The 230,686-nt window shown below is 39.7% G+C and carries 212 protein-coding genes and 1 tRNA gene (1 of these 213 cut by a window edge); 84 read left to right on the forward strand and 129 right to left on the reverse strand.

All coding sequences use genetic code 11. From position 1 onward, the window contains the following. On the forward strand, positions 1-976 hold the final stretch of the coding sequence (gene priA / locus OLM56_RS10135; RefSeq protein WP_264526878.1) for a primosomal protein N'. 1,475 nt of this gene lie to the left of the window's left edge; only the last 976 of its 2,451 coding nucleotides appear in the window; its start codon lies beyond the left edge, outside the window; it ends in the stop codon at positions 974-976. Here the strand turns inward: priA and OLM56_RS10140 are convergent. Beyond that, a complete protein-coding gene (locus tag OLM56_RS10140; RefSeq protein ID WP_056065783.1) occupies positions 973-1,668 on the reverse strand; it encodes a LytR/AlgR family response regulator transcription factor in 696 nt (231 codons plus the stop codon). The genes priA and OLM56_RS10140 overlap by 4 nt on opposite strands. A 172-nt stretch (positions 1,669-1,840) precedes the next feature. Between OLM56_RS10140 and rpsF the strand changes: the two genes are divergently transcribed. The 5 genes from rpsF (at position 1,841) to ligA (ending at position 5,683) form a co-directional block, all read left to right on the forward strand. Further along, positions 1,841-2,182 (forward strand): 30S ribosomal protein S6, encoded by a 342-nt coding sequence (gene rpsF, locus OLM56_RS10145; protein ID WP_121376558.1) that lies wholly within the window; start codon positions 1,841-1,843, stop codon positions 2,180-2,182. A gap of 5 nt (positions 2,183-2,187) precedes the next feature. After that, entirely contained in the window at positions 2,188-2,484 is a 297-nt protein-coding gene (gene rpsR, locus OLM56_RS10150; RefSeq protein ID WP_002987043.1) for a 30S ribosomal protein S18, read from the forward strand. A gap of 63 nt (positions 2,485-2,547) precedes the next feature. Further along, positions 2,548-2,988 carry a 50S ribosomal protein L9 gene (rplI, locus tag OLM56_RS10155; RefSeq protein WP_121376557.1) on the forward strand — a complete coding sequence of 147 codons (441 nt, stop codon included), beginning with the start codon at positions 2,548-2,550 and terminating at the stop codon, positions 2,986-2,988. A gap of 146 nt (positions 2,989-3,134) precedes the next feature. Beyond that, positions 3,135-3,611 carry a DUF6495 family protein gene (locus OLM56_RS10160; RefSeq protein WP_121376635.1) on the forward strand — a complete coding sequence of 159 codons (477 nt, stop codon included), beginning with the start codon at positions 3,135-3,137 and terminating at the stop codon, positions 3,609-3,611. A gap of 74 nt (positions 3,612-3,685) precedes the next feature. Beyond that, on the forward strand, positions 3,686-5,683 hold the full coding sequence (gene ligA, locus OLM56_RS10165; protein WP_264526879.1) for an NAD-dependent DNA ligase LigA: 1,998 nt from the start codon (positions 3,686-3,688) through the stop codon (positions 5,681-5,683). A gap of 67 nt (positions 5,684-5,750) precedes the next feature. On the opposite strand, the gene OLM56_RS10170 is transcribed toward ligA, so the two are convergent. Both OLM56_RS10170 and OLM56_RS10175 read right to left on the reverse strand, forming a co-directional pair. Continuing rightward, the gene (locus OLM56_RS10170) at positions 5,751-6,665 is read right to left on the reverse strand and encodes a bifunctional metallophosphatase/5'-nucleotidase (RefSeq protein ID WP_264526880.1); all 915 of its coding nucleotides are present in this window, start codon (positions 6,663-6,665) and stop codon (positions 5,751-5,753) included. Between the two features lie 34 nt (positions 6,666-6,699). Further along, the gene (locus tag OLM56_RS10175) at positions 6,700-7,479 is read right to left on the reverse strand and encodes a 5'-nucleotidase C-terminal domain-containing protein (protein ID WP_264526881.1); all 780 of its coding nucleotides are present in this window, start codon (positions 7,477-7,479) and stop codon (positions 6,700-6,702) included. 49 nt (positions 7,480-7,528) lie between these two features. On the opposite strand from OLM56_RS10175, the gene OLM56_RS10180 reads away from it, so the two are divergent. The 16 genes from OLM56_RS10180 (at position 7,529) to OLM56_RS10255 (ending at position 31,733) form a co-directional block, all read left to right on the forward strand. Further along, complete coding sequence (locus tag OLM56_RS10180) at positions 7,529-8,047, forward strand: DUF6913 domain-containing protein (protein WP_121376553.1); 519 nt, start codon at positions 7,529-7,531, stop codon at positions 8,045-8,047. Positions 8,048-8,049: 2 nt separating this feature from the next. Continuing rightward, complete coding sequence (gene dapA, locus OLM56_RS10185; protein WP_121376552.1) at positions 8,050-8,931, forward strand: 4-hydroxy-tetrahydrodipicolinate synthase; 882 nt, start codon at positions 8,050-8,052, stop codon at positions 8,929-8,931. Between the two features lie 18 nt (positions 8,932-8,949). Then, the gene (locus OLM56_RS10190; RefSeq protein WP_121376551.1) at positions 8,950-9,459 is read left to right on the forward strand and encodes a ferritin; all 510 of its coding nucleotides are present in this window, start codon (positions 8,950-8,952) and stop codon (positions 9,457-9,459) included. Between the two features lie 171 nt (positions 9,460-9,630). Then, the gene (locus OLM56_RS10195) at positions 9,631-10,437 is read left to right on the forward strand and encodes an outer membrane protein assembly factor BamD (RefSeq protein ID WP_121376634.1); all 807 of its coding nucleotides are present in this window, start codon (positions 9,631-9,633) and stop codon (positions 10,435-10,437) included. Between the two features lie 9 nt (positions 10,438-10,446). Beyond that, the gene (locus OLM56_RS10200; protein WP_121376550.1) at positions 10,447-10,764 is read left to right on the forward strand and encodes a DNA-directed RNA polymerase subunit omega; all 318 of its coding nucleotides are present in this window, start codon (positions 10,447-10,449) and stop codon (positions 10,762-10,764) included. A gap of 5 nt (positions 10,765-10,769) precedes the next feature. Beyond that, positions 10,770-11,981 (forward strand): bifunctional phosphopantothenoylcysteine decarboxylase/phosphopantothenate--cysteine ligase CoaBC, encoded by a 1,212-nt coding sequence (gene coaBC, locus OLM56_RS10205; RefSeq protein ID WP_264526882.1) that lies wholly within the window; start codon positions 10,770-10,772, stop codon positions 11,979-11,981. Beyond that, the gene (locus tag OLM56_RS10210) at positions 11,974-12,858 is read left to right on the forward strand and encodes a DUF4835 family protein (protein WP_121376548.1); all 885 of its coding nucleotides are present in this window, start codon (positions 11,974-11,976) and stop codon (positions 12,856-12,858) included. The genes coaBC and OLM56_RS10210 overlap by 8 nt, the downstream gene beginning before the upstream one ends. A 133-nt stretch (positions 12,859-12,991) precedes the next feature. Then, positions 12,992-14,644 carry a DNA repair protein RecN gene (gene recN / locus OLM56_RS10215; RefSeq protein ID WP_264526883.1) on the forward strand — a complete coding sequence of 551 codons (1,653 nt, stop codon included), beginning with the start codon at positions 12,992-12,994 and terminating at the stop codon, positions 14,642-14,644. Positions 14,645-14,716: 72 nt separating this feature from the next. After that, positions 14,717-15,910 (forward strand): enoyl-ACP reductase FabV, encoded by a 1,194-nt coding sequence (fabV, locus tag OLM56_RS10220; protein ID WP_182493755.1) that lies wholly within the window; start codon positions 14,717-14,719, stop codon positions 15,908-15,910. Positions 15,911-16,103: 193 nt separating this feature from the next. Further along, entirely contained in the window at positions 16,104-20,528 is a 4,425-nt protein-coding gene (locus OLM56_RS10225; RefSeq protein WP_264526884.1) for a T9SS type A sorting domain-containing protein, read from the forward strand. Between the two features lie 295 nt (positions 20,529-20,823). After that, complete coding sequence (locus OLM56_RS10230; protein ID WP_264526885.1) at positions 20,824-23,823, forward strand: T9SS type A sorting domain-containing protein; 3,000 nt, start codon at positions 20,824-20,826, stop codon at positions 23,821-23,823. A gap of 91 nt (positions 23,824-23,914) precedes the next feature. Further along, positions 23,915-27,679 (forward strand): T9SS type A sorting domain-containing protein, encoded by a 3,765-nt coding sequence (locus tag OLM56_RS10235; protein WP_264526886.1) that lies wholly within the window; start codon positions 23,915-23,917, stop codon positions 27,677-27,679. An 89-nt stretch (positions 27,680-27,768) separates the two neighbouring features. After that, positions 27,769-28,767 (forward strand): glycosyltransferase, encoded by a 999-nt coding sequence (locus tag OLM56_RS10240; RefSeq protein ID WP_264526887.1) that lies wholly within the window; start codon positions 27,769-27,771, stop codon positions 28,765-28,767. 6 nt (positions 28,768-28,773) lie between these two features. Then, positions 28,774-29,358, forward strand: coding sequence for a dephospho-CoA kinase (gene coaE, locus OLM56_RS10245; protein WP_121376541.1), 585 nt, complete (start codon positions 28,774-28,776; stop codon positions 29,356-29,358). Positions 29,359-29,429: 71 nt separating this feature from the next. Further along, positions 29,430-31,013, forward strand: coding sequence for a sensor histidine kinase (locus OLM56_RS10250; protein WP_182493750.1), 1,584 nt, complete (start codon positions 29,430-29,432; stop codon positions 31,011-31,013). 3 nt (positions 31,014-31,016) lie between these two features. Then, positions 31,017-31,733, forward strand: coding sequence for a response regulator transcription factor (locus OLM56_RS10255; RefSeq protein WP_121376539.1), 717 nt, complete (start codon positions 31,017-31,019; stop codon positions 31,731-31,733). A gap of 41 nt (positions 31,734-31,774) precedes the next feature. On the opposite strand, the gene OLM56_RS10260 is transcribed toward OLM56_RS10255, so the two are convergent. The 12 genes from OLM56_RS10260 to OLM56_RS10315 all read right to left on the reverse strand — a co-directional run bounded on the left by OLM56_RS10260 (position 31,775) and on the right by OLM56_RS10315 (position 44,350). Further along, complete coding sequence (locus OLM56_RS10260; protein WP_264526888.1) at positions 31,775-32,515, reverse strand: acyl-[acyl-carrier-protein] thioesterase; 741 nt, start codon at positions 32,513-32,515, stop codon at positions 31,775-31,777. An 18-nt stretch (positions 32,516-32,533) separates the two neighbouring features. After that, entirely contained in the window at positions 32,534-33,454 is a 921-nt protein-coding gene (gene miaA, locus OLM56_RS10265; protein WP_264526889.1) for a tRNA (adenosine(37)-N6)-dimethylallyltransferase MiaA, read from the reverse strand. Next, complete coding sequence (locus tag OLM56_RS10270) at positions 33,451-34,269, reverse strand: ion transporter (protein ID WP_264526890.1); 819 nt, start codon at positions 34,267-34,269, stop codon at positions 33,451-33,453. Before OLM56_RS10270 ends, miaA begins: the two co-directional genes overlap by 4 nt. A gap of 40 nt (positions 34,270-34,309) precedes the next feature. Beyond that, positions 34,310-35,671 carry an exonuclease domain-containing protein gene (locus OLM56_RS10275; protein WP_264526891.1) on the reverse strand — a complete coding sequence of 454 codons (1,362 nt, stop codon included), beginning with the start codon at positions 35,669-35,671 and terminating at the stop codon, positions 34,310-34,312. 51 nt (positions 35,672-35,722) lie between these two features. Continuing rightward, positions 35,723-36,385: a YggS family pyridoxal phosphate-dependent enzyme gene (locus OLM56_RS10280; protein WP_264526892.1), complete on the reverse strand. Its 663-nt coding sequence runs from the start codon at positions 36,383-36,385 to the stop codon at positions 35,723-35,725. A 2-nt stretch (positions 36,386-36,387) separates the two neighbouring features. Further along, on the reverse strand, positions 36,388-36,936 hold the full coding sequence (locus OLM56_RS10285) for a hypothetical protein (RefSeq protein WP_264526893.1): 549 nt from the start codon (positions 36,934-36,936) through the stop codon (positions 36,388-36,390). Positions 36,937-36,941: 5 nt separating this feature from the next. Then, positions 36,942-38,159, reverse strand: a complete 1,218-nt coding sequence (locus OLM56_RS10290; RefSeq protein ID WP_264526894.1) for a DUF1015 domain-containing protein — start codon at positions 38,157-38,159, stop codon at positions 36,942-36,944. 84 nt (positions 38,160-38,243) lie between these two features. Then, on the reverse strand, positions 38,244-39,131 hold the full coding sequence (locus OLM56_RS10295; RefSeq protein WP_264526895.1) for a 3-hydroxybutyryl-CoA dehydrogenase: 888 nt from the start codon (positions 39,129-39,131) through the stop codon (positions 38,244-38,246). 32 nt (positions 39,132-39,163) lie between these two features. Beyond that, positions 39,164-40,129: a Gfo/Idh/MocA family protein gene (locus tag OLM56_RS10300; protein ID WP_182493743.1), complete on the reverse strand. Its 966-nt coding sequence runs from the start codon at positions 40,127-40,129 to the stop codon at positions 39,164-39,166. Positions 40,130-40,225: 96 nt separating this feature from the next. Then, positions 40,226-40,948 carry a LytR/AlgR family response regulator transcription factor gene (locus OLM56_RS10305; RefSeq protein WP_264526896.1) on the reverse strand — a complete coding sequence of 241 codons (723 nt, stop codon included), beginning with the start codon at positions 40,946-40,948 and terminating at the stop codon, positions 40,226-40,228. 2 nt (positions 40,949-40,950) lie between these two features. Beyond that, positions 40,951-42,039: a sensor histidine kinase gene (locus tag OLM56_RS10310; protein ID WP_264526897.1), complete on the reverse strand. Its 1,089-nt coding sequence runs from the start codon at positions 42,037-42,039 to the stop codon at positions 40,951-40,953. 127 nt (positions 42,040-42,166) lie between these two features. Further along, complete coding sequence (locus OLM56_RS10315; protein WP_264526898.1) at positions 42,167-44,350, reverse strand: prolyl oligopeptidase family serine peptidase; 2,184 nt, start codon at positions 44,348-44,350, stop codon at positions 42,167-42,169. Between the two features lie 370 nt (positions 44,351-44,720). Between OLM56_RS10315 and OLM56_RS10320 the strand changes: the two genes are divergently transcribed. Next, on the forward strand, positions 44,721-45,362 hold the full coding sequence (locus OLM56_RS10320; RefSeq protein ID WP_182493740.1) for a protein-L-isoaspartate(D-aspartate) O-methyltransferase: 642 nt from the start codon (positions 44,721-44,723) through the stop codon (positions 45,360-45,362). 2 nt (positions 45,363-45,364) lie between these two features. Here OLM56_RS10320 and OLM56_RS10325 read toward each other — a convergent pair whose 3' ends face one another. The 4 genes from OLM56_RS10325 to OLM56_RS10340 all read right to left on the reverse strand — a co-directional run bounded on the left by OLM56_RS10325 (position 45,365) and on the right by OLM56_RS10340 (position 48,063). Continuing rightward, complete coding sequence (locus OLM56_RS10325) at positions 45,365-46,411, reverse strand: Fic family protein (protein ID WP_264526899.1); 1,047 nt, start codon at positions 46,409-46,411, stop codon at positions 45,365-45,367. Positions 46,412-46,468: 57 nt separating this feature from the next. Then, on the reverse strand, positions 46,469-46,924 hold the full coding sequence (gene smpB / locus OLM56_RS10330) for an SsrA-binding protein SmpB (RefSeq protein ID WP_182493739.1): 456 nt from the start codon (positions 46,922-46,924) through the stop codon (positions 46,469-46,471). Positions 46,925-47,017: 93 nt separating this feature from the next. Next, on the reverse strand, positions 47,018-47,566 hold the full coding sequence (locus OLM56_RS10335) for a GNAT family N-acetyltransferase (RefSeq protein ID WP_264526900.1): 549 nt from the start codon (positions 47,564-47,566) through the stop codon (positions 47,018-47,020). A gap of 5 nt (positions 47,567-47,571) precedes the next feature. Further along, positions 47,572-48,063, reverse strand: a complete 492-nt coding sequence (locus tag OLM56_RS10340; RefSeq protein ID WP_264526901.1) for a phosphoglycerate mutase family protein — start codon at positions 48,061-48,063, stop codon at positions 47,572-47,574. A gap of 47 nt (positions 48,064-48,110) precedes the next feature. On the opposite strand from OLM56_RS10340, the gene OLM56_RS10345 reads away from it, so the two are divergent. Next, a complete protein-coding gene (locus OLM56_RS10345) occupies positions 48,111-48,341 on the forward strand; it encodes a VF530 family DNA-binding protein (protein ID WP_182493736.1) in 231 nt (76 codons plus the stop codon). A 1-nt stretch (position 48,342) separates the two neighbouring features. On the opposite strand, the gene OLM56_RS10350 is transcribed toward OLM56_RS10345, so the two are convergent. From OLM56_RS10350 to OLM56_RS10370, 5 genes are all read right to left on the reverse strand, one after another. After that, positions 48,343-49,893: a hypothetical protein gene (locus tag OLM56_RS10350; protein WP_264526902.1), complete on the reverse strand. Its 1,551-nt coding sequence runs from the start codon at positions 49,891-49,893 to the stop codon at positions 48,343-48,345. 10 nt (positions 49,894-49,903) lie between these two features. Continuing rightward, complete coding sequence (locus OLM56_RS10355) at positions 49,904-51,064, reverse strand: ATP-binding cassette domain-containing protein (protein WP_264526903.1); 1,161 nt, start codon at positions 51,062-51,064, stop codon at positions 49,904-49,906. A 55-nt stretch (positions 51,065-51,119) separates the two neighbouring features. Continuing rightward, positions 51,120-51,674, reverse strand: a complete 555-nt coding sequence (locus OLM56_RS10360) for a DUF3575 domain-containing protein (RefSeq protein WP_182493733.1) — start codon at positions 51,672-51,674, stop codon at positions 51,120-51,122. Positions 51,675-51,763: 89 nt separating this feature from the next. Beyond that, the gene (locus OLM56_RS10365; protein WP_264526904.1) at positions 51,764-52,612 is read right to left on the reverse strand and encodes an aldose 1-epimerase family protein; all 849 of its coding nucleotides are present in this window, start codon (positions 52,610-52,612) and stop codon (positions 51,764-51,766) included. 76 nt (positions 52,613-52,688) lie between these two features. Beyond that, positions 52,689-53,093, reverse strand: a complete 405-nt coding sequence (locus tag OLM56_RS10370; RefSeq protein WP_264526905.1) for a hypothetical protein — start codon at positions 53,091-53,093, stop codon at positions 52,689-52,691. A gap of 456 nt (positions 53,094-53,549) precedes the next feature. On the opposite strand from OLM56_RS10370, the gene OLM56_RS10375 reads away from it, so the two are divergent. Together OLM56_RS10375 and OLM56_RS10380 are read left to right on the forward strand one after the other, a co-directional pair. Then, positions 53,550-53,831, forward strand: a complete 282-nt coding sequence (locus OLM56_RS10375) for a hypothetical protein (RefSeq protein WP_121376520.1) — start codon at positions 53,550-53,552, stop codon at positions 53,829-53,831. A 43-nt stretch (positions 53,832-53,874) separates the two neighbouring features. Next, positions 53,875-54,135 carry a hypothetical protein gene (locus OLM56_RS10380; RefSeq protein ID WP_182493730.1) on the forward strand — a complete coding sequence of 87 codons (261 nt, stop codon included), beginning with the start codon at positions 53,875-53,877 and terminating at the stop codon, positions 54,133-54,135. 75 nt (positions 54,136-54,210) lie between these two features. Here OLM56_RS10380 and clpB read toward each other — a convergent pair whose 3' ends face one another. Beyond that, positions 54,211-56,814: an ATP-dependent chaperone ClpB gene (gene clpB, locus OLM56_RS10385; RefSeq protein WP_264526906.1), complete on the reverse strand. Its 2,604-nt coding sequence runs from the start codon at positions 56,812-56,814 to the stop codon at positions 54,211-54,213. A 127-nt stretch (positions 56,815-56,941) separates the two neighbouring features. Here clpB and ytxJ point away from each other — a divergent pair, with 127 nt between their 5' ends. Continuing rightward, a complete protein-coding gene (ytxJ, locus tag OLM56_RS10390; protein ID WP_121376517.1) occupies positions 56,942-57,340 on the forward strand; it encodes a bacillithiol system redox-active protein YtxJ in 399 nt (132 codons plus the stop codon). A 41-nt stretch (positions 57,341-57,381) separates the two neighbouring features. On the opposite strand, the gene argH is transcribed toward ytxJ, so the two are convergent. The 12 genes from argH to fahA form a co-directional block, all read right to left on the reverse strand. Then, a complete protein-coding gene (argH, locus tag OLM56_RS10395) occupies positions 57,382-58,662 on the reverse strand; it encodes an argininosuccinate lyase (RefSeq protein WP_264526907.1) in 1,281 nt (426 codons plus the stop codon). A 3-nt stretch (positions 58,663-58,665) separates the two neighbouring features. Further along, the gene (locus tag OLM56_RS10400) at positions 58,666-59,748 is read right to left on the reverse strand and encodes a M20 family metallo-hydrolase (RefSeq protein WP_264526908.1); all 1,083 of its coding nucleotides are present in this window, start codon (positions 59,746-59,748) and stop codon (positions 58,666-58,668) included. A gap of 2 nt (positions 59,749-59,750) precedes the next feature. Further along, positions 59,751-60,530: an acetylglutamate kinase gene (gene argB / locus OLM56_RS10405; protein WP_264526909.1), complete on the reverse strand. Its 780-nt coding sequence runs from the start codon at positions 60,528-60,530 to the stop codon at positions 59,751-59,753. Beyond that, positions 60,520-61,470, reverse strand: coding sequence for an N-acetylornithine carbamoyltransferase (locus OLM56_RS10410; RefSeq protein WP_264526910.1), 951 nt, complete (start codon positions 61,468-61,470; stop codon positions 60,520-60,522). Before OLM56_RS10410 ends, argB begins: the two co-directional genes overlap by 11 nt. A 3-nt stretch (positions 61,471-61,473) precedes the next feature. Next, entirely contained in the window at positions 61,474-62,610 is a 1,137-nt protein-coding gene (locus OLM56_RS10415) for an aspartate aminotransferase family protein (protein WP_264526911.1), read from the reverse strand. 19 nt (positions 62,611-62,629) lie between these two features. Further along, entirely contained in the window at positions 62,630-63,607 is a 978-nt protein-coding gene (gene argC / locus OLM56_RS10420) for an N-acetyl-gamma-glutamyl-phosphate reductase (protein ID WP_264526912.1), read from the reverse strand. Further along, positions 63,600-64,793, reverse strand: a complete 1,194-nt coding sequence (locus tag OLM56_RS10425; RefSeq protein ID WP_264526913.1) for an argininosuccinate synthase — start codon at positions 64,791-64,793, stop codon at positions 63,600-63,602. Before OLM56_RS10425 ends, argC begins: the two co-directional genes overlap by 8 nt. Positions 64,794-64,797: 4 nt before the next feature. Beyond that, the gene (locus tag OLM56_RS10430; protein ID WP_264526914.1) at positions 64,798-65,406 is read right to left on the reverse strand and encodes a GNAT family N-acetyltransferase; all 609 of its coding nucleotides are present in this window, start codon (positions 65,404-65,406) and stop codon (positions 64,798-64,800) included. Positions 65,407-65,869: 463 nt separating this feature from the next. Then, positions 65,870-67,339 (reverse strand): N-acetylmuramoyl-L-alanine amidase, encoded by a 1,470-nt coding sequence (locus OLM56_RS10435; RefSeq protein ID WP_264526915.1) that lies wholly within the window; start codon positions 67,337-67,339, stop codon positions 65,870-65,872. A gap of 1 nt (position 67,340) precedes the next feature. Further along, positions 67,341-68,201 (reverse strand): TolB family protein, encoded by an 861-nt coding sequence (locus OLM56_RS10440; protein WP_264526916.1) that lies wholly within the window; start codon positions 68,199-68,201, stop codon positions 67,341-67,343. 130 nt (positions 68,202-68,331) lie between these two features. Next, positions 68,332-69,513 carry a hypothetical protein gene (locus OLM56_RS10445; RefSeq protein ID WP_264526917.1) on the reverse strand — a complete coding sequence of 394 codons (1,182 nt, stop codon included), beginning with the start codon at positions 69,511-69,513 and terminating at the stop codon, positions 68,332-68,334. A 113-nt stretch (positions 69,514-69,626) separates the two neighbouring features. Beyond that, positions 69,627-70,910 (reverse strand): fumarylacetoacetase, encoded by a 1,284-nt coding sequence (gene fahA / locus OLM56_RS10450; protein WP_264526918.1) that lies wholly within the window; start codon positions 70,908-70,910, stop codon positions 69,627-69,629. Between the two features lie 110 nt (positions 70,911-71,020). Between fahA and glyA the strand changes: the two genes are divergently transcribed. The 6 genes from glyA (at position 71,021) to OLM56_RS10480 (ending at position 79,714) form a co-directional block, all read left to right on the forward strand. Then, positions 71,021-72,295 carry a serine hydroxymethyltransferase gene (gene glyA, locus OLM56_RS10455; protein ID WP_121376504.1) on the forward strand — a complete coding sequence of 425 codons (1,275 nt, stop codon included), beginning with the start codon at positions 71,021-71,023 and terminating at the stop codon, positions 72,293-72,295. Positions 72,296-72,480: 185 nt separating this feature from the next. Next, complete coding sequence (locus OLM56_RS10460) at positions 72,481-73,857, forward strand: serine hydrolase domain-containing protein (protein ID WP_264526919.1); 1,377 nt, start codon at positions 72,481-72,483, stop codon at positions 73,855-73,857. A gap of 8 nt (positions 73,858-73,865) precedes the next feature. Then, the gene (locus OLM56_RS10465; protein ID WP_121376502.1) at positions 73,866-74,240 is read left to right on the forward strand and encodes a BlaI/MecI/CopY family transcriptional regulator; all 375 of its coding nucleotides are present in this window, start codon (positions 73,866-73,868) and stop codon (positions 74,238-74,240) included. Positions 74,241-74,259: 19 nt separating this feature from the next. After that, positions 74,260-76,464 (forward strand): M56 family metallopeptidase, encoded by a 2,205-nt coding sequence (locus OLM56_RS10470; RefSeq protein ID WP_264526920.1) that lies wholly within the window; start codon positions 74,260-74,262, stop codon positions 76,462-76,464. Positions 76,465-76,523: 59 nt separating this feature from the next. Next, positions 76,524-78,962 carry an outer membrane beta-barrel family protein gene (locus tag OLM56_RS10475; RefSeq protein ID WP_264526921.1) on the forward strand — a complete coding sequence of 813 codons (2,439 nt, stop codon included), beginning with the start codon at positions 76,524-76,526 and terminating at the stop codon, positions 78,960-78,962. A gap of 164 nt (positions 78,963-79,126) precedes the next feature. After that, positions 79,127-79,714 (forward strand): tRNA-(ms[2]io[6]A)-hydroxylase, encoded by a 588-nt coding sequence (locus tag OLM56_RS10480; protein ID WP_170148787.1) that lies wholly within the window; start codon positions 79,127-79,129, stop codon positions 79,712-79,714. Here the strand turns inward: OLM56_RS10480 and OLM56_RS10485 are convergent, their stop codons facing one another. Next, positions 79,715-80,287, reverse strand: coding sequence for a pentapeptide repeat-containing protein (locus OLM56_RS10485; protein WP_264526922.1), 573 nt, complete (start codon positions 80,285-80,287; stop codon positions 79,715-79,717). Between the two features lie 322 nt (positions 80,288-80,609). Here OLM56_RS10485 and OLM56_RS10490 point away from each other — a divergent pair, with 322 nt between their 5' ends. After that, a complete protein-coding gene (locus OLM56_RS10490) occupies positions 80,610-81,728 on the forward strand; it encodes a vWA domain-containing protein (RefSeq protein ID WP_121376497.1) in 1,119 nt (372 codons plus the stop codon). Between the two features lie 45 nt (positions 81,729-81,773). Next, a complete protein-coding gene (locus tag OLM56_RS10495; protein ID WP_264526923.1) occupies positions 81,774-83,237 on the forward strand; it encodes an AAA family ATPase in 1,464 nt (487 codons plus the stop codon). Positions 83,238-83,303: 66 nt separating this feature from the next. Here OLM56_RS10495 and OLM56_RS10500 read toward each other — a convergent pair whose 3' ends face one another. The 8 genes from OLM56_RS10500 to OLM56_RS10535 all read right to left on the reverse strand — a co-directional run bounded on the left by OLM56_RS10500 (position 83,304) and on the right by OLM56_RS10535 (position 92,459). After that, complete coding sequence (locus OLM56_RS10500; RefSeq protein WP_264526924.1) at positions 83,304-84,530, reverse strand: lanthionine synthetase LanC family protein; 1,227 nt, start codon at positions 84,528-84,530, stop codon at positions 83,304-83,306. Positions 84,531-84,542: 12 nt separating this feature from the next. Next, the gene (locus tag OLM56_RS10505) at positions 84,543-85,508 is read right to left on the reverse strand and encodes a T3SS effector HopA1 family protein (RefSeq protein WP_264526925.1); all 966 of its coding nucleotides are present in this window, start codon (positions 85,506-85,508) and stop codon (positions 84,543-84,545) included. Then, a complete protein-coding gene (locus tag OLM56_RS10510; protein ID WP_264526926.1) occupies positions 85,501-86,595 on the reverse strand; it encodes a phosphotransferase family protein in 1,095 nt (364 codons plus the stop codon). The genes OLM56_RS10505 and OLM56_RS10510 overlap by 8 nt, the downstream gene beginning before the upstream one ends. Positions 86,596-86,668: 73 nt before the next feature. Next, on the reverse strand, positions 86,669-88,318 hold the full coding sequence (locus tag OLM56_RS10515; RefSeq protein WP_264526927.1) for a hypothetical protein: 1,650 nt from the start codon (positions 88,316-88,318) through the stop codon (positions 86,669-86,671). Between the two features lie 341 nt (positions 88,319-88,659). Beyond that, entirely contained in the window at positions 88,660-89,406 is a 747-nt protein-coding gene (locus tag OLM56_RS10520; RefSeq protein WP_121376491.1) for a LytR/AlgR family response regulator transcription factor, read from the reverse strand. Then, positions 89,399-91,135 carry a tetratricopeptide repeat-containing sensor histidine kinase gene (locus tag OLM56_RS10525; protein WP_264526928.1) on the reverse strand — a complete coding sequence of 579 codons (1,737 nt, stop codon included), beginning with the start codon at positions 91,133-91,135 and terminating at the stop codon, positions 89,399-89,401. Before OLM56_RS10525 ends, OLM56_RS10520 begins: the two co-directional genes overlap by 8 nt. 54 nt (positions 91,136-91,189) lie before the next feature. After that, entirely contained in the window at positions 91,190-91,654 is a 465-nt protein-coding gene (locus tag OLM56_RS10530) for a hypothetical protein (RefSeq protein ID WP_264526929.1), read from the reverse strand. Positions 91,655-91,829: 175 nt separating this feature from the next. Next, positions 91,830-92,459: a DUF2306 domain-containing protein gene (locus tag OLM56_RS10535; protein WP_264526930.1), complete on the reverse strand. Its 630-nt coding sequence runs from the start codon at positions 92,457-92,459 to the stop codon at positions 91,830-91,832. Positions 92,460-92,616: 157 nt separating this feature from the next. Between OLM56_RS10535 and OLM56_RS10540 the strand changes: the two genes are divergently transcribed. Beyond that, on the forward strand, positions 92,617-92,985 hold the full coding sequence (locus tag OLM56_RS10540; protein ID WP_121376488.1) for a winged helix-turn-helix transcriptional regulator: 369 nt from the start codon (positions 92,617-92,619) through the stop codon (positions 92,983-92,985). Between the two features lie 425 nt (positions 92,986-93,410). On the opposite strand, the gene OLM56_RS10545 is transcribed toward OLM56_RS10540, so the two are convergent. Continuing rightward, a complete protein-coding gene (locus OLM56_RS10545; protein WP_182493702.1) occupies positions 93,411-93,761 on the reverse strand; it encodes a winged helix-turn-helix transcriptional regulator in 351 nt (116 codons plus the stop codon). Positions 93,762-93,864: 103 nt separating this feature from the next. On the opposite strand from OLM56_RS10545, the gene OLM56_RS10550 reads away from it, so the two are divergent. Then, positions 93,865-94,608, forward strand: a complete 744-nt coding sequence (locus OLM56_RS10550) for an SDR family NAD(P)-dependent oxidoreductase (protein WP_264526931.1) — start codon at positions 93,865-93,867, stop codon at positions 94,606-94,608. Positions 94,609-94,768: 160 nt separating this feature from the next. On the opposite strand, the gene OLM56_RS10555 is transcribed toward OLM56_RS10550, so the two are convergent. From OLM56_RS10555 to OLM56_RS10570, 4 genes are all read right to left on the reverse strand, one after another. Then, a complete protein-coding gene (locus tag OLM56_RS10555; RefSeq protein ID WP_264526932.1) occupies positions 94,769-95,116 on the reverse strand; it encodes a nuclear transport factor 2 family protein in 348 nt (115 codons plus the stop codon). A 103-nt stretch (positions 95,117-95,219) separates the two neighbouring features. Beyond that, positions 95,220-95,846, reverse strand: a complete 627-nt coding sequence (locus OLM56_RS10560) for an alpha-ketoglutarate-dependent dioxygenase AlkB family protein (protein ID WP_319800561.1) — start codon at positions 95,844-95,846, stop codon at positions 95,220-95,222. Further along, the gene (locus OLM56_RS10565) at positions 95,830-96,276 is read right to left on the reverse strand and encodes a DUF1810 domain-containing protein (RefSeq protein ID WP_264526933.1); all 447 of its coding nucleotides are present in this window, start codon (positions 96,274-96,276) and stop codon (positions 95,830-95,832) included. The genes OLM56_RS10560 and OLM56_RS10565 overlap by 17 nt, the downstream gene beginning before the upstream one ends. A gap of 18 nt (positions 96,277-96,294) precedes the next feature. Then, on the reverse strand, positions 96,295-97,707 hold the full coding sequence (locus tag OLM56_RS10570; RefSeq protein WP_264529010.1) for an exonuclease domain-containing protein: 1,413 nt from the start codon (positions 97,705-97,707) through the stop codon (positions 96,295-96,297). A gap of 157 nt (positions 97,708-97,864) precedes the next feature. Here OLM56_RS10570 and OLM56_RS10575 point away from each other — a divergent pair, with 157 nt between their 5' ends. Beyond that, a complete protein-coding gene (locus OLM56_RS10575) occupies positions 97,865-98,632 on the forward strand; it encodes an XRE family transcriptional regulator (protein WP_121376481.1) in 768 nt (255 codons plus the stop codon). Between the two features lie 35 nt (positions 98,633-98,667). Here the strand turns inward: OLM56_RS10575 and OLM56_RS10580 are convergent, their stop codons facing one another. Together OLM56_RS10580 and OLM56_RS10585 are read right to left on the reverse strand one after the other, a co-directional pair. Further along, entirely contained in the window at positions 98,668-100,137 is a 1,470-nt protein-coding gene (locus tag OLM56_RS10580) for an FAD-dependent oxidoreductase (protein ID WP_264529011.1), read from the reverse strand. Between the two features lie 35 nt (positions 100,138-100,172). After that, on the reverse strand, positions 100,173-100,532 hold the full coding sequence (locus OLM56_RS10585; RefSeq protein ID WP_264526934.1) for a winged helix-turn-helix transcriptional regulator: 360 nt from the start codon (positions 100,530-100,532) through the stop codon (positions 100,173-100,175). A gap of 105 nt (positions 100,533-100,637) precedes the next feature. On the opposite strand from OLM56_RS10585, the gene OLM56_RS10590 reads away from it, so the two are divergent. Beyond that, on the forward strand, positions 100,638-101,393 hold the full coding sequence (locus OLM56_RS10590; protein ID WP_264526935.1) for an SDR family NAD(P)-dependent oxidoreductase: 756 nt from the start codon (positions 100,638-100,640) through the stop codon (positions 101,391-101,393). A gap of 68 nt (positions 101,394-101,461) precedes the next feature. Here OLM56_RS10590 and OLM56_RS10595 read toward each other — a convergent pair whose 3' ends face one another. From OLM56_RS10595 to OLM56_RS10605, 3 genes are all read right to left on the reverse strand, one after another. Further along, on the reverse strand, positions 101,462-102,223 hold the full coding sequence (locus OLM56_RS10595) for an SDR family oxidoreductase (protein ID WP_264526936.1): 762 nt from the start codon (positions 102,221-102,223) through the stop codon (positions 101,462-101,464). 114 nt (positions 102,224-102,337) lie between these two features. Next, positions 102,338-102,907, reverse strand: coding sequence for a Crp/Fnr family transcriptional regulator (locus OLM56_RS10600; RefSeq protein ID WP_121376478.1), 570 nt, complete (start codon positions 102,905-102,907; stop codon positions 102,338-102,340). Between the two features lie 151 nt (positions 102,908-103,058). Beyond that, a tRNA-Arg gene (locus OLM56_RS10605) sits at positions 103,059-103,132 on the reverse strand. 70 nt (positions 103,133-103,202) lie between these two features. Here OLM56_RS10605 and OLM56_RS10610 point away from each other — a divergent pair. Further along, entirely contained in the window at positions 103,203-103,715 is a 513-nt protein-coding gene (locus tag OLM56_RS10610; RefSeq protein ID WP_264526937.1) for an adenine phosphoribosyltransferase, read from the forward strand. Here the strand turns inward: OLM56_RS10610 and OLM56_RS10615 are convergent. The 4 genes from OLM56_RS10615 to OLM56_RS10630 all read right to left on the reverse strand — a co-directional run bounded on the left by OLM56_RS10615 (position 103,712) and on the right by OLM56_RS10630 (position 107,423). Then, positions 103,712-103,852 (reverse strand): SsrA-binding protein, encoded by a 141-nt coding sequence (locus tag OLM56_RS10615; RefSeq protein WP_264526938.1) that lies wholly within the window; start codon positions 103,850-103,852, stop codon positions 103,712-103,714. The two genes, OLM56_RS10610 and OLM56_RS10615, sit on opposite strands and share 4 nt — an antisense overlap. Positions 103,853-103,925: 73 nt before the next feature. Then, complete coding sequence (locus OLM56_RS10620) at positions 103,926-105,560, reverse strand: M56 family metallopeptidase (protein ID WP_264526939.1); 1,635 nt, start codon at positions 105,558-105,560, stop codon at positions 103,926-103,928. 2 nt (positions 105,561-105,562) lie between these two features. Next, a complete protein-coding gene (locus OLM56_RS10625; protein ID WP_121376474.1) occupies positions 105,563-105,922 on the reverse strand; it encodes a BlaI/MecI/CopY family transcriptional regulator in 360 nt (119 codons plus the stop codon). A 286-nt stretch (positions 105,923-106,208) separates the two neighbouring features. Continuing rightward, a complete protein-coding gene (locus OLM56_RS10630; protein WP_264526940.1) occupies positions 106,209-107,423 on the reverse strand; it encodes an MDR family MFS transporter in 1,215 nt (404 codons plus the stop codon). A gap of 97 nt (positions 107,424-107,520) precedes the next feature. Here OLM56_RS10630 and OLM56_RS10635 point away from each other — a divergent pair, with 97 nt between their 5' ends. Genes OLM56_RS10635 through OLM56_RS10655 form a run of 5 tightly spaced genes read left to right on the forward strand, consistent with a single transcriptional unit; the run spans position 107,521 to position 110,881 of the window. Beyond that, positions 107,521-108,123, forward strand: coding sequence for a DUF1684 domain-containing protein (locus tag OLM56_RS10635; protein WP_413614429.1), 603 nt, complete (start codon positions 107,521-107,523; stop codon positions 108,121-108,123). A 3-nt stretch (positions 108,124-108,126) separates the two neighbouring features. Continuing rightward, the gene (locus OLM56_RS10640) at positions 108,127-108,777 is read left to right on the forward strand and encodes a TatD family hydrolase (RefSeq protein ID WP_264526941.1); all 651 of its coding nucleotides are present in this window, start codon (positions 108,127-108,129) and stop codon (positions 108,775-108,777) included. 14 nt (positions 108,778-108,791) lie between these two features. Next, complete coding sequence (locus tag OLM56_RS10645; RefSeq protein WP_264526942.1) at positions 108,792-109,520, forward strand: tRNA threonylcarbamoyladenosine dehydratase; 729 nt, start codon at positions 108,792-108,794, stop codon at positions 109,518-109,520. A 35-nt stretch (positions 109,521-109,555) separates the two neighbouring features. Then, positions 109,556-110,212: an HAD family hydrolase gene (locus OLM56_RS10650; protein ID WP_121376469.1), complete on the forward strand. Its 657-nt coding sequence runs from the start codon at positions 109,556-109,558 to the stop codon at positions 110,210-110,212. A gap of 6 nt (positions 110,213-110,218) precedes the next feature. Then, positions 110,219-110,881 carry an HAD family hydrolase gene (locus OLM56_RS10655; RefSeq protein WP_264526943.1) on the forward strand — a complete coding sequence of 221 codons (663 nt, stop codon included), beginning with the start codon at positions 110,219-110,221 and terminating at the stop codon, positions 110,879-110,881. Positions 110,882-110,890: 9 nt separating this feature from the next. On the opposite strand, the gene OLM56_RS10660 is transcribed toward OLM56_RS10655, so the two are convergent. Next, positions 110,891-112,171, reverse strand: coding sequence for a cryptochrome/photolyase family protein (locus OLM56_RS10660; RefSeq protein WP_264526944.1), 1,281 nt, complete (start codon positions 112,169-112,171; stop codon positions 110,891-110,893). 3 nt (positions 112,172-112,174) lie between these two features. After that, positions 112,175-112,642, reverse strand: coding sequence for an SRPBCC family protein (locus OLM56_RS10665; RefSeq protein ID WP_264526945.1), 468 nt, complete (start codon positions 112,640-112,642; stop codon positions 112,175-112,177). Positions 112,643-112,779: 137 nt separating this feature from the next. On the opposite strand from OLM56_RS10665, the gene OLM56_RS10670 reads away from it, so the two are divergent. Next, positions 112,780-113,628 carry a DUF2911 domain-containing protein gene (locus OLM56_RS10670; protein WP_121376465.1) on the forward strand — a complete coding sequence of 283 codons (849 nt, stop codon included), beginning with the start codon at positions 112,780-112,782 and terminating at the stop codon, positions 113,626-113,628. Positions 113,629-113,682: 54 nt separating this feature from the next. Here OLM56_RS10670 and OLM56_RS10675 read toward each other — a convergent pair whose 3' ends face one another. The 9 genes from OLM56_RS10675 to OLM56_RS10715 all read right to left on the reverse strand — a co-directional run bounded on the left by OLM56_RS10675 (position 113,683) and on the right by OLM56_RS10715 (position 123,937). After that, the gene (locus tag OLM56_RS10675) at positions 113,683-115,401 is read right to left on the reverse strand and encodes a sodium:solute symporter (RefSeq protein ID WP_264526946.1); all 1,719 of its coding nucleotides are present in this window, start codon (positions 115,399-115,401) and stop codon (positions 113,683-113,685) included. A gap of 112 nt (positions 115,402-115,513) precedes the next feature. After that, positions 115,514-118,033, reverse strand: coding sequence for a PIG-L family deacetylase (locus OLM56_RS10680; protein ID WP_264526947.1), 2,520 nt, complete (start codon positions 118,031-118,033; stop codon positions 115,514-115,516). A gap of 106 nt (positions 118,034-118,139) precedes the next feature. Continuing rightward, positions 118,140-118,595 carry a hypothetical protein gene (locus OLM56_RS10685; RefSeq protein WP_264526948.1) on the reverse strand — a complete coding sequence of 152 codons (456 nt, stop codon included), beginning with the start codon at positions 118,593-118,595 and terminating at the stop codon, positions 118,140-118,142. Positions 118,596-118,673: 78 nt separating this feature from the next. Further along, entirely contained in the window at positions 118,674-120,509 is a 1,836-nt protein-coding gene (locus tag OLM56_RS10690) for a hypothetical protein (RefSeq protein WP_264526949.1), read from the reverse strand. 75 nt (positions 120,510-120,584) lie between these two features. Continuing rightward, complete coding sequence (locus OLM56_RS10695; RefSeq protein WP_264526950.1) at positions 120,585-121,115, reverse strand: mechanosensitive ion channel domain-containing protein; 531 nt, start codon at positions 121,113-121,115, stop codon at positions 120,585-120,587. Positions 121,116-121,118: 3 nt separating this feature from the next. After that, on the reverse strand, positions 121,119-121,712 hold the full coding sequence (locus OLM56_RS10700) for a Maf-like protein (protein WP_182493679.1): 594 nt from the start codon (positions 121,710-121,712) through the stop codon (positions 121,119-121,121). Then, complete coding sequence (locus OLM56_RS10705; protein WP_264526951.1) at positions 121,705-122,628, reverse strand: geranylgeranylglycerol-phosphate geranylgeranyltransferase; 924 nt, start codon at positions 122,626-122,628, stop codon at positions 121,705-121,707. Before OLM56_RS10705 ends, OLM56_RS10700 begins: the two co-directional genes overlap by 8 nt. Before the next feature lie 33 nt (positions 122,629-122,661). Next, positions 122,662-123,189: a KdsC family phosphatase gene (locus OLM56_RS10710; RefSeq protein ID WP_121376458.1), complete on the reverse strand. Its 528-nt coding sequence runs from the start codon at positions 123,187-123,189 to the stop codon at positions 122,662-122,664. Then, positions 123,173-123,937 (reverse strand): Rossmann-like and DUF2520 domain-containing protein, encoded by a 765-nt coding sequence (locus OLM56_RS10715; protein WP_264526952.1) that lies wholly within the window; start codon positions 123,935-123,937, stop codon positions 123,173-123,175. Before OLM56_RS10715 ends, OLM56_RS10710 begins: the two co-directional genes overlap by 17 nt. Positions 123,938-124,268: 331 nt before the next feature. Here OLM56_RS10715 and OLM56_RS10720 point away from each other — a divergent pair, with 331 nt between their 5' ends. The 3 genes from OLM56_RS10720 to OLM56_RS10730 all read left to right on the forward strand — a co-directional run bounded on the left by OLM56_RS10720 (position 124,269) and on the right by OLM56_RS10730 (position 128,472). Next, complete coding sequence (locus OLM56_RS10720; protein ID WP_264529013.1) at positions 124,269-124,397, forward strand: four-helix bundle copper-binding protein; 129 nt, start codon at positions 124,269-124,271, stop codon at positions 124,395-124,397. 172 nt (positions 124,398-124,569) lie between these two features. Beyond that, positions 124,570-127,776, forward strand: coding sequence for a cytochrome c biogenesis protein CcsA (ccsA, locus tag OLM56_RS10725; protein WP_264526953.1), 3,207 nt, complete (start codon positions 124,570-124,572; stop codon positions 127,774-127,776). A gap of 105 nt (positions 127,777-127,881) precedes the next feature. Then, entirely contained in the window at positions 127,882-128,472 is a 591-nt protein-coding gene (locus OLM56_RS10730) for a glutathione peroxidase (RefSeq protein ID WP_121376455.1), read from the forward strand. Between the two features lie 57 nt (positions 128,473-128,529). Here the strand turns inward: OLM56_RS10730 and OLM56_RS10735 are convergent, their stop codons facing one another. Then, entirely contained in the window at positions 128,530-129,030 is a 501-nt protein-coding gene (locus OLM56_RS10735; RefSeq protein ID WP_264526954.1) for a GNAT family N-acetyltransferase, read from the reverse strand. A gap of 97 nt (positions 129,031-129,127) precedes the next feature. Here OLM56_RS10735 and menD point away from each other — a divergent pair, with 97 nt between their 5' ends. Then, a complete protein-coding gene (gene menD / locus OLM56_RS10740) occupies positions 129,128-130,780 on the forward strand; it encodes a 2-succinyl-5-enolpyruvyl-6-hydroxy-3-cyclohexene-1-carboxylic-acid synthase (RefSeq protein ID WP_264526955.1) in 1,653 nt (550 codons plus the stop codon). Positions 130,781-130,783: 3 nt separating this feature from the next. On the opposite strand, the gene OLM56_RS10745 is transcribed toward menD, so the two are convergent. After that, positions 130,784-131,062 (reverse strand): hypothetical protein, encoded by a 279-nt coding sequence (locus tag OLM56_RS10745; protein WP_264526956.1) that lies wholly within the window; start codon positions 131,060-131,062, stop codon positions 130,784-130,786. Positions 131,063-131,194: 132 nt separating this feature from the next. Between OLM56_RS10745 and OLM56_RS10750 the strand changes: the two genes are divergently transcribed. Together OLM56_RS10750 and ygiD are read left to right on the forward strand one after the other, a co-directional pair. Continuing rightward, positions 131,195-132,031, forward strand: coding sequence for a S1 RNA-binding domain-containing protein (locus OLM56_RS10750; RefSeq protein WP_264526957.1), 837 nt, complete (start codon positions 131,195-131,197; stop codon positions 132,029-132,031). A gap of 141 nt (positions 132,032-132,172) precedes the next feature. Further along, the gene (ygiD, locus tag OLM56_RS10755; RefSeq protein ID WP_413614430.1) at positions 132,173-133,051 is read left to right on the forward strand and encodes a 4,5-DOPA dioxygenase extradiol; all 879 of its coding nucleotides are present in this window, start codon (positions 132,173-132,175) and stop codon (positions 133,049-133,051) included. Here ygiD and OLM56_RS10760 read toward each other — a convergent pair whose 3' ends face one another. The 3 genes from OLM56_RS10760 to OLM56_RS10770 all read right to left on the reverse strand — a co-directional run bounded on the left by OLM56_RS10760 (position 133,052) and on the right by OLM56_RS10770 (position 136,139). After that, on the reverse strand, positions 133,052-134,278 hold the full coding sequence (locus OLM56_RS10760) for a sterol desaturase family protein (RefSeq protein WP_264526958.1): 1,227 nt from the start codon (positions 134,276-134,278) through the stop codon (positions 133,052-133,054). It abuts the gene before it with no gap. A 243-nt stretch (positions 134,279-134,521) separates the two neighbouring features. Beyond that, complete coding sequence (locus OLM56_RS10765) at positions 134,522-134,950, reverse strand: PH domain-containing protein (protein WP_264526959.1); 429 nt, start codon at positions 134,948-134,950, stop codon at positions 134,522-134,524. A 79-nt stretch (positions 134,951-135,029) separates the two neighbouring features. Next, positions 135,030-136,139 carry a C1 family peptidase gene (locus OLM56_RS10770; protein ID WP_121376450.1) on the reverse strand — a complete coding sequence of 370 codons (1,110 nt, stop codon included), beginning with the start codon at positions 136,137-136,139 and terminating at the stop codon, positions 135,030-135,032. 70 nt (positions 136,140-136,209) lie between these two features. Here OLM56_RS10770 and OLM56_RS10775 point away from each other — a divergent pair, with 70 nt between their 5' ends. From OLM56_RS10775 to OLM56_RS10805, 7 genes are all read left to right on the forward strand, one after another. Then, positions 136,210-137,049 carry a 1,4-dihydroxy-2-naphthoyl-CoA synthase gene (locus OLM56_RS10775; RefSeq protein ID WP_121376449.1) on the forward strand — a complete coding sequence of 280 codons (840 nt, stop codon included), beginning with the start codon at positions 136,210-136,212 and terminating at the stop codon, positions 137,047-137,049. A 38-nt stretch (positions 137,050-137,087) separates the two neighbouring features. Continuing rightward, positions 137,088-137,606 (forward strand): PH domain-containing protein, encoded by a 519-nt coding sequence (locus OLM56_RS10780; protein WP_264526960.1) that lies wholly within the window; start codon positions 137,088-137,090, stop codon positions 137,604-137,606. Further along, on the forward strand, positions 137,606-139,120 hold the full coding sequence (locus OLM56_RS10785; RefSeq protein WP_264526961.1) for a PH domain-containing protein: 1,515 nt from the start codon (positions 137,606-137,608) through the stop codon (positions 139,118-139,120). The genes OLM56_RS10780 and OLM56_RS10785 overlap by 1 nt, the downstream gene beginning before the upstream one ends. 46 nt (positions 139,121-139,166) lie before the next feature. Further along, positions 139,167-140,114: a 1,4-dihydroxy-2-naphthoate octaprenyltransferase gene (gene menA / locus OLM56_RS10790; RefSeq protein ID WP_264526962.1), complete on the forward strand. Its 948-nt coding sequence runs from the start codon at positions 139,167-139,169 to the stop codon at positions 140,112-140,114. A gap of 11 nt (positions 140,115-140,125) precedes the next feature. Further along, positions 140,126-140,803 carry a metal-dependent hydrolase gene (locus tag OLM56_RS10795; RefSeq protein WP_264526963.1) on the forward strand — a complete coding sequence of 226 codons (678 nt, stop codon included), beginning with the start codon at positions 140,126-140,128 and terminating at the stop codon, positions 140,801-140,803. A 99-nt stretch (positions 140,804-140,902) separates the two neighbouring features. Continuing rightward, positions 140,903-142,072 (forward strand): tetratricopeptide repeat protein, encoded by a 1,170-nt coding sequence (locus tag OLM56_RS10800; protein WP_264526964.1) that lies wholly within the window; start codon positions 140,903-140,905, stop codon positions 142,070-142,072. Between the two features lie 11 nt (positions 142,073-142,083). After that, the gene (locus tag OLM56_RS10805; protein ID WP_264526965.1) at positions 142,084-143,133 is read left to right on the forward strand and encodes an o-succinylbenzoate synthase; all 1,050 of its coding nucleotides are present in this window, start codon (positions 142,084-142,086) and stop codon (positions 143,131-143,133) included. Here OLM56_RS10805 and OLM56_RS10810 read toward each other — a convergent pair whose 3' ends face one another. The 5 genes from OLM56_RS10810 to OLM56_RS10830 form a co-directional block, all read right to left on the reverse strand. Next, entirely contained in the window at positions 143,134-145,416 is a 2,283-nt protein-coding gene (locus OLM56_RS10810) for an acyl-CoA dehydrogenase (protein WP_264526966.1), read from the reverse strand. Positions 145,417-145,503: 87 nt separating this feature from the next. Further along, complete coding sequence (locus OLM56_RS10815; protein ID WP_264526967.1) at positions 145,504-145,977, reverse strand: nuclear transport factor 2 family protein; 474 nt, start codon at positions 145,975-145,977, stop codon at positions 145,504-145,506. 46 nt (positions 145,978-146,023) lie between these two features. Continuing rightward, positions 146,024-146,479, reverse strand: a complete 456-nt coding sequence (locus OLM56_RS10820; RefSeq protein WP_264526968.1) for a hypothetical protein — start codon at positions 146,477-146,479, stop codon at positions 146,024-146,026. 74 nt (positions 146,480-146,553) lie between these two features. Further along, positions 146,554-146,838, reverse strand: coding sequence for a hypothetical protein (locus tag OLM56_RS10825; protein ID WP_182493660.1), 285 nt, complete (start codon positions 146,836-146,838; stop codon positions 146,554-146,556). Positions 146,839-146,925: 87 nt separating this feature from the next. Further along, on the reverse strand, positions 146,926-147,936 hold the full coding sequence (locus OLM56_RS10830; protein WP_121376439.1) for an LLM class flavin-dependent oxidoreductase: 1,011 nt from the start codon (positions 147,934-147,936) through the stop codon (positions 146,926-146,928). Between the two features lie 238 nt (positions 147,937-148,174). Between OLM56_RS10830 and OLM56_RS10835 the strand changes: the two genes are divergently transcribed. Further along, positions 148,175-148,825 (forward strand): hypothetical protein, encoded by a 651-nt coding sequence (locus OLM56_RS10835; protein ID WP_264526969.1) that lies wholly within the window; start codon positions 148,175-148,177, stop codon positions 148,823-148,825. 134 nt (positions 148,826-148,959) lie between these two features. On the opposite strand, the gene OLM56_RS10840 is transcribed toward OLM56_RS10835, so the two are convergent. The 4 genes from OLM56_RS10840 to OLM56_RS10855 form a co-directional block, all read right to left on the reverse strand. Next, a complete protein-coding gene (locus tag OLM56_RS10840; protein WP_264526970.1) occupies positions 148,960-149,340 on the reverse strand; it encodes a nuclear transport factor 2 family protein in 381 nt (126 codons plus the stop codon). 128 nt (positions 149,341-149,468) lie between these two features. Next, on the reverse strand, positions 149,469-150,098 hold the full coding sequence (locus OLM56_RS10845) for a hypothetical protein (protein ID WP_264526971.1): 630 nt from the start codon (positions 150,096-150,098) through the stop codon (positions 149,469-149,471). A 664-nt stretch (positions 150,099-150,762) separates the two neighbouring features. After that, entirely contained in the window at positions 150,763-151,530 is a 768-nt protein-coding gene (locus tag OLM56_RS10850; RefSeq protein WP_264526972.1) for a hypothetical protein, read from the reverse strand. Continuing rightward, positions 151,527-152,087, reverse strand: coding sequence for a glycine-rich domain-containing protein (locus OLM56_RS10855; protein WP_264526973.1), 561 nt, complete (start codon positions 152,085-152,087; stop codon positions 151,527-151,529). Before OLM56_RS10855 ends, OLM56_RS10850 begins: the two co-directional genes overlap by 4 nt. Positions 152,088-152,518: 431 nt before the next feature. Between OLM56_RS10855 and OLM56_RS10860 the strand changes: the two genes are divergently transcribed. Genes OLM56_RS10860 through OLM56_RS10875 form a run of 4 tightly spaced genes read left to right on the forward strand, consistent with a single transcriptional unit; the run spans position 152,519 to position 159,888 of the window. Then, positions 152,519-156,637, forward strand: a complete 4,119-nt coding sequence (locus OLM56_RS10860; RefSeq protein ID WP_264526974.1) for a hypothetical protein — start codon at positions 152,519-152,521, stop codon at positions 156,635-156,637. Next, positions 156,634-156,975 (forward strand): hypothetical protein, encoded by a 342-nt coding sequence (locus tag OLM56_RS10865; RefSeq protein WP_182493655.1) that lies wholly within the window; start codon positions 156,634-156,636, stop codon positions 156,973-156,975. The genes OLM56_RS10860 and OLM56_RS10865 overlap by 4 nt, the downstream gene beginning before the upstream one ends. 26 nt (positions 156,976-157,001) lie before the next feature. Continuing rightward, complete coding sequence (locus OLM56_RS10870; protein WP_264526975.1) at positions 157,002-159,578, forward strand: EndoU domain-containing protein; 2,577 nt, start codon at positions 157,002-157,004, stop codon at positions 159,576-159,578. Between the two features lies 1 nt (position 159,579). Continuing rightward, complete coding sequence (locus tag OLM56_RS10875) at positions 159,580-159,888, forward strand: hypothetical protein (RefSeq protein WP_182493654.1); 309 nt, start codon at positions 159,580-159,582, stop codon at positions 159,886-159,888. 51 nt (positions 159,889-159,939) lie between these two features. Here OLM56_RS10875 and OLM56_RS10880 read toward each other — a convergent pair whose 3' ends face one another. The 6 genes from OLM56_RS10880 to OLM56_RS10905 form a co-directional block, all read right to left on the reverse strand. Continuing rightward, the gene (locus OLM56_RS10880; protein ID WP_264526976.1) at positions 159,940-162,345 is read right to left on the reverse strand and encodes a thiamine pyrophosphate-dependent enzyme; all 2,406 of its coding nucleotides are present in this window, start codon (positions 162,343-162,345) and stop codon (positions 159,940-159,942) included. A gap of 207 nt (positions 162,346-162,552) precedes the next feature. Continuing rightward, a complete protein-coding gene (locus OLM56_RS10885) occupies positions 162,553-165,339 on the reverse strand; it encodes an aminopeptidase (protein ID WP_264526977.1) in 2,787 nt (928 codons plus the stop codon). 187 nt (positions 165,340-165,526) lie between these two features. Next, positions 165,527-166,252 (reverse strand): TIGR00730 family Rossman fold protein, encoded by a 726-nt coding sequence (locus OLM56_RS10890; protein WP_182493652.1) that lies wholly within the window; start codon positions 166,250-166,252, stop codon positions 165,527-165,529. A gap of 24 nt (positions 166,253-166,276) precedes the next feature. Continuing rightward, positions 166,277-169,108, reverse strand: coding sequence for an excinuclease ABC subunit UvrA (gene uvrA / locus OLM56_RS10895; RefSeq protein WP_264526978.1), 2,832 nt, complete (start codon positions 169,106-169,108; stop codon positions 166,277-166,279). Positions 169,109-169,248: 140 nt separating this feature from the next. Then, the gene (locus OLM56_RS10900) at positions 169,249-171,069 is read right to left on the reverse strand and encodes a chloride channel protein (RefSeq protein ID WP_264526979.1); all 1,821 of its coding nucleotides are present in this window, start codon (positions 171,067-171,069) and stop codon (positions 169,249-169,251) included. A gap of 74 nt (positions 171,070-171,143) precedes the next feature. Beyond that, the gene (locus OLM56_RS10905; RefSeq protein ID WP_121376426.1) at positions 171,144-171,728 is read right to left on the reverse strand and encodes an ACP phosphodiesterase; all 585 of its coding nucleotides are present in this window, start codon (positions 171,726-171,728) and stop codon (positions 171,144-171,146) included. A 92-nt stretch (positions 171,729-171,820) separates the two neighbouring features. On the opposite strand from OLM56_RS10905, the gene glmM reads away from it, so the two are divergent. The 3 genes from glmM to def are packed head-to-tail and all read left to right on the forward strand — an operon-like array spanning position 171,821 to position 174,257. Next, positions 171,821-173,209 carry a phosphoglucosamine mutase gene (gene glmM, locus OLM56_RS10910; RefSeq protein WP_264526980.1) on the forward strand — a complete coding sequence of 463 codons (1,389 nt, stop codon included), beginning with the start codon at positions 171,821-171,823 and terminating at the stop codon, positions 173,207-173,209. Positions 173,210-173,219: 10 nt separating this feature from the next. After that, positions 173,220-173,594 carry a CCC motif membrane protein gene (locus OLM56_RS10915; protein WP_264526981.1) on the forward strand — a complete coding sequence of 125 codons (375 nt, stop codon included), beginning with the start codon at positions 173,220-173,222 and terminating at the stop codon, positions 173,592-173,594. Between the two features lie 12 nt (positions 173,595-173,606). Further along, positions 173,607-174,257 carry a peptide deformylase gene (gene def / locus OLM56_RS10920; protein WP_264526982.1) on the forward strand — a complete coding sequence of 217 codons (651 nt, stop codon included), beginning with the start codon at positions 173,607-173,609 and terminating at the stop codon, positions 174,255-174,257. A 9-nt stretch (positions 174,258-174,266) separates the two neighbouring features. Here the strand turns inward: def and fabF are convergent, their stop codons facing one another. The 6 genes from fabF to OLM56_RS10950 form a co-directional block, all read right to left on the reverse strand. After that, on the reverse strand, positions 174,267-175,511 hold the full coding sequence (fabF, locus tag OLM56_RS10925; protein ID WP_264526983.1) for a beta-ketoacyl-ACP synthase II: 1,245 nt from the start codon (positions 175,509-175,511) through the stop codon (positions 174,267-174,269). Next, the gene (locus OLM56_RS10930) at positions 175,508-175,756 is read right to left on the reverse strand and encodes a DUF2798 domain-containing protein (protein ID WP_211331192.1); all 249 of its coding nucleotides are present in this window, start codon (positions 175,754-175,756) and stop codon (positions 175,508-175,510) included. The genes fabF and OLM56_RS10930 overlap by 4 nt, the downstream gene beginning before the upstream one ends. Positions 175,757-175,758: 2 nt before the next feature. Beyond that, complete coding sequence (locus OLM56_RS10935; protein WP_264526984.1) at positions 175,759-176,193, reverse strand: PaaI family thioesterase; 435 nt, start codon at positions 176,191-176,193, stop codon at positions 175,759-175,761. 10 nt (positions 176,194-176,203) lie between these two features. Further along, positions 176,204-176,953, reverse strand: coding sequence for an SDR family oxidoreductase (locus OLM56_RS10940; RefSeq protein WP_264526985.1), 750 nt, complete (start codon positions 176,951-176,953; stop codon positions 176,204-176,206). Between the two features lie 52 nt (positions 176,954-177,005). Beyond that, positions 177,006-177,602 (reverse strand): TetR/AcrR family transcriptional regulator, encoded by a 597-nt coding sequence (locus OLM56_RS10945; protein WP_264526986.1) that lies wholly within the window; start codon positions 177,600-177,602, stop codon positions 177,006-177,008. Positions 177,603-177,666: 64 nt separating this feature from the next. Continuing rightward, positions 177,667-178,497 carry a helix-turn-helix domain-containing protein gene (locus OLM56_RS10950; protein WP_264526987.1) on the reverse strand — a complete coding sequence of 277 codons (831 nt, stop codon included), beginning with the start codon at positions 178,495-178,497 and terminating at the stop codon, positions 177,667-177,669. A gap of 198 nt (positions 178,498-178,695) precedes the next feature. Here OLM56_RS10950 and OLM56_RS10955 point away from each other — a divergent pair, with 198 nt between their 5' ends. From OLM56_RS10955 to OLM56_RS10965, 3 genes are all read left to right on the forward strand, one after another. Continuing rightward, positions 178,696-179,544 carry an SDR family oxidoreductase gene (locus OLM56_RS10955; protein WP_264526988.1) on the forward strand — a complete coding sequence of 283 codons (849 nt, stop codon included), beginning with the start codon at positions 178,696-178,698 and terminating at the stop codon, positions 179,542-179,544. A 95-nt stretch (positions 179,545-179,639) separates the two neighbouring features. Beyond that, positions 179,640-180,479, forward strand: coding sequence for an SDR family NAD(P)-dependent oxidoreductase (locus OLM56_RS10960; protein WP_264526989.1), 840 nt, complete (start codon positions 179,640-179,642; stop codon positions 180,477-180,479). A gap of 92 nt (positions 180,480-180,571) precedes the next feature. Continuing rightward, positions 180,572-181,474, forward strand: coding sequence for a helix-turn-helix domain-containing protein (locus OLM56_RS10965; protein ID WP_121376415.1), 903 nt, complete (start codon positions 180,572-180,574; stop codon positions 181,472-181,474). A gap of 113 nt (positions 181,475-181,587) precedes the next feature. Here OLM56_RS10965 and OLM56_RS10970 read toward each other — a convergent pair whose 3' ends face one another. Further along, on the reverse strand, positions 181,588-182,040 hold the full coding sequence (locus tag OLM56_RS10970; RefSeq protein WP_264526990.1) for a response regulator: 453 nt from the start codon (positions 182,038-182,040) through the stop codon (positions 181,588-181,590). 267 nt (positions 182,041-182,307) lie between these two features. On the opposite strand from OLM56_RS10970, the gene OLM56_RS10975 reads away from it, so the two are divergent. Next, on the forward strand, positions 182,308-182,682 hold the full coding sequence (locus OLM56_RS10975) for a hypothetical protein (RefSeq protein ID WP_264526991.1): 375 nt from the start codon (positions 182,308-182,310) through the stop codon (positions 182,680-182,682). 55 nt (positions 182,683-182,737) lie between these two features. Here the strand turns inward: OLM56_RS10975 and OLM56_RS10980 are convergent, their stop codons facing one another. The 7 genes from OLM56_RS10980 to OLM56_RS11010 all read right to left on the reverse strand — a co-directional run bounded on the left by OLM56_RS10980 (position 182,738) and on the right by OLM56_RS11010 (position 191,467). After that, positions 182,738-183,613 (reverse strand): pirin family protein, encoded by an 876-nt coding sequence (locus OLM56_RS10980; RefSeq protein WP_264526992.1) that lies wholly within the window; start codon positions 183,611-183,613, stop codon positions 182,738-182,740. A gap of 5 nt (positions 183,614-183,618) precedes the next feature. Then, the gene (locus OLM56_RS10985; protein WP_264526993.1) at positions 183,619-183,909 is read right to left on the reverse strand and encodes a GNAT family N-acetyltransferase; all 291 of its coding nucleotides are present in this window, start codon (positions 183,907-183,909) and stop codon (positions 183,619-183,621) included. 106 nt (positions 183,910-184,015) lie between these two features. Continuing rightward, the gene (locus tag OLM56_RS10990) at positions 184,016-184,609 is read right to left on the reverse strand and encodes a Crp/Fnr family transcriptional regulator (RefSeq protein WP_264526994.1); all 594 of its coding nucleotides are present in this window, start codon (positions 184,607-184,609) and stop codon (positions 184,016-184,018) included. Positions 184,610-184,680: 71 nt separating this feature from the next. Further along, the gene (locus OLM56_RS10995) at positions 184,681-185,559 is read right to left on the reverse strand and encodes an SDR family oxidoreductase (RefSeq protein WP_264526995.1); all 879 of its coding nucleotides are present in this window, start codon (positions 185,557-185,559) and stop codon (positions 184,681-184,683) included. Between the two features lie 144 nt (positions 185,560-185,703). Further along, positions 185,704-186,795: an efflux RND transporter periplasmic adaptor subunit gene (locus OLM56_RS11000; RefSeq protein ID WP_121376408.1), complete on the reverse strand. Its 1,092-nt coding sequence runs from the start codon at positions 186,793-186,795 to the stop codon at positions 185,704-185,706. Then, positions 186,785-190,069 carry an efflux RND transporter permease subunit gene (locus OLM56_RS11005; protein ID WP_264526996.1) on the reverse strand — a complete coding sequence of 1,095 codons (3,285 nt, stop codon included), beginning with the start codon at positions 190,067-190,069 and terminating at the stop codon, positions 186,785-186,787. The genes OLM56_RS11000 and OLM56_RS11005 overlap by 11 nt, the downstream gene beginning before the upstream one ends. A 12-nt stretch (positions 190,070-190,081) precedes the next feature. Beyond that, entirely contained in the window at positions 190,082-191,467 is a 1,386-nt protein-coding gene (locus tag OLM56_RS11010) for a TolC family protein (RefSeq protein ID WP_264526997.1), read from the reverse strand. Positions 191,468-191,632: 165 nt separating this feature from the next. On the opposite strand from OLM56_RS11010, the gene OLM56_RS11015 reads away from it, so the two are divergent. Beyond that, the gene (locus tag OLM56_RS11015; protein WP_121376405.1) at positions 191,633-192,676 is read left to right on the forward strand and encodes a sensor histidine kinase; all 1,044 of its coding nucleotides are present in this window, start codon (positions 191,633-191,635) and stop codon (positions 192,674-192,676) included. Continuing rightward, on the forward strand, positions 192,673-193,365 hold the full coding sequence (locus OLM56_RS11020; RefSeq protein ID WP_121376404.1) for a LytR/AlgR family response regulator transcription factor: 693 nt from the start codon (positions 192,673-192,675) through the stop codon (positions 193,363-193,365). Before OLM56_RS11015 ends, OLM56_RS11020 begins: the two co-directional genes overlap by 4 nt. Positions 193,366-193,370: 5 nt before the next feature. On the opposite strand, the gene OLM56_RS11025 is transcribed toward OLM56_RS11020, so the two are convergent. Both OLM56_RS11025 and OLM56_RS11030 read right to left on the reverse strand, forming a co-directional pair. Next, complete coding sequence (locus tag OLM56_RS11025) at positions 193,371-193,793, reverse strand: hypothetical protein (protein WP_264526998.1); 423 nt, start codon at positions 193,791-193,793, stop codon at positions 193,371-193,373. A gap of 111 nt (positions 193,794-193,904) precedes the next feature. After that, positions 193,905-194,492: an autotransporter domain-containing protein gene (locus OLM56_RS11030; protein ID WP_121376402.1), complete on the reverse strand. Its 588-nt coding sequence runs from the start codon at positions 194,490-194,492 to the stop codon at positions 193,905-193,907. Positions 194,493-194,863: 371 nt separating this feature from the next. Between OLM56_RS11030 and OLM56_RS11035 the strand changes: the two genes are divergently transcribed. Then, on the forward strand, positions 194,864-195,304 hold the full coding sequence (locus tag OLM56_RS11035; protein WP_264526999.1) for an SRPBCC family protein: 441 nt from the start codon (positions 194,864-194,866) through the stop codon (positions 195,302-195,304). Positions 195,305-195,564: 260 nt separating this feature from the next. Here the strand turns inward: OLM56_RS11035 and OLM56_RS11040 are convergent, their stop codons facing one another. From OLM56_RS11040 to OLM56_RS11055, 4 genes are all read right to left on the reverse strand, one after another. Then, the gene (locus tag OLM56_RS11040; RefSeq protein ID WP_264527000.1) at positions 195,565-196,170 is read right to left on the reverse strand and encodes a DNA-3-methyladenine glycosylase family protein; all 606 of its coding nucleotides are present in this window, start codon (positions 196,168-196,170) and stop codon (positions 195,565-195,567) included. Between the two features lie 39 nt (positions 196,171-196,209). Next, positions 196,210-197,160 (reverse strand): nitrilase family protein, encoded by a 951-nt coding sequence (locus tag OLM56_RS11045; RefSeq protein ID WP_264527001.1) that lies wholly within the window; start codon positions 197,158-197,160, stop codon positions 196,210-196,212. A gap of 79 nt (positions 197,161-197,239) precedes the next feature. Next, the gene (locus OLM56_RS11050; protein ID WP_264527002.1) at positions 197,240-198,049 is read right to left on the reverse strand and encodes a helix-turn-helix domain-containing protein; all 810 of its coding nucleotides are present in this window, start codon (positions 198,047-198,049) and stop codon (positions 197,240-197,242) included. Between the two features lie 88 nt (positions 198,050-198,137). Continuing rightward, positions 198,138-199,079 carry a hypothetical protein gene (locus OLM56_RS11055; protein ID WP_264527003.1) on the reverse strand — a complete coding sequence of 314 codons (942 nt, stop codon included), beginning with the start codon at positions 199,077-199,079 and terminating at the stop codon, positions 198,138-198,140. A 242-nt stretch (positions 199,080-199,321) separates the two neighbouring features. On the opposite strand from OLM56_RS11055, the gene OLM56_RS11060 reads away from it, so the two are divergent. The 4 genes from OLM56_RS11060 to OLM56_RS11075 all read left to right on the forward strand — a co-directional run bounded on the left by OLM56_RS11060 (position 199,322) and on the right by OLM56_RS11075 (position 204,551). Further along, positions 199,322-199,840: a DUF2975 domain-containing protein gene (locus tag OLM56_RS11060; RefSeq protein WP_264527004.1), complete on the forward strand. Its 519-nt coding sequence runs from the start codon at positions 199,322-199,324 to the stop codon at positions 199,838-199,840. 2 nt (positions 199,841-199,842) lie between these two features. Continuing rightward, a complete protein-coding gene (locus OLM56_RS11065) occupies positions 199,843-200,049 on the forward strand; it encodes a helix-turn-helix domain-containing protein (RefSeq protein ID WP_121376395.1) in 207 nt (68 codons plus the stop codon). A gap of 91 nt (positions 200,050-200,140) precedes the next feature. Further along, a complete protein-coding gene (locus OLM56_RS11070) occupies positions 200,141-201,016 on the forward strand; it encodes an ABC transporter ATP-binding protein (RefSeq protein ID WP_264527005.1) in 876 nt (291 codons plus the stop codon). A gap of 1 nt (position 201,017) precedes the next feature. Next, a complete protein-coding gene (locus OLM56_RS11075) occupies positions 201,018-204,551 on the forward strand; it encodes an ABC transporter permease/M1 family aminopeptidase (RefSeq protein ID WP_264527006.1) in 3,534 nt (1,177 codons plus the stop codon). A 137-nt stretch (positions 204,552-204,688) separates the two neighbouring features. Here OLM56_RS11075 and OLM56_RS11080 read toward each other — a convergent pair whose 3' ends face one another. From OLM56_RS11080 to OLM56_RS11110, 7 genes are all read right to left on the reverse strand, one after another. Next, positions 204,689-204,955: a hypothetical protein gene (locus OLM56_RS11080; RefSeq protein WP_245982533.1), complete on the reverse strand. Its 267-nt coding sequence runs from the start codon at positions 204,953-204,955 to the stop codon at positions 204,689-204,691. Next, positions 204,946-205,191, reverse strand: coding sequence for a DUF4236 domain-containing protein (locus OLM56_RS11085; protein ID WP_121376392.1), 246 nt, complete (start codon positions 205,189-205,191; stop codon positions 204,946-204,948). The genes OLM56_RS11080 and OLM56_RS11085 overlap by 10 nt, the downstream gene beginning before the upstream one ends. Positions 205,192-205,259: 68 nt before the next feature. Then, positions 205,260-205,430 carry a hypothetical protein gene (locus OLM56_RS11090; protein WP_264527007.1) on the reverse strand — a complete coding sequence of 57 codons (171 nt, stop codon included), beginning with the start codon at positions 205,428-205,430 and terminating at the stop codon, positions 205,260-205,262. Positions 205,431-205,744: 314 nt separating this feature from the next. Further along, positions 205,745-205,954, reverse strand: a complete 210-nt coding sequence (locus tag OLM56_RS11095) for a hypothetical protein (RefSeq protein ID WP_121376391.1) — start codon at positions 205,952-205,954, stop codon at positions 205,745-205,747. A 142-nt stretch (positions 205,955-206,096) separates the two neighbouring features. Next, a complete protein-coding gene (locus OLM56_RS11100; protein ID WP_121376390.1) occupies positions 206,097-206,768 on the reverse strand; it encodes a response regulator in 672 nt (223 codons plus the stop codon). 7 nt (positions 206,769-206,775) lie between these two features. Further along, positions 206,776-208,512 (reverse strand): tetratricopeptide repeat protein, encoded by a 1,737-nt coding sequence (locus OLM56_RS11105; protein ID WP_264527008.1) that lies wholly within the window; start codon positions 208,510-208,512, stop codon positions 206,776-206,778. A gap of 50 nt (positions 208,513-208,562) precedes the next feature. Further along, positions 208,563-208,766, reverse strand: a complete 204-nt coding sequence (locus OLM56_RS11110; RefSeq protein ID WP_264527009.1) for a hypothetical protein — start codon at positions 208,764-208,766, stop codon at positions 208,563-208,565. A gap of 320 nt (positions 208,767-209,086) precedes the next feature. On the opposite strand from OLM56_RS11110, the gene OLM56_RS11115 reads away from it, so the two are divergent. Both OLM56_RS11115 and acnA read left to right on the forward strand, forming a co-directional pair. Next, positions 209,087-209,977, forward strand: a complete 891-nt coding sequence (locus tag OLM56_RS11115) for a hypothetical protein (RefSeq protein ID WP_147406614.1) — start codon at positions 209,087-209,089, stop codon at positions 209,975-209,977. A 151-nt stretch (positions 209,978-210,128) separates the two neighbouring features. Further along, entirely contained in the window at positions 210,129-212,906 is a 2,778-nt protein-coding gene (gene acnA, locus OLM56_RS11120; RefSeq protein ID WP_264527010.1) for an aconitate hydratase AcnA, read from the forward strand. Between the two features lie 80 nt (positions 212,907-212,986). On the opposite strand, the gene OLM56_RS11125 is transcribed toward acnA, so the two are convergent. The 8 genes from OLM56_RS11125 to OLM56_RS11160 all read right to left on the reverse strand — a co-directional run bounded on the left by OLM56_RS11125 (position 212,987) and on the right by OLM56_RS11160 (position 223,718). Beyond that, the gene (locus tag OLM56_RS11125; protein ID WP_264527011.1) at positions 212,987-214,261 is read right to left on the reverse strand and encodes an MFS transporter; all 1,275 of its coding nucleotides are present in this window, start codon (positions 214,259-214,261) and stop codon (positions 212,987-212,989) included. Positions 214,262-214,309: 48 nt separating this feature from the next. Continuing rightward, positions 214,310-214,900 (reverse strand): TetR/AcrR family transcriptional regulator, encoded by a 591-nt coding sequence (locus OLM56_RS11130; protein WP_264527012.1) that lies wholly within the window; start codon positions 214,898-214,900, stop codon positions 214,310-214,312. Positions 214,901-215,091: 191 nt separating this feature from the next. After that, positions 215,092-216,051: a transporter gene (locus OLM56_RS11135; RefSeq protein ID WP_264527013.1), complete on the reverse strand. Its 960-nt coding sequence runs from the start codon at positions 216,049-216,051 to the stop codon at positions 215,092-215,094. Between the two features lie 37 nt (positions 216,052-216,088). Next, on the reverse strand, positions 216,089-217,132 hold the full coding sequence (locus OLM56_RS11140) for a cytochrome-c peroxidase (RefSeq protein ID WP_264527014.1): 1,044 nt from the start codon (positions 217,130-217,132) through the stop codon (positions 216,089-216,091). 103 nt (positions 217,133-217,235) lie between these two features. Beyond that, positions 217,236-218,069, reverse strand: coding sequence for an MbnP family protein (locus OLM56_RS11145; protein WP_264527015.1), 834 nt, complete (start codon positions 218,067-218,069; stop codon positions 217,236-217,238). A gap of 110 nt (positions 218,070-218,179) precedes the next feature. Further along, the gene (locus tag OLM56_RS11150; protein WP_264527016.1) at positions 218,180-218,542 is read right to left on the reverse strand and encodes a hypothetical protein; all 363 of its coding nucleotides are present in this window, start codon (positions 218,540-218,542) and stop codon (positions 218,180-218,182) included. 473 nt (positions 218,543-219,015) lie between these two features. After that, on the reverse strand, positions 219,016-221,010 hold the full coding sequence (locus tag OLM56_RS11155; protein WP_264527017.1) for a tetratricopeptide repeat protein: 1,995 nt from the start codon (positions 221,008-221,010) through the stop codon (positions 219,016-219,018). 332 nt (positions 221,011-221,342) lie between these two features. After that, positions 221,343-223,718, reverse strand: coding sequence for a TonB-dependent receptor domain-containing protein (locus tag OLM56_RS11160; protein ID WP_264527018.1), 2,376 nt, complete (start codon positions 223,716-223,718; stop codon positions 221,343-221,345). 178 nt (positions 223,719-223,896) lie between these two features. Between OLM56_RS11160 and OLM56_RS11165 the strand changes: the two genes are divergently transcribed. After that, the gene (locus OLM56_RS11165; protein WP_264527019.1) at positions 223,897-224,940 is read left to right on the forward strand and encodes a sensor histidine kinase; all 1,044 of its coding nucleotides are present in this window, start codon (positions 223,897-223,899) and stop codon (positions 224,938-224,940) included. Continuing rightward, positions 224,937-225,662 (forward strand): LytR/AlgR family response regulator transcription factor, encoded by a 726-nt coding sequence (locus tag OLM56_RS11170; RefSeq protein ID WP_264527020.1) that lies wholly within the window; start codon positions 224,937-224,939, stop codon positions 225,660-225,662. Before OLM56_RS11165 ends, OLM56_RS11170 begins: the two co-directional genes overlap by 4 nt. A 75-nt stretch (positions 225,663-225,737) precedes the next feature. Here OLM56_RS11170 and OLM56_RS11175 read toward each other — a convergent pair whose 3' ends face one another. Together OLM56_RS11175 and OLM56_RS11180 are read right to left on the reverse strand one after the other, a co-directional pair. Beyond that, positions 225,738-227,225, reverse strand: a complete 1,488-nt coding sequence (locus tag OLM56_RS11175; protein WP_319800562.1) for a PLP-dependent aminotransferase family protein — start codon at positions 227,223-227,225, stop codon at positions 225,738-225,740. Beyond that, positions 227,213-227,578 (reverse strand): hypothetical protein, encoded by a 366-nt coding sequence (locus OLM56_RS11180; RefSeq protein ID WP_264527021.1) that lies wholly within the window; start codon positions 227,576-227,578, stop codon positions 227,213-227,215. The genes OLM56_RS11175 and OLM56_RS11180 overlap by 13 nt, the downstream gene beginning before the upstream one ends. A 229-nt stretch (positions 227,579-227,807) precedes the next feature. Between OLM56_RS11180 and OLM56_RS11185 the strand changes: the two genes are divergently transcribed. Then, positions 227,808-228,710 (forward strand): T9SS type A sorting domain-containing protein, encoded by a 903-nt coding sequence (locus OLM56_RS11185; protein WP_264527022.1) that lies wholly within the window; start codon positions 227,808-227,810, stop codon positions 228,708-228,710. A gap of 231 nt (positions 228,711-228,941) precedes the next feature. Then, positions 228,942-229,991 (forward strand): glycosyltransferase family 9 protein, encoded by a 1,050-nt coding sequence (locus OLM56_RS11190; RefSeq protein WP_264527023.1) that lies wholly within the window; start codon positions 228,942-228,944, stop codon positions 229,989-229,991. A 48-nt stretch (positions 229,992-230,039) separates the two neighbouring features. Here OLM56_RS11190 and OLM56_RS11195 read toward each other — a convergent pair whose 3' ends face one another. Then, the gene (locus OLM56_RS11195) at positions 230,040-230,570 is read right to left on the reverse strand and encodes a hypothetical protein (protein WP_264527024.1); all 531 of its coding nucleotides are present in this window, start codon (positions 230,568-230,570) and stop codon (positions 230,040-230,042) included. Positions 230,571-230,686 lie beyond the last annotated feature (116 nt).

Below are 230,686 nucleotides of genomic sequence, written 5' to 3' on the forward strand. Positions count from 1 at the left end.
TACCCTTTTAGAAAACATGGCAGAAGCCCTGGCTTTGGGAGAGCAGATTATCCTCTTCCAAAACCGACGCGGCTATTCGCCTGTATTGGAATGTATCACCTGCGGCCACGTGCCCGAATGTCCCCAATGTGACGTCAGCCTGACCTATCATAAAAACAAAAACCAGCTCCGTTGCCATTATTGCGGCTACTCTATGGCCAAGCCGACCAACTGCCACAACTGCTCCAGCGTAGACCTGACAACCAAAGGTTTCGGAACCGAACAGATTGAGATGGAACTCGCTTCGCTGTTTCCAGAAAAGAAAACTGGACGCATGGACCAAGATACCACCCGCGGCAAATACGGCTACGAAAAGATCATCGACAGCTTCAAGAACCGCGAAATAGATATCTTGGTCGGAACCCAGATGTTAGCAAAAGGATTGGACTTCGACAATGTGTCCTTAGTCGGAATCATGAATGCCGACAATATGCTCTACCATCCTGATTTTCGTGCCTTTGAAAGAAGCTACCAGATGATGACGCAGGTATCGGGAAGGGCAGGACGCTCCGAAAAAAGAGGCAAGGTCGTCATCCAGACCTACAATCCGAACCACAATACCATCCAGCAGGTTACCAACAACGATTATATCGGCATGTATAAGGAACAATTATACGACCGCCATATCTTTAAATACCCTCCTTATTATAGGCTGATCAAGATTACGCTCAAGCACCGTGATTTCGACAAGCTGAAAGAAGGAGCCATGTGGCTGTACCAAGTCATGAGCCAAAATCTGGACATGCCTGTTTTAGGTCCGGAAGAACCTGCCATAAGTCGCATACGAAACGAATACATCCGCACGATCATGATCAAGATTCCGCAAAACCAGCCATTAGGAGGCATAAAAAAAACTATCCAGAAAATGCTGAATAGTTTTGAAGCGGTACCGCAATATAGGCCGATAAAGACGGCTGTTAATGTCGATTTTTATTAGGCCGAAGCTAGGGCTTTCACCAAATCTTCTTTTTTGTTTCTGCTCAATGGGATTTTAGTCACGCCGATCTCTGCAAACTTGCTGTTGAATTTGTCTACCTTGTCAATATTGATAATAAAGGACTTGTGTACGCGTATAAAACGTTCTTTAGACAAATCGTTCTCAAAAGATTTCATGGTCGACAATACCAGATGGTTCTCGTCTTCGGTAACCACCTTTACATAGTCGCCATACGCTTCAATCCATTTGATTTTAGACGTAAAAATCTTCAGTTTCTTAAGATTGCTCTTGATAAAGATATGCTCGCTGTCTTCATCGATATTTTCCTTACGCAACAAATATAAGTCCATAGCTCTTTTTACGGCAGCATTAAAGCGCTGCGGCGAAATAGGCTTTTGGAGATAATCGGTAGCATCATAATCAAACGCCTTCACGGCATATTCTGCTTTAGAAGTAATAAAGATAATCTGCGGTTTTACTTTTAAACCGTCAAGCAAATCAAAACCGTTAATGACGGGCATTTCGATATCGAGAAAAATAAGGTCTACCTCTTTATTGGTAAGACAATTCTTTGTTTCTATGGCATTTGAAAAATCGCCCACCAAATTCAGGTTCGGATGATTGGCAACCAGCTTGGTTACCGTCATTCTCTGAATGGCACTGTCATCCACTACGACACAATTCAATTTCATAATAATCGGAATTTATAGATTGGGTACGATAAATGTAGGATAATTTTTTTATAAAAAAACAATCTTTTGCCCGTTTTTTTGTACTTCGTCGAATATAGTCATTTTTCGCTTGCAGATTAAAAATAAATAGTTACTTTTGCACCCAATTTTATAACAAATAAAATATATTATTATGAATCATTATGAGACTGTTTTCATCTTGAATCCCGTTTTATCTGAAGTACAGGTAAAGGAAACAGTAAGCAAATTCGAAGATTTTCTTACTTCCAGAGGAGCAGAGATGGTATCAAAAGAGGATTGGGGCCTAAAAAAAATGGCGTACGAAATCCAACACAAAAAAAGTGGTTTTTACCATTTATTTGAGTTCAAAGTAGCTCCTGAAGTATTAATCGCTTTCGAAACTGAATTCAGACGTGACGAAAGAGTTATGCGTTTCTTGACTGTAAGTCTTGATAAACATGCAATTTCTTGGGCAGAAAGAAGAAGAGCAAAATTAAAAGCAGCTAAAGCGTAATTATTATGTCAACGATCGAACAATCAGCAAAAGGAAAAAAAGACGGAGATATCAGATATCTAACGCCTTTGAACATAGAAACTAACAAAACTAAAAAGTATTGTCGTTTCAAAAAATCTGGAATCAAATATATCGATTATAAAGATGCAGATTTCTTATTGAAATTCGTTAACGAGCAAGGGAAAATCCTTCCACGTCGTTTAACTGGAACTTCATTGAAATACCAAAGAAAAGTGTCTGTAGCTGTGAAAAGAGCAAGACATTTAGCTTTAATGCCATACGTGGCCGATTTACTAAAATAATAAAAACAAAGTTGTTGGTTTCTCGTCAAACGGAACCTAACTTCTCTTAATAAGGACAACAACATGGAACTTATATTAAAAAAAGACGTACAAAATTTAGGTTTTAAAGACGATGTAGTAACTGTGAAAAACGGATACGGTCGTAACTTTTTGATCCCACAAGGTTTTGCTCAAATGGCAACTCCTTCTGCTAAAAAAGTATTAGCTGAAAACCTAAAGCAAAAAGCTCATAAAGAAGCTAAAATTGTTGACGATGCTAAGAAATTGGCTGAAGCACTAAAAGCTCTTGAAATCAAAATTGCTGCTAAAGCAGGTGGTGAGAAACTTTTCGGTTCTATCACTAACATCGATATTGCTGAAGCTTTAGAGAAACAAGGTCAATCAATCGACAGAAAATACATCACTTCTGGAATCGTTAAACGTACTGGTAAATATACTGCTAGTGTTAGATTGCACAGAGATGTTATCGTTGAGTTGCCTTACGAAATCGTAGCTGAGAAATAATATTTTCAAGTACTGAAATACAAAAGTCCCGATGCAAGTCGGGATTTTTTTTTAAATTAAAATAGCTTTAAGCAGAAAGCTATAAGCATTACGGAGTGAATGCTTAGAGCCTAAAGCCTATTGCTTACAGCTTTAAAGCATACATAATGAAATACAGAAGACTAACAAAAGAGCAATTCGAAGCGCTTCATCAAGAATTTGCGAATTTCTTGGCTACGCAATCAATCGATAAAAAAGAATGGGATACGATCAAGGCAGAAAAGCCTGAAGTAGCCGAACAAGAACTAGATGTGTTTTCAGACCTGATCTGGGAAGGCGTACTGACAGGAGCACACTACTTAGAGCACTTTTCTAAAAATTATATCTTTCTTTTTCACTGCCAGGAAAAAGTAGTGAAGTCTATCGTTTTGAAATCATTGGTACAAGAAGTCGATTTTATGACTAGAGAAGGCTTACAGTGGCTGAGCGACAATATGTTTACCGAAACCGTAGAAATCAAGCTAGGCCAAAAGGACTATGAAGAAGAAAGAAACAGCTCGATCTTCAACCTGATCCAGCAAGGCGCTATCTTGAGCGACGGCCAATTATACCTGCAAATTAATGGCATAATTCAGGCTTCATAAATACAAATATTTAGTAGAAATTGGTTATTTTAGTGCTCTGTTTTCAGAAAACTAAACTAGCCAATTTCTTTTTTATGGACATTCAGAATACCATCCAATCATTACGCGAAGAGCTCAACCTGCACAATCATAATTACTATGTCTTGGATACGCCCACGATATCCGATTATGATTTCGACCAAAAGCTAAAAGAGCTGCAAGATCTTGAAAGCAAGCATCCTGAGTTTTTTGATGAAAATTCCCCGACGCAGCGAGTGGGCGGTATGATTACCAAGAACTTCGCAACAATTACCCATAAAAACAGGATGTATTCCTTAGATAATTCCTATTCCAAAGAAGATGTATTGGATTGGGAAAAAAGAATCCAGAAGATTTTAGGCGATGTGCCTTTAGAATATACCTGTGAGCTAAAATACGACGGCGCTTCTATTTCCATGACCTACGAACACGGAAAGCTAAAACGCGCGGTAACGCGCGGCGATGGTTTTCAAGGCGATGAAGTAACGAATAACATCAAGACTATCAAATCCGTTCCGTTGCAGCTGAAAGGCGATTTTCCAGACAGTTTTGAAATACGCGGAGAGATTATCCTGCCATTGGAAGGTTTTGCCAAGATGAACCAGGAGTTGATTGAAATAGGCGAAACGCCTTATTCTAATCCTAGAAATACCGCCTCTGGCAGCTTGAAACTGCAAGACAGTACAGAAGTAGCCAAACGTCCATTAGATTGCTTATTGTATACTTTTATTGGTAATGATGTCAAATTTGCGACACATTTTGAAAGCCTTGAAAAAGCAAGAAGCTTTGGATTTAAAGTGCCCAAAGAAGCCAAATTGGTAAAAAATGTGGATGAGATTTTCGAATTTATCGATTACTGGAACATCCATCGCCATGAACTGCCGTATGAAACAGACGGCGTGGTTGTGAAAGTAAACAATCTGCACTATCAAGATGAATTAGGCTATACCTCAAAAGCGCCGCGTTGGGCGATTGCCTATAAATTCAAAGCAGAACAAGTTTCAACCAAATTAAATTCTATTTCGTATCAGGTGGGACGCACAGGAGCGATTACGCCGGTAGCAAATCTAGAGCCGGTACAATTGGCGGGTACGATCGTGAAGCGTGCTTCCTTGCATAACGCAGACCAGATTGAAAAACTCGATATTCGCGTTGGCGATGAAGTTTTTGTAGAAAAAGGAGGCGAGATTATCCCAAAGATTATCGGTGTAGACTTTACCAAGCGTTCTTTAGAGCTGCTGCCGACAGTTTACATAACCAATTGTCCAGAATGCCAGACCGAACTAATCCGAAAAGAAGGCGAAGCCCAGCATTATTGTCCGAACTTTTACGGCTGTCCGCCGCAGATTATCGGACGAATCCAGCACTATATTTCCCGAAAGGCGATGGATATTGAAGGATTAGGAGGAGAGACAGTTGCTTTGCTGTTTAATAATCACCTTGTGCAGAATTATGCCGATTTGTATGACCTTACGGTAGATCAAGTGATTCCGTTAGAAAGAATGGCGCAGAAATCGGCAGAAAACTTGGTCAATGGAATCGAGAAATCCAAAGAAGTTCCGTTTGAGAGAGTGTTATTTGCATTGGGGATCCGTTATGTAGGAGAGACCGTAGCAAAAAAACTTGCCAAGCATTACCAGACAATCGACAATTTGGGCAACGCCAGCTTAATGGACTTGATACTGGTAGATGAAATCGGAGAACGAATTGCGCAAAGTGTTGTAGAATTCTTTGAAAATCCAGAGAACCAGATAATCATCCAGAGATTAAAAGATTACGGCGTACAATTGGAAGCAAAAACAGTCTTTAATCCAGATGCGACCGATAAACTAGCAGGCAAGACCTTTGTAGTTTCGGGAGTATTTGAGAAATTCTCACGTGATGACCTAAAGAAATCCATAGAAGATAACGGCGGAAAGGTAGGAAGTTCTATTTCTGCCAAGACCGATTATGTAGTCGCAGGCGATAATATGGGACCAGCAAAACTGGAAAAAGCAAATAAACTAAACGTACCGATAATTTCGGAAGATGATTTTATCGCAATGTTGCAGTAATATTGAAAGTAACTACTAAAAAAGGCTCGTGATATACGAGCCTTTTTTATTTTGGATATTGTTGCCGTTAGACCACTATAGTCCTTCCGGAATGCGATTTGTTTTTGTCTGTATCAAAATAAAAATCAATACGTCCAAGGTTGATTCCGTAGCAGCCTACTTGGTTTACTAAAGTATCAATTCCGTCAAGGTTTTTTACGATGGTCGGCTTGTCAAGGAAAGTATGCGTATGCCCGCCAATAATCAAATCGATATCTCTTGTAGCAGCGGCTAATTTTAAATCAGAAACTTTGTTCGGGTCGTTTTTGTAAGCGTATCCGATGTGAGAAAGGCAAATAATCAGGTCGCATTTCTCCTGTGTTTTTAAGATTCGCGTCATTTCTTGCGATACGGAAATGGGGTCGTTATAAACAGTTTCTTTGTAGTTTTTCTTATCTACCAAGCCGTCCAATTCAACGCCCAATCCAAAAACGCCAATCTTGATGCCGTCTTTCACAAAAATCTTATAGGGCTTGACGATTCCGTCCAATACCGTATTTTTAAAATCATAGTTAGCACTGACGAAGTCAAATTTGGCATTGTGCAATTGCGAATAAAAACCGTCAATTCTGTTGTCGAAATCGTGATTTCCCATTGTAGCCAGATCGTATTTTAGCATGCTCATTAGCTTAAATTCCAATTCGCCGCCGTAATAATTGAAATAAGGCGTGCCTTGAAAAATGTCACCCGCATCTAAAAGCAACACGTTTGGATTTTCTTTACGGATGCTTTCAATCAAGCTGGCTCTTCTTGAAACACCGCCCATATTTGGGTTTTTGGCGTCTGTTGCCGGAAACGGATCGATATGACTGTGCACGTCATTTGTGTGCAGAATGGTAATGTGTTTTTTATCAATCGGCGCAAAGCTGCTCAATGACAATCCGCCAACAGTCAATAATGCGGAACCGGCTACTGTTTTTTGTATAAAATCTCTTCTTTTCATTTTTGTGTCTTTTTGGCTTCTTTAGAATTGGGAACTACTCAACAATAATTCTCTTGTTCGTCAAAACAGGAATGGTGTCGGTTTCTTTGAAATAATCGACCCAGACGTTTCGAAGTTTGTAATCTAAAGAAGTTACGGTTCCTTTTTTAAAGAAATTCATGCTGTCGCCGCCGTTGTACAGATAGTCATTCGTGGCTACGTAATAGATTTTGTTTAGATCTAAAGGTTTTCCTTGTACCGTAATGCTTTTGTAGGCTGAAGCATCTTTATTCAAGATAATTTCCATTCCCGAAAGCGGATGCGGTTTTTTCTCAGCAATCAGATAATTGACCATTTCTACAATCTGCTCGCCTTTTAAGGCAACCACTACCAATTCGTTTTCAAAAGGCATTAATTCAAAGGCGGTACGTGTCGTTACGTTTCCTTTTGAAATCATGCTTCGTATGCCGCCATGGTTCAACAGGCAGATATCGACAGATTTGTTTTCGCGCTTTTGAAAAATTTTATTGGCTGCGTCAAGTGTTATATCGGCCTGAAGGCTTCCAATACTGGTCTGCCATTCACCTTTGCTCTTGTCTAAAGTTTCCGGTGCATAGGCCAAAACCTGATTCATGTCTTTGTCGATATTTTCGCGATAAGGTTTTATAAATTCCTCGATAGCAGGAGTTTCCGGGTTTGTATTGGTGACGCCGATTTGCTTTCCTTCGATTTTAGAAACATATGCTTTTTGATTCGAGCAAGAAAGTGCAAGAAATAATGTTAGAATTAAAACAAATTGTCTTGCAGCGGCGTTATAGTTTTTTAGTTTTAGCATCTGAAATACGGCTTATTTAATTAAATTTGTAATCACAAGTAAAAGTACTATGTTTTTAAAATTTTTCAAGAATTTTTCTGCAAAAAGAACATTAAAAAATAGTTCCCTGCATGTAAAGGGAAACCCTTCGACCGAAACGATAAAAACAGTCGGACTGCTCATTGATAAGACCTATTTTGAAGACAAAGTCAATTTGATAGAAGAGCTTTTGGCTAACGGAATCAAGAGAGAAGACATACAAATTTTGCTTTATAAAGACCGTTTCAAGAAAAAAGAAGTTATTAATTATCCGAGTTTCAGCCACAAAGATTTGAGCTGGAAAGGAACGCTGGAAAATAAGAATGTAAGGGACTTTGCCGAGAAGGAATTTGATATGCTCATCAGCTATTACGATACTGAGAAAGCGCCCTTGATGATTACGACTTTCAAGTCGAAAGCGAATTTTAAAGTGGGATTTTCAACCATCGACAAAAGATTGAATCATTTTATGATCAATACCAATGCCGAAAATTATAAGGTTTTTGTTTCTGAATTATTCAAATATCTAAAAATACTAAATAAAATATAATTATGCAGTCACTTATTGGAACAGGCGTTGCGCTTGTCACACCATTCAAAAAAGATTTTTCTGTTGATGTCGAGGCCTTAAAAAGAATCGTAAATTATCAGATCGATAACGGAATCAACTACCTTGTTGTTTTAGGAACGACAGGCGAGCCGGCTACATTAAAGAAAGAAGAAAAAGAATTGGTCATAAAAACCGTAATCGAAACCAATAACGGAAGATTGCCGTTGGTTTTGGGTGTTGGTGGCAATAATACTGCAGAAGTTGTGGAGGAGCTAAAAACCAGAGATTTTACAGGATTTTCAGCAGTTCTTTCTGTTTCGCCTTACTATAACAAGCCTACGCAAGAAGGAATCTATCAGCATTTTAAAGCGATTGCAGAAGCTTCGCCGCTTCCGGTAATCTTGTACAATGTTCCGGGAAGAACAGCTAGCAATGTCTTGCCGTCGACGGTACTTCGCTTGGCGAATGATTTCAAAAATGTAGTGGGAATTAAAGAAGCTGCAGGAGATATCGTTCAGGCTATGAAATTGATTCAAGACAAGCCAAAAGATTTCTTGGTAATTTCTGGCGATGATATGGTAACACTGCCGATGGTTTTGGCGGGTGGAGCAGGAGTGATTTCGGTAATTGCAGAAGGTTTTCCAAAGCAATTTTCGGAAATGGTGCGTTTGGGATTGGAAAGAAAAGTGGACGAGGCTTACCAGTTGCATTACCAACTTGCCGATTCTATCGACATGATTTTTGAGCAAGGAAACCCAGCCGGTGTTAAAGAAATCTTTAAATCTTTGGGATTGTCAGAAAATACAGTACGTTTGCCATTAGTTAATGTTAACGAAGATTTAGCAGGCAGAATTGACCAGTTTGTTAAAAAAACAGTAAATTAGTTTCAAAAAATAAAGATTATGTTGTCACAAACCATACAAGACGCGCTAAACAAACAAATAAAAGTAGAAGGAGATTCTTCTCAGATTTATCTTGCGATGGCTTCTTGGGCTGAAGTTCAAGGTTTTGAAGGAATATCAACTTTTATGTTTGCGCAGTCTGAAGAAGAAAGAATGCACATGCTGAAATTGGTAAAATACATCAACCAAAGAGGCGGCCAGGCTAAAATATCTGCTACTGTTGAGCCTGTACTTGATTTGTCAAGCTATAAAGTGCTTTTCAAGCAATTATTGCAGCATGAAATTAAAGTTTCCGAAAGCATCAACGACTTGGTTGGTATTGCGTTAGATGAAAGAGACTATGCGACTCACAATTTCTTGCAATGGTATGTTGCCGAGCAGATCGAGGAAGAAGCAAATGCTAGATATATCCTAGATAAAATCAATTTGATCGGTGACGACAAAGGAGGTTTGTATCTTTTTGATAACGAAATGAAAAACTTTACGAGTCCGATTGCGACTGGAAAATAAATACAGAATTTAATCGTTAGAAAGGTGTCATTTTATTTGGCATCTTTTTTATTTTTAAGTCTTTTTGGAGCCTTAAAAAAATGTTTTTTTAATCTATAATTAATAACTAAATTTGCGGTTGATTTTTATACAGCCTCAAAAAGCTTGAAATCAGTAAATACAATCTTGAAAATGAACAGAATATTTTACATACTTTTAATCGCAATAGCCCTTGGTTCTTGCAGTCCTTATCAAAAAGCCTTAAAATCAGAGGATATCGCTGTAAAATATGACATCGCTTCAAAAATGTATGACGCTGGAAAATATACAAAAGCAATTCGACTTTTTGAGCAGATTGCGCCTTCTTACAGAGGAAAACCTGCGGCAGAAAAAATGTTCTATATGTTTGCGCAGTCGTATTATAAGACAAAACAGCATTATCTTGCCGGCTATCAGTTTGAAAGCTTTACATCAAGCTACCCAAAAAGCGAAAAGGCCGAAGAAGCTGCTTTCTTGAGTGCTGAAAGCTATTCAAAACTATCTCCGAGATATACTTTAGATCAAACGGATACGGATAAAGCAATCGATAAGTTACAAGCGTTTATCAATCTGTATCCAAATTCTGAATACCTGCCAAGAGCGAACGAGATCGTAAAGACATTAAGAGAGAAGCTAGAGAAAAAAGCTTTTGAAAACGCAAAACAATACCATACGATTGGCGGTTATACACGTGATTATTCTGCAGCTATAAAGGCGTTAGACAATTTTATTGCAGACTATCCAGGAACGCCTTTCAAAGAAGATGCTCTATATTACAGATTTGATTCGGCTTATATTTTGGCCATCAATAGTGTAGAAAGCAAAAAGCAAGAACGATTGAACTTAGCGAAAGCTTCGTATGCCAATCTGATAAAATTTAATGAGTCGACACAATACAAAAAAGAAGTCGATGAAAAGCTTGCAAGAATCGAAAAAGAATTACAACAATTTTCTAATTAAATAAAAGTCATGGATTTAAAAAAGACTAATGCTCCAGTAAACACAATTACTTATAATAAGAGTGTGATTGAGGAACCGACAGGTAATGTGTATGAAGCGATTACGATTATGGCTAAAAGAGCAAATCAAATTAACTCTGAGATCAAAAAAGAATTAACAGAGAAATTAGAAGAGTTTGCTACCTATAATGACAGCTTAGAAGAAATTTTTGAAAACAAAGAGCAAATCGAAGTTTCGAAATTCTACGAAAAATTGCCAAAACCACACGCTTTAGCGGTACAGGAATGGCTAGAAGATAAAATCTATTACAGAGATACTACTAAATAATTACGATGTCTGTTTTAAGTGGTAAAAAAATAGTGCTGGGAGTTTCCGGTGGGATTGCCGCATATAAAACAGCTTCGCTAGTAAGATTATTCATAAAAGCAGGCGCCGATGTCCAAGTGGTCATGACGCCTGCTTCTAAGGATTTTGTGACACCGCTCACGCTTTCCACGCTTTCTAAAAATCCGGTACATTCTACTTTTTACAACGAAGAGGACGAAAATGCTGTCTGGAACAATCATGTCGAATTAGGTCTTTGGGCCGATTTGATGCTTATTGCTCCCGCTACGGCAAATACGTTGTCTAAGATGGCTAATGGTGTCTGTGACAACCTTTTGATTGCGACTTACCTTTCTGCTAAATGTCCGGTTTATTTTGCGCCTGCAATGGATTTGGATATGTATAAGCATCCTTCAACTTTAGCGAGTTTCAGATTATTAGAACAATTCGGGAATACAATTATTCCTGCCGAGTCAGGCGAATTGGCAAGCGGACTTTCAGGCGAAGGAAGAATGGCTGAACCTGAAAATATTATTGCCTTTCTTGAAGCTGATCTCGAAAGCAAATTGCCTTTAAAAGGAAAAAAAATACTAATTACTGCCGGACCTACATACGAAGCCATAGACCCCGTGCGTTTTATAGGCAACCATTCCTCTGGAAAGATGGGATTTGATATTGCAGAACAAGCAGCCAGCTTAGGAGCAGAAGTTATTTTGATTTCTGGACCGACGCACTTGAAGCCTAAAAGTTCCAAGATTCAGCAGATCAGCGTGACTTCGGCACAGCAGATGTATGATGTTTCGCATGATTATTTCGATGCTGTTGATGCGGCCATAGCGGCAGCGGCAGTTGCGGATTATAGGCCTAAATTTCCTGCATCACAAAAAATAAAAAAGACGGAAGACGCTTTTACAATCGAGTTAGAAAAAACACAAGATATTCTCGCTTCTTTAGGAAAGCTGAAGAAAAAACAATTTCTGGTAGGATTTGCTTTAGAAACAGAAAATGAAATTGAAAATGCGAAGCAGAAAATCCAGAAAAAAAACCTAGATTTGATTGTTCTCAATTCATTGCAGGATGAAGGAGCTGGTTTTGGAAAATCGACAAATAAAGTTACCTTTATAGACAAGAATTTCAACATCGAGCCGATGCCTCTTAAATCAAAAGAAGCCGTGGCTGAAGATATTTTAAATAAAGTAATACAACATTTTTATGCGTAAGATATTATTTCTTTTGTTGCTCGTTGCCGGATCTGTTCAGGCTCAAGAATTGAACTGTACCGTAAAAATAAATTTCGACAGGATTACGAATGCCAATACGCAGATTTTTAAAACTCTGGAGCGTTCCTTGACCGAATTTGTAAACAAGACAAGATGGACAAACCAGACTTTTGGAGAAAACGAACGTATCGAATCGACCATGTTCATCAACGTTTCTGCCTATAGTTCAGACCAATTTTCGGCATCTATTCAGGTGCAGTCATCACGTCCTGCATTTAATTCTACGTATTCTTCTCCGATTTTCAACTTTAACGACAAAGATTTTAATTTCAGGTATGTAGAGTTTGAAAATCTTATTTTCAATCCAAATAGCTATGATTCTAACTTAGTGTCGGTTATTGCCTTTTACAGCTATATCATCATGGGGCTGGATGCGGATTCTTTTTCGCCAAAAGGCGGAACTCCGTATTTTGAACTGGCACAAAATGTTGCAATCTTGGCACAGCAAGGCGGCTCAAAAGGATGGAACCAATCAGACGGTAATATCTCAAGATACTTTTTGATCAACGACCTGATGTCCAATACATTTGCTCCTTACAGAGAAGCGCTTTACCAATACCATTCAACCGGAATTGACGTGATGAGTGACGACCTAAAAAAAGGAAAAGAAAATATCAAAAATTCTATAAAAACACTAGCTCAAATTTATGAGCTTCGACCAAATGCATTACTGACTCGCGTATTTTTTGATGCAAAATCAGATGAAATTGTTTCGATTTATACAGGTGGGCCTTCCATAGGGATAGCAGATTTAGTTGAAAACCTCAACAGGATTTCTCCTCTAAATTCAAGCAAGTGGGGCGGAATCCGATTTTAATTTTTTGAAGCTTTAACCAGCTATCCGTTCCAATCTTTTTAGCAAAGGTACCTTTTGCTAAAAAGGATTTCCACTTCTATCTGGGCTAGGGCAACGGTGCAAATTTTTAACATCATCTCTAAATTTAAAGGCATTGCTGACATCACTATCCATAAAGAATTTTGCCCTTATCGAAAAGCTTGATATTGACTTTTCTGAGAATTTCTCTATCATTACAGGAGAGACAGGAGCCGGAAAATCGATCTTATTAGGTGCTTTAGGCTTAGTTTTGGGAAAAAGAGCGGACTTGAGCTCCCTAAAAAATAAAGAAGAAAAATGCGTCATCGAAGCGCAATTTGAAATAGCACGCTACAATCTCGAACCTTTTTTTGAAGCCAACGACTTGGATTTTGAAAAACAAACCATCATCAGAAGAGAAATACTTCCTTCCGGAAAATCAAGAGCCTTTGTCAATGACAGTCCTGTAAACCTTCAAGAACTTCAAGAGTTGGGCGAATTTCTGATCGATATCCATTCGCAGCATCAGACACAAGAACTTTCCGAAGAAAACTTCCAGTTCGATATTATTGATTCCATTGCCGGAAATGCAAAAGAAATAGCCGAATATAAAGCGCTATTAAAAAAATACAAAAACTTAAAAAGTAACCTGTCGGCACTAAAATCCAAGCTGCAAGATGCTTCAAAAGAACAAGATTATAATTCTTTTCTTTTAGAAGAATTGCTTGCTGCTAAATTAAAATCAGGAGAGCAAGAAGAGCTAGAAAGTACTTTTGAGCAGTTGAACAATGTCGAATTGATCAAGGAAAATCTAGATCGCTCGCTTTCAATCGCAGAAGAAGAGCAGTTCGGCGTACTTCATAACCTGAAAGAAATAAAAGCAGCTCTTCAAAAAATAGCCACCTTTTCACCAGATTATAACTCCTTGTCTGAAAGAGTAGCCAGCGTTTCCATCGAATTTGACGATATTGTTTCCGAATTGAACCAAATTGCCGAATCTTTGATGAATGATCCAGAACAATTGGATTTGGTCAATCAAAAACTGCAGACCATTTACAACCTGCAGCAAAAACACCAAGTCAAGACAATTGACGAATTGCTGGAAATCCAGAACAGCCTTGATGAAAAAGTTATTTCTGTAGATAGCCTGCAAGCAGAAATCGAAACAACAGAAAAAGAAATTACGGAAAGCGAAGCTCAATTGGATGCTATCGCTAAAACTATAAACGAAAAAAGACAAAAAGCAATTCCGGTGCTTACCGAAAAACTGATTGCTATTTTAGAGCTTTTGGGAATGCCCAACGTTCGCTTCCAGATTGAAGCTACTTTATCAGAAAGCTATCATGCTAATGGAAAAGACAATCTGCAATTTTTGTTTGCCGCAAATAAAGGTTCCGACTTTGGCTTGTTGAAAAAAACAGCTTCAGGAGGAGAATTGTCCAGAATTATGCTGGCCGTAAAATCAATTTTGGCACAGTATCAGAAGCTGCCGACCATCATTTTTGATGAAATTGATACAGGGGTTTCAGGAGAAATAGCCCATAAGATGGGAGAAATCATGAAAGAAATGAGCAAGACGATGCAAGTTTTTGCGATTACGCATTTGCCGCAGATTGCCGCCAAAGGGAACTCGCATTTCAAAGTATTCAAGTCGACAGTAGGGGAGCAGACGCAATCCGAACTTAAACTGCTTTCAAGCGAAGAAAGGATTGTCGAGATTGCGCAAATGCTTTCGGGAAAAGACATTTCCGACTCCGCCATAAATCACGCCAAGGCCTTGCTGAACTAAAAAAACAAAGGTATATTTGCCATTGCGGAAGCTAGTTTTATAATTTTTAATCGAATATATAAATACCATTTTATGATCATAGAACCAAGAATGAGAGGATTTATTTGCTTGACTGCACATCCAAAAGGTGCCGAGCAAAATGTTAAAAATCAGATTGAATACGTAAAGTCAAAAGGAAAAATTGAGGGTGCCAAAAAAGTCCTAGTGATTGGTGCTTCTACAGGATTTGGTTTGGCTTCTAGGATTACGAGCGCCTTTGGTTCTGATGCTGCTACTATTGGAATTTTCTTTGAAAAACCACCATTAGAAGGAAAAACAGCTTCTCCAGGCTGGTATAATTCGGCTGCTTTTGAAGCAGAAGCGCACAAAGCGGGTCTTTATGCAAAAAGCATAAATGGAGATGCTTTCTCGAATGAAGTGAAAGACCAAACCATAGATTTGATAAAAGCAGATTTAGGCCAAGTAGACTTGGTAATCTACAGTCTAGCTTCACCGGTAAGAACTAATCCGGTTACAGGAATCACGCACCGTTCGGTTTTAAAGCCAATAGGGAATACTTTTTCAAATAAAACAGTAGACTTCCATACAGGAAAAGTTTCAGAAATTTCGATAGAGCCAAGCAAAGAAGACGATATTGAAAATACAGTTGCCGTAATGGGCGGTGAAGATTGGTCTATGTGGATTGATGCCTTGAAAAAAGCAAATGTTTTGGCTCCAGGAGCGATGACAGTTGCCTATTCTTATATCGGGCCATCGTTGACAGAAGCCGTATACAGAAAAGGAACTATCGGGCGCGCAAAAGACCACCTAGAAGCGACAGCATTTTCGATTACAGACAGCCTGAAAGATATTGGAGGAAAAGCCTATGTTTCTGTAAACAAAGCTTTGGTTACGCAAGCAAGCTCCGCTATTCCTGTTATTCCATTATATATTTCGTTGCTTTACAAAGTAATGAAAGAAGAAGGAGTACATGAAGGAACTATCGAGCAAATTCAAAGATTATACCAAGAAAGATTGTACTCAGGAGGAGAAATCCCGACTGATGAAAAAGGAAGAATCCGAATTGACGATTGGGAAATGCGTGATGATATTCAAGAAAAAGTAGCTGCATTATGGACAAAAGCTACAACAGAAAACCTTGCTGAGATTGGAGATTTGGAAGGATATAGAAAAGATTTCTATCACCTTTTCGGCTTCGAAGTACAAGGAGTTGATTATGCAGCAGATGCAAACGAAATGGTAGGTATTGATAGCATAAAATCATAGTTTTATAGCTGTTTATAACTTTCTAATAAATAAGGAAGAAAATGTTAAGCCCGCGTAGATGCGGGCTTTTTGCATAATATAGGCTTAACGTTATGTTTAAATTCCTGCTTTTTATGTCTAACTTTCCAATTTTAACTTTTTAGTTTATTAAAATTAGTATTTTAGCGGTCTGTTAATCAATTTATACTTTTTTATGAAAAAAATTACGTTATTGCTGATGCTATTTGTCGGCTTTCTGTCCTATGGACAGGTCTGGTCGGTAGCATCATGTCTAGATCTCGGGTCCAATACTTATGGGCCCATGAACAGTACGTCTGCGGTGAATTCCACGAACCGTACTGCCGTAATCTATCCAGCTTCTCAATTGACTGGAATTGCGGGTCAGGTTCTTAACTCTGCCTATTTTGAGAGAGTTACTGGTACTGGAACTATGGCTGGGACTCCGAATTTCAAAATCTATTTGAAAGAAACTTCCAGCACAGACTGGGGAACTGGAGCATTAGACTGGGCGACAGCTATCACCGGAGCTACTTTGGTTTATGATTCTAACCCTGCTACAGCTAGTGGTTCGTCTGCTGGCTGGAAAAGTTTTGTTTTTACCAATAACTTTACATACACAGGGGCGCAAAACCTAGCCGTTTTGATGGAATATACAAATTCAACGGCAAGTACGACAATTACATGGAGTTATGAATTCCAAAGCCCATGTATTAATACGGGTAATTCAAATACCACGAAATATTCTAACAATACTTCGGGTACATTGCCAGCAAGTTTAGGATCTTCTGATTATAGAAGACCGCTTATTGGTTTTGATTACAATGTTTCATGTAATGTGCCGACAGCCTTGACCCCAACTGCTGTTACAACAAGCGGAGCCACTATAAACTGGACTGCTCCTACGATAGCTCCTGCAGAAGGTTATGAGTACTATTTGAGTACTTCTGCTACTACGCCGTTACCTTCGGCAACACCAACAGGTTCTGTACTTGCAGGTGTTACTACTAAAAGCTTTACAGGATTGCCTTCAGCTACGCAACATTATGTTTGGGTAAGATCAAACTGCGGAACTGGCGACAAGAGTACATGGGTTGCAACTACATTTACGACAGCATGTGGTACAAATGTTCCTTCGTACCTTCAAGATTTTACGACTTTCGTTCCGACATGTTGGAGTACAGCTGGCGATGGGGATCCTACAACAGGACCGATTGGTACAGCAGCGGGTATCTGGGTAGCAGACGGATTCTTAAATAACGGAACAACTGGTGCTGCTAGAGTTAACTTATATAGCCTTAACAGAAAAGGATGGTTGATTTCTCCTCCTATCAATATGAGTGCTGGAGGATATAGAGTGAAGTTTGATGTTGGTGTAACAGCCTTTACAGGTTCAGGACCAGCAGAAATTGTATCAGATGATAAAGTTGTTTTCTTGGTATCTCAAGATAATGGAACAACTTGGACCATACTGAATACTTGGGATTCTACTAACTCTCCTTCAAATCTAGGAACTGTATATACTGCAAATCTTGCTACTTATGTGAGTCCTACTACTAAATTTGCATTTTATGCAACAGATGGGCCTCTTGATGATACTCCTGATTATAATTTTTATGTAGATAACTTCTTGGTTGAAGCTATTCCAAGCTGTGAAGCTCCTGTTAACGTAGTGGCTTCTGGCATAACAAATGCAGCAGCAACTATTACTTGGGATGCTGTTACAGGCTCTACAGGATATGAATATGTTCTTGACCAAGTGGCGACTAGCCCTACAGGTGCAGGGACTACGATTGCTGCAGCGCCATATAATGCTGCTTCTTTAAATGGAAATACTACTTATTATTTCCACGTTAGAAATAATTGCGGTTCAGAGTTCAGCCTTTGGACGACAAAAAGCTTTAAAACACTTCCAAACCCACCAGCTAATGACGATTGTACAAATGCTGTTGTCTTGACTGTAAATCCTAATTTATTGTGTGGTGTTAAAACTTCAGGTACATTACTAGGAGCTACGGATTCTGGTGAAGGTGATAACGGTGCAGGTGTGCCTAATGATGATGTTTGGTATAAGTTTGTTGCTACAGCAACAGCGCACCAATTTACAATTTCTAATGTTGCAGGAACTCCGACAGATTTAGTACATGAAGTATTGGAAGGAACTTGCGGGGGCGGTTTGTTTAGCCTAAACATTAGCGATCCAAATACAAGTACTGTAACGGGTCTAACACCAGGAAATACTTATTATGTAAGAGTATTTAGTCTTGCAGCTGCAACTGGAGCTACAACAACATTTGACCTTTGTGTTGGAACTTTCCCTCCAGCTCCTGCAAATGATGATTGTTTCGCGGCAGTTACATTGACTGTAAATGCTGATTTAGCTTGTGGCGTAAAAACTTCAGGTACTTTGCAATCCGCTACAAATTCAGGTGAAGGCGACAATGGCGCTGGTATTCCTGATGATGATGTTTGGTATAAATTTGTTGCAACTGCAACGTCTCATAGAATTGCTATCTCGAATGTGGCAGGAACTCCAACTGATATAGTACATGAAGTACTAGATGGAACTTGTGGCGGCGGTCTGATTTCTTTAGTTGTCAGCGATCCTAACACAAGCACAGTAACTGGATTAATTCCTGGAAGTACATATTATGTAAGAGTTTTCAGTGTTGCTGCGGCAGCAATGACAAACACTACAACTTTTGACCTTTGCGTTGGTACTTTCCCTGGACCTCCAGCAAATGATAACTGTAGCGGAGCTATTGCTTTGACAGTTAATGCTGATTTGGCTTGCGGCGTAAAAACTTCAGGTACTTTACAGTCTGCTACAGATTCTGGTGTGCCAGATAATGGAGCAGGTCTTCCAAATGATGACGTATGGTACTCTTTCGTAGCGACTACAGGATCACATACTATCGCTTTGTCAAATGTTGGCGGAACTCCGACAGATTTGGTACACGAGCTTATGGTTGGAACTTGCAATGGTTTAGTAAGCTTGAATGTTAGCGACCCTAATAGTTCTACATATACAGGATTAACGCCTGGTACAACTTACTATGTAAGAATCTTTAGTTATGGAACAGCAACTGATGCTTCAACTACTTTCGATGTTTGTATCGGTAGTTCAGCTGCTGCTGCTGCTCCAGCAAATAATGAGCCTACAGGAGCAGTTAACTTGACGGTTAACCCAGCTTTAACATGTACGGCGACACAAGCAGGAACTACGATTTCTGCAACCGCTTCGGCTGTGCCAGCTCCGGCTTGTAATGCTACTGGATTTAATGACGATGTGTGGTATACATTTACTGCAACTGATGTTCGTGCTAGATTTACATTTACTGGAACTGCAACTGGTGCTGTAATGGCAACTGCATTATACACTGGAACTCCTGGAGCTCTTGTTGAAGTAACAGGATCTTGTCAAGAAGGAAATGTTCAAAACTTTGCAAACTTGACAGTTGGTACGCTTTATTATGCTAGAGTTTTCACAAGTTCAGCAAGTCCAATTGCGACTTCTGCTTTCACTTTATGTGTTGGAACTCCGCCTGCGCCACCTGCAAATGATGACTGTGCTAATGCAGTATTGTTAACTCCGGGTGCTACTCTAACTTGTACATCACCAGTTAGTGGAACTACAGTTGGCGCAACACAAAGCCAAAGTGTAGGTACTTGTTTTGGTAACCCAGATGATGATGTTTGGTATAAATTTGTTGCCACTGGAACAGCTCACAGCATCATAACTGCAAATGTAACAGGAAGTGGTACTGCTGATATTGTTACACAAGTATTTGATTCTTGTGGAGGGACTTCAATAGTTTGCCAAGATTCTCCAAACTCGCCAGTAAACTTAACAGGACTGACAGTTGGAAATACCTATTTCTTTAGAATTTATTCTTATGCTTTGACTACAACAACATCGTTTACAGTTTGTGTTGGAACGCCAGCACCGCCACCTGCTAACGATAACTGTGCTAGTGCTGTGGTATTGACTCCAGGTGAATTGTTCGCAACGAATCCGGTAATTGGAACAAATGTATCAGCAACAAATTCAAATCCTCCTGCTCCTGGCTGTGCTAGTTTTTCAGGCGGTGATGTTTGGTACCAAATTACTGTTCCGGCTTCAGGAAGTATAACTATCGAAACAAATAGCAATACTGGAGGCGTGATCGCAGATACTGGTTTAGCTGTGTATAGTGGAACTTGCGCTGCTTTGACTTTAGTTGAATGTGATGATGATGATAGTACTGACGGGAATTTCTCTAAAATTGTTTTAAGCGGAAGAACTCCTGGAGAAGTATTGTATGCAAGTGTTTGGGAATATGGCAACGATACGTTCGGAACCTTTAAAATTTCTGCTTACGATGCTTCATTAAGTGCTCCTTCATTTGATGATACAGACTTCAGAGCTTATCCTAACCCTGTTGTAGATGTATTGAACTTGTCATACACACAAGAAATTTCAAACGTGTCTGTGTTCAATTTATTAGGACAACAAGTACTTACAAAAACAATTGGAGCTACCGATGCTTCTGTTGATATGTCAAACTTAGCTGGCGGAACTTATTTAGTAAAAGTGGCTGTCGATAATCAAGTTAAGACAATTAAGGTGATCAAAAAATAATTGACATAACCTTTTTAAAATAGAAAATCCCGACTGCATTTGTAGTCGGGATTTTTTTTGCTTTATCCGAAATATTTGAACCTATTTTTTGTTATTCGAGCAATCCAGATATGGCAAAGTTTAAAAGGCAAAAATTATATAAAATGCCGTAAATAAAGGGAAGTAGGCACTGCGTAAAAATGTTTTTTATATAAAAAAGCGTCATTTAGAGGCTTTTTGTTTTATTTATTAAATCTTAAAAATATATTAAAATAATTAATTATATTGCAGTGTATTAACTAAACTATTAAACAGTATGAAGAAACTTTACTTATTGCTTGTCATGCTTTGCTGGCAAGTTAATTCGCAAACGCTCAATCAATCGGCAGGCTGGCCAAACCCAGCCTGGACGATTACTGGGAGTTACAATTCGGCTGCCGCCGCTTTTGAATCCGATCCAAGAACAACTGCAAGCTTTGCGTATGACGACGACGATGCCGGAAATCCGCACGATGATAGCATTGCGGCAGAATCTCCGGTTATTGATTTGACACCTGCTTTTACGGCAGGAGAAACCACATTAGAAATAACGGTGCAATACGGCTACTATTATTTGGCTAATGATGTCTTAAGATTTGAATATTGGAATGCAGCGACATCTGCGTGGGTTCCTTGGGGGACAAGCAGTATTCCTGGAAATAATACAATAGTGACAGATAATTTTTGTTCGATTACAAAAACAACTTATCTAACTGAGGGGCTTAATATTTCTACTTTTACGCCAGCACAATTGACAGGGTTTAAATACCGCATATTTTACGATGATGATATTGCAACTAGTGATTGGAATTATGGCTTCTGTTTCAGCTCTCCAACAATACGTTCCATAGCTTGTGGAGCTCCAACCGGACTTGCGGTTTCAGGAGTTAGTGCTGGTGGTGCCACTCTTGCTTGGGATCCTACTTTGGGGGTAACAGGATTTGAATATGTTTTAAATACAACAAGTGGCGATCCAACTGGAGCTGGAACACCGACAACAGCAACTACTTTGTCTCCAACCGGATTGCCTGCAGGGACAACGCATTATTTTCACTTAAGAACCATCTGTGCTACTTCACAAAGTCCGTGGAGAACAGTTTCGTTTACAACTAGCCCTGCTAACGACAGCTGCTCAGGAGCTATAACGTTGACCGTAAATGCAAATTTATTGTGTACTGTAAAAACATCAGGAACTCTTGAATCTGCAACGGATTCGGGTGAGCCAAACGGAGGTACTGGTACGCCAGACGATGACGTATGGTATAAGTTTGTCGCTACAGGAACTACACATAGAATAGAGCTTTCTAACGTAACAGGAAATGTAACCGATTTAGTTCATGAAGTACTAGAAGGAACTTGCGGTGGGGGATTAATCAGCTTAAGCATAAGCGATCCTAATATAAGTACAGTAAGTGGCTTGACAGTCGGAACTACATATTACGTAAGAGTATTCAGTTACGGCTCTGCAAACAACCCTACGACTGATTTTGATTTATGTATAGGCACATTCCCGCCGCCGCCAGCTAATGACAGCTGTGCAGGAGCTATTATGCTTACTGCAAATACGGATGCAAATTGTGCTATCGTTACGCCTGGAAACTTAACTTCTGCAACAGATTCTGGTGAAGGAGATAATGGTACAGGAACACCTAACGATGATGTTTGGTATAAATTTGTAGCAGCTCAAACAGAGCATAGAATTTCACTTCTAAATGTGGGAGGAACACCAACAGATCTTGTTCATGAGTTATTAGAAGGAACTTGCGGAGGTGGTTTGACCAGTATAAACGTTAGTGATGCAGACATGAGTACAGTAGGAGGATTGACTGTAGGAAACACGTATTATGTAAGAGTCTTTAGTAATTCGTCAGATACAGGAGCTACAACAACATTTAATATTTGTGTTGGAGTGCCACCAATTGGAGCGGTTTGTGAAAATCCAATTGTTATTGCCAGCTTGCCATACACTACTACCGATAACACCAACCTTTATGGTGATGATTATGATTTTCCTAATGGAGGCGAATCAGGTTGTGCCGGTACATCAAATTATTATTTGAATGGTGATGATGTTGTGTATGCTTATACACCAACAGCAAACCAGTCGATCAATATCAGAATCCCGAATGCTCCAGCTTGGTCTGCAGTTTTCGTTTACACAGATTGTAGCGCAATAGGAACAGGAGCTGTTGCTTGTGCTGCTGGAAGCGGTTCTGGAAATAGAGAAATCAATCAGTTTTCTGTAACAGCTGGTACTACATACTATATTGTTCTTTCAACTTGGCCATCACCGCAAAGTTTTGCGTATACGATGAATATTACAGTAAATACTTGTATTTCTCCAACTGTAGCATTTACTAGAACATCAAATTGTGCTGTTTCGCCAGGATTCTTTGTAAATGCTAATATATCTAGCTTAGGATCTGCAACTTCTGTGACAGTTACTGACAATCAATCTAGTCCATCTCAGCAAGTAACAGCTACAGGAAATGTTCAGTTTGGACCTTATGCTAACGGAACATCTGTTGTCCTTACCGTAACAAATAATCAAGATGCAAGCTGTGTAGTAACAAGTACAGCTCAAACTCAAGCAGCTTGTCCTCCTGTGAATGATAATTGCGCTAATGCTGTAGCAATAACTCCTACTGGATCTTTCGGAAGTGTTACTGACGGAACAAATTTGGGTGCTACTGCGAGTTCTACAGAAACGGTACCTACAACATGTAATGGATATTCTGGTGGCGACGTATGGTTCTCTGTTGTCGTGCCTCCTAGCGGTAACTTGACAATTGAAACAGGAGCTTCTAGTACTAGTGCGCCTCCTTTAGATACTGTAGTTACTGTGTATTCAGGAGCCTGTGGTTCATTAGTTCAAGTAGGTTGTGATGACGACGGAGCAGCAACAGAAGCTTATTCTTTAGTTACTTTGACTGGACAGACACCAGGTTCGACATTGTATTTGAGAGTTTACGAATATTCAAATGATGGTACCGGAACTTTTGGTATTTCAGCATACGATACTTCATTAAGCACTAACTCTTTTGACAATGCAAGCTTTAAAGCCTATCCAAACCCTGTAAAGAATTTGCTGAATCTGTCATATACTGAAAACATGTCGGATATTACCGTATTTAATCTTCTTGGCCAGCAAGTCCTTTCTAAAAAAGTCAATGCTACTGAAAGCCAAATCGATATGTCGACTTTGACTAGCGGTACTTATTTGGTAAAAGTATATGTAGGCAATCAAGTGAAAACACTAAAAGTGGTTAAGCAATAATAACCTGATTATCAAAAATATTTTTAAAAGCCACCAATTTTGGTGGCTTTTTTTATACTTTCGTAAAGTATTATCCCCAAATAAGTAACACATGGAAAAACACTACTTTGATTCCATCTATCAAAGAACAAAGACTTTAGGCTTTCTAAAAATTGTATTGTTCTTCATTTCCATAAACTCCTTTTCCCAGACCGTATTGATTAATCCGAATTCTGACGGCGGATTTGAAAATGGAAATACCTTCGCTTCTAACGGATGGAGCGCCATCAATGCTTCGACCGACAGTTGGAATGTTGGAAACGTTCCCGTGGCAGGTGCAGGAACTAACTGCGCTTTTGTTTCCGCTACAGGTGGAGCTACTTGGCAGTATTCACAGACCAGTTCAGTCATTCACTTATATAAAGAAATAACCATTCCTGCTAACGAGCCTAAAATTGCACTTTCTTTCCGATGGAAGGCTGGAGGCGAAGGAACGGGAGCTAATGATTGGGACAATATGAAAGCCTTTTTGGTTCCAGCTTCTTACAATCCTGTTGCAGGAGTTCCAATACCGCCAACGTATCAAGTAGGTACCTTGTACAAGCTGAGTTCAACAAATTGGAACACAGCCACTATTGCTTTAGCCATTGTGCCTGGCACATCTTATAAGTTGGTATTTAGCTGGAAATCCGATATCCTTGATGTCGTAAATCCGCCAGCTGCTATCGATCAAGTTTCGATGATCTCGAATCCGCCTGGCAATTTTACATCTATAGCTTCAGGAAACTGGAACGTTCCGGCTACGTGGGATGCAAACGCGGTTCCGACTAGTGCAGACAATGCAATTATTGCTACAGGTACTACGGTAACGCTGAACGCGAATAATTTAGCGATAAATGATCTTACGGTTAACGGTACTCTAAATTATGCGGCGGCAGCGGTAACGTTTGCCGTAAAAGGGAACTTGCTGGTGAATACTGGAGGAAATCTAGATGCCTTTGCCGGTACGGTAGGCAAAAGCCTTGTAGTTTCAAGGAATTTTACAAATAATGGAAATATTGACCTTTCAAAAGGAACAGTACTTACAAATATCTTGACGTTCGACGGTATCATTGCGCAGACGGTAGGAGGAACAGGGACATTTACAAATAATGTCATCCGAAATCTTACCTTTAACAATTCATCATCAGGTGTTATTACTTGGAATTTTAATGATATCAGGGTTGGAGGTAATCTTACTTTCACCAAAGGAAAAGTCGCTTTAGGAACTAATACGCTGATTCTTGGCACAGGTGTGACTCAAGGAACAGGGAACAATGGTATCGGAGCACTCGTTTATACTTCTGGCGGATTTGTATCTGGAACCTTTTCTAGATGGTGGGCGAATACGGCTACAGGTACAGCATTGACTGCCGGAACCCAGCCGACGGCTGCTTTAGGCCGATATCCTTTTATTAGTAATTCGGGAATTAATAGGGCAGCCTATGTTCAGCGCGTAACGCCTACTGTGGGTGGACAAATTGCTTGCCGTTATGTAGATGCTCCGGCAACTTCTGCTTCGTCAATTTCAGATGCAGGCTATACCCTTGATTCAAGATATGATGGAAGTTGGACGTTCTCAACTCCGGGAACTGTTCCTGTTTCGGCAACCTACAACATTGCGCTCATCGGACAAAATGCTTATCTAGCTTCAAATGGAAACAGTAGAATTGTAAGAGCTGCTTCAGCATTGGAGGGTACACATCTAAACGGTACAAGCCTGCCTGTCGGACAGCGTACAGGACTTACGCTTGCTCAACTAACCCAAGCACCTTTGTATTTAGGAGTTTCTTTTGCCGATACTCCAAACTTCTCTATTGCTAGTGGAAACTGGAACAATGCTTCGATTTGGAGCAAAGGAAACGTTCCGAACTGTACAGAAGCTGTCAGTATTGCTTCAGGACATACTATAACTCTAAATTCTGCCGGGAATGTATGTAAAAACCTTACCGTGTCGTTAGGAGGAACTCTATCCGTTTCTGGAGGAGATTTGGTCGTTGGCTGTACAGATAATAATAATTCTTTAAATATTCTGGGCGTTTTCAATGTAACGGCTGGAACTGTGAATGTCAATGGAAACATTGCCACATCATACGGTTCTGTATTTTCGCAAAGCGGAGGTAACATCAACGTTGATGGAAATTCAGGTACGGTAGCGACAAGTGTTCCGAATGGTACGCGAATCATCAATATTATCCCAGAAGATTCAGAAAGCTTAAATTGGACAGGAGGAACGTTAACGATTGTGGATCCTCATGCCTCAACAACAGCCAACGATGTCTTAAGGGTCGACGGTGCTTTTGAAGGTTCTGTAAACGTTACGGCGGGACACACTATTCGATTTGGAAATGGAGTCTCAACACAGGCTGGTGGTAACGCAACGAATGGTTTTAGGGTGAATGGCTGGGCTACAGTCACAGGATTGCCTTTAGGAAACGTAATTGTTGAAGGTCCTGCAGGAGTAAACCGCCATTTGACGAGTACGTATCAATTTCCTGTGTACGGCAACCTGACGATTAATGATGGTGCCGAATGCCGTATTCCTACAATCTATTTGAATGGTAATGCTGTAATCAATCCTGGAGGGATTCTTACTTCTACGACTGGATTCTTCTTTGTAAATACGCGATTTATTAATGATTCTACGGTATCTTTCAACCCAAGCCTTAATCCGCAGCAAATCACGAACAACGGAACGATCAGAAATCTAGCAGCACCTCCGACAGCGAATTTTTCAAATGTCGTAGTGACTAACGGAAACGCCTCTGGAGTAACTCTAAATTCGCCTTTGTCTTTAAGTGGTACGTTAAGCTTGAATGAAGGAAAACTAAATACTTCAAATACAAATCTGCTTACCGTCGGAACAATTACGGCGGCTGGAGACATTGCAGGAGGCTCTGAAACAGCCTTTATCAATGGCCCGTTAGTAAGAACATTTGCTTCTAACAGGGCTTCATTAGGAACATATACAGGTGCGACGCTATACCCTGTCGGAAAAAATAGTAGCTACTTGCCATTTTATGTGGATCCATCAACTTCAAATGGTGCATTGCAAATAAAAGGCGAAGTATTTACCACTAATTCAGGAACGTTTCCTGCAAATGTTTCGGTACTTTCTAACAATCGTTGGGAAGCATCAGTTATTTCAGGAAATAGCAATTTCTTAAATGCAAATGTGAGGATTACCGATGCAAGTATCGCTTCGAACAGCAAAATGTTGAAATCTGCTACAGCTACTGGCGAATATGCTGTTTTCTCACCAGTTTCAATACCATCATCTGGAAGCTTGACAACCTATTCCCCAATTATGGCTGCTGATTTCACAGGGTATTTTTCACACGGGCAGATAATCTGTACAGGAACCGTGTTGGCGCCGACGGGCACTGCCATCCAAGATTTCGTGACTGGGCAGACATTGGCAGATTTTGTAGTCAACGGAACGGATATCATCTGGTATGATGCTGAGATTGGCGGAAACATTCTTCCGCTGTCTACATTGATTGTCAGCGGTGTCACTTATTATGCTTCTCAAACCGTAAATGGCTGTGAAAGCAGTACCAAGCTGGCGGTTACAGGTGGCATCAATTTGCAGAGAGAAGATTTCGAATCCATCGCTTTTAAATACTACCCGAATCCAGTAGAAAATACGTTGAACCTTATATCTTCAGAAAATATTGAGTCGGTAGAAATTTATAACTTTTTAGGACAGAAAGTCTTTTATGCAACATTCAATGCAATGGAAGGCGAAGTAGATTTTTCATCGCTATCCAAAGGAACTTATATTTTGAGAACCAAAATAGGCGAGCTGGTAAAAAATGTAAAAATCGTCAAGAAGTAGATCATGCTAAAATAACAAAAGAGCCATCCTCAATCAAGGATGGTTTTTTTGTTTATAAAAGTTATCTTTGTTACAGTTTAAAAACCGTTATGAAATTTTCTTTTATAATTCCTGTTTACAATCGTCCAGACGAAATTGACGAACTTTTGCATAGCCTGACTTTGCAAGATTATGCCCAAGATTTTGAAGTTGTGGTAATTGAAGACGGATCGACCGTGCCTTGTAAAGAGATTACAGATAACTATCAAGACAAGCTGAATATTTCGTATTACTTTAAAGAAAATTCCGGGCCAGGCGATTCAAGGAATTTCGGAATGAAGAACGCAAAAGGAGATTATTTTTTGATATTAGACTCTGATTGTATCCTCCCGCCCGAATATTTATCCGAAGTGCAGAAAGCTCTTGAAACCGATTATGTAGATTGTTTCGGTGGCCCTGATAAGGCATTAGATAGTTTTTCGGATATACAAAAAGCCATAAATTTTTCCATGACGTCTTTTTTGACAACAGGAGGAATTCGTGGCGGTTCGGAGAAAATAGGAAAATTTCAGCCTAGAAGCTTCAATATGGGATTGTCTAAAAAAGCCTTTGAAGCCAGCCAAGGTTTTGGAAATATCCATCCCGGTGAAGACCCTGACCTTTCTATCCGACTTTGGAAAATGGGCTTTGAGACGAGACTATTCCCGAACGCTTATGTCTATCACAAAAGAAGAATCGATTGGTCAAAATTTTACAAGCAGGTTAATAAATTCGGAAAAGCCAGGCCAATCTTAAATAGCTGGTATCCTGAATACAACAAGCTCACTTTTTTCTTCCCAACGCTTTTTTTTCTAGGATTTGTTGTTTCACTTCTCTTCTTGCTTTTCGGGATATCGATCTTCTTGATACTATATGCTCTTTATTTTATAGCCATACTGGTTGTTTCGACATTTGAAAGCAAAAGCTTAAAAATTGGATTCTTTTCACTTTTTGCCGTAGCTACGCAATTTTACGGTTACGGAATAGGCTTCCTGAAATCTTTCTGGAACATTATTTTGCTTAAGAAAAAACCGCAACATGTATTTCCGGAACTGTTCTTTAAAAATTAAAAGATTATGACAAAAATTATTGGCTTGACTGGAGGAATCGGGAGTGGAAAAAGCTCCATCGCCCAGCATATAGAATCGCTGGGAGTTCCAGTTTATATTGCTGATATCGAGGCGAAAAAAATACTCGAGACCGATGCAGTAATTGCCAAAGTTGTTGCCTTATTTGGAGAGGACATACTAGATAAAGAAAAAATAGATAAAAAAAAGATCGCAGCATTGGTTTTTCAAGACCCCGAAAAACTTAGAAAATACAACAACATCATTCATCCCGAAGTCTTCCTGCATTTCCAAAACTGGGTAAAACAGTACGAAAACCTTCCTTTAGTCGTAAAAGAAGCCGCAATACTTTTTGAAAGCGGAAGCTATAAAGATTGCGACAAGATTATTTTAGTCACAGCTCCAAAAGAGACTAGAATCAAGAGAGTTATGAAAAGAGATGGCGTTTCAAGAGAAGCTGTCGAACAGCGAATGGCACATCAATGGGACGATGAAAAGAAAAAAGCCCTTAGCGATTTTGTAATTGAAAACATCGATTTGGCGAAAGCTAAAGAATCTGCAGAAAACATAATTTCCGTATTAAGAAATCAATAATTTATGAATTAGATGTTAATGTTTGGTTAATGTATTTATTGATTAAATGTTAAAATGTTAATTTTGTTTCGATGAATAAGACATTGTTTCGCTTACTGGTTGTGTTGATGAGCCTATCTTTGATAGGAATTATTTTGGTTCAGTTATATTTGATTAATACATCTTTCAAGAATAACGAAGAGCAATTTAAATATCATGTACAACAAGTAATAGGAAATGTTTCAGAGAAATTAAAGCAGCAGGAAACATATACTATTGTTAATCAGTATAATATATTAAGAGATAGCATTGGGAAAGACCCAAATCCAAGCCAATTGCTAGATTTTGTTCTTGTACAGAAAAATAAGGTAACGAACGAGACCATTATTTATTCAAACAACATTATTGCAGAAGATTATAATATCAATCTGACGTTCTTTGATAAGAAAAAAGATTCAGTAAAAGCCCAAAGCTATATTTCTAAGCGTCGGACTGAAATATATTCAGGCAAACCGATTGACAATTCAGGAATCCAAAAAAATACGACTCCCGATATAACAATAGAAAAATCTGGAAATATCGAAATGCTTGAAAGAGCACAATTTGATATGTTTTATAAAGATATTGCTGAAACAAAACCTTTAAAAGACAGGGTTTCTAAAGAAAAACTGCAAAAGATGTTGCAGCAAGAATTAAAGCAATATGAAGTAAAAACACCTTTCGAGTTTGGTATTTACAGCGATGGCCTTGCGACAAAAATAAGGTCAGACAATTTTAAATTTGATAAGAATTCAACTTTTCAAACGCCGATTCTGACTGATAATGATGGGAAAAGCAAGTACCAATTGCTGGTTAGCTTTCCGGAGAAAAAGAAATTCTTATTCACAGATTTGGTTGGTATTACCATTTTGTCGATAACATTTACCCTGATTATTATTATTGCTTATGCCAGCGCCTTAAACCAATTGATAAAACAGCGCCAGATTTCTGAAATCAAGACCGATTTTATCAACAACATGACGCACGAATTTAAGACGCCTATCGCAACCATAAATTTGGCTCTGGATGCTATCAAGAATCCTAAGATAATTGAGGACAAAGAAAAAGTCCACCGCTATCTGCAGATGATTCGAGACGAAAATAAACGAATGCACGCCCAAGTCGAAAACGTTCTTAGAATTTCTAAGCTAGAAAAGAAAGAACTTGAAATTAATAAGGACCCGATTGATGTCCAAACTATAGTGGAAGATGCTGTAGAACACGTGAATCTGATTATTGAAGACAGGCAAGGAATCATAAATACGCATTTTAATGCGACAAGAACAACAACATTGGTCAACGATGTTCACTTTACAAACGTAATCGTCAACATTTTAGACAACGCAATAAAATATTCGCCAGAAGCCCCGATTATTGATGTTTATACCGAAAATGTCAAAGATTTTATCCTAATCAAAGTAAAAGACCAAGGACAGGGGATGAGCAAGGTGGCGCAAAAAAGAATCTTCGAGAAGTTCTATAGAGAACATACTGGAGATTTACACAACGTAAAAGGCCACGGTTTAGGATTGGCCTACGTAAAAAGAATTATAGACGACCACAACGGTCAAATATTTGTTGAAAGCGAAAAAGGGAAGGGCAGTACCTTCATTATAAAATTACCACTAATTAATTAAGCTATGGAAAATGTAAACAAGAAAATCCTCCTAGTCGAAGACGATCCAAACTTCGGTTCTATTTTGAAAGACTATTTGAATCTGAATGATTTCGAGGTTACCTTGGCTAAGAATGGGATGGAAGGTTTCGAGAAATTTAAAAAAGATACTTTCGATTTGTGCATTCTTGACGTAATGATGCCTTACAAAGACGGATATACTTTGGCTAAAGAAATCAGAGAAAAAAATAAAGATATTCCGTTAATCTTCTTGACGGCAAAGTCAATGAAAGAAGATGTATTGAAAGGATATAAAGTTGGAGCTGATGATTATTTGAATAAGCCTTTTGATTCAGAAGTATTGTTGATGAAAATCAAGGCGATTATCCAAAGAAAAGCGTCTGACAGCAAAACAGATAATACTAAATTTGAGTTCCAGATTGGAAACTTCCACCTGAATTCAAAACTACGTTTCTTGACATTCAAAGATGAAGAGCCAATCAAACTTTCCCCAAAAGAGAATGAATTGCTTAAAATGCTTGCTGTTCATGAAAACGACTTAATGCCAAGAGAATTGGCGCTGACAAAAATCTGGAGAGATGACAACTATTTTACTTCAAGAAGTATGGATGTTTATATCGCCAAACTAAGAAAATACTTGAAATCTGACGAAGATGTTGAAATCTTAAACATTCACGGTGAAGGTTTTAGACTTGTAGTCAAAAATAAAGTTTCAGAATAAGAGAGAGAGCTTCAAGAAATTGGAGCTTTTTTTTTGACTTTTTATTTCCAGTTTAATTCTAAAGCAAAGCAAGTTTTGCCTTCTTTTGCTATCGAATAAATAGATTTATTGTCTAATGAAGCTTCTTCGATTGAGACCTCATCACCAAGAACCAGTTCCTTCATGAAGTTCATGTCGAAACTTTTTAAGTCCTGCTTCAATATGGATTTAAAATTGACCAAATCCAGGCACCATTCTAAATATTTTACATTATTGACATGATTGACGATATCCAAATCAGAAAGAACTACTTTTCTTTCGCTGGCATTTTTCATGTCTTTTGGAAGGTCTATTTTTTTAACTCTTTCTTCTGTTGAAAATTTTGTAGCGTATTTTTCGAAATGCTCGTGCGGAAGCGCTAAAGGTTCAGGCCTGCGCAACTTTGTATTGAAAACAGCCCAATACGTTTCGCACCCTATAATTTTCTTTCCACCAACATACATTTCTAAAGCTCTAACCGAGCGTGAATTTTCTAAAGAAATGATCCAAGTTTTTACGGTTACGACATCTTTCCATTTAGGCAACGACTCGATTTCAAGCTTCATTCGGCTCAAGACCCAAGCTTGATGAAATTCCTGCATGTCCGTAAAACTGATGCCTCCAATTTCAGCATGATCTCCAGCTGTCAATTGCAATATGTTGCACAAGTCGGTATATTTTAAATAACCGTTTGGAGTACATTGCGTAAAATTGAGTTCCCAGTCTTTGCTGAAAATAGAAGTGAAATTCGAAGCTATTGGCATTTTAATTGGGTATTATTATCAAGAAATAGAATTCTTTATATAGTTTAAGATATCTTCAAAATCCGTTTTGTAATCAAACCATTTTGCGTTTTCTGTTCTTTTGAACCACGTCATCTGGCGTTTTGCAAATCTGCGAGTATTTTTTTTGATTTCCTCGATAGCAAAATCAAGACTAAAATCTCCGTCAAAATAACTGAATAGTTCCCTATAGCCTACCGTTTGTAAGGCATTCAAGTTTTTGTTCGGGTAGAGTTTTTTGGCTTCTTGTACCAATCCGGCCTGTATCATCAAGTCTACGCGAAGGTTGATACGCTCGTAAATTTCGTGCCTTTCCGCTTCCAGTCCGATGATGATTGGAGTGAAATTTCGGTTGTTCTTTTTGCGGTTCAAAAAGGAAGAATACGGTTTTCCAGTTCCGATGCAGACTTCGACAAAACGCATCATCCTTTGTGGATTTTGCAATGTCTGCGGATTTTCATTCGAAATCGTATCGAAATAGGCTTTGTCAAGTCTTTCCAGTTCTTGTTGCAGATAACCGATGCCTAGCTTTTCATAGCTCGAAATAATCTCTTCTCGGACAGTTGGGTCAATTTCAGGGAAACTGTCAAAACCTTTCAGTATAGCATCCACATACAAGCCAGATCCGCCGACCAAAATTGCACAGTCGTTTGTCTTATATAGCTTTTCTAGTTTGTCAATGGCCTCTCGTTCGAAATCGCCTACCGTATAGTTTTCAAAAATCGATTTATTCTGTATGAAATGATGCGGAGCTGAGTCTAGTTCTTCTTTTGAAGGAACGGCAGTACCAATTGTCATTTCTTTGAAAAACTGTCGTGAATCGCACGAAATGATTTCGCAATTGAATTGTTTTGCGAGTTTGATGCTCAAAGCCGTTTTGCCGATTGCTGTGGGTCCGATGATGGTAATTAGATATTTCATAAAGTATGTCCGCAATGATAGCAAAATTTTGCATCGTCCCTATGGTGGTCGGCGCTGCAGTTAGGGCAGACCTGAGTGTTTTCGTGTACTTTTCTGTCCTTGGACATAAATTCTGCGGTAACCAATCCTGTAGGAACGGCAATAATTCCGTAACCCAAAATCATAATAATCATCGAAACAAATTGGCCAAAAGGTGTTACAGGAGTTATATCTCCAAAACCAACAGTCGTAAGTGTAACGATAGTCCAGTAAATACTCATTGGAATACTTGTAAATCCATGTTCAGGGCCTTCAATCATATACATAATCGTTCCTAAGATGATACACAATACGATTACACTGAACAGAAAAACGGCAATTTTCAGCCGGCTTTTCTTTAGGGCAACAACTAATTGGTTGGATGCGCCGACAAAGTGGCCAAGCTTTAGGATTCGGAAGACACGCAATAGTCTTACTGCCCTAAGTGAAACTAAGAAATGCCATCCAGGGAAAAGCAGGTCAATATAAGCAGGCAAGGTCGCCAGAAGGTCTATGATTCCATAGAAACTGAAGATATATTTGAGCGGACGCTTGACTGCAATTATCCTTCCGATGTATTCCAAGGTGAAGAAACCCGTAATAATCCACTCAATGATTGCGAGTTCGGTTCCGTATAAAAATCGTATCGAAGCCACGCTTTCAAGCATTACAGAAATAATACTTACTATAATAAGTAGAAGCAGAATGACATCGAAGAGTTTTCCAAAAGGAGTGTCGGCCTCATAAATAATTTCATGAAGTTTTTTTCTAATTCTTTCTATTCTAGTGATTTCCAAATTAGGTTTTTATCGGATTATATCAAATTTACTAAAAGTCTTAAAAAGATAGGGTTTTAAAGACTTTCTTTTTTCGGAGATAACTTAAAATTATATTTTTAGAATCGCGATTACTGTCCATCGGGATGATGATGTTTTTCAAAATTTCGATATTATTCACCTGATAGTTCAAATCGAAGAAAGCATAACCCTTGAAAGTACCATTTTCAATCAATACGGCGCTTCTTTCTTGGATATTTCTTCCTCGATCGATGATAATCATATTCTGATTCTGGTATTCGTTATTTTCGAAAAAATCTTCAACACGACGGTTGTATTCTTCAGGAGATTCTTTTCCGATGCAGGCACCGTTGCATTGATTAAGCTCGAAAGGAAAACAATGTGTTTTTACGGCCTCAAGACTGTTAATCTTCTGACAGAGTCTATAGTTATCAGTAATTTTAAACAAAGCGCTCTGTGCTTCGGCATGGCTCGCAAACGAAGCCAGCTCTTTCTTTCGGGCATCGGTCTTTTGCATTTTTAAAGAGAGGTAGCCTTCTGTACCTTTTTCAAGATACAACGACCATGGAAAAACAGTTTTTTTCAGCGATCGATTGTATTTTGGCTTATTGACTTTAATTTCTTCGGCTTCTTTTAAAAGTGCAATCAATTCGCTTCCGGTTTCTTCGTAAGTGACGTCAAAAACCTCAAGCTGTATTTTTTTTGATTTTGTGGAGCCGTTCGTAAAATGCTGGTTGACGCGTTTTTTGATATTTCTGCTTTTTCCGATATAAATCAGGTCGCCATTTTCTTTATGGACATAATAAATTCCTGTTGTAGAAGGAAGTCCTGATACGATATCTAGAAGTTTGGGCGCCAGTCCTTTTTCGACTTCTGTTTTGATAAAGCTTTTGACGATTTCTTTTTCAAGATCTTTAGCCAATAGCATTTTGAAAAGCTTTACGGTTGCTAAAGCATCGCCAGAAGCACGGTGCCTGTCGGCCATAGGAATCCCGAGCGCACGCACTAATTTTCCTAAGCTGTAGGAAGGCTGTTCAGGAATTAGTTTTTTGGATAATTCTACCGTACATAGATTTTTACGCTGAAAATCATAGCCAAGGCGTGAAAATTCTGTGCGAAGAATTCGGTAGTCAAATTGTGCATTGTGGGCTACAATCACACAGTCTTCTGTTATTTCTATAATTCGTTTGGCAACCTCATAAAACTTTGGAGCGCTGTGAAGCATGGCATTGTTAATACCTGTCAATTTCACTACAAAAGGCTGAATTGTTTTTTCAGGATTGACAAGGCTGATGAATTGGTCTACAATTTCGTGTCCGTCAAATTTATAGATAGCAATTTCGGTAATTCCTTCTTCATTATACTGGCCTCCAGTTGTTTCTATGTCTAATATTGCGTACAAATTCTGATTTAAGTTTATTATGACAGCTCGCAATCGTGCAAGCCATTTAAATTAGCGTGTTCCAAAGATACTACTTCCAATCCGAACCATCGTGCTTCCGCAGTCGATTGCCAGCTGATAATCGCCAGACATTCCCATGGAAAGTGTTTTTAGATTGCAGTTTTCTGATTTTTGAGTTGGAGCCAGGCTATTAAAAATCGATTTCAAATGCAGAAATTCTTTCTTGATTTGTTCTTGATTGTCTGTGAATGTTGCCATGCCCATCAATCCTGTAATTTTTATATTTTGTAACTTTTTAAAAACTTCCGATTGTAACAAATCATTTAGTTCTGTTTCGTTTAATCCGAATTTTGTTTCTTCTTCGGCAATATGAACCTGTAATAGGCAATCAATAACTCTATCGTTTTTTAGAGCCTGTTTGTTGATTTCTTCTAGTAACTTTAAGCTGTCAACGCCATGCACTAACCTCACAAATGATGCCATAAATTTGACTTTGTTGGTTTGAACGTGGCCAATCATGTGCCATTCGATGTCTTTTGGCATTTGTTCAAACTTTTCCACCATTTCTTGGATCTTGTTTTCTCCAAAAATACGCTGTCCTGCTTCGTAGGCTTCCATGAGGTCGGAAACTGGTTTTGTTTTTGAAACAGCAACAAGCGTTACATTTTCGGGAAGAGAAGATTTTATTTCGAGAAGATTATTTTTTATTGACATAATTATATTTTGTGGAATTTGAGAATTTCCTCATTCTTTTCCTTTATAAATTTTTTAATCTCTATTAAAAATTCATTTTTAATCTCTTTGCCGCTATTGAGTTCAGATGAATCTAAATTATATTCTAACGTTTCTTCTTTCTTATTAATTTCCTTCCTAGAAATTTTAAACTTAGTATAGATTAACTCTGTTGCATTGTAATAATTTTGTATATAAATTTCTATCGTATAGTCTTTATAATGAATAGCTTGATTATAATTTCCTTTAATTAGTTTGGCATCCTTGTACTTACTAACCTTTCTTTTTTCTTGTTTAGATAATTTGTCAAAATCGAATTTGTTAGGGAGGAAAAGATAAGTAGTGATTGAAAAGCCTCCATATCCAATAATTTTTCCGTTTTGATTTTTAATTTCAATTCTGCCATCTGAATTTCCATAATTACCATTTATACTTGCAATGCTATCTATTTGGGCAATAGAAAAATTATTTTGATTAACTTTTTGACCGAAAGAAAGTGTTGAGTATAATACAATTAAGAATAGCTTTTTCATGCAATTTATATTTCATAAACCACCAATCCACTTCGAAACTTCGGATCGATATACGTACTTTTTGGAGGCATGATCAAATTGTTATCTGCCAATTCTTTTATTTCTGAAATATCTGTGGGGAAAAGCATAAAGCCTAATTCAAATTCGCCTTCATCAATGACTTCTTTTATGGTAACAATGGATTGTTTTCCAGGGATATAATCAATTCGTTCATCATTTCTAAGATCTTCAATACCCAATATTGGGTTAAGCACCTTTTCATATAAAATTTGTGCATCGAGGCTTTCCAACACAGAAGAAAAACTGTGCTCATCTTTTAAAATAAGGGAATAGAATTCTCCATCAAGATACATTCCGAATTCAAACTTTTTGGTCGGTTTCCACAATTCCTGTTCTTTATTTTTAATCCAGAAGTCGTTGGACAATTTGGCAAGAAATTCTTCTTTTGAATGTCCGTTTAAGTCACGTATGATTCGATTGTATTCGTATATTTTTACATTGCTTTCGGCTATCAGAAAACTCATGAAATAATTGAGGTTTTCGTTACCAGAAGCTTTGTCTTCTTCGTATAATAATTCGGCAGAAGCCGAGCGGTGATGCCCATCGGCGATATACAAGTCGCCAATTTCTTGAAATTTTTTCTGCAGCCAAACCATTTCGTCTGGGTTGTCTATTTTCCAGAGAATGTGCTTTTCTCTTTTTGTTGTTGAAAACTCATAGAGCGAATCGCTTTGTTTTTTTTCTGCAATCCAATTGGTTAATTCGGAATTGTCAGGATACGTAATCAAAACGGGTTCTGTATTAAATCCTGTCCTGTGAAGATAATCTTTGAATAATTCTACGCGATATTGTAGCGTATCTTCATGTTTTTTGATGACATTGTTTTGATAATCTTCAATACTGGTTCCGGCAATTATTCCTGTGAAAGTCTGTGTTTTTGTTTCGATTTCATAAATGAAAAAGACTGGATTTTCTTCTTTAATCAAGACAACTTCTTCCTTAAAATCATTATATTTCTGGGCAACAAGCTTGAACCTTTTTTCAAGTCCGATTTTCTGCTGGTTTACATAAGCCGGATTTAGGACATGGAGAAACGAAAACGGATTAAAATCCAATTGCGAGGCCAGTTCAGCTGGGGAATATTCATCGTAAGAACGTGACGTCACCAAACTCACTTTGTCGCGTGTTGGCCGAACTGCTTTAAAAGGAATTATTTTTGCCATATTGAGTCAAAAAGTCTTAAAGTCGAAAGTCTTAAAGTCGAAAGCATGACACTTTTGACTTTAAGACTTTCAAACCTTATGCTATTATATAAATTGCTTTGCTACTTTTTCAGCTTTCTTGCTTTCTGAATAGTCATAGAAACCTTCTCCAGATTTTACGCCTAATTTTCCAGCACGAACCATATTTACTAATAACGGACATGGAGCATATTTTGGATTCTTGAAACCGTCATACATTACGTTTAAGATAGCAAGACAAACGTCAAGACCAATAAAATCGGCTAATTGCAAAGGACCCATTGGATGCGCCATTCCCAATTTCATCACGGTGTCGATTTCATAAACGCCGGCAACACCGTTGTATAGAGTTTCGATAGATTCATTAATCATCGGCATCAAGATTCGGTTAGCCACAAAACCTGGGTAGTCGTTAACTTTAACTGGAACCTTTCCTAGTTTTACGGACAAATCCATGATGGTTTTAGTTACCTCATCCGAAGTATTGTAGCCACGAATAATTTCAACCAGTTTCATAATCGGCACAGGATTCATGAAGTGCATTCCGATAACTCTTTCTGGGTGTGCAACAACCGCACCGATTTGCGTAATAGAAATCGAAGACGTGTTTGTTGCTAAAATAGTATTATGTGAGCAAGCATCGTTTAATTGCTTGAAAATATTCAGTTTCAATTCTACGTTTTCCGTAGCGGCTTCAACCACTAAATCTACTCCAACGACACCGTCTTTGATATCCGTATAGGTAATTATATTGCCGATGGTTTTCATCTTATCGTCTTCAGTAATGGTGCCTTTTGCAACCATTCGGTCCAAATTTCCGGCGATTGTGGCCATTCCTTTGTCTAAAGATTTTTCAGAAACATCTATCAGTTTAACTGTAAATCCGCTTTGTGCAAAAGTGTGAGCGATTCCGTTACCCATGGTTCCGGCTCCGATTACGGCTATGTTTTTCATTTTTATGTAAAGGTTTGAAATTTAGTTGGATATTATTTTTTGAAGCAGTCGATGATTTGATAGGCTACTCTTAAGGCTTCAGTTCCGTCTTCCAAAGTAACAATTGGCGTCGTGTTATTGTTGATCGCGTCGGCAAAAGTTTCCAATTCGTCGAGAATGGCATTGTTTCCTTCTACATCAGGATTGTCAAAATAGATTTGTTTTTTTACGCCTTCGGCATTTTGTAGGATCATATCGAAATCGCCTGGAATTTCTGGCGCGTCTTTCATCTTTACGACTTCGCATTTCTTTTCAAGAAAATCTACCGAGATGTAGGCGTCTTTTTGGAAGAAGCGCGATTTGCGCATATTTTTCAGGGAAATACGGCTCGAAGTCAAGTTAGCAACACAGCCGTTCTCGAATTCGATTCGGGCATTGGCAATATCTGGAGTGTCAGAAATTACGGAAACGCCGCTGGCATTTATATTTTTGACTTTTGATTTCACGACGCTCAAGATAGCATCGATATCATGAATCATCAAGTCTAAGACAACGGGAACATCGGTGCCACGAGGATTAAATTCCGCTAGACGGTGCGTCTCGATAAACATCGGGTTTTCGATCATTTCCTTTGTTGCTTTAAACGCGGGATTGAATCTTTCTACGTGCCCAACTTGGCCTTTTACGTTAAATTCTTTGGCTAAAGCGATGATTTCTTCGGCTTCTTCAACCGTATTGGAAATAGGCTTTTCAAGAAAAACGTGCTTGCCTGATTTTATCGCAACCTTGGCACATTTATAATGGGAAAGGGTAGGAGTTACAATGTCGACAACATCTACAGCATGGATGAGTTTTGCAATAGTATCGAATTTTGTATAGCCAAATTCTTTGGCTACTTTTTCGGCATTTTCTTGATTGGGATCATAAAAGCCTACTAATTCGTATTTTTCAGATTGTTGTAATAAACGCAAATGAATTTTTCCTAGATGGCCAGCACCTAATACTCCAACTTTTAGCATATAAATGTATTTTCCACAAAAATAACATTAATTGTTTAAAGATTAAAGTTTAAGTAGCTACAAACGCATAAAATATTTGAAGTAGTTTAATGTGGATTACAAGCTCATTTTCTCTTTGAAGTTATTGGTTTGCCTCCTAGAGATTTCCACTTTTGTTTCTTTGGGCATGTGCACGAGCAGATTGCCGCTAAACCAAGGGTCGATCTTGCCGATATATTCCATGTTGATGATTTGATTTCTGTTGGCACGGAAGAAGTAATCTTCTGGGAGTTTTTCTTCGATCTGGTTTAAGGACTTGCTAATTATTGCTTTTTCGTCTTGGAAAAAGATTTTGGTATAATTTCCATCAACTTCAAACAGATAGATATCTGCTATTTTTACGAGCCAGCATTTTTCTCCGTCTCTCAAAAAAATCTGGTTGTTTAGCGTAAGCTTCTTGCTGTTCTTTTCTTCTTTTTCGATTAGATTGGCGCTTACTTTTTCGATAGCTCGAGCAAATCTTTTCGGATTGATTGGTTTTAAGAGATAGTCTAAAGCGTTGTATTCAAAGGATTTGATTGCATATTCGTCAAAAGCAGTCGTGAATACGGTGATGGGAACTCTGTCGAGCATTTCTAACAGTTCGAAGCCATCTTTTTCGGGCATATTGATGTCTAAAAAAAGCAGATCTGGCTGCACGCTATTTATAAGCTGGAAGCCTGAATCAACGTTTTCTGCTTCTCCGATAATTTCAATTTCGGGATGATTTTTAATCAACTCTTTTAACTCATTTCTGGCTAAACGGGAATCTTCTACTATGACGGCTTTTATCTTTTTCATGTTTAAAAAATTGGAATCCTGATTTCTGCAACTACTTGATTTTCTATTTCCTGTAATTTAAAATTAGCGTTTTCTCCATAAATCAACTGCAGCCTTTTTTCTATATTTTTTATCCCTAATTGGGTGGATTCTTTTTCGATGGTTAATGTACCTGTGTTGGCTACTATAATTACTAGCGTTTTGTTCTCGTGTTTGATATCTAATACAATTTCTCCGCCCTCTTTTAATTTTGATATTCCGTGTTTTACTGCGTTTTCGACCAGCATTTGTATGATCATGGGCGGAATTTCTAATTTTAGTAATCCGGTATCGACTTTCGAAGTAAATTTTAGGCGGTCTTCAAGCTGTATTCTAGAAATCTCGATGAAATTTTCTACCATTTCGATTTCTTCTTCTAATGCAATCGTATTGATGTCGTTTTTGGTCAGGGAATACCGAAGCATTTCAGATAACCGGGTAATCATTTCCCTAGATTTTATAGGGTTTTCAAGAATCAAGCCGCGGATATTATTTAAGCTGTTAAACATAAAATGCGGATTAATTTGTCCTTTTAGGGAATTCAACTGTGATTCTTTTAGGGATGATTCTAATTCTATTTTGGTGAATTTGACTTCGTTTATGTATTCGTACACTTTGATTGCTAATATGATGGATAGCCATACTAAAAAGGCAACGGTGAACGGAGGAACATTTGTCAATTTCATAAACAATGTCATGAGGCCGTTGTTGTTTGATCCGAAATAATAGGTGGCAGGTATGTCTAATAATGGCCACAATGCTATGTGATAAATGGTCTGTGCTAGCGCAAAAACTAGAAATAAATTCCACCAATCTCTTTTTTTTAGATTAGACAAATTGAATCTAGTTTCAAGAAATACTAGTATGATATAGGATAATACAAATCCTAACATTGCACATATAAAACCTTCGAGAAACGTGTAGTATATAAGATTTAATTCTTTAGGCTTAAATTTATTCATAAATGAAAAATCCCGATAAGAAATCTTATTAATAGTCAACGTGCTGAAAATATACAATTGCCAGCCTAAAAAGTTCAATAGGTTGTATTTGCTGCTTTTTATTAGTTTCATCAATTAGTTCGTTACATTAAGCATTCTAGTGCCGCGCCCGCTAAGTATAATAGTATTGAAATCATCTTTTTTAGGTATTATATACCTTTGGCAAAGCGTTGCTCCGCCAAAGGTACTAGATTAAAAATTATTTTGTTGGTTGGAAATCCGGATGTCCGACTTGCCAGAATGCAAAGCTCAAGACATCTGCAATTTCTTCGTATGATTTTAACTTGGAAGCACCTCCAAAGTGCCCTGCTTCATAATCTACTTTCAATAAGGTAGGCTTGTCTGAAGCATTGGCTTCTAATAATCGGGCCGCAAATTTTGCAGGCGACCACACGATGATTCTTGGATCATTAAATCCTGCCGTTGTTAGTGTTGCTGGATATTTCACGCCGTCTTTTAATTGCAGGTAAGAGTCCATTTCGATAAGCGCTTTTGCTTCTTCTTTAACTTTCATGGTTCCAAATTCTGGCATGTTGGCTGGTCCGTTTGGCGTATTTTCTCCTCGAACCGTGTTCATGCTTCCAACACCAGGAATAGCAACTGCATATAAGTCTGGTCTTTCTGTTATTGCTCTTCCAACGAAAATTCCTCCCGCGCTTCTGCTGTAGATGGCTGTTTTTGTCGGATTAGTATAGCCTTGGTTAATCATATATTCTGTACAGGCAATAACGTCTTTCCATGTATTTTGTTTGGTCGTTTTTTGTCCGGCCAAATGCCATTTTTCGCCTAATTCTCCACCGCCTCTAACATGAGCCACTGCCAAGATGCCGCCACGTTCTACCCATAAAAGCAATTCTGGATTGAAGGAAGGTGTGATTGACATTCCATACGCTCCATAACCGTAAAATAAAACTGGATTGTTTTTGTCTTTTTTGATGTCCTTTTTGTAGATGATAGATAAAGGAACTTCAACACCGTCATGTGATTTTACCATGAGTTCTTCGACTTCAAAGTTTTCAAATTCAGGATATTCGATGATCGTAGAAAGCTGTTCTCTTTTGAAAGTATTCGCCTTTAAATCATATCTATATCTTTCTCCTTTGTTTGTCCATCCCGTCGTTGTTACCCAGACATCAGAAAATTTATTTCCTCTGGTGCTTACAAATATTGATGCAGATTTTTTTGGTGTTGTAATTTCTCTATGTTTTTTACCTTCAAAATCAGTAAAATAAAGCTTGCTTTCAATTCCGTTTCGGGTTCTGGTGTAAAAGATGCCATCTTTAGAAAGCACCATAGAGTTTAGGTTCGAATCGTTATTTTCAGGAATTACAAGCGTAGCACTAGCCAAATTCGGATTAGCGATGCTTGTTTTTACAACCTTAAATTTTGGTGCATTTAAAGTCGTATACATGTAAATATCTTTGTCGCTGAAAGCAAAACCTTTGACCTCGTCTTTCCTATCGGTCAATAATTTCCAGCTTATTTTTGGCTTGTTTAGATCAGCGCCTTGTGCTAGAAATACTTTTTGATTTGTGTCTACCGAATAAGGCGAGAAGAAAAGCAGATCACTATCAACATCGTAGCCTACAAAAGGAATTTCTTCTTCTGCAATATTCAATTCAGGATACATGGCTTTTGAGAAAACAAGTTTGTCTTTTGAAACATCTGTCCCTATACTATGAACTTTTGTTCTTACGTCCATTTGCGCCTTCATATCATGGATATCATCTGTAGGCGATTGAATATAAAGAAACGATTTGTCGTCTTTCAGCCAGTTAGCACCTCCGAATCTTAATTTGTCAATTTTGTCTGGTAAGATTGTATTGTCGGCTGTATTCATAAGAATCATCTCGCTCATTTCGCCTCCATTTTTGGAAATATTTATGGCAATTAATTTTCCGCTTTTGTTAGGGGAAAAAGTGCTGACATTAAAAATATCTTTGCCGTTCTTTTGATAGCCTTCTGGGTCAAAAATCAGTGCTTCTTTTCCTTTTAGGCCATTTCTTTTATAAAGCTTTGCAACTTGATCTTTTGGAGTTGTTTTGAGGTAGAAATATGTCCCATCGTCCATAATCTGCAAAGTCGAAATACTTTCGGTTGTACGATTATCAATCGAAGCCAGTTCATCGATGATTTTTTGTTTCCCTGGAATAGAATTCAGGATAGAATTCGTATAATCGGCTTGGCCTTTCATCCAAGAAAGTGTCTGCTCATTTTTTAGGTCTTCCAGATTACGATATTTGTCTTCAATTTTAATTCCGAAATAATCCTCTGTTACGGGAACAGAAGGAGCTTTAGCTGGTTTGTTTTGACCAAAAGAATTTGTTGAAAAGGCAAATCCGATTGTCAGGATGGCGATTTGTTTTAAGGTGGTTGTTTTCATGGTTGGTGATTGTTGGTTAAAGTTCGTTTTTGATGATTGATGATTGATGATTGATGGTTAGTTTAGTATAAAGTACTTTACAATGGTAAATCCGACTGCAAAACCAAATACTAATGCTCCCAAAATTTTTACTGTACCTTTTGTTTTAGTGTCCATTTTTTTATTTTTTAGTGATTGATACTTCAAAAATAATAGTGTTTCGAAGTAAAATATTTAGAAAAATGACGAACGGTTTATAAACCATTTAAGCGGTAAACGATTAGTTTGCATGCTATTTTCAGTAAAGCTTTTGTTCAGAAAACATTCATGAAGAAGGCTATTAAAATAGATTTTACTTTCTTATTTTTACCGAAAATAATTCCTCCAAATTTTGAAAGATACAGCCAAACATCAAGGACTTCGAAATCAATTAGTAACTGTTCTGCAGCAGAAAGGCATTACAGATAAAAACGTTTTGGAAGCGATTAAAAAAATTCCAAGACATTTGTTTTTGAATTCGAGTTTTGAAGATTATGCGTATCAAGACAAAGCTTTTCCTATTGGTGCTGGGCAGACGATTTCACAGCCGTATACGGTTGCTTTTCAGTCACAATTACTAGAAGTGCAGAAAGATCATAAAATTTTAGAAATCGGAACAGGTTCGGGCTATCAGACAGCGGTTTTGTGCACTATGGGGGCTAAAGTGTATAGTGTAGAAAGACAAAATGAATTGTTCAAGACGACTTCATTGTTATTGCCGAAATTAGGCATCCGTCCAAAGCATTTGTCTTTTGGAGATGGCTATAAAGGACTTCCGAATTATGCACCGTTTGACAGTATCATAGTAACGGCTGGCGCTCCGATTATTCCAAAACCACTTATGGCACAATTAAAAATAGGAGGGAAACTTGTCATTCCTTTGGGTGAAGAGCATCAAATTATGACCATGCTAATCCGAAAAAACGAAACCCAATTTGAAAAGCACGAATTCGGGGAATTCCGATTCGTGCCTCTGTTAGAAAATAAAAATTGATGCTATTGCCCAATAATACTTAAGTATCGTTCTAGGCTTTCTCTCTCAATTTGGGCAATAAAAAGGAGAAAATCTTCTTTGTTAGAAGTTGTCTGCGCCTTTTCAAGAGCTTGGTAATATTGCATCCTGCTATCATAATCTCCTTTGATATTGGCAATTATATAACCATGCGAAAGCAAGATTAGATTCATAACTAAACGAGAAGTTCTTCCGTTTCCATCTATAAAAGGATGAATGGTAACGAGCCGTTCATGCATTTCTCCTGCTAAAATAACCGGATGAAGCGCATTTTTATTGGTTTCATACCAGATGAAATAGTCTTCCATCTGTTTTGCTACCATATAAGGTTGTGGCGGCATATGCGTGCTGCCTTTTATCATCACTTGAACTTTTCTATAGCGCCCTGCATCTTCTGGATGTATTCCTCTCAAGATTAGGTTGTGAATACTTAAAATTTCCCTTTCGTTTAAAAGGGCATTTTTTTCCATCAATTGTTTTATGTAGGCAATAGCTTCTTGATGGTTGATGGCTTCAAGATGTTCGCGCATGCTTTTTCCTGAAACGGTTAATCCTTCGTTTATAACGAGATCTGTTTCTCTTAAGGTTAATGTGTTTCCTTCGATTCTATTGCTCTCAAAAGTATATTCAAGTTCAAGAGCCTGTGTTATTCTATAACTGTCAAATTCTCGAAAAGTATCTAATTTTGATTTTAAGGCATCTATTTCTGCAAGAATCTTTTGGAGCGAGCTTGAAATCTTTTGTGTTGACTTTACCTGATAACGGATCTCTTCTTCTGCAACTTTCATGGCTTTTAAGGCAAATTCATCATTTCCAATCTCATAAAGGATTTTTTCTTTCAGCCAGGCGACCATTAGTGTTTCTAAATCAATTTCTAAAACATTGGCTAGTTTTAGTATTTGATCTCGCGTGGGTTTTCTGGTTCCTGTTTCAAATTTGCTTATAAGAGCCTGATCAATTCCTGTTTGCTGTGACACTTCCCGGACTTTCAGGTTCTTTGTTTCTCGTGCTTTTTTAAGAAGTGTTTTCATTTTGAAATATTTTGTCTTGACAAATTTAGTCATTTATTCTTAAATAAAAAAAATCATTTATCGAAATGATTTTTTTATTCTGTCCAAATCTCTTTTAGTGTCTTGTTCTTTGAGAGATTCTCTTTTATCATAGGTTTTTTTCCCTCGTGCTAGTCCAATATCGAGTTTTGCCATTCCTTTTTCGTTTGTAAACAGTTTTAAAGGTACTATGGTTAATCCTTTTGCTTGTACGTTTTTTGCGAGTGTTTTCAGTTCTCTTTTATTGAGAAGTAATTTTCTTTCGCTTCGTGCTTTATGATTAAACTGGTTACCGAACGCATATTCTTCGATATACATATTTATAGCAAAAAGCTCATCATTGTTAAACTCACAGAAGCTTTCGGTAATATTAGCCTTTCCCAAGCGGATAGATTTGATTTCTGTTCCGGTCAAGACGATTCCCGCAGTATATTTTTCAATTATTTCATAATCGAAACGGGCTCTTTTGTTCAGTATATTAATTGTTTTCAACATAGGAATGCAAATGTAGCAACATTTGGAGGAAACCACAATTAAGCTTAAGAAATTGTTATGTAAAATAATCCGAGAATTTACTAAAGAGGATTCTTATTTTTCCAAAAGAGAATAAATTACAGTATCTTGGAATTCTCCATCATAATAAAAGTTTTCTCGAAAGTGCGCTTCTTTTAAAAAGCCGGTTTTCTGCAATAATTTTTCAGAACCTATATTTCTTGGATCAATTACTGCTTCAATAGAATGTAATTTCATTTTTTCAAAACCGTACTTTAGTGCTTCTATAAGTGCTTCTTTCATAATTCCTTTTCCATGTGAATTAGGGTGTAATATATAGCCGATCTCACCTCTGAAGTTTTCAGGTTGCATCCTAAAAAAACCAATCATTCCGATAAGCTTATCGTCTTCTTTCAAAGCAATTGCCCAATTTATGAGCTCTTTATTGTCAATTGCCTGATTGGTTTCGTTTATAAATTTTTCAGCATCCTCAATAGTTTTTGCTAAAGGTCTAGGGATGTATTTCATGGTTTCTGGATTAGATCGTATATCTAAAACCTCAAGCGCATCTTCTAGACGGATTTTTCTTAATATAAGGTTTTCGGTTTCCAAAACAGGAAAAAGAGAGAAATCAAATTGTAGCATTTGGATTAATTTAAAGGAAATATCAATTCTGAGGTTATTTTAGTGTTATTGGCTTTAATGACATAAAGATTTCCAAAATCTGATTCAGGTATATCGGAATATTTTTGTTCTCCTAGGAGCTTGTTAATATAGTTTGGAATTGTATTGCTGTGCCCCACTATTACAATTGTCTTGCTTTCGTTTTCTGAAATTATCTTTTTTAAATCCATTGCTTCAGGTTTATAAAAAATAATGTCTTTTTGTTTTGTTGTGGCAATAGCAGAACATGTTTGCTGTGTTCTTCGATACATAGTCGTATAAAAAACGTCAATAGGTGTTTTTTCAAAGTATTTCGCCCAATTTAAGGCACGTTCTATTCCAGCTTGAGAAAGTTCAGGATTGCTCGAATTGTCTGCCTTTTCAGCATGCCTGATCAAGAAGACAGTAGTTTCGTTATTTTGAGCTGAAAGCTGTTGCATGATCGTCAGGATTGCTATAAGGCAGAATTTTTTCATCATTTTTCATATAAAATTAAACTAATTTTCCAATTGCTTATTTTTGCAGTATGGAAAATAAACAACAAAACAATCCGCTTCACGGAATTACGCTTCAGAAGATGCTGGAGCAGCTAGTAGCTTTCTACGGATTCGATACTTTGGGCGAATTGATAAAAATCAAATGCTTTACTGAAAATCCGAGCATTAAGTCAAGTCTTACCTTTTTAAGAAAGACCGATTGGGCCAGGACTAAAGTTGAAAATTTGTATATCAAGACCCTTCCAAAATTTCCGAAATAGTTTAAGCTTCTGCAATTCCTTTCCACTTTTTTATCTGAATCGAGATTATCAGCAAAAAGATAAAGACAAAAAGAATATTTAAAGTGATGGCATCATGAAAATGTTGCTCCATCCATTCTACTTGTGGAAATTGTTTCGCTTTTGAGTTGTATATGTATACATAATCATTATATCCGCTTGTTTCCTTGATAATCTCAAATACAAGGAAATACAACAAGGGTATAAATCCTGGCATGATCCATAAAATTTGATTCAAGGTTATTCCGGATATTCCTTTGCTTTCTTTTATTTTTAGAATAAGGACAAAATGGAGCAGCAGCGATAAAAATACTAGCATACAAATGATAGGAAAAGTAAAAGAACCGCCTATGATTACAGAAAATATACCAGTAATGATTCCGACTACCCCAAGCGAAACAAAAGCAATCAGCCAATTTTTTCCAGAAGTAACCTTAAAGGAAAAAACAGCCAAGGACAAGCCGATGGAAAGATAAATGAAGCTCAAGATAAAGTCAAAATCAACATCAGGGTTTTCATAAGCATTTGAAATCTTGCCATAAGATTTTGCCAATGCGTTATACGGGACATAATATTTTGAATATACAAATTCTTGTCCGTTAACAATTTTTATAGTCTTTGATAAGGTATCAATAGCTGCATTTTCAGGAGAATCGACAGTTTCTACAGCATAATCATAGTTGTTGTCTACGCCATCATAATAATTGTAAATCGGATCGTTTTCGGTATGTGTTCTCCCTACAGTAATATACTTTGTGAATTCAGGATAATCATAAATCAGTTCCGTCCACTTTTCAGGAGTAATATTTGAAGTAAGGTTATGTTCTTTCGATAACTTGAAAAACTCTCCGAAAAGCCATTGTACGGAATCTTTTTTGTTTTCTACAAGCCATCGTTTGGCTTTGAGTTCTATCAATGAATCTTTTAGGCCTGTAAAGTAATTAAAGCTCCTCATCTGCTTATTCAGAAGCGATTTTAAAGAATAATTTCTATTGGCATATTTAAAAGAATCTCTCTCTATACGAACGCTTTTGCCATTTATTTCTTCTATTGTAAAGTTACTTTCTTCAAAGGCGCCTTCAACAAACAGCGAAGAAAGTGTTATGGTTTCTAAACGTTTGCTGATTTCTTCTTCCGAATAATAATTTCTGGCTCTGAGGTCTTTTGCATAAAAAAACGAAACAGCATACGTTGCATTCAAGGTACAAAACAAAAGTATCAAGAGCCATTCCTTAAATAGCGACAGTTTATTTTTAGGATAAAAAGACTTGAACGCATTGTTACGGGAATAATAGACAAGCCAGATGATAAACATAAGTATGGTTATCAAGACGCTTACAGATATTGTAGTGAAGCTGTCAGTTCCGTAGCTATAATAATCGTTAGAATCTGTAAAATCGATTTCTCCTTTTGAATATCCCAAAAGAAAAAATATGATATGAAAAAATAGCGCCAATATAGCGAAAACTATAACCTTGCTGTTCCAAAGTAACGGATGATTGAGCAGCAATTTTTGTTGTATATTTTTAAACATAGTGATAAGTTTAGGAAACGAAAAATCTTCGAGTTGATTTTGAAATATTTCTGAAATACTGGAGCGGAATCTGTTTTTCTGTAATTATTCTTAAGAAGTCATACGAGCTCATTTCAGAAGAAAACGTTGCTATAAAAGTACCTCCATTAAATTTAAGAGAAATTAATTTTCCAGAAAATGCCTCGTTCAATTGGTTCTGTGACCATTCGCTTTCGAACTCAATGATAAGGTGTTCTTCAGTTTTTTCTTCATTTTCAGCCGAAGATTTAGCGTGAAGGTTTTTCTGTTCCCCATTTTTTAAGAAAATCACCTGATCGGAAGTTTTTTCTACTTCATACAGCTGCTGAGAGCTCAGTACAATTCCAATTGGACGGAATGGCGATTTTGCAATAGCTTTAAAATCCTCTAAAACGGTTTGCTGGGCAAGTATGTCGAGATTGGCCAAGGGCTCATCAATGAGCAATATTTTTGGTTTCCTCAAAAGCATTCTTGCCAATTCAAAACGCATTTTATATCCAGAGGATAGGTCTTTCCAGCGATGATTTCTGAATTTCCTCAGATTTAGCCTCGCTATAATTAATTCTACAACAAGCTTGTTTTCTTCAGGTTTATAGCTATAGCTTGATGCCGTAAATTGAAGGTTTTCAAACATCGAACCGTACCAAGTAGCAGTTCTTTGCGGGATATAAACTAGCTGGGTTCTTAGTTCGAATAAGTCTTTGAAGTGAAACGTATAGTTTAATTCTCCATATGTAGCAAATAATTCGCCACAAAGAAGACGCAGGAGGGTTGTTTTTCCGTTACCATTTTCACCAACCAAGCCGAGAATTTCTCCTTGGCTTAAATCCAAATTAATAGGACCAAGGGAAAAACTTGCAGTATTATATGACTTTTTGATGTTTTTTGCAGAAACAAGAAGTTGTTTTTCAGGTATTGGCTTGCTACTTAAATATTGGTGGAGCTCGTCAAGCAGTAAGATAAAACGCTGTTTCTTTGCCTCAATATTATTTTCATTCTGATCCAACCAATCTAATAAATCATTGGTCTTTCGATAAAAGGAAATATTTTCGGTATCCAGCGTTAGGTCGATTATTCTTTTGGTGAGCAGTGAATAATCTTCAAAATCCAAGAAACTTTTGATTTCCTGAAACTGTTTCTCAAATTCTGTCATGATATATCTGTCTATTGTATATCAAATATAACAGAATAATCTTTCAAATAGTATATTAGTTTATTTTATACGCAATCATAAGGCCACCTCGATATAAAATCCATTCGCCGCTTTTGTTGTAATCATGAACCCAAGTATCATAACGTTCTCCAGTAGACAGTAAATAACCTTTATAAAATGCCTCTTGATGCCCGCCACCTACAAATAAATCTAGTGCCCATTTATCGCTCACTTTCCATTGATAGCCAATAGTGACTCCCAACATATAGTTTAAACCTTTTTGGTAAAAATCGGTATCCTTGTAACCATATTTTTGTAACTCGAATACCCCTCCGCTAATATTACCCCCAACATACAATCCGTTATTTTTTTCATTAAAATGATACCTCACTTCAGGAGTTAGTATGAAGGCTTTGAACGGAGCTCCGTTTACAGATTCCCAAAAAGAAGCAGTAGCATCCACCTGCAGGGTCATTTTTTTGCCAATGCTTGTTTCAACACCAATATTCGGGATTAGCGCTAAAGCTGTAGCTCCATTAAATTTGACGTAAGTCTGGCTGTATGAAAGGGAAACACTTAGCAGGAAGAAGAGGGACAGGTATTTTTTCATTTTACTGTAAATCGGAATTTTTTTGCAAATGTAACGATGATAATGATTTGTACGACTTTGTTAACTAAATTTAATTTGACTGCAAAGCATTAAAAGATTTTGATTCCGAAAGAAGTTTCAAAGGCCTCTTTTTCATTGAGGATGATAATTCCTTCTTTTTTGAATAAGTCACCCGTGCTTGCAATAGTGTCGGAATAACCATACCAAGGCTCGATACATAAAAAAGGAGCTTTGTCCTTTGTCCATAGCCCAAGATTTGGAAATTTCCCTAACTGTATTTCTACTTTCGGAACATTATTTTCAAGGATTTGGATTTTTTCCGAAGCAAGTTTCTTGATAATCAAAGCATCGTTTTCAAATAAAGAATAGGTAAGCGGAAGCTGATTTTCAGCCAGCTCAAAAGTAGTTGTTTCCTCCGAGAGCAAATCTTCTTTTAATGAGTAGCTTATGATTGATTCGTCATTTTCAAAATGCAAAGAATAGTTTTCAAAGTTATACGGAAGCGCAAAAGCTGGATGGCCGCCGATAGAAAAAGGCATTTTTGATTCTCCTTTATTTAAAACCTCATATCGTAGTATCAACGAATCGTTATCAAGGATATAAATTACTCTCAGTTCAAAATCAAAAGGATAGTTTTCTAGTGTTTCTTTCGAAGATGATAAAGAAAATACCGCCTTATTTTCAGTAACCTCGCTTACAATAAAATCATTATCTCTAGCAAACCCATGCCTCGAAAGATGGTATTGCTTGCCATTATAATTGTAGCTATTGTTCTTAAGAGTCCCAACAATTGGAAAGAGAATAGGAGAGTGCTTTCCCCAAAACTCAGGATTTCCTTCCCAAATAAATTCCTTGCTGTCTTTTTTCAGCGAAATTAATTCAGCTCCTTTGGTATTGATTGTCGCAGTTAGTGTATCGTTTGTAAGGGTAATATTCATTTTGTATAATTTAAAACAAAAATAAACAAAAACACCAGCATAGAGCTGGTGTTTGATAAAGCTTTAATAAAGCGAATTATGATATAACCACTGTCTGGGTAATAAATTCTGTAGTGCTTTTCTTGAACTTGAATATGTAAGTTCCTGCTTGGTTAACAGTAAATTTGTACGGCTGCGTTTTAGTTGACGGAGTAGTTCCACAGTTATTTCCAGTGTATTTCGCTTCAACCTCAATTGTTTTAGTGTTGCCGCTTGTAGCTACAATAAATTTGTTGAATTCGCCACATGAATTGTTAACCGCGAAAGTTACATTTAGAGTCACTTCTTGATTAACAGTTCCTGTTGTAGGTCCGGTTACGGCCGTAACAAATTCTTTTTCTGTGGTTTGTGAGCTTCCTGAATCGTCATCGCTGCTACATGATGTAAAAGCTGTTGAAACGAATAAAACTAAAGCCATTGTTTTTAATGCAAACTTTTTCATAGATAAAATTTTTTAAATTGTTTTTCTTAAAGATGAATAAAATCGAAAAGGTTGCTTTTAAAGTTTTCTATTTAACATCATTTCTTTTGCAATCTTTTTCTTTCCAATTGAAAACTAGAATACTATCAGAAAATTGGATCGCAATATTTTAACATTTTTCTTGTAGTCAAAGGTTCAAATAATTTTTTACTAAAAAGATCTTTTTTATAAGAATTTTAAAGCCTGATTTTATCGCTTTTTTTTCTAAAACTTCCCTTGCCAGAATTGTTAAAAATGGTAATTGTATAAACATAAATTTTATAGTATAAAAAGCAAGGTTTTTTTGATGTTTTTAACACTATTTTAATAATTTATTGCGTAAAATTTAATACTTAGTAATGGTATTTGTAAATTTAAAAAGCCAAATTTGTAAGAAACCAACCAAGAATAATTACTAATCTAACCAAATGTAGCATTATGAAAAATCTAATCACTTTATTAAGCATCAAAGAATTTATCATTGAAAATGAATTAACTGATAGTGTAATGCTTGTATTACATCCTAAAAATTTTGACGAACTGGCGATGGAATATATCGTTAGTAATAATATGCAAATTGAAAGACCTTTCGAGGTTTTGGGTATCTCTATCATAGAGGACACTGACGGTGAAGTAGCCTACAATGAAATCGATATTCTTGAAGTGGCCTATGACCACCACGAAGAATTTGAATATGAGTATTTAAGAGCTGCTGTTTAATTCGAATTAGGATTGCCTCAAACTTAATTTAACCGCATTTAATATGAAACGCATAACCTTTGCCATCTCGACAGTTGGACTTCTAATTTCAGGATACGCACTTCCTGGAAGATTTGCCGATGACTCGACTGATATGGTCAGCCTATCGCTCAAAGGAGGTTTTATATTGCTATTTGTTTGTTCTTTCATTGTAAATGGATACTGTATTATAAGTTATTTCAAAAGAAAAAGAAGTTTTGGAAGAAAAAGACTTTACGGTACCAGAACAATAAGGCAGTATTATCCGCAGAGAAGCATTCGCTAATAACGAAAGTTCTTCTCAGCAAAAAAGCCTAATCAATATTATTGATTAGGCTTTTTCATTTAAACTATTTTAAGATTATTCGTTTACCAATTCGGTTTGGTTTCTGAATACTAGCTTTCCGTCAAAGCTGTCCAAAAGAATAATGCTGTCTGTCGTGATTCTTCCTGAAAGTATCTCTTTCGAAAGTTCGTTTAAGACTTCTTTTTGCACGACTCTTTTTACAGGCCTTGCACCAAATTGCGGATCGTATCCTTTTTTAGAAAGATAATCAATTGCTTCTGGTGTCGCATCAAGCGTGATATTCTGTAGAGCCAGCATTTTAGTAACCGATTTCAACTGAAGTCCTACAATCTCTTTGATATTGCTTTCGTTCAAAGGCGTAAACATCACGATATCGTCAATCCTATTGATGAATTCAGGACGTACAGTCTGTTTCAATAAACCTAAGACTTCTACTTTTGCGGCTTCGATTGCGCTTTCCACATTTCCTTTGAGATTCTCGAATTTCTCTTGGATAATCGAGCTCCCCATGTTGGAAGTCATGATGATGATCGTATTTTTGAAATCCGCCAAACGGCCTTTATTATCTGTCAATCGTCCCTCATCCAAGACCTGAAGCAAAATATTGAAAGTATCTGGATGCGCTTTTTCAATCTCATCAAGCAATACTACAGAATAGGGTTTTCTTCGAACGGCTTCTGTTAATTGGCCGCCTTCATCATAACCGACATATCCTGGAGGCGCACCGACTAAACGGCTCACGCTATGCCTTTCTTGATATTCGCTCATGTCGATTCGAGTCATGGCATTTTCATCATCGAATAGGTAAGAAGCAAGTGCTTTTGCTAATTCTGTTTTTCCGACACCAGTTGTTCCTAAGAATAAAAACGAACCGATTGGTTTTTTGACATCTTGAAGTCCGGCACGGCTTCTTCTAACGGCATCGCTTACGGCTTCAATCGCTTCTTCTTGACCTACAACTCTTTTATGAAGTTCTTCTTCTAGATGAAGCAATTTTTCTCTTTCTCCTTGAAGCATTTTCATTACTGGAATTCCAGTCCATTTGGCTACAACCTCAGCAATATCTTCGCGAGTGACTTCTTCTTTTATTAAAGAATGTCCTTCATTTTCCTGCAATTGTTTTTGGAAAACATCCAATCTTTCCTGTGCTTCTTTTATTTTTCCGTAGCGTAATTCGGCTACTTTTCCATAATCGCCTTCGCGTTCTGCTTTTTCGGCTTCCAGCTTAAAGTTTTCTATTTCTGTTTTTGTAGCTTGAACGTTGTCTACGATATCTTTCTCGCTTTTCCATTTGGCAAAAATCTCGTTGCGTTCTTCTTTTAAATTTGCCAATTCTAAACCGAGACTTTTCAGTTTGTTATCGTCATTTTCACGTTTGATGGCTTCCATTTCGATTTCGAGCTGCATGATTTTTCTGTCCAAGACATCCAATTCTTCTGGTTTCGAGTTGATTTCCATACGAAGTTTTGAAGCCGCTTCATCCATCAAGTCGATGGCTTTATCCGGCAAAAAACGATTGGTAATATAGCGTTGTGATAATTCTACAGCAGCAATAATAGCCTCGTCTTTGATGCGTACCTGATGATGTGTTTCGTATTTTTCTTTGATACCACGTAGGATAGAAATCGCACTTTCGGTATCAGGTTCATCCACCATGACCTTTTGGAAACGTCTTTCTAACGCTTTATCTTTTTCAAAATATTTTTGATACTCATCTAAAGTCGTGGCCCCAATCGCTCTTAATTCTCCACGAGCCAAAGCAGGTTTCAAAATATTAGCCGCATCCATCGCGCCTTCACCGCCTCCAGCTCCAACCAAAGTATGGATTTCATCGATAAATAAGACGATATCGCCTTCTGCGGAAGTGACTTCTTTTACGACAGATTTCAGCCTTTCCTCAAATTCTCCTTTGTATTTTGCTCCGGCAATCAAGGCTCCCATATCCAATGAATAAACGATTTTATCTTTTAGATTTTCCGGAACGTCGCCATCTACAATTCGGTGCGCTAAACCTTCTGCAATTGCAGTTTTACCAACACCAGGTTCGCCGACAAGCATCGGGTTGTTTTTTGTTCTTCTCGTTAATATCTGCAAAACACGGCGGATTTCTTCGTCTCTTCCAATTACAGGATCGAGTTTTCCGTTACTAGCCAGTTCGTTTAGATTTTTGGCGTATTTGTTTAATGAATTATAGGTTTCTTCAGCAGAAGCCGAAGTTACTCTTTCTCCTTTGCGGAGTTCGTCAATAGCCGATTTTAATCCTTTTTCAGTAACGCCTTGATCTTTTAAAATTTGGGCAATCTTACTTTTTGAATTAAAGACGGCAAGAAGAAGATGTTCGATCGAAACGAATTCATCATTCATCTTTTTTGCAATAGTAGTAGCGGCATTTAAAGTATTCGAAGCTTCTCTGGACAACATGATGTCGCCACCTGAGACTTTTGGAAAGGATTGCAACGTACTGTCCAAAATCTGCTGCAGAAGCCCAATATTTACATTCAGCTTTTTAAGCAGAAACGGCGTTACATTTTCATCAACTTCAAAAATTGCTTTTACGATATGCTCGTTTTCAATCTGCTGATGTCTAGAGTTTTGAGCAATTTGTTGTGCTCTTTGGATAGCTTCTTGAGATTTTATGGTAAAATTATTAAAGTTCATAGATTAAATTTTTAAATTTGATAAAGTCATTTCAATTTATATTCCAATAGGGTAAATCTGACAAAATGGCTTAAAAAGATAATTTTTTACAAATTAAATAAGACAAAAAGTCTTAAAACCTGACGATATGAGTTTTTTTACTAACCTTTTTGGTAATTCTGATGAATCGGAATCTAAAGATACGAATCAAAATAGCTTAAACTGGAATGCTTTAACAGAATTAAAACAGTTGGACTCGATCGTGGAAGAATCGGAAGAAAAGCCGATTGTGATTTTTAAGCACAGCACGCGCTGCAGTATCAGCAGGATGGCATTGAAAAATTTTGAAAGGGAATACTCGGATGAAAATAGTGCTTCGCTTTATTTCCTTGATTTATTAAATCATAGAGATGTTTCAAACGAAATTGCACAACGTTTTCACGTAATCCATCAATCGCCACAGCTGTTGTTGATTAAAAACGGACAGTCTGTTTATGATGTTTCCCATAGTGAAATTGATGCTGAAGCTTTGAAAAGCAAGATCTAAAATAAAAAAGCCACAGAGTAAGTTTATTCTGTGGCTTGAATTTAGGCCAATTCGGCCATTTTTGAGACAATCTTGTCCAAACATAAATTGTTGATGCTTCCTTCGTGCGTATGCAAAGTTTCTTTTGAAGGTTTGTAGTTTCCGTTTTCAATCTGTTCTGCAATAATTTTATAACCATCTCTAAACGGAATTCCTTGCTTTACTAATTCGTTCAGGCTGTCGACTGTAAACAGGTAATCGTATTTTTTATCGTCCAGAATAGTTTCATTGACTTGAATGTCTTTTATCGAAAAACAAGCAATTTCCAAGCATGATTTCAAGCTTTGTATCGCCGGAAAAAGCCCTTCTTTCAACAATTGGAAATCCCTGTGATAGCCGCTTGGCAAGTTGTTTGTCAATAGTGTAATTTCATATGGCAATGCTTGTATCTTATTACATTTTGCTCGAATCAATTCAAAAACATCAGGATTCTTCTTATGCGGCATGATACTGGAACCTGTCGTCAAATGGTTTGGAAGGCTGATAAAATTGAAATTCTGGCTCATATACAAACAAATATCCATGGCTAATTTAGATAAAGTCGATGCCAAACCAGCCATTGCAAATGCTACTGTTTTTTCTGATTTTCCGCGACTCATCTGTGCGGCAACTGAATTGTATTTTAATGTAGCAAATTCTAATTCTTGAGTCGTAAAACTTCTGTCAATAGGAAAAGAACTTCCATAACCTGCGGCTGAACCCAACGGATTTTGATCAACGATTTTTTGTGCCGCATTCAGCAAGATCATATCGTCGATTACTATTTCGGCATAAGCAGAAAGCCACATTCCAAAGGAAGAAGGCATGGCGATTTGCATGTGTGTGTATCCAGGAAGTATGATATTTTCGTATTTTCTGCTTAATAAAATTAAGAGGTCGAAAAGTGCTTTTGCTAGTTTTTTGATTTCAGAAATTTCATCTTTCAGATAGAGATGAATATCAACCAAAACCTGATCGTTTCTGGAACGTGCCGTATGGATTTTCTTTCCAGTGTCGCCTAGTTTTTCGGTCAAGAGGTATTCGATTTTTGAATGTACATCTTCAAAACTGTCTTCAATCGTAAAGTTTCCTAGTTGGATTTGAACTAAGATATCTTCTAAAGTCAGTACCAAATCAGTCGCTTCTTTTTTTGTAAGGATGTTTATTTTATGTAGCATTTTAGCGTGAGCAATAGAGCCCAAAACATCATATTTTGCTAGAACCAAGTCCAATTCTCTGTCATTTCCGACTGTGAAAATATCGATTTTCTGGTCTGTCGGTATTCCTTTTTCCCAAAGTTTCATGGTTTAGTGTTTAGAGTTAAAAAAATTAGATAAAATTTTGATGTACAAATCGATGCCTTCTTTAATTTCATCCAGATAAATAAATTCATTTGCGGTATGTGAACGAAGCGAATTGCCGGGACCTAATTTCATCGATTGGCAACTTAATACCGATTGATCAGAAAGAGTAGGAGAGCCATACGTATTTCGTCCTAAACGGATTCCTGCTTGGACCAAAGCATGATTTTTGTCAATCGAAGAAGCATTCAAATGCATGGATCGCGGCGTTATTTTCGCAGATACGTGTTGCTGTACGATTTCCAAAATTTCGGCATTGGTATAGCAATCGTTTACACGAATATCAACTACCAAACTGCATTCTGACGGAACGACATTGTGCTGCTTTCCAGCGTTTATTTGCGTAACCGTCATTTTTACAGGCCCTAGAATTTCTGATTTTTTTTCAAATTCATAGGTCTTGAACCAGTCGATAATAGGCAACGCATTATAAATAGGGTTGTCTAAATTTTGATGCGCAGCATGGCTCGCTGTTCCAGGAACGACAATATCAAGAACCAAAAGACCTTTTTCAGCAATGGCCAAATGCATTTCTGTAGGCTCACCCACAATGGCGCATTCAATTTCAGGAAGGTTTTTCAACAGACTGTTCAATCCATTTGGTCCGCTGCTTTCTTCTTCTGCAGTTCCGGCAAAGATGAGATTGTGAGGAAGATTTTCATCAGCATAAAAATATGTGAATGTAGCTAGTAAAGACACCAAACAGCCGCCTGCATCGTTGCTTCCAAGTCCATACAATTTCCCATCTTCTTCGACAGCTTTAAACGGATTCAAGGTATAGCCTTCGTTTGGTTTCACCGTATCGTGATGAGAATTCAGCAAAAGATTCGGTTTTGACGCGTCAAAATGAAGATTGCTTGCCCAGATGTTGTTATTTTCTCTTTTGAATGGAATTTTGTTATTGCTAAACCAATGTTCCAGCAGTAATGCAGTCTGTGCTTCTTCAGAAGAAAAAGAAGGTGTTTCGATCAATTTCTTTAATAAATCAATTGCTTCGTTGGTTAGTTGTGTTATGGTTTTAAGACTCATAATTATAATTTTATTTTAGTCGCTACTTTGCTTTTCAATGCATTTTGATTTCCGATGATAATACTCTGAACACCATTTGCAAGCGACTTGAAACAATTTTCAAGCTTCGGAAGCATTCCGGAGTGAATGACTTTTTCTTCTTTCAAGAGTTGGAATTTTTCAAAATCAAGTATTTCAATTATAGAATTTTCATCTTCTGAATTGAGAAGTACACCTTTTTTCTCAAAACTATATATCAACTCAATATCATACTCTTTAGATAAGGAAATGGCAATTTCTGAGGCAATCGTATCGGCATTGGTATTCAGCAACTGTCCATTTCCGTCGTGCGTAATGGCTGAAAAAACAGGTATGATATTTTGCGAAAGCAAAGCAGAAAGTAAGTTGTTGTTTACGTTTATGACATCGCCTACAAATCCAAAGTCTATTGCTGTATTATTTCTTTTTTCAGATAAAATCAGATTGCCATCGGCTCCTGAAAACCCCATGCTGTTGGTTTTTAATTGCTGCAATTTGGCCACAATCTGCTTGTTTATTAAACCCGAATAGGTCATTACAGCAACTTCGAGCATTGATTTGTCGGTAATTCTTCTTCCTTCGACAAAAGAAGGTTGTAATCCTATTTTTTCGGCAATTTCGCTGGCTTTTTTACCGCCGCCATGCACTAGGATTTTGTATCCTTCCAATTCAGAAAAATCTTGAAGAAATGTGTTCAATAATTGTTCGTTGTCAATCACATTGCCTCCAATTTTCACGATGCTGATTTTAGGCTTATTTTCCATTTTCCAGAATTTTTGTCAATATGGCTTGTACGGCGAAAGTCCTGTTGTTGGCTTGCGGTATTACGATAGAATCTTCGCTATCTAAAACTTCATCCGAAACAATCATATTTCTTCTCACCGGAAGGCAATGCATAAATTTTGCATTGTTTGTCAGCGCCATTTTCTCTTTTGTAACTGTCCAATTAGTATCGTTGGAAAGGATTTTTCCATAATCGTTATAAGAGCTCCAATTTTTAGCATAGATAAAATCAGCATTTTTGAAAGCTTCGTCTTGATTGTCCGTGATCGTCGTTCCTTTTGTAATTTCTGGATTCAACTCATAGCCTTTCGGATGTGCGATGACTAAATCATATTCGGAAAGCTTCATAATTTTAGCAAAAGAATTGGGAACCGCATGTGGCAACGCTTTTGGATGCGGCGCCCATGTCAATACGACTTTTGGCTTTCTTTTGGTCTTATATTCTTGGATAGTCAACGCATCGGCAACAGCCTGAAGCGGATGTTCAGTCGCGCCTTCCAGACTGATAACCGGAATCGATGAATATTTTACAAATGAATTAATTACCTGTTCTGCTTCATCTTTTTCTTTATCGGTCAGAGTGGGGAAGCTTCTCACGCCAACAATGTCGCAATATTGCGAGATTACTTGTGCCGCTTCTTTGATATGTTCTGCTTTGGTGTCGTCCATGACCGTGCCGTCTTCGAATTCAAGCGACCAGCCTTCGGTGTTGAGATTCATCACAATGCAATCCATTCCTAAATTTAGAGATGCTTTTTGAGTGCTCAATCGAGTTCTTAGGCTTGGATTAAAAAATAGCAGCCCTAGCACTTTATTTTTACCCAATTCGGGGTTTCCAAAAGGATCTGACTTGATTTTTTTGGCTGTTAAAATCAGTTCGTCCAAATCATTAATATCATCTACAGTAGTGAACTTTTTCATGTTTTAATTTAAAGATTGTAATGCATTTTTCAATCCGACAGCAAATTGGTCAATCTCATTTTCAGAAATAGTAAGCGGCGGAAGGATTCTTAAAAGATTTTTCTGGGAAGCATTTCCCGTAAAAATAAACTGGTCGTAGATTAATTTTTTACGCAGTTCTGTTACGTCGAAATCAAATTCCAAGCCTAGCATCAAGCCTTTTCCTTTTATCTTTTTAATTTGGGATAGGCCAGAAATCGCTTTGATAAAATAATCCGACTGTTTTTTTACATTTTCTAAAATTCCTTCTTCTTCAATGATCTCCAAAACAGACAAAGCCGCGGCGCAAGCCAGATGATTACCACCGAAAGTAGTTCCGAGTAGGCCATAAGAAGCCTGAAATTTGTCGCTGATTAACAATCCGCCGATTGGAAAACCATTGCCCATGCCTTTTGCCATCGTAATAATATCAGGCTTGATATCGTGATACTGATGTGCAAAAAACTTTCCGGAACGTCCGTATCCGCTTTGTATTTCGTCTAAAATCAAGATGACATTATTGTCATTGCAGACTTTTTCTAGTTCTTTAAAAAATGCTGTCGTTCCTTCATCTAAACCGCCAACGCCTTGAATTCCTTCGATGATTACGGCCGTAATTTCATGTTCTGAAATGGCTTTTTTGACGAGTTTGATATCATTCAAAGGCAAGAAAATTACAGAATGATTCGCGTTAATCGGCGCTATGATCGATGGATTGTCAGTCACGGCAACCGAAGCTGAAGTTCTTCCATGAAAGCTTTTTTGAAAGGCAACTACTTTTGACTTTTTATTATGGAAAGAAGCGAGTTTTAAGGCATTTTCGTTAGCCTCAGCACCTGAATTGCATAAAAACAAGCTGTAATCTGGATAGCCTGAAATTGCAGTTAGTTTTTTTGCCAAAGTTTCTTGTAACGGATTTTGGATGGAATTGGAATAAAACCCAATTTTTTCAATTTGTGACTTGATCGCTTCCACATATTTTGGATGGGAATGTCCGACAGAAATTACGCCATGACCGCCATAAAAATCAAGATATTCCTGATTCTTGTCGTCCCAGACTTTAGCTCCCAAAGCTTTGATGGGAGTGATGTTATATATTGGATATACGTTGAATAAGCTCATTTTTCTTTTTCTTTTTTGTTTAAAATCCGCTTGGTTTTAGTTGGAGCCCGGTGGTTTCATCAAGCCCAAACATCAAGTTCATATTTTGGACGGCTTGTCCTGAAGCACCTTTCAATAAATTATCGATTACTGAAGTGATCAAAAGATAACCGCCCTTTTTCTCCAAACTGATGATACATTTGTTTGTCTGCACCGCCATTTTCATGCTGATACTTTGATTCGTAACCAGCGTAAAAGGATGGTTTTTATAGAAATTATGATATAAATTGGTCATTTCTTCGATGCTTTTGTCTGTTTTTGTATAAAGCGTTGCAAAAATTCCTCTGGTAAATTCGCCTCGATTTGGAATGAACAATAGTTCGTTTTTAAAATCACTTTGTAGTTGATATAAGCTTTGCTGAATTTCCGCTAAATGCTGATGTTCAAAGGCTTTGTAGTGTGAAATATTTGAATTTCTCCAGCTATGGTGTGTTGTTTCTGTCGGCTGAACTCCAGCACCTGTACTTCCTGTCAAGGCATTGATGTGGATATCGTCTTGCAATATATTTGCTGAAGCCAAAGGCAAAAGCGCCAATTGAATCGCTGTAGCAAAACAACCTGGATTTGCAATATATTTTGCTGTGGTAATTTTGTCTTTGTTCAATTCCGGCAAGCCATAAATAAAGGACTCTGATTGAAAACCAGCATCATTACTTAAACGGAAATCATTGCTCAAGTCGATAATTCTTGTATGCGATGCAAAATGGTTATTCTCCAAAAATGTTTTTGATTTTCCGTGTCCCAAACAAAGAAATACGATATTTACTTCAGGATTTATTTTATCTGTGAATAATAAATCTACTTCTCCAATCAAGTCAGGGTGTGCAATAGTCAAAGGTTTTCCTGCTTGAGAAGTACTAAAAACAAAATCGATTTCTACATTAGGATGGTTTGCCAAAACTCTTAGCAATTCGCCAGACGTGTAGCCGGCGCCTCCAATAATTCCTGCCTTAATCATAATCAACGGTATTTACTTGTGAATAAATCGACTGCGCATTTCCAAGGACTTTGATAAAACCTTTAGCGTCATCGGCAGTCCAAGCATTGTTCATTTCGCCATATTGTCCAAATTTGGTATTCATCAGATCGTGGTCAGATTTAATTCCGTCTAAAGAAAAATGATAGGGCTTTAAGCTTACGGTTACAGTTCCGGTTACATTTTTTTGAGTATCTTCTAGAAAAGCCTCGATGTTTCTCATCACAGGATCTAAAAATTGGCCTTCATGAAAAAGCATTCCGTACCAATTTCCGAGCTGTTCCTTCCAGTATTGCTGCCATTTTCCAAGCGTATGTTTTTCTAAAAGATGGTGTGCTTTTAAGATAATCAATGGGGCTGCAGCTTGAAAACCAACTCTTCCTTTAATGCCGATAATAGTGTCGCCAACATGAATATCTCTCCCAATAGCAAAAGCACTTGCCAATTTTTCAAGGGTTAGGATATTTGCTGAAGGCTTGTCAAATACGTTGTTGATACCCGCGATTTCTCCTTTTTCAAAATGCAAGGTTACTTTTTCTGCTTCTGTTTTTTGAAGCTGAGATGGATAAGCGCTGTCTGGCAACGGCAAATTAGAGGTCAGCGTTTCTTTACCGCCAACGCTTGTTCCCCAAATTCCTTTATTGATAGAATATTGTGCCTTTTCCCAAGAATAGTCTACGCCATTTTTTTGCAGGTAATCGACTTCTTCTTGTCTTGACAATTTCAAATCTCTGATTGGCGTAATGATTTCCATTTCTGGAGCAATTGTCTGGAAAATCAAGTCAAAACGAATCTGGTCGTTGCCAGCACCCGTGCTTCCGTGAGCAATTGCAGAAGCGCCAATTTTTTTGGCATATTTGACGGCTTCAATTGCTTGAAAAACTCTTTCAGCACTTACAGAAAGCGGATATGTGTTGTTTTTCAATACGTTGCCAAATACCAAAAACTTGATTGCCTTTTCGTAATAGTGGTCGATGATATCTAAATTGATATGCTGTGCACTTCCTAATTCATAAGCTCTTTTTTCGATAGCGTCTAATTCTTCTGCATCAAAACCGCCTGTGTTTATCAGTACAGTATGGACTTCTAACTGCTTTTCGTTCTTTAAATATTTCAGGCAGAAGGAAGTGTCCAGACCGCCGCTATATGCTAAAACTACTTTTTTCATGGTATTATTTTTTTAAAAATGTCTGCTTGATTTGTCTCAATCGGGTCAGCACTTTTTTATTGAATTTGATTTCTTCCGGTTTTTTGTTGTTTGGGTCATAAAGCATTCCTGTACATAGGCACATCTTGAATTCTTTCCTTTCTAAGATGTCATAGTTGGTACAGCCTTTACAGCCTGCCCAAAACGTAGGATCTGTCGTCAACTCTGAAAAAGGAACTGGTTTATAGCCTAAATCAGAATTGATTTTCATGACTGCTAAACCTGTCGTAATTCCAAAAATTTTAGCTCCTGGATATTTTTCTTGGGAATACTCAAAAACCTTTTTCTTGATTTGTTTGGCAAGCCCCAAATGACGGTAGTCAGGATGAACAATGAGTCCAGAATTGGCAACAAATTGGCCATGTTCCCAGCTTTCGATGTAGCAGAATCCGGCAAATTTTCCGTTTTCTAAAGCGATAATGGCATCGTTGTTTTGCATTTTCTTTTGGATGTATTCAGGTGATCTTTTGGCGATTCCTGTACCTCTCAAAAGTGCCGAAGCTTCCATAGTGTCGCATATTTCCTGCGCAAATTTATAATGCTCTTCTTGAGCAATACAGATGGATACATTCATTTTTAAATGTATGATTGGATTAAAAAATAGGATAGTAAAATCGTGACGGATGGAAAAAATAGGGCGGACCTATTTCATAAAAATATAAGCAGACCTATGGCCGGAAAAAAGCCAAAGCTGAAAAATCTAAAAATAATACGGTAAAGTCAGGATAGTAAAATCCCAAGGATAAAGTTGAAAGTTTCAAAACTAAGAAAAATGAAAAATGAATAAACTAATTCGGACTCGATGTAGCTTGGCGGTACAAATTATGACCGCACAACCCGTGAAGTTTGGGTTGAGATTGTCCGTGAAGTTGTATGTAACTTGTAATTATTCATCGCTGCAAATGTAGGCAAAAAAAATAAAAAATTATGGCTTTGATGTTTTTTAACAAATTGTTTATAAAAGCATATAAAAAAATCTGAAGCTGATTGACCTGCTTCAGATTTTCTATAAGTATTGCTAATGCAAAATGCGATTGCTAATTTTTGATAATTTTTTTTGTAAATTCTTGGTTGTCAGCTTTTACGTTGACTATATAAGTTCCGGAAGGGAATTTAGAAATATCGATTGCTGTTTCAGATTGTCTATCGCTGTCCAAGCTTCTCATTTCTACTTGTTTCCCTGTGATGTCATATATCGAATAGCTGATTTCGCCTACAGAGGCTTTGTCGACTGCAATAACAAAATGCCCATCATTTGGATTTGGATAGATTTTCACATCCAATTCAGATTTTCCGATAGAATTTCCTTCTCTTCCTGACGTACAGCTGATGGCTGTTCTTGAAAGCGTTCCGTTAGAATTGTTGACCGAGCCGTTAGCATTTTTGGCTTTTACATAATACGAATAGCTTGTTCCAGCTACAATCAGGTAGGTATTTAAGAAGGAATTTCCAGTTACATCTGGAGCATAAAGATTTCCGTTTCTGTAAATATCATACGAAGTTGCATTGCTGGATGTTGTCCATGTTACGTTAATTGCGCTTTGTGTCCCGCTACAAGTCGCAGTCGCAGTAATGGTAAAGCTTCCAGGTGTTGCGTTGCACACTAGGGTTGCGGCAGAAAGCGTTCCGTTAGAATTGGTTCTTGTTCCAGAACTGTTTTTTGCAATAACATAATACGTGTATGTAGTTCCTCCAGTTACAAGCGTATTGATGTATTGTGTTCCAGAAATATTACTGGCATACAGCGCGCCGTTTCTATAGATATCATAGCCAGTTGCATTACTAGAAGCAGTCCAATTTAATCGGTTTTGAGTTGAAGTACCGCTGCATTCCGGAGTAAGAGTCAGAGAAAAAGTTCCCGGTGCGGCCACAGCGCTGCAAGTAAGGTTTAAATTCGACTTCAATGCATTGAAATAGGCCAAAGCAAAACTGTCTCTCCACGTATTGCTGTTTAGTTTTGTAGCATCAGAAGTAAAATCGACAAAACCGATTTCATTTAAGCAGGCCGTTGCAGAAGAATAACGCAAGACGCCCAAATGATACGCTAAAAAGCTATTGTCTTCTACACAACGTCTGTTAGTCCATGAACCGTGCGTCACCATATCGGCTTGAATTTTTTGCGCAAAAGCAATATCAGGTGCCGTGCTAGTATCGTCGGCTGTACAATAAAACGTTTCGGTTCCAGTTCCGCCACCCGCGTTGCAATGGATGCTCAAAAGACGGTCGGCATTCCAGTTGTTCGACATTAAGGCTCTTTGGTTGACAGAAATCCAGCCGTTGACATTGGTCGTTCTTGTAAGATGTGCTGTCCAAGTACAGCTGTTGTCAATCAAAGCTTTTGTTTTTTGTCCGACAGCCAAAGCGGTTTCAATTTCGGTAGCTGTTCTACCATCTGGATTGTCACTTGTGCTAGTTCCATAACCATGCCCAGGATCAAGGACAATTATCTGTGCGTTTACTCCTAAAGACAATAGCAATAAACTGAGTATAAAAGTTATTTTTTTCATCTTAATTCATTTTTAGAGTTGCGATAAAGAGTCTTCCGGTCTTGTCATCTGAAAAAATGACTTTGTCCTTGTGGATTGTTGGAAACATTTCAGAAATTACTTCTGTATTGGTAATCTTTTTGGTCTTGGCATTTTTAACATCAAAAAGATACAATTCTGAATTGCTTACGGTATGTCCGTTTTCGCTCTCGTCTAAAAATCCGATAAGATAACTGTCGTCGTCAGACCATGCTGTTGCTATTCCAGTACCTATTTTTCGGCCTTTGGAATTTCCATCCAAGTCATAAATATAAATGTCGGCTCCATTATGAACGGCCACTTTTTTGCCATCGTTAGAAAGCAGGGCGTTATAAAATTGCCCTTCGTCTTTGGTCACGGTCCATTGTTTCGATGTAGCCAAATCTTTAGCTTCAATCTTTAAGCTGGCCAGATTGGTATAGATAACTACTTGCTGGTCGCCTTTTTTAGAAGGTGCTCCTTTATAAGAAGGCAGGTAATTATGGTCGATGTTTTCAACCTTTTTAGAATACTGGTCGCGGATGTTGTAGTTGATTACCTTGGCATTGGAAAAATATTCTTTTTCGGATTTTTCCTTGTAATAAAAAGAATTGCCCGATTTGTCCCAGACATACGAATAACCGCTGCCAGGCTTGTCAGAAATAGGTTTGACACTATTTGTTTTTAGGTCTAGGAGATAGACACCTTTTAAATGCTCTCCAGTAAGTAAGACAAATTCTCCCGTGGGAGAAAATAGGGGATTGGTGTAAAAGCCATCCACTTCGATACGATCGAAACTATCGATTTTTTGTGCATAAATCGACAAGCTCATGAGGAATGAGCATAGCATAGTAGTTTTATTCATAATTGATAAATTTAGGTTGTTATAAAATTAACCTATAAAATCTTATAAATAAATACTAATTATGTTAATTTATTGTAATGTAATTCGTTATCGAAGCAAAAGCTTTGCTTTTACGGCTATTTTTTAAGGATTATCTCCTGATTCTGTTTCTAGAAATAATATCCTTCAATTTTACTTTCAAGTCTTCACCCGTATCGTAAATCATCTGTTCGTTTGAAGGGAAAGGCACTGCTTTTTGATTAAAGTAGGTATAATAGGATTCGTCAGCAGCTCTTCTATCGCCTCTATAATTCGAGTAAATATTCTCAAAAACAAATTCGCTGGATAGCGGGAAAGTCTGCAACAATTGGCTTGTTTTATAATCTACATAATCAACTTTGGCAGTAACCTGAGCCGCTTTGAATTGCGTGAATTCATAAATATCAATCTTGATGGTTTTGAATTTATCAACTTTGATCGGATTTCCAAGGCTGTCTTTTACGACATTTCCACGAGAATCTGTCAGGTTTTTAACACCGTCTTTTATCTGCTTCTCTTTGATAAATTGCTTTTCTTTTACTTGTTCTGGAGAAATAGTAATCTGGCGGAAGTTTACCACGACTCCAAAATCATAATCGATTCCCTTTTGCTTGCTGCTGTGGTATACGGTCCATTTGTCGTTCATGCCATTGGTGCTAAAGTCCAAAAGATCATTTTGCAAGCGCGTAGGAATGACCATATTGGTTTCATTTTTCATATAAACATTCACATAATCGGTACCTTTAGACAAGGCATCGTCCATCAGCTTTCGCACATCTTTAAAATTAGGGTTAATCTGGTCAAGATAAGCTAAATCATCATAGGCACGGCGAATAGTCATCTTGTCTTTTGTCAACAACAACGCTTTTGCATTGTCATAAAGATATTTCGAAAGCGCATTCTTGCTGCTAACAATCTGGTCTGAATAATCATCAAAAGGAAAAATAGCATTTCTGTTTTCTTTCATCAGTCGCAAAGGTAACAGCGGACGTATTTTTTCCTGGCGGTTGTTTAATTGCACGTAAGTCGTATAAATGCGTTCCAGATTTCGCGGATTGGCATCTTTTGCTAAGAATTGGATATCACGCAGGTCGCGTTCTTTTGCTTTGGCAAAAGCTTCTTCTAATAAGTAAACATAATCCTGTTTTCCTTTTTTGTCCTTGTTAGATCGGAGGCTGCCTACGGCATTATCGATTGCTCCATCATAATCGCCGCTGGTGAGCATGTTTGTGGTCTGCTTCACGCCGCAAGAAGCTAAAACTAGAATCAAAAACAGGGTAGTAATTTTCTTCATAAAAGGTAAAATTTTAAGCAAATATATATCTTTTTTTGAAGCTGTTTTAGCTTTTATGTCCAAAACAAAAAAGCCCCGAATTACCGGAGCTTTTAAGAAGTATGTAGTTGCTATTATTTTCTAAAGAATGGAGGCAGAAGCTTGCTTGAAACCTCACCAAAACCGATCCTTACATTTTCTTTTGTACAAAAGCCTTTCATGATTACGGTATCGCCGTCATTGATGAATTTGCGTTCTGTGCCGTCGCTCAAGGTGATAGGATTTTTTCCGCCCCAAGTAAGTTCCAGCATCGAACCGAAACTGTCAGGAGTAGGTCCCGAAATAGTTCCAGAACCCATCATGTCGCCAGAATTCACACGGCATCCGTTTGAAGTATGATGTGCCAATTGCTGGCTCATGCTCCAATACATATATTTAAAATTCGATTTGGAAATAACTGTCGGCTTAGCGTTTTCAGGCTGTAAAGAAACTTCTAGATTGATATCGAATGTTTTTTTGCCTTTCTCTTGCAGATAAGGCAACGGCATTGGCTCTTGTTGAGGGCCTTTGGTTCTGAAAGGCTCTAGAGCATCCATAGTCACAATCCAAGGTGAGATTGATGAAGCAAAGTTTTTTGCTAAGAAAGGTCCTAGCGGCACATATTCCCACTTTTGGATATCTCTAGCGCTCCAGTCGTTTAAAAGCACCATTCCGAAAATATAATCCTCAGCCTCATGTACTGGAATATTTTCGCCCATGATATTAGCATCCGTCGTGATAAAAGCAGTTTCCAATTCAAAATCAACTAATCTCGATGGACCAAAAACAGGAGTCGTTTCGCCGTTAGGCAAAGTCTGTCCCATTGGACGGTGCACCGGAATTCCCGAAGGAACAATCGTCGAGCTTCTGCCATGGTAGCCTACTGGAATATGAAGCCAGTTCGGCAATAAAGCATTTTCTGGATCACGGAACATTTTACCAACATTGGTAGCATGTTCTCTGCTCGAATAAAAATCGGTATAATCTCCGATCAAGACAGGAAGCTGCATTTCGACCTCTTCAATTTTAAAAATCACGGTTTCCCTGTGCTTTTCATTGTCTCTCAATTCGGCATTAGTTGCATCAAAAATATCAGCAATTCGGTTTCTCACCAATCGCCATGTCTTTTTTCCGTCGGATATAAAATCATTTAAAGTGTCCTGCATGAACATATCGTCCGTCAGGTCAATTCCTTCAAAATAGTTTAATTGCTGCAAGGCACCCAAATCAATGGCGAAATCGCCAATCCTAGTTCCGATTGTGACAACATCATCTTTGGTTAGAAAAACTCCAAAAGGTATATTCTGTATCGGAAAATCGCTGTCTGTTGGGACTTCTAGCCAAGATTTTCTGGTTGGGTCGTTAGCTGTTATAGGCATTATTGTTGTTAGTTTATTTGTTTATAAATCAAGTATCAAATATATCGTTATATGGCATTTTAACAAACGCTTTTCGTATTTTTGTCCTCAAATTAACAAAAAATTATCAAATGCAACGCGACGAACAAATTTTTGACTTAATATTAGAAGAACAAGACAGACAAATTCACGGTTTGGAACTGATTGCTTCAGAGAACTTTGTAAGCGACCAAGTACTTGAAGCGGCAGGATCTATCCTGACAAATAAATATGCCGAAGGCTATCCTGGCAAAAGATATTATGGAGGCTGCGAAGTAGTTGACGTAATCGAGCAGATAGCAATCGACAGAGCAAAAGCATTGTTCGGTGCTGAATATGCAAATGTACAGCCGCATTCTGGCTCTCAAGCGAACACAGCTGTTTACCATGCTTGCCTAAAGCCTGGCGATAAAATTCTTGGTTTTGATTTGTCTCATGGAGGACATTTGACACACGGATCGCCAGTAAACTTTTCCGGAAGATTATACAATCCTGTATTTTACGGAGTAGAGCAGGAGACAGGCCGTTTGAACTACGACAAAATCCAAGAAATTGCTACAAAAGAACAACCAAAATTGATTATCGCAGGAGCTTCTGCTTATTCACGTGATATGGATTTTGCTCGTTTCAGAGAAATTGCTGACAGCGTTGGCGCAATCTTGATGGCGGATATTTCGCATCCGGCTGGGCTTATTGCTAAAGGCTTGATGAATGATCCGATTCCACATTGCCATATCGTAACGACTACAACACACAAGACATTAAGAGGACCTCGCGGCGGGATGATTTTGATCGGGAAGGACTTTGAAAATCCATTCGGAATCAAGACGCCAAAAGGAGAAATCAGAATGATGTCGTCTTTAATTGATGGTGCTGTTTTTCCTGGAAACCAAGGCGGTCCGTTAGAGCACATCATTGCGGCTAAAGCGGTTGCTTTTGGAGAAGCTTTGTCTGACGAATTCTTTACGTATGCAAGACAATTGCAGAAGAATGCCAATGCTATGGCAGAAGCTTTCGTAAAAAGAGGCTACAATATCATTTCTGGCGGAACTGACAATCACATGATGCTGATTGATTTGAGAAACAAAAACATTTCAGGCAAAGAAGCTGAAAATGCTTTAGTAAAAGCCGAAATTACCGTAAATAAAAATATGGTACCGTTTGACGACAAGTCACCATTCGTTACTTCAGGTATCCGTGTAGGAACTGCTGCGATCACGACTCGCGGTTTAGTAGAAGCGGATATGGAAACAATCGTTGACTTGATTGACAGAGTAATCCAAGATCATACCAATGAAGAACTTTTAGAGCAGATAGCTGACGAAGTAAACGAAATGATGAGTGAAAGGCCAATTTTCGTATACTAAATCATCTAGAATAGTCTTTTAAAAGCCCATACAAATTGTATGGGTTTTTTTATTGCCTGAAATTTTTTTCAAAAAAAACTTACCTAATAATTTGTTCGTACGAAAAATTTCCTACCTTTGGTTTGTTCAAGAATAATTTATGTTCTAAAGGGAACCATCAATCAAATCAATCAATCAAAAAACAAATGATAAAATTAGTTACACTTTCCGCCTTATTTTTAGTCCAAGCGGCCATCGCGCAGACAAAAGCTGAAAAATTGGACAGCCTTTTCATGGCGGTTGAAAAAGATAGCTCTTTTAATGGGAATGTCTTGATTGCAGAAAAAGGCAAAGTCATCTATGAAAGATCAGTGGGATATGCCGATTTCAAGACCAAAGAAAAGCTGAAAAGTAATTCCGTTTTTGAATTAGCTTCTGTCACCAAACAATTTACTGCCATGGGAATCGTTCTTTTACAAAAACAAGGAAAGCTTTCTTATGACGATCCGATCAGCAAATACCTGCCAGAATTATCGATGTATAATGATATTACAATAAAAAACCTGCTAATACATACAGGAGGGCTTCCTGATTATATGGAACTGATGAGCCAAGAAGAAAATAACGACGATTTCGCTACCAACCAGACTATTATCGATTTATTTGTCAAGCTGAAACCAGCAGTCTTATTCAAGCCAGACGAAAAACACGAGTACAGCAATACCGGTTATGCGTTACTGGCTACGATTATTGAAAGAGCATCTAAGCAAAGTTTAGGCGAATACCTGCAAGAAAACATCTTCAAGCCATTAAAGATGAAAGACACGAGAGTCTACAGAAGATGGTATAAGCCGGAGAAAATACAGAATATCACCCACGGGCACATCTATTCCGATAGCCTTAAGCAATTCATTTTTCCAGATGATATGGGCAAAAAGTACTATACCGTTTATCTTGACGGAATTGTAGGCGATGGTATGGTCAATTCTACAGCATCAGACTTGTTGTTATGGGACAGAGCTTTATATACAAACAAGCTGGTCAATGAAAAAGACAAAGAATTGATATTCAGTTCCTATACGACCAAAGACAAGCTGCCTACCAATTATGGTTTCGGATGGGGTATATCATCCAGCGAAATTTACGGAAAGGTCGTATCGCACAGCGGAGGCTGGTCTGGATATGTAACGTACATTGCCCGCTATCTCGATCGCGACTATACGATAATTTTGTTGCAGAATGTATCGTCAAGAAAAACAAAAATTCCGCAGAAGCAAGTCAAAAACATCCTGTTCGGAACTCTTTACAAAGCAGACCGTAAGAAAGTAGAAAAAGTGGCCGGCACCTATAAAAACGAAAAAGGAGACGAAAGAGAATTGTTTTTAGACCAAGGCAAGCTCTATGTAAGGCTGAATCCCGAATCTAAAATAGAGCTTATTCCGATTGCCGAAAACAAGTTTTTGGCAGACGGCTACCAGCCCGAAGTTTTCTACGAATTTGTCGCAGACAACAATAAGATCGCCAAATACATCGTCACACAGCCACAGCTGTCGGTACGAAAAGAAGCAATAAAAATTAAATAGAAAAGGATATGCAGTCAGAACCCACAAAATCAGAATTAGAAATCTTGCAAGTATTATGGCAATCAGGGCCAGCAACAGTACGATTTGTAAACGACCAGCTCAACGAGCAGAAACGATCTGTACAATATACCTCAACCCTGAAATTGATGCAGATCATGACCGAAAAAGGAATGCTTGTTAGCGATAAGACCCAGATGAAACACGTCTACAGTCCGGCGATAGAAGAGAAAAAAACAAAAGGCTTTCTTCTCGAAAAATTTGTAGACGCGATGTACAATGGTTCCAGCAGCAGTCTGATGATGCAACTGTTAGGAAACAAAAAAACTTCAAAAGAAGAAATCGAAGAAATTCGAAACTTATTAGACAAATTAGAAAACGAGTAGCAACTTAAAATTTTCGACTATGATAATGCCAAATGAAAATTTATTGAAAGCGATTTCTTGGACACTGGTACATTCTGTGTGGCAAGGATTGGTTCTGGCAGTTTTTGCCGGATTGGTGATAGTATTTACGAAAAAATCCAAAGCAACCTTACGCTATAACTGGCTATCAGGACTATTCCTTGCCTTTATGATTAGCGTTGGATTTACGTTTAGTTACGAATATCAGCAAGAAACAGCCGTTTCTGGCGGTGCTATAATTACTGCCGGAGCCTTAGATGCAGAAACCTTGGCTGTGGCAAACACGCCAAATTATTTTCAGGCAGTAGTCGGTTATCTTAATGAATATGCCGCTACAATCGTGGTCGTTTGGTTTTTGATTTTTTCTGTAAAATGCTTTGGTATTTTCAGAAGCTTGAGCAATATCTACAGAATAAGAAACTACAGGACTCAAGATGCTCCAGACTATTGGAACAGAAGAGTAGCAGAATTAAGCGAAAAGCTGAATATCAAGAAACACATCGTCCTTTTAGAGTCTCAACTCGTTAAGGTTCCCTCTGTTACCGGTTTCTTCAAGCCGATTATCCTCATTCCTGTAGGACTGCTTTCCAATCTGCCGCAAGACCAGATTGAAGCGATATTATTACACGAATTGGCACACATCCGCCGCAAAGACTATTTTATCAACTTGCTTCAGAGCTTTGCTGAAATCTTGTTCTTTTTCAACCCTGGACTTCTATGGATATCCTCGTTGATAAAAGAAGAAAGAGAAAATTGTTGCGATGATATCGCTGTCGGAATTACCAAAAGCAAATCCAATTTCATCCATGCCTTGGTTTCTTTCCAAGAATACAATATGAAACAAAACCAATTGGCACTTGGCTTCGGGAAAAATAAAAACCAGCTTTTAGAAAGAGCCAAACGTATCGTTCAAGACAACAACAAGTCATTAAACACGATAGAAAAAACGTTTCTTTCGATCTGCATTATCGTGATAATAACCTTCTCTTTTGCTTGTTCAAATACTAAGGCGACAGCGGCAAAAACAGCCGAAAAAGAAAGTAATACAGAGATAGCCTACTTGAAAAACCTGACGAAAGATAACCTGCTGACGGAAGAAGAAATCCAACAAGTAAAAATGGAAGCACAGGCAGCACAAAAAGAAGCTGCCATCGCAAAAGTAGAAGCTGAGGCATTTAGAATAGAAGCAGTCGCTGCCGCAGATGAAGCGCAAAAAGCTTTAAAAGAAGGAACAATTTCTGAAGAAGAAGTCAAGCAATACCACGCAGAAGCAATACAAGCACAACTTGATGCTGAAAAAGCCCGAAAAGAACACGAGCTGGCCCGAAAAGAAAATGATAAGGCTAGGAGAGAACACGAAGTAGCCAGAAAAGAACATGAAAAAGCTAGAAAAGAAAGCGAAATAGCAAGGAAAGAATCTGAGAAAGCCAGAAAAGAGTCTGAGAAGGCAAGAAAAGAATCTGAAAAAGCCCGAAAAGAAGCCGAAAAAGCAAGAGTAGAAGCGGATAAATACAGAACAACTACAGGAGCTACTTTTCAGCCCATAAGGCCGATGACTTTTGAGCAAGCACAAGCATCAGGTGTGTGTGTTATGCCGAACACGAACGTTGCTCCTCTAGCCAAAGCAGAGCCTATTGCAACAGGACAGAATTACGTGATAAGCAGACAAGATGCCATGAACAGCAGGATTCAAGCGAACAACGAACGTGCCGAACGCAAAATAAAAGCAAGCGAAAAACGCATAGCAGCCATTCAGTCTAAAAAAGACGAGATATCGAACAGTAAGAAAGAAATGTGGCTGGTAAACCAAAAAGCCAAACTTCAATTGGAAAGAGCTAAAATGTTTGAAATCAAACGTGCTACACAGGAAAAATACAACTTGCAAAAAATAAAATACAACCAAGACAGCCTTTACAGAAACTATAATAGAGAAGCCAAAGATAAAAGGACAGGCAACATCGTCATTCCAAACGATACAGACAATTTGAGCAGACAGATTATCCAAGTCTTGGCCAAAGAAAAAGCCATCGCGAGCACAGACAACCTATCCTATAAACTTTCGCACGATAGTATCATCGTAAACGGAAAAGCCATTACAGGAACAGTTCATAACCAATTAAAAAAATACCTAAAGCCAAACATTAGTGCTGTTTATTATAATTATGACGTAACCGCGCAAGACCTTGTAGCAAAATGTAAAGCTTAGAAAAAATAAAATGCCCTAATCAAGCAGAGTTTCAATCATCATCAAATCAATCAATCAAAATGCTAAAAAAACTGGCCAGCCTCTTGCTGCTCTATTCCGGAATTGCCGGAGCCCAATCGTCTGGGAAAATCATTGGAAAAATTACAGGAACGGGTCATAGCCCACTTGAAGCGACAGTAGTGTCGCTTCTTTTGGCAGAAGACAACTCGCTGATCAAGACACAATTCTCTGACCAAGACGGAAGCTTTGAGTTTTCCAGCCTCAAAGAAAACAACTATAAAATTTCCATTGAATATCTTGGCTATACCAAATACGAAAGCCAGTCAATTGCAGTCGCCCAAGAATCCGTTTCTCTAGGAGAAATCAACCTGCAGCCTTCGGAAGTCAATAACCTCAACGAAGTCGTCATCCAAAAACAAAAAAACTTTGTCGAAAGAAAGATAGACCGTACGGTGGTTAATGTCGATGCCATGATCTCAAACGCAGGAGCAGATGCGATGGAAGTCCTTGAAAAATCGCCCGGAATTATCGTGGAAGAAAACGGAACCATCAAGCTTAAAGGAAAATCCGGCGTTATGGTTTTTATAGACGATAAGCCGACTTATTTATCCGGGGCCGATTTGGAAGTCTACCTAAAATCACTCCCTGCCAGTACGCTAGATCAGATCGAAATCATGACCAATCCTCCTGCGCAGTATGATGCCGCAGGAAGCGCTGGCGTAATCAATATCAAGACCAAAAAAAGCAAGGCCAGAGGTTTTAACGGAAGCGTGACCTCTCGAATTTCCCAAGGAAAAAGAACCCATTATCGAGATGGACTGAATCTTAATTACACCGACAATAAGATCCGTCTTTTCGGGAATGTAAACTATGCCAATCAAAAATTTGTCAACGATCTCGATATTTTTAGAAGATATAAAAATGAAGACGGAAGTACCAAAAGCCTTTTCGACCAGAATACTATTATGAGAAATAAGGTCACTACGGGTAATGCTAAGATTGGGATGGATTATTATGCTTCTGAAAAATCGACTTTCGGAATGAGCCTCATCGGGCTGCTCAAATCCGGCAAAGAAAAAAAATCTGGCAAAAGCAGCCTTACGAATGCCTTTGGTGTTTTAGATTCTACTATTATTGCCGACAATAGAGAAGACAACAAATTCAAAAATGCAGGAGTCAACCTAAATTTCCGTCATGAATTTGATACTATTGGAAGGAAAATCACGATGGATGCCGATTATATAAAATATGAAAACGAGATCGACCAGAATTTTAAGAATTACATCTATCAGCCCGACAATACGCTTTCAGAACAAGACGAGTTGAGAGGCCATTTGCCGTCGAATATTAGCATCTATACTTTTAAGTCCGATTATACGCATCCTTTTAAAAAACAAGGCAAGCTTGAAGCCGGATACAAGATCAGCTACTCAAAAACCGACAATATCGCCGACTATGCCGATGTCATGGATAATATTCCTGTTCCTAATTACGACAGCAGTAACCATTTCAAATACGACGAAACAATCAATGCCCTCTATATTAATTACAGTCAAAACTTCAAGCGCTTTTCGTTCCAGACAGGATGGAGGCTCGAGACTACAATCTCAAAAGGAAATCAGCTGGGCAACATCGTCAAGCCTGCATCGCGATTCAAGAAAGACTATACCAATCTTTTTCCGACGCTCTTTGTGTCGTATAAATTAGATTCGGTGGGCAACAACCAGATGGTAGTTTCTTACGGCAAAAGAATCAACCGTCCCTATTTTCAAGACCTCAATCCGTTCCTGAGTCCGTTGGATAAGTTTACCTACTATTCCGGAAACCCCTATCTGAATCCTTCGTTTTCGCACAATGTTGAGCTCTCGTATAATTATAAAAGCCTGTTTTCGACCACGCTTACTTACATGAATTCTGAAGACGAAATCAATGAGACGATCGAAATTAATGACGGAATCTATTACAGCCGTCCTGGAAATATTGGCAAGAGCCAAGCGCTCAGCATCAACGTCAATTCAGACCTGGCTATAAACGACTGGCTGTCTACAAACCTCTATTCAGAATTGGTACATACCAGCTATAAGAGCCAGCTCTATACAGAAAATCTTGATACGCAAGGAGTTTTCTGGTTTGTTTCTGTACTGAATCGCTTGAAGTTTAAAGACGGATGGTCGGGAGAAATAAGCGGCAGGTACACCTCAAAAATTGAATCTGCACAATTCACGGTAGGAGCACGAGGAGCCGTAAACTTAGGCGTCCAAAAAAAGATACTACAAGGAAAAGGCAACCTAAAATTCGCTGTCAATGATATTTTTTATACCAACATCAACACAGGAACCATCAACAACCTCAAGCTCACCGATGCCACCTATAAAAACAAAGGCGATACCCGTTTTGCGGCCCTGACTTTCACCTATAGCTTTGGGAAATCTTTCAAAGCCAGAGAAGAACACGAAAGCACAGGCTCAGAAAGCGAGCAGAACAGAGTCAAGAATTAGCAATTTGAGTTCAGTAGTTAAAAGGAGCAAGGCCAAGCCGAAGCTCCTTTTAGCGTTTATAATCAGAAGCAATCTTAGTAACTCAACACCTTAGCGCCTCAGAACCTTATAGCGCAATTCAAAACAAATCCCTAAATTTGTAGCCTAAAACAGTCACTATGTCTATGCTGCGCCTAAAATTGCCGACCGACCCAAGATGGGTAAATATTGTTGAGAAAAACATTGAAGAAATCCTGACAGACCATGCGTGGTGTGAACAGAAAGCTGCTTCCAATGCGATCACGATTATTACCATCAATTCAGAATACCCTGACTTGGTAACTGATATGCTGGCGTTGGCAAAAGAAGAAATAGAGCATTTTGAAATGGTACATAACATCATCAAAAAAAGAGGACTCACGTTAGGCCGCGAGCGCAAAGACGAATACGTAGGAGAGCTGGCACAATACATGAAACGCAGCAATACTGGAAGCCGTGTCTCAGGATTCGTAGAAAGAATGCTCTTCTCTGCCATGATTGAAGCCAGAAGCTGTGAACGTTTTAAAGTCCTTTCAGAAAACATCAAAGACGAAGAACTATCCAAATTCTATTGGGAGCTGATGGAAAGCGAAGCCGGACACTACACCACATTTATTACCTATGCCCGAAAATACGGCCACGGAATCGATGTCGAGAAACGCTGGAGAGAATGGCTTGAGTTTGAAGCCTCCATCATTGAAAATTACGGAAAAAGCGAAACCATACACGGATAATCAGCCGCGAATGACCAATTCGTGCTTATCCAATAAACCTTTCAAGCCAGCTAATGAAAAGCTGGCTTTTTTGATTTTGTTTTTCTCCGGATCGATAGAGAAATTATAACTCGTCGTAAAATCAGCCTTGATAGCCGTCGTATTATTAAAAACCGACTTGTGCAGGTTGCAGTTGTCAAACAGTACATTCGTCAAATCCGTATTCATAAAGTCAAGCGCAATCATGCTGCAGTTCGTGAACGTAGTGCCTTTCATCTTGAGGTCATAAAACTTGGCAAAATCAAGAATGCAATCCTTGAAATGAATCTCAAAGATCAGCTTGTCGCACATCGAAAAATTCACGTCCAATACCTGGCAGTCGATAAAACTCACGCCTCGAAAAGCCACATGGTTGATTCGGGCACCGCTAAAATCGCAGTTGATAAAAGTACAATCGGTAAACGCCACGCCGATAAAGTTGCAGCGAGTAAAATCACAACCCGTAAAAGTACACGCCTCAAATTCTCTCAAGTTAAAAGCATCTTCCGTATAGACCTCATTAGAATAGGCTTGGTCGTGAAAATAATCTGTCATACGCTATAAAATTTGCCACAAATCTATTCCAAATCCTACTGGAATAAAAATTTACGCAAAATACTTCTCAACATTCTCAAACAGCAACGCTTTAAAAAGGCAAGATCGATTTCAATAGTTTGAATTATGCAACTGACAATCCAAACTAGGCAGCTAACTTTACAAACCAATACACAAACAATAAGAGTAATTCAATTAACAATAAGCACAACCAAATACTGTAACCAATAAGAAATTCGAAATTCCCCACAGTTTCATTTTAACTAAAAATTAATACCTGTTTCAAGCCAACACATTCCATTAAGCATTAATTTTATCCTCTATGGAAACTAACAAAAGAAAAGGCTTTCTATTCAAGCAATACGAAGCTCCAAATTTGTCTCCGTTTGATAAGCTCTTCGAGATTTTCAAAGAATTGATTACGCACACTTCAGGCGATTTGGACGAGGCCATAGACTGGCTTCGCGAACTAGACAAAGAATACAAACTGACCGATTCAAACTACACTATCGATGATTTCATCGAAGACTTAAAAAAGAAAGGATTTATACGAGAAGAAATTAAAGACGACGGTTCTGGCGGACTTGCCATCACGGCAAAAACAGAAAGAGCCATACGCCAGCAAGCCCTTGACCAGATTTTCGGCAATCTTAAGCGAAGCGGTTCGGGCAACCACAAGACTAAATATTCCGGAAGCGGCGACGAACATACGGGAGAATTCCGGGAATTCCACTTTGGCGATAGCCTCGAACGCATTTCGCTGACCGAAAGTCTTAAAAATGCCCAGATCAACAACGGCATCGACAGCTTTAAGCTGACCGAAGATGATTTGGTAGTAGAAGATTCCCAATTCAAGGCACAGATGAGCACGGTACTGATGATCGATATCAGCCATAGCATGGTGCTGTATGGCGAAGACCGTATCACGCCCGCTAAAAAAGTAGCTATGGCATTAGCAGAACTGATTACGACACGCTATCCGAAAGACACGTTGGATATCTTGGTGTTCGGAAACGATGCCTGGCCGATTGCCATCAAAGACTTGCCTTACCTCAAGGTCGGACCGTACCATACCAATACGGTAGCCGGATTAGAGCTGGCCATGGACTTGTTACGCCGAAAGCGCAATACCAACAAGCAGATCTTTATGATTACGGACGGAAAGCCGAGCTGCGTTCGCGAACGCGATGGCTCGTATTACATGAACAGCAACGGACTCGACGAATATATCGTAGACAAATGCTATACGATGGCGCAGCAGGCCCGAAAACTTCACATTCCGATCACTACATTTATGATTGCGAACGATCCCTATCTGCAGCAGTTTGTCAATCACTTTACCGAAGCGAACCAAGGAAAGGCGTTCTACACCGGACTGAAAGGATTAGGAGAAATGATTTTTGAAGATTACGAAACCAACAGAAAAAAAAGAATAAAATAAGCAGGCCAAAGGAGGCCCGCTTTTAAGCAAACAATACAGGATACAATGAAAGCAGCAACTATAAAAACCCTCGGAGAATTAAAAAAATCCGGCTATGAATCCAAAAGCATCAAAGACGAACTGCGCGACAACCTTCGCCAGAAAATAAGCAAAGGAGAAACCGTTTTCCATGGCGTACACGGTTACGAAGATTCCGTAATACCCGAACTCGAAAGAGCCATACTTTCCCGACACAACATCAACCTTTTAGGATTGCGCGGTCAAGCCAAGACCCGACTGGCGCGCCTGATGATCACGCTGCTCGACGAATGGATGCCTATTGTGGCAGGCTCAGAAATCAACGACGATCCGCTGAAGCCTATTTCACGATTTGCCAAAGACCTGATTGCAGCAGAAGGAGATAATACTCCGATTGCATGGATCCACAGAGACGAACGCTTTTTTGAAAAGCTGGCCACGCCAGACGTTACCGTTGCCGACCTGATTGGCGATGTAGACCCGATCAAAGCCGCCAACCTAAAACTTTCGTATGCCGATGACCGAGTAATCCATTTCGGAATGATACCAAGAGCCAACCGCTGCATCTTTGTCATCAACGAATTGCCCGATTTGCAAGCCCGAATCCAAGTAGCACTGTTCAATATCCTGCAAGAAGGCGATATCCAGATTCGCGGATTCAAATTACGTCTTGCCCTCGACATGCAGTTTGTGTTTACGGCCAACCCAGAAGACTATACCAACAGAGGCAGCATCGTGACGCCTTTGAAAGATAGGATCGGCTCGCAGATACTTACGCACTATCCAGAAACCATCGAGATTGCGAGAACGATTACCGAACAAGAATCCAATCTTGACAGCCGCCAGAGCGATCTCATCCACGTTCCGTCAATAGCCAAAGACTTGCTAGAGCAGATCAGCTTTGAAGCACGTGAAAGCGAATTTATTGATAACAAAAGCGGTGTCAGTGCCCGTTTGAGCATTACTGCCTTTGAAAACCTGTTAAGTACTGCCGAACGACGCGCTCTTAAAGCAGGAGCAGAAAAAACAACGCTGCGCTTGGCCGACTTTATGGGCATCATACCTGCAATTACCGGAAAAGTAGAATTGGTCTACGAAGGCGAGCAAGAAGGAGCAGGAGTAGTAGCACAACATCTGATAGGCGATGCCATCAAGACGTTTTTCCCGCTTTATTTCCCTAAGATAGAAAAGCTAGAAAGACAAGAAGACAAAAGCCCTTACAAAGAAATAATAGACTGGTTCTTCAACGAAAGCGGCTTTGAGCTGCTAGACGATGCGCCCGATGCCGAATACAAACAGCAATTGGATTCCATCATCCCACTTAGAGCCTTGATTGCCAAATACCAGCCCGATGTGGCGCCCGAAGATACCTATTTCATGAAAGAATTCGTGCTCTGGGGCTTGGTCGAATACAACAAGCTCAGCAAGGACCGAATCATCAAAGGCTACCAGTTCAACGACCTGTACGGAAGCTACATCAAGAAATTATAAAAAAACAATGCCTCTCCATCGAGAGGCATTGCTGCTTAAAGCTTGGGGGAAAAAAGAGGCTGTTAATCAATTATACAACCCCGGAAGCAATAAAGATGGATGTCGGTTTTTATTAAACAGTCGAAGGTAAAAGTAACCCGTTCCCGCGATTCCCATCATCAGTCCCGGTGTATACTGTCCGGTATTCAAGCCCGTAGGCCATGAAATCCTGTTGTTTTGGTATTTCTGGATGCCCGCAGTTCCAACAGCTTCCGCAAGCTGGTGGTATTCCGTACCGCCGCAATCCAGCAAAATTTCCGCATTGCCCGCGATTCCGTGGCATAAAGAATAATTCGTATTGTTTAAGTTGTCGGTAAGCACGCGGTAGACGCTAGACGTAGTGGTTGTCAAGGCCGCTTCCATTTCTTGCGTAAAGACAGCATCCGCTTTTACCTGATTCGCCTTTAGCCTAGAAAGAGCAATGCCGGGCGCTCCGTGGCACCAAGCCAAGCCGCAGACCTTTGCTGTAGGCGTCGATACCCCGTCCCTGAAATCAGGCCAGTTCTGCTGCGAAGCATCAAAAGAGTGCCTTTCGTAAGTAAAGCCTCCTTCGGCACCTGCCAAAAACCGTTTCTCTTTTGTAGCTTCATACAGCTGCAGCAAGGCCAGCGCTATACCCGACGAACCGTGCGAGAAGCCCGTCAGGTTTTTTTGTGACGGAACCGTGGCCCAAGACCAAGCTTCGCCGTTTTGTACGGCAGCATCGCACAATAGATGCCCTAATGCCACCGCCTTGTCTAGAAATTCTTTCTTTTGGAATTCTTCATGCGCTTCTAAAAGCACTGGTATCGTTCCTGCTGCGCCGCTTATGACATCAATCTCATACGATTGGAGCGAAGAAGAAGATACGGTCTGTAAAAGAGCGATGCCGTCCTCGATCCAATCCTTGCGGTCCAGTTCTGTTCCGATTTTAATCAATGCTGCGGCTATGCCCGGTTTTCCGGCATAAAAGCCATGCTCAGGCGCTTGGTACATGGTCGACTTCATCTGTTCGACAGCGCCTCCAATGGTCTTGAGTAAGATAGTATCCTTTTTTTCTTTATATAAAGCGGTCAAGAAAAGTGCGATGCCGGCCGTTCCGGAATAAATGTCGGAGCCAAAAGCTTTCCAGACGCCTTGGTATTGTCCGTTTAAAGCCTCGATGGAATAGCCTTGCCAGTTGCAAGAGTCGCCATGCCATATGCTGGTCTTGATAAGCTGGCAGCCGATGTTCCAGGCAGTATCAAGAAAAGTATTTTTATCGATTGGGTTCATGTGTGCTGTCTTTTAGTTAAATGTGATTCTCGATCCTTTGTTTAAGAAAGTCGCCTTAGGGCTGATTCCTTTCTGGAGAAAAGCCGCGGCAATTTCTTGAACGGTTTCTTCTGGAGTCAGGTTTTTTGGAAACGCCTGCAGCAGTACATCCGCTACGATGGCTATCCGGTTCATGCCAAAGCTTTCCTGCGTATTCGGACTTTCGGCTATGCCGACTCCTTTTCGATAAGCATACGAGAAAAGAGGCACGTCCTCTTCCAAATACGGCGCCATCGTCTCGCAGATGTCAGGCAACAGCAGCTGGAGCAACGGCATCAGTATATCCTCCACATACAACACCGCGGCATCGCGGCGGAAATAGAGGGTGGGATGATTAAGGCATTTGAAAAGAAACGGAATGCCGTAGTAATTCAGCTTTTTCGTAATTGCATCAATCAATACCGGAGCGCCTTCGCTGGTACAGTTCCAATAAATACGGGTCAGGTTTTGGGAAATGTCCATTCCTGTATTGCTAAAGATGTAATAAAAGGTAGGCTGACGGTTCCGGTCTTCTTTCGGAAAAAACACCGAAACGGTCTGCCCGATGCTTGCCGAAGTTCCGGAAGGCAAATCTCTCAAAGCACTATAAGGAACAATATGGCTTTCGGTATGCCTTGTAACCTCGACATGTCCATTTGAATAATTGTTTTTGATGGTCCAGCCTGGTTCTATCCTGTCTTTGCTATGGTTGTTCTGTGAAAGCAGATTGATAAAATGCGTCGTATCCTCAGCAAAATGTTGCGGCATGGCAGCCATTCCTATCTGATAGCGCTCTTTTAAGGCATAACATTCAGAATACAATAAGCTGGTGAGCAGCGGCGCAGCAGCCTGAGGTGCCGTTTCATAGCGCTTCCCTTTGAATACAAGATGCGTAGCATAGATTTCTAATTGGCTGGCAAGCCTGACGAGTTCTTTAAGAACAGCCTTATCCTCAAACATAGTGGTACAGTTTTATGTTAAACAATTCGTCCAACGCTGCCAACGGATCTTTCATGATATTAAAGGCAAGCTGTATGCAGCGCATGTTATTGGCTTCGACCTTGCTGTTGAAAGTAATGCCTTCTACGCTGGTCTGTATGATTCGGGCAGCGGTAAACTGCATCAGCCTTGTAAAAAAAGCAGCATGCTCTGATTCGGGATAGCCCTTCGATTCTAGGTATTGATAGATAAAAGCGCGGGCAGAAGGTTGCATGTTCTTGATTTCATAAAGCTTCATGTATTCTGGCAATTCCGTGCTGTGCGGATTGCCATTGTCAAATCCCAGAAGCCAAGCTGTGACATACGATTGCACAAGACCGGCAACGTCCCACATCGGGTCGCCGATATCGGCTAGTTCCCAATCGATCAGCCTTTGGCTCAATCCGTTTTCGTCTTCTACCGCAAGGAAATTAATCCATTTGATATCGCCATGGATGAGGTGCGTACACTGCCATGAAGAAGCCAGTTCTTTCAAAGCATTTAACAGCAGGGTGTTGTCTTTGATGAGCTGTATGACGGATGCGCTGGCCTCGCTGTTTGCAAAAAAAGCATCGGCATTGTGGCGGTCGAGCTGTAGTACCCACGGCAGCAGTTTCGGAAAAGCAGATACGTCGGTTCCGGCATTGGGCATGATATGGCAGTTGGCCAATATAATAGCTTGCCCTTGGGCAAGAGATACGTCGAAGTTTTGGGTGAGCATATAGTGCTCAGAAAGGTTTCTTGCATTATATAGCAGTGCAGAAACCATGATGTTGTTCTCATCATCATAATCTAGGAGCGGTGCGGCAATAGTAGCGACAGGCGCAAATTCTATGGCATTCTTAAACAATTGGTAGGCACTCACTTCTCTCAAGAAGAGGCTCTTGGCAACAGTATCATTCCCTGTCTGTTTGACAAAAAGCGAATTATGAGGTTCTACGATTACCTTCAAGATGGTATTTCGGGTCGCTACAGGATGTATCATAAAATGACCTTTGACAGCGGCGGCTTCATCAATGAGCTGCCGTTTGCGCAGGTAATGGTATACGTTTTCTGGAACTAATTGCATGGTAGGCATTTTTTAAGGGTTGATAAGAATAACCCGCAAGATTTACGCTTGCGGGCTATAAAAAAGAACATTCTTAACAGATAAATGGTATTCCTGTACAAGAAACAGTTGGAATACAAGATATAGTTGGAATACATGATACCGTAGGTACACATTGGTCTACAGGCAAGGTCGGAACCGCTGCTGCATTTACGCCTTCAGAACCGCCTTGGTTTGTATGACGACAGATCACCGGGTTTGTGTTACACGCACCTACAATTGTCGGAGGACATAGAACAGGCTGGGTAGGACGAGGGAAACAAGTTGGTGTCAATGTCGGAAAACAAGATGTCGGCAACGTTGGAGCACATGATACTGGCAATGTTGGAGGACATAGGAATGGTGTTTCCGTAGGGATGATACCAGCTCCTAAGTTGTTTCCTCCTTGCTGTGCGCTACAGATTGGCGATATTCCTGTCATGCAAGATGTAATAGTAGGAATACATTTTACAGTAGGAATTGGAAAACACTGTGTTACCGGAATTGTCGGAAATCCTGCGCCTACATTATTACCTCCTTGCTGAGCAAGACAGATAGGCGATATTCCTGTTACGCAAGATGTAATGGTTGGAATACATTTTACAGTAGGAATCGGAAGACACTGCGTGATCGGAATTGTCGGAAATCCAGCGCCTACGTTACCTTCTTGCTGAGCAAGACAGATAGGCGATATCCCTGTTACGCAAGATGTAATGGTTGGAATACATTTTACAGTAGGAATCGGAAGACACTGCGTAATCGGAATTGTCGGAAATCCAGCGCCTGCGTTAGCATCTTGCTGAGTAAGACAGATAGGCGATACTCCTGTAACGCAAGATGTAACGGTTGGGATACATTTTACAGTAGGAATCGGAAAACACTGTGTAATTGGAATTGTCGGAAATCCAGCACCAACGTTAGCCTCTTGCTGAGCGCTGCAGATTGGCGAAATCCCTGTTACGCAAGATGTAACGGTTGGGATACACTGAACAGTAGGAATCGGCAGACATTGCGTGATTGGAATTGTCGGGAATCCAGCTCCTAAGTTGCTAGCGTCTTGCTGTGAGCTGCAGATTGGCGAAATCCCTGTTACGCAAGAGGTAATCGTAGGGATACACTGCACTGTAGGAATCGGCAAGCACTGCGTGATTGGAATAGTAGGGAAACCTGCTGCTCCTTGGCTTCTTAAGAAGTTGTTGTAGATGTCGCCTTGCAATAAAGAAGACCCTTTTTCATCACAACCACAAGAAGAATCGAACGCATTTCCAGCATGCAATGCTATGATGCTTGCAAACTGCGTATCGTCGATATTGTTCTCGATACCATTAAGCGCCAACGGCACGCTAAAGTGATGGCTGTAGTTGAAACATTTCCATCCTACAAAAGGAATATCGACACATGGATTTAGCCCTAGGTCAAAACTAAAAACACCACCAGCTTCGTTAAAGTTAGTGATGCTCACGGTAATTTTGAATCTGCTAAAAGGCTGCCACGTATAGCTTACGTTTGTGTTGAAGCTGAAGCTTTTGCTTACATTTCCAAAAGGAGTCTTTAATCCGATAGTCAGCGTTACCTGACCTTTAACGGCGCTGGCCGCTACACATACGCTACACCCTAAAAAGGATGGCGTACACCATTCTGATGCGAATAAGTTGTCGTATCCTTCGTATACGGCACCTTCTTCTACGTTTGCTAATTTTGCCATGTTATAGTTTATTGGTTGCCTACTCATTTTTAGGGTTTTTCGGCTTCCGCCCTGTGCAATGATGGCTTACCTAAATAAAGTCCTATATCGGTGGAGTAAATCATGTAAACACATGTAGGTTGATAGGAAGGGGGATCTTTAAATAAGCCCAGAAACAAATGATGCTAGCTTTCTTTTGTATTCTGAACTAAAATTACTGGGCTAGGCAGGCCATTTGGGAAGAAATGACACGAGTGCGAAAAAAATTGACATGGGCAAACAAAAAACCATGCATGAAAATAGCAGGAATAAAAAAACTCTTTCATGGTAATGAAAGAGTCGGGAGAGAAGAAGGCAGTGCCTTATTTTAATATGTTTAATTTCTTGATAAAATCTTTGTGCTTTTCGCCCAGGGTGACCTTGTGGTTGCCTTTTAAGATGACGAGATTGTCGTGCAGCACGATTTCTTCGATCTTGCTCGCGTTCACGATATAATTCCGGTGGGTCTTGACAAATTTGTTCTTTTCCAAAAGCTCGCTGATCTTAGTCAGCGAAATCATGATGACGAACTTTTCATGCTCTGTGATGATATTGCAGTACCGTTCTTCCACCTCAATATAAACGATATCGTCAATCAGCACTTTCTTGAGGGAATTCTTCTTTTTGATGAACAGCGAATCGACGCTCAGCACCGTATCCTGGTCTTCGCTAAGGAATACATTGGTCTGCTCATAAAACTTTTCGACTGCCATTTCAACCGCATACAAGATTTCTAGCTCGTTGAAAGGCTTGAGCAAGAAGCTGAACGGACGGGTAAGCTTGGCTCTCTCAAAAACCTGTCGGTCGTTAGAACTCGTCAAGAAAACAAAAGGCCGGGAGATATCGGGAGTAATGCTGATGGTTTCCGCAAAAGTAATCCCGTCGGGCGAGCCGTTCAAGAAGACGTCAATAATCACGATGTCGACCGTTTCCTTATAAAACAACGCCAAGGCTTCGCTAAACGTAGTCGCAACGCCGGCAATAGCATAGTTGTTTTCCGTAAGCACTTTTACGAGCGCCTCGCTTTCTGCGGGAGTATCCTCAATGATCAGCACGCTTACCTTATTCATTTCTTTGGGTCTTTAACAATTCGATACTTATTTTGGTTCCTTGATTTTCGATGCTTTCAATCCGCAGTTTCCCGCCGTTTTTCTGTATCATCGATTTGCACAATTGCATTCCGAGTCCGGTACCGATTTTTTCCGTGTGGCCCTTTTTAGCAACCAGGCTGCTGTCGTCAAGCAATTCCTGCTGTATTTCTGGGCTCATTCCCAGACCAAAATCTTCTACGGTAAAGATACAATAGGCTTCCGAAGCACTGCCATGAATAACAATCTGTCCGTTTTCATTCGAAAACTTGATTGCATTATCCATCAAGTTTCTCAGGATTATTTTTAGCGAATTCAGATCTGCCTGCGCATACAGTCCTTTCGGAACCAGATTTTCAAACCGGATGCCTTTGTCCTGCATCAGCGGCCTGTAATTCAATTCCATCTGCTGCACGATCGAAAACAAATGTACCGATTCCGTATGGAAATACAATTGTTTGGTCTGCAACAGTGCCCAATGCAGCAGATTGTCCAGCAGGTTATACGAGCCGTTGGCAATGGCGCTATTGTTTTGCAGCAGGGTGTCGAGTTCTGAGAAGTTTTTGTTTTCAAGGCTTTCCAGCAGCTTTGCATTGCTGGTCTTCAATGCGTTTACCGACGAGCGCAGGTCATGGCTGACAATAGAGAAAAGCTGGTCTTTTGCCGCATTCAGCTCGTCCAGCTTCATTTTCTGCGAAAGAATGATCTTACTATTTTTGATTTTCTGCCTGTAGAAATAGATTCCCGTGCCAAACAGCACAAGCAGCAGTACCGACGAATAGAAAAATCCGTTTCTTTCCGCAATCTTCAGCTTGTTCTCCGCTTCCAATATGTTGATTTCCTTTTCCTTTTGCCTCACGGTAAATTTCTTTTCCAATTCGGCTATTGCCCATACTTTGTTCTGGTCGTTCAGCGAATCCCGCCAGCTTTCGTACTCTTTCCGGTAGACCAAGGCCTGCGGAAAGTTTTTGCTGTTTTCTGCTACCACGGCCATATTGAGCGCCGTGTTCTGCTTTAGTTCCACGTCCTTTATCTTCTTGGATAAGTGATACGCCTTTTCAAAATACGGAATAGCCAGGTCGTCTTTATACTGCTCATAATACAAGTTGGCAATGTTCATATACGACCCGATAAGCGATACCGTATCTTTTTCGGCCTGCAGTACCTTGAAGCCTTTTGACAGGTAGGCATCGGCTTCTTCAAACTTTTTCAGGTGCAGGTAGCAGAGCCCAAGGTTATGATAGACTACGCCCCGTTTGAAATCATACGTTCCTGTTTCGGGAAGCTTTTCGATTTCCTTAAAATAGCGTACGGCGCCTTCATAGTCATTTTCTTCCAGAGCAATCTCGCCCAGATAGAGCCTGACCTTATAATAAAATTGAAAGTTTTTGGAAATTTGGGCGAATTCTTTGCGTGCTTCCTGTAGCAGCCGCTTGCTTTTAAAGCTGAAAGCCCTGAAATAATGGCAATAATCGATAATCTCAGGATTCTTTTCTGCAGCCAGCTGTTTCATGGAATACACCAAAGTAGAATCCCAGTTTTTCTCTAAGAAAAAAGCCTGCGCCTTATAAAAAGCAGTCTTGTTCTTATTGTCAAGCGCCTTTTTCTTAATGGCCGAATCTAGGGCGCTGTTGGGCGCTTCTTGCGCGAAAAGAGGAAAAGCAAGAAAAAAGAAGAGCGAAAAAGCGGCAAATTTAATTCTGGATACCATTGGGGTGTTGCTGTTGGCGACAAAAACATCTGCAGATGTTTTTATCTATGTTCTTTAGCTTTGCAATACGTGAGTTACAGTACCTCTGGACGTTTTTGGATTGGCATCTTTAAAATGGAGATTCTCGACAACAGTCCGGATCTGTTTTATTGCTTCTTCACCATCCTTGATGTCATGGGTATAGCTGACATACCATGCATGGTATTCTTTCGGTTCTTCTTCGGCACTGTCGTATTTTACGACCAGCTTGAGTTCGTTCGCTTCCTCTGTATTTGAATCTTGGTACAGCTCGATAGGCGCTTTTCCTAATAGCGTTTTAGGGATGAAAATCGCAATACGGATAGTAAGGCGTACCGCACGGCTGTCATTAAATTCAGTCTCAGAAGATACCAACGGAGTCAGAAGCTCAGAAGGCTTAGTAATGCCTATTATAGCAAGGCTTTCAAAATTGATTTGAGAAATCTGTAAGGGTTCTAGGGGAGTTTGTTTTCTAGAATTTCCTGAAGTTGAAGCATTCATGATCGTTAAGTTTTAATGGTGGTGCAATAGGTCAAGACGGTTGTCTAGGAGTGCTAAAGGTAAATTTTTTTATCCAACAATTTTGTTTTTAGTAAGAAATATTTGATTCAACAGGAAGAAGGAGACAAAAGAAAAGAGGCACTGGGCCTCTTTATTTTTTGCTGTACGGAACTGCTTATTTCTTCTTTTTGCTGCTAAGCACGATTTGGTAGACGTACAGAGGTACCGACCATCCCATCCAAAAAAATGAAGGCGAAATGTCTGCAAAGCTGCCCAGGTTCTGCACATAGGGTATTTTTATCGCCAATCCCGAAATGATAAAGGCAAGGGTCACGATATAGCTCCTGACCATCCATTCTTTGTGAAGGTTGACGTTTCTTTTGATGATCGCATAATAGGCGATGGCCGTAGCGCTTATCCAGACGCTTACCCAAACCTGCAGCGAAAAAGCATACGCCCAGTTCACCTCATAAGCAGTCGTAAATGCCAAGATGACCGCACAGCTGCTGCTCAAGAGAATTGCCAGCAGGTATAAGAACCCGATGATACGGTGCAGTTTCCAGCTAAAATTCCGGAGCTTGGGCCAAAACTGAACGAATCCCAATACAAGCGCGCCGCCGCCCGCCGTGATGTGGGCGATAAGCACCCATTTCAGCTTAAAGTACTTTCCGAGCGCTTCGGGTGTCAGCAAAAGAAAGTGATCGGCGCCATGCATAAAGAGCCAGGTCAAGAAGATAATAAGGACCCATATAAATAACGGTCCGAGATCTGTTTTTTCTAATTTTAAAAGTTTGGTAGTTGCCATGATTCTATCGTATGTCGTAAGGGTTACACTAAATGCTGTTTTACAGTACAAAATTCCTGACAATCTAGCTCCTGTGCAATAACCGAAAAAAGATTCGGTAGGCAGGACGTCGCGGATTTTTGATTTATTTGGCGTATTTTGCAGTAAAAAAAGAACGATGTATATCAATAAGATTGAAGAAGATTTAGACTGCGGCATCCGTGTTGCCTTTAAGATATTCGGCGGCAAGTGGAAGCTCTGCATTCTCGATGCCATCAACCGAGGCATTACCCGACCGACCGACATCCAAAAAGACATTCGGATTGCGTCACGACGCGTCATTGAAATGCAGCTGGCAGAACTGCTATCGTACGGAGTAGTCGAAAAATGTGCGGAAGAAGTGTATCCCAAAAAATCAGAATACGAAGTCACGCCATTCGGAAAAACTATTATTCCGCTGCTGGCCCAGATAGATGCGTGGGGAACCGCCAATGCTGCTTTTGTAAAAACCAGGCAGCTAGAACTGGAAAAGATTGCTATAGGGTAGCACGTGTGAAATGCGTGTCTGCTTCTGTCCCGTTCTGACCTGCATCCGTAGTGGTCTGTATCACATTCGAGCGGTGCTGTATTGCATAAGGTTTTTTCTGATAAGAATTTTATAATTGCTGTATAGAAAACTTTTTTTTATGGCGGAATCTGACAGACGCTATGCAGAACACTATTGATGTAATGCAGAATGCAACTGAAGTAATGCAGAACAGGGGGTGATATAATACAGAAGTCTTCTTTTTCTATACAGACTCCTAACCGATGTTATACAGAATGTTACTAATGCTGTGCAGAACGTAACTGATGTTATGTAGAGTTGCAGTAAATGCTATCCAGAAAGATCTATTTTCTATAGAGAACCGATAGTTTGTTGTCGTATTTACTGCCTTTTCTAGCAGTATGGCTGCTTTTCTTGACTGCTTTTTATTTACCGATAATTACTTTTCGGTGTTCCAATCCCCACTCAGCAAGATGGTCGATGATAGTCTGCAAGGTCTTGCCGTATTCGGTTAGTTGGTACTGAACGGTTATCGGCTGCGTATCTAAAACCTCGCGTGTTAGGAGCTTATTCATCTCCAGTTCCTTTAATTCTTTGCTTAGCATTCTGTTGGATATCCCCTTTACGTCGTTTAAGATGTCAGAGAATCTTCTTTTGTTGTAATAGCAGACGGAAGAGATGATGGATATCTTCCATTTTCCGTGGAGCACGTCCATTGCATCGTGAACCGCCATGATTTCTTTTTTATGTTCTATAGAGCAAACGTTTTCCGGCATAAGTTACTTGGTTACTTTAATGTTACTGTTACTTTTCGTTACAAAGTTACGGAAATACATTTAGCTGCGCTACCTTTGTGCCCTAATATTTAAATTTTTTACAATGGATTTTACAAATAAAAACGTCGTCATTACAGGCGGCAGCACAGGCATAGGATTAGCAACAGCAAAAGCATTTATCAAGGCAGGAGCCAACGTTTGGATTACAAGCAGGAATGCAGAGAACCTGCAAAAATCTGCCGAAGAAATCAACAGTCCGAACTTGAAGACCGTAGTTTCTGACACTTCTAATTTGGAAGGCATTGCCGCCTTAGAGAAAGTGATTGCCGCAACCGGAAACAAGCTAGATGTTCTTTTCTTGAATGCAGGCATTGCCGTATTTGCACCCATCGAGCAAGTTACCGAGGCTGATTTTGATGCCCAATTCAATACCAACGTGAAAGGGCATTTCTTTACGCTGCAAAAATTGCTTCCGCATTTGGCAGAAGGAGCTTCTGTGCTGTTTACTTCGTCAACCGTAGCAACGGCAGCCGGATTAGGAACCAGCGCGTATTCGGCTACGAAAGGAGCGATCAACAAAATTGCGCAAATTGCCGCAAACGAATTGGCAGAACGAAAAATACGCGTGAATATGGTAAGCCCCGGACCGATCGCAACGCCTGGACTAGACAAGGCCGTGCCTGAAGAAGCAAAAGGACATCTGGCATCAGCTACAGCATTGCAGCGATTAGGACATCCTGATGAGGTGGCCAGCACCGTGCTGTTCTTGGCTTCGGATGGGGCAAGCTTTATTACAGGAGCGGAGTTGTTGGTTGATGGAGGTTTTATCAACTATGCGCTGAAATAATAAAAACGGGCAGCTGCAAGAGGCTGCCTTTTGTCGTTTCCACTTGCAGTAAAACGCTGGAAACTAAAAACCGCCTAAGTGATTTTAGGCGGTTTTTTATTTTTTTAGGATTAAGGTAGGAGGAATTCCGCTCGGATCCGAAAAGATTTTTACCATAGAATTATGTCTTTATCACAAAAGCTTTTAATGCTGCCATCTTGCCGTTTTCAAATCTCCACACATCGCAGTAATCGTACGCGGCTATTTTGCCGTTTTCATCTTTGCTGTTGATTTTTCCGATGGCAATAACGAAATCGCCTTCGGCAATGAGGCTTTCGACCATAAACTGCGGCGGTTCCAGATACTCGACAGCCATATACTGACGGACGGCTTCTTTACCGCGCAGGACACGATCGCCTACAAATGTCCATTCGGTATCTTCTGTGCAGAATGATAAAAATCCTTCATTATCGCCTTTGGAGACTGCTTCATTTGCTTTTTCGAGTATGGCTTTGTTGCTTAAGTTCATGGGTGTGCTATGCTTTAAAGGTTGCTATCTATTTGATTTGTTCTCCTAAAGTTACGTTTTATTGCTAGAAGCTTATGTTAAGTTCAATATAACATTCTAGCTATTATTCTCGATGCACCTGCCGGAACGTTAGGTTGATTCTCGGCAGTACTTTTCTAGCCGTCTTTGGTACTTGGTGTTCCCAAAAGCTATTTGTAGTTCCCGCCATCAGCAAAAAGGAGCCGTGATACAGCGGAATTTCGACTTGCTGCAGCTCTTTCCTGAATTTATGGCGCAGGCGGAACATGCGGGTCTCGCCAAAGGTGACGGAAGCAATAATCATGTTCTTGTTGACCGAAGCCGTTTTGTCGCTGTGCCAGGATACGCCGTCATTGCCATCGCGATACAAGTTTAATAAGACCGCATTGAATTTAATCTGGGTTTCAGTTTCTACCCGCTGGCGGATCGCGCATAAGTCTGGAGTCAAGGAAATTGTCGGCGCTTTGTCCTTTTTTTGGACACTATCTTCAAACCAAGAGACCAGTCGGGGAGCGGCTACGACTTTTTCATACATCGGCATTTCGTAAGTATGCCAGCGCGTCTGTTCCAGCAGCGTAGTATAGTAGTAATCGGACTCTTCTTTGGTGAAAAAGGTATCGATCAGCATGACATCGGCATCGGGCAGGTCAAATGTTTTGGTTCCGCGGTTTCCAGACATAAAGAGTTCAGTATCTTCAAATAAGGTCATCATGAAATTTGTTTTTGAGGAATACCTGTAGCGTCAGTTCGTCCTGAAATCCGTTGAAATACTTTTCGATGACCTTTTCAAATACCGGAGGCGCATCCGGCACATTCGCAAAAAGGGTCATGCTGGAACGCACCTTTAGGTCGTCTGGGCTGCCGAGAATCTCTTGCGCCGTCTTTCCGTCGATTTCCAAGAAGGCCGTGGCTATCTGCACCAGATGCAGGCCTAGAATCGGGTGGGCTAAATACGCTGCGGCTTCATCGATATCATTAATGCCGTAGAATTTTGAAGTTTCGCTGCGGCCGAGGCTTTTTAGCTGCGGAAAGATGAACCACATCCAATGCGATTCTTTCTGTCCGTTCTTGATTTCTGAAAGCGCTTTCAGGTATACTTGATTTTGTGCGTCGAGGAAACGCGTTAGGTTATAATTGTCCATTTGTTGTGTACGATTTGATCATTCATGAACGCCATCCAAGTGATGTTCTTCTAAAACTTTTTCAGCCCACTTTTGTTTGGGAAAGACTTTGCCAGGATACTTTTCGGCATAGGCATAAATCATATGCATGCTATATTGATTGCTCCGGTAATGGGTCACATAGTCTTTTATTTCAGAAGGTTCGGCCAGCGTGGTATCCGAGGCCATATACCCCATGCCGTAAAAATGTCCATTTTCGACCCATATACAGCTATGTTCTTCCGGAGTCCTTCCTTTATCGATGATCCCAAAGCTTCGCCTGCTGTCTAAGAAAAAGGCGACGGCCTTTTCGATCTGGCTGTTGTGGCTCATGACATCGGGCAGGTTCGTAAGGTCTGCCTTTCTGATGCCGTCGGCTTCCACGCCATATTTGCAGAATCGGGGATCGATGCCAAATTGCTCGGCAAGGCTGCGGAGCAACTGTATGCCGTCATGCAGCGTATTGAACGACTCAATGCAGGCTTGGAATCGGCTCAGCTTTCCGATGGCCAGATACGTAAAGCCGTTGCGGGCCTCGTATTGATACAGCCCGTATTTGGGCTCGAATCGTTTTAAGGCTCTGTTGTAGGCAGGCCATTGCGTCTTGATTTCGTTGCATTCTAAAAGCAGGGCCATCAGTTCGGTACCGCAAACCTCAAAGGAAATGCTATGGATATCCCGCAAGAAATGCTGGCGCTGCGGCGTAATCTTATGGCCGCTAAAATGGGAAGCGACGCGTTTTTTTAAGTTGACCGCCTTTCCTATATAGATTACTTTTTTGGCTTGGTTGTAAAAATAATAGACGCCTGGCTTTTCGGGCAATTGCTCAAAGTCTGCAGGAGGCAAATTAGGAGGCAGGCGCTGGTCTTGCGCGGTTTTCTTTACCATCTTTGTTATATCGCCTTCGCTGTCCCATTCCAGCAGTCGGGAAAACAAGATCGCGGTAGCATCTGCATCGCCGCCGGCACGGTGCCTGTTTTCTACAGGGATGTCTAGCGACTGGCAGAGGTTTCCGAGGCTATAGGAAGCCAATCCGGGCCGGATCTTTCTTGCGGCACGCACGGTGCAAAGCTTTCGGGCTGTCCATTTGATTCCTGCTTCTTCCAGCTGGTGCCTTACGAAGGAATAGTCGAAGTTGACGTTGTGGGCTACAAAGATGCGGTCGGTAAGCAGTTCGGCTACTCTTTCGGCAATGTCATCGAAAATAGGAGCGCCGGACACCATGTCATTTGTAATTCCGGTCAGGGCAAAGATCGGAAGCGGTATCTCTTTTTGCGGATTGACGAGCGTTTCAAAGCGGTCAATGACGCTCGTACCGTCATGGATTATGATAGCGATTTCGGTAATACGGCTGCCGCCAGCGTTGCCGCCAGTGGTTTCGATATCGACTATGGCATACTGCGTGTTTTTCATATAGCGTCTAGCATTGATCATTGTGTTTTCGTTTTTGGGATTGCTTTCTTTTTGTGGCAACTTCCAGCATTTTAAAAACTTTGTCGAATGGCGCGTATATTGTTGTTATATTCTACAAAATTATATATTTTTGCTGTAGTAACTTACAACATTAACAATGTCGCTATTTTCAGATAATCTTAGATTCTTACGAGAAAGCCGGAAAGAAAGCCAGAGAGAAACGGCCGAAAGCCTTGATATCAAGCGCGGAAGGTACGAACCGTATGAAAGCGGGAAGGTAGAGCCGCCGTATGAGATACTAAAAAAAATTGCAAGGTATTTTGGCGTCAGTATCGACCTGATGCTGTCGGTTGACGTACGGAAGTACCGTATCGACGACCTGCTCAAGCTGGATGATAACCGTATCATATTGCCTATTATGGTAGATGCTAATGGTGAAGACCTGATTGAAATAGTGCCTTATAAAGCCCGCGCCGGGTATCTGACGGGTTATGCCGATCCTGAATTTATTGAAGCCTTGCCGCAGATAACGATGCCTTTTTTAGGGCCGGGCAAGCACCGCGCGTTTCCGGTAGGCGGCGATTCGATGCCTCCGCACGATGATAAGAGTTTTATTATCGGGAAGTATGTGGAGAATCTTGGCGAGATAAAGAAAAACAAGACCTATATTCTGATTACGCGCAGCGAAGGCATGACGTACAAAAGGCTCAACAGCAAGAATGAGGATTCGCTTACGGTAGAGCCGGACAATGTGATTTATAATCCGTATGAGGTCAAGCTGTCTGATATTATAGAGATCTGGGAATATGTGGCGCATATCGGACGCAATGACGCCAAGCTGATGAACGAGGGCGGCGAACCGCTGGAAGCTGTCGTAAGGAAGCTGCAAAAAGACATGGCCGAGATCCGAACGAAGATTACGTAGGCGCAGGACCGCAAAGAGTTTTTATTCTATAGACTTTAATTATTTTGTTGGGTGTCTTTTTTCTTTAGGCACCGTCCTCTTGGCTCGTCGCCTTCATGAAGCACAATTTCGGAATGCAGGAACTGTGCGGCATCTGCCGAATCTTTTACCTTGACAGCGCTGCGTTCTAGCATTTCGGATTCAAATTCTGTCAATACGCTTTTTCTTATTCCTGCTTTTCTCCATTGCGATAAGGGCTTGCATCCTTTTGCGATTCCCCGTGCTAAGGTAAGCGCGTCCAGCAGGGCTTGGTTGGCTCCTTGTCCTTTGAACGGACTCATCGGGTGTGCTGCGTCTCCAATCAGGGTCACGGCACCTTTTTTCTCTAGTAATTCTGACTCTAATAATTCACGGTCGTATACGGGATAGCCAGAAATCTGGGCTTCCAATGTTGCCGCTACAATTTGCGGGATGGGATCGTGCCATTGCGTCCTGCGACAAGCTTCTTCCTTGAGGGCTTGAGGTCCTTGTGCGCTTAATGCCTTGGCTTCTTCTTCGGACATTGGGAAGCTTAGCTGCCACATTACGGAGTCTGAAGTATACGGCATGATGTAGATGCGCTCGTTGCCATTGGCGGTTTGAAATACCGTGGCGGAGTCGAGCAGGGAACTCGTCGGGTCTTTGAGAGCTTGTAAAGGACAGATACCCAATATCACAATGCAGTCCAGATAACGCAAAGGGGCGATATCTTCGCCAAGCAGCAGTTTCCGCACCGAACTGCGGATACCATCGGCTCCGACTAAAAGGTCTGCCTTGGAGCTTTTTATTTCTCCATCAACTTGGAAGTTTAGCGTAACGCCTTGATCTTTATCTTGCTTAAAATCGATTAATTGATGTCCCCATTGTACGGCATCCTGTCCGCCGAGCTGCTCTAATAGTGCCAGACGCAACGATTGCCTTGCGATATGGATGTTGGTGCGTTTTTGTGATGTCTTTGCTTCGGAGGACAGCCATTTTCTGATTCCCCATTCGCCGATTACTTTTCCTTCTGTAGTATGAACCAGATGCCTGGTAGAGATTACGCCTTCTTCTAACGAGAAAATGCCGAATCCTTCAATGGCTTTGCTGGCTTGCTGTAATGTGAGTCCGTAGCCTTGGGAACGGGCGGCAAAGTTGTCGTCGCGTTCGAAAAGCGTAAAAGGAATTCCGCGGTGCAGGCAGGCTACTGCTAATGCCACGCCTCCAATGCCGGCACCAATAATAGCGATGTGCGGGTAGTTTTCTTTATCTGCCACAGGAGGAAAGGCAGCTGGAATCAATCCAGATCCGGAACAATTCAGGCAAGAATATAGAGGGGCTTTAGGGCGGACAGGGGCTGTTCCTTCGCCATTATTTTTTTCAAATAGATCGGAGGCTATTTGGTATTGCAGCCGGACTTTCTTGCTCAGCCTTCGGCTTTTTTTGCCGCGTCCTTGACATTCCTGGCAGATGGTCCAGTTGGTTGGTTTGTCTTCTACTTTTTTCACTTCCAATAACAGGCTTTTATAAAGAGTACATGCAACTATTGTTCGATAATTCTTTTACGGTGTTCTATTCCCCATTCTGTCAGATAATTAATTATCGTTCTTAGGGTTAGGCCATGATCCGTAAGTTCGTACTGTACTGTTATGGGTTGCGTGTCTAAAACCGTTCGCTTGATTAGTTTGTTTATTTCTAATTCTTTTAGCTCTTTGCTCAGCATTTTGTTGGAAATGCCTACGACATCATTGAGTATATCCGAAAATCTCCTTTTGTTGTAGTAGCAAATAGAGGAGAGGATGGAGATTTTCCACTTGCCACTCAGCACATCCATTGAATCCTGGACAGCCATCATTTCTTTTTTGTGCTGTTGTTCTACACGAGGTTTACATTCCAATTCCATACGGTGTTACTTTGTTACCTGTTGGTTACTATTACTTTTGGTAACAAAGTTACTTAAATAAATGTAATGTCTATAGCTTTGCATCTCACTTTAAATAAAATAAAAATGAACAGATTAAAAGATAAGGTAGCCATAGTTACAGGGGCATCAAAAGGAATAGGCGCTTCGATTGCAAAATATTTTGCCGCAGAAGGGGCAAAGGTTGTAGTGAATTATGCTTCGAGCAAAGAAGACGCCGAAAAAGTAGTCAGCGCAATAACCGATCAGGGAGGAATAGCCATTGCAGTGCAGGGCGATGTATCAAAAGAAGCTGATGTGGCTAGATTGCATGAAGAAACCAAAAAGGCTTTCGGCACGTTGGATATTCTGGTAAACAATGCAGGTATTTATTTGTATGAGCCTATTGAACAAGTATCGGCAGAAACGTTCCATCGTTCTTTTAATATCAATGTCTTGGGGTCCATACTTGCCATACAGGAGTCTTTGAAGCTTTTTGGCGATAAGGGAGGTAACATTATTAATATCAGTTCGGGAGCGAGCAACTCGCCTTTGCCTACCGGGTCGGTTTATTCGGCTACAAAAACAGCGTTAGATGCTATTACCATTTCGTTATCTAAAGAATTTGCAGGAAGAAATATCCGTATCAATTCTATTTTGCCGGGTATTGTAGAGACTGAAGGTTCTCATAGCGCAGGATTTATCGGCAGCGAGGCGGAAGCAAATTTTGTTTCTAAAACACCGCTGGGCCGTACGGGACAACCAGATGATATAGCAAAAGTTGCCGTGTTTCTTGCTTCTGATGAGGCGGCATGGATTACCGGAGAGAAAATCACCGTTGGCGGAGGCGTCTATGGTTTTTAAAGACAGAAGATTAATGACAGTAAAAAGGCGACCATTGGTCGCCTTTTTAAGTTTTGTAAAATAAAATTCTACCACGGAATTTCTCCTGTTTCAGGATTGGTTTCTTCGCAGAAAAATTTTCCTGTTACGCCATCGTTGCCTATCAGGGCGTATTTTACTATTCGTTTTCCAGCATCTTCCACCGTGCCTGTGCCTCTGTTATAGTTTAGATCGGTTTTTGTAAAACCAGGACTTACGGCATTGATCTTGAAATTGGTATCGCCCAATTCGTAAGACAAGTTTACGGTGTACATATTTAGGGCGGATTTAGAGGATAGATAGACCGCTCCTTTATGGTTGTAATATTTGTAGGATGGATCGCTGTGCAATGTAATAGAACCTTGGCTGGAGCTTAACATTACAATCCTCGGCTCGTCTGATTTTTTTAGCAGATCCAGAAAGGCCTGCGTCACTCTTATTACGCCATAGACGTTGGTTTCGTATACTTCCTTAAAGATGTCAACGCTAGTATCGGTTGCGGTCTGCGGGATAAAGTTTCCGTCTTCTTGTAGTTTTACTCCTGTAATTCCGGCATTGTTGATGAGAACGTCCAGAACATCTGTCTTTCTACCGATTGCCAAACGGGCTTCTTTTACGGATTCGTCGCTGGCGACATCCATCTGGATAGCTTCTGCATTAGACAATCCTTCCGATTTTAATTTGTCGACTGCTTGCAGTCCGCTTTCCAAATTTCTACTTCCCAGATAGACATAAAAGCCTTTTTGCAATAATTGTCTCGCGGCCTCAAAGCCAATACCTTTATTAGCTCCTGTAATAAGTGCTTTTTTCATTTTTGCTGATTTAAGATTAACAATGCAAAGTTGGCCCTGAAAAGAATAAAACCATTTACCATTTGGTAAAAAGCGATTTTCAGTCCAATCCGACTCTGTGCATGCAAATCAGGATCAACGGATGTTCTTCCTGATTCGGCTCAGCGACTGCTGCGTGACGCCTAAATAGGAAGCGATATAAGAAAGTGGAACGCGATTGGCGATAGAGGGAAATTTTTCTAAGAATGTCAGGTATCGTGTCGTGGCATCTTCTGAAACCAGCGGACTTCTTCGGTCTAGTTTTTCTATGAGTGCCTTTTGGATAATTTTATTGACAATAGTGTCCCATCCGATAATAGTATTGGACAGTTCTTCCCAGTCTTTTCGGGAAAATACGAGCAGTTTACATTCGGTAACAGCTTGGACGTATTCTGAAGCAGGAATTTTTGCCTCGAAATGGTGCCAGTCAACAATGAGGTGATTTTCGTCGCCGAAATATTTGGTAACTTCTTCGCCCTTGTTGTCGTAATAGCAGACCCGCAGAATCCCTTCTAAAATAAAGCCGACCTGGTTTGGAATTTTTCCTGCTTCTGAGAAATATGCCTCTTTCTTAAGTAAGAGTTCCTCAGTTTTGCTGCCGATGAGGTCAATCTGCTGTGTGTTCAGGTTTCCGAATTGCAATAAGAAGTCTGTGAGTTCTTTCATGACGGAAAATTAGTAAATAGGATCTTTACAGGATTTATCAAATGGTAAAAAGTTTGCACAGACACGGAAGTATTGCAAATTATGTCTTTGTTTTCTAGTAGCTGGGTAAAATAAAAAGGGACAAAAGATAATTTATCTTTTGTCCCTTTAGTGACCTCGACTGGATTCAAACCAGTAACCTTCTGAGCCGTAATCAGATGCGCTATTCAGTTGCGCCACGAGGCCTTAATGCGGGTGCAAATATAGGAAATTATGTTTATCTTGCAAATCAATTTTGAAATTAAATGTAATAAAAATGTCAATAGAAAAGTACATCCGTGATATTCAGGATTTTCCGAAACCTGGAATTGTTTTTAAAGATATAACGCCTCTTTTGGCTGATTCAGAGGCTTCAAAAGCGTGTTTGGAACTGCTAATCAATGGCTTAAAAGATAAAAAGATTGATAAAGTTGTAGGGGCAGAGAGCCGCGGCTTCTTTTTTGCTACGCTTTTGGCGTATCGATTGGGAGCGGGGTTTGTTCCGGTGAGAAAGCCGAAGAAGCTTCCGTTTACGACCATTGCAGCGACGTATGAACTGGAATATGGCACCGATACCTTAGAAATGCATACCGATGCTATAAAAAAAGGCGACAGAGTATTAATCCATGATGATGTTTTGGCTACTGGCGGAACGGCAAAAGCGATGTGCGAATTGGTTGAAAGGCTAGGCGGGGAAATCGTACAGTGTAATTTCTTGATGGAGCTTACGTTTCTCAACGGCAGAGAGAAAATCAAGCAGTATGATATCTTTTCTCCCTTGAAATATTAATCTAACGCATGGATTGTGACATAATATTTCCAGGCAATGATTGCTTTTTGCCATTTGGTTGCCTTGGCTAAGTCTAAGCCTTTCTTGGTGTAGTTGGGCAGCAGCCACTTGTTTAGTTTTGCTAATAGTTTGAACATGACTTTTCTTTTTATTTAAAGATACAAAAAAAGGCTGTCTTTTTAGGACAGCCTTTTGCTTTCTTGTTTTGTCTTATCTTAAGTTTTTCTCCATTTGTTCTTCCATCTGTTTTGCATAGGCTTCCATCTGCTCTTCGAAGATTTCCATTTTCTTTTCAAACTCTTCCATTTGTTTTTCGAAGTCTTTTGAGAAGGCGGCTTCCATTTCTTCACCATATTTTTCCATGGCTTTTTCGAATTTTGCCATTTCGCCGTCTTTAGCTTCCATCTTAGTTTCAAATTCCTTCATCTTTTTCTCAAATTCTTTCCATTCTTTGCTGTCTTCGTTATAAGCAACAGTTGGAGGCGTTGGAGGTGTTGGGAATTGCGGAACCGGCGGCGTATTTGGCATTGCTGGCATTGCAGGCATTACTGGCGGTGTTGGCGGAATAGGAGGTGTTGGCATTTCAAGCTTGTCGGCTGATACTACTACAGAAGATCCGTTTGTAGTTCTGCCGTAGAATGTGTTTTTAGGGCTAGAAATAACGACTTTATCATCTTCTTTTTTCAACACAAAAGGCTGGATCGGTTCGTCGCTTTTTAGGTATGAATTTCCTGAATTGCCATCCTTGTCTTTGTAAGTTGTCTTGATAGCCACGATTTCCTTGTCAGCATTTCTTTTGACTTTTGAAAACTTCACGTCGATCCCATTATTCTTCTTAAAAATCTCTGATTGCAGTTTTAAGTAGTCATCCGTAGAATTTTTATCGACCTTGAATTCATAAGGATTTGTTTCCTGGATTGCTTTTTTTGAAGATTTCTCCTGTGCTACGGTTTCCACTTGAAACTGAAGCATGAAAACTGTCAGTAATGGCAATACGATTGCATACTTCCATGAATTTCTCTTTTTTGATTGATCTGTGTTTAACATAACGATTCGCTTTTTGATTAATGATTGAAAAAAATGATTAGTAATTGGAATGCAGTGATGAGGTGCACTTACTTTTAATAATGTTTTTTGGTATATGATTCGGTCCGAAACCATTTTTAAGGCTGTCGAATCGGCAATAAATTCTAGGTTTTGGACAATAGCTTTTTTATGCAACCAAGCAAAAGGATTAAACCAAAAGGCAATGCAGAATAGTTGGCTTATGATCATGTCGGCCGAATGCATTTGCGAGCTATGGACTTTCTCGTGTTCTAAAATGTTATCTAATTCTTCTTGCTTGAAACGGTTTGAATTATAGACGATATAATTAAAAAATGAAAAAGGCGACTGTATTCTATCCGTATCCACAAGCTTAAAACTGCCGCAAGTTTCAATCGTCTGGTTTTTAAATATTTTTTTCAGTGCCCAAAAGTCTCGAATAAATTTTCCTAAGAAGAAAAGCATCCCGATAAGGTAGATTCCGGCTACAACATACAGCCAGTTAATCTCAAACGAAGGCTCTTGAATTATTGGTGGTATTTCGGTTTTTTGAAAATCACTAACGTAAGTCATAGGATATGCCCCTGTTTCTACGGGTACATAGTGCCTTACGACAGGTTCTGTCCACACTATTTTTTTGAAAATAACAAGCGGCAAAGCCAATGAGGTTAGTATCCCAGCCAAGAGGAACCATCTGTTAGACGTAAAGAATGTCTCTTTTCGCAACAGGAAATAGTAGGCTAGAAAGAACACGGCCAATAGGGCAGATGCTTTTGCAAAATAGAGGATGAAGTTTTCCATGCTTATTTCTTTTTTTCGATCATGTCTAAAATCTCACGTAATTCGTCGGCAGAAATCTTTTCTTCTTCGGCAAAAAAGGAGACTAGGTTTTTATAAGAGCTGTCAAAATAATTGTCAATTGCTGTAGTCATAAAACGTTTTCTATAGTCTTCAATGGCTACGATAGGATAATACTGGTGCGAGTTTCCGAAAGCTGTATGCGATACGAAACCCTTTTCTTCCAATATTCTCACAATGGTTGAGAGTGTGTTGTAATGTGGCTGGTCTTCTTTGATTTCGGCCATTATCTCTTTTACGAAAGCTTTTTCAAGTCTCCATAAAATGTGCATTACTTCTTCTTCTTTGTTTGTTAATTTTTGCATCTTTCTTTTTTATTTTTTTGGAAGTCTCCCGAACGTTCCAAGAGAGAACGTCCAAGAGAAATACCAATCTAACTCTTTAACAGGACAAACTTACAACTAAATTTTTAGTTTGCAAACTATTTTTTTAGTTATTGAACTGTTTTTTTAGTTTTTTATATTCTTTTTATTTGTAAATAGTTGATATTTAGTGTGTAATAAAAATTAAAGATACAGGCTAAATTAATCAAAAATGTAATACAGAAAGTAAAGGAATTTAGAAAAACAACTTTGTTATCTAAAAAATAGGCTATTTGTTTTTTAAGAGCATTCGTTTCAAGTAAAGAATGCTGGCGCAGGAAAGAAGACCCAAAGCTCCCATAACGATCCAGTTGGCATGGAAACCATAACGATTGATTATTGCAAAGCCTAATTTAGCACTTGTGATATGCGCCAAGCTAAAACTCATCGTAAACAAAGCCATATAGCGCCCTTCATGCCCTTTTGGAGCGCGACTCATTGCAAAAGCATTCGAGAAAGGAAAATTTAGCATTTCGCCAAAGGTGATAAGAATCATGCTGACAATCAATATCCCAACCCAATTATTGAAAAGCAACACAAAAAAGCTTAAACCGAATAGAAAAGTTCCCCACAAGATAATTTTTAATCGACTTACTTGTTTTCTTTCCAAAAAAGTGACTGTGGGCATTTCCAAAAAGAAAATCAAAAGTCCGTTTAAAGACATCAGCAGTCCAGTTTGGAATTCTGTAATGTGATACCATTTAGAATGATACAGAGGTAAAGTAGTGAACAGCTGAAAGAAAACCATTGCAGTTATATAGCTGCTGAAAAGAAAAAGCCAAAATGGAGCATCTTTGAAAACGGAATCTACAATAGCTTCTTCAAAATTTTTATGATCTTCATAAGGTGATTTCTTCTTCTCCTTGACTAATAATGCAAAAAGTACTATTGAAATGATACAAGAAGCACCGTCAATCCAAAACAATCCTTTGTAGCCGATTCCCATAATAATCAAGCCGCCTAATGCTGGTCCTGCTGCAAATCCTAAATTCACGGCCAAGCGTACCAGCGTAAAAGCGCGCGTTCTATTTTCGGGTTTGGCGTAAGCTCCCAAAGAAACATACATAGCAGGTCGAAACATGTCAGCAATAATCATAATCCCAAACATAGAAAAACACAAACCTTCAAAAGAAGTCACGAACTGTACAGAAATCAATAACAATCCGCTTGTCAGAAGACTGAAAATCATTATTCTGTAAAATCCTATCTTGTCCGAAAGTTTTCCACCTAACCATGAACCAATCATGGAACCACATCCAAAACAGGCAATAACCCATCCAATATCGTTATATGAAAAATGCAGATCTTCGTTTAAATATTTCGAAAGAAAAGGCAGCACCATAGTTCCTGCCCTGTTGATAAAAGTAATCAGTGTAAGTATCCAGATTTCTTTTGTAAAGCCTCTAAAAGAATCGATGTAGCGTTTGAAAGCTTTTTGGAGCATTGAATTGTGAATTTGACACAAAGTTACAAAGTTTGGATTCCTTTTTTTAGAATCTGTAATCGATTATTTTGCTTATTTTTGCCTAAAATTTAAAACCGTGAAAAGCTTTCTAAACCTTTTGTTTTTGCTGGCAGCTGTGGTTTCATCCGCGCAAAAAAGTTTTGTAAAAGATTCTGTTATTGCTTTTCAAAAAGAAATCAATACAGAATATGCTGATTCTGTAAAAAGTCCATTGCTCAAAAAAGATTGGAAGGAATTCAAGTCGTTGGATTTTTATCCGATCAGCGAAAAGTTTTTTGTAAACGCAAAATTTGTAAGGACTCCCGATGAAAAACCTTTTGAAATGCCGACGACAACATCTCGAAAGCCAATCTATGTAAAATATGGAGAAGCGCATTTTTCGATCGACGGCAAGCATTTCAAGCTGAATATCTACCAAAGCCAAGATTTGAAGAAAATTGACAAATACAAAGACGCACTTTTCTTGCCTTTCACAGATTTGACTTCGGGCGTGGAAAGCTATGGCGGTGGAAGATATGTCGATCTGAAAATTCCTGAAGGCGATACGATTGCGATTGATTTTAATACAGCATACAACCCGTATTGCGCTTACAATCACAAATATTCTTGTCCGATTCCGCCACAAGAAAATGACCTTAAAATTGAAATCAAGGCTGGCGTGAAAAAATTTAAAAAATAAGTTTTGCTATACAATCTCCATACGCACAAATTCTCAAACCATCCCGATTGTCTTGAATTGGTGAATCAGTATCCGCAGGAATTTGATGAAACCATTCCGTTTTATTCGATAGGAATCCATCCTTGGTATATTGTAGAAGATAGGATAGAAGAAGATTTGGGGATTATTGAAGAAAAACTGCAATCTGCAAATTGCTTGGCAGTAGGAGAATGTGGCTTGGACAAAAGGATTGAAGTTCCGTTTGATTTGCAAGAAGAAGTATTCAGGAAACAATTGCTTTTGGCAGAAAAATACCAAAAGCCAGTTGTGATTCATTGCGTAGCTTCTTTTCAGGAATTAATTGCAATTAAAAATGATTTGGGAATAACGGTTCCGATGATTATCCACGGATTTTCAAAAAACGAGCAGCTGGCAAAACAGCTACTAAGCAACGGATTTTATCTTTCTTTCGGAAAGTATTTGTTGAGAAATCCAGAGTTGGAATCGGTCTTTAAAAATATTCCTGACAATCAGTTTTTTTTGGAAACCGATACCCTAGATGAAACCATTGAAGAGGTGTATGCGATAGCTTCGCGATATAAAAGCAAAAGTTCTGATGAATTGCAGGAAATCATCCGATTAAATTTTGAAAAAGTTTTTAAAATACAGTTATAATAAATTTAGAAAAAATGGCGCAGTGGACAGAAAGGGCTGAATTGCTATTCAAAAAAGAAGGTCTTGAAAAATTAAAAAATTCAAATGTATTGATTGTCGGAGTAGGTGGCGTAGGCTCTTTTGCGGCCGAATTTATCGCAAGGGCAGGCGTTGGAAAAATGACCATAGTTGATGGCGATGTCGTAGATATTACAAACATCAACCGACAATTACCAGCATTGCATTCTACAGTTGGCGTATCAAAAATAGATGTAGTTGGCGATCGTTTGATGGATATCAATCCAGAATTACAGCTTACGAAAATAAAAGAATTCCTTTCCCCTGAAAGAGCATTTGAAATCGTGAGCAATGATTTTGATTATGTCATGGATTGCATCGACAGCGTGACGCCAAAACTCAATCTTATCATTGCTTCTAAAAGAAAAAAGATAAAAATTATCAGCAGTATGGGCGCAGGCGGGAAGATGGAAGCTGCTAAAGTAAAAGTTTCGGATATCAGCAAGACCAAAAACTGCTATCTGGCCAAAGCCATAAAAAGAAGATTGAAAGAAGTAAAGATTGACAAAGGCGTAAAAGCCGTATATTCTTCTGAAATTCAAGATGCTTCTAGCTTGAGAATGACCGATGGCAAGAACTTCAAAAAGTCATTTTATGGAACGAACAGCTATATGCCTGGGCTTTTCGGACTCCATGCCGCAGAAACGGTAATCCGTTATTTATTGAAAAAAGAAGAACACAATTAAAATTTTCTACCAAAAACACACAACACAACACAACAATGATAAAAACAGTAATTTTTGACATGGACGGCGTTATCGTTGATACGGAACCGGTTCATAGATATGCCTATTTCCAGCATTTTGACGAACTAGAAATTTCCGTAACAGACGATATGTTTGCGACTTTTACAGGAAATTCTACTCGTAATGTTTTCCAGAAATTAAAGCACGCTTTCGGTTTGGACCATGACGTAGAAGATTTGATACAGCGAAAAAGAAATATTTTCAACGACGCTTTTGATACCAAAAAAGACCTGCACCTTTTAGAAGGAGTTGAAGATTTAATTAAAGACCTTTACCAAAACGGCATCCAGCTTATCGTGGCATCGTCGGCTTCAAAGGTTACGATTGAGCGCGTTTTTAACCGATTTCATCTGCATCAGTATTTTTCCGATATCGTTAGTGGAGAAGATTTTCCGAAATCAAAACCGCATCCGGCCATTTTCGAACATGCCGCTTCGTTATCCATAGCTAAAAAGGAAGAATGTATTGTTATTGAAGACAGTTCCAACGGTATTGAAGCTTCAAAAGCAGCCGGAATTTTTTGCGTAGGTTATAACAGCGAACATACCAAACTTCAGGATTTGTCAAAAGCAGATCTGATTATCAATCACTTTAACGAGCTGAACGCCGAAAAAATTAAGAATTTAAAGTAAAACAAAATGGTTAAAACCGTGATTTTTGATATGGACGGTGTGTTAGTCGACACTGAGCCAGTTCACTATGATGTAAGCCTATTGCAATTCAAAGATTTAGATATAGAAGTTCCCGATGAAATGTACCATACGTTCACAGGGAATTCAAACAAGATGATTTATCAGAAGATAAAAGACAGATTCCAGCTGGCACACGAGGTCGAAGACCTGATTGTAGCTAAAAATAAGCTGTTTTTAGAAGCGTTTGACAATAAAGAAGACTTGCACCTGATGCCCGGCGTCAAAGACCTCATCATTGACTTATACGAAAATGGAGTACAGCTGATTGTAGCTTCTTCTTCGGAAATGGCGATTATCAAAAAGGTTTTCGAGCGTTTTGGACTGAATCCGTACTTTACGCACAAAGTCAGTGGTGAAGATTTTCCAGAATCCAAGCCAAATCCCGCGATATTTTTAAAGGCGGCTTCGTATTCGAAAGCGCCCATAAACGAATGTATTGTTATTGAAGACAGTACCAATGGCATTACAGCAGCAAAAGCGGCAGGTATTTTTTGTATTGCCTATAAAGGCAAAACTGCAGTAGGACAGGACCAATCGAAAGCTGATATGATCGTGACTGATTTTAGCGACCTGAGTTTTGAAAAAATAAAAAATATAAATTCGCAATGATTAAGGAGGCTATCCGACAGCTTCCTTATAAACTTTCAGGCATCTTTCTCTGGCTTCTTTGTGATCAACAATCGGTACATAGGTTAGTTCTTGGAATTCAGGTACCCACTTTTTGATGTATTTGAAATCCTTATCAAATTTTTTGACTTGCTCGCTCGGATTAAAAATCCTGAAATAAGGTGCCGCATCAACGCCAGAGCCAGCAGCCCATTGCCAATTCCCGATATTGCTAGATTGTTCATAGTCTAACAGTTTTTCTGCAAAATAGGCTTCGCCCCAGCGCCAGTCAATCAACAGATGCTTGCATAAAAAGCTGGCGACAATCATCCTTACGCGGTTGTGCATATTTCCGGTAGCATTCAATTGGCGCATTCCGGCATCAACAATAGGATAGCCGGTGTTTCCTTTGCACCATTTTTTGAATTCATTTTCGTTGTTACGCCACTTGATATGGTCGTATTTGGGACGGAAGCTTTCGGTAACCGTATTGGGAAAATGCCAAAGAATCTGCATGAAAAATTCTCTCCAAATCAGTTCATTCAAAAAAGTATCTTTTTTATGCAGTAATGCCTTTTTTACAATTTTTCGGATGCTCACAGCGCCAAATCGTAAGTGCGGACTTAAATGTGAAGTGCCGTCGATACTTGGGAAATCACGAGTTTCTTTATAATTTTCAATAACCGTATCAGAAGTATTAAAATCTTCAACTGGAATAGTAGATTTTAGAAATCCGATATCTTTCAACGTCAGAAAAGGATAAGAATGGTGAACTATTTGTCGCATTTTTTTCTCTGAAGGAAAAGAGTCTATTGGTTTATCTCGAAGATTTTCTTTCCACTTTTTAGAATACGGAGTATAAACGACATACGGCGTTCCATCTTCCTTCACGACTTCACTTTTTTCAAAAATAACCTGATCCTTAAAAGTATGAAATGCAATGTTTTTAGATTTCAAAAGGTTTTTGATTTCGGAATCTCTAGTTCTTGCATACGGTTCGTAATCATGATTGGTATAGACCGCTTTTATAGGGTTTTCAGAAATTAACTTTGTAAAAATATTTTCAGGTTTATCATAAAAAATGGCCAGTGATTTTCCTGTTTTTTCGAGCTGATTTTGGATTTTTTCCAGCAATTGCGAAATAAAAGTTACCCGGGCATCATCTTCTGGAAGTTCGGGCAGGATGTTCTTGTCGAATATAAAAATAGGAAGAGTCTCGTCGGCGGACAAAGCTTCCCACAATCCTCGATTGTCTTCCAATCTCAAGTCGCGCCTAAACCAAAATATATTCATAGCTTATTGCTTAAATTCACCAAAAAGTTCTACAAGTTTGTTTCGTCTGAAGGCAAAAATTTCGTCAAGTTTTGGCTTTACTAGAAAAGGATGCGCTAACTGGCCTAAGAGTCCCATGGGTACTTTATAATGGACAATATCTTCCATCTCCACGCCGCCAGGAATAGGAGTCAGGAAATGTTTATGATGCCAAAACGCATAAGGCCCGAATCGCTGCTCGTCGACAAAGAATTTTCCATCATGGACGTGCGTAATTTCGGTAACCCATTGCATTGGAATACCAAAGAGGGGCGTAATCGTATAATGGATGATCTGGCCTGCAAACATTGCTTTTTCATCGCCAGAAATCGTCTTGAACCCCATCGATTTTGGAGTGATTAGTTCTAGGTTTTTTGGATCGGCAATAAATTTCCAAGCCTCATCGACAGTGATTGGCAGCTTTTGTTTTGTATGCAGCGTATATAATTTCATACTGCAAAAATATTATATTGTTTAATTAAAAGCTAATATAGTTAAACAATATAATACTTTTTTCTTGGTTTTATTTAACAAATAAGTGATTTGGAATTATTAAATTCGCAGACATTAAATCAAAAACTATAATTTATATGAAAAAGATAATTATTGCTGCAGGATTGCTTCTAATTACTTTAACTGCTGAGGCACAAGTAAAAACGCCACAGCCAAGTCCAAAATCTGATGTAACGCAAGTGGTCGGATTAACTGAGGTGCACATTGAGTATTCTCGTCCAAGCAGCAAAGGAAGAACTATTTTCGGAGACTTGGTTCCTTTTGGAAAAACTTGGAGAACTGGAGCTAACGGTAATACGGTAGTCACTTTCAGCGAAGATGTAAAAATTGGCGGAAAAGACTTACCTAAAGGAAGCTACAGCCTGTTTACAGTTCCTAAAGCAGATTCTTGGGATGTTATCTTTTATAAAGACACCAACAACTGGGGCTTGCCAGCAGAATGGAACGAAAATAAAGTAGTTCTTAGAACAACTGCAAAACCAGAAAACCTAAACAGAAATGTGGAAACTTTGACGATTGCCGTCAACAATATCAGCAATGATTCAGGAAGCTTGGAAATTTCTTGGGAAAAAACTCTTGTAGCGGTTAAGTTTGATGTTCCTACGCAAAAGACAGCGATGGCTAGTATCGAGTCTACATTATCAGGACCTTCTGGGGATGATTATTTTGCTTCTGCACAATATTACTACCAATCTAACGGTGACATGAATAAAGCTTTGACTTGGGTAAATGCTGCGATTGAAAAATCAAAAGGTGATGCACCATTTTGGTATTTAAGACAAAAATCGTTGATCCAGTCGAAATTGGGAGATAAAAAAGGCGCTATCGAAACGGCTAAATTGTCTCTGGCTGCTGCTGAAAAAGCAAACAATGCTGATTATGTAAAAATGAACAAAGACAGTATTGCTGAATGGAGCAAGAAATAATAACTGTTCTGTTATAATTTATATTAAAGCTGATTGCATTGCAATCAGCTTTTTTTATTGTTGCTTGGTATTAGAATTTCTGAAATATTGCACCGTTACCGAAACAATAATCGTGATGATAACTCCGATAAAGTTCAGCCATAAGTAGCTCAATTTTTCTTTTCCAGGAGGGAAGATGTAGATGGCTAGATAATAAATTATAAATATCGCAATCTGGCTGAAAACTGCGGCCCAGAAAATGGCTTGTGCTTTTACATATTTTATATAGAAAGCTACCAAGAAAATCCCTAAAATAGTACCATAAAATATAGAACCGATGATATTTACGAACTGGATCAAGTTTTCAAACAATGTACCAAAACAAGCAAATAGGATAGCAATCATACCCCAAAGCAATGTAAATCCTTTGGAAGCTTTCACAAAATGCGCTTCGGACTTTTCGGTTTTGATATTTCTTTTGTAGATATCGATTACAGTTGTCGAGGCCAAAGAATTGATTCCTGCAGCAGTAGACGACATCGCCGCGCAGATAATTACGGCAAGCAGAAGTCCTATAAATCCTTTTGGAAGGTAATGGATAATAAAATGAATAAATACGTAATCGCTATCTGTAGTCTTGTTTTTCTTGTTGGCTTTGCTGATCAAGACTTTAGCATTCTCGCGAAGCGTTTTTTCTTTTTCTCCTAACGCGATAATTCTGTTTTTTAAGACTTTATTGTCGGTTTCAATATTTAGCTGATTGACATACGCCAATGTTACTTCTTTTTTCTCTGAAGCGATATCCACCAATTCGCCTTCTAGCTTTTTATAGTCGGTGGCATAGAAAGACTTTTCGATACTCGCCTTGCTATTTGGATTGAAATTGATTGGCACGGACTGGAACTGGAAAAAAACATAGACCATAATTCCGACCAAAAGAATGAAGAACTGCATCGGCACTTTTAAAAGCGCATTAAAGACAAGCCCCATTTGGCTTTCTCTGACCGATTTTCCTGATAAATAACGTTGTGCTTGAGATTGGTCAGTCCCGAAATAGGAGAGGGCCAAGAATAGGCCTCCTGTCAATCCGGTCCAAACGGTATATCTTTTTTCTTTATCTAAAGAAAAATCAAGAATATTCATCTTGTCGTTTACGCCGGCAATCTGCAAGGCATTATTGAAAGAAACTTCTTTTGGCAATAAGCTCAATATTATAAAAAAGGCAATGAACATTCCCGACATGATGATAAACATCTGCTGTTTCTGGGTAACGTTGACCGCTTTTGTGCCGCCGGTCATCGTGTAGATGATGATTAAAATACCGATGACAATATTCATCAGATTCAAGTTCCATCCCAATATAGACGACAATACGATTGCTGGCGCATAAATTGTAATTCCAGTAGAAAAGCCTCTTTGTATCAGGAATAATATGGCTGCAAGCGAACGAGTCTTAAGGTCAAAACGTTGTTCTAAAAACTCATAAACGGTATATACTTTGAGCCTATGATAAATGGGAATAAAGGTGATGCAGATGATAATCATCGCCAACGGAAGCCCGAAGTAAAACTGCACGAAGCCCATTCCGTCATTAAAAGCCTGACCTGGAGTAGAAAGGAAGGTAATAGCGCTGGCCTGGGTTGCCATTACAGAAATTCCTACGGTATACCAAGGAGTCTCATTGTTCCCCAAGATATAATCCTGCACGTTTTTGCTGCCTCGAGTTTTCCAGGCACCATAAAAGACAATGAAAAAAAGCGTAATGATTAAAACTACCCAGTCGATTACCTGCATTTATGAAAAATATTGCATTATAAAGTAAAAAATCAGAATGTACAGGGCGTTCATTACAAGCACCAAAGTGTAATTTCTTTTCCAGCTTCTTAATTTCTTTTCTTCCATTATTTTATGATTTTTCCTTTTTTCCTACGGAAATAAGATTGGTAAAAAGCTTAAATGCACCTGGAACGCCGGCTGGCAATTCCCTAAAAAAGCTTAATCCTGTGTAAATATAATATCCTTTTCCGTAATTCGCGATTAAAAGGCTGCCTTGTTTTTCAGATTCGCCTAAATCTTTCATGCCAAGGATAGGCGTGAACTCAGGCGCCCATTTATCAGGGAAATATAATCCTCTTTCTTGAACCCAGCCTTGGAAATCGGTTTCTGTTATCTTATTAGGATGATTTAAAACGGAATGCGTTGCGTTCAGAAACGAAACTTTTGCATTTTCATCGGTAACCCTGTCGCTCGAAAGATTCAGTTCGTACGGAGAAAAATCCGGTACATTGAATCCGCGTCTTCCAGAAGTATTGTATTGCACGATCAGATTGCCGCCATTTTTTACATATTCCAAAAGATAGCGCTGTTTGAATTGCAGGTCAGAAATTACGTTATACGCACGGATTCCCATTACGATGGCGTCAAATCCAGCCAAAGAAGTTTCTGTAATTTCATTCGGCTTTATGATTCGTACGTCATAACCGATTTGTTTCAGACTCTGCGGAATTTCATCTCCAGCACCTTCAATATAACCGATAGTCTGTCCTTCTCTTTTAATGTCCAATCGTACGACAGAAGCTTCGGAAGGCATTAAAACAGATTGTTTTGGAATATGATCGTACTGAATGGTGGTCAGTTTCTGTCCATATTTTTTTCCTTCAGAAGTGATTACAGGCGAAATGATTCCTTTGTTTTCTGAAGCAGGAGGCGTGACGTTGAAAATAACAATCTTTTCGTCATTTTTCATGGCGATTTCAAAATCGATAGTTTCAGGAGAAACCTTCCAGCCTTGTGGTACTTGAAGGCTAATGCCGCCTTTTAAGTTTGCTTTTCCTGCTTTTATCTTTACAGAAATTGGCTTTTGTCTAGAATCTGGGAAAATAGTCACATCATCCAAAACGAGCGCTGTTGCTTCGGGCAGGACTTCAAAAGGCTGATATACTTCGCCTTTTTCAGGATCTGAATATTTATAGATAATTTCTCTGTAGACATCAAAAGGCTGTCCTGCAATTTTCAGGCTCCATTTTAATTTGAGCTTTTCAGTATCCGGTTTTCCAATCAAGGCCATGTCTTTTACGGAATACATTCCTAAAGTTCCTTTTTCATTTAGCCAATAAGGGGAGGTATAAGGTGTTCCAAGCGCGGTACGTAATTTCTTTTCGGCTTTGAAGAGACTGTTTTTATCAAGCTTTTTGCCTGAAATTTTACCATTTTCAGGATTATTTAGAAAGCTGACATCGATCAATTCGATATCTTGGCTGCTTCGATTTACGGCCTCGAGCCTCAATATAAATTCATTATTTGGATTAGTGCTTTGTTCAGAAGCAGTACCTTCTAAGAACAATCCTGCAGAAGCCAAGATAATAGTTTCAAGTTCTTGTTTTTTGATGGTTTTCCAATGCTCGTCTTCTAACTTGCTGATGAGATTGTACGCTTCAATCAATTTTGGAAGGTGTACGGAAGGATCATTAAAGTTGAAATTAGCTTGGACTTCATTTAGTATCTTTCCGATGGCTTCGCCACCTTTGACTCTTGTCCAAGTGGTGTTTATGCCATCAAATAAATTGTTTTTGTCTTTTGGAAAATCACCTTTTAGAAATTCTATATATTCCATTTCGTCGCCGCGAGTTCCTAAAGTACCGAAGCCTTGGCATTTGTGCTGGCTTCTGCTTAAGGCGGCAATTTCGCCATTGCTTTTACCTTTTATTCCAAAATAGACGCCTGCGTTGATTGCAATCATCTTGCTTTTGTCTGCCTGCTCAAATTTTTCTTCTGAGCCGTAAAACCACCATGAAGTATTAAAAAATATTCGTTTTGGCTGCCAGGTTTCCCATGAAGTGAGCTGTTCTGGATAGCTTTTCTTGTTTGCGGCCAAATCAAAAGCCTCCATGCTGAGCATAGCAGAAGCGGTATGATGTCCGTGCGTGGTTCCCGGACTTCTATGGTCAAAGCGATTGATAATAATATCGGGCCTGAATTTTCGGATAGCGAGAACGACATCGCTTAAGACCTGATTTTTGTCCCAGATCGAAAAAGTTTCATTTGGTTCTTTAGAAAATCCGAAATCATTGGCACGAGAAAATAGTTGTTCCCCGCCATCAATTCTTCTGGCGGCCAATAGCTCTTGAGTTCTTAAGACGCCAAGTAATTCTCGGAGTTCGGCACCTATTAAGTTCTGTCCGCCATCGCCTCGAGTCAAAGAAAGATAGGCCGTTCGGGCTTTAATTTCATTAGAAAAATAAGAAATAAGCTTGGTGTTTTCATCATCTGGATGTGCGGCTACGTATAAAACCGAACCTAGAAAATTTAGTTTTTGTACTTGTTCGTAGATTTCGCCAGAATTTAATTTCTGCGGCTGTTGAGCATTCAGAATACCGAATGAAAATAGGAAGAAAAGTAGGGTGTGGTAAGCAGTTTTATGTATCATTTTAATTTTATGGAACTCAGTAGCTTCAAATATAATAATTAATTTTCCTGTGTGTTTTTCTAGTTACGACTTTAACAAAAAAGAGAGCCTTTGGCTCTCGATTTATCTAGTCATCGTGATGATGTCTGTGATGTTTTTTTACTTTGTGTTTTTTGTAGTGCTTGTGATTGTCGTGATAATGGTGGACATCTCTTACTACTACCGTATGTGGCCTGTTGCCTCTGTAATATTTTACTCTATGCGTATTAAAATGTGCATAAGGCCTTGCACCATGATAGTCTGTTAATACAACTTTATAGCCGTTGTAAAGATCATAATTTCTGTATCTGGCTGGTAAGTATCTGCCTCTAATCCAGTTTCCATTGCTGATGTAGATAAAATTAGAAGCTCTTACATCATAATAGGCTTCAATGTCTGGAAGATAATAGTAATTCGCTTCGGTATATCCGACAGGGCCCCAGTCTGGACGACTTCCGATACTTACATTTACTGATACTTGGGCTTGAAGAGAACTCGCCACAAATAAGCCAAATCCTACGATTAATAATTTTAGAGTTTTCATAGCTGCATTTTTTTTAGGTTCTTATATTGACCGAAATTCAACAACTATGCCACTCAGATTTTATTAAGAAATATTTAACTATTCATACGGAACGGTTTCGGGCTTTCCAAACTCGAAATTCTGCATTCCGAAATCGGTTGTCTTAAGAGAGTTGGTCTGCATATTGCCGCTTCCGTCTTGTGGTACCGAAGGATAATAAGAGAAAGAAAATTGGAAGGTGTTAAATACCAAGAAGTCGTTGCTGATGAGCACTCCGATTCCTATTTGTGAATATGCTTTTCCCTTGTACAAGTTATTATTTTCATTGCTCAAGATTCCTACTGTATAGGTCAGGAAAGGATTAAAACGAAATCCTCCAAGATTCCAAGGCGAGTAGGATTGTGTTTGTAACATAAGGGAAGCTTTTTTTGTACCACGCAACTTGTAGCTGTTAAATCCCGGAATACCGTTTTCTTCATTAAGATTTACCCTATCTGCAATAGTTGGAAAACGATTATTCCCTATCACGAGCTTTGGTTTTACGAACTGCCTCAGTCTCCAATCGCCTAATTCGATAAGGTTGGTGAAATAATTCGCTTCTACCGAAAAAACAGTCTGTTGGGTAATCGGACCTCTGAAAAAAGTGCCATACTCGACATTGGTGCTGAAATAGCCCCATCTGAAATATTGCCCGAATGAAAAACGCCCGCCAAGATACAAACGGTTGATATGATTTTTGTTTTGATACCCTACCGTCAGCGCATAAACTTTTCCGATGGCAACGTCTTCCGTAATGCCATAATTGAAGAGGTATTTGTCTTGGATAAATTTTCTCGAAGTCACACCAAAACCCGCAAGATAAAAGTTCTCATCAGAAAAAAACTTAAGGCTATCATAAGCAGGAGTAGGGAATTCGCTATAATTTCTTCTCAAGAATCGGAAAGAGGTGATAAAATTAGTCGTCCTGTCTTCTTCGGAATTTCCTTTGAAAATTTGAAGCGATTTCCCGACCCAGGCATCTTGCGTACCGACTTTAAAATTCTGCGGTCCATATCGGCCTGTTGCATCAGGCAGCGAATCTACCTTGAAATCTTGAGCGATATAAATTCCAGCTCCCCATTTTGCAAAAGCAGAGAAAAAAGGTCGGTCGACCGTAATGCTTTTCGAGTAATTATTATGTTCGTCGACGCTATAAGCAAGCGATGTCCGGATATAAGTATTTAATATATTGGGAACAGTATATCGCGTACTGATGGCGCTTCTTCCGTTATCAAATCGTTGCCTGTATGTATTGTCTAGTTCGTGTCCGGTTCCTAAGAAATTGCGTTCCGTCAGCTCGAAAGTAGTTTTGGATGTTGAGCCTGAAGCATTCGGAATCAAACTCCAAGAATCGAGCGCCCTGATATAAACATCGACAGAATCCGAGCCTGCTCCTGCAAATTTTGTAGTGATGTCCACGGCTCGAATATACCTCTGACTTCTGATCAAACGTTCTGATTCTTTCACCAAAAGTGAATCCAATGGACGATTTTTTTTGATAAGCAGCAGGTTTTTTATAGTAAGCCTGCTGGATCTTATATGAATTCTGTTTCCGAATCGTTCAAAACCATTTCGTGCTTTTTTGGTCGAGTCTTTTTCTGAAAAACCAAACGGATCGAGCGTAGTAATGTGTATGTTTCGGATAATTTTTCCTTCGTATTCGCTATAATTTTTAAGCACGACCTTGTCTTTCGGCTTATTTTTAGGTTTTTTAGAATCTACTGGCTTAAAGATAAGTTTGTGGAGAAACTTGGTAAATCCTCTTTTTTTAGAATAGCGCTCAATGTTGCGGTAGCCTCGCAAAGAATCCTTTTTGGCCGGCTTTTCTTGCGCATGCGACATTTGACAGCAGCTGATTGTCAATAGCAATAAAAAGAATTTTAATTTTCTGAGCATTGGCAATTTTACAATTTGGGATTACCTTGATTTGTGAAGTTACAAAATAGGAATCAATTTTTAAGCCAATTACAGCTAATCTGTGAATTCTTTTTCCTCTCGCGTCGTATTTACAATAGAAACGCCTTTTTGCAGCAGCAGATTATTCGGATAAGTGACGAGCTCGCCTTCTTTGGTTCTCAAATAAGTGTGGAAAGCCTTGATGTCGTCGATTTCTGCCTCAAAAGGAAAATCTTTATCGTGTATCCTGATCGTATCGCCGATCTTAAAAGGAAAGGAGAAGAAAAGGATGATTCCGGCAGTTATATTGCTCAGTATAGACCATTGCGCAAAAAAAGCAACGCCAATAATGGTAATAACCGAAGTAAACGCCAAGTAGATGTCGCTCGTACGGACGCCCCAAATGATAAAAATTCCAGCCAATGTCAGCGCCATGATTACGATGCTGATGTACTTGCTGACCAGTATCGCGCGGTGTTCATTGATTTCTGCATGCTTAGCGTAACGCTTTATCAAAGTGGTAATGATAAAACGGATGACCATTACGCAGATCAGTAAGATGATGGTGCTTATGATTTTAGGCGTGTTTTCTTCAAAAAAGGACATTCTCTAGCGGTTTTTCCCAAAGTTAGTAAAATATTCATAAACTTTATGGACAGGAAGACCGACAACATTCGAGTAAGAACCTTCTATTTTACTAATTCCGACAATGCCGATCCACTCTTGGATGCCATAAGCGCCTGCTTTATCGTAAGGCTTGAAATTCTCCAGATAATAAGCAATCGCCTCATCGGAAAGAGTACCAAAAGTAACTTTGGTAACTTCGTTAATAACCTCTACTGTGCCATTGTGCTTGAAGCAGACCGAAGTATATACCTCATGGGTTGAATCCGACAAAGCTCTTAGTATATTAAATGCATCGTCGTAATCTTTTGGTTTTCCCAATGCTTTTCCATTATGCCAGACAATGGTATCGCTGGTGACCAAAATATCTTTAGGCCCTAATTCATCTTGGAAAGCTTCAGCTTTTAGGATTGCTAAAAAATCCGTGATTTCAGAAGCTTTAAGATGGTCGGGATAGATTTCTTCCACCTCTTTCAGGCGCACTTCAAAATCGAGGTGCATATCCTTGAAAAACTGCTGCCTTCTTGGCGAGCCCGATGCTAAAAGGATGGTATATTCTTTTAAGTGAGAATTAAGCATATTTGATGTTGAAATTGATAACGGCAATAGAAAGAATTCCGAAGAAAATCACAAGCTTTAATACTTTGCTCAGATGATGAAAGTCCTTTTGGTTTTTTGCCCCGAACATTTTTACTGTGAAATAGATCAGCGGTGCCAGAATGAACACAAAACCATATCCAGAAGCGTAATATAAATTATTTGAAAATAAATGTTCGTTGATATAATAGATGATCAATCCCAAAGGAATAAAGCTCAATCCTAGTACTACTTTTGCCGTTCTAGCAACGCCAAGCACAATCGGAAGCGTATTCATTCCTTGGTTATAATCGCCATTCACGTCTTCTAAATCTTTGACAATTTCCCGAATGAAATTGATAATAAAGGCGAAAACAGCATAATCAATCAATATTCCAAAAATAACGCCCATGTTTGCTTGATTTTCAGGAACAATCATTGGCAGCAGATCGAAAATTCCAATAATCAGAATGCTTAGAGAAAGCAATAGCGCAATGATGATATTGCCAATCAGCAAAGTTTGCTTCACGCCATTAGCATACACATAAAGCGTGGCCGCTATGATAATAAACACGGCTGCAAAATTTGATTTGTGGATGGCATTGGCCAGATAAAAGCCAATTCCTACACCTACAACATTTAATGCAATATAGATGTTACATCCCATAGATTCTGAAATCTGTTTTCCTATTACGACATCTTGTGGTTTATTGATTTCGTCTGTTCCTCTGTCAAAAATATTATTAATCAGATAACCGCCAGCAGCGATACATACTGTTGAAAACACCAAAAGCGCAAACTGCCAGTCATTTAAAGCCAAAGGAATAGATTGCGACTCCAAAAAGCCATATCTGAAAACCAGCTGCATCAGCGCAAGGAGGATAAGATTTTGATAACGTATCAGTTTTAAAAAAGACATGGTTTCTTTATTTAGAATGTGTTTTTGTTTTTATTAATCGTGTTTTCCGTTAAAATATTGCATCCACTTTCCTTGAACGCGCATCACTTGCTCAATAACGTCGCGAACCGCACCACGGCCGCCGTTTTTGTGAGAAATATAGTTACAGATTTCTTTAATTTCTGGGCTCGAATCCAGCGGACAGGTAGGCAAACCTACAAGCTTCATGACATGATAATCAGGAATGTCATCGCCCATATAAAGAACCTGCTCCGGCTTTATGTTGTATAATTCGATATATTCCTTAAAAGTCTCCACTTTGTCCGGACAAGCCAGATGGATATCCGTAATTCCAAGATTTCGCAATCGGATTCGGACGCCTTCGTTGCTGCCGCCAGAAATAATGCAGACATGGTAGCCGCTTTCTACAGCTGCTTTCATGGCATAGCCATCGCGGATATTCATTACACGTAGCATTTCGCCTGTTGGGGTGATATGGACAGAACTGTCGGTCAGAACTCCATCGACATCAAAAATAAAAGTCGTGATGTCGTTCATGATTTCCTTATAGCTTTTTGACATTGGATTGTTGAATGGATTGGGTTAGTATTTTGTAAATTTCTTTTTGCATGTTGTTGGTCAGTAACGCCAAATGTGCCTGTATCGTATTTTGGTCGTTTCTTTTTGCCGGTCCCGTCTGCGCTTCAAGAGGAGAGAGATGTTGAACCTTTTCGGCCGTTTCTGCAATCAAAGGTTTTAATATTTCAAACGGAAGCTGGTGTTCCGCACAAATTTCTTTGCCAATTTGATACAGATGGTTCGTAAAATTATTCACAAAAACAGCGGCCACATGAAGCGATTTCCTTTGATTAGAACTGATAAGATAGTGTTTGGCATTGATCGCTTCGGCAAGATCTTCTAATGTAGTATAGTCGTCATCGACTTCACTTTCAAGGCAGATTGGTATTTTAGAAAAATCCACCTCTTTGTCTTTTGTAAAAGTCTGCAGCGGATAAAAAACACCCCTGCGGTTCTTGGAATCCAATTCTTCTAAAGGAACACCTCCAGAAGTATGTACGACGAATCGGTTTTTAAACGGAAGATTCGACGATACCTCAGCAATAGCGCTATCGGAAACAGCAATAATATAAATGTCTGATTCTAAAAGTTGTTGCCAGTTAGTAGCGATTTTGGAATCGTCAACCAAATGCGAGACGCTTTCTTTCTGTCTCGAAAAAACCTGCTGCAGCGCAATCGTATCGCTTTTTAGAAAAGCCTGGATAAGATGCTGTGCCACATTCCCGGAACCGATTACAGTTGCTTTAATCATGGCGCTAATTTAGGGATTAGTTATGAAATATATTGCAGTGTTTTTATTTGAAAGTTTTCGAAAAAGGTTTAACAGACTCTTACGAAAGGCTTTGCGTTTAAATCGCTACATTTATAACAGCCAATTAATGAAGAAGAGTATGAAGAAGTTTAAATTAGCTGTCGAAGCCTGCCTGGCTTGTTTTGGTGCCTGCGAACTCTGTGCCGCGCTCTGCATCGAAATGAACGACAAGAACCATCAGCGGTGTATTGCCTTATGCCGTGATTGCGCAGAGATATGTATATTGTGCGTTAAGTTTTGTTCGAGAAATTCCACCTTTTCCAGCGGTTTAATGAAGTTGTGCGCCAAGATTTGTACGGCCTGCGCGTTGGAATGTGAAAAATTCAGCCACCATTCTCATTGTAAAGAATGCGCCGAAGCTTGTAGAAAATGTGCCGCCGTTTGCAGTTTTAAATGGTAAGTGATATTACAGCAAGATAATTAAGTCGCAAATTTCATGCAAACGCATAAACTCAATTCTATTTAGAAAAAATTAACAAGGAATTACGAAAACGCATGAGCAGGAACAATGGTTGTATCAAACATTTTTCCTTACTTTTGTGGCACTTTTTAAACTACGTAATTCCACTCTCATGGATAAGATTTTTTCCTTCCTGTTTTCCACCCGTTTAATGGCTGTCTTGTTTATTGTTTTTGCGGCCGCTATGGGAATCGGAACTTTTATTGAAGATGCCTATAACACCGATGTCGCTCGAATTTTGATTTATAATAGTTGGTGGTTTGAAGCAATCATGTTGCTCTTTCTGATTAACTTCCTCGGAAATATAAAGAAATACCAATTGCACAAGAAGGAAAAATGGACCACATTACTGATTCATCTTTCCTTCATTTTTATTTTAATAGGTGCCTTCGTGACCCGCTATATCAGCTATGAAGGGATGATGTCGATTGCAGAAGGAACTTCTGAAAACCAGATTTTTTCTGAAAAAACCTATCTAAATGTTTTTGTAGACGGTGAATATAAAGGCGAAATGAAACGCCGTGCTGAAGAAAAAGAATTACTGCTTTCGCCAGTTACAGACAATCATTTTTCGATGAAAGGCAAATTTTCTGATACGCCTTATGAAATCGAATACAAAGATTACATCATGAACGCTCATGAGGTCATTAAAGAAGACCCATCCGGCACCTTATACTTAAAAATGGTAGAATCAGGCGATGGTTCGCGCCATGAGCATTATCTGAAAGAAGGCGAAGTCCAAAACATACATAATGTGCTTTTTGCTTTCAATAAGCCTACAGATGGCGCTGTTAATGTTACTAAAACAGGCGATAAATATACGTTCAAGGCTCCGTTTGGCGGACAATTTATGAGAATGGCAGACAAGATGCAAGGCACTGTCGTAAAAGATTCGGTACAAGACTTGATGTTCCGTTCGTTATATAATGTAGGAGGCGCGCAGTTTGTATTCCCGGATGCAGCTATCAAAGGAAAAGTAGGATATGAATCCAATAACGATTATAAAGACAAAAAAAGCGACGATGCTTTGATCGTGACCATAAAATCTGGAGGAAAGACTCAAGATGTGACTCTAATTGGTTCTAAAGGAAAAATGGGCGAGCCGCAATCATTTAAATTAGGCAACCTTGACTTCACATTATTCTTCGGAAGTAAGGTCTATACGTTGCCTTTTAAAATTAAGCTGAATGACTTTATCGCAGAGAAATATCCTGGAACTTTGAAAAGCTTTTCTGCGTTCAGAAGCAAGATTACCGTCGAAGATAAAAAGCCTTATGACTATGAAATCTTCATGAATAATGTCTTGGATCATGGTGGTTATCGATTCTTCCAAGCTTCGTATGATTATACCGATAATCATTTGAGAGATGCTTACGAGCCAAATATCACGGTACTTTCTGCCAATCACGATTTTTGGGGAACTTGGATTACCTACATAGGATATTTCCTTCTATACATAGGATTGATGGCGATTTTGTTTGATAAAAATTCAAGATTCGGAATAGTGAAGAAAAAACTAGATAAGATTAAGGCTAAAAAAGCCAAATTGATTACAATTTTGCTATTGTTTGTAAGCGTAGGAAGCTTTGCACAGCACGATCATAACGCGCCCGGGCATAATCACGGAAAAGGAAATGCTGCGCCGCTAAAAAGAGCCATGCCGACAGAAAAGCAGATTGATTCGCTTTTAAAAATTATTGAAATAAAACCAGAACATGCAGAAAAATTCGGAAGAGTCATAATTCAGGATGATGGTGGAAGGATGAAGCCTATTAATACGTTCTCTTCAGAATTATTGCGAAAAGTAAGTAAAAGCGACCATTACAAAGGCTATAATTCAGATCAAGTATTCCTGTCGATGTCGCAATATCCAGAAGTTTGGTTCAACGTGCCTTTTGTGTATTTGAAAAAAGACAACGACAGCTTGCACAAGATTTTAGGTGTTGACCTAAAAGCAAAATACGTTCCTTTTATCAGTTTCTTTGACGAACAAGGAAACTATAAGCTGTCGCCATATTTAGATGAAGCCTACAAAGCCGCAATCCCGAATCAATTCCAAAAAGATTTTATTGATGTCGACAAAAAAATAGTCTTGTTGAATGCAGCTCTAAGCGGAAAAATCTTGAAAATTTTCCCGATTCCTTATGACAAAGGAAACAAATGGGTTTCTTATCTAGAACTTAATGAGACAGGAATTACAGGCATTGATTCGACTTACACGAAAAATGTCCTTCCAGCCTACATGAATGTTTTGGATGAAGCAAGAAAAACGGGCGGTTACAAGCAAGCTGACGAAATTTTAGAAAGTATTACGCTTTTTCAAAAGAAATATGGAAAAGCTGTTCGTCCGAGCGATGACAAAATCAACTCTGAAATCCTATATAACAAGTATGACATCTTCAAGAAATTGTATTATTTGTATATGATGGCGGGTGTTTTCATGCTATTGTTCACGATCGTAAAGATTTTCAACAGCAGAAAAGCGATTCGCATAATCGTAAAAGCTTTTCATATCTTGATCGGATTGTTGTTCGTCCTGCATACGGCCGGATTGATCATGAGATGGTACATTTCTGGACATGCTCCTTGGAGTGATGCCTATGAATCGATGATTTATGTAGGCTGGGCGACGATGTTCTTCGGATTAGCTTTCGGAAGAAAATCAGAACTGACCGTAGCTTCAACTGCTTTCGTTGCCTCGATGATTTTGATGATTGCACATTGGAACTGGATGGATCCGGCTATCGCTAACTTACAGCCAGTATTGAATTCATATTGGTTGATGATTCACGTAGCCGTAATTGTAGCAAGCTACGGACCATTTACATTAGGAATGATACTCGGATTAGTGTCGTTATTGCTTATGTTTTTTGCTAACGAAAAGAACAGCAAGAAACTAGAACTTAGCATAAAAGAAATAACTTATATCACAGAATTATCACTAACCGTTGGTTTGGTCATGTTGACCATCGGAAACTTTTTAGGCGGACAATGGGCCAATGAAAGCTGGGGACGTTATTGGGGCTGGGATCCGAAAGAAACTTGGGCATTGATCAGTATTATGATTTACGCATTTGTTATCCATGCTAGATTAGTACCAGCATTAAAAGGGACATGGATTTTCAACGTGTTCAGTGTTTTTGCCTTTTATTCGATCATGATGACGTATTTTGGAGTGAATTTCTACTTGACAGGATTGCATTCGTATGCGAGCGGAGATAAAGTAGTTACGCCTAATTTTGTTTTCGTATCAATTGGTATTGTAACCTTGATTTCGATTTTGGCGTACTTCAAGCAGAAAAAATATTTAAGAAGTTAAATACTTACTATAGAAAAGCCCATAATTTGATTATGGGCTTTTTATTTAACAAAAGTTTAGACGGAAGGAATTTCCTAATTATCTAATTTTATAAAAAATAAAACAATGAGAAAAATAGCCTTCGCCTTTGCACTCATAAGCTGTTTTGCCTGCCAGCAGAACCAGGCACAAGAGAAAAAAGCAAAAGCACCAACGCAAAAAAATAAAACAATGGCCAAAGAAAATATCTACCAGTTTAAGGTAAAAGACCTAGAAGGAAAGGATTTCGATTTCGCTTCTTTGAAGGGAAAGAAAATACTGATTGTCAATACCGCTTCAAAATGCGGATTAACGCCGCAATACAAAGATTTGCAGGCGATTTATGATCAGTATAAAGACAAAAACTTTGTAATTGTAGGTTTTCCAGCTAACAATTTTGCTTCTCAAGAACCAGGAACGAATGAAGAAATTGGTGCTTTCTGTCAAAGAAATTACGGCGTGACCTTTCCGATGATGGAGAAAATTTCCGTGAAAGGCGATGATATGAACGAAGTTTACAAATTCCTAACGCAGAAATCTAAAAATGGATTGCAAGATTCAGAAGTAGAGTGGAACTTCCAAAAATACCTTATCAATGAAAAAGGAGAATTGGTAAAAGTGATTTCTCCAAAAACATTGCCGACAGATCCAGAAATTGTAAACTGGGTTAAAGCATAAAGACTTTCAAAATTTTATATACTAAGGCTTTCAGAATTCAAAACTCTGGAAGCTTTTTTATTTTAAGATCAGCTGCATCAGTTGTACGTCCAGCCATTTTTCAAATTTATATCCGGCTTCTCGCAAAACACCTGATTTTTCAAAGCCGAATTTTTCATGAAAAGCAATACTTCCGACGTTTTCTGCATCAATCAGTCCGATCATTGTATGCAATTTTTGCTTTTTGGCTGTATCAATCAGTTCAGATAAAATTTGTTTTCCTATTCCTTTGCCAGAGAGTCCATCTTTTACATAAACAGAATGCTCAACCGTGAATTTATAGCCGATTTTCACACGGAAATCGCCATATGTCCCAAACCCTAGAACGTTCGCTTTTTCATCAACAGCAACCAGAATTGGAAAACCGTGAGCCTGTTTTTCTTCAAACCAAATCAGCTGTTCGTTCAAAGTTCGGACATCGTAATCATAGATGGCCGTTGTGTTTAGGATAGCATCATTTACAATTTCTAAAATGCCTTCTATATCTTCAATTCTTGCAGGTCTGATGCGGCTTTCCATGTCTTGATTTTTTTCACTTCCAAAGATAGAAAAACTTGCCAAGAATGTACGGAAAGCCTTTGTAATTTGTACCTTTGATGTATTGAAATACTACAGAATGATCTATCCAAAAATACCTCTGGCACAAAGCATACTCGAAATCTGCAAGGCCAAAGGACTTACCGATATCGTAATATCTCCAGGTTCCAGAAATGCCCCATTAACTATTGGTTTTGCTAACAATCCCGACTTCAAATGCTACAGCATAGCTGATGAAAGATGTGCTGCTTTTTTTGCTTTGGGAATGGCACAGCAGACGAAAAAGCCGGTGGCAATCGTTTGTACTTCAGGTTCTGCGTTGCTGAATTATTATCCTGCAATCGCAGAAGCTTTTTACAGTCAGATTCCTTTGGTGGTGATTTCAGCCGACAGGCCTCATGATAAAATCGATATTGGAGACGGACAAACCATTCGCCAAGAAAATGTATACGCGAATCATATCCTTTACAATGCCAATTTAACTGAAGAAGCGACGCAGGAAAACGACCTTAAAATTGCAGACGCCATAACTTTGGCAACTGTCAAAAAAGGGCCAGTTCATATTAATGCTCCCTTTGAAGAACCTTTGTATGAAACGGTTTCTGAGCTTTCGATAAATCCGGTTATTTCAGAGACTACTTTTGAAGGCCCAAATTCTGAGGAAGATATAAGCTCATTTATTTCACAATGGAATACTTCTAAAAAGAAATTAGTTTTGGTTGGAGTCAATGATCCTAATGCTATTGACGAAGAAATCATACACCATCTCGCCAATGATCCGTCGGTAGTTGTTATGACCGAAACAACTTCTAATTTGCACCATCCGAATTTTATAAACAATATCGACACTATCATTACGCCTTTCACAGATGATGATTTTAAAGAGTTCCAGCCAGAAATTTTACTGACTTTTGGTGGAATGGTCGTATCGAAAAGAATTAAAGCTTTTTTGAGGAAATATAGGCCTAAAGCACATTGGCATATCGATACGCTGAGAGCGTATGATACTTTTGGTACGTTGAGTAAACATTTTGTATCAGAACCTAACGAATTTCTGAAACAATTTCTATCAAATTCTACTGTAATTTCCGACTATAACCAAAAGGCACAGGATTTAAAGAAGTTTAGGAAAGAAAAGCATGATTTATACCTTTCTAAAATTCCATTTTCAGATTTTACTGTTTTTGAAAAAGTAATTCCGAGCCTTCCAAAAAACAGCCAGCTACAGATCAGCAATAGTTCTGCGATTCGCTACGCCCAATTGATTGATATCGATCCGACAATTGCTGTATTTTGCAATCGAGGAACAAGCGGTATCGACGGAAGTACCTCAACAGCAATAGGAGCAGCGTTGGCAAGCAGACAAGAAACCATCTTAATTACAGGAGATATAAGCTTTTTGTATGACAGCAATGCATTATGGAATACTTATATTCCGAAAAACTTTAAGATAATCTTGCTTAATAATGGAGGCGGAGGCATTTTTAGAATTCTTCCAGGACATCAAGAAACGCCGGTTTTTAATACCTATTTTGAAACTTCTCATTGCCTGACTGGAGAACATTTGGCTAAAATGTATCAATTTGATTATTTTACGGCTAGTGATGAAAGTAGTCTAGAAAACAGTCTAGGAGAATTTTATGCAAGCGAAAGACCTTCAATTCTTGAAGTTTTTACGCCGACATTAGAAAATGACAAGATTTTATTGCAGTATTTTAAGGAATTGGTCTAGAGTTTAATTAGAGGTTTTAATCGCATTTAAGTTTTTGAAAAATCGATAAACAATATAAAGTATCGCAAGAATATTAATTACGTTCCAAATGTTAATGCCGATTGCAGAGATTTTTTGAAGTAAAGTCATGCTTTCAAAACTCCAATATTCGCCTTTGCTTTCATCATAAAAATCATCATATCCCATCAGCAATAGTCCAAAAATCATATATACGATAATATCAATCGCAATAATGCTCAGGCCTATAATAAATTTTCTAAAAGAGAATGTCAACTTACTCATGTTGTATTTGAAATGAGCAGTAAATATAAGAAATGCAAAGTCTTGTTTCTTAATTTTAAAGAAGTAGCCCAATTTATGGGTAACATTTGTACCTTTGCCCTCTGCAACTTAGAAACTTTGCAACTTTAAAAAATGATTGAAATAGGAAAATATAATACGTTGACAATTGACCGAGATACACAAGTCGGTTTGTTTTTGACGGATGGAAAAGAAGATGTTTTACTGCCAAACAAATATGTGCCAAAAGTATTCGAAATAGGCGAAGAGATTACTGTTTTTGTATATCTTGACCACGAAGAAAGACCTGTGGCTACAACTCTAGAACCTTACATACTGCTGAATGAATTTGGACTTTTGAGAGTGAATTACACCAACCAAATCGGTGCTTTTATGGACTGGGGAATGGAAAAAGACATTCTCGTTCCATTTAAGGAACAAGCTCGTCCGATGGAGAAAGGAAAGCGTTATCTTGTCTATCTTTATATGGATGAGAAAACGAACCGCTTGGTCGCTTCGAGCAAGACAAACCAATTCTTGAATAACGATAATCTTACTGTTGAAGTAGGCGAGGAAGTCGATCTGATCGTTTCTCACATTACAGAATTAGGAATCAACGTTATTATCAACGAGCAGCACAAAGGCTTGATTTATAAAGATGAAGTTTACGATGATGCTATCCGTACAGGCGATAGGCTTCGCGGATACGTCAAGGCAATCCGTCCAGATAATAAGATTGATGTTGCTTTGCAAAAGCAAGGTTTTGAAGCCGTTGAGCCTAATACAGAAAAGATTTTAGATGAGCTTCGTGCCAACAGAGGCTTTCTTCGCTTGAACGATGCCAGCCATCCTGAAGATATCAAGACTGTCTTAAAAATGAGCAAGAAAACCTTCAAGAAGGCTATTGGCGTGCTGTATAAACAGAAACAGATTGAGATTAAAGAAGATGGAATCTACTTGGTAAAAGAGTAATTGAAGCTTCAATATAAACTATAGTAACGCTTTCTTTTCTAAGGGAGCGTTTTTTTATTTTTCGTTTCCAAGCTATTAACTTCAAATTAAGGTTTATATAAAAACTATTTTATACATTTGTATATACAAATATTGTAAGATTTGAAACGTTCGGATTTTATTAAAACAGTAACAGGAGGAATAGCTATGGCATCATTACAGCCTTTTTATAATTGGACACAAGAGTTAAGCGAAGAAGATATTAAACATCCCGTATTGTTCATCGGTCACGGATCGCCAATGAACGGGATCGAAGACAATGAGTTTTCACAGAATTGGGCGAAGATGGGGAAGGAGATTCCAAAACCAAAAGCCGTTCTGGTAATTTCGGCACATTGGCTGACGCGAGGAACGCACATTACTGCAATGGATAATCCGAAAACCATCCATGATTTTGGAGGATTTCCGCAAGCTCTTTTTGACGTACAATATCCAGCAAAAGGAAATCCAGAATTGGCCGAAGCAACGGCAAAGCTGATCCATTCTACCGATGTTGGATTAGACCATGATTGGGGATTGGACCACGGAACATGGACCGTCGTACGACATATGTATCCCGATGCTGATATTCCGGTACTCCAATTGAGCATTGATTATGGAAAACCGGCACAATACCATTACGATTTGGCAAAACAGATTGCCTCATTGCGAAAAAAAGGCGTGCTCATCATAGGAAGCGGTAATATGGTACACAACCTTCGTATGGTGGCTTGGAATAAATTACAGGAACCAGAATACGGCTTTGATTGGGCTATAGAAATGAATCAGGTTTTTAAAGAGAAAATCGAAAACCGCGACCACAAGGCATTGATAGACTATGAAAACCTCAACAAAGCGTCGAAATTAGCAATCCCGACGCCAGATCATTACTATCCGCTGCTGTATTCGCTTGCTTTGCAGGACAATCAAGAAAATACGACTTTTTTTAACGATAAGCTGGTTGGAGGCTCATTAAACATGACTTCCGTGAAAATAGGCTGATTATCTTTCGGTTGTTTCCAACTGAAGGACTAGATTTTGATATTTTCGACTTAAAGAAAACATTTTTTCTGCAGCAACCATAATAATTACCGGAATTAGGAAATACTCAGTTAGATTTTCTATGTAGAGCAGGTAGGTTGTAAGGATGAACAATCTTGAATATTCAAGATAGTAAATCCATTTTCGCTGTTCTAGCAGAGCGCCGCAGTTGATCAGCGTAATCATGATAAAGGAAAGCCCAAATATTTTGTCATAAAAGCTTAAATTCCCAAAGTAATACGTAAAACCAGTCAGGACGATAGTGCTGATAGCCAATTGTATGTAAAGGTAATTCCTGAATTTAAGGCGATGGCTCCTGTCGGTTTTGTCCTGAAGGAATTTTTTCTCCAACATCGGCCGAATATCTTGGTCCATTGCAGCTGGACTTCCAAATACCGCATTCCAGCGCGTTTGAAATCCTTTGGAGCGTTTCCATAGTTCATAAATTTCAAAATAATAGTGAAAATGTTGCCATAAGAAACTGTAGCTTTTCAGCGGATGCGTTAGTCCGTACTTAGGTTTTTCTTCTTCCTCCTGAAATGTGCCGAAGATCCTGTCCCAAAAAGTAAACATGTCTCCATAATTTTTGTCCAAGTATTTTTCATCAGAAGCATGGTGTACGCCGTGTACAGAAGGCGTCACGAAAACATATTCGAGCCATTTGATGCGGCCGATGACTTGCGTGTGCGTAAAAAACGAATATGCTCCATGAACGATCAGCATCGTGATGACCATTTTTGGATGGAATCCTAAGAAAGGAAGAATGCACCAAAACCCGGTTCTGATAATTGCTTGAAAAGTGGTAATCCTTGCGGCGGCTGTAAAGTTAAATTCTTCGCTATGATGATGGACAATATGGGCGGCCCAAAAAAAGTTTACTTCATGCCCAAGCCTATGATACCAATACCAAACAAAATCAGTAGCGAGGATTAATCCTACCCAAATCAAAAAAGTGCTCGGGATATCAAAGATTTTGTAATGTTCGTAAATATGATAAAAAAGCTGGTAGAAGCTTGCCGCGATAAAAAGATTGATGAGCCGTTCTGCCAATCCGATGCTGATATTGGAAACCGAGCTTTCATAATTGAATATTTCAGGACGTTTCCTACGTTGTGCCAATTTGTATTCTAAATATACGAAGAGGAAAAAGGCCGGCATCGCAAATGCCAGAAAATTAATGTTTTCCATAATTCTTTTTTGAAAATTAGTATTCTAAATAGCTCATTTTTAAAGCTTTTCTAGAGTAAAGTTATCAAAAAAAGTTCCAAAGCTTGCAGTACGACTTATCAACCGATGTTGATAAATAGCCTAAATTTTGGGCTGATTTACGGAAAGAAGAAAAATTAAAAACATTCACTGAACATTAAGCAAAAGATGCTTTTCAAAATTAGGGATTGCTCAATTTCTGGAAGGCAAAATTTAACAGTTTTTCTATTTTATTTCAATATGGGAATTGATTTCTAGTAACGCATCGATGAAGGCTTGCTTCTTTTTTGGAGAAATGTAGATGTCATCATATTTGTTGTATTTTATGATGAGTCCTTTCGAACCCAAACCCGGTTTTAGGTTCGACTGAATCATCCAGCCCCTTTGATGTTCGATCGTATGGATTCTGTAAATATCAATCTTTCCTCTGATTGGTCCAGATTTGTATTTTAAATAAGAACCTTCTAGGCGATAATTTGTATCTACTAAAATCCAGATAAGCAATGCAGCACAAACAGCACAAATGATAATCGGAATAAAAACAGTTCCTTCAATGTCGTTAGGCGTCATAAAAGGGAGAGCAATTAGGAAGGCTACCACAAGCCATAAAAGCGAAACTGTAGGAATATGATAGTCGGTATTAAATTTTTTCATGTCTTAAATTTAGGAAAATATATAAAACAAAAAAATTCGGGATTGAAAAATCCCGAATCCTTCTTTTAAGATAGAAGTATTAGACTCCTAAATCTTTTTTAGTTTTTTTCTGAAGGGCATCTTTGTGCAATAAGACAGAAATTGCTTTTAATCTCAAATAAGGAACACTCATGTAAACGTAGCCGTCATTTCCTAGGTTTTTCGTTCCCCATGAATTTTTTACTTTGTAATAAATGTTTCCGTTTTGGTCTTTCACTTTCCCGACAATATGCATCAAGTGATCATCAGTTGTATTGTAATTTTCAAATTCTTGCTGGCGGAATTCTGGCGTGATTTTTTTCTCCGGCTTGATTTCGGTCAAGATTGTTTTTTCATCGGCATCGTTTTCAGGAACTACGGCAATTCCGTTTCTTCCAGAAAAAGTTTTTTCGCTCACATCAGCATCCAAAGCCAAGGTATACCCTTTGTCTAAAGCATTGTCTATATTCTGTACAAATTCATCCAGTGGCATGTTGTAAAAGCTTCCGTTAGAGAAATTATCTGGAATATCTAGGATAAACGTTTTGTAATACGGCTCGTTTGTGAACGAAGTAATCGTAATGTAATCTTTCAAATTCAGCTTGGTCATTTCCAAAAAGCTCTTTGGTGTATATTTTTTTCCGTCATAGGTAAATTCAGTTACATTCGCACCCATGTATTTGTCAAGGATTGCCTCAACATCCGTTTTCCATTTTGGATCTAGTTTTTTAGAAGGATCCGCATATTTCTTCAACAGATCTTCTAATTCCTTAGCCATTTTTGAATGGTCATGCTTCGTAGCACTTCCTACCAATCCGGAATAAGCCGTCAAAGGAACGATACCAAATTCCATAGCGCTGTTGATTACGTCATGATTCAAGCCTCCTTCGCCAAATTGCGCTTTTCCCTGACGCATCACATAGTTCCAAGCCTTTTTTGGATACGTATTACGTACATTATACATCTCAGAAAGATCAATTTTCTTTCCTAAAACACGTATGATTTCGGCCTCTAAAAAAGAAGTAGAAGAGAAACTCCAGCAGGTTCCTGTAATGTCCTGAGAAATTACAGGAGTCGCTTCAATGTCTTTAATGGTTTGGAATTCATACTTTTGTGAGTAAGCCGAAAAGGCGAATGCTAGTAAGGCAATAGGTAAGAAAATCTGTCTCATTTATATTTTAATTTTTGTTTATTCGTAGTCTGTGAAAAATGATTTATTTTTACGCTAAAATAATATAAAAATGAGTTCAATAAACTGGGAAACTGTTAAAGATTTTGAAGATATAACCTATAAAAAATCAAATGGAGTTGCACGAATCGCGTTCAACCGTCCAGATGTTAGAAATGCTTTTCGTCCAAAAACCACTAGCGAGCTGTATCAGGCTTTTTATGATGCGCAAGAAGATACGTCGATTGGTGTTGTTTTGCTTTCTGCTGAAGGACCGTCCTCAAAAGACGGCGTTTATTCGTTTTGCAGCGGCGGTGACCAGAAGGCGAGAGGCCATCAAGGCTATGTTGGCGAAGATGGCATGCATCGTTTGAATATTTTAGAAGTACAACGACTGATTCGTTTTATGCCGAAAGTCGTGATTGCTGTTGTTCCAGGATGGGCAGTTGGCGGCGGTCATAGCCTTCATGTAGTTTGCGATTTGACTTTGGCAAGCAAGGAACACGCGATTTTCAAACAGACCGATGCTGATGTGACCAGTTTCGACGGAGGTTACGGTTCTGCTTACCTTGCAAAAATGGTCGGACAGAAAAAAGCCAGAGAGATTTTCTTCCTTGGCAGAAATTATTCGGCACAAGATGCTTTTGATATGGGAATGGTGAATGCCGTGATTCCGCACGATGAGTTGGAAGATACAGCCTACCAATGGGCCCAAGAAATTTTAGAAAAATCGCCTACTTCTATAAAAATGCTGAAATTTGCCATGAACCTGACTGATGACGGAATGGTCGGACAGCAGGTTTTTGCAGGCGAAGCAACGCGTTTGGCGTATATGACCGACGAGGCAAAAGAAGGAAGAAATGCTTTTTTAGAAAAAAGAAAGCCTAATTTCGAAAAGAAATACCTTCCATAATCCACTTTTGCTGAACAAACCCCTCAATCTGAAACCGAATGGAATTTACCAACGAAACGATAGACTTAGACTTGCTTCCCAAATTTGAGGAAGTGCATTTCTCTTCATTGCATAAAGATTATGTCAAGGTCGTTTATATCAATATTGCTATTGTCTTGCTGATTATAGCAATCGGAATTGGCGCTCTGATTTACTTTAACGAGGAAATGCAACAAAGTTTGGCCTATTCGATTTTTGGTATTTCTTATTTGGTTTTTGCTTTGGTGTTGTTTTTCAGTTCTGTAGCATCTGTAAAAAGACGTGCCTATGCTGTACGAGAAAAAGATATTTTGTATAAAAGAGGATTGCTTTCGACCACTACGACCATGATGCCCTTCAATCGGATTCAGCATGTAGCCATGCATGAAGGTGCTTTTTCTCGAATATACAACCTGGCGCAGATACAGATTTATACAGCAGGAGGAAGCACGAGCGATGTCAAGATTTCGGGAATAGAAAAAGAAAAAGCGGAAAGCATCAAAGAACTTCTGATGCAGAAAATCCAAAATCAAATCTAATGGAGCTTGATTTTAAGACGCCACAGCGCCAATCCGTTACGGGAATCGTCATTATGTTTGCTGATACATTCCAAGGCCTTATACGTGCCTTATGGGCGCCGATTTTAGTGGTTCTTTTCAGAATGAAGTCCGAAAATTATCTTCTTATAGCTCTTGGATTCCTAGCTTTGGTTGTCTTGACTTTGGTAATTGGCTATTTAAAATACAGAAACTTTACTTTTTTTCTGGACGAAGAAAAGCAGGAATTTGTTCTAAGTAAGGGAATAATCAATAAAAGTAAGATTAATATTCAGCTTTCAAAAATCCAGCAGGTTAATATCAATCAGTCCATTATTCAGAAAATAATAGGTGTCTATAGCTTGGATATCGATACGGCTGGAAGCGATAAAAAAGAAATCAGCATACGCGCTATCGACCAAAGTTTGGCGCTAATTTTAAAAGAAAGATTGTTGGATTATGGCGATAAGGAAGAAGCTGTTTCTGAAGAAAAATCAGAAATAATTTCCAATACTAGCTCCAATACAAAACCCTTTATTAAAATAAGTTACGCTACTTTATTTAAAGTGGGAATTACATCCAATTACGGACGTACGATTGCACTTCTGATTACTTTCGCGATTACGCTTTACCAAAGTTTCAAAGATGCTATCAGTACTTTTGAAATCGACGAAACAACAGTTGATTCAGCTTTCGAAAAAAGCGCAGGCTATTTTTCGGCAGGAATTTTAGTGGCCGGACTTTTGTTCTTGGTGTTGCTGATCAATATCATCCGTACATTTATAAAACACTTCGATTTTGAGATGATCAAGCAGAAACAATCTTTGGCAATAACCTCCGGTTTGTTTGCAAAGAAAAATACGCTGTTAAATCCAGATAAAGTACAGATTACGTCCTACAGCCAAAATTATTTTCAGAAGAAGTTCAAGATTCTGGACATGAACATGAAACAAGCTTCCAGCAACGAAGCGAAAGAAGAACAGAAAAAAAGCAATGTGATAGAGGTTCCAGGCTGTAATAGCTACGAACGAGATGAAATTCTAAAGCTGATTCTTGGCAAAATTCCAGAAAAAGGAACTCCGGTACAGCCTAATTTCCGCTATTTGATTTCCAGGATTTTTTCTGCGACCGTATTTTTAGGTATAATTTTTACGGTTTTAAACTTTTCGGAAGTTGAAAATATCACATTTTATATCCCCTTGATTTTTGTATATTTAGGTCTCGTTAGCAGCGTGATTTATTTCGGATTCAAAAATAACAGGCTTTATTCCAATGAAAACTTTGTGATACTCAAGCATGGAGCGTGGGATGTAGAGCATGAGATTATTGAGCCTTATAAAATACAGGCAATTACGACAAGGCAATATTTTTGGCATAAGGGAGCTGGCGTTGGTCATCTGACATTGCATACTGCAGCAGGAGATGTACATTTTAAATTCGGAGATTTTACAAAAATAAAGCAATTAGTCAACTATTGGCTGTATCAGGTTGAAACATCTAAGCAAAATTGGATGTAACTTTGCCTTTGAAAAAGAAAACACTATTTACGAATAAACACTAAAAATGAAACATTGGGTAGAAGCAGCACGTCTGCGAACATTGCCGCTTTCGGTATCAGGAATAATTGTAGGAAGCATGTATGCTTTGGCATATCCAACAGCAAATGTGCTAACGCCGACCGAAGTTTTTAACTGGCAGTTATTTGGCTTTGCCATACTGACAACACTCGGACTTCAGGTGCTTTCCAATTTTGCCAATGATTACGGCGACGGTATCAAAGGAACCGATAATGAAGATAGAGTTGGCCCAAAACGTGCCATACAGAGCGGCGTTATTTCTCCTGAAGCCATGAAACGAGCCATTATCATTACATCTGTCCTGACTTTTATCTCGGCCGTTTTGTTGATTTATTTTGCATTTGGAGAGAGCAATATCGGCTATTCCATTTTCTTTTTGATTTTAGGCATTTTGGCTATTGCTTCCGCAATCCGCTATACGGTAGGAAATACGGCCTATGGCTATCGCGGTTATGGCGACCTTTTTGTATTCGTGTTTTTTGGATTAGTAAGTACGCTGGGCGTCAATTTTTTATATTCTAAAGAATTAGATTATAAGCTCTTCCTTCCGGCAATCGCTATTGGCTTTTTAAGTGTAGGAGTGCTCAACCTCAACAACATGAGAGATGAAGAATCAGATAGAAAATCAGGAAAGAATACCATAGTAGTAAAAATTGGCGGCGCAAAAGCCAAGAAATATCATTATTTTCTAGTTATTTCAGCTATGATTCTGGTGCTTGTTTTTGCAATTCTGAATAACTTTCAGTTTGACCAATACATTTTTATCGTAGCCTATTTCCCGCTGACAAGCCATTTGATCACGGTTTATAAAAATAAAGATCCAAGAATGCTCGATCCAGAATTGAAAAAACTGGCTATAAGTACATTTCTTTTATCTGTGCTTTTATCGCTTTGTCTTATTTTCTTCCTATCGGATATTATTGTAAATAATTAAAAATCAGAATTATGAAAATTACTTTCTACGGACACGCAAGCCTCGGGATTGAAGTCGGAGGCAAAAACATCATAGTTGACCCTTATATCACGGCAAACGAACTGGCCAGCCACATCAATATCGATGAACTAAAAGCCGATTATATCTTAGTAACCCATGCACATGGCGATCATACGCTAGATGTGGAAGCAATTGCAAAACGCACGGGAGCTACTATTGTTTCTAATGCAGAAATTGCAGGTTATTTCGAAAAAAAGGGATTGAAAAGCCATCCAATGAACCATGGCGGGAGCTGGAAGTTTGATTTCGGAACCGTAAAATATGTAAATGCCATCCATTCGAGTTCTTTTAATGACGGTACTTATGGCGGTAATCCTGGCGGTTTTATTATAGAAGGAGAGCACAAAAACATTTATATTGCTGGAGATACGGCTCTGACGTTTGACATGAAGCTGATTCCGTTGCGAACCAAGCTAGACTTGGCTATTTTTCCGATAGGAAATAATTTTACGATGGATGTAGAAGACGCGATTATTGCTTCTGATTTTGTCGAATGCGATAAGATTTTAGGCTGTCATTATGATACGTTTGGATACATAAAAATCAACCACGAAGAAGCCAAAAAGAAATTCTTTGATAAAGGGAAAGACCTGATGTTGTTGGAAATCGGCGATTCGATTGATATCTAATCATCCTTATTTGATTGTCTTAGTTCTGATTTTGCAGAACTATTAACGAACTATTTTAAAATGCCTATACCAAAAATCTCGATTTTTTTACTGTTACTAATGGCTCAACCTGCTTTTTCACAGCAAGATGGCTATTGGGACAAAGATCGTGCGACTACAAAAGAAATTATTGTTTCAGCAGGAGACAGGATTACTGTAAGGACCGAAGACCTTCCGGCTGGCACAATCGAAATCGTCTATAGAATCACGCTTCTTGACGAAAACCAGCAGATGGCGAACAGCCTGACTTCTTTGCTAAAAGCAATTCCAGATCCCACAGGAATCAGCCAAGGCGCTGCTGGTGCAGTGTTTTTGACGTCTAAAATTTCTGGCGATGATAAATGTACGTATGGTATTTTTTCAAGCAATGCTCTTGCGAAGGAATATAAAGAAAAAGGAAAAAAAGAGAATGCCTGCCTTTTTCAGAATACTCCTGTAAATAAAGATGCCAGACGTCTTTCGATGGACAAATCTTCCTGCCTGAAAGCGGGCATGGAGTATTTATGGTTTGGTTTTGAAAGTAAAAACTGGATCATGAAGCAGAAGATTATTCTAGAAGTCGTGCCTTGGGTAGATAATAAATTAAGCCGTGGCTGGACGACAGAAAATCGCCAGACAATTATCAAGCAGGTCAAAACATCGGAGTTGGCTAAAAAAATGCTCAACTCTGACGACTTTTCGCTTTGTATCCTTGAAAAAATGCAGAAGCAATACAAATTTCAAGAGTTTCAAAATCTTATGGCGATTGAAAAAGCAAAAGCCTTCAAGGATTTTGGAAACGCTTGCCTCTCTGAAAAACCAGCAAACAAATCAATCTTGACGTCAATCCGTTTGGATGCGTTGCACTATTTCAAAAATCGAAAATACGAACAAGCTATCGATTTATTGCAGACCGGAATTATTGAAAACGGCAATGCGACTGTTTTGGATTACAATGCTTTAGGTCAATATTATCTGTATTCAAAACAATACGATAAAGCGCTGAAAGCGTTGAAAGAAGGTGAGAAGATAGACGCTTCGGAATTGCTTGTCCAATTAAATATGGCGCATGTTTATCTGCTAAAAGGCGATTACAAAAAAGCAAAGGAAATCCATAAAAAATACAATGGGCAAAACGTAACGACAGCCCTATCTTGGAAAAATAAAACACAATCCGACTTTGAAGACTTAAAAAAAGCAGGATTCAAAAACGACGATTTCGACAGGATTATAAGACTTCTCGAAGATTAAAAGTATAAATAATGCTCAAAGCCTCCTATAAAAAGCATATTCTTGATTTTAAGCGACCATCAGGTACATCGCGAGGTGTTATGACCCAAAAGGAGACTTGGTTTCTTATTTTGGAGGAAAATAGCAAAACAGGAATAGGCGAGTGCGGTATCTTGAGAAGTCTAAGTGCAGATGATAGACCCGACTATGAAGAAAAGCTGCAATGGGCCTGTGAAAATATCCATCTCGGAAAAGAGGCGCTTTGGGAATCGTTGTTAGAATTTCCGTCCATACAGTTTGGAGTAGAGATGGCGTTCCAATCTTTAGAAAGCGAAATGCCTTTTTTACTGTTTTCTTCTGACTTTACAAAGGGCAAAAAAAGCATTCCAATCAATGGCTTGGTTTGGATGGGAGAGCCTGCTTTTATGAAGGCACAAATCGAGGAAAAATTAGCACAAGGTTTCAACTGTATAAAACTTAAAATTGGAGCCATAGATTTCGAAAAAGAACTCGAATTATTACGTTTTATTCGTCAAAATTATGATGCTTCAACCATCGAAATCAGGGTAGATGCTAACGGTGGGTTTTCTTCAAATGAAGCTTTATATAAATTAACTCAATTATCTGAATTTGAATTACATAGTATAGAGCAACCTATACAAAAAAATCAGCATGACAGTATGTCAGAACTCTGTAAAACGACTCCTTTTCCGATTGCTTTAGACGAAGAACTAATTGGTGTTTTTGGATATGCCGAAAAAGAAGCATTGTTGCAAAAAATACGGCCACAATATATCATTTTAAAGCCAAGTTTGATAGGCGGTTTTAGAGGTTTAAAAGAGTGGATTTCGCTTGCAGAAAAATACAATATCGGCTGGTGGATTACTTCCGCTTTAGAAAGCAATATTGGCTTAAATGCCATTGCCCAATGGACATTTTTGCAACAGAATCCAATGCCCCAAGGTTTGGGCACTGGCGGTCTGTATACTAATAATTTTGATTGTCCTTTAGAAGTAAGCAACGGAGAATTAGTTTATAATCCTGCCTTAGACTGGAATATAGGTTTGCTTCTAGATAAATAACTACTGTTTCGTGATAATCGGTGCGCTTAAGCAGCTTTCAGGAATCGCGAAAGCATTAACTAAAGGCACAGCATTCTGCCTGATTTCCCAACATAACTGATTTACGGCTTTTCGAATGGCTTTTGTTTTTACACCTTCCATGTAGCCTTGTTCAAGATACCAGCTTGCGTTTTTTTCAAGAGTCGACAAGGCATAGAGCTGGCAGAGTTTCTTTAAGATTGCTTTTGCGCCTTCGTCTTTCGTCTTTTCAACCTGAAGCTGAAACTGTTCCAAGACAATTCGTTCCAAATAAGCCTGACTTACATTAATCAAATGATGCTGGGCGATGTTAAAAGCATCAAATGAATCCAAGCCGCTATCCAGCAGCTTTTTGATACGTTTTGCCGCAGAAGCCTGTATTTCCCTTTCACGGAACTGAAAAGCATGAATGTGGAATTCGCTATCAGCCAGATGATTTTCGTCCGTATTTCGAGTCGCAAAAGGATTCTTATAGGTAATTGACGTCTTGGCCTGGTCTACGACATAATTAAAAAGGCTCAAGGCGTTCATTTCGCCAAACTGATTTTTGAATTCTGAAAGTCGATTTTTGGCAACAAGATTCATCAAGACAGTATTATCGCCTTCAAAAGTGGTATAGACTTCCGTATCATTCTTCAAAGCAGCAAATCGATTTTCAGCCAAATAGCCTTTTCCGCCACAGGCTTCCCTGCATTCCTGTATGGTATCGCGCGTGTTCCAAGTAGAATAGGCTTTCATGCCGGCTGCCAAAGCTTCGATTTCCTGCATTTCCGATTCTTTTCGGTTTAGGAATCGTTGCGTAACATATTGCAAGGCAAAATGTATGGCATAGGATTTGGCTAAATATGGCATCAGTCTACGCTGGTGCATTCTGTAATTTAAAATAGGAACTTCTGAGCCACCTTGCGGGCCAAACTGACGTCTTTGGTCGCCATAGCGAATGGCAATTGTCAAGGCAGATTTAGCTGCCGCCAGGGCAGAACGCGGAATTCCAATCCTGCCGCCGACTAAAGTGCCGAGCATGGTAAAAAAACGTCGGTTATCACTGGCAATCGGGCTTTCAAATTGCCCTTTGCTGTTTATAGAAGCAAAACGGTCGAGCATGTTTTCTTTTGGAATCACGACATTGTCAAAATAAATGATTCCGTTGTCTACACCGTTCAGTCCCATCTTTAGACCGCAATCTTCAATAGTGACACCTTCGTGCGCCTTGTTTTTTGAGTCGCGGATTGGTACTATAAAGGCATTGACGCCATGATCTGTTCCGTCAATAATCAATTTGGCAAAAACAGTGGCCATCTGTCCGTCGCGAGCCGCATTCCCGATGTATTCTTTTCGCGCTAATTTATGCGGCGTATTGATCGTAAAGGTTTTTGTCTTGAGGTCATACGTCGCTGTGGTTTCAAGCGATTTTACGTTAGAACCATGATTCGTTTCGGTCATGGCAAAACAGCCAGGAAGACTGAGCGTTCCGACTTTTTTCAAATATTTCGCATAATGTTTTTCGGTTCCAAGCGATTGGATGCTCATGCCCCAAAGTCCAAACTGCACGCCAAACTTGATGACAAGGCTCAAATCGTGATAGCTTAAAGTTTCCATGATAGAAAAATAAGCTTCTACATCGTCTTGGCCACCATGAGCTTTAGGATAGGCAGTAGATCCCAAGCCTTCTTTTGCCAAAATTTTGCACCATTTCAAAACTTTTTCGCGATAGACCTCAATATCGGTCGATTCCTCATACTTAAAAGTGGGACGACTGATGATTTTTTTGACCTTATTGATCGTTTCAGCCTGATTTCCATCAAGTATTTCTGTGAGTTTTTCTACAGAGAATGTCGCTTCGGTAGCGTATTTTGAAGTAATGGTATCATGCCTTTCTTTGAAGACATATACGGCTTCGTTACTGATGATTCCTAATGATTTTTCTAAATTTTGAAGATAGAAGTAGAGCGGCTTTAGCTTTTCATTGCTGATTTTAGGATTGTCGAGCAGGGCTAATTTTATGGAGATATCTGTCAGCAATTCTTCTTTGCTGTCTTGATTTACGGCTCTTTTGATACGTTCTTTCCAATCCTGCAGTTCGGTTCTTGACGGAGGATTATCGATATTTATTTTAGAAAGAAGTTCTTTTTTGTCAGCTTTTGTCAGCCAGTCTTGGGTGTTGATGGATTCCTTAAGCAGGTTTGTTTCTTTTTCTGTCAACACATCATCAGACCAAGCGATATAAAATATAGGAAGGAAGGAATTTAAAATTGGATTTGTCATAATGGAATAATTTCTAAAAAAGCTATGTAATTTCTAGCCCTTTAAAATTAAGCAATTATGATCGGATAAGGTTTAAATGTATGTTAATTAAGAATTTTTCTGTTGGTATTTTCTCAAAGATTCCAAAGCCTGATGCTGTACTTTTTTATGAAGGAAGGAAGACCATCCCAATAGCAAGCCGGTTGTTCCTAAAGCTTGTTTTGCCCAATTCCAGAAATCAAACGAATCGGTATGTTTGATAATCAGGCCGTCCTTAAATTCAAAGGAAGCCTTTATTTTGTTGATTACTTTTCGGTTGGTTTTTGTGAAATTGTAAATCGCGGTCCATTGTGCCGTCCCTTTTTGAGTATCGGCCTTGATGTCGGAGAATTCTATTTTCAGATTTCCTTTAGCCCTTTCAATCAACATATACCACATATCTGAGGCGTCTTTTCCTTCGAGTTTTCCGAAAGCAGGATCTTCAAAAACGATATCTGGATGATAGCAGCTTGCCATTGTTTCTGCGTTTTGGGCTGCAAATGCCGCATAGAATTCTTCAATAATCTGTTCGTTGGTGTTCATGCTTGGGATTTTGAATCATTAAAAGTAGGCAAAAAAAGACAATCATTTACGGAGTATATGCATCTGTCCAATCAGTCGAGCGAATAGCTGAGACTTTATTTTCGTTATTTAGCGTTACCTGAAGTTCTTTTTGTGCAAATTTTCTCTGGTAATCTGCCTTATATCTGAAAACAAGCGTATTGTCAGAATTGTTTTTGATGACCTCAACCAATCTAATATCTTCAAATTGCCCATATTTTATCGAAAACTTTCTGCAGGTGCTAGACAGTTTTTCTAAAGTCGTATTTTGGATTACCTTGTCGGTAGCTTCTTCTTTTGTAAAAGGCTTGAATTTAGAAGTGTTGCAGGCATTCAATATCCTTTTTCCTAAATCATACGCCCTGCTTTTTTGAGACGGGCTTACTTGCGAAAGTTCTAGTTTGGCTATTTTAGGTGCCGATGGCTTCGATTTGCAGGCTGCAAGAACAGCAATGCAGAGCAGCAGCAGGAATAATTTTTTCATAGTGTGTTTCTTTTTCAATGTTTTTTATTTGGTAAAAAGCCAGCCTGAAGAAGCTGGCCTTAAACAAATAAAATTTAATTCTTTGGCTTTTTGATTTCGACAGACGCATCATTTTTAGAAACGTTCACGTCTGTTTTGCTCTCGCCATCTTTTGTGTTTACCTGAACACCGTCTTTTCCGACAGAAACGGTAGTTCCGTCATTATCTTGCTTTTCAGCTTCGGTTTTAGGCGACGGAGTCGGAGTTGGGTTTTCTACAGGCGGCGTCTCCGGAACTGGATCAGGAGTTTTTTTGTCTTCTTTACAGGAAGCGAACGCTAGCAACGCTATGGTTCCCAATGCGATAAACGATTTTTTCATTTTAGTCTAGAATTTTAGGTTATTATTGTTTTCAATGTACTAATTTTAACTTAAAATAGCTAGAATATATTGTTTTATTTCTAAAATTTAAGAAGATGTTAGGAATTGTCCTGCAAGCAATTCATACGATTTCTTGCGGTCTTCAAAATTTTCTGCTATGGTGGCAATCATGATTTCATCGGTTTCATACTCGTCGGCAATTTTTTCGATAGCGGCCTTGAGCTTTTCCGGAGTTCCTGCAATATAACGCCCTTTGTTATAAGCAATCCGTGCTTTCTGCTGCAACGTATAGCCCATATTTTTTATTTCTTCAAAAGAAGGAAGTTCTCCGGCAGCACCCGCTTCAATATGGAGCATTCGATAATCGAATTCTGTAATCCAATCGGCAATCTTTTGTTCGTCTTCAGAGCAGAAGGCAAAGATTCCGACATTTACTTTCGGTTGTTTCAGCTCGGCAGAAGGCTTAAAATTCTGGCGGTAGAAAGCCGCTACCTCTGGACCACCATCAGGATTGATAAATTGAGCAAACGACAATGCCATTCCGAAATGGGCCGCAAATTGAGCACTGCCTCCACTGGATGTCAAAATCCATAAATCTGGAATTTCTTCCGGACACGGATACGATTTTACTTTTTCATGTACTGTATCGGCTAGGGTTTCATTCCTAAGAAAGGCTTGGACATCGATCAATTGCTGGAAAAATTCTTTTTCGCTAAAGGTATTGGAAGGATTGAGTAGGTGAGACGACAGCCTGTCGCCGCCAGGAGCACGTCCGATTCCTAAATCAATTCTTTTTGGGAAAAGCGTTTCCAACAGTCCGAAGTTTTCGGCCACCTTGAAGGCGCTGTGGTTGGGAAGCATGATACCGCCCGAGCCAATCTTTATGGTTTGTGTCTTTGAAGCCAAAAACGGGATCAATACTTCGGGAGCCGTGCCGGCAACCATCTTAAAGTTATGGTGTTCTGAAACCCAATAGCGGGTATATCCTAGTTTTTCTGCTAATTGTACTAATTCGCCGGATTCTTGCAACGCTTGTTTTGCTGTTCCGTTTCTCCTGACCTGAGATTGGTCAAGAATGCTTAATCTGATATTTTTCATACTTGTAAAGGTAAGAAACTAATCACTTTTGACGGTTTCTGCCAAAGGCTGCAAGGTGTTATTTTTTTCCTAAAAATTTCCAATGTTAAGTTTTTGCCAGAAGTGAAAACTTAACATTGGCGCATCTATTAATGGCTTAAATTTGTTAACGTTAAATTTACATTACCGTAATTTTAACGAAACATGAACACTATTTCCAGAATCTCAAAATCATTGTATAATACTAATCGATAACCCTATGAGTCAAATAGCCGAAAACAATCCAGAAAGTACGCCAGAAAAAAACCAAGATACTCCAAAAGCCACAGCTACTCCAGTTGCAAAGCAAGAGAGTCCAAAGCCTGCTTCAACTCCGAGAACTAGAGCGCCAAGGACAGCCGCTGGCACGACAGCGAAAGCTCCTGAGGTTAAAACTGCGCCTACAGCCAAACCGGCACCTTCAAGAACAACAACTACAGCGGCTAAAACGACTGCCGCTAAACCAGCCGCTGCAAAGCCTGCTGCTACGACAACAGTAAAAAAAGCAACTCCAGCGGCGACCAAAGCAGCGCCAAAGGAAAATACAGAGGCTAGTGCAAAAGAAGTTGAAAACGCATTAACGCCTGTCCAAGATACTCAAGCGAATACCGAAGAAGCAGTACAGGAGGATAAAAAGAAAAACAAGAAAAAATCTAAAAAGATGAAAGAAAAGGAAAAAGCCAAGGCTAAAAAAGACAAGGAGAAAGCAAAAGCTAAAAAGGCAAAACTAAAAGAGAAGGAAAAAGCCAAGGCTAAAAAGAAAAAAGATAAGGAAAAGAAAGAGAAAGCTAGAAAAAAAGCAAAGGCTAAAAAAGTAGCGAAAGCTAAGGCAAAAGCAAAATCCAAAAAGAAATCGAAGAAGAAAAAGTAAAGGAAATAAAAAACCGATGATTACTAGTCATCGGTTTTTTTGTTTATATCTACAGCGTAAGTCTTATTTTTTAGGCAAGGCCGCTCTTGCCGTATAAAGTCAGATTTTATAAGCCCTGTAATAAAAGTTTTTAATCAAGGTAATTGCATAAAACTGGCCCCAATAACTTTTAATGTGCCGTCAAAGCGTTTCCAAACTCTAAAATATCTAAATTTTCCTTCTAGAGGCGTTCCCATCATTTTTCCTTTCGCTGTCATTGTAACGATTGAAAGCGCAGTGTCGCCCATTATTCTAATGTCGTCAATTTCTGTTGAAGCGTCTTCAATAATCATTGTTTTCGCTTTATGTGAGTTCAAGTCCATTTCTTTAGTTAGAATTTGTCCTGTTGGTGCAACTGCAACCAAATCATCGTGCAATAGTTGGTCAAGTTGGTCCACATTGCTTACAAGTTGAGCCGAAAAAAGTTTGTTTTCTGCTTCAACGACATTTTCTCTGGTGATTTTTGTTTTGTCCATATTTTGATTTGTTTGTTGTCGTTTCGTCAACGTGTTAGGTGATTGTCCGTGATAATTTCTAAAAGCCAACCAAGGACTGTCCGCCTGACAAATTATAAGTTATAAATATAATTGTTTTAAGTAATGAGCTAACGTATCGTGATCCAATCTGCTTTAACACTGCTATCTTTTACTTTTCCAGGAGCTTCTGTGTTTTCATAGACTCCAATCGGATGGTCAGGATCTTTCATGAACACAAATTCCCAATCGTTTTTTTGTTCGTATAAAAATTCCCAGCTCATCATAAGATTTTGATGTAAAGGAATGTTTGGATAAATCGCTTGTATTTCTTTTATAGAAGCGTTCGGATACAGTTCATCAGCAGTTCTTAAGTCTTTATGTATGGCTGCTATGGCAAGCAATAAGTTCGTTTCCTGTTCCGGAATAAGCGCCATGACAGGCTTATCTTTGAGATAATAGATAAAAGCATCTCCACCTCCGTCATATCCAAAATCGAACGGATCGCATCTTTTTCTAGACAAGCCTTTTAAATGTTTTTCGGCTTCTTGCAACGGCATGCCTATTTTTATTGGGCCGAGATGACGCTTTTCAATCCTAAATTCATCAAAATGAAAGCCTTCTTCTGGCTTGCGTAAAGCAGTTTCGCTATTTTCAACGGTTTCAATTGTTTCGATCGTTTCGTCTTTTTGGATTTTTGCTTCTTCTTTACACGAAAATAAGAAAAGGCTAAAAAGAAGTAAGATAGCTTTTAAATTCATGATATATTGTCAATTTCTAGATGTCCAAATATAAAAATTTTGACCTGATCTTTCTGACAATCTCTAATTTTGCTACTAATTAATTGTCTGATGTAATGATAAACGAAATAGAGCTGGCCAAACGATTGAAGTCGTACGAACTTATTGCGTGAATGATCTGGGAGAAGAATCGACTAGCTCTTCTTTGATCTCTCTTGGTATAGGTAATTCATGATGTTATATGTCATGGCTCTTTTCGAGAATTGATTTACTGAAAAAATCTCCATTTGTAAGCGCATTGATTTCTAGCTTTCAACTTTCAACTTTCAACTTTCAACTTTCGACTTTTGACTTTTGACTTCCGAAAGCGTTTAATATGTACGGATGTGCGGCTCATCTTACATAAGTATATAGCTGATGAATATGATAAAAGTCAACAGAAAAATTGCAGCAATGAACCTATTGTTGTTCTGGTGTCTATTATAGTAACGGACATAAGGCCCTTCTATAGGCCCGTTAAGACATTCAGAAAAGGTATAGGTCTTTAAGCCAAAGATCTTTCTGACAGTTGTGCCTAATAAAAATCGGATAGTCGCACCTATGTAATTAAAGATGGGACGGGAGATTATATCATCAATCATTTCTGATACTGGTTTGAGATGTGAAATATACTATTTTATTCTGATTAATCGCCGCCGCATCCTCCGCAACCGCCACAGCCACTATCTCCTCCAGAACATCCACTTGCTCCAGAGCAGCTGCTGTCAAAACTGCCCGAAACATCGCCAAAATCGTCCCAATCTCCAAAAACAAAGACATCTGCCGGATCAATCTGATTGGTCCTACGGTTGATTTCTTGGGCAAGTTCGGCATCAAGTTCCTTCAAGAGGTCGAAACGAAAATTAGACAGAAGAACCACATTGCCGTTGATGGCTTTTAGGATTTCGAATGATTTTTCGGCATTTCCTGTGGCTAATTCTTTTTCGAGTGCTGTAATTTCAGCTTGGATTTCCGTTCTCAGCTGCTTTCCTTTATGAGAATGCTGGAATCCCCAGAATATCTTTTGGAAAAGGTTCTGGTAAAAACAATTGTCAAGATGCGGACTATGAAACAGCAAGTGCTGGTATTCGCTTATAGATACAGAGTTTTGGTAGCCGATTCGGACCATATTGCGGAAAAGAATCTGCAGACTATTATCTTTTTTAAACGACTCAAGAAAAACAAACTCATGGAGTAATGGCTTGTACATAAAAAAATTACGCCCTGCTTCTACATATTTATAAATGCGTATGTCTTCGTTTCTGTGTGGCTGTCGCTCTACTTCAAAAAGGTTGAGGGCCTGTTTAAGAACCAAGTCCATAAAAGTGCCTTTGAGCAGTTCGCGGATTGTGGCTTTTCTTCCATAAAGCAAGAGCTGGACTTCTGCAGGAGAGAGGTAGGTTAAGTGTTTCATTTGTTGAAGAATGAAGGTTTTTTAAGAATCCAATTTTGTTTGAGGTCAACCCGCTGGAATTTTGCACCCGAAAACCGGACTTGGCTGGATGGCCAAAGTGCTGCAGGAGGTGTTGAACCAAAAACGGAGGCATAGAGTTGTTTGGTTTTTTCGTACCAGTCGGTGAACTTGTCGATTTCCTGCACACCGCCTTTTGTAGGTCCGTGATGGATCTGTCTGCCTAAGGTATTTTGGCAGAAATCAATCCAATACGATTCGGTGTAAAGTAAGTGCAAATGCCAGACTTGGTCTATTTCGTCAGAAGGCGTAAGGGGATGTGGTGCGATGCAGAGCAAGGTCATGAATTTTTTGTATTCTTCGATAGCCATTACAGAAAAGCCAATCGTCCAACCGTTTTCGCGTGCAAGCCTGTCTGTAAAAGTAAAGGAAGCCTCAGGATTATCTAATTCGAAGTTTTTGATCTTATCCCAGAGTAGTTGGTGTTCCTTAGTCATGAATGTCGGAATGTATTCATAGACGCAAATTATTAAATTTTTTATAAAGACGTGTTTCTTCATCAATAAATTTTAGGCGTGATTGTTTCTTTCGGTTTAAGTTTTCTCTTTAAATCGAATCAAGAATTATAAATACACGAAAATAATCTTAAATACGCAAATATAATAACTGTTGCTTTTTAGGTGTTTGGACATGTTTAATAGAATAAAATCTAAAGCTATTTGTGTTTAATGTATTGTTTTATAGATATTTAAGTGATTTATTTTAAAAATTACACTAAATAAGCTGGGTACTGCTATAATACTCAGTTTATTAAAAGATAATTGAAAATAATCTAATTTTATATTTGTTTGATAGATTTATTTCTTATATATTTGCATTGTAATCATTCGATAATAGCCATTCAGAAGCCTTGTTATCCGGAAAACAATCTAGAGAATCATATTGCCACGAATATTACAAGAAATAAATCTTATAATTTAAAAAAGTAAAAATGAGTACAGAAATTAAAAACACGCTCTTCCGATTCGTTACCATGAGATCGCCAGAGCTATCTGAAGAAAAAAACAAAGACAAGCGTTTTGTGTATCGAAGCGCAAATGGAGTAACATTTGACAACGCTGTTGCCAACAGGCCGAGCAACAAGACCAAGTGGCAATCTATGGTAGATGCTTCTCCTTCTTTCGGGGCCATAAGCGAAGAAAATCTAAAATCTATCAATGCAGAACTATATGTGCTGGCTGTATGGATGGCAAAGAACAAATATTCGTATACTGAAGCAGACCTGAAAAAAGAGGTTTTAAAAGTTACAACAGGCTTGACGCCATCGCAGCTGACTCTTTTATGGGACAATCTTTTTTACCAAGTAGTCACGCAGAAAAGCTTTTATGCTAAAGAAATCATCATGCAGCTGCTTGTCGCGAATCATCTATTTAGAAGCTATGATGAATCGAATAAGCCATTGTCTAAACAATTGATGAATGCAAAAGTTGTCTTGCCTAAGCAGCTATTCGTAGAAAATACGTCTTCTGCTCCGATTGTTGCAAGAATGGCTGCAAGAGGTGAGTCTGAAGAAGAAGCACAAATGTCGCTGCCTAACGATGAGATGCGTCAATTTCAAGCAATTTCCTTGTCGAACATAAATATAGAAAGACAGAATAAGCTTAAGAAAGAATTGCAAAAAGTCGAAAAGGCCTACAAAAAGGAATATCAGGTTTCCTTTGAAAAAGAACAGCTAAAATACCAGGCAGAAATACAGCCTATTATTGATGATTATCATAAGAATGTGGAAGATGCCAAAACCAAATGGTGTTCTGTGAGAAATCCTGATGTCCCGTTTGATGCGGCAGACCCTTGCAATGAGCCGCCAGTTGTTCCGATGCCTAAATTGTCTGCTTTTAATTTTAAATTCAGAAACGAAATTGATTTGGAACATTTGAAGTCTGTATTATCTGCACCAGCTTTTGATACATTGCTTGAAGTATTGGAAATAGAGACAGAAGACGAGCCGGAAAAAAAAGGAGAAGGCCATGCGGCTAGAATCATTCCAGGATTGTCGAGCGATACTAGTCTAACGTCGTTCCAAAATGTTTTCACATTGATTGAAGATCAGGTTTCTACTAATACGCAGACTATCATCAGCCATACGCCTCATCAAGGAAATACTTCAATAAGTGTTGGAGGAGTTGTTATTCCTACGACAAATAATGTTACGGCTGGGATACTTCCTTTTTCTTATCAAGCCTGTCCAAAAATCTACAGTAGTAACGCTAATGGCGGTACCTACGTAAACTTTGACGTTTCTTTTACGGTAGCTGATTCTTCATGGCAGATTTCGGGAGTTGAGACTACGGTCGAAAAGTATTCTGGAGAAAAGGTGGTTCGTACTGCTTTTACGCAAAACAGAAACGGAAACAGCATCATGCTGACCAATCTTCATAATGATGCGCTTACGACAGGTGATTTCTACTACGTGATGAAGAATCTTACAGTAGCAATTACTTTTACGAATGGAGCAAAAAAATCGTTCACGACTGATTTTTGGCATACGTTGAATTGTGCTACGGGCAGGATGCTGACCATCTTAGAGCCGCAGCCAGAAAGCACGCCGTCGGTTCCCTCTGTACCTGCTACTGGGGCCGATGGATCGTTTATCCCTTCTGGATTTGGAGTAAAACAGCTTGGTATTGCCGATTATAAAAAAGTAGAACAGACTGTTCAAGGATATGTTGAAGGCGAAGTGGCGGCAATCGAAAACGTCATGGCCCGCGAGTATAAGGAGAAGGCTACCCGCAAGCTCCGTAGAAGCGAAAATACGACGACGTCTACCTCTGAAATAGAAAAAGAACAGTTGTCGGATACGACCAATACGAGCCGTTTCGAAATGCAGAGTGAAGTCGCAAAAGTGTTGCAGGAAAGCAAAGATCTTTCTGCCGGAGGAAACTTCGGAATGGAATGGGGCGGCGCTACAACAGGAGGTACCAAATTTACTCTGGGTGCAAATGTCAATATGGCTACGCATACTTCTAGAGAAGAAAGTACGCGCCAAGCTGTCAACCAAGCCAAAGAGGTAACAGAGCGTGCGATGGAAAGAATCGTGACTAAGGTAAAAGAAGAACGAATCGAGAAAATTATTGAAGAGTTTGAAGACAATAACAAGCACGGTTTTGATAATACGAAAGGCGACAAGCATGTCGTAGGAGTTTATCGCTGGGTTGACAAGGTTTATAAGAACCAGATCTATAATTATGGAAAACGCTTGATGTTTGAATTTATGGTTCCAGAGCCTGCCAAGCTTCATATATTGGGCATGTCTGAGAATGGAGGATCCAAATTGATTGAGCCCGTAGATCCAAGAAAATTTGTTGACACGCAAGGAACGACAACTCCGCTAAACTTAAAAGATTTTACGTGTGTAAATGATGCTACAGTAAAATATTGGGGCGGAAAGCTAAATGTTGATTTGGATGCGAGTCCTTCGCAATTCTTAAGTGTCGGTAAAGAATTCAATTTCTCTGGATTGATGAGTGGTGGTAATTCTTGGTCTGATAAAGCCAATCTGACTTTGCCGGAAGGTTATAAAACGGTTGATGCGGTAGTTACTGTATCTAGTGCTGCCATGCAGACCAGCTGGGGTAAATCGATTGGTGTCAGCGTTGGAAACTTGAGATACTATTGCGGTTCGTTGAACGACAACTGGAGATTATATCCAAAAGATGGCGAGGCTTTAAATGCTTTTGAAGGCAATATTCCAGTTTCTGTTTTCTTTATTACGCATCACGTAGGTATTGCCAATGTTAGCGTCAAATTAGAAAGAACAGCCAATAAATACCAACAATGGCAGCAAGAAACGTTCAAAGCGATTATTGATGCTTATGAAGATGCAGTTGTAGAATACGAGCAAAAATTAGCCGAAGAACAAGCCAAAGGTGTTGTCATCAAAGGTACTAATCCTGGCTTTTATCGTGAAATTGAAAACATGGTATTGCGCAAAAACTGTATCTCTTATATAATAGACCAGAATACTACTGCGAGAAGAACTTATGGAAAAGACATGACCAAGCCTCTTGCTTCAGGTGTAGACAGATCTTTTGGAAACCATGAGATAAAAGTAGATGCTAATCTAGACGATTATGCTGCTTTTGCCAAATTTATTGAGCAAGCTTTTGAATGGGACATTATGTCTTATAATTTCTATCCGTACTATTGGGGAGCCAGAGAAGATTGGGCGAAACTGTATCAATATGATAACAACGATCCTTTATTTAGAAGCTTCATGCAGGCAGGTATGGCGAGAGTAATCGTAACAGTTAGGCCAGGTTTTGAAGAAGTAGTTAGCTATTATCTACAAACAGGCCAAATCTGGAATGGAGGCGAAGTACCGGTTATCGAAGATGAACTGTTCCTTTCTATCGTAGACGAATTGCGCGAGCCAGAAGGCCAAAAAGAAGGAAAAGCATGGGCTACAAGACTCCCAACTGCTTTGACCATTTTGCAAGCCGACAGCATTGGATTAAAGGTAGACAAAGCGTTGCCGTATGACGAAGACTTGTCAGACTTTGAAGACCCTGCTTCTGTACCGCATTCACCTAATTTCCATATCACGGGAGCACAGATGAACGGAGCTTCTTCAAAAACAGTTACCTTTTCGTATGAAGATATGGATAGTTTTGGTAATAATACTATTGGTCACTATGATTCGTATTCCAGTTTTCCAAGAACGTTCCGATGTATGGGAGAAGAAATCGTTATCGAAAGAGATGCCGCTTGGCAGTCAACAGATTCAGCGAAGGTTATCTATGCGAAGCTAGCAGAACAACTCTCTCTGATTCCCGGAATCGATGCTCAGCAGTATACTTCAGCAGATAACAATGAAGCGTCTATCCGATTCATAGTGGACACGAGCGTAGTTCCGACATTTGTTTTTGAAAAAGAAACTCCAGTAACGGTTACGATGCCTGAACTGGACCAGGTAAAAGTTCTTTTCAATTCCGATTCTGTGAAGTTTACAAATCCGACAGCTTATTATGACAGGATTTTGGATGCTAACGGAACCAAATTAGCTTCTGCCGAAGTAAATACTTTATTGCCAATTTCTAGATTTTCTATATGAGCCAGATAAAGGCAGAAGCCATATGGCAGCACGAATTCGTGCTGCCATATATTTTAAATGACCTGAAAGCCAAAGTAGATGCGATTACTCCTGTAAGAGCTATTTACTTGCATGGCAGCAGGGGAAGGGTGTTGCCAAACGATTGGCGCCAATTGGAAGGTAAGGATTGGGACATTATGATGGTGTGTGATTTTCCGATCGTGAATTCACAGCTGTGGACAACTGCGCTGAACTATCATATCGACCTGACCATCACTACAGAATATAAAATCAAGAACTTTTTGCGAAACAATACCTCGGTTGTCGAGCTATTTCCAAGCTATAAGTTGGCGATTTAAGAGTATTAACCATAAAAAATAATAATATGACAACAGATATATTTGAAGATTTTGACGAAGAAAGTCAGGATCTTCTACGAGAGTTGGATATGCAGGGCTTCGAAGCATTTCAGAACAGCGGACAAGTAGGTAATTTAAAAAATAATAGTTTTGAAGAAATTGCTTATGAAAAAATATATGGAGAAAATAATTCCTGTGGTGAATATAAAGATGAATGGACAACTAAAATAATTGACATTAATGAATTATTGAAATTTATCAGGACAAATAGACCCTATAAAAAGGCTTTTTATTTTCCAGCTTTCTTGATCCCTACGCTTAATCCACTGTCTTCGAAGAGCCCTTCGGCAATGATGCTGAAAAGTTTTTATGCTTCGGTTTCTAGTGATAAGACAATCTTTAATTATGAAGATGAAAATCGTAAGATAAAAAGGCAGGGAAAATTAGAAATCAAGCTTAATTCTAGAGCCTGTCATGTGAACTTAGATAAACCCGGCTATCTTTTTAAGATAGATGCTGCAAAAAAGAATCTAAACTTTCGGATTGCTTTTGTCTATGAAGATGCCATGCATTTAAGAAATTATGACGTAACGCCAGAAGTTGAAAATGATTTTGTATTAGGAGACCAATTCAATGCGATTATTATAAAAACAGACGATGCCAATGCATTTGTGGCATTAGCCGAACACACGGGATCAAAAGAATTTGTTAAGGAAAAAATTAAAAATGCTTTTGTTGAGGCTCTCAAAATAGCTAAAACGGGAAGTGAATTGAAGTTCCTTTATGAAAATATTCCTGACTTTATCTTAAATCAATTAGTGTTCCTTTTGAAAGAAGAAAGACTATGGGATCATGTGAATCTGCTCACAGATTATGATGATACAGGAACGTTTAGTAACTTTAAAGATAGCAGTGGTGCTTTAATGAATTTATTTAAGGCTTTTGGCAACTCTTTTTATATAATCGAAAAATTTAGTGAAGACCAAGCTTTTTTAAAAAGAATTTATGAAAACCTGGATGGAAGTTCAGAGTTTATGGGACAGGTCACAAGCAACAGGATAATTTTTGCTAGTATGATAAGTGCCTGTTGCATATATAATAATAAACTGAAGACAATAGGCAAGGTCTTTTATTATGGAAAAGGATATAAAATAGATTCCGACATTTCTTGGTTTAGCGACGAAAAGGAAGACGAGTTTTACTTAAAGCAACAGAAAATAGTAGAACATACCTACCAGCAGCCTAATACCGAAACTGACGAGTTTGGTGTAACTATTCCTGTAGGGCCTGATCTAGAAAGGACCTATTCTGAAACTGTTGATCAAGATCAAGGAAAGATGTATCACCCTTTAGATATGGTTTCTTTGGTTGATTATACTTCTGGTATTGATATTCCTATTCCCGTTCCAATTATTTTTGTAAAAGCACTCGCTGGCGAAAAAGAAATACAGGATGTTGAGCTCGCTATTCGCATTGGATTTGATATAGTAGCTATCATTGCAGGTGTAATTGTAATGGCAACTACTGCAAATCCAGGGGTATTTGCTCTAGCTCTTGCAGATGTAGTACTGGCTATTGGCGATGTAGCTATAAATGCCAGTCGGAACGAAATTTTGGAAACTCCAGGAGGCGCTGAATTTTTAAACACTTGGGAGCAGATTTATGTGGTTGGCGGTATTATAACAGCCGGCCCAGCACTTCTACAAAGCTTTTTTAAAGCAGGCGCAGGGCTGTTAAGAACAGCAAATGCGATTAAAAACTTTAAGGTTGCCAATTTTGCTAGAGCTTGTATTACAAAAGTCATCCTTGAAATAAATATTGCTAATTTTACTCAAAATACAGTAAAAGAGATTCTGTACGGTGAAGAAGCCTTAAAGCTTTCCGGAGTCAACTTCAAGATGGCAGGAGTCACCAGATTACAGCAGGAAGGAGTTTTATTCATTAAAGGAATTGATGCAGAAGGAAAGGCGGTTGCTTATGCTGCAATTTATAGAGGAGAAGCCATTGCAAATGGTACAGCTAAAGAAGTCAGGGAAACATTCAAAGAAATTTGGGCTGCAAAAGGTGCAAATTTAATTGAAAAATTAAACGAGATTTTTGATTTAAAATACCTGCCAGATGAAGTTCTTAAACATGCTGATGAAGGAGCTTTCTCATTGCCAGGCAACCCTAAAAAGAGTACTGCTCCAGGAAAAATGCTCGGTGGCGGTCATGGGCAAGCCAATATTGTTAAACTCGAAAGCTTGGGCAGAGAATACAAAATTGAACATACCTATAAAAATGGAGTAAGAATCGGTAGTGTTGCAGGACATGATAGTAATTTTAAAAGGTTAGTGATAGGTGAAAAAATAACTGGACAGTCTTGGTTTCCAAAAAAATGGGGTGTAAAAAAGATAAAACAGGCTGGGCAACATGTTATAAATAAAAATTTCGAAAAGTTTAAAACTCTAGAAGACGGGAAGCCTATTTTTGATAATTTTGAAGGGGTAAGGGTAGGGGTTTTAAAAACCAAAGGAAAGCCAGCAACTATATTTCCGGATAATGCGATGCAACCTATAGCAAAGAGTAAAAATTTTGAATTAAATCCTTATAAAAATAACTAAGATGAAGACTTTAATAGAAAATACAATAAGGAATATTGAAAACAAACATCCTGAAGACCCTACAATAACAAGTGATTTGGATTATATAACAGAATTATTATCTAAAAATGTTGATGATTCAATTTTAATAATCAATGAATTAAATGAAGAATCAATTCGCTGGATTTCCTCGAGATTTGAAGGACTGTCATATAAATTTCAAAACAAAAAATTTGTTGAATGTTTAAAAAATCTTTTGTCAAAATTTCCTAATATTAGTTATTTGAAAGAAGATATTCAAGAAGCTGTAGAAGCATTTTACGAAGAATAAATAAAAAAAACCCGTCAACTGACGGGGTTTTTATTTTATATTAAATGGATATTAGTACAAGCTAGTAAACTTCTCAGGATTTACCTCACTCATAATCGCATATACTTTTTCATAGATATCTTCTGCAGAAGGTTTTGAAAAATAATCTCCATCCGTTCCATACGAAGGACGGTGCGCTTTTGCAGTCAATGTTTCCGGTTTGCTGTCAAGGTATTTGTAACCGTTCTGTTCATCAAGAATCTGTTGCAAGATAAAGGCAGAAGCTCCTCCAGGGACATCTTCGTCAATTACTAATAATCGGTTGGTTTTTGCTAGAGATTTTACAATATCATGGTTAATGTCAAAAGGCAATAGCGACTGTGGATCGATAATCTCAGCATCAATACCAATCTCAAGCAATTCTTTTGCGGCCTGTTCAACCAAACGCAAGGTAGAACCGTAGGAAACAAGCGTAATGTCTTTTCCTTCCTTAAGTGTTTCTACAACACCAATAGGAGTCTTGAATTCGCCCATATTGACAGGCATTTTTTCTTTCAAGCGGTATCCGTTTAGACATTCCACAACAAGAGCTGGCTCGTCGGTTTCCAATAAACTGTTGTAAAAACCAGCCGCTTTTGTCATATTTCTAGGAACCAAAACGTGTATGCCTCGGATAGCATTGATTATCATTCCCATTGGAGAACCAGAATGCCAGATACCTTCCAAGCGGTGTCCACGAGTTCTTATAATAAGTGGCGCTTTTTGCTTGCCGCGTGTTCTGTATTGTAATGTTGCCAAATCATCACTCATGATCTGGATTGCATATAAAAGGTAATCTAAGTATTGGATTTCGGCAATCGGACGAAGTCCTCTCATCGCCATTCCAATTCCTTGTCCTAGGATAGTAGCTTCTCTAATTCCGACATCGGCTACTCTCAATTCGCCATATTTCTCCTGCATTCCTTCCAGACCTTGGTTTACGTCACCGATATTTCCGGCATCTTCACCAAAAACAAGTGTTTCTGGATATTTGCTGAAAATAGCGTCGAAGTTGTCGCGGATGATAACCCTTCCATCGACTTCTTCTGCATTTTCTATGTATTCTGGAAGCACTTCTTTTACAGAAAAGACATTTTGGTCTGATTCTGAAAAGAGATTAGAGCTGAATTTTGGCTGTATTTTTTCAGTATAAGCTGTAATCCATTGCGAAAGCTGGGCTTTGCCATTTTCTTTTAGGATAAGACGCAATACTTTTCGAGCTGTCGTAATAATATCTTTACGGATTGGCTCTTTGATCCCAGCTAAATCTGAAGCATGTTTTTGGATGAAAACTTTGTTCTCGCTAGCAGCAGCAATTGTTTCCAGCAAAGAAACTAATTCTTTTTGTTCGTTTTTGATAGGTTCTACAAAAGCATTCCAAGCGGCTTTTTTGCCATCGAGTACTTCCTTTTTAGCGATATTATCAATTTCGTCTAGTTCTTCTTGCGTAGCAATATTGATGGCAATCATCCACAATTTCAACTGGCGAAGACAGTCGAAATCCGCTTCCCATGCCAAACGATCTGCATTTTTGTAGCGTTCGTGCGAACCTGAAGTCGAGTGTCCTTGAGGCTGCGTCAATTCTTGCACGTGGATCAAGACAGGAACGTGTTCTTCACGTGCAATCTGAGATGCCTGCTCATAAGCTGTAATCAAGGCTGGATAATCCCATCCTTTGACGCGAATGATTTCATAGCCTTTATTTTCGTTGTCTCTTTGAAAACCTTTTAGGATTTCAGAGATATTTTCTTTTGTAGTTTGGTGTTTTGCATGAACAGAAATTCCGTATTCGTCATCCCAAACGCTCATTACCATTGGTACTTGCAATACTCCGGCAGCATTTATAGTTTCGAAAAACAAGCCTTCAGAGGTACTGGCATTTCCGATAGTTCCCCAAGCAATTTCGTTTCCGTTAATCGAAAAATTAGTCTTGTTGTGGATTCCAGAAACATTTCGGAATATTTTAGAAGCTTGCGCCAATCCTAATAATCGAGGCATTTGCCCAGCAGTAGGAGAGATGTCAGCACTAGAGTTTTTTTGTAGCGTTAGATTCTTCCAAGAACCGTCATCGTTCAAGCTATGCGTAGCAAAGTGGCCACCCATTTGGCGTCCGGCAGACATTGGATCATGGTCGATATCCGTATGGCCGTAAAGTCCGGCAAAAAACTGCTGAATGGTCATTTGGCCAATCGCCATCATAAAAGTCTGGTCGCGATAGTAGCCTGAACGGAAATCCCCATTCTTAAAAGCTTTTGCCATAGCCAGCTGAGGTACTTCTTTTCCGTCGCCAAAAATACCGAACTTTGCTTTTCCGGTCAAGACTTCGCGGCGTCCCAAAAGGCTGCATTCTCTGCTGATTACGGCAATTTTATAGTCATTCAACACTTCGGTCTTGAAATCTTCAAACGAAAGTTCTTTTTTGGAAGCTATTTGTGTCATAAATGGAATTTCTTGAATAGAAAACAAATTTAGACATTTCTACTTACAAAACAAAAAAGAGCTCATTTAATTATCTGCAATCAATTTGCCTTGTAGTAAGTTTTGAATGCAAGAAGTTTAGTGAAAGTGAATTAAAATTGTATTATATGTAATTTTAGGCTGGAATTATCTGTTTCTGGTAGTTTCTCGAATAAAACCTTTTTCAGCCTAAAACCATTTACGAGTAAAAAGATTGACCAATGTTTTCGGACTGAAGGTTATGATAAAGCGGACTTTTTCGTTATAATGAGGCTGTCCGACTTCCCAGCCATTGCTGGAATATACAGGGAAATATAATTCAAAATAATCAGTCACAAGATTTAATCGGATACCGCTGTCATAAACAAAATTCGGGTCAGCATGCTTGTTTTTTACCAATCCGGCATCGCCATAGACTTCGATCCAATGCCAGATACTAAAACTTCCGTTCAGGGTGGTCATCCATTGGTTGGCAAACGGAGTATCAAGCTTGGACTTGAACCCACCTTCAGCAAGAATCAGCTGTTGACTAAAAAAACCGGTACTTTCTGAACGTCCGTAATAGTTATAATCAAACAAATAATCTGTCGGACGGTCAAGCGCAAAACTGAAATAATCGGTGTCGGTTTTGTTGTATAGAAAAGTTCCGGCGTACAATCTCAGGTTGAGCTGGCGGTTGTCTTCAAACAATTTTCGGTATTCGATTTCTGCTGCGGTTTTTCCAAATTTTCCCGAAATCTGCAAATCGGTTACAAAGTTAAAGTGGTTGGTCACTTCTGTCTTGACGTTGTAATATTTAGCATTAAAAACAGAATAATTTTCAGTTTCTTCTACATTATAGATAGACTTGTCACGGTTTACCAAGACTTCTCGAAACTGTATGCCTTGCTTTCTGTTATCGCGGAAATTATTTTCCCTGAAAAGCATCGTCACCGTAGGAGTTAGTTTCAGATAGGCCGCATCTGGAGCATAATGAAAATAAGACCCGTTCATCTGATAGCGGATGTTGAAAGGATTGTTGTTGCGGTTGTATTGGTTTACGGCAAAAGAAAACGACCCAGTCAACGTCTGTGTATTCGGCGAATAGATTGGGTTTATTTCATAAACAAACGGCTTGTCTAAGATGGTCTTGTTATGGAAACGGATTCCAGGCGACAGCCCGTCGTATAAGTTATACGTTAATGTCGGGACATAAAGAACTTGGTTATAATAGGGATCTTCCAGGTCTTTCATGAAATTGAACTTGATCGGTCGGTTTTGATGTAGAAAGCCTTTTAAGGATTTCCAGTTGTTGCGAAGATTGTATTCTGGAACTTCATTATGATAATTCAGGACGATTTTGTCTGCTTCGTTGCGCGGCAGGGTAAAGGTGCTGTCGGTTTTGATGTTGTCGAGCCATTTTTTAAAAACGACTTCGTTTTTCTTCGTACCATAAATCGGAATAGGAACAACTGTTTTTGTCTTATTACGAACCGTAAAAGTTACGCTGTCTTTGGTTTTTGAAACATTGGTAAATTTATAATCCACGATATCTCTAGAATCGATTATCGTCTTGAAGAACCAGCTGATGTCTTTTTTTGCATTTATTTTAAGGATTTTCTCAAAATCTGTCCTTGAGGCAGTGTGTTCTTTGTCCAAAGCATAAAACTCACGGATGCTGTTTTCTACGATGTCATTTTCTAAATAATTATCCAAATATTTAAGACTTAGCCCTGCTCTATATTTGCTGGCAATCTGCTCGTTGAACTTAATGAACGTATTTTTAGGATCGCCTATCGGCTGGTCTAAGTTTTTTCGGGCCATCAGCATATAGAAATAGCTGTACTGCTCGTTAAAACTAACCGTCGTAAGGTTATAACCTCTCAACAGCCACCATTGCGAAAGATTGCCCATCATTTTACTGTCCGGATGATGATCTTCTATATATTTCATCATGGTATAAATCTGGATACCGTCATAAATCCAGTTATCGTCTCTTGCATTTAGGTGAAGGCTGGTCTTGAGGAAATTATTCAGATAAGTCTTGAGGAATTTTATCTCAAATAAAAACTCATCGGGAAACGGACTTATAAATGACGGAAGCTGATTCAATCCGTAAAAGGGGTTTTTTTCATAATCTGCTTGCGATACCGTAATTTTTTCAAAAGGATAGCTGCCTATATTTTCATTGACAAAATTTACAACTTTGTCAATGACAATCGCTTTCTGGATTTCGTTCAGCCTGTTTTCCTTCAGGTTGGTTTCTACAGTAACGACATTGTTTTTATAACTGTAGAAGGTTGTTTTGGGTTCTAAGAACAGGTTGAAATCTTGGCGGTTTTTTCCAGACAGCTCATAAGTAGAAAACGTTGCGTCTTTGGTACGGCTGATTTCGTTTAGGTCTGAAGTAGCTTCAAGTCCTAATGGAAGTTTCAAGTTTACGTCAAAATCTGTGAGACTATTGGTGATATCGTCTAGATTATTGTTGCTGTATTTTATAAACTGATGGTTTTCATATCGTGCAGGAGTGAGGAACCAGTTTTTCAGATTCATTTCACCGTTCTGGTTCCAGCCGTATTTGGTAAAACGGTCATTTGGAAGTTTTACCAGATACGTCAGTTTTAGTACTGTTTTCTCGTTAGGAGCCAATTTTTCACGAAGATTGACTTCTATTACATCGGGATGTTTTTCAAAACGGTGCCATTTCAAAAACAAATTATCTTGTCCAATAATAGTTATGTTATCTGTCTTTCCTCTTTCTTCGTCTTTTGCCAAGTGAAAACTCCTGACAAATTCATCAGAGAATCGTTTTGCCAGAGGCGTATTTTTATCCGAATAAGCGTGGTTCCAATCATTAAGGATGATAGAAGTCAGCGTGTCTCCCGTTTGGTTATTAAAGGTAATTTCCTGCTGTACGTAAGCTGACTTTTCTTCGCTATTAATCTCAACAATCATTCTGAAATGATGTTGCGCGTTTCCTTTTATTGAAAGAAACATAAAAGAAAAACAGAAAAAGATTTTAAAGAAAGTATTCAAGCGGCAATTTTATATAATGTACGGTAAAACGTTAAAGCAAGTTTAGTTATTATTAGATACATTTCCTAATAAAGGTTGCTTAAGATTGGCTTAAAAAGAAAAGCTGCCTAAAAAGACAGCTTTCCATGTGTTTATTGTGATGAGCTTTTTAAAAATTAGGACTCAAATTGTATTTTTTGTAGAAATTATCCAAGACATCCAAGACTTCATCTTCATTGTCAACAATCTTGATAAGGTCCATGTCGCAAGGGCTTACATTGCTGTATTTTTCAATCAGCACCGTTTTTACCCATTCGATCAGTCCGGCCCAGAAATCTCTTCCGACCAAGATGATTGGGAATTTGCCTATTTTTTTTGTCTGGATTAAAGTTATCGCTTCGAATAATTCATCCAAAGTTCCGAAACCTCCCGGCATTACTACAAATCCTTGGGAATATTTCACGAACATTACCTTGCGTACAAAGAAATAGTCGAAATTTAAGTTTTTGTCTTTATCGATATACGGATTGAAATGTTGCTCAAAAGGCAGGTCGATGTTGAGCCCAACCGAAGTCCCGCCGCCCAAATGTGCTCCTTTATTTCCGGCTTCCATGATACCAGGTCCGCCGCCAGTGATAACGCCATAGCCAGCTTTACTTATTTTATAGGCAATTTTTTCAGCAAGCAGGTAATATTTATCGTCTGGTTTTGTTCTTGCAGATCCAAAAATAGAAACGCAAGGACCAATTCTTCCCATGTTTTCATAGCCGTTTACAAACTCGGACATGATTTTAAAAATTGCCCAAGAATCATTGCTTCGTATCTCGTTCCACGTCTTTTGCTTAAATACTTCTTGTATTCTGTCGTCTTCGTTTTCGAATGTTTCTTTTTTCATCTTTCTTAAAAATTAATCAGCCTGCTAAAGTAACTCTTTTTTCAAGAATTGCGCCGTGTAGCTGTTTTTATTTTTGGCAACTTCTTCCGGCGTTCCTTTGGCAATCAGCTGTCCGCCGCCTTTTCCTCCTTCAGGTCCGATGTCGATAATATAATCGGCGAGCTTGATAACGTCCATGTTGTGTTCGATTATCAGCACCGTATTTCCTTTGTTGACCAACTTGTCGATTACTTCCATCAAGACACGGATATCTTCGAAATGCAATCCCGTTGTTGGTTCATCGAGGATATAAAACGTATTTCCAGTATCTTTTTTAGACAATTCGCCTGCCAGCTTGATTCGCTGTGCTTCACCGCCAGAAAGCGTGGTGCTTTGCTGTCCTAAAGTGATATAACCTAAGCCAACATCTTGTAAAGCCTTTACCTTTCGGTATATTTTTGGTATGTTTTCGAAGAATTCAACTCCTTCGTCAACAGTCATGTTCAATACGTCGGAAATTGATTTTCCTTTGTATCGTATTTCTAGAGTTTCTCTGTTGAAACGCTTTCCTTGGCAGGTTTCGCATTCTACATACACGTCGGGCAAGAAGCTCATTTCTATAGTACGTACGCCAGAACCCTCGCAGGTTTCGCATCTTCCTCCAGAAACGTTAAAGCTGAAACGGCCCGGTTTATAGCCTCGAATCATGGCTTCCGGCGTTTGCGTGAACAAACTCCTGATTTCAGAAAAAACCTCTGTATAAGTAGCTGGATTAGAACGTGGCGTTCTTCCAATTGGCGATTGGTCGATGTCGATAATCTTGTCGATATTCTCTAATCCTTCAATCTTTTTGTAAGGCTGTGGCTTTTTTACGCCGTTGAAAAAGTGAGCGTTTAGGATAGGATAGAGTGTTTCGTTAATTAACGTCGATTTGCCGCTTCCGGAAACTCCTGTCACACAGATTAATTTGCCTAAAGGCAATTCAATTGAGACATTTTTCAAATTATTTCCTGTCGCTCCCGTTAGTTTTAGAGATTTTCCGTTGCCTTCGCGTCGTTTTTTCGGAACAGCGATTTCCATTTCGCCATTTAAATAAGAAGCGGTCAAAGTATGTTCTTTCAAAAGCTCTTTTGGAGTTCCTTTGCTGATGATTTGTCCGCCAAATCGTCCTGCTTTTGGACCGATATCGATAACGTAATCGGCTCTTTCAATCATGTCTTTGTCGTGTTCTACAACAATTACAGAATTTCCGATGTCGCGCAATTGTTCTAAAGAATGGATCAGTTTTTCGTTGTCTCTTTGGTGCAAACCGATACTTGGCTCGTCCAGAATATAAAGTACTCCGACCAATTGTGATCCGATTTGTGTCGCTAAACGGATTCGCTGTGCTTCTCCGCCAGAAAGTGATTTCGAGCTTCGGCTCAATGCGAGGTAATTCAATCCTACGTTGACCAAAAAGCTCAATCTGGATTTGATTTCTTTGACAACTTCGGAAGCAATTTTTCGTTGCTTTTCGGTTAAATCGTTATCCAATTGGTCAAACCAAACGGCTAGGTCAGAAATATCCATATCGGTTAATTCGGCTATGTTTTTTCCGTTTACTTTGAAGTATAATGATTCTTTTTTCAAGCGGGAACCTTCACAAACCGGACATTTTACTTCGTCCATGAATTCTTTTGCCCAACGTCGTATAGTCGTAGAACCGCTTTCGTCGAATTGGTTTTTGATAAAGCTTGAAATTCCTTCGAAGTCAATTTTATAATCTTTTGTAACGCCTAATGTCTTGGACGAAACTTCAAATTTTTCTTTTCCGCCGTGCATGATGACTTCCATGGCTTCTTCGGAAATCTTTTCAATCGGATCCGTTAATTTAAATCCGAATTTCTCTCCGATGATTTCCAGTTGCTTGAAAATCCAAGAGCTTTTGTATTCTCCTAAAGGCGCAAAACCACCTTGCTTGATGGAAAGTTTCGGATTTGGAATGATTTTTTTCATATTGATTTCATTCACGGTTCCCAAGCCGTTGCAATGGTCGCAGGCTCCTTTTGGGGAGTTGAATGAAAAATTATTCGGCTCTGGATTCGGATAGGAAATCCCAGAAGTCGGACACATTAAGTTTCGGCTAAAATAGCGTGCTTCTTGACTGTCTTGGTCAATGATCATCAGGATGTCATCGCCGTGATACATGGCTGTCTTGATACTTTCCGTCAGACGTTTGTCATTTTCGGGCGTATTTTCAATCAGCATTCTGTCGATGACCGTCTCGATATCGTGTGTCTTATAACGGTCTAATTTCATTCCGGCCGTAATGTCCTTGATCTCGCCATTGATTCGGACTTTTAGAAATCCTTGTTTTGAAATTTGTTCAAATAACTCGCGATAATGTCCTTTACGAGAACGGATTATAGGTGCTAAAATATTAATTCTTTTTCCCTCGAATTGTTCAAAAATAAGCTGCTTTATTTGCTCATCGCTGTAGCTGACCATTTTTTCTCCAGTCACATAACTGTAAGCATCGCCGGCTCTGGCATACAACAGACGCAGGAAATCGTAAATTTCGGTAATAGTTCCAACGGTCGAACGCGGACTTTTGCTTGTCGTCTTTTGTTCAATGGCAATTACTGGAGAAAGGCCGTCGATTTTGTCAACATCAGGACGTTCTAAACCGCCAAGAAACTGTCGGGCATAAGCCGAAAAGGTCTCAATATAGCGGCGCTGTCCTTCGGCATAAATTGTGTCGAAGGCCAAAGAAGATTTTCCAGATCCCGAAAGACCCGTAATGACTACGAGTTTTTCACGGGGAATTGTAACGTCAATATTTTTCAGATTGTGGACGCGGGCGCCTAAAACTTCAATCGTATTTTCAGTATCTAGCATAGAATTTTTTGCAAAATGCAAAGGTACGTTTTTGTAATTTATTTTTAGTTAAAGACGAATGTCCAAAACTTAAATTTATGTAAAAAGAAGTAAGGGCTTAGTTTTGCTCTTTGTCAGTAGTTTATGAAAAGAAAAGTTCCTTATTCAATGACCATTTCCTTTAATTTTTTTCTATAGGATTCTAATACGCTGACCTTAGAGATAAATCCAAAATACTTGCCGTTTTTTGTGACTGGAAGCTGCTCCAAATGGGAGTTTTCGAATTTCTCCATCACGAGTTCCATTCCGTCTTCATAAGAAATCACATCAATAGGAGCTTTCATGACTTCAGAAATGGTTGTATATTTTACCCTGAAAGAATTGAATACGATGGGCTTCAGGTCTTCAAAATCAATAATCCCAATCAGCTCATTTTTAGTGTTTACGACCGGAAAAACTTCTTGCTTAGAATTGGAAAGATATTCTACTAGACTCTCGATTTTGTCTTCCAGCTTGACAGTTTTGTATTCGGAATTGATGTGGTCTAAGATGTCGATGTTGGAAAGGATGTTTTTGTCCTTGTCGCTCGTAAAAACATCGCCTTTGTCTGCCAAATGCTTGACGTCCATTGAATGCGTCTCAAACTGCTTGGAAACCGCAAAACTGATGGAAGAAACAATCATCAACGGAACCATAAGGTTGTAGCCTCCGGTAATTTCACCGATAAGGAAGATAGCTGTCAATGGAGCGTGGAAGAGGCCGCTCAAGATTCCGGCCATTCCTACAATCGTAAAATTTCCGACAGGAAGTTCTTTTCCGATTCCTAAAAGATTAAAAAATTTAGCTACGAAAAAACCCAAATAAGAACCTACGAAAAGGGAAGGAGCAAAGTTACCTCCGTTTCCGCCGCTGCCGAGTGTCAATCCTGTAGCATATACTTTCAGAAGCATTGTGATTCCTACGAATAACAACAGTACCCATTCGTTACTTTTATATTCGTCAAGCAATGTATTTTCTAGAAGGACTTGTGGATTCGCGTTAGATAGTGTCTTGATGCTTTCATAACCTTCACCAAAAAGCGTCGGGAAAAAGAAAATCAGTACGGCTAAGATTGATGCTCCAAAGAGCGCTTTTTTATAAGTACTGTTTTTAAATTTTTTGAAAAAACCTTCTATTTTTTGGAAATTTCGGGCATGATAGATGGAGACAAGACCAGCCAAAACTCCCAAAAGGATATAAAATGGAATGTTATGGAAGTCAAACGTTTGCTGTTGCTTGAAGGACAGGAGCACGTCTTCGTTTAAAACAATTGTAGAAATCAAGGCTCCAGTCGCTGCAGAAATCATAATCGGAATAAAAGCTGTAATGGCAACGTCGGTCAGGACTACTTCAATCGCAAATAATACGCCGGCAATGGGCGCGTTAAATGCGGCCGCAATTCCCGCAGCAACGCCACAAGCCAAAAGCAAGATCCTGTCTTTTTGAGAAAGCCTGTATTTTTGGGCAAAGTTGGAACCAAAGGCAGCGCCTGTAATCGTAATCGGCGACTCTAATCCCGCTGAACCTCCAAGTCCAACCGTTAAGGAGCTCGTTATGATTTGTGCATACATTTGCTTTTTTGGGAGAATACCGCCTCTTTTTGCAACGGCATACAAAATTCGAGAACTTCCTTTTTCGAGCTTACCGTCTAAAATATTTTTAATGACAAAAACCGTCAGAAGGATTCCTATTATTGGCAGTATACTATTGATGTAAGGGAGTTTAAGGTAGCCATTGACATACGTAGCAAATACGAAAACGGAGTGGGCAAAGCCTTTCAACACGATTACAGCAAAGGCACAGGAAATTCCAACGACTACGCAGGACAGGTAAATAAAATGTCTTTCGGAAAGGAAATTCTTAAACAAAAAGAACAGCGTTTCTATTTGTCGGAAAATGTTCCTGAAGAATATTTTTATGGGAGACGCTTTTTTGCCTGGCATTTTATATCTGAGAAAAACGATTAGGATTAAAATGCTAAAATACGCCTTTTGTTAAATTTTTAAAGATAAAACTATTATAAAGTTTTAATTTTTTCTGCGACAAAATCTCTCAGTTCTTTGAAAAATAAGGTAAATTCTTGCTCAAATTCAGTATAGAATTCTCGTAATTCTTTTACAGATTCGCCCATCTTTGAAGTGTTTTTGGTACGATAGTCCATTTGCGATAAAATTTTACCGATGCCGTCGATAAACTGATAATTCCACAGCCAGTTGCCGCGTTCCATGTGAGGGAGCATGTTTTGAGTTTTTAGCGTCAGAATGTCGAAATTATCTTCTAACGATTGGTAGAAATTGTTTACAAATACATCTAGTTTTTCATCCGAATAGTGCTTCCAGTTCTTGGCCAAAAAATGGTCGTAGAAAACATCAATGATAACGCCAGAATAATGGCCATATCGTTCGTGCAATCGATGCTTGCTGATTCGAAAAACAGAATGAGCATCCGTAAATGTATCAATAGCACGGTGCAATATGATTCCTTTTTGAATGTCTTCTGGAAAATGTTCGTAGTCTTTCCCGCGAATACCGTCGGCCATAAAACCGCCAATTTTCATGAAATCATTATTTCCGGAAAGATAAATATGGGCTAGAAAATTCATTCGTCTAATTTAGGAATTTTATATTACTTGAGGCGCAATTCATATATTTGCTAACAATTTAAATTTTAGGAACAAAAAAATTAAAATAAAATATGACCTTAATAAAATCAATATCAGGAATCCGAGGCACTATCGGTGGAAAAGTAGGAGATAACCTGACTCCGGTTGATGCTGTAAAATTTGCTTCTGCGTACGGAACTTGGCTGAAAGACTATTCGGAAAAAGACAAACTGACTGTCGTGATTGGCCGTGATGCCCGAATTTCGGGCCCGATGATTCATAATTTGGTCGTGAATACCTTAATCGGATTAGGAATTAATGTTATTGATTTGGGTCTGTCAACTACGCCTACAGTTGAAGTTGCCGTTCCTTTAGAAAAAGCCGATGGTGGAATTATCCTGACAGCAAGCCACAATCCAAAACAATGGAATGCATTGAAATTGCTAAATGAAAAAGGAGAATTCTTAAGCGGAGCTGAAGGCGCTAAAATTCTAGATATTGCCGAAAGAGAAGCTTTTGACTTTTCAGATGTAGATAGTTTGGGAGAAATTATTTCAAATGATGCTTACATGGATATTCACATTGATGAGGTGTTAAATCTTCCTTTAGTTGATGTCGAGGCTGTAAAACAAGCCAAATTTAAAGTTGTTGTTGACGGCGTAAATTCTTCAGGAGGTGTTATCATTCCTAAGCTGTTAGAATTGATGGGTGTTGACGTGGTAAAACTATATTGCGAGCCAAACGGACATTTTCCACACAATCCAGAGCCTCTAAAAGAGCATTTGACGGATATTTCAGAATTGGTCGTAAGTGAAAAAGCAGACTTGGGCGTTGTTGTCGATCCAGATGTAGACCGTCTGGCGTTTATTTCTGAAGACGGAGAAATGTTTGGTGAAGAATATACTTTGGTTGCCGTAGCAGATTATGTCTTGAGCAAGACACCAGGAAATACAGTTTCTAATATGTCGTCTTCACGTGCGTTGCGCGATGTAACAAACAGTCACAAAGGTACTTACGAGGCCAGTGCCGTGGGTGAAGTAAATGTTGTGGAATTGATGAAAAAGAACAATGCGATTATTGGCGGCGAAGGTAACGGCGGCATCATTTATCCAGAACTTCATTACGGCCGTGATTCCTTGGTAGGAGTAGCTTTGTTCTTGACGCATTTGGCAAACAAAAAGATGAAGGTTTCTGAATTGAGAGCTTCGTATCCGGAATATTTCATGAGCAAAAACAAAATAGAATTGACACCGCAGATTGATGTCGATGCCATTTTAGTCGCCATGACAGACAAATATAAGTCAGAAAATATTTCGACAATCGACGGCGTAAAAATTGATTTTGCCGAAAACTGGGTACATTTAAGAAAGTCCAACACAGAACCGATCATCCGAATTTACACTGAAGCCAAAAGCCAGTCAGAAGCGGATGCATTAGCACTAAGAATTATTGAAGAAATCAAAGCCGTAGCCGGAATTTAAATAGATAAAAATGGAAAACCAATCCCAAGAACAGTACAAGCAAGAATCCTATAGAGCAGAACCGTATAGGCAAAATTATAGAAAACAACTTCCAAATGCCACGACCGTACTTGTTTTAGGAATTACTTCGGTAGTTACCTCGTTTTGTTATGGTATTTTCGGAATCATATTGGGCATCATTGCCTTAGTGATTGCGAAAAAAGACATGCAACTGTATCGTGAAAATCCACAGGAATACGACGGATATCAGAACTTAAGCGCTGGAAGAATTTGTGCCATTATCGGATTGTGCATCGGCTCGTTGTTCTTTATTTTTATCATTTTCTATTTTATTTTTGTTGCATCGGTGCTAATCCCTGCGTTTTCAGCCGCAGCAGCGACCTAAAGCTATTCTATTATGAAAAAGTTAACCTTGACATTTGTCTTATTGTTAGTAACGATAGGCGTTTCTGCCCAAAAGTTTACGAAATCAGAACGGAATTTGATTCAGTCTGGAGATACGAAAACGATGCTCAAGGTTATTCAGATAACAGACGAGAAAGAACTAAAAATACTAAAATCAGTTTCAACAGATGTCGACCCGAAAGACGACCTGCTGCCATTGCTAGCGGAACGAATGTTTTTGGCAATGCGAGATCCTGCCAATCCTGGCATCGGAATTGCAGCGCCGCAGGTTGGAATTAATAAAAATGTCATCTGGGTACAGCGTTTTGATAAAGAAGGAGAGCCGTTTGAATTGTATTTCAATCCAAAGATAACTTGGAGTTCGGCTTTGTTGCGAAAAGGAAAAGAAGGCTGTCTTTCTATTCCAGATATTAGCGGCGATGTCTTGAGAAATTACACTATAAAATTAACGTATCTGGATAAAAGCGGAAAGCCTTGCGAAGAAATCATCGAAGGCTTTACTGCTGTTATCTTTCAGCACGAAACCGATCATCTGAAAGGAATTCTTTTTACCGACAGGATGAAAGAACAAGAAAAAATAGAAGTTTCTCCTGTCAGTAATGAGATCAACTTGTTTTTAGAAAAACGTCTCAGAAGACAATAATTCTCGTTATCAAGAATACTTTTTGAAAATGGTACTGGCCGTATGGCCTCCAAAGCCAAAAGTATTGTTCAAGGCGTAATTCACTTTTTTGTTTATAGATTTGCCTAGTACAATATTCAAATCAGCCATAGATTCATCTACATTCTCCGTATTAATGGTTCCTGGAATGATATCGTTTTTTACAGATAACACTGTAATGATGCTTTCGATAGCTCCGGCAGCACCTAACAAATGTCCTGTCATTGATTTTGTTGCACTGATAGCAACTGGATGATTGCCAAAAATTCCTTTAATGGCATTCAATTCACTACTATCGCCTTGTGGCGTTGAGGTTGCATGAGCGTTGATATAATCGATGTCTTTCGCTAAAATTCCCGCTTCGTCCATTGCTTTTTGCATCCCTAGAGAAGCTCCAAAACCATTTTCGGGAGTTCCGGTCAGATGATATGCATCTGCGGCCATACCGCCACCGACGATTTCAGCATAAATTGTCGCGCCTCTTGCGATAGCATGATCAAAATCCTCAAGAATTAGGGCACCGGCACCTTCACCAGCTACAAATCCGTCACGATCTTTGTCAAACGGACGAGAAGCTTTTTGTGGTTCGTCGTTTCTTTTGGATAAGGCTTGAGAAGCATTAAAACCGCCAATAGAAGAAGCCGTGATTGCCGCTTCAGAACCGCCCGCAATCATGATTTTTGCCTTACCTAATCGTATGGTATCAAAAGCGTTGATTATCGCAGTATTAGAAGAAGCACAGGCTGAAACCGTAGCATAATTGGGACCATGAAGCTTGTTTTTAATCGAAATAACGCCGGCTGCAATATCCACAATCATCTTTGGAATAAAAAACGGATTGAAATGCGGCGTGCCATCGCCATTGAAAAATTCTTTCAGCTGTTCTTCAAAAGTAGTGATCCCGCCGTTTCCAGAAGCCCAGATGACGCCAACATCAGAACGTTCTTTTTGCGACATGGCTTCGAAATTCAGTCCAGCATCTTTGATAGCTTGATCGGATGCGGCGACGGCATATTGCGTAAACAAGTCATATTTCTTGAGTTCTTTGCGGTCCATATAGTCTTCGGGATTGAAATCTTTGACTTCGCATCCGAACTGGGTCTTGAACTTTGAAACATCAAATTTTGTCAGCTTGGCAGCGCCGCTTTTTCCGTCTATGATATTCTTCCAAAATTCATCAACTGAATTTCCCAAAGGCGTTATGGCGCCAAGGCCTGTTATAACTACTCGTTTCATTTGTTTTTTGTTTTAGTGTCGGCAGGAATACTTTCCTTAAAAAGTGTTTCTACCAATTGTTCTATTTTTGGAGCAATCAGCAAGATAGCAGGAATTGCGATGACATAAGCCAGCATCCATGATTTGATCCAAATCGTAAAGAAATTTTCTGTAAAACCTACATTTATGGAAATGAGCAAAAACGAAATAATACATGTCGTTACTATTCCCATAATCATCGCAAATGCTATTTTCTTCTTTTTCATGTTTATTTTATGTCCGTCTTCAATAGGTTGGTATAGCCTTTTGCCAGCAATTTAGTTTTGTCTTTGTTCCAGATTTCACATTGTGCATTTACGATCGTCTTTCCTTTTTTGTTGATGGCTGTTTCTGAGATAATTACGTCGTTTTCTTTTGCAGATGCAAAATAATCAATCACATTATTGATGGTAACGTAAAAATGCGGCTCGCCATACGAAATCAGCGTGGCGCCTATGGCATCGTCGATTATGGCACCGATGACACCACCATGCATGGTACCGAAAGGATTAGTCATTTCTTTTCGGATCGTGTATTCAAAGGAAAGTTTTCCTTCTTCTACCGAAACCATTTTAGGCTTGAGCCAGTTCATGAATGGGGAAGGAGACTGTGTGACTTCCTTCCCGATATGCTGTTTTAAAAAATGAAAAGCTTCGTTATTCATCTAACTGTTTTTAGGATCGTGAATTCATTGCCAGCAAGGCATCTTTAGGAGAAGCAAGCGAAAGCTGGTAAATGTCTGCAGTCTGTCCAACGTGGATTTCAAAGTGATTTTCTTTGAAAGCATTCAACAAATCTTGCGCGACAACTTCTGGGCTGATTCCGTTTTCGCCGCCGATTTCTTTTGAAAATTCGGTATTTACCAAAGGAGGCATTATTTCATACACTTGTGTCGAAAAAGAACTTCTTTCCAAAGCAATTCTCAACGAAAGCGTGTAGGAATGCAAGGCCGCTTTACTAGCAGAATACGAAATTAAAACTTTATTTGGCGCAAAAGCGACTATTGATGAGACGTTTACTATTGCTGCTTCTGGTTGGGAATTTAAAACAGGAAGCAGTTTTTCAGTTAATCTTACAATAGAAAGGTAATTGGTATTTATTTCGTCTGAAGCTTTTGAAAAGGCATCTGCATTGGGAGCCAATATATCATAATAAGAAGCGTTTCCAGCGTTGTTTATCAAAACATTAAGATTTGGAAAATCTTTTGTGATTTTTTGCACCAAACTGTTTACGTCTTCTTCTTTGGTAATATCGGCCGCAATGGCTGTGACATTTGTAAGCTGTGAAGCTGCTTTTTTAAGCTTTTCTTCGCTTCTTCCGGTGATAATGACATGGTTGTCGTTTTGAGAAAATAATTTAGCGATTTCGAATCCGATTCCTGAACCGCCGCCGGTAACTAAAATTGTGTTTTTACTTGTTTTCATTTTGTTTTTGTATTTATTTTATACCAATCGGTATATTTTTAATTAAAAAAAATTATAATTCGTTTATTAGTTTTCGCAACGAAAGCATTAATGTCTTGAGATAATTGACCTTTCCTGTTAGTTTTGCAACCATTACTGTGCCTTCGATAATAGAAAGTATCAACAAAGCTGTTTCTTCTGGATCGGTATCAGGCTTAAATTCTTTATTGTCGATGCCTTTTTGTATAAGATGCATGAGACTGTCTTTCCATACTAAAATTGCTTTCTTGGCTGCTTCTTTTAACAGTGGATGCGTATCATCGGCTTCAATAGCTGTATTCATTATCGGACAGCCGCCGTCGATGAAATGTTTGGAAAAGAATTGCTCATACAATTCTGGATAGGTAAGGAGCTTGTCTTTGTAACTACTTTTTTTGCTGATCTCCAATGTAAAGAGATTCTGCATTTTCTTTTTATTGTGCTCAAATACTTCCAATGCGACTTCATCCTTATTTTTGAAATTGCCATAGATGCTGCCTTTCGTAAGCCCGGTTGCTTCCGTGATATCATTCATAGAAGTGCCAGCATAACCTTTAATATTAAAGATTGGTGCTGTCTTTTCGATAATGTATGATCTGGTTTTTTCTGCCTTGCCCATGATGATAGTCAAATAACACCGCAAAGTTAAATATACCAATTGGTATTATTTGTTAATGTTTGATTAAAGTTTTGAATTATTCTGCTTGGTCTATTTTTGGAATACAGATTTCCTCTTGAAACTTAAGGAATTTAGTAGGCGAGAGGCCTAGATAATGCTTAAAATCATGAATGAGCTGGCTTTGGTCATAGTAGCCACAAGTTTCGACAATAGCAATCCAATCTGCTTTTTTTGAAGTTTCTGTCGTTTCGTTTAGCAGTTCTAACGCTTTTATGAAGCGCCTGTAGCGATTGATTTCTTTCGCACTAAAGCCCAAATATTTTTTAAAATTAAGCTGTATGTTTCTTTCGCTTTGGTTGGTTTTGTCGGCAATAGCCTTGATAGGATTCAGATTTTCTTCATCAAAATTGCTAATGCTTTCATAACCAAGCTCTCTATTTTTAAGGTAAGGCCGGCTAAAATCAAGAATGGAAGCCACTTTTTCCTCAGCCGAAATTCTATCTTTTAAAGAATGCCACAAAAGCGTAAAGCAATTTTCGTCAACCAAATCATCGGGATGTACCGGAATCGTGTCTGAAATCAATGACAATCCAAAAAAACGATAAAAGGCATCGCCTTTGAAATTTGCAACCAGTATTTCTGAGCTCGCAGGCAATACATACTCGATTGGCTGACGGATCGGGCCTAAAACGAGGCACTTTTCAATTGTAATTGTTGTCTGTTTCTTAGTTGTTAGTGACGCTTTTTCGCCAAAACAGAAGACTAGGATAGTCTGATAAGTCGGGAACAAAGTCTTATGGATTGGTGTTTCCCCCGTATTTTTAGCCGAATAGAAATAGGAAAACACATCTTCAAATTCTGATGGGACAGGAATCTTATTTTCAATATACGTGCTTTCTTTTTCCATAGAAGATAATTTCAAAACAAAGATAGCCGCATTAGGTCGAAAGGAACGGGATACTCCAAAATAATCACCCAAAGAACAGAATTGTTTGAATTTTGCAAGTTTTGCTTTGCTCTACGCAATAACTGCGCTCGATTGCTGCCCTAATTTTGCCTTATCAAATTTAAACAAAATCATTAATCATTTAAAACTATCAAAATCATGGAAAATTCAAATCAAAAAGTATGGTATATCACAGGAGCTTCAAAAGGACTAGGTCTGGCTCTTGCAAAACAATTATTAAGTGAGGGCAAGAAAGTAGCGGCAACCTCAAGAAGCCTAGAAGACCTTAAGGAAGCAGTAGGCGAAAACGAAAACTTTCTGCCGTTGGCCGTAAATATTCTTAGTGAAGAAAGTGTTGAAGAAAGTATCAAAAATACAGTAGAACGCTTTGGCAGCATTGACGTCGTAGTGAACAATGCTGGATATGGATTGGCAGGAGCGCTAGAAGAATTGACAGATGCCGAAACAAGACAAAACTTCGACGTGAATGTTTTCGGTTCGTTGAACGTAATTCGAAAAGTATTGCCTTATCTACGCAAGCAACAATCAGGGCATATTTTTAACGTATCGTCAATCGGCGGATTTACTGGATCTTTTCCTGGCTTCGGAATCTATTGCGCAACTAAGTTTGCAGTTCAGGGCTTTACCGAATCTTTAGCGGAAGAAGTAAAAGATTTCGGAATCAAAGCGACAATCGTTTCTCCAGGATATTTTAGGACCAATTTCTTAAACGACTCTTCTCTGAATGTGCCTAAAAACCAGCTTCAAGAGTATAAAACGGTTAGGGATGTCCAAGCGGCTCACGAAAACGAAATCAATGGAAACCAGCAAGGAGATCCGCAAAAAGCGGCATTGGCTTTCATCAAGACAGCAGAGATGCAAAACCCTCCAGTACATTTATTTTTAGGCCAAGACGCTTACGATATGGCGGAGGTCAAAATACAGGCAGTGAGAAATAACATGGAGGCCGTAAGAGAATTTGCGACAGCAACAGGATACGAAATCTAGGCAATAGCGCCAGCTCCTCACGTCTGAAGTAAACTTCAAGGACGGCATCCTCTTACCTCGCAACAATTAAATTAAAAGAACAAAAAGTAAGCAGTATGAAAACAGATAAAATTTGGTATGTAACAGGAGCCTCGAAAGGACTTGGGCTCACGCTGGTTAAAAAGCTATTGGCAACTGGCTATAAAGTTGCCGCAACCTCAAGAAACAGTGCTACATTGAGCGCTGCCGTAGGCGCAGAGAATTCAGAAAATTTCTTACCTTTGGAAGTAGATTTGATCAATGAAATGTCTGTGGCTGAATCGATTAAAAAAACACAAGAAGTCTTCGGAAAGATAGATGTTATTGTGAACAATGCCGGATACGGAATAGGAGGAGCTATCGAGGAATTAGCCCAAGAAGAAATAGCTGAAGCCTTCAATATCAACGTATTCGGAACAATAAACGTGATCAAGTATGCGATGCCTTATTTGAGAACACAACGTTCGGGCTATATTATCAACATTTCGTCCATAGCCGGATTTGCTCCAGCAACTGGCTGGTCGATCTATGCAGCGGCAAAACACGCGATAATCGGATTGTCAGAGTCCCTGGCAGATGACGTACGATCTTTGGGAACAAAAGTCACCGCCATTGCACCGGGCGCGTTCAGGACGCAATTTTTGACAAAAGAATCCTTGGTATTTGCCAAAAACGCAATTGATGATTACGAAGATGTTCATGCTTCTCACGACAGGTTCCGAAATATGAATGGCACGCAGTTGGGAGATCCTGAAAAAGCGGCACAAGTAATGATTGATTTGGCTGAAAGTGAAAACCCTCCTGTCCGATTATATCTAGGAAGCGATGCCTATAGAAGGGCGGCCGCTAAAATGGGAACACTTTCTTCGATGCTCGAAGACTGGAAAGATACCAGCCTTTCGACAGACTTTAACTAACGGCTGTTTGAATTTTACAGCTATAATAATTCTCATTATAACATGCCAAGCCTGCGAAAATCAGGTCTTGGCATAAATGAAAAATAGAAATCATGGCAAAAATAGAAACAATTGAAGATTTTTATAAAAAGAAATTCGACTACTTGCCGGACAACCTGCAAGATTTAGGACATTTCAATGTCTTCCGTACCGAAGACTGCTATAAAGATGGCGTGCTTATTCCGGTAAGCTATACGCGAAGAGATTTTTATAAGATCAGCCTTGCCCGTGGGAAAAATGTGTTCCATTATGCCGACAAGAGCCTTGAAGTGGATGGGACAGCGCTTATTTTCTTCAACCCTCAAGTTCCGTATACGGTTGAGTCGTTATCGGCTGAGAAGAGCGGTTTCTTCTGTATTTTCAAAGAAGCTTTTTTCACAGAATCACTTAGAAATAGTATTACGAACCTGCCAATGTTCAAGATTGGAGGAAAACCGGCGTACATTCTGAATGAAGAGCAAGACAAGCAGATAAGCGATATTTTTACCCGAATGATTGATGAGATCAATTCTGATTATATCTACAAATACGACCTGCTTCGGAATTATGTAACCGAAATGATTCACGGTGCCATGAAAATAGAACCGTCGGAAAAACTCTATCAGCATCCCGATGCAAATTCAAGGATAACCTCTGTCTTCACAGAACTGCTTGAAAGACAATTTCCTATTGAATCGCCTTCACAGCGGTTTTCGATGCGTTCTGCCAAAGATTTTGCAGAAAAGCTCTATGTGCACGTAAACCATCTCAACAGAGCCATAAAATTAACGACAGGAAAGACGACAACCGACCTTATCTCACAGCGACTGGCCAGCGAAGCCCAAGCTTTGTTAAAACATACAGACTGGAATATTTCGGAAATCAGCTACTGTTTGGGTTTTGAAGAACCCGCCCATTTCAATAATTTTTTCAAAAAACAGATACAGATGGCACCTTCGGTCTATCGGTCTGCATAACTCTAACCACTAATCATAGAAAAGCCATTCCTCAAGGAACGGCTTTTTTTATATAAATTGATTCTATAAGGTACAAAAGAAATCGCCATCCTTAAGATGGCGATTAATAAATTCTAAACTGAAATCAAGAAAGTATCCCTATTCATGTTTGATGTGTGATACTGCCAGTAAGTCCTCAATACATGCTGAAGCACTTTTTTCATCTTCTCGTAGTCGTTCGGCTTTTTAATATACACATTTGCTCCGAGCATAAAGGTTTCTTCCTGGTCCTGTTCCGAAGATGATGTCGAATAAATTGCAATACTAGTATCTGCATATCGATTGTCACTACGTATTTTGCTAAGGCAGTCAATTCCAGACATGACAGGCATGTTAAGGTCAAGAAAGATGATGTCAGGACTTTCGCATTCTTCGTCGTTCAAATAATTCATCAAATCCTTCCCATTGGAGAAAAAAACAAGATTGTAATTCTCATTGATTTCATTGATAGCCTCTCTAAATAAGCTGCATTCATCCGCGTCATCGTCGGCCAACACAATGTTAATCTTCTCTTCGAATAGTCTCATACTTAATACTAAATTTTAGGTTTAAAATTAATTACAAGCAAAATTCAAATTACGTTTGTTACTCAAATTTAAAAAACGAAAACCCCAAAAACGACTGTTTGGCTTTAATTTAACGTATCAAAAATGTCGTAAGATATAAATCCTCTTAGCAATTGTATAATGCTTTTTTGCGAGAAATAACCGAAATTAGCTAGAGTTGGATTTTTGTAAATAATTAGCAGTCAGTGCTTAATAGCCGATAAGCTGCTAAACCTAAAAAAGAACAAGATGGTTGCAGTATGCCAGTTTAAGATGCCAGAAAAATTAGAAATCGCAGGAAAAAACCTAGACGATATAAGCACAAAAAGCATTATCGATAAGATAATAGAAAGCCTAAAGTCGGGTAAGGCCGAATTGTACCGTGTCGAATCGTTCTGCGATATCGAAAGCCAGGCGAATGCCGAAAAAGAAGACGAAAAAGAATCCGAAACCTTTTTTGAAATTATCCTTATCCTTGACGAACACCAGATTCAAGACTATAAGATATACGATGCCCTTATCATTGACAAGGCCTTGCAATGTTTCCAGAACGATGAAAATTATATCTCCCGCTACTGGGTGAACGGAAACCAAGAATACATCGGCTTTGAAACCGAATTCTAATAAAAAGAAAACCCCAAAGCCATGCCTCGGGGTTTTTAAAACCAAACCATCTTACTTATTCCAGATAGCCAAAACGACCTAAGTTAAAGTCATTAAAAGCCTGTATAATTTCTTGTTGCGTATTCATCACAAAAGGACCATGGGCAGCTATAGGCTCGTTAATAGGTTCTCCGCTCAAGATTAATACTACGGCATCTTCTAGCGCTTCAACAGTAAATTCTTCTCCTTCGTTGGCAAACAATACAAAATTATCTGTCGGTACTTGTTCGCTGCCGTTTACTTTTATGCTTCCTTCGATGACCAAAAGCGCAGTATTGTATGTTGCTGGAAAATTAAAGGAAGCCGTTGCGCCCTTATGCAGCTTAGCATTAAGCAAACCTACGGGAGTAAATGTAGAAGCTGTTCCTGAAACACCATTGTAGTTTCCGGCGATTACTTCTACCAATCCGCCGCCCTCAGGCAGTTCGTACTTATTGATTTCGCTATTCGTAATTCCTTGGTATTTCGGTGCCGACATCTTGTCTTTTACCGGCAGGTTCACCCAAAGCTGAACCATCTGAAAATCGCCTCCTGCTTTGCTGAACTGCTCTTCATGATATTCTTTGTGCAAGATGCCCGAAGCAGCCGTCATCCACTGTACGTCGCCTTCGCCAATAACACCGCTATTTCCAGCACTGTCATGATGGGCTACTTTTCCTTTATAGGCAATGGTAACCGTCTCAAAACCTCGGTGCGGATGCACGCCAACGCCTCTCAGTTCATTAGTCGGAGGAAAATGAAACTTAGAATTGTAGTCCATCATGATAAATGGGCTCATGCGCTGCATGCTCAAAGATGCGCCCGATGGAATAAAATTATGTACCCTGAAACCGTCGCCAACCATATGAGGAGCAGGCGGTGCTATGATTCTTTCTATCTTTTTTGTTGTCATGATAATCAATTTTTAGTGTGAAAAAGTGAATTTTCCTGATATTCAGGATGCCTGTCGATATACGCATTTATAAACGGACAATAGGGCTTGACTTTTAAAGTATTGTCTTTTGCATACTCCAGTACATATTTGGCCAAGGCAGAGGCAATGCCCTTGCCTTCGAGTTCTGGCGGAACGATAGTATGCATGTACGCAATGCCTCCGTCAAAAAGCTCATATTTTACATAGGCTGTCTTGCCATCAAGGGTGATTTCAAATCGCTTGCGGCTTTCATTATTTGTGAATGTATAGTCCATGATTTTACTTTTTTTGATACCGTAAAATTACGCAGTATAAAACTCATGGCACTTGACCTAGGTTAAGAAATGCAGCTACAAAGAAATGTCAGTAAATTGTCGGGTGCTAATCCCTGTTGAAGTTCTTGTTGGCGAGTTCCTTTCGCACCCTGCTTAGACCCTCTGGAGTAATTCCAAGATAGGAAGCAATAAGCTGTTGCGGAACCCGTAAGGACAAATCACGGTAGGTCTCGATAAATTTCAGGTACCTTTTTTCTGCGGAAGCGCTTAACAGATAATTGATTCTTTTTTCCATGTGCCGGATATTATTATGGAGCGCCAGCGTATTGACTTTGGCAAAATTCTCGAAGATTTTTTCGGCCTTATCAAAAAACTCCTTTTTCACATAAATTGCTTCTGTATTTTCTAAGGCATCAATATACATCTCCGAAGGCTCATTGAAATAAAAGCTGCTTCGGTCGGCAATAATCCAATTTTCAGGAGCAAACTGTATCGTATGTTCTTTCCCTGCCTCATCAACAGTATAAGAACGCAGGATGCCTTTGCCTACAAAATAAGCCTTGTCGCAGATTTCATCTTTTCGTAGCAGCATTTCTCCTTTCTTGATTGCTACAGGATAGACGAGATGCTCGACCGCCTCATACTGGCTTTCGGTGCCGCATTGGGTCTCGATGATATACTTTTTAAAAAGATCAGACATAGCTTAGGAATTGGATATGGGCGAACGATTACGAATTTAAGAAATATCCTCTATTTTCAAAGCAGCATTCATCAAGAAAAATCTTCGGCAAAATCCTCGACAAAATTCTTGAATTGGCGTGCCGGTTTCCCAAGGATGTTTTCAACGGTAGCACACACTTCAGAAGCCTCATTTCTTGAATAATGCGCATAGTCTTCGATAAGCCCATCCGCCTGCCACAAAGGGAAGCCGACAGAAAGCAGTGCCGTTTTCATCTCTTCTGGCGTTATGTCTATAAATTGTATCGGCTTGTCCAATACTTCAGAAAATAAGGCCGCCAGTTCCATGTGCGTCAAGGCTTCCGGTCCTGTAATATTATACACTTTGTTTTCATGTCCCGACGCTGTCAATGCTTCAGCAGCTATAGAAGCAATATCGCGGATATCGACCAAGCTGATTTTAGCATCACCTATAGCAGCAAAAAACGCATTTTGCTGTTTGATAATATCCTTAAAGCCAAGCAGTCCCTGCATGAAAAGGTTAGGGCGGAGGAAGGTATACTTCATGCCTGATTCTTTTATCTGCGCTTCAACTGCTGCATGGTAGCGTAAAAAACGTACCGGAGAACCTGCCGACGCATGTAATTGCGAAAGCTTGACAATGTGCTTTACGCCAGAACGCTGGGCGACCGCGACAAAGTTTTGCTGCAGCTGTTCTGCAGTTTCAGAAGAATTAGTGAGCAAGAAAGCTTTTTCGATTCCGACAAGCGCATTGGAAAGGCTGGCTGTATCATTAAAGTCGCCCAACACGATTTCTGTGCCTTCTAATGAAGCAAGGCTTTCTGTGTTTTCGAAGGAACGAACCATCGCTCGAAAAGGGATGCCTTTTTCAGAGAGCTGTCTAGCCAGTTCAGAACCGATAGTTCCTGTGGCTCCTGTAATAAGAATCTTTGGTGCATCTGAATGTTTCATAATCTGTATCTTTTTTTGATTTGTATAGGACAAATTTCAGCATACGCAGAGATCTAAAATTGTAAGAAAACGAAAAGGCAGGCCAATAAAAAAGGCTTCCAGAAAAAATTCCGAAAGCCTTAAGTGGATATATAGAGGGGAAAGTTACTTTACAGGGGTGCCGTCTTTGATTTCTTCAGAAGCCATTTTGACCAATTGCGCATTCTCAGGAATCTCGCCAAAGATTTCCACGCGGTCTTCTACCTCGCGACCTTTTTGGACTTGTTTTCTGACGGTCTTATTGTTTTCGACCTGCAATACAAAAGTACCTTCGCTAGAAGTGACCAAAGCTGTTTTTGGCACCACATAGTTGCTGTCTTGCGCTTTCAACGGCAAGAGTACTTCCGCAACCATGCCAGGCAATAATTTTTTGGTCGTATTGATCACGTCCATTTCGACACGTTCCGAACGCAAGCGGCTGTCTAAAGCGCCGGACATTCTGGCCACTTTGGCCTTAAAAGTCTGCCCTGGCATAGATTTGACGTTAAAGCTGATCTCATCTCCGTTCTTTAAATAGCCTGTGTAAAGCTCCGGAACATAGACAGACAAGCGCAATTTGTTTTGTTCTTGAATCGTGAACAAAGGCAGTTCTGAACCTTTTCCGGCCGGACCTACATAGGCTCCAAGGTTGACATTTCGCGCAGCAACCACTCCGTCAAAAGGAGCGCGTATCTGCAGATAGCCTTGGATGTTCTGGATTTCCTTATACGAAGCCTTGGCTGCCTGCAGTTGAGCATAGTCCGAGTTTTTTCTAGCATCGGCCTGTTCTAGGTCGTTTTTAGAAATCGTTCCTTCTACCTTGCTGGTTTCCAAAAGTCTTTTATAGGTGCTGTTGCTGGCCATATAAACGGCTTCCTGTGAACGCAATCTCGATTCCGAAGCTGCCAGCTGCGAGCTGATTTCCGGCGCCTCAAGCACCATCAGCAGCTGTCCTTTTTTTACTTGGGTTCCGATATCGGCTTTCAGTTCTTTTACAAAACTGCTCACTTTCGCATAAATATCTACTTGCTGAAATCCCGTAAGCTCTGCCGGAATACGCAACTCTGTAGACAGCTTTTCTTTGCTGACTTGAAAAGTTTCAATTGCCGGAGCCGTTTCTTCGGCCGGAGCCGCTTCTGCCTTTTCTGAAATGTTACAGCTGTTCAGCGTAGCCATAAGCACTACCAAGGCCGATGTTCTGTATAAATTATTTTTCATTTTGTGGGTGTAAAGATGATATATAATGTTTGCTTTCTTTGTCTTCTGGATCAAGTGATACCGACTGCGTTGAGGTCTTGCCCTGTGCCCAGGCGAAAATCAGCGGCAAGATAATCAATACTGTAAAAGTAGAGAATAATAAACCTCCAATAACTGCTCTTCCTAATGGAGAAACTTGGTCGCCGCCTTCGCCGTGGCCTATTGCCATCGGCAGCATCCCCGCAATCATCGCAACGCTGGTCATGATGATCGGACGTAGCCTTAACGAAGCCGCCTCTCGTGCCGATTGCAGCGCATTGCCGTTATGTTTCCGGAGCTGTTCGGCATTCGTGACCAGCAGGACGGCATTGGCAATAGATACCCCGACCGACATGATGATTCCCATATAAGATTGCAGGTTAAGCGTTGAGCCCGTAAGCAGCAATAGCAGCAAGGAACCGAGTACTACGGCAGGAACCGTTGTCAGGATAACCAACGATATCTTAAACGATTGGAAATTAGCAGAAAGCATCAGGAAGATAACCACGACCGCAACCAATAATCCTGTTTGCAGGCTGTTCATGGTTTCGTCCAAGACTTTGCTCAATCCGATAGGCTCGATAAATAGTCCTCTTGGCAGTTCGCCTAAGGAAGCAATGGTAGTTTTTACGTCTTTTGAAGCCGTTCCCAAATCGGTATGGTCTATATTTCCCGTGATGGAAATGTAGGGCATGGCACCCAAGTTGTCGTTCTCTCCGTAAGTATGCGATGGCGTGATGGTTGCCACATCGCTCAATACAGGTCGTGTAGCATTTTTCAATAATGGAATCTCTCCCATATCGCTGATACTTTTCATCTTATTTAATGGCACCTGTACTTGTACATTATATGACAATCCTGCTTTTTCATCAATCCAAGTATTCTTTTCTGTATATCGAGAAGAAGACGTAGAAGCAATCAGCGAACGCGAAACCTCGCTCATGTCAACGCCAAGCTGTGCGGCACGCGTCCTGTCGATATTGATGTCCAGCGAAGGATACTTGATCGGCTGTGCAATCTGCACGTCCCTGAAATAATCAATCTTGTTGAGCTTGGCAATTAGCTTGTTGGCATATTCTTCGTTAAGTTTCTTGTTCTTTCCGGCGATTCGAATCTCTATCGGAGTTGGAGAACCTTGGCTCAATACCTTGTCGGTCAATTCGATAGGCTCAAACGAAACTTTTACGTCGGGAAGTATCTTTTTTACCCTTTTGCGGAAATCATCCTTAAATACGTCCATATCTGCATGATAATCTTTCAATCCGATCTGGAAGACAGCCTCGTGCGGTCCGCCCATAAACAAGTAGATTGGCGAAACGGAAAATAAGGAAGGGTGCTGCCCAACATAGATTGACGAAATAGCAATATGCTCTTTTCCGATCATGTTTTCCAGCTCTTTCAACACCAATAAGGCTTTTTCTTCGGTACGTTCCAGACGCGTTCCGTCTGCAGCGCGAAGCCTCATCTGGAACTGACTTGAATTGACTTTAGGGAATACATCCTGACCGATAACGTTCAATAGCAAGACGGCCAATCCTGTAATTCCGAAAAGGTATAAGAGGGTAATCGGCTTTCGCAGCGGGAACAATCGTTCCAGCATTCGCATGAATCGGTTTCTGAATCTTTCAAAACGGCTGACTTTGCCGTCGTTATTAAAATCGTCTCTTTCGACCAGTACTTTTTTCTGGTTGAATGTGTCTGCTTCCGATTCGGCCGTAAGCCCCGAAGCGATAAATTCAGCTTCATCGTCTGTGATGCCAGAACCGTGCTCTTTTTTAGGGTGGCTTTTCATCAGCCAGTTGGCCATTACCGGAACAAACGTCTGTGAAAGCAAGAAAGAAATAATCATAGAAAATCCGATTGCCAATGCCAGTGGCAAGAACAAGGCGCCCGGTATGCCTTTCATGGTAAAGGCCGGAGCAAAAACGGCTAAGATACATAACAAGATCAGCAGTTTAGGCAGGGCGATTTCCTTACAGGCATCCCAGATGGCCAAGGCCTTGGGTTTTCCCATATCGAGATGCTGGTGGATGTTTTCGATGGTTACCGTACTTTCGTCCACAAGAATACCGATAGCCAATGCCAAGCCGCTCAGCGACATCAGGTTGATGGTCTGGCCGAATAATTTAAGGAACATGACACCCGAAATGATAGAAATAGGAATGGTAAGGATAACGATCAAGGCTGCTCTTCGGTCGCCCAAGAACAGCAATACCATCAATCCGGTCAGTACTGCCCCGATAATCCCTTCGGTAATCAAGCTCTTTACGGAGTTGATTACATACACCGACTGGTCAAATTCATAGGATAATTTCACGTCTTCTGGAAGCGTGCTTTGTATTTTTGGAAGTTCTTTCTTTAGGTTCTGTACTACGTCCCAAGTCGAAGCATCGCCCGCTTTGGCGATACTCACATACACCGAACGCTTGCCATTTACCAAGGCATAGCCAGACGTTATATCTGCACCATCTTTTACGGTCGCAACATCGCCCAGGTATAAGTTCTGTACGCCGCCTTTAAACAGCGGAATCTTTTCGAAATCCTTGATTTCTTTAATCGTATTGTTGGTAGGGGTAATGTAATTCTGGTCGCCGATTCTAACGTTTCCAGAAGGTGCCGTCTGGTTGTTGATACGGATGGCATCTACAATCTGGTCGGGCGTAAGGTTGTGCGAACGAAGCAGGTCCGGATCCACATTCACCTCCACAGTTCTAGGGCTTCCTCCAAAAGGTGGAGGTGACAAAAGTCCAGGGATAGACGTAAACGAAGCACGAACGTAGACGTTGGCCAAATCCTGAAGCTCATTATTAGAACGCGTCTTGCTGCTCAAGACCAATTGACCTACAGGAAGCGACGAGGCATCAAAACGGATGATGAACGGCGGCTGCGAGCCTGGGGGGAAGGCGGCTTGTATCCTGTTGGATAGCGCACTCAATTCGGCTGCAGCCTGTGCCATGTTCGTGTCTTCATAATAAGTCACTTTCATCAGCGTAAGGCCTTGTGTGTTTTTGGTCTCGATCGACTTCACGCCGTTGGCGAAAAGCATGACGTTGACATAGTTTTTGGCAAAATAAGACTCCATCTGGTTGGGCGTATACCCTCCGAATGGGTGTGCCAGATAGATTACGGGCAGGTTCATCTTTGGCAAGATATCTACCTTAACGTCGCGGACAGCGCCGATTCCGAAGAAGAACAGTCCGGCCACGAGCACCAATATGGAGATAGGTTTGCGAAGTGCAAAACGTATTAAATTCATCAGTCGTAAAAATTAAAATTCATTAATAAATAATTCAAAATCTCCTGTAGCGGCGGCTTTCATCAAAAGCGACTGCCACACATTAGTATAGATGATATCTCGGTCGATTTCGGCACGGTTCAGGGTATACAGCGTCTGCGTTACATCTACCAGATTGGTCAGGCCGTTTTTATATAAGGTCGTCTTTTGGAGGTAGGCCTGAGCGGCTGCCTGTACTTGTTTCGGAGCTTCTATATAATTGTCCATCGCGTATTTGATCTTGGCATCCGCCGCATCTGATTGGGTCTTGAGCTGCTGGTCGATGACATTGTATTCTTCTTGCAGTGCTTCAGAAATAAGCTTTTGGGCGCTGGCCTTTTTGCTCGATCGTGCAATAGTAGTCAAGTTCCAGCTTACGCCTACGCCGAGCAGGTAGTTTTGGCGGTTAGGGCTTACGCCGTCAAAATAATTTCGGGTATACGAATTCTGGTCTACGGCGTAATCGGAGTTAAAGCCTGATGCTCGTGTCTGGTAGACGCCGAATAGGCTGAAGGTAGGATAGTATTCTCTCCTGAAAAGCTTTGCCTGCTGCTTGCTATAATCAATCCTGCTTTTATAGTATTGCAGTATCGGATTCAGCGTGTCGTTTGCCGTCTCAAGGCGCAAGATTGATTTCGGGATTTCTTTTACGAAAGTGCTGTCCAAAACAAAGTCTTTGATGTCCACTCCCATGAGCGCCACCAGCTTGTTGTTTTGTTCCTTGACCTGATCCTTGCCTTGGTTCAGCTGAATTTTAGCGCGTGAAACCTCTGCAGAAGCCAAGGTCGAATCGACTCCCGGCAATAATCCGTTTTTGACTCTGGCGGCGGCAATCCTCTGGAACACAACCGCGCGGTCAAGATTTTTCTCCTGTGAGATCAGCAGTCTTTGGCTGGCAAGCAGGTTGAGGTAGGCCGCGGCAATCTTGATTTTCTGCTGAAATTTCTCTTGTTCTAAATCCTTGTCAAAACGTTCGGCATCGGCTTTTGCCAAGTTGATACGCTGCCTTGCCTTTCCGAAAGAAAAGAAATCCCAGTTCATGTTGACCAGATAAAGGGCACCGAAAGCAGCATTCCAGTTTTGTTCAGGAAGCGGCAATCCCGATGAAGCGACGCCAAGTCCGCCAAAACCGTACAGCGGTCCGTTCTGTCCGTTTACGGTACCATAGTCCTGCTGTGCGGCAAGATTAAGGTTGGGCAGGTATTCTCTGCGTACCTGTTTTACTGTTTCCTTAGAGGCTTCGGCATATTTGCTTTTGGCCTTTAGGGTTCCGTAATTCGCCATTCCAGTTTCTACCGCCTCTTTGAGCGAAAGAGTCTGGGAAAACCCTTGGAAAAAGAAGAGAGATAAAAGAAAAAGACTTATTTTTTTTGTAGTCATTTGTTAAGCCTGATATAAGTTTGAAAGCGCAAATTTACAGCAGGCGTAGGAGCGAAGGCTGCATTAAATGACCAATTCGCCTAAAAAAATGACGAATTCAATTGGTCATTAAAATCAGCAAAAAATTAATAATAAATCGTTAATTTGTAGCCTTAATTGCAAAAAATGAAATGGAAAGTCGATAATGTACTAGACAATAAATGGTGGCAAGAGGTTGCAATATTGCTGTTTTCGTTCTCCTTGTTTTCTTTAAAGAACGATTGGATTTTGTTTAATTCGGCGATTGCTGTCTGGTCGGGAATAGGCTATTACCTGATGCTTTATCTGCATGCGCAGACCAACCGTTTCTTCCTATTGCCCATATTAGTCAAGCAGCACAAAGGATTTTTATATCTGGTGCTTACGATACTTTTGGCGTTGCTTTTTTCAGTTGTCGTTTATGAAATATCGTCTGTCTGGATTACCAAAGCTTCTTCGCTCTATGAGTTTTCGCATCAAAAAAGCTACCAGTACCAGCTGGCCACGGTAATCGGCACGCTGATCTGTATTTTGGGGCCTGTTATGTTCCTTAAGTTTTACAGAGAAGAAAAAAGAAAGCGAGAAGAAGCCTTATTGCTCAACCAGATGCAGCTCAATTCGCTCAAGAGCCAGCTGAATCCGCATTTCTTGTTCAATACTTTTAATACGCTTTACGGAATCAGTCTTGAGTTTCCTGAAAGAACGCCCGACCTGATTATGAAAGTATCGCAGCTGATGCGCTACCAGCTCGAGAGCAATGCAAAGCAGTGCGTATCGCTAGAAGAAGAACTGTCGTTTATCAACAGCTATATCCAATTGGAAAAAGAGCGCGTGGGCTACCGCTGCGAGATTACCTATGACAGCAAAATCGATAATGAGAATGCGTATAAGATTTCTCCGATGCTGCTCATCGCTTTTGTAGAAAATGCCTTCAAGCATGGCACCTGCGCCATCGAAAATTGCTACGTGCACATTTCGATTACGGTAGAAAAAGGAAAGCTACACTTACAGATTGTCAATTCCATACCCGAGAAGAAAATCAACGTTGTTTCTACAAGGATAGGCATCCAGAATACGACAGAGCGCTTGAAAATCATCTATGGCAGCGACTATACGCTAGACATCAAGAATACCGACACGGTCTATACTGTTAACTTGGCATTGCCGCTAAAAAAGGTAGGCGAATCATGAAAGACCCGAAAAAATGCATCATCGTAGACGACGAGCCGGCAGCACATTACGTGCTTATCAACTATATCCGACAGAATCCAGAGCTGGAACTCGTGCACCAATGCTATAATGGGATAGAGGTAATGAATTATCTGCGTGAAAATCCAGTAGACCTCATGTTCCTTGATATCGACATGCCCGAAATCACAGGGCTGGAACTCTTAAAGATCCTTCCGTCGCAGCCCAAGACCATCCTTACGACAGCCTATTCTGAATTTGCGCTCGAAAGTTATGATTATGGCGTAATTGATTATCTGCTCAAACCGATTTATTTCCCGCGTTTCCTAAAGTCTATAGAGCGATTTTTAGCTACCCAGGCAGATCGAAAAGTGATTGCCTCGAACCTTTTTATCAGCATAAAAGCCGATGGAGCGGTAATCGACCTCGATGTAAGGAAAATCCTTTTTGCCCAAAGCTACGGCAATTATGTCAAGATTTTTACCACGGGTAGAACCTATCTAGCCTCAATGACGACCAATGAATTGGAAGCCAGCCTGCCGGCAGAGCAGTTCCTGCGCGTGCATAAGTCGTATATCGTGGCAATCGACAAGATTGAGGCGAATGAGCGCGATACGCTCGTGGTCAGCAGCCAAAGAATTCCCGTAGGCATCACCTATAGGAGAGAGCTGGAACGATTGCTTGCACGATAGCCGTTTTATAATATTTCCTCGTCTATTTCGTAAATTCTCTTGATTTCTTTCATAGAGCGGTCGCTCATGAAGTATTTCAGTATTGTAGAATCGTCGCGGAATCCTTTGTAGGTCTTTAATTGCTCCGGCGTCAAGATGCTCCTGAAATTATTTTCCGATTTAAAGATAATCGGCGCGATTTCTGAGTTTTTTCCCAAATTGATTCTTCCTAGCTGTGTTTTTTCTTCTTTCCAGATGCTTATGGCGGCCACTTCTTGATCTTCAGACAATTCCAGGAAAGAAATAGAGCTGATCTTGTTTTTGATAAATTCTGTTTCAGTCTCAGTCGCCATGGCTTTTGCATTGATCATGGTGATTGTTTTTGTTATTCTGCAGCTGGTCAAGGTTACAAGACAAAGTATAAAAAGAAGGAATGTAGATTTTTTCATGTAGGATAGTATTTGCTATTACCGTTTGTTTAGGGCCTGGATAGGGAATCGGCAGCCGCCAAAAATACAGAAAATCTTCTGTATTTTCAGCCTTGCCTCAGGAAACCGCTTTTAGAAGCTGTATCCGATCTTGATTCCTGCTCTAAAGACAAAGTTGTCTATGTTTTTATTGTCAACATCGCCTTTTCCTTTTACTTCCCATTTCCAGTTAGCCCCGATAGAAGGATCGATGCTGAAGTTTTTACCGATCATGAATTTGTAGCCGACGTTTGGGTTGATGATGCTCCAATACGAATAGGTTCCGTCAAAATTTCCAAGTCCGGCAACATCCTCATCGAATTTCACATTACCGTAGGAAATAAAGTTCTCTGCATAAAACCCGTCCCATTTTCCTTTTTCAACATACGTCCTGCTTCCCAATTCGATCACGAAGCCGTTTCCGTCGATATCTACAACATCGTTGTCATAATTTAAGCTTGCGGCAGAAATGTTCAGCAAGTGTGATGAATTTCTTTCGCCCTCTTTATGCTTCTTTTTATACTCAAGGCTCAAGCCGTATTGCATCGGGTCAGAATAGTTGAAATTGGCAGAAAGCGTCAGTTTTGGACCTACTATTGCAGTTTCTTCGTTAGCTTCTTGTTTCTCTTGTGCAAAATTTAGTGCTGGTAGTAGCAATGCGAATAATAAAATACGTTTCATTTTTTTAGTTTTAATGTTTGTTAGTGTTATGGCTGCCGGCTAAAAACCGACTTCTATTAGCATAGACGAATGCTGTTTGAAAATGGTTGCATGGGTTTTTAAAAAAAATCAGGACCAAGAAGAAAAAAGCTTTGTAGGGGTTATGTTGCAGTCTCATTCTGAGAAGGTTCGGAAAAAGGTCTTTTTTTGAAAAAAATTCCCGAACAAGACCCGAACGAAACCCGAACAAAACCCCAACGAGATTTGAAGCGATTTTGCCGAAATGACCCTCCATAATGTCGCATTTTGCCCTGCTACTATTGCTAAAAAGGAGCCAACTTTGTACTAAGCGGGTCGAGAATCGCGCCGCACTAATTGCTAAATAAAAAATCATGAAAAAACAAGAATTTACAATAGAGCTGGATGCGCCGCGCGAAAAAGTGTGGGACGTCCTATGGGGAAAAGAAACGTATCCACTATGGACAGCGCCTTTTGGCGAGGGATCTAGAGCTGAAACCGACTGGAAAGAAGGCAGCAAGGTACTTTTCTTGAATGCTGATGATGAGGGAATGGTGGCAAGGATAGCGAAGAACATTCCGAACGAATACATGTCTATCGAACATTTAGGCGTGGTAATGGGTGGCATCGAGCACACCGAAAACGAGAAAAGCGGCGAATGGGCCGGCTCGCTAGAAAATTATACCTTGAAAGAAGCCAATGGCAAGACCCAGCTTATGGTGGATATGGACGTGACCGAAGAGTATGAAGATTTTTTCAATACCACATGGCCGATCGCCTTGGGCAAGATCAAGGAACTGTCTGAAAAGAAATAAAAAGGGGGACTATATCAGGTTATTAGGCTATTTTTCGACGATTTGTATACAAAACTCGTCAAAGTGACTGTCTTTTATACTACTGATTTATTTCTAATTTCTATATTTGTAAACGATTATTATTAAGTAATTAGATATCAGCATATTGCTTGAACTTATAATTGTTTTCAATTATACTGGATTTGAATTAGTTACTTAAATTATGCAAGCAATGGGGTCCCATGAAAATGGGACCTTTTTTTAGGGTAATAAAAAGGCTGTTATTTTTTAGAATTCCATTGCCACAGGTGCAGGCAAGCATAGGTGCGGTACGGGCTCCATTGGGCCGATAGTTTATGCATGTCTTCTTTAAACTTTTTCTTGTCGCTTTTGTCCAGTCCAAATAGGGCAGCCATCGTATTTTGTATGATGAGGTCGTCGGCAGAAAAGACATCTTCTCGCCCCAGCCCAAACATAAGCAGGTTCTGGGCCGACCATATTCCGATACCCTTGATGGAAGTAACCAGACGGCTTACTTCGTCGTCGCTCATCTCGTGGAGCTTTTCATATTCTAGGCCATGGTCGACATCAAACTGGGCTACATTCTTTATATAGTCTGTTTTGGATTTTGAGAGACCGATGGCCTTTAGGGTTTCAAAAGGAGTATCGAGTACTTGCTGTGAAGTAGGCTCGTTTCCATCGTATAGCGCCAGAAAGCGGTTAAAGATGACATCGCCAACCTTAGCAGATAGCTGCTGGTTGATGATAGAAGTATAGAGGAATAGTGTCAGGTTGGTGTTCTTTTTCAGTTCCCGCGGCACCGCGTCTTGCAGTACTTCTTTAAATACAGGGTCGCTTGATAAATGGAGTAGATAAGGGTGCTGCATAGAAGTATGATTGAAGCATTAGGATAACAAAGATATTATTTATTCAGACTCCAGCCAGATTACTTTTTGGATACTTTCATGGGATTTGCTTATGATTTCGCCGTATAGTTCCGGCTTTCTTGCCGCCATGTATCGACTTCCTCCGGCACTAGTGAGTTTTGTGGCGTCTATCTCGGCTACCGCAATGGCATCTGCAAGTTCCCTGCATTCAGCAATAATATCGCCATAAGGGTCAATGAGCATCGAACATCCATTTTTTAGCTGATCGTCGTCCATGCCTATCGGGTTAGAGAAAACGACATACACGGCATTGTCATAAGCTCTGGCGGGCAGCCATTTCATGAGCCATTGCCTGCCCTTTGGTCCATCGAATTCTTGGCGTAATTCTATTGCATTTCTATCTTTATCAGTCCACAGCTTGGGATCGACAAATCCGGCACCCGGCCTTGTGGATGGCGTGCACATGGTAACATGCGGCATAAAGATGATTTGGGCGCCAAGCAAGGTGGTTGCACGGACATTCTCTATGATATTGTTGTCATAGCATATCAGGATGCCGCATTTCCATCCATGGAGGTCAAAAACAGTATAGTTGGTACCGGGCAAAATATGCGGATTAATAAACGGGTGGAGTTTTCTGTGCTTTGCCAATACGCCTGTCTGGTCTACGCACACATGGGCTTTATAAAGATTTCCTTCGGAGTCCTTTTCAAATAGTCCTGCTAAAATGGTTATTTGGTGTTTTGCTGCAATAGCTATCAATGCTTTTATGCTCGGCCCGTCGGGAATATATTCTGCCAGTTCTGTCAGTTGTTCTTTGTTGAGGTTTCTGGCAAAAGTATATCCTGTAATAGCACATTCGTGAAAATTAATGACATCGGCTCCTGCTGCTGCGGCTTCTTGTGACAGCTTTTCGATTACTTTCAGATTATAGGCCTTATCGCCGCTTTTGTTTTCAAATTGGGCGGTAGCGATTTTTAAATTTCTCATCGTATGTATCGTAATGGATTAGTACTGCGAAGATGAAAAGAAAGCAAGCTCAAAAATTGGAGAAAACCGACAAAATCGCTTAGGCCAGCAACAAAAAATTGACAGCCAGCAGGTTGTTGTTTGCTTGGTATTGGACAGGAGTGAGGCCCGTGAATTTTTTAAAGCAATTATTCAAGTGCGGCTGGTCGTAATAACCGCAGGCATAGCTTACTTCTGTAAGGTTTGCTTCTGGAGAAATCTGCTTCAGGCTTTTCAGGGAGTGCTGGAACCTGACGATGTCTGCAAATTTTTTAGGACTCAAGCCAATGTGTTCGTTGAATTTTCGTTCGAGCTGCCTTTCGGTAGCCGGAATTCCTTTTAGCATTTCTGCCAGGCTGTTCTTTCCTTTGTGTATATGAATCTGCTGTACGGCCATGGATATCAGGCTGTCATTATAGGAGTTTTTAAGGAGCTGGTCCAGCAAGAAGTTTTCAATTGCGGCTATGGCCGATGCATTTTCAGAAAGGCTTTGGATCTTTTCTATAAGAATGCGGCCGGAATGACTGGCCAATTCTGTAAAAGGCAGCGTCTTGTTATTTATTTCAAAAGCGGGTACTGTAAATAGCTTGAATAGTGCCGTGGGCTGGAGTACTACCACAAGCATATCGATTTCTCCTGTAGCCGAAAGCGTATTGAATCGTGTGATCTGTCCATATACAAAACATTCAGGCTGTACGCTAAAGTTATCTTCTGTCTCGTTTTTCTCTTTAAAAGGAGCTTTTCGATGAAAGACGATTCCGGGACTTCCATCCGAAAAAATCCTAAAATCGGTGGCTGAAACTGCATCATTTGAAAGAATCAGATAATGCCTTACGATATGCTGCAGAGAGGGCGAGGGTGGTATTTGCATTAGGATTTTTGACTATAGGCCGTTTATAGAGGCGTTATTGATATGAACGAGGGCATTGAAAAAAAGAGGCAAAGGGAATAAAATCCAGTTATTTTATTTTTTCAATAGCTTCTCTCACCTTAACGATATCAGGCTGATGGTTTTTGCATTCTTGAACGCCTTCAGGATAAAGTACTTTTATAAAATCATTATAGTCATTGCAATTTTTGAAGATATTAAACTCTTTGTTTTTCACATCCCATACGATACCTTTATAATTGCTTAAGGAACTGCCGATTGCACCGCCTACAGCTCCGCCAGAACCATACGCAAAACCTTGTGCCCATTTATTGGCAAGGCTGACTTCTGTATAATAGTAATTTTCTCCAAGGGATATGACTTTGGCAAAGCCATTTGGAAAATGATTGGTTTGCGCCCTGTCAGTTTTGTTCCTGTTGTCTAATATGGCTTGTGTCTGGAAGTAGATATGTCCTTTGTAGCAAACTGCAAATACTCTCTTAAGCTTTTTGTCTTCATTTTTCAAATAAAAATAACACTCTGCTGGAATATCATCTACGATTTCTTCTTTTGTGAAGCCAACCAGGCCTTTAGGAATTACTACTGCTGTAGAATTTGGTACTTTGTTTATAAAATCTTCTTTGGTATAATAGATTCCATTCGGACATCCATTTGCTGCGACCTTAGCATCTTCTTTTTTTGGAGCAGGCTTCTTGGCACTAGCAATGGTATCTGCTTTTGTTTTCTCTATAACCATTCCTTGCGAAAATTCGGTTGAAATGATGATGTTTCTGTTGGTAAAAACGCGCTTATGGTTTTCATCATCAATTACCTTGACAGTGCTGATTGCTATTTTTTTGTCTTCACCCGTTGTCGGTTCAAAATACTTAAAGTGCCCATCGACAAGTTCTAGCCTTTCAAAGCTTATTTTTTCGTTTGTCGCCAATGTAATCGTTCCTTTTTTGGCAAGAAGGTCTTGGGCATTGCAATAGCTTGTTGCTATAAAGAAGAATAGGAGTAGCGCTTGTCTCATCGTAAGGATCTTGAAATAGGATAGGTTCTTTTATACGAAGAGCAAATATATAGGAAGATATCAGAATTATAGTAAAAAGTTTAGGGCTTTTGATTTTTTGCTCTCTAGCGCTTCTGCCTTCCTTCAGTAACTGACAATTCACTTATACTGAATGTCATATTAAATACTGTTTGATGTATTTTTTATTGATTAATTATCGTAAAACGATAATTAATTATATATTTGCATAAAATATTTAAGAAATGAAAAGAGTCCGTCTTATTGCTACTTGTCTGTTTTACTTTTCAAGAGTGCTGGCGCTGCCGTATCTGGCAACGGCAGCATATTGTATTATTTGCTTTCTATTTCGTACTGATTCTCTACAGCCTATAGAAGATGGGAAGCGGTTTGTCATCACCTATCCCTTTACCGATACCCGTTTTTTGATTGGTGATGCCTATGAGTTTTATTACATTTTTGAAATGATTGCTTTTATAGCGTTGTATGGCATTTTCTTCTGGCTGCTGGGCAATATTTTCAAGACGTTCCGCGGAAAGAAATTGTTTACCCAACAGGGAGTAAGAAGGCTGAGCATCTTTTACCTGCTCAACTTTATCGTGCCGTTGCCTTTTTTGATCGGGCATATTGCTTATTCTTATGAGGTCGAAATACTCGTTAGCCTGTCGGTATTGCATTTTGTGCTTGGGGTATTTGCTTATTTCATGGCGGTAATATTCAAGCAGGGGCTCAATCTTCAAACCGAACAAGACTTATACATATAACCATGCCTATTATTATAAACATTGATGTAATGCTCGCTAAGCGGAAAATGCAAAGCAAGGAATTGGCCGAGATATTAGAAATAACTCCCGCCAATCTGTCGATTCTAAAAACAGGCAAGGCAAAAGGTATCCGTTTTGAATCTTTGGAGGCCATCTGCAAGGCGCTGGATTGCCAGCCGGGCGATATTTTGGAGTACAGAGAAGAATAACCATCAATAACCATGTAGCGTATAAAAAAAAACGCCCCTAAGAGGGTGCAGGAATCCTATTGTCTAAAATAATCAATCAAAAATCAAAAAAATGAACAGTTTACAAATCAAAAACTTGAGCAAGAAGTACGACAACGGCGTACAGGCCATGCAAGACATTTCGCTTGAAATCAGCAATGGCATTTTTGGACTGCTGGGCCCAAACGGTGCAGGCAAATCTACTCTTATGAAAACGATAGCCGGCTTGCAGGCGCCTGATAGCGGTGCGATTGTATTTAATTCGGTCGATGTGGTAGCCGATCCTGCCTTTATCAAGCAGCAGCTGGGCTACCTTCCGCAGGATTTCGGGGTCTATCCCAAAATCAGCGCGTATGATTTATTAGAGCATCTGGCGGTGCTCAAAGGTGTTGGCGGTAAAAAAGAAAGAAAGGAACAGATCTATGCGCTTCTCGAAAAGACGAATCTTTATGCAGACCGCAACAAGGCGGTAAGTTCTTTTTCGGGCGGAATGCGCCAGCGTTTTGGCGTGGCACAGGCCTTGCTCGGCAATCCGCAGTTGATTATCGTAGATGAGCCAACGGCCGGACTTGATCCGGAAGAACGCAATCGGTTCAATAATTTATTGAGCGAGATAGGCGAGCAGGTCATCGTGATCCTTTCTACGCATCTAGTAGAAGACGTACGTAATTTGTGTACCCAGATGGCCATCATCAACAAAGGAAAAGTACTGGCCCACGGCAATCCCGGAGCGTTTATCGACGAGCTGGAAGGGTGGATTTGGACCAAGGCTATAGAAAAGAATGAGCTGTCAGCGTATCAGGAACAGTTCCAAGTCGTTGCTACGCAGCTGAATGCAGGAAGACAGCACATCCATATTCTTTCTAAAGAGAACCCGCATCACGGCTTTGCCATGAAACAGACTGATCTTGAAGACGTGTATTTCGCCCAACTTTTTAATACGAAATAATATGTTTGCAGGTCTTTTACATTTTGACTGGATCTTTTTCGCAAAGAAAAAATCCTTCTTGGTACTGCTCGTTTTCTTTCTCGGATTCGGCTTGTTTACTTCTGTCGCGGCTAATTTTCCTTTTCCGGAAACCTATAAGAATTCGCCTTATGTGATCACGTATGTCATCGGCATTATGTCGCTGATGTGTATTTTTTCTGTCGCGCTGTTGGCGGCGCAAAGCTTGATGCGGGAAAAGGACGCGCATTTTGATTTGATTCTTTATGCTACGCCCATACAGAAAAGGTATTACCTGAGCAGCCGTTTCCTCGTGATTTTTGGTATTGCGGCTTTGATATTTGTATTGTACGTGACGGGACTGCTTGTCGGGCGCCAGTTGTTCAGCTCTCATGATGAGGAATTGGCAGCGCTTGACGTATGGAGCTACCTAAAGCCATTTCTAGTGCTTGCTGTGCCCAACATCTTGTTTTGCACAGGCGTACTGTGCAGCATAGGCGTATTGTCTAGAAACAGGATGGCAATCTATATCTCCGGACTCTTTATTTATTTTCTTTATTGGGGAATAGCAATGTTTTCTAATTCGCCGCTTATGGCCAGTGCCGCACCCGTATCGGCAGCAAGTATGGATGTCATGGCCAAGGTCGATCCTTTTGGTCTGTCGGCCTTTTTTGAGCAGACACAGTATTGGACAGCTGGGCAGCGTAATACGCAGTTGGTAACGCTAACCGGAAATTTCTTGTTCAATCGTATGGCTTACATGGCGGTGTCTTGCCTGCTGGTAGTCTTTGCTTATCGCAAGTTTAGCTTTGTAGTGGGGAAAGATAGAAAATCGGGTAAGAAAGCCAAGGAAGATAAGACTGTTCTTGACCTTGAATATATGCCAGTTCCAACAAAGAATAGCGGTGGTGCCTATAGCCTGAGGGCTGGGCTTAGTTTTGTAAAGATTGATATGGAATCAATTATCAAGAGTGTTTCGATATGGATTATTGTTCTCGGCTGGTGTTTCTTTTTCGGGATGGAGGTCATTGGTATCATCGATGCCGGAAGGCGCTTGCCAGAACGTTTTGCTACTTCGGGCTTGATGGTCAGCGAAATATTGAAGCTGTTTCCCATGATTGGCCTGATAGTCGTATTGTTTTATGGAAGCGAGATTTTCTGGAGAAGCCAAGGCGCGCGCTTTGATGCATTGGAAAACAGCAGTCCCGTTCCTAAGATGGCAGTCGTACTTTCAAAATGGCTTACGCTTACGTTCGTCCCGATGCTGTTGCTTTTGTGCAGTTGTCTTGTCGGTATAGGATTCCAATTGGCATTTGGTACAGAAGCTATCGACTTGGGACTGTATCTGTCCTTGTACTATCTGATTGGCCTGCCATTGTCGCTATGCGCTGCCTTGGTCATTACCATACATACGCTGTGTAAAAACAGGTATATCGGCTTGATGGTTTCTTCTGTGGTTTTGTTATTGACCAATACTTCTTTTGGAGGGCTTATCGGGCTAAAGCATCCTCTATTGCAATATGCCAATGCTTTTAAAGGGAATTATAGCGAAATGAACGGGTTTGACCTTTTTATAGACGCGTTTCATATCAAAATGCTCTATTGGTCGTGTATTTCGGCTATTGTGCTTTTTGCAGCGGTCCGATTCAGAAGGAAGAGTGTCCCATCAGGCAGGTCAAAAATAGGGCAGGCCCTCTTATTGGCAGGGTGCCTAGCGGGCGCATTACTTTCGGGAAGCATAATCTGGAAAGAGACGGAAATTCCTAAGAAAGAAGAGCGCAATGATTGGAAGCAGGCGTATGAGGAACGTTATAAAAAATTCAGCGAGCTCTTGCAGCCTACGGTAACGGATGTCAAGACTTCCATCGATCTCTTTCCTGAAAAAAACAGCTATGCTGTCACAGGAATGTACGTGTTAGCCAATAAAGGCGACCAAGCTATAGACTCTGTCTTGGTGTATGCTGACAAGGATATGCAATGGAGCCGTATTACTATCGAGAATGCCAAGCTCCTATCTGCCGACAAAGAATACGGGCATTATTGGTATAAATTAATAAAGCCACTGCAGCCTGGCAAATCAGCCAGCATGAAATTCGCTTTTGCCTATTCAGGTTCTTCGTTTAACGGTTTCAAGCAGTTTAGTACGATCCTGAAAAACGGCTCGTTTATCCGCATCAGTAACTTTTTTCCGCGATTCGGCTACATGGCCGATAATGAGATAGACGACCCTAGAGAGCGTGCCAAAAGGAAGTTACCGGCAAGGTCATTGGTATTGCCTTTGGAAAAGAAAAGGGAAACACCTTATGAGTACGGCTATATCAATCTCGATGCCGTGATTTCTACTTCTGGAAACCAGACGGCTATCGGTATCGGCGATCTGAAAGCCACGTGGCAAAAAGAGGGACGTAATTATTTCCAATACAAGACTCCGTCGCCTATACCATTCCGTTTTGCAGCTGCTTCGGCACGTTATGCCGTACAAAAGGCGAACTACCGAGGCATTGCGATTGAAGTCTATTACCAGCCCGGACATGAGCATAATATCGAGCATATTATCCGAAATGCAAAGCAGTCGTTGGAATACTGCGAGCAGCATTTTGGCAAGTATCCGTATGGCATGATCCGATTTGTGGAAATCTCTTCTTTTGTGAAAGGCTTTGCAGCTACGGCCTATCCTACAGGTTTCTTTATCAATGAATCGTTTGGTTTTCAGAATAATATCCGACAGGACCCTGAGAAAGACATATTGAACGAGCAGGTCAGCCATGAACTTTCGCATACGTGGTGGGGCAATGCGACCATCGACCCGGATTATAGGGAAGGAAGCAAGCTGCTGACAGAAACACTGGCGATGTATACCGAGTTGGTGCTCTATAGAAAAGCGTATGGCGATGAAAACATAGTGTCGCGCGTGCAGATACATAAAGATATTTATATGGAACAGCGTGCTTTTGCAGGAGAAGAGCCTTTGTATAAAGCCGATCCTTATAAGCCGTTCTTGGCGTATGACAAGGGAATGGTCGTCATGTACCAACTAGAACTGCTTCTTGGGGAAGAAAACATCAATAAAGCGCTTAGAAGCTTTCTTAAGAAATATGCTTATCCGAATCAGCCGCCTATTTCTTTAGATTTGATAGACGAATTGTATGCGGTGAGCGATAGTACACTTCATCCTAAAATTGATGAGCTGTTCAAGCAGATTATCACCCATGACTTGCAGGTGGACAAAGTGTCTTACCGTAAGACAAACGAAGGAATATATGAGCTGGAAATAGCCGTTATTGCCAAAAAGTACAAGGAAGACGGAAAAGGCAAAAAAGCAACCCTGGTTTTTGATGAACCCATAGAAATCGATATCTATCTTGAAGATGGAAAAAAACAGCGCGTTATCCTGCCACAGGGACAGAACAAGCTAAAAGTCCGTGTGGCTAAAAAACCGACTAAGGTCGTACTGGATCCGCGGATGAGGTTTATGGAGGCTGTCTTGGAGGATAATGAACAAACTTCTTTTATGCCTCTACTGCAAGGAGGTTTTTAGATTTTCTATGAAAATGCAATAGCTTGATATGGCGGTTGAAAGAAAGAGTTTAGTACCCCTTAAAAATCAATATATCAAGCTATTGTTATTCATATGATAGTTCTTATTAAAGGACACGGCAGATCTTGCCGTGTTTTTTATGCTTTATTTTTTCTCTTCTTTCGATTTGGTTTTTTCTTTTGTTTTTGTTCACAAACTCCACAAGTACCTCCTTCTTTAGCACAATGCCTACATCCGCTACAATTCTTACAAGCACTGCAATATTCGGCTCCGCTACATCCTCTTCTTTCGCAAGAAGCCAATAATACTTTAGGCTTTGTCTGTGCTATCAAAGATGTGGAGGAAAGGTATAAAACAAGGCCTAAAATTATCGTTTTTAAAAGATGTTTTGGATTTAGTGACATAGTAATTGTTTTAATAATAGTAGTATTCCTGGCAAGGCAAAAAACAGGATACATCCGTTGTTTTTAGCTTTAAAATTTTTTTGATAAGAAATTCCTGAAATTCCCGTTCTGATAGAATATCCCTTATTGCTTATTGTGCCTTTTCTTGTTCTTAGGCTTGGATAAATACCTGATTTGCTGATATTGATTCCTAGACCTCCGTATAGCTTGATTCTCTTCTGGAAACGAAAACTCATAACATTATATGATTATATAGATGCTTTGAAAAGGGCTATTTCATTTTAGGAATAGCCCTTCTTAATTATTAGGCGTACTGAATTAGTTGCCAAGTAACACCTTGGTTATTGTAAGGAGGAAAAGTTTCTCCTTCCGATAAAGGAATAGTTGTGGAAGGCACGCTTAATGCCTTCCAGATTCCTGATTCAGGGCAGGTTTGTCCTGTAGTTCTAGTTGTTCCTAACGGTAATTTTGACATACATAAAAATTTAACGATTATTAGTCACAAATGTATAATCAAGAAAAAAGAGATATATGAGAAAAACCGCAGTCTTTGGTAATAATTTTTGTAACTATATATCAGTCCAGAGTAAAAAACACAAAAAATATTGATAAGTATATACAAGTTTACACTTTGCCATAAAATTCAAGAGTAATTTTATAAGTAACTTCGGTAAATACTTTACTCATCACATTCAATCGTTCATCTAAGTTCAGGACTAATATAAAAAGACAGCTATCATCTTCTCGAGAAACAAATAAAAAAGCCCTCACAAAAGGGCTTAATCATTTTTAGTGACTTCTAGGAGATCTTCTCTTATGAGATTTGACTGTTGTTCCGTTTTTCTTTTTGTAACTCTTGACATGCACAGTCTTTTTTCTCTGTTGTGCCCCTTTAAAAAAGGCTTCAGAAGTTTCGGTGATTTTTAGAGGCTCGAATGTCTTGGCATTTCCACCAAAGCAGAAGAAGGACACTAAAAGCAATAAGAATAATTTTTTCATAATAAAGCATTAAGAGGTTATTAATCAATGTAATGTCCAAATATAAATGTTTGGTTATCAAAATATTTAAGGGAAACCGCATTCTTATTTTTTAAAATCTATCCTAATATTAGCTAGGCTAGTCCAAAACATTAAAATAAGCCTATATTATTCCCATGTCTTTCGCAATAGATATCAGGTGTATAGTATTACTTGCTTCAAAGTAATTCTTTAATTTGATAATGCGTTTTTCGATGGTGCTCTTGCTATTGGGAACAATGCCTAATTCTTTAAATTTGACATCCATGCTTTCTTGCTTTACGCCTAAGGAAAGCCATCGTATTAGCTCGATATCATAATTATCGATCTCATTTATTGTCTTGTCTTTAAGAATATGAATTAGATCAGGAGCAAGAAATTTATCAGTACCATTATTTACATTTTGGATTGCTTTTTTAAGCTCAGGCATGCTATTTCGGCCTTTTATGACGAATCCGTTTACATGATGTTTGAGAAATAATGCTTGTATCCTGTAAGGCTTGTCTTCAATTGAGAATACGATGATTTTGATTTCTGGAGTAATTTTTTTTATGGCATCGATTAATTCTTCGCCGCATTTAAGCTTTTCTTCCTTATGATCGACTTTTTTAAAAGACAAATCGGTAATCAATAAGTCAAAAGGAACATCGTCAAATAGGGCTCTTTTAATTTTTAGTAGGGCATCATCACAATATTTTGCATAATGAATGTCTCTAATTTCCAGCTCTTCAAGAACTTTTACGGCCGCGATATCATTAAGGTCTATGTCATCAACTATTAGCGCTTTTTTATACATAACAAGATTAATTTGGAATCGTAATTTTTACCTTGAAACCTTTTTCTGTTTCTGTATCAAAAGTAATTACTCCGTTTATTGCTTTTATGCGGGTTTCCGCATTTTGAAGGCCATTTTTTAAGCTTAATTTATTAGAAAAGCCTATGCCATTGTCAGAATATTTGATTTGAAGAGCATTTTTTATGGTTTCAAAACTGATCACAACAATAGTGCTTTGGCTATGTTTTTTCATATTAACCATCAGTTCTTGTAGAACCCTAAACACGGCAACTTTGCTTGTTGAAGGCAATTTTGCCCAATTGATTTCAGGGCTGTTTTTTATGATGACTTTCAAGCCTCCGTTTTCATAGTTGACAAGCATCTGTTTTAGTTCGGAATCAAAATCTTCTCCTGTATCAATCGAACTGTTTTCTCTTGAAATATTTCGGGCATTGCCGTATATCTTATCAAGATTGTCTAACAGCAGTTCTTTTTTATTTGGGTTTTCCAAATTTTGGGTTTCTGCAAAGGACATTACTTGGAATACATCATTTGCTAATTCATCGTGCAATTTTTTTGAAATACGGGTTTCGGTATCATATACAGCTTTTATGCCTCTTTGTCTTTCTATTCTGTTTTTGTTTTGTAAATATTTCCATATGACTATAATCAAAAATATAAGAAAGAGAACGCCAAAGAATGATAGTATTGATTGGTTTGTTGCTTTTTCGATTTTTAATAAGTCTTCTGCTTTTTCATCACTTAACTTTTGATTATAATCTTTTATTTTTTTTAAATCATATCTAAGTTTTGCATATCTGTTCTTATCAGACTCTCTGATTTTGATGATACTATCATTTAATTTAAAAAATAAGTGAGCATATTTTCTCGCGTCTTTTTCATAGTCACTAATCATTAAAAATGATAATGCTTCCAATCTCTCATCAATACTTTGAAATTTAGTAGCATTTTCATAGGCCATTTTTGCATATTCATTCGATTGTCGAGGATTACTTTTTTTATAATAATCGGTTAGATGCAAATAGCTTTCGATACTTCCATAAGAATCATCTATCTTATTTCGCATCATCAAAGCTTCATCCATTAAGTAAATACCTTTTGCTTTATTTCCAGATTTATAGATAGCATATCCTAGATTATCCATATATCTTGCTTTTTTATCTGGAAAAGCATTATTTCCTAAAGCCCTGTTCTTGAGTATTTTTTCCAAGATTGGAATAGCTTTATCGTATTCGCTAGCGGCCATATATGTTATAGCCATATTATTAAATAAAGATAGTCTAGCAAGAGAATCTTTTGTACGGCTTAATATTTTTTTATAACCTTCAATGGCTTCATCATAACGGCCAGCCTCTTTAGCAATAATTCCATAATAATTTTCTATTGCCGATGTATAACTCTCATTTTTTTGCAAGTTATATTTTTCAGCTTCTGTTAGCATCTCTTCACTAGCATTATATTCGCCAGCTTTCTGCAATATACCAGCCATCTGAATTAAATTATAGGTAATATTTCCTATCGTATCTTTTTCTTTTATAAATGATTTTTTTGATTCGTCGTAATAATAGAAGGCGCTATCATATTTTTTAGAATTATAAAATCTATCAGCCTTCTCTTGCCATACCTTAGCTTGTTTTGCACCAGCTGTTTCTTGAGAATGCGTTGTAGTAGTACTAACGCCTTGTCTTTTTTCACAAGAAAAAAAGAAAAAAAGGAGTAAAATAAAAAACGGGGAACGCACCATAAAAGTTACTTTCCCCGAAATTACTAATTAATTATAAATTACCTATTTAATCATGGTTTTTTTGGTGGTGGAGTGATGATAATCGGATCATCACCTGGACCATCGCCAGTTCCAGTTCCAGGAGGCTGGAGCGTATCTCTTGCAGCTACTGGATAATTTAAACTAGTATCTTTAATTTCATTGTCATCAGAAGAACAAGAAACTACGGCAGAGCCCATTGCTGCTATAACAGCAAATAAAAGTATTTTTTTCATTTTTAAATAAGATTAAGGATTAAACATGGGCCTGCCTGTCCAGATCTTTCTGAATGTTTTTATGGCAGGCCAAAGTGTTATGGGAAGTGCAGTAAGCTTGAACTATAAAAATGAATTATACTTCCCGGATAATTATTTTTACGGTTTTCCGCATTACTGTTGCAGAAGTAGTTTTGTACATTTGTTTCTATCGCGAATAGAACAAGAACTAATTCTGAAGCAAAGGAAGTTTGTTTTTTGCCTAGCATTTATAAGGAATTCCTGTAATTCCCGCAATGCCACAAGACTCCCAAAAGTTCCTTATAAATCCCCCTCAGTTTATGAAAAAAGATATTTTAGAAGAGTATAAAAAAGCCATAAAGGCAAAGTATGAAGAAGAAAAAAACGGTATGTATTCTAGTTTTTTAATCAATCCATCTCGCGGACAATTAAAAGATTTGTGTTGGGAGATTTTCAAGAATAATTCAGATATCAATGACTTGAAGAGCTTCTCTATTTTCTTAGGATTTGATTTTAGTCCGACAGCTTTAGGAGGTAACAAACTGAATAAAGTCAAAGACAAGTTTAGGCCTATTGAAACTTTTTTTAAGGGAGAAACTGACCTAGCTAAGATAGATGCAGCCGATATGGCAGCAATTTTAGTTGATTTTAAGCAAAGACCATTATCAAAGTATTCAAGAAGTTATAATGATGGAAAAAGGACAGAAGATTCCAAAGTAAAAAAGAAAGCGCATATTGAACTTCAGAATGAACCGATTGAAATAATAGATGATGTTATTATGCCGAACTATTTGATAGATTCCAATAATAATCTTGGGCATAATCATTCAAGTGGTTTTTTGATAAGAAAAAAATGGTCTGTCTATTTTGTGTTGGCAATTTTTATTATTGGAGGCATATTTATGATGTCACAGCAAGAAGAAAAAGACTGTATGGAATGGAGAGGAGATCATTACGAAGCTGTCGATTGTTCTTCGGAATCATTTGGTATAGTGAACACTAAAATTCCGATGGATCCACAGCAGTTTAAATTGAGAAAACTGAAACCTTTAGAAGCCAAAAGAATTCATTATTCCAAAAGAAAACCGGGAATTTGGTATGAGAAGACTAATGGTGATGTAGAATTTTTTAATGGTCCTGGTTATCATCCAGAAAATCATGAATACTTGAAAGTTGCTACTGATCTTATAATTAATAAATACACAGAGTAGTTTGATGCCAAGTTTATAGCAAATGAGTCATACTACTGCCGTAGAAAATATAAAGGCGTAAAGGCTCATAAAAATCAACATATCAAGCTATTGCTATTTCGCTGATAACCCTTACCTTTATGTCATTGCTATCAACTAATACTTGCGGACTATGACAAACGACATTTATCAGATCAAAAAACTACTGACTACAAAAAATGGCACTTTTACGTACTACAGCTTACCGGAAATGGAGAAGCAGGGATACAATATCGAAAAGATGCCATTTTCTATAAGAATACTGCTAGAGAATACACTTCGTAATTTTGATGACTTCGCGATAACGCGCGAAAACATAGAAACTCTGCTCAATTGGAAGCCGGAAGCTTCTGATAAAGACATTCCTTTTAAGCCTGCACGCGTGCTGATGCAGGATTTTACAGGCGTTCCCGCGGTTGTAGATATTGCTTCGCTTAGGGCAGAAATAGCGCGAAAAGGGAAAAATCCAGACGAGATAAATCCTCTGATTCCTGTAGATTTGGTTATTGACCATTCAGTACAGGTCGATTATTTTGGCACGGAATATTCCTATGAACGCAATATGGATGAAGAATACAAGCGCAATAAAGAACGCTACCAATTCTTAAAATGGGCACAGCAGTCGTTTAGTAATTTCAGCGTCGTTCCACCGGGTATGGGCATCTGCCATCAAGTAAATCTTGAATATTTGTCAAAAGGAGTCATTGAGCGCAACGGCGAGATCTTTCCGGATACGTTGGTCGGAACCGACAGCCATACGCCGATGGTCAACGGAATAGGCGTTATTGCTTGGGGTGTCGGAGGAATAGAAGCCGAGGCCGCCATTTTAGGTCAGCCGATTTATTTTATCATGCCAGAAGTAATAGGCTTGCGCCTGACGGGAAAAATCCCGCTAGGCTCTACAGCAACAGATATGGTATTGACTATTGCTGAATTGCTGCGTAAGTATGGCGTCGTAGGAAAGTTTGTAGAAGTTTTCGGTCCGGGATTGGACAATCTTTCAGTTCCCGACAGGGCAACCATAGGCAATATGTCGCCTGAATTTGGTTGTACGGTTACCTATTTCCCTATAGACGACAAGACGCTGGAATACATGCGCATGACAAACCGTTCTGAAGAACAAGTAAAGCTGGTAGAAGACTACTGCAAAGCTAACCTGTTATGGCGTACGGGCAATGAGTCGATTACCTATACGCATATTTTAGAATTAAATCTTTCAACGATAGAACCGACAGTTTCAGGTCCGAAAAGACCTCAAGATAAGATACTGCTCAAAAACTTTCCGGCCACCTTTGCCGACGTTCTGCACCAGTCTTTCGGACGCAAATACATCAAGCCGCAGGAACAGCTGACGCGCTGGTTTGCCGAAGGAGGAAGCTCGCTGCCTATGAAGACTGAGACGACGATGGTACCGGATACAAAAATTGAAGGGAAAATTGAAGACGGGATGAAAATCGTTACCGTCACCGTCGGACAGGAACAGTTTATGCTTTCAGACGGCGCGGTCGTTATAGCGGCGATAACATCCTGTACGAATACGTCCAACCCGTATGTGATGATCGGTGCAGGGCTGGTAGCGCGCAAGGCGAGAGAGCACGGACTGAATGTAAAACCTTGGGTAAAGACTTCTTTAGCACCCGGTTCTAAGGTCGTGACCGATTACTTGATCAAGGCTGATTTATTGGACGACCTGCAGTCGATGAAATTCCATATCGTAGGATACGGCTGTACTTCCTGTATCGGAAACTCGGGACCGCTTCCGGCGCATATTGCCAAGGCGATTGACGAACATGACTTGGTTATGGCTTCGGTACTTTCAGGGAACCGAAATTTTGAGGCGAGAATACATCCGCAGATTAAAATGAACTTCCTGATGTCGCCGATGCTGGTCGTTGCGTATGCGATAGCAGGGCGTGTCGATATCGACTTATTGAATGAGCCAATCAGCTATGACCCGAACCAGCAGCCAGTTTATTTAAAAGATATCTGGCCTAGCGATGACGAGATCAATACGATCATGAGCTCGGTGCTTTCTCCGAAACAGTTTGCCAACAGCTACGGGACTATTTTTGAAGGAAACGCGATATGGCAGAATCTGGAAGTTCCTAATGAGAAAATATATGTGTGGGACGAGCAGTCGACCTATATAAAAGAGGCTCCTTTCTTTAAGAACCTGCCAGAGCATCCGCAGCCTTTAAGAGATATTGAGAATGCCAACGTGCTGCTGTCTTTAGGCGACAGTATCACGACCGACCATATTTCGCCTGCGGGTTCGTATGGCGAACAGTCTGCAGCAGGAAAGTACCTGTTGAGTCGAGGGGTAGAAAAAGCAGATTTTAACTCCTATGGTTCCCGCCGTGGGCATGATGAAGTAATGATTCGAGGTACTTTTGCCAACGTGCGTATCAAAAACAGGCTGGCAGATCGCGAAGGCGGCTATACCAAATATTTGCCGACTGGCGAAGAAATGAGCGTATACGATGCTTCGGTGAAGTATAGAGAAGCTAAGATACCTTTGGTGATATTGGCTGGAAAAGAATACGGCAGCGGTTCTTCGAGAGACTGGGCAGCAAAAGGAACGTTCTTGTTGGGTGTAAAAGCCGTATTGGCCGAAAGCTATGAAAGAATCCACAGAAGCAATTTAGTGGGAATGGGCGTGCTGCCTTTGCAGTATAAGGACGGTGAGAATGCAGAAAGCCTCGGACTCACAGGCAGCGAGCAATTTACGATAACGGGCATTGCGGAAGACATCAAGCCTCTAAAAGAAGTAGAAGTTACGGCACTGCGAAAAAACGGCGAGAAGATACAGTTTAAGGCTATTGCCCGATTGGACTCTAAGATCGAAATCGAATATTACAGGAACGAGGGCATCTTGCAGTATGTACTGCGCCAGTTCTTGCAGAAATCATAATGCATTGTTTTGAGAAAAAGAAAAGCGAAAAGATAGTAGTTATCTTTTCGCTTTTTTAGTTTATTATTTAGAATATCGCTTTACAGCATCTCATTAATTTCTGCAGCAGCAGGCTCTACTTTGCTATAATGCGGCTTTTTGATGGTTAGCTTGTAGACACGCCACATCAAGATGATACTGATGATCGAAATGACGACAATCACATAACCTACGGTATTGTAATGTTCTAGCGGACTGCCTTTGCTTTTCTGCGTAACAATCATCCCTGCGACTGCTGCGGCAATACCGCCCGCAATCTGCTGCAAGGAAGAGTTGATGCTCATAAATGCACCACGGTCTGACATTTCGGGTACGGCGCTGGTCAATGCCGATGAAGGAATCATACGGCTCATGATCCCGATCATCATCATGATATTCAAGGCCATAACGATGAGCAGCGGCGTGACGCCTAGGTTGGTATAGATCACGCAGATAATCATCATCCAGACAGAAGCTGCAGCGAATATGGTAAACTTGTTGACTTTGTCGCTCAGCTTTCCGATTATCGGCATCACGACCAGAGAGCTGATGCCAGAAACCATAAGCAGCATAGTCAGCTGGTTGTAATTCACGCCGAGGTTGTTGACGGCAAAGGCACTTCCGAAAGGCATCATCATAAAACCTCCGATTGAAAGCAGGGCAGTGGCCGTAAAGGCGATACGGTAGTCGCGTTTGGAAACGGTATGCCACAAGTGGGCGAACGCGGACCTGTCATGCTGCAGCGCAAGATGTGCCGTAAGCGGTTTCAGGTAAATAGCTATGGCAATAGCAATAAATATGCTAAGGATGGCTACCATCCAAAACGGAGCTTCCCATTTCCAGAGCGTTGCGATATAGATGCCTATAGGCACGCCTAGAACCTGGCTTGCGCCAAAGCCCATTTGGATGAATCCCATGACGCGGCCGCGCTGCTGCAGGGCAAACAGGTCAGTGATGATAGCCATAGAAATAGAGCCGATAACGCCGCCGAAGAGTCCGGTAATGATACGGGCGGCTACCAATACGGCATAGCTTTCTGCAAGACCGCAAAAGATGGTGCCTCCTATAAATCCGATGTAGAAGAAAAGCAGCAGCTTTTTTCGGTCAAACTTATCGGCAAAGCCAGCAGTCAGCAGTCCGGAGAGTCCGGCGCTAAAGGCATAGGCCGATACGGCAACACCAAAGGCAGACGGTTTTAGGTCTAGGGATTTCATCAGCATATCGCCTAGGGGCGACATGACCATAAAATCGAGTATGACCGTAAACTGCGTTATGGCCAGTATAAAGATTACAAATTTTTGATAGCCTGTAAAGGGCATGGATTGTTGTTCGTTCATTTTTTGATGAATTGATGATTAGTAATGGATTCTTGGCGAGTAACGGTATTATTTCTTAAGGGCTTTTAATGCGAGATCAAACGTCTGCCATAAAATTTCATCGGTGAGCTTGAAAGGCCTGCCGCCCATGCTTTTTCCTTCGTTGTGGAAACGGATAAGGTTATACAGCGGGGAAAAGGCGATAGACCAATAGACTTCAAAAGGCATTTTGTCGATTTCTCCTCTTTGGATGATGTTGTGCATGAACTTGCCTACTACGGTCTTGAATTCCTTCAGAAAGGAAGCCAGGAATTCTTGCTGGTAGGAAGAGCTGCGGAGCTGGTCGAAAAAGAGCGACATCATCGGATTGTTGATGGAATAGTTACAGCGGTTTTCCCATTGTTTCCGCAAGCCTTCTTCTAAAGACATTTCGGGGTCAAAATCGGCAATCATGGCAGTACCCATTTTGTTTCCTTCTTCAACTGCAATCGTAATGATGAGGTCGTCGCGGTCTTTGTAATAGATGTACAGCGTAGCTACGGATATGCTGCAGGCTTTGGCTAACTTGTTCATACTAAAGCCTTCAAGACCATGCGTAACGATAAGTTCGATTGCTTTTTCCTTGACTAGCTTTGTCTTTTCCTCGTCCCTGATTCTCATGGTGCAAATATAAATGAATATTCATTCACTTATGAAATGGTTGGAAAATTATTTTTGTAGTGGATAGGGGAGAGTTGATAGTTGATAGTTGAAAGTTGGAAGGGAAAAATCTAAAATCAAAAATCTAAAATAAAAAGCCCGTGCATAGCTGTCGACAGAATAGCGTCGACAGCTAGACGGGACAGTTCTTCTTAGAGCGAATAGTTGAGGTTGAGCGACCATCTGTAGTTGGCTTCGACTCTTCCGCCGGTAAGGTTTTGGTTGATGGGCAGCATGGTGCTTAGGCCGAGAGAGAATTTCTGGAGTCCTAGCTCGACGCCCATCTTTCCGAAGAGGATGTCTCCGGCGGTCAGTGGCACGTCTTCGCCGTGGTCTTTGTTCTCGTCGTATTTTTCTCCTGCCAGTCCTAATTGGGGCACGATGTCCAGATTGTCAATCTTTGTGCTGTAGAACAGGGTCGCGGCATAATTGAATTGGTTGCCAAACTGGTAGTTCTTTTCGTTCTCTGTCTTGAAGACATAGTTGACCGTGGCGTTTAGTCCGAGGTTGTTCTTTTTGACCGTATATTCCGAAGCGAGTGTATAATCCCAGCTACCAGTACCCAGCTGGAAGCTCGGATTAATACTGCCGTTATTGGCGCTGTCGTATTTTCCCGTAGGGGCTTTTACTCCGGCACCGAGCTGGAATTTATGGAACACCGTAGCGCTGTCGCTCTTGGTTCCGAAAAGGGTATAGAAGCCCATCAGGGTAATGTCGCCCAGCCCGTCGATGTTTTCTTTGCCCGTGGCTTTTTCGCGGTTGTTGAAATGGTACGGGACTAAGGCCATGACTTCAATCCGCTCTGTAATAGGCACTCGAGCCCAGAGCTGTGCGGTATTGAAATTCTCGTCAATCCACGGAGAGTTGTTAAAGACGCCGTCGCGACTCTTGTAGCTTTGGTGGATGTAGCGTATGCCGACGAAATTGCTGTTGAGCATAGAACTGAATCCCATGCTTCCGCCATTGGCCGAGCAGCCGCAGGCATCGCAGTCTTCTTCCAGCAGGGCGACGTATCTGCGGAACGGATTGTCAATCGAATCTTTTTCGCTACTTGCCTCGGCTGCATTCAGGGCAAGGATTGAGACTGCGAGCGTAAGAATTATTTTTTTCATCTGTTTGTCTTATGAATTAAAAAAGGCTTTCGGGTTTTTAGGTTCGAAAGTAGAATAGGGGATTGCTGACGAATTCTTCGTCGGTCAATGTCTTCAAGAAAGCAATGATGGCTTCTTTTTCCTGCTGGTTCAAAGGAATTCCGAGCGTAGGATGCTGCTGTAGCAAAGGGTCGAGATTCTGCGTGTTTTGTACTCCCGAAGCGTAAAAATTCAATACCGACTGTAGGGAGCCGAAACGGCCATCGTGCATATAAGGCGCAGTCAATGCTACGTTTCTTAGGCTGGGTACTTTAAACTTGTAGCGGTCATAAGCAAATCCGGTAACTGTTTCCCTGCCGAGGTCGTTCAGGTTGGGATTCGGCGGCAGGCCGTTGTTGCGGAACTTGTTATCGGTGAAAAGGTCGGTCGCATGGCAGGTGGCGCAGTTCGTCTGAAAGAGCGCGCGTCCTTGCAGTTGTTGGGTACTGAGCGTGCCGCCAGCTTCGTTGCGGACGTATTTGTCGTAGCGTGAATTGGCAGAAACCATCATTGTCATAAACTGGCCCAATGCCTTGAGCATGTTGCCGGAGCTGACTTCTTTGTTGGCGAAGGCTTGGCTAAAGAGCTTTACATACACAGGGTCTTGCTTGAGCTTGAGCACGATGCTTTCGAGGTTTTCGTCCATTTCTACCGGATTGTGTATCGGCACGATAGAGAGCATCTCTAGGCTGCTGGAAGCGCCGTCATAAAAGTATTCGCCTTGGAACGCCATGTTCTGTACGGCAGGCGCGTTGCGGAGTCCTTCGAGGTTGTCGACGCCGTGGCTGAAATCATGTCCGTGGTGCGTAAACGCAGAAGCCTGTTCGTGGCAGAAGGAGCAGGAAACAGTTCCGTCTCTAGACAGCCTGCCGTCGTAAAAAAGCTTCCTGCCGAGCTCGAATCCCTTTTGGGTCGGGGCATTGTAGCTGATGTCTTGTACGGGTTCTGGAAAATTAGCCGGAATGATAAAATCTAAGGGCTGGTCGATCTCGATGTATTCGCCGTTATCGTCTTGGCACGAGAGTACCGATAGGATACTGAGAAAATATACTATTTTTTTCATTGGTAAAGTTTTAGGGCCGGAAGGTTTCCGGATTGTGCATGCTAAAGGACAGCCAGCCTAAAATCATCTAGGCTGGTTCCTTATAAAAGCATTTTGTTTTTGCCTAGTGGTGCGTCCCCGCTCCGTTATGCACGTGGTCTACAGTGAACATCTTTTTAGTGTTGTTGGCAATCGTGATAAGGTTTTCGCCCGCCATGATGCTTGCTGCGGTTCCGGCACCGTTCAGGTTGTGGTGCAGCTCGATCTTGGTGTCGCCGTCAAGAATAATGTTGGCATCTGATTTTAGGTGGATGTTTGGCATTTCTCCTTCTCTCACGCGTGCCGTAGTCGGCAGGTTCAAGACTACTTCTCTATAGTTGTCTGTAGCCGTGTTGCTGCCTTGGTGAATCATAAAGCCTCTTGATGTAGTATCGCTGCCATGAGCAGGGTCTACGGTAAAAGTACCCTGGCAGTTGATAAAGCGGTATCCTGTAGACCATGTCCAGGTCATGTTATTGGCAAAGGCAAGGTCCCAGAAGCTCTGCTGTGCGGTTTCGCCTTGCAGGTAGCGCTGCTGGTCAACGCCGATACCAAACTTGATCTTTTTATAATCGCCAGCAGGCACGTTCTCTAGGTGCACCGTAAACTGTCCGGTTTCTTCGTTGATGATAAAATAGCTTTCGTTTTTAGGGTAGGTAAACTCAGAGCCGTCTTCTTTTATCAATACAAAGTTGCTTACGATATAGGTGAAGCGTTCAAAGACAAGAGTCTCTCCGTTGGAATTGGTATAGGAATTTCCGAGCGTCAGGGCATCTCCGGCAACGCCGTTGTCGAAGAACAGTTCTACGTCGCCAGACGTTCCGTCGGCAGGAGCCGAGCCGTTATCGTCGCTGCTGCACGAGTTGATAAATAGGGATAGGGCAAGAAGGCCCGCTATGTTTTTTAAGCGTGATTTCATGATGTATTTTTTAAATTTGTTATAGGATGAGGCTGCTCCGGAATGGGTTTCGGAGTACAGCGTTCAGAAACGGGCTGCTATCGCAGCATTTCTGCAAATCGTATGGAAATTTAAGAAAGGGGAGGACGGAAGATCGATCTGCTATCCAGATGGCTGTAGAGGTTTGGATAGAAGATGTAGCGACTACGATCTGCCAATGGAAATACTTGAGCTTCGAGCCCGAAATCTACGATTTCTTCAAAAAACAAAATGTGGCTTTCTGAGGCTGCCGCTCTTTTTTCGTGAGACTGTTCACCGTCTTCTTGAGAGGATTTGGCAAGTTCCTTCATCAGGTGGCATTTTCCGTTACACTTCAACTCCGGCTTGTCCTTGTTGATGCAGAGTACGGTTGCTATGTAGTCGTAATCAATAGCATACTCAATCACAGGAAGCACGGGCTTCAGGAGCATAAACAATGCAAATATGGATGCCATTTTTTTCACCCTGCGAATTTACGGAAACGAATTCAAAAAACGGCAAGATGTAGCGACTAAAAAGAGGATAATTTTTACAATTATAAAGCATCAAATCGTTCAGTTTCAAGTTGAGGGATGCCAATAAGAAGTTGAGCAGTGAATATAAGAACTTGAGCAGTGAATATAAGAACTTGAGCAGTGCATATAAGAAGTTGAGCAGAGCCTATAAGAACTTGAGCAGAGCATATAAGAACTTGAGCAGTGCATATAAGAAGTTGAGCGGAGCCTATAAGAAGTTGAGTAGAGCATATAAGAACTTGAGCAGTGCCAATAAGAACTTGAGCAGAGCCTATAAGAAGTTGAGCAGAGCCTATAAGAACTTAAGAAGTACTTATAAGAACTTTAGGAGAGTGAATAAGAAGCCTATACCTAATAAAGGAAATAGGAAATTGTTAACTCTCATAAAGTTCTCTTTATAAACTTTGCGGGTTCTAACTTTCGTAAATATAAGGAATCTCAAAAACAACTTTGGCACCTTCAATCATTCCGTTTGAGGCGATCAGATTATCGGTCTGCACTATAAAATCTTTGTTTTTGGTGTACGAAACCAAGCGTTCTTTGGTAATGGTCATGGCTAGCGATTTGTGATTGCTTGATTGGGTGCTAGTACCAAAACCTTTGCCGTTATCTGTTACTTCAAAAAACAGCTTGTTTTCTTTCAGATAGAAATGAATAGCAATTTTTCCATTTTCCAAAGTGTTGCTCAGTCCGTGCTTGATGGCGTTTTCAATAAACGGCTGGGCTAACATCGGCGGCAAGAATATCGATTCGGTATCGATTTCTTTTTCTACCAGAATCGTAAATTTGAATTTGTTCTCATAGAGCAGCTGCTGGATAGAAAGGTAGTTTTCAATCATTTCTAGTTCTTCTTCTAGCGATATGTAGTTTTCATTGGAGTTTTCAAGTATTTGCCTTGTCAGTTTTGAAAATTTGCCCAGATAAACCACCGCTTCGTCGTTCTGCTTGTTATCGATCAGGCTTTCGATGTTCTGTACCGAATTGAATATAAAATGGGGGTTCATCTGGGTGATGAGCAGCTTTTGCTTGATTTGGTTTTTTTCTAAAACCGTAATGGCTTGTTTCTGCTTATTGTTTCGGTAGTAGAAATAAGCACCGAGCAAAAAAAGCAGGAATACAGAAGAAACGGCAATCAGCCAGTTATTTTTAACGGCCGTTTTCTTTTCAGAATCTAGCTTGATGGCGGCTACTTTTTTACCTTGAGCGAGTTTCTGGTTCAGCTGTTTTTTTTCAAAATCATAGACTAACTGTTGTTGGGCTAATTTGTTTTTTGAGGTTTCTAGAGCCGCTTTCTTTTGGGCTTCGAGCTTGACGGCTGTCACTTTCTTTTGCTGTTCCAGTGTAACTGCCGCTAATTTCTTTTGCTGGAGTATTTTTTGCTGCAGTTCTTTTTTCTCAAATTGGTATTTGAGTTCCTGCTGCGCCAATTCGTTTTTTGAGGCTTCTAAATTTGTAGAATCTTTTATTACGATGTTCGCCTCATGCATTTTTAATGATTTTTCATACTGTCCGCTCTCTTTATAAATTTTGTATAGCAGGGAAGTGATACCCGACTGCGAATTGATGTTTTTATTTTTTTTTGCCAGGCTGTAGCTTAACTCACCATACTCTGCCGCTTTATCATAGTTTTTATTTTTGTAATTAATGCGTGCAGCACTCCCGTATACTCCTTGTTTTGAAATGTCATCATTGCATAACTCTAAGGCTCTTTTTAAATAATCTTCCGACTCCGCTGGTTTTCCCAATTCACTGGAGGATTGAGCCAATTGTACTAAAATTATCGATTCTGCCTGCGGATCTTTATTCTTTTTGATATAGTAGTACGCTTTTAGAAAATGGTTATGGGCTTCGGTAAAGTTTTTAAGACGGGTATAAGATGTGCCTATGTTATTATGGATTACCGCTAAACTATGGCGGTCTGATTTTCTTAATTCTGACTCTGGGACATCAAAATAGGGCAATGCTTTTTTTAGATGAACAATAGCTTTATTCCAGTCTTGCTGGGCTATACAAGCGGTTCCTATTTCCATATTTACGGTTGATATTCCGTTTTCATTATTAATGCTTTCGTAGAATTTTAATGCTTCAAAAAAGTATTTGAACGTATTTGGCCAGTCGGCAATATGGCGGTAGTACGCACCTTTACCAACTATTGCTAATGCCATAGGCTTGTAGTCTTTTGACTCTTTCCAATACTTTATAGCTTCATCAAAGTGGATTGGCGCATTTTTGTTGCCCTCACTTGTTTCTTTTTTTGCGGTATTGTAGTAATACACACCCGCAGCAAATTGGTATTTTCGCTTTACTTTTGGGTGAAGTTTCGGCATTGCCAATCCTTTAGTAAAAACAGGAAGCAACTGATTGAAGTAGGCCACATGAGGTTTGCTCAACATGATTGTGTTATCCATACCCGCAATAATTGTATTAATGCGTGTCGTATCACTAATCTTGCGATTGGCTAATATCGTTTCTATCGAATCAATTGTTTTATTTTGGGAATAAATAGGGAGGATGCTAAAGAAAAGGAGTAGAAAAGGTACTAAAGGCCTGCGGTTTAACATAAATGTGGGGGTTGTGGTTAATAAAAAACGGAGGTAAAAGTAATTAATTGATAGGATAAATGAAAGGCAATATCTGCGAATAGATCTTTCACCTTCGGTTATAAAGAAAATGGGCGCAAGAAACGTAACGAAAAACCCCTTCTGTACAAAGGGGTTTAGTTATCAAAATGAATAGCTCTTTACAATCTGTTCAATTCCTCAGAATTGCCCGACTGGCGTTCTTTCGTCTTAAGATTGCTGTTGCCAAAACGGTACGTCAATGAAAAACGTATGCGTTGCGTGTCCCAAACATTTTTAAATTCCTGGGTTACCCCATACATTTTCTGTTTTGAATATTCACGTCCGTTAAAGATATCGGTTCCGCTAATGCCCAGTTCTAATTTTTTATCAAGCATCTGGTATTTTACCGTAGCATAAAATTTGGCATACGGTTTTAAGCTTGAATTCTGGAACGTTTCCCCAAAATTCTGGAAATAGCTAAGGCTCATGAAAAACGTCTTGTTTTTATTTAATGTAAAATCATTGGTTGAGAAAAAAGACGTAGAGGTTCCCTTATTCCTTTTGTCAGAAACGACAATGTCTGATTCGGAGTAGCTGAAATTAAGATTGTTCACGCTGGTCCACCACGGTGTCGGTTTTGCCGTATAACTCTGCGTAAAGCTAAGCATGTCTTCGTTGACATAATTCATCCAGATATAATTGTTCTGTTTTGTATCCGGATTTAATATAGAAGCTTGGTTTACGCCATCTTTCATGCTTGAAAAACCGATTCGGGAATCGAATGTCTTATACGTAAAGGTCACTTCAAAATTATGCGTAAATGACGGCTTCAAAAACGGGTTTCCTTCATTGTAGCTAAATTCGTTGTTGATCGTACGGAAAGGATTCAGGCTTTCGTAGCTCGGACGGCGGATGCGGCGCGAATAATTGAACCCAAGACTTTTTTCTTCTGTAAACTGATGCAGTACATACACTGTAGGAAACAATTTCAGGTAATCATTGGTATGGCGATTATTGGCTTCTCTCGAAAATCCATCCGTTTGGGTAGCTTCTAAGCGTAGGCCTAACTGGATATTCCATTTTTCATTGAACTTTTTGCTTCCCGAAATATAAAGTGCTTCATTCTTTTCAGTGTATTCGAAATAATTCGACAGGTTGGTATCGTATACCATTTCGCCATTTTCGTCTTGCTTAAAGGCATTAATCAGGTTGTCTGATTTTGAATTGGAAAATCGGGCGCCAGCCGTAAAATCAGCTATTTTGGTTGGCAATTCGAAATCTACTTTGACGGATAGATTTTGTATTTTGATGTCTACATCATTGATACCTGCATGCTCAGAGTTGGCAATCAGTTCGTTTGCCGGCGTATAGTTTGCGTAGGCATATTCATTGAAAGTTGGCGTGTGGTAGTTTACAAAATCAACATCCACCATCACTTTTTTGCCCAAAGTATCCAATTTATATTCTGAGTATATATTGTAAATCTGCTGATAAGTCTTATCGTTTGAGGCCGCATTATTCTTCATAAACTGCTGGATATTGCCTCCTTTTTGATCAAAAAGAGTCGTAAGCTGTGGCTGCGAATCGGTAAACTTAGAAGCATAGGAAGAAACTTTGGTACCAATCGTCCATTGTTTTGTCAGCTGATAATCCAGAGACAATTGTCCGTTTACATAACGATTTTTACCGTCAGAGCCGCTCTCATTCTTCCAAAAAGCATCTGGATAATAAATATCATTGTCCCAATTGATTAAAGAGCGTCGTATTCCTGTAGAAAGAGAGCTTCTTAATGTCAGCTTATTCTTTTGCAGGTTGAATGCCGTATTGTACTGCTGCGTATTTCTTCGTCCACGCTGATACGCTCCGCCTGCTAAAGCATTCCAGCTGTCTTTCTTAACTTTTTTAGTAACTATATTGATGATACCGCTGTTGCCTTCGGCCTGATATTTGGCTGGCGGCGTAGTAATCACTTCAATTTTTGCCAAATTGGAGGCGCTGATACTTTCGAGATAATTCATCAGTTCCGCCTGTCCCATATAAGTAGGCTTGTCGTCGATTAAAACCATAACCGAATTTTTACCCGAAATACTGATGCTTTCTTGTGTTACGGTAACACCCGGCGTGGTTCTAAGGGCATCTATAGCTGTACCTCCTGTAGATGAAGTCGCATTGGCTACATGATAAATAAATCGGTCTGCTTTGCGTTCCATCAGTTTTTTAGGAGCCTCGATTACTACCTCGTCCAGCTTGGTGTTGCTTTCAAAGGAAATCACTCCTAAATCGATATCGTTTTTTACTGCCAGCTCTTGCTTGTGCACCGCTTTATCAAAATATAAAATTTCTAAGCGGTAATCGCCTGTTTGTGCTTTTAAGGCAAAAGAACCGTTTTCGGCAGTCTTGCCTTTAATAGTATCTTTGGCTATTAATAAGACATCATAAAATGCTGCCGACCCGCCGTTGGCTTGCGCTATGCCTTTTACTTCATGCGTCTGTGCAAAAAGAGAAGTAGTAATTAAAAATGTGATCCAAATTAAAAAATGTGCTGGTGTTTTCATGGTGTATTATTTTTCAGCAAATCTTCGACTTTTACTGTTTTTATTTTTTTTATTTCGACCAGCGCGATAAAAAATCCGACCAATAGGTTGGTCGGAGAAAAACAGGTGTTTGTCGAAAAAAAGTTTTTTAGTATTCCGTAATGCGCTACTTTTCCACTTTAAAAAAATAGCCCAAACCATGAAGAAAAAATATGTGATTTTACTGCATCTGTTATTTTGGATGTACTATATAATGCAAGATTTGGCTGTATTTGACCCTGAACAAAATACATTCAGTTTCCCGATACTGTCTTTCGATTTTAAAACTCCGGGAAATGCATTGACCTACTCTTTTACAACAATCTATATTTTTATTTTTTATTTGAATTACTTAGTCTTTATGCCCAAGTTTTTTGATGTGAAAAATGTAAAACGAATCATACTATCGTTTTTGGGCCTGTTTGTTATTTTTATCGGAATGCGATATTTGATAGAGGAGGTTTTGTACGACACATGGCTTGGCTTCCATAATTATTCCAACGATGCAACAATTGCGTATTATATCTATGACAATCTCTATTATGGCAGCCGCCCGATCATGGCTTCTTCTGTCTTATGGTTTATTGTAAACATGCTGCGCCTGCAAAAAGAGCAGATTGTTTTATTGGAGAGCAAACGCGAGACAGAAATCAATTTCCTGAAATCGCAGATCAATCCGCATTTTATATTTAATACCCTGAATAATATTTATTACCTGATATTCGAAAAATCAGAAAAAGCGCTTCCGGCTGTAGAGCAATTGAGCGGGCTGATGCGGTATATGACGTATGAAAGCCAGAACGAAACTATTGCATTGCAACGCGAAGTAGCCTATATAGATGACTTTATTGCTTTAGAATCGATGCGAATTTCGGGTGACGCGCAAGTGGTTTTCAAGAAAAATATCGAAAATCCGGAATGTCGCATCCCGCCCTTGTTACTGATTCCGTTTGTAGAAAACGGCTTTAAGCACGGTATCCTGAACAATCCGGGACAGGAATTTACTATCGAGCTGACGCAAAATAAAAATCATCTAATTTTGCAGACACAAAACAGCATCAGCAATTATAAAAAAGACCATCAGTCGGGCATTGGCATCGAAAATATAAAGAAACGATTGCAGTTGTATTTTCCTGACAGGCATTCATTAGACATTACCACAAAAGAAAATATGTATTACGTAAAATTAGATATCAAACTATGAGAATCATCCGCTGTGCAATCCTAGACGATGAACCTATGGCAGTGGCTCTGTTGTCAAAATATGTAGAGAAAATTTCAAGTTTTGAATTGGTAAAAGCGACAACCAATCCGTTTGAGATACTAGAACTCATTGCCCAAACCACTATCGATGTCTTATTTATCGACATACAGATGCCAGAACTTACGGGCCTGCAGATGATGGAAATGTTGGGTAACAAGACAAAATTTGTAATCACGTCGGCCTATAGCGAGTATGCCCTGAAAGGCTATGAGCATAATGTGGTGGATTATTTATTAAAGCCGATTTCCTTTGACCGTTTTTATAAATGCATACAGAAAATAGAATCCCTTTCTCAAGAAAAGCCGGCTCCAGCCGTAGAAGTATTGGCTAAAACAGAAGAAAAGCAGGATGAGTTTTTATTCATAAAAACCGATGGCAAGCTGGTAAAAATAAACCTGAACGACTTGCTGCTGGTAGAAGGCCTAAAGGATTATCTGTATTTGCATCTAAAAAACGAAAAACTAATCGTGCTGGACACCTTGAAAGAATTTGAAGCAAAACTGCCAGTACCTTCTTTCATGCGGGTACACAAATCCTATATCATTCGGCTCGATCAGATTGAAACCATAGAACGCAACCGGGTATTTATTCAAAATAAGATTGTTCCTATCGGTGAAACTTACAAAATCAAATTTCAGGATTGGGTTAAGAGTTTTTTATGATCATTCGTATAAACTTCAAAAGTATAAAAGCCTCCTTTTTGGGAGGCTTTTTGTTTTTAAAAGAGGTATTGCAACTTAAATACTGTTTTTTACGAGCTTGCCGAGCTTCTGCAAACCTTCTTCTGCGCGGTCGTTCCATTCCATCGCATAATTAAGGCGCATGCAGTTGTTGTATTGGTTGTGCTGGGAGAACATCCTGCCAGGCGCAAAATTGATATTCATGGCTCCGGCGGCATCATACAGGTCTTCGGTGCAGATTCTCTTGTCCAGTTCCAGCCACAGCATAAAGCCACCCTTGGGCTGGGAGATTTTGGTATTGTCGGGGAAATAGGTTTCTACGGCACGCTGGAACTGCAGGTAGTTAGCATAAAGCTTATTGCGGAACATACGCAGGTGGTGGTCATAACGTCCGTGTTCCAGAAAATCGGCAATGACGTCGGAATAGAGCGACGGATTGCATACGGTCTGCACGAGCTTTTGGCGTATGATCTTGTCTTTGAATTGCCCAGGAGCAATCCAGCCTACGCGGTAGCCGGGCGCTAGGGTCTTAGAAACCGATCCGGCCCAGAGCACCAGTCCTGCTTCGTCATAAAACTTGCAGGGTTTGGGGCGTTCGGCTCCAAAATAAAGGTTGCCGTAGATGTCGTCTTCAATCAGCGGGACATTATAGGCGGTGATGAGCCGCACGAGTTCTTTTTTATTTTCGTCGGGCATCTGGAAACCCATCGGATTGTTGAAATTGGTCACGAAGCAGCATGCCGAGATCGCAGGCAGTACTTTTTTTAAGGCATCCAGATCGATGCCATAAACGGGATGGGTCGGTAGCTCTACGGCTTTCAGTCCGAGCAGCTTTATGGCCTGCAAGATGCCAAAATAAGCCGGGCTTTCTATGGCCACCGAGTCGCCGGGCTTGGTAACCGCCATCAGGGCGTGATAGATGGCGTTCATGGCGCCCGAAGTGATGACAAGGTCGTCTTCGGTTACTTTGCCTTCTAAGACCAGCGACCATTTGGCGATTTCACGGCGCAGGTGCTCGCTGCCTTGCACCGGTTCTAAGTCGGTACCGCTGTCGCTTCGGCTGCGTATGGCCTTGATGACTCCTTTGTTGAGTTTGGCTAATGGCAAGAAATTCCTGCCCGGCAGTCCCAAGGCAAATTGGGTCACATCAGGCTTGGCAATAGTATCGTAGACCTTGCTGATAAGGTCTTCTGGGGTTTTGCCTTTTCCAGCATCGGCTATAGCCGTAACAGAGGGCAGGGCCAGCTTTCGCTGTGAGGTCTTGCTGACGTAATAGCCTGTCTTGGGACGCGATTCAATCAGCGAGCGACTTTCGAGCTCGAGGTAGGCTTGCTTGGCGGTATTGATGCTGACATTATGGAGCTTTTGCACGCTGCGTATCGATGGCAGCTTGTCGCCCAGAAGCAGCGTCTCGTTCTGGATCTGTTCTTCGATAATCTTGGCTATTTTCAGGTAGAGTGTTTCCTTGCGCTGCATGGGCTTGTTGTTTTTTGGGCGATAATAGGATGTGCTTGTGCGTTGGGCATCTGGGCTTAGTTGAGCCATTTCAATACCCTGCAGATACTGTCTTTTAATTGTTCTGGATCGCTATAATTGCCGGTGCCTTTTTCTTTGAGGTAGCGGGACACGAAAGATACGAAGATTCCTTTTTCGTCTGCATTCATATCAGGACTATTGTATACCTCAAAATCGATTGCTTCCTTGGCATTGAGCACGAGGCTCGCAAAGGCAACAATGCGATCTTCTTTTTTGGCCAGCAAGAAAGGCACGCCGAAAGCAGCGGTAATATCGTGTTCTAGCGGGAAGGCTTGAAGAAAGATTTTTTTCAGCGCTTCCATGTCGGTAATATACACTTGTGCAAATTGCAGTGTTTCTTGGTATTCTAAAGAGGTTTCCATGACTGTACGTATTTGGTTTAGTAAAGTTAGGAAGACGACAGCTTTGGTTACAGATACAGAAATATGTTTTTTAATGGGTACAGATAAGAGGCTACAACTGCAGTGAGGCAGTTGATTGGTTACTACTTTATCGGCATCATAAGTTATTAGGATACTTATTGCCTTTATAGATAAATTATTCTATATATTATGTTATATTTATATCATATTAACAATAAAATTATAAATTATGAGAAAAACTTTACTTTTATTTGCACTTACAGCAAGCACATTCTCTTTTGGGCAGGTTCCGATCGGTTCGGGGACTCTTGTAGACAGCAATGCGGGACTCACGACGCCTATCTCGATTTATTATTCGACTTCATTATCACAGACTATTTATTTTGCTTCTGAAATCGGCACGGCAGGAACGATTACTTCGATTGATTTCATGCTAAACACTACCGGTTCGCTGGCCAATACCAATACGATGATTGATGTGTGGGTAGGCCATACCTCAAGAGCTTCCTACAATCCTGTAGTCGGCGCTTCCGGTGCGGACTGGATTAGCGTGGCCAGCCATTCGCACGTACTGACCAACGGTTCTTTTACGCTGACGGGTACCACGCTTAGGTTTACGTTTGACACGCCGTTTGCTTATAATGGAACGGATAACTTGGTGATTACGGTAGATGCCAACAAAGCGGGCGATGACGGAAATACGATAAAATTCTATCAAGCTGCTGCGACAACAGATGTAACGTCGTTAATGATCAGGACGGATCAGGCAGCGGAGAATGCCGATCCGTTAAATCCGCCTCTAAGCTATACGGGAACTACGACAGCTACTTCGGTGCAAGCCAAAAGAACGCGTCCGCAGATTGTCTTGAACGGCATTACGTTAGGAGTTGATGAGCATGGTTTGGCGAACCGTATTGCGATATATCCAAATCCAGTAACCGACAATCTTTTTATCGGATCTGAAGATAAGGCTGCTGTCGGCGAAATTTATACCCTGACCGGACAGCTGGTACGCTCGGCAGCCGTAGAACAAAACAAAGTGTCGGTAGACGATCTGGCTTCGGGTGTGTATCTCCTAAAACTTCGTATGGAAGACGGTACGGCCGCTACTAAACGATTTGTAAAGCAATAAGGTTTTACCAACCTCTTGAAATACGAAATCCCTTTGCGAAAGCAGCGGGATTTTTTTATGCGGATTGGTTTCTTTTCAAAAAGCTTGGTTCAGGCTCGAAATAAGTTAACAATTTAATTATATAAACAGAGACTTGCTGCAATAAGAATTTAAGATATTACAACCGCTGTTTTGGCTTATCGTGCAGGCCATAAATATGTAATAACTTATAAGGTTCTCAATGAGACAGACATGGGTATTCTAAAAAAAATAAACCGCAGGCGCAGGGCTTTTATGAAAGGTCTTACCAAAAATATCGGGAGCTGCAGCTATCCTAAAATAAAGGAGACTCCTGAAAACATCAAGATCGAAAAAGTGTTGATCTGCAGGCCTAACGGACGTTTGGGAAACCTGCTCTTGGTCACGCCGCTGGTGCAGGAAATCACAGCCGTTTTTCCAAACTGCAAGATCGACCTTATGGTAAAAGGAAATCTGGCTCCGATACTTTTCGAGAATTATGACGCTATCGATCATACGATCAAGCTGCCCAAGAAGCCCTTCAAGAGCCTTTTTAAGTACTTTCAAAAATGGACGGCCATTCGCAGGACGCGCTACGACCTGATTATCAATGTTGTCAGCTATTCCTCGTCAGGAAGGCTGGCCACTTGGATTGCCAGAGGAAAGTACAAGCTGTTTGGCAATGACGAAGGAGGCTTGATTGCTTCTCGGTATGAAAACGCGCAGCATATGGCCAAGTTTCCGGTCTATTATTTCCGTGATTTCTTGCTGCATTGCGGCCTTCCGGAACGAAGCGGGGCGGTTCCGTTGCTCGATCTTAAATTAAGCACTGCTGAGTTGGAGAAAGGCAAAGGCATCGTACAAAATATAGTCGGAGACGGCAAGAAGACCATCGCCCTCTTTACGTATGCGACCGGACATAAATGTTATTCGTGCGATTGGTGGGCTCAATTTTACGAGGCCCTAAAGCAAGCATTTCCGGAGTGCAATATTCTTGAAATACTGCCTATCGAAAAGGTCTCGCAGATTTCTTTCCAAGCTCCGGCATTCTATAGCAAGGATGTACGGGAAATTGGTGCTGTCATAGCCAATACCGATGTTTTTGTAGGGGCAGACAGCGGTATCATGCATTTGGCAAGTTCGGTGCATACGCCAACGATAGGATTTTTTTCGGTTACGGATAGTACTACGTACCAGCCTTATGGCAATAATAGCCTAGGAGTCAAAACAGAGGAGATAGGAATTGAGGCATGCCTTGCTCTTATCAGGAGCCGTATCGGTTAGAGAAGGGATAAGTCTCTCCTAATAATATAAATCGGTACGCTGCCTAAACTAGGCCGGATCCAGATCATTCGCTTCATTGAATTTGCGCATGGCATCCGAAAATAGCCGTTCTGCATCATACACGTTTTGGTACAGCTTTCGTTTTTCTTTAGAAAGCTCGAGTAAGCGGTCTAATTCCTTATCCAGCTGTTTGCCTTTGGCGTTTTTGATTGTTATTTCCTGTGCTATTTCTTGCCTGGAGTACAAGTGCAGCTCTTTTAAGGATTTGTAATAGCCCGCTGCTGTCTGCTTCAGCTGCTGTCCCATAGCCAGATCATCCGGCTGGAGTGCTTCAATCTGTTTGATGATGGCGTCAAATTCCGTTTCCTGCGTGTCTACCACAGACAAAGCTTTGTTGAAATCGTGCTGGATGAGGTAGTCCAGCTTGCGCGATTCGGAGCCTTTTTCGTGAATGAGAATGCGTGAAATCTGTTTTTCTTGTAGGATGGCCTTTCTGAAATCAGCTGCTTTCTGCTTGCCGCAGGAAAAGAACGTGAGCGTGATCATCAAAAAAAGAACGGCCTTATTTAGTTTTTCCATAATCTTTTCCTTTTGCGTATTCTAAATCAAAGGGGGATGGTATAGTGAAGTTACTAAATTTTTTAGGATGTTCAAAATAACAATCGGCATATTCTTATCTTTACAAAAACGAGCGG

The organism is Flavobacterium sp. N2550 (assembly GCF_025947265.1).
GTDB lineage: Bacteria > Bacteroidota > Bacteroidia > Flavobacteriales > Flavobacteriaceae > Flavobacterium > Flavobacterium endophyticum.

Coding starts and splice junctions, on each gene's coding strand:
- ytxJ (WP_121376517.1), top strand. CDS start 56,942: ATGAGTTTTTTTACTAACCTTTTTGGTAATTCTGATGAATCGGAATCT.
- argH (WP_264526907.1), bottom strand. CDS start 58,662: ATGAAACTTTGGGAAAAAGGAATACCGACAGACCAGAAAATCGATATT.
- OLM56_RS11160 (WP_264527018.1), bottom strand. CDS start 223,718: ATGAAAACACCAGCACATTTTTTAATTTGGATCACATTTTTAATTACT.
- OLM56_RS10210 (WP_121376548.1), top strand. CDS start 11,974: ATGCGTAAGATATTATTTCTTTTGTTGCTCGTTGCCGGATCTGTTCAG.
- argC (WP_264526912.1), bottom strand. CDS start 63,607: ATGATTAAGGCAGGAATTATTGGAGGCGCCGGCTACACGTCTGGCGAA.
- acnA (WP_264527010.1), top strand. CDS start 210,129: ATGACAAACGACATTTATCAGATCAAAAAACTACTGACTACAAAAAAT.
- OLM56_RS11170 (WP_264527020.1), top strand. CDS start 224,937: ATGAGAATCATCCGCTGTGCAATCCTAGACGATGAACCTATGGCAGTG.
- OLM56_RS10865 (WP_182493655.1), top strand. CDS start 156,634: ATGAGCCAGATAAAGGCAGAAGCCATATGGCAGCACGAATTCGTGCTG.
- OLM56_RS10770 (WP_121376450.1), bottom strand. CDS start 136,139: ATGAGACAGATTTTCTTACCTATTGCCTTACTAGCATTCGCCTTTTCG.
- OLM56_RS10940 (WP_264526985.1), bottom strand. CDS start 176,953: ATGAAAACAAGTAAAAACACAATTTTAGTTACCGGCGGCGGTTCAGGA.
- OLM56_RS10505 (WP_264526925.1), bottom strand. CDS start 85,508: ATGTTTGAGGATAAGGCTGTTCTTAAAGAACTCGTCAGGCTTGCCAGC.
- OLM56_RS10820 (WP_264526968.1), bottom strand. CDS start 146,479: ATGAAAAAATTATTCCTGCTGCTGCTCTGCATTGCTGTTCTTGCAGCC.
- OLM56_RS11005 (WP_264526996.1), bottom strand. CDS start 190,069: ATGAATTTAATACGTTTTGCACTTCGCAAACCTATCTCCATATTGGTG.
- OLM56_RS10335 (WP_264526900.1), bottom strand. CDS start 47,566: ATGCTACAATTTGATTTCTCTCTTTTTCCTGTTTTGGAAACCGAAAAC.
- OLM56_RS10745 (WP_264526956.1), bottom strand. CDS start 131,062: ATGAGTAAGTTGACATTCTCTTTTAGAAAATTTATTATAGGCCTGAGC.
- OLM56_RS11105 (WP_264527008.1), bottom strand. CDS start 208,512: ATGGTGCGTTCCCCGTTTTTTATTTTACTCCTTTTTTTCTTTTTTTCT.
- OLM56_RS10655 (WP_264526943.1), top strand. CDS start 110,219: ATGGTTAAAACCGTGATTTTTGATATGGACGGTGTGTTAGTCGACACT.
- OLM56_RS10180 (WP_121376553.1), top strand. CDS start 7,529: ATGTTTTTAAAATTTTTCAAGAATTTTTCTGCAAAAAGAACATTAAAA.
- OLM56_RS10500 (WP_264526924.1), bottom strand. CDS start 84,530: ATGAACCCAATCGATAAAAATACTTTTCTTGATACTGCCTGGAACATC.
- OLM56_RS10590 (WP_264526935.1), top strand. CDS start 100,638: ATGAACAGATTAAAAGATAAGGTAGCCATAGTTACAGGGGCATCAAAA.
- OLM56_RS10700 (WP_182493679.1), bottom strand. CDS start 121,712: ATGCTTAATTCTCACTTAAAAGAATATACCATCCTTTTAGCATCGGGC.
- OLM56_RS10280 (WP_264526892.1), bottom strand. CDS start 36,385: ATGTCAATAAAAAATAATCTTCTCGAAATAAAATCTTCTCTTCCCGAA.
- OLM56_RS10720 (WP_264529013.1), top strand. CDS start 124,269: ATGAAGTTGTGCGCCAAGATTTGTACGGCCTGCGCGTTGGAATGTGAA.
- OLM56_RS11135 (WP_264527013.1), bottom strand. CDS start 216,051: ATGAAAAAAATAATTCTTACGCTCGCAGTCTCAATCCTTGCCCTGAAT.
- OLM56_RS10255 (WP_121376539.1), top strand. CDS start 31,017: ATGGAAAATGTAAACAAGAAAATCCTCCTAGTCGAAGACGATCCAAAC.
- OLM56_RS10670 (WP_121376465.1), top strand. CDS start 112,780: ATGAAAAAGATAATTATTGCTGCAGGATTGCTTCTAATTACTTTAACT.
- fabF (WP_264526983.1), bottom strand. CDS start 175,511: ATGAAACGAGTAGTTATAACAGGCCTTGGCGCCATAACGCCTTTGGGA.
- OLM56_RS11140 (WP_264527014.1), bottom strand. CDS start 217,132: ATGAAAAAAATAGTATATTTTCTCAGTATCCTATCGGTACTCTCGTGC.
- OLM56_RS10710 (WP_121376458.1), bottom strand. CDS start 123,189: ATGTCAAAAAGCTATAAGGAAATCATGAACGACATCACGACTTTTATT.
- OLM56_RS11055 (WP_264527003.1), bottom strand. CDS start 199,079: ATGAGACAAGCGCTACTCCTATTCTTCTTTATAGCAACAAGCTATTGC.
- OLM56_RS10315 (WP_264526898.1), bottom strand. CDS start 44,350: ATGAAAACAACCACCTTAAAACAAATCGCCATCCTGACAATCGGATTT.
- OLM56_RS10860 (WP_264526974.1), top strand. CDS start 152,519: ATGAGTACAGAAATTAAAAACACGCTCTTCCGATTCGTTACCATGAGA.
- OLM56_RS10885 (WP_264526977.1), bottom strand. CDS start 165,339: ATGTTTCTTTCAATAAAAGGAAACGCGCAACATCATTTCAGAATGATT.
- OLM56_RS11030 (WP_121376402.1), bottom strand. CDS start 194,492: ATGAAACGTATTTTATTATTCGCATTGCTACTACCAGCACTAAATTTT.
- OLM56_RS10285 (WP_264526893.1), bottom strand. CDS start 36,936: ATGAAAAAGCTATTCTTAATTGTATTATACTCAACACTTTCTTTCGGT.
- OLM56_RS10825 (WP_182493660.1), bottom strand. CDS start 146,838: ATGAAAAAATCGTTTATCGCATTGGGAACCATAGCGTTGCTAGCGTTC.
- OLM56_RS10380 (WP_182493730.1), top strand. CDS start 53,875: ATGAAACGCATAACCTTTGCCATCTCGACAGTTGGACTTCTAATTTCA.
- OLM56_RS10305 (WP_264526896.1), bottom strand. CDS start 40,948: ATGAAAAAGATAAAAGCCGTCATAGTAGAAGATTCCCGTTTAGCCAGA.
- fabV (WP_182493755.1), top strand. CDS start 14,717: ATGATCATAGAACCAAGAATGAGAGGATTTATTTGCTTGACTGCACAT.
- OLM56_RS11165 (WP_264527019.1), top strand. CDS start 223,897: ATGAAGAAAAAATATGTGATTTTACTGCATCTGTTATTTTGGATGTAC.
- OLM56_RS10815 (WP_264526967.1), bottom strand. CDS start 145,977: ATGAACACCAACGAACAGATTATTGAAGAATTCTATGCGGCATTTGCA.
- OLM56_RS10535 (WP_264526930.1), bottom strand. CDS start 92,459: ATGGCAACTACCAAACTTTTAAAATTAGAAAAAACAGATCTCGGACCG.
- OLM56_RS10355 (WP_264526903.1), bottom strand. CDS start 51,064: ATGACAGAATTTGAGAAACAGTTTCAGGAAATCAAAAGTTTCTTGGAT.
- OLM56_RS10970 (WP_264526990.1), bottom strand. CDS start 182,040: ATGAGACTATTCGAAGAGAAGATTAACATTGTGTTGGCCGACGATGAC.
- miaA (WP_264526889.1), bottom strand. CDS start 33,454: ATGAAATATCTAATTACCATCATCGGACCCACAGCAATCGGCAAAACG.
- menA (WP_264526962.1), top strand. CDS start 139,167: ATGAAACATTGGGTAGAAGCAGCACGTCTGCGAACATTGCCGCTTTCG.
- OLM56_RS11150 (WP_264527016.1), bottom strand. CDS start 218,542: ATGGCATCCATATTTGCATTGTTTATGCTCCTGAAGCCCGTGCTTCCT.
- OLM56_RS10690 (WP_264526949.1), bottom strand. CDS start 120,509: ATGCTCAGAAAATTAAAATTCTTTTTATTGCTATTGACAATCAGCTGC.
- OLM56_RS10750 (WP_264526957.1), top strand. CDS start 131,195: ATGATTGAAATAGGAAAATATAATACGTTGACAATTGACCGAGATACA.
- OLM56_RS10550 (WP_264526931.1), top strand. CDS start 93,865: ATGGATTTTACAAATAAAAACGTCGTCATTACAGGCGGCAGCACAGGC.
- OLM56_RS10775 (WP_121376449.1), top strand. CDS start 136,210: ATGAGTTCAATAAACTGGGAAACTGTTAAAGATTTTGAAGATATAACC.
- OLM56_RS10685 (WP_264526948.1), bottom strand. CDS start 118,595: ATGAAAACTCTAAAATTATTAATCGTAGGATTTGGCTTATTTGTGGCG.
- OLM56_RS10375 (WP_121376520.1), top strand. CDS start 53,550: ATGAAAAATCTAATCACTTTATTAAGCATCAAAGAATTTATCATTGAA.
- OLM56_RS10430 (WP_264526914.1), bottom strand. CDS start 65,406: ATGAATGTATCCATCTGTATTGCTCAAGAAGAGCATTATAAATTTGCG.
- OLM56_RS10530 (WP_264526929.1), bottom strand. CDS start 91,654: ATGAATGCTTCAACTTCAGGAAATTCTAGAAAACAAACTCCCCTAGAA.
- OLM56_RS11050 (WP_264527002.1), bottom strand. CDS start 198,049: ATGCAAATACCACCCTCGCCCTCTCTGCAGCATATCGTAAGGCATTAT.
- OLM56_RS10225 (WP_264526884.1), top strand. CDS start 16,104: ATGAAAAAAATTACGTTATTGCTGATGCTATTTGTCGGCTTTCTGTCC.
- OLM56_RS10980 (WP_264526992.1), bottom strand. CDS start 183,613: ATGACAACAAAAAAGATAGAAAGAATCATAGCACCGCCTGCTCCTCAT.
- OLM56_RS10680 (WP_264526947.1), bottom strand. CDS start 118,033: ATGATACATAAAACTGCTTACCACACCCTACTTTTCTTCCTATTTTCA.
- OLM56_RS10250 (WP_182493750.1), top strand. CDS start 29,430: ATGAATAAGACATTGTTTCGCTTACTGGTTGTGTTGATGAGCCTATCT.
- glmM (WP_264526980.1), top strand. CDS start 171,821: ATGACCTTAATAAAATCAATATCAGGAATCCGAGGCACTATCGGTGGA.
- OLM56_RS10955 (WP_264526988.1), top strand. CDS start 178,696: ATGGAAAATTCAAATCAAAAAGTATGGTATATCACAGGAGCTTCAAAA.
- OLM56_RS10490 (WP_121376497.1), top strand. CDS start 80,610: ATGGAAACTAACAAAAGAAAAGGCTTTCTATTCAAGCAATACGAAGCT.
- OLM56_RS10240 (WP_264526887.1), top strand. CDS start 27,769: ATGAAATTTTCTTTTATAATTCCTGTTTACAATCGTCCAGACGAAATT.
- OLM56_RS10460 (WP_264526919.1), top strand. CDS start 72,481: ATGATAAAATTAGTTACACTTTCCGCCTTATTTTTAGTCCAAGCGGCC.
- OLM56_RS10495 (WP_264526923.1), top strand. CDS start 81,774: ATGAAAGCAGCAACTATAAAAACCCTCGGAGAATTAAAAAAATCCGGC.
- OLM56_RS11195 (WP_264527024.1), bottom strand. CDS start 230,570: ATGGAAAAACTAAATAAGGCCGTTCTTTTTTTGATGATCACGCTCACG.
- OLM56_RS11025 (WP_264526998.1), bottom strand. CDS start 193,793: ATGAAAAAATCTACATTCCTTCTTTTTATACTTTGTCTTGTAACCTTG.
- OLM56_RS10570 (WP_264529010.1), bottom strand. CDS start 97,707: ATGAAAAACACGCAGTATGCCATAGTCGATATCGAAACCACTGGCGGC.
- OLM56_RS10995 (WP_264526995.1), bottom strand. CDS start 185,559: ATGAAACATTCAGATGCACCAAAGATTCTTATTACAGGAGCCACAGGA.
- OLM56_RS10780 (WP_264526960.1), top strand. CDS start 137,088: ATGGAATTTACCAACGAAACGATAGACTTAGACTTGCTTCCCAAATTT.
- OLM56_RS10665 (WP_264526945.1), bottom strand. CDS start 112,642: ATGAAATTATATACGCTGCATACAAAACAAAAGCTGCCAATCACTGTC.
- OLM56_RS10960 (WP_264526989.1), top strand. CDS start 179,640: ATGAAAACAGATAAAATTTGGTATGTAACAGGAGCCTCGAAAGGACTT.
- OLM56_RS10410 (WP_264526910.1), bottom strand. CDS start 61,470: ATGAAAAAGTTCACTACTGTAGATGATATTAATGATTTGGACGAACTG.
- OLM56_RS10540 (WP_121376488.1), top strand. CDS start 92,617: ATGTATATCAATAAGATTGAAGAAGATTTAGACTGCGGCATCCGTGTT.
- OLM56_RS10480 (WP_170148787.1), top strand. CDS start 79,127: ATGCTGCGCCTAAAATTGCCGACCGACCCAAGATGGGTAAATATTGTT.
- OLM56_RS10805 (WP_264526965.1), top strand. CDS start 142,084: ATGCTCAAAGCCTCCTATAAAAAGCATATTCTTGATTTTAAGCGACCA.
- ligA (WP_264526879.1), top strand. CDS start 3,686: ATGGACATTCAGAATACCATCCAATCATTACGCGAAGAGCTCAACCTG.
- OLM56_RS10650 (WP_121376469.1), top strand. CDS start 109,556: ATGATAAAAACAGTAATTTTTGACATGGACGGCGTTATCGTTGATACG.
- argB (WP_264526909.1), bottom strand. CDS start 60,530: ATGGAAAATAAGCCTAAAATCAGCATCGTGAAAATTGGAGGCAATGTG.
- OLM56_RS10545 (WP_182493702.1), bottom strand. CDS start 93,761: ATGCCGGAAAACGTTTGCTCTATAGAACATAAAAAAGAAATCATGGCG.
- OLM56_RS11095 (WP_121376391.1), bottom strand. CDS start 205,954: ATGAAAAAATTATTCTTATTGCTTTTAGTGTCCTTCTTCTGCTTTGGT.
- OLM56_RS10915 (WP_264526981.1), top strand. CDS start 173,220: ATGGAAAACCAATCCCAAGAACAGTACAAGCAAGAATCCTATAGAGCA.
- OLM56_RS10230 (WP_264526885.1), top strand. CDS start 20,824: ATGAAGAAACTTTACTTATTGCTTGTCATGCTTTGCTGGCAAGTTAAT.
- OLM56_RS10645 (WP_264526942.1), top strand. CDS start 108,792: ATGGCGCAGTGGACAGAAAGGGCTGAATTGCTATTCAAAAAAGAAGGT.
- OLM56_RS11115 (WP_147406614.1), top strand. CDS start 209,087: ATGAAAAAAGATATTTTAGAAGAGTATAAAAAAGCCATAAAGGCAAAG.
- OLM56_RS10810 (WP_264526966.1), bottom strand. CDS start 145,416: ATGACAAATCCAATTTTAAATTCCTTCCTTCCTATATTTTATATCGCT.
- OLM56_RS10965 (WP_121376415.1), top strand. CDS start 180,572: ATGGCAAAAATAGAAACAATTGAAGATTTTTATAAAAAGAAATTCGAC.
- OLM56_RS10695 (WP_264526950.1), bottom strand. CDS start 121,115: ATGTCCTTTTTTGAAGAAAACACGCCTAAAATCATAAGCACCATCATC.
- OLM56_RS10760 (WP_264526958.1), bottom strand. CDS start 134,278: ATGGAAAACATTAATTTTCTGGCATTTGCGATGCCGGCCTTTTTCCTC.
- OLM56_RS10360 (WP_182493733.1), bottom strand. CDS start 51,674: ATGAAAAAATACCTGTCCCTCTTCTTCCTGCTAAGTGTTTCCCTTTCA.
- OLM56_RS10600 (WP_121376478.1), bottom strand. CDS start 102,907: ATGAAAGAACTCACAGACTTCTTATTGCAATTCGGAAACCTGAACACA.
- OLM56_RS11010 (WP_264526997.1), bottom strand. CDS start 191,467: ATGACTACAAAAAAAATAAGTCTTTTTCTTTTATCTCTCTTCTTTTTC.
- OLM56_RS10625 (WP_121376474.1), bottom strand. CDS start 105,922: ATGCAAAAATTAACAAACAAAGAAGAAGAAGTAATGCACATTTTATGG.
- OLM56_RS10835 (WP_264526969.1), top strand. CDS start 148,175: ATGAGTCAAATAGCCGAAAACAATCCAGAAAGTACGCCAGAAAAAAAC.
- rpsR (WP_002987043.1), top strand. CDS start 2,188: ATGTCAACGATCGAACAATCAGCAAAAGGAAAAAAAGACGGAGATATC.
- OLM56_RS10875 (WP_182493654.1), top strand. CDS start 159,580: ATGAAGACTTTAATAGAAAATACAATAAGGAATATTGAAAACAAACAT.
- glyA (WP_121376504.1), top strand. CDS start 71,021: ATGCAACGCGACGAACAAATTTTTGACTTAATATTAGAAGAACAAGAC.
- OLM56_RS10795 (WP_264526963.1), top strand. CDS start 140,126: ATGAAAATTACTTTCTACGGACACGCAAGCCTCGGGATTGAAGTCGGA.
- OLM56_RS10235 (WP_264526886.1), top strand. CDS start 23,915: ATGGAAAAACACTACTTTGATTCCATCTATCAAAGAACAAAGACTTTA.
- OLM56_RS10300 (WP_182493743.1), bottom strand. CDS start 40,129: ATGCTAAAAGTTGGAGTATTAGGTGCTGGCCATCTAGGAAAAATTCAT.
- OLM56_RS11130 (WP_264527012.1), bottom strand. CDS start 214,900: ATGAGAATCAGGGACGAGGAAAAGACAAAGCTAGTCAAGGAAAAAGCA.
- menD (WP_264526955.1), top strand. CDS start 129,128: ATGATCTATCCAAAAATACCTCTGGCACAAAGCATACTCGAAATCTGC.
- OLM56_RS10470 (WP_264526920.1), top strand. CDS start 74,260: ATGATAATGCCAAATGAAAATTTATTGAAAGCGATTTCTTGGACACTG.
- OLM56_RS10485 (WP_264526922.1), bottom strand. CDS start 80,287: ATGACAGATTATTTTCACGACCAAGCCTATTCTAATGAGGTCTATACG.
- OLM56_RS10400 (WP_264526908.1), bottom strand. CDS start 59,748: ATGAGTCTTAAAACCATAACACAACTAACCAACGAAGCAATTGATTTA.
- OLM56_RS10730 (WP_121376455.1), top strand. CDS start 127,882: ATGAGAAAAATAGCCTTCGCCTTTGCACTCATAAGCTGTTTTGCCTGC.
- OLM56_RS10845 (WP_264526971.1), bottom strand. CDS start 150,098: ATGAATTTAAAAGCTATCTTACTTCTTTTTAGCCTTTTCTTATTTTCG.
- OLM56_RS10565 (WP_264526933.1), bottom strand. CDS start 96,276: ATGGACAATTATAACCTAACGCGTTTCCTCGACGCACAAAATCAAGTA.
- OLM56_RS10345 (WP_182493736.1), top strand. CDS start 48,111: ATGGAAAATAAACAACAAAACAATCCGCTTCACGGAATTACGCTTCAG.
- OLM56_RS10260 (WP_264526888.1), bottom strand. CDS start 32,515: ATGCCAATAGCTTCGAATTTCACTTCTATTTTCAGCAAAGACTGGGAA.
- coaE (WP_121376541.1), top strand. CDS start 28,774: ATGACAAAAATTATTGGCTTGACTGGAGGAATCGGGAGTGGAAAAAGC.
- OLM56_RS10170 (WP_264526880.1), bottom strand. CDS start 6,665: ATGAAAAGAAGAGATTTTATACAAAAAACAGTAGCCGGTTCCGCATTA.
- OLM56_RS10310 (WP_264526897.1), bottom strand. CDS start 42,039: ATGAAACTAATAAAAAGCAGCAAATACAACCTATTGAACTTTTTAGGC.
- OLM56_RS11180 (WP_264527021.1), bottom strand. CDS start 227,578: ATGGAAACCTCTTTAGAATACCAAGAAACACTGCAATTTGCACAAGTG.
- OLM56_RS10445 (WP_264526917.1), bottom strand. CDS start 69,513: ATGAAGAAAATTACTACCCTGTTTTTGATTCTAGTTTTAGCTTCTTGC.
- OLM56_RS10290 (WP_264526894.1), bottom strand. CDS start 38,159: ATGGCAAAAATAATTCCTTTTAAAGCAGTTCGGCCAACACGCGACAAA.
- OLM56_RS10525 (WP_264526928.1), bottom strand. CDS start 91,135: ATGGTATCCAGAATTAAATTTGCCGCTTTTTCGCTCTTCTTTTTTCTT.
- OLM56_RS10990 (WP_264526994.1), bottom strand. CDS start 184,609: ATGTCTGATCTTTTTAAAAAGTATATCATCGAGACCCAATGCGGCACC.
- OLM56_RS10515 (WP_264526927.1), bottom strand. CDS start 88,318: ATGGCAAAATTAGCAAACGTAGAAGAAGGTGCCGTATACGAAGGATAC.
- OLM56_RS10905 (WP_121376426.1), bottom strand. CDS start 171,728: ATGAATTTTCTAGCCCATATTTATCTTTCCGGAAATAATGATTTCATG.
- OLM56_RS10370 (WP_264526905.1), bottom strand. CDS start 53,093: ATGAAAAAGTTTGCATTAAAAACAATGGCTTTAGTTTTATTCGTTTCA.
- OLM56_RS10630 (WP_264526940.1), bottom strand. CDS start 107,423: ATGCTCCAAAAAGCTTTCAAACGCTACATCGATTCTTTTAGAGGCTTT.
- uvrA (WP_264526978.1), bottom strand. CDS start 169,108: ATGCTAGATACTGAAAATACGATTGAAGTTTTAGGCGCCCGCGTCCAC.
- OLM56_RS10765 (WP_264526959.1), bottom strand. CDS start 134,950: ATGAAAAAATTTAATACCGACTATCATATTCCTACAGTTTCGCTTTTA.
- OLM56_RS11035 (WP_264526999.1), top strand. CDS start 194,864: ATGAAAAAACAAGAATTTACAATAGAGCTGGATGCGCCGCGCGAAAAA.
- OLM56_RS10175 (WP_264526881.1), bottom strand. CDS start 7,479: ATGCTAAAACTAAAAAACTATAACGCCGCTGCAAGACAATTTGTTTTA.
- OLM56_RS10675 (WP_264526946.1), bottom strand. CDS start 115,401: ATGCAGGTAATCGACTGGGTAGTTTTAATCATTACGCTTTTTTTCATT.
- clpB (WP_264526906.1), bottom strand. CDS start 56,814: ATGAACTTTAATAATTTTACCATAAAATCTCAAGAAGCTATCCAAAGA.
- OLM56_RS11185 (WP_264527022.1), top strand. CDS start 227,808: ATGAGAAAAACTTTACTTTTATTTGCACTTACAGCAAGCACATTCTCT.
- OLM56_RS11145 (WP_264527015.1), bottom strand. CDS start 218,069: ATGAAATCACGCTTAAAAAACATAGCGGGCCTTCTTGCCCTATCCCTA.
- OLM56_RS11125 (WP_264527011.1), bottom strand. CDS start 214,261: ATGAACGAACAACAATCCATGCCCTTTACAGGCTATCAAAAATTTGTA.
- OLM56_RS10880 (WP_264526976.1), bottom strand. CDS start 162,345: ATGACACAAATAGCTTCCAAAAAAGAACTTTCGTTTGAAGATTTCAAG.
- OLM56_RS11085 (WP_121376392.1), bottom strand. CDS start 205,191: ATGAGTTTTCGTTTCCAGAAGAGAATCAAGCTATACGGAGGTCTAGGA.
- dapA (WP_121376552.1), top strand. CDS start 8,050: ATGCAGTCACTTATTGGAACAGGCGTTGCGCTTGTCACACCATTCAAA.
- OLM56_RS10140 (WP_056065783.1), bottom strand. CDS start 1,668: ATGAAATTGAATTGTGTCGTAGTGGATGACAGTGCCATTCAGAGAATG.
- OLM56_RS10850 (WP_264526972.1), bottom strand. CDS start 151,530: ATGAAACACTTAACCTACCTCTCTCCTGCAGAAGTCCAGCTCTTGCTT.
- OLM56_RS10660 (WP_264526944.1), bottom strand. CDS start 112,171: ATGAATATATTTTGGTTTAGGCGCGACTTGAGATTGGAAGACAATCGA.
- OLM56_RS10800 (WP_264526964.1), top strand. CDS start 140,903: ATGGCTCAACCTGCTTTTTCACAGCAAGATGGCTATTGGGACAAAGAT.
- OLM56_RS11190 (WP_264527023.1), top strand. CDS start 228,942: ATGGGTATTCTAAAAAAAATAAACCGCAGGCGCAGGGCTTTTATGAAA.
- def (WP_264526982.1), top strand. CDS start 173,607: ATGAAAAAGTTAACCTTGACATTTGTCTTATTGTTAGTAACGATAGGC.
- OLM56_RS10610 (WP_264526937.1), top strand. CDS start 103,203: ATGTCAATAGAAAAGTACATCCGTGATATTCAGGATTTTCCGAAACCT.
- OLM56_RS10930 (WP_211331192.1), bottom strand. CDS start 175,756: ATGAAAAAGAAGAAAATAGCATTTGCGATGATTATGGGAATAGTAACG.
- OLM56_RS10190 (WP_121376551.1), top strand. CDS start 8,950: ATGTTGTCACAAACCATACAAGACGCGCTAAACAAACAAATAAAAGTA.
- OLM56_RS10415 (WP_264526911.1), bottom strand. CDS start 62,610: ATGAGCTTATTCAACGTATATCCAATATATAACATCACTCCCATCAAA.
- OLM56_RS10365 (WP_264526904.1), bottom strand. CDS start 52,612: ATGAATATTACCCTTACAAACGATACACTAACTGCGACAATCAATACC.
- OLM56_RS10295 (WP_264526895.1), bottom strand. CDS start 39,131: ATGAAAAACATAGCCGTAATCGGAGCCGGAACCATGGGTAACGGAATC.
- OLM56_RS10840 (WP_264526970.1), bottom strand. CDS start 149,340: ATGGACAAAACAAAAATCACCAGAGAAAATGTCGTTGAAGCAGAAAAC.
- OLM56_RS10200 (WP_121376550.1), top strand. CDS start 10,447: ATGGATTTAAAAAAGACTAATGCTCCAGTAAACACAATTACTTATAAT.
- OLM56_RS10785 (WP_264526961.1), top strand. CDS start 137,606: ATGGAGCTTGATTTTAAGACGCCACAGCGCCAATCCGTTACGGGAATC.
- OLM56_RS10560 (WP_319800561.1), bottom strand. CDS start 95,846: ATGATGACCTTATTTGAAGATACTGAACTCTTTATGTCTGGAAACCGC.
- OLM56_RS10520 (WP_121376491.1), bottom strand. CDS start 89,406: ATGAATAAGGTAAGCGTGCTGATCATTGAGGATACTCCCGCAGAAAGC.
- coaBC (WP_264526882.1), top strand. CDS start 10,770: ATGTCTGTTTTAAGTGGTAAAAAAATAGTGCTGGGAGTTTCCGGTGGG.
- OLM56_RS11015 (WP_121376405.1), top strand. CDS start 191,633: ATGAAATGGAAAGTCGATAATGTACTAGACAATAAATGGTGGCAAGAG.
- rpsF (WP_121376558.1), top strand. CDS start 1,841: ATGAATCATTATGAGACTGTTTTCATCTTGAATCCCGTTTTATCTGAA.
- OLM56_RS11110 (WP_264527009.1), bottom strand. CDS start 208,766: ATGAAAAAAATACTTTTATTTGCTGTTATAGCAGCAATGGGCTCTGCC.
- OLM56_RS10440 (WP_264526916.1), bottom strand. CDS start 68,201: ATGAATAAAACTACTATGCTATGCTCATTCCTCATGAGCTTGTCGATT.
- OLM56_RS10595 (WP_264526936.1), bottom strand. CDS start 102,223: ATGAAAAAAGCACTTATTACAGGAGCTAATAAAGGTATTGGCTTTGAG.
- OLM56_RS10425 (WP_264526913.1), bottom strand. CDS start 64,793: ATGAAAAAAGTAGTTTTAGCATATAGCGGCGGTCTGGACACTTCCTTC.
- OLM56_RS11155 (WP_264527017.1), bottom strand. CDS start 221,010: ATGGATAACACAATCATGTTGAGCAAACCTCATGTGGCCTACTTCAAT.
- OLM56_RS10975 (WP_264526991.1), top strand. CDS start 182,308: ATGGTTGCAGTATGCCAGTTTAAGATGCCAGAAAAATTAGAAATCGCA.
- OLM56_RS11065 (WP_121376395.1), top strand. CDS start 199,843: ATGCCTATTATTATAAACATTGATGTAATGCTCGCTAAGCGGAAAATG.
- OLM56_RS10620 (WP_264526939.1), bottom strand. CDS start 105,560: ATGGAAAACTTCATCCTCTATTTTGCAAAAGCATCTGCCCTATTGGCC.
- OLM56_RS10435 (WP_264526915.1), bottom strand. CDS start 67,339: ATGAAAAAAATAACTTTTATACTCAGTTTATTGCTATTGTCTTTAGGA.
- OLM56_RS10855 (WP_264526973.1), bottom strand. CDS start 152,087: ATGAAGAAACACGTCTTTATAAAAAATTTAATAATTTGCGTCTATGAA.
- rplI (WP_121376557.1), top strand. CDS start 2,548: ATGGAACTTATATTAAAAAAAGACGTACAAAATTTAGGTTTTAAAGAC.
- OLM56_RS10830 (WP_121376439.1), bottom strand. CDS start 147,936: ATGAAAAATATCAGATTAAGCATTCTTGACCAATCTCAGGTCAGGAGA.
- OLM56_RS11060 (WP_264527004.1), top strand. CDS start 199,322: ATGAAAAGAGTCCGTCTTATTGCTACTTGTCTGTTTTACTTTTCAAGA.
- OLM56_RS10615 (WP_264526938.1), bottom strand. CDS start 103,852: ATGTTCAAACTATTAGCAAAACTAAACAAGTGGCTGCTGCCCAACTAC.
- OLM56_RS10715 (WP_264526952.1), bottom strand. CDS start 123,937: ATGATTAAAGCAACTGTAATCGGTTCCGGGAATGTGGCACAGCATCTT.
- OLM56_RS11100 (WP_121376390.1), bottom strand. CDS start 206,768: ATGTATAAAAAAGCGCTAATAGTTGATGACATAGACCTTAATGATATC.
- OLM56_RS10735 (WP_264526954.1), bottom strand. CDS start 129,030: ATGGAAAGCCGCATCAGACCTGCAAGAATTGAAGATATAGAAGGCATT.
- OLM56_RS10350 (WP_264526902.1), bottom strand. CDS start 49,893: ATGTTTAAAAATATACAACAAAAATTGCTGCTCAATCATCCGTTACTT.
- OLM56_RS10510 (WP_264526926.1), bottom strand. CDS start 86,595: ATGCAATTAGTTCCAGAAAACGTATACCATTACCTGCGCAAACGGCAG.
- fahA (WP_264526918.1), bottom strand. CDS start 70,910: ATGCCTATAACAGCTAACGACCCAACCAGAAAATCTTGGCTAGAAGTC.
- OLM56_RS10325 (WP_264526899.1), bottom strand. CDS start 46,411: ATGAAAACACTTCTTAAAAAAGCACGAGAAACAAAGAACCTGAAAGTC.
- OLM56_RS10985 (WP_264526993.1), bottom strand. CDS start 183,909: ATGGACTATACATTCACAAATAATGAAAGCCGCAAGCGATTTGAAATC.
- OLM56_RS10935 (WP_264526984.1), bottom strand. CDS start 176,193: ATGAATAACGAAGCTTTTCATTTTTTAAAACAGCATATCGGGAAGGAA.
- OLM56_RS11080 (WP_245982533.1), bottom strand. CDS start 204,955: ATGTCACTAAATCCAAAACATCTTTTAAAAACGATAATTTTAGGCCTT.
- OLM56_RS10195 (WP_121376634.1), top strand. CDS start 9,631: ATGAACAGAATATTTTACATACTTTTAATCGCAATAGCCCTTGGTTCT.
- OLM56_RS10475 (WP_264526921.1), top strand. CDS start 76,524: ATGCTAAAAAAACTGGCCAGCCTCTTGCTGCTCTATTCCGGAATTGCC.
- OLM56_RS10705 (WP_264526951.1), bottom strand. CDS start 122,628: ATGTCTTTTTTAAAACTGATACGTTATCAAAATCTTATCCTCCTTGCG.
- OLM56_RS11000 (WP_121376408.1), bottom strand. CDS start 186,795: ATGAAAAATAATTTATACAGAACATCGGCCTTGGTAGTGCTTATGGCT.
- OLM56_RS10555 (WP_264526932.1), bottom strand. CDS start 95,116: ATGAACTTAAGCAACAAAGCCATACTCGAAAAAGCAAATGAAGCAGTC.
- OLM56_RS11090 (WP_264527007.1), bottom strand. CDS start 205,430: ATGTCAAAATTACCGTTAGGAACAACTAGAACTACAGGACAAACCTGC.
- OLM56_RS10340 (WP_264526901.1), bottom strand. CDS start 48,063: ATGATGAAAAAATTCTGCCTTATAGCAATCCTGACGATCATGCAACAG.
- OLM56_RS11070 (WP_264527005.1), top strand. CDS start 200,141: ATGAACAGTTTACAAATCAAAAACTTGAGCAAGAAGTACGACAACGGC.
- OLM56_RS10890 (WP_182493652.1), bottom strand. CDS start 166,252: ATGAAAAAAGAAACATTCGAAAACGAAGACGACAGAATACAAGAAGTA.
- OLM56_RS10900 (WP_264526979.1), bottom strand. CDS start 171,069: ATGCCAGGCAAAAAAGCGTCTCCCATAAAAATATTCTTCAGGAACATT.
- OLM56_RS10465 (WP_121376502.1), top strand. CDS start 73,866: ATGCAGTCAGAACCCACAAAATCAGAATTAGAAATCTTGCAAGTATTA.
- smpB (WP_182493739.1), bottom strand. CDS start 46,924: ATGTTGAAAACAATTAATATACTGAACAAAAGAGCCCGTTTCGATTAT.
- OLM56_RS11040 (WP_264527000.1), bottom strand. CDS start 196,170: ATGCAGCACCCTTATCTACTCCATTTATCAAGCGACCCTGTATTTAAA.
- OLM56_RS11175 (WP_319800562.1), bottom strand. CDS start 227,225: ATGGCTCAACTAAGCCCAGATGCCCAACGCACAAGCACATCCTATTAT.
- OLM56_RS11075 (WP_264527006.1), top strand. CDS start 201,018: ATGTTTGCAGGTCTTTTACATTTTGACTGGATCTTTTTCGCAAAGAAA.
- OLM56_RS11045 (WP_264527001.1), bottom strand. CDS start 197,160: ATGAGAAATTTAAAAATCGCTACCGCCCAATTTGAAAACAAAAGCGGC.
- OLM56_RS10870 (WP_264526975.1), top strand. CDS start 157,002: ATGACAACAGATATATTTGAAGATTTTGACGAAGAAAGTCAGGATCTT.
- OLM56_RS10160 (WP_121376635.1), top strand. CDS start 3,135: ATGAAATACAGAAGACTAACAAAAGAGCAATTCGAAGCGCTTCATCAA.
- OLM56_RS10575 (WP_121376481.1), top strand. CDS start 97,865: ATGTCGCTATTTTCAGATAATCTTAGATTCTTACGAGAAAGCCGGAAA.
- OLM56_RS10585 (WP_264526934.1), bottom strand. CDS start 100,532: ATGGAATTGGAATGTAAACCTCGTGTAGAACAACAGCACAAAAAAGAA.
- OLM56_RS11020 (WP_121376404.1), top strand. CDS start 192,673: ATGAAAGACCCGAAAAAATGCATCATCGTAGACGACGAGCCGGCAGCA.
- OLM56_RS10950 (WP_264526987.1), bottom strand. CDS start 178,497: ATGGAAAAAGAAAGCACGTATATTGAAAATAAGATTCCTGTCCCATCA.
- ccsA (WP_264526953.1), top strand. CDS start 124,570: ATGGATAAGATTTTTTCCTTCCTGTTTTCCACCCGTTTAATGGCTGTC.